The sequence below is a fragment of the Nocardioides sp. NBC_00850 genome, from assembly GCF_045207335.1.
Classification (GTDB): Bacteria; Actinomycetota; Actinomycetes; order Propionibacteriales; family Nocardioidaceae; genus Nocardioides.
Window position 1 is genome coordinate 2,136,710 of sequence record NZ_CP108845.1, and the last position, 226,727, is coordinate 2,363,436.

The 226,727-nt window shown below is 69.3% G+C and carries 216 protein-coding genes, 1 tRNA gene and 1 pseudogene (2 of these 218 running past the window's edge); 137 read left to right on the forward strand and 81 right to left on the reverse strand.

What is annotated here, in order from left to right:
* From OH802_RS10545 to OH802_RS10555, 3 genes are all read left to right on the forward strand, one after another.
* Window positions 1-1,050, forward strand: partial view of an L-fuconate dehydratase gene (locus tag OH802_RS10545; RefSeq protein WP_406027636.1) — the 3' portion only. It extends 249 nt beyond the left edge of the window; the window shows 1,050 of its 1,299 coding nt (coding positions 250-1,299); its start codon lies beyond the left edge, outside the window; it ends in the stop codon at window positions 1,048-1,050.
* The gene (locus OH802_RS10550) at window positions 1,047-1,940 is read left to right on the forward strand and encodes an amidohydrolase family protein (protein WP_406027638.1); all 894 of its coding nucleotides are present in this window, start codon (window positions 1,047-1,049) and stop codon (window positions 1,938-1,940) included. The genes OH802_RS10545 and OH802_RS10550 overlap by 4 nt, the downstream gene beginning before the upstream one ends.
* Window positions 1,941-2,102: 162 nt before the next feature.
* Window positions 2,103-4,505, forward strand: coding sequence for a glycosyl hydrolase family 95 catalytic domain-containing protein (locus OH802_RS10555; protein WP_406027640.1), 2,403 nt, complete (start codon window positions 2,103-2,105; stop codon window positions 4,503-4,505).
* A 50-nt stretch (window positions 4,506-4,555) separates the two neighbouring features.
* Here the strand turns inward: OH802_RS10555 and OH802_RS10560 are convergent, their stop codons facing one another.
* The 4 genes from OH802_RS10560 to OH802_RS10575 are packed head-to-tail and all read right to left on the reverse strand — an operon-like array spanning window position 4,556 to window position 7,872.
* Window positions 4,556-5,536, reverse strand: a complete 981-nt coding sequence (locus OH802_RS10560; RefSeq protein ID WP_406027642.1) for a 2-hydroxyacid dehydrogenase — start codon at window positions 5,534-5,536, stop codon at window positions 4,556-4,558.
* Window positions 5,533-6,231: a FadR/GntR family transcriptional regulator gene (locus OH802_RS10565; protein WP_355019285.1), complete on the reverse strand. Its 699-nt coding sequence runs from the start codon at window positions 6,229-6,231 to the stop codon at window positions 5,533-5,535. Before OH802_RS10565 ends, OH802_RS10560 begins: the two co-directional genes overlap by 4 nt.
* Window positions 6,232-6,247: 16 nt before the next feature.
* Window positions 6,248-7,015, reverse strand: coding sequence for an SDR family NAD(P)-dependent oxidoreductase (locus tag OH802_RS10570; protein WP_406027645.1), 768 nt, complete (start codon window positions 7,013-7,015; stop codon window positions 6,248-6,250).
* Window positions 7,012-7,872: a fumarylacetoacetate hydrolase family protein gene (locus OH802_RS10575; RefSeq protein ID WP_406027647.1), complete on the reverse strand. Its 861-nt coding sequence runs from the start codon at window positions 7,870-7,872 to the stop codon at window positions 7,012-7,014. Before OH802_RS10575 ends, OH802_RS10570 begins: the two co-directional genes overlap by 4 nt.
* A 149-nt stretch (window positions 7,873-8,021) precedes the next feature.
* Here OH802_RS10575 and OH802_RS10580 point away from each other — a divergent pair, with 149 nt between their 5' ends.
* The 7 genes from OH802_RS10580 (at window position 8,022) to OH802_RS10610 (ending at window position 15,733) form a co-directional block, all read left to right on the forward strand.
* On the forward strand, window positions 8,022-8,972 hold the full coding sequence (locus tag OH802_RS10580; RefSeq protein WP_406027649.1) for an aldo/keto reductase: 951 nt from the start codon (window positions 8,022-8,024) through the stop codon (window positions 8,970-8,972).
* Window positions 8,973-8,977: 5 nt separating this feature from the next.
* Complete coding sequence (locus OH802_RS10585; protein ID WP_406029276.1) at window positions 8,978-9,724, forward strand: (Fe-S)-binding protein; 747 nt, start codon at window positions 8,978-8,980, stop codon at window positions 9,722-9,724.
* Window positions 9,721-11,157, forward strand: coding sequence for a LutB/LldF family L-lactate oxidation iron-sulfur protein (locus OH802_RS10590; protein WP_406027651.1), 1,437 nt, complete (start codon window positions 9,721-9,723; stop codon window positions 11,155-11,157). Before OH802_RS10585 ends, OH802_RS10590 begins: the two co-directional genes overlap by 4 nt.
* Window positions 11,144-11,749, forward strand: a complete 606-nt coding sequence (locus OH802_RS10595; protein ID WP_406027653.1) for a lactate utilization protein C — start codon at window positions 11,144-11,146, stop codon at window positions 11,747-11,749. The genes OH802_RS10590 and OH802_RS10595 overlap by 14 nt, the downstream gene beginning before the upstream one ends.
* Window positions 11,750-11,783: 34 nt before the next feature.
* The gene (locus OH802_RS10600; RefSeq protein WP_406027655.1) at window positions 11,784-12,107 is read left to right on the forward strand and encodes an L-rhamnose mutarotase; all 324 of its coding nucleotides are present in this window, start codon (window positions 11,784-11,786) and stop codon (window positions 12,105-12,107) included.
* Window positions 12,100-12,972: an amidohydrolase family protein gene (locus OH802_RS10605; protein WP_406027657.1), complete on the forward strand. Its 873-nt coding sequence runs from the start codon at window positions 12,100-12,102 to the stop codon at window positions 12,970-12,972. The genes OH802_RS10600 and OH802_RS10605 overlap by 8 nt, the downstream gene beginning before the upstream one ends.
* A 97-nt stretch (window positions 12,973-13,069) precedes the next feature.
* Window positions 13,070-15,733 (forward strand): right-handed parallel beta-helix repeat-containing protein, encoded by a 2,664-nt coding sequence (locus tag OH802_RS10610; RefSeq protein ID WP_406027659.1) that lies wholly within the window; start codon window positions 13,070-13,072, stop codon window positions 15,731-15,733.
* A gap of 19 nt (window positions 15,734-15,752) precedes the next feature.
* Here OH802_RS10610 and OH802_RS10615 read toward each other — a convergent pair whose 3' ends face one another.
* The 3 genes from OH802_RS10615 to OH802_RS10625 all read right to left on the reverse strand — a co-directional run bounded on the left by OH802_RS10615 (window position 15,753) and on the right by OH802_RS10625 (window position 18,978).
* Entirely contained in the window at window positions 15,753-16,448 is a 696-nt protein-coding gene (locus OH802_RS10615; protein ID WP_406027661.1) for a sugar phosphate isomerase/epimerase family protein, read from the reverse strand.
* A gap of 71 nt (window positions 16,449-16,519) precedes the next feature.
* Window positions 16,520-17,995, reverse strand: a complete 1,476-nt coding sequence (locus OH802_RS10620; protein ID WP_406027663.1) for a hypothetical protein — start codon at window positions 17,993-17,995, stop codon at window positions 16,520-16,522.
* Window positions 17,992-18,978, reverse strand: a complete 987-nt coding sequence (locus OH802_RS10625) for a hydroxyacid dehydrogenase (RefSeq protein WP_406027665.1) — start codon at window positions 18,976-18,978, stop codon at window positions 17,992-17,994. Before OH802_RS10625 ends, OH802_RS10620 begins: the two co-directional genes overlap by 4 nt.
* A 214-nt stretch (window positions 18,979-19,192) precedes the next feature.
* Here OH802_RS10625 and OH802_RS10630 point away from each other — a divergent pair, with 214 nt between their 5' ends.
* Genes OH802_RS10630 through OH802_RS10640 form a run of 3 tightly spaced genes read left to right on the forward strand, consistent with a single transcriptional unit; the run spans window position 19,193 to window position 22,338 of the window.
* Window positions 19,193-20,452 carry an ABC transporter substrate-binding protein gene (locus tag OH802_RS10630; protein WP_406027667.1) on the forward strand — a complete coding sequence of 420 codons (1,260 nt, stop codon included), beginning with the start codon at window positions 19,193-19,195 and terminating at the stop codon, window positions 20,450-20,452.
* 39 nt (window positions 20,453-20,491) lie between these two features.
* Window positions 20,492-21,469, forward strand: a complete 978-nt coding sequence (locus tag OH802_RS10635) for a carbohydrate ABC transporter permease (RefSeq protein ID WP_406027669.1) — start codon at window positions 20,492-20,494, stop codon at window positions 21,467-21,469.
* A complete protein-coding gene (locus OH802_RS10640; protein ID WP_406027671.1) occupies window positions 21,466-22,338 on the forward strand; it encodes a carbohydrate ABC transporter permease in 873 nt (290 codons plus the stop codon). The genes OH802_RS10635 and OH802_RS10640 overlap by 4 nt, the downstream gene beginning before the upstream one ends.
* A 35-nt stretch (window positions 22,339-22,373) precedes the next feature.
* On the opposite strand, the gene OH802_RS10645 is transcribed toward OH802_RS10640, so the two are convergent.
* Complete coding sequence (locus OH802_RS10645) at window positions 22,374-23,138, reverse strand: FadR/GntR family transcriptional regulator (protein ID WP_406027673.1); 765 nt, start codon at window positions 23,136-23,138, stop codon at window positions 22,374-22,376.
* A 233-nt stretch (window positions 23,139-23,371) separates the two neighbouring features.
* On the opposite strand from OH802_RS10645, the gene OH802_RS10650 reads away from it, so the two are divergent.
* Window positions 23,372-25,264 (forward strand): right-handed parallel beta-helix repeat-containing protein, encoded by a 1,893-nt coding sequence (locus OH802_RS10650; RefSeq protein WP_406027675.1) that lies wholly within the window; start codon window positions 23,372-23,374, stop codon window positions 25,262-25,264.
* A 60-nt stretch (window positions 25,265-25,324) separates the two neighbouring features.
* On the opposite strand, the gene OH802_RS10655 is transcribed toward OH802_RS10650, so the two are convergent.
* Both OH802_RS10655 and OH802_RS10660 read right to left on the reverse strand, forming a co-directional pair.
* The gene (locus tag OH802_RS10655) at window positions 25,325-26,092 is read right to left on the reverse strand and encodes a hypothetical protein (protein WP_406027677.1); all 768 of its coding nucleotides are present in this window, start codon (window positions 26,090-26,092) and stop codon (window positions 25,325-25,327) included.
* Window positions 26,093-26,106: 14 nt separating this feature from the next.
* Window positions 26,107-26,439, reverse strand: coding sequence for a hypothetical protein (locus OH802_RS10660; RefSeq protein WP_406027679.1), 333 nt, complete (start codon window positions 26,437-26,439; stop codon window positions 26,107-26,109).
* 79 nt (window positions 26,440-26,518) lie between these two features.
* Between OH802_RS10660 and OH802_RS10665 the strand changes: the two genes are divergently transcribed.
* From OH802_RS10665 to OH802_RS10685, 5 genes are all read left to right on the forward strand, one after another.
* A complete protein-coding gene (locus OH802_RS10665) occupies window positions 26,519-27,196 on the forward strand; it encodes a response regulator transcription factor (RefSeq protein ID WP_406027681.1) in 678 nt (225 codons plus the stop codon).
* The gene (locus OH802_RS10670) at window positions 27,193-28,539 is read left to right on the forward strand and encodes an ATP-binding protein (RefSeq protein ID WP_406027683.1); all 1,347 of its coding nucleotides are present in this window, start codon (window positions 27,193-27,195) and stop codon (window positions 28,537-28,539) included. The genes OH802_RS10665 and OH802_RS10670 overlap by 4 nt, the downstream gene beginning before the upstream one ends.
* 102 nt (window positions 28,540-28,641) lie before the next feature.
* Entirely contained in the window at window positions 28,642-29,115 is a 474-nt protein-coding gene (locus OH802_RS10675) for a nucleotidyltransferase domain-containing protein (protein WP_406027685.1), read from the forward strand.
* Window positions 29,115-29,474 (forward strand): DUF86 domain-containing protein, encoded by a 360-nt coding sequence (locus tag OH802_RS10680; RefSeq protein WP_406027687.1) that lies wholly within the window; start codon window positions 29,115-29,117, stop codon window positions 29,472-29,474. The genes OH802_RS10675 and OH802_RS10680 overlap by 1 nt, the downstream gene beginning before the upstream one ends.
* An 88-nt stretch (window positions 29,475-29,562) precedes the next feature.
* Window positions 29,563-30,333 (forward strand): enoyl-CoA hydratase/isomerase family protein, encoded by a 771-nt coding sequence (locus tag OH802_RS10685; RefSeq protein WP_406027689.1) that lies wholly within the window; start codon window positions 29,563-29,565, stop codon window positions 30,331-30,333.
* Between the two features lie 31 nt (window positions 30,334-30,364).
* On the opposite strand, the gene OH802_RS10690 is transcribed toward OH802_RS10685, so the two are convergent.
* Entirely contained in the window at window positions 30,365-30,949 is a 585-nt protein-coding gene (locus OH802_RS10690; RefSeq protein WP_406027691.1) for a hypothetical protein, read from the reverse strand.
* Window positions 30,950-31,013: 64 nt separating this feature from the next.
* Between OH802_RS10690 and OH802_RS10695 the strand changes: the two genes are divergently transcribed.
* Window positions 31,014-31,463 (forward strand): MarR family winged helix-turn-helix transcriptional regulator, encoded by a 450-nt coding sequence (locus tag OH802_RS10695; RefSeq protein WP_406027693.1) that lies wholly within the window; start codon window positions 31,014-31,016, stop codon window positions 31,461-31,463.
* A gap of 8 nt (window positions 31,464-31,471) precedes the next feature.
* On the opposite strand, the gene OH802_RS10700 is transcribed toward OH802_RS10695, so the two are convergent.
* From OH802_RS10700 to OH802_RS10720, 5 genes are all read right to left on the reverse strand, one after another.
* Entirely contained in the window at window positions 31,472-33,688 is a 2,217-nt protein-coding gene (locus tag OH802_RS10700; protein WP_406027695.1) for an MBL fold metallo-hydrolase, read from the reverse strand.
* Window positions 33,689-34,329: 641 nt separating this feature from the next.
* On the reverse strand, window positions 34,330-35,604 hold the full coding sequence (locus OH802_RS10705) for a DUF222 domain-containing protein (RefSeq protein WP_406027697.1): 1,275 nt from the start codon (window positions 35,602-35,604) through the stop codon (window positions 34,330-34,332).
* Between the two features lie 387 nt (window positions 35,605-35,991).
* Complete coding sequence (locus OH802_RS10710) at window positions 35,992-36,375, reverse strand: DoxX family protein (RefSeq protein ID WP_406027699.1); 384 nt, start codon at window positions 36,373-36,375, stop codon at window positions 35,992-35,994.
* Window positions 36,376-36,480: 105 nt separating this feature from the next.
* Complete coding sequence (locus OH802_RS10715; RefSeq protein WP_406027701.1) at window positions 36,481-37,374, reverse strand: MerR family transcriptional regulator; 894 nt, start codon at window positions 37,372-37,374, stop codon at window positions 36,481-36,483.
* A gap of 8 nt (window positions 37,375-37,382) precedes the next feature.
* On the reverse strand, window positions 37,383-37,820 hold the full coding sequence (locus tag OH802_RS10720; RefSeq protein ID WP_406027703.1) for an SRPBCC family protein: 438 nt from the start codon (window positions 37,818-37,820) through the stop codon (window positions 37,383-37,385).
* A 102-nt stretch (window positions 37,821-37,922) separates the two neighbouring features.
* Between OH802_RS10720 and OH802_RS10725 the strand changes: the two genes are divergently transcribed.
* The 7 genes from OH802_RS10725 to OH802_RS10755 all read left to right on the forward strand — a co-directional run bounded on the left by OH802_RS10725 (window position 37,923) and on the right by OH802_RS10755 (window position 47,017).
* Window positions 37,923-39,194, forward strand: coding sequence for an NAD(P)/FAD-dependent oxidoreductase (locus OH802_RS10725; protein ID WP_406027705.1), 1,272 nt, complete (start codon window positions 37,923-37,925; stop codon window positions 39,192-39,194).
* Complete coding sequence (locus tag OH802_RS10730; RefSeq protein WP_406027707.1) at window positions 39,191-39,943, forward strand: DUF1365 domain-containing protein; 753 nt, start codon at window positions 39,191-39,193, stop codon at window positions 39,941-39,943. The genes OH802_RS10725 and OH802_RS10730 overlap by 4 nt, the downstream gene beginning before the upstream one ends.
* Window positions 39,940-41,208 carry a class I SAM-dependent methyltransferase gene (locus OH802_RS10735; protein WP_406027709.1) on the forward strand — a complete coding sequence of 423 codons (1,269 nt, stop codon included), beginning with the start codon at window positions 39,940-39,942 and terminating at the stop codon, window positions 41,206-41,208. Before OH802_RS10730 ends, OH802_RS10735 begins: the two co-directional genes overlap by 4 nt.
* The gene (locus OH802_RS10740; protein ID WP_406027711.1) at window positions 41,205-42,554 is read left to right on the forward strand and encodes a cryptochrome/photolyase family protein; all 1,350 of its coding nucleotides are present in this window, start codon (window positions 41,205-41,207) and stop codon (window positions 42,552-42,554) included. Before OH802_RS10735 ends, OH802_RS10740 begins: the two co-directional genes overlap by 4 nt.
* Window positions 42,551-43,897 carry a TIGR01777 family oxidoreductase gene (locus OH802_RS10745; RefSeq protein WP_406027713.1) on the forward strand — a complete coding sequence of 449 codons (1,347 nt, stop codon included), beginning with the start codon at window positions 42,551-42,553 and terminating at the stop codon, window positions 43,895-43,897. Before OH802_RS10740 ends, OH802_RS10745 begins: the two co-directional genes overlap by 4 nt.
* Window positions 43,894-44,895, forward strand: a complete 1,002-nt coding sequence (locus tag OH802_RS10750) for an SDR family NAD(P)-dependent oxidoreductase (RefSeq protein WP_406027715.1) — start codon at window positions 43,894-43,896, stop codon at window positions 44,893-44,895. Before OH802_RS10745 ends, OH802_RS10750 begins: the two co-directional genes overlap by 4 nt.
* Window positions 44,896-45,010: 115 nt before the next feature.
* A complete protein-coding gene (locus tag OH802_RS10755) occupies window positions 45,011-47,017 on the forward strand; it encodes an MMPL family transporter (RefSeq protein ID WP_406027717.1) in 2,007 nt (668 codons plus the stop codon).
* Here the strand turns inward: OH802_RS10755 and OH802_RS10760 are convergent.
* Together OH802_RS10760 and OH802_RS10765 are read right to left on the reverse strand one after the other, a co-directional pair.
* Window positions 47,001-48,041 (reverse strand): isopenicillin N synthase family dioxygenase, encoded by a 1,041-nt coding sequence (locus tag OH802_RS10760; RefSeq protein WP_406027719.1) that lies wholly within the window; start codon window positions 48,039-48,041, stop codon window positions 47,001-47,003. The genes OH802_RS10755 and OH802_RS10760 overlap by 17 nt on opposite strands.
* Window positions 48,042-48,247: 206 nt before the next feature.
* Complete coding sequence (locus OH802_RS10765; protein WP_406027721.1) at window positions 48,248-48,955, reverse strand: dienelactone hydrolase family protein; 708 nt, start codon at window positions 48,953-48,955, stop codon at window positions 48,248-48,250.
* A 99-nt stretch (window positions 48,956-49,054) separates the two neighbouring features.
* Between OH802_RS10765 and OH802_RS10770 the strand changes: the two genes are divergently transcribed.
* The gene (locus tag OH802_RS10770; protein ID WP_406027723.1) at window positions 49,055-52,273 is read left to right on the forward strand and encodes a BTAD domain-containing putative transcriptional regulator; all 3,219 of its coding nucleotides are present in this window, start codon (window positions 49,055-49,057) and stop codon (window positions 52,271-52,273) included.
* On the opposite strand, the gene catC is transcribed toward OH802_RS10770, so the two are convergent.
* From catC to OH802_RS10790, 4 genes are read right to left on the reverse strand one after another with little or no spacing between them, the layout of a single operon-like run.
* Window positions 52,270-52,548 (reverse strand): muconolactone Delta-isomerase, encoded by a 279-nt coding sequence (catC, locus tag OH802_RS10775; RefSeq protein WP_008361945.1) that lies wholly within the window; start codon window positions 52,546-52,548, stop codon window positions 52,270-52,272. The two genes, OH802_RS10770 and catC, sit on opposite strands and share 4 nt — an antisense overlap.
* The gene (gene catA, locus OH802_RS10780; protein WP_406027726.1) at window positions 52,548-53,423 is read right to left on the reverse strand and encodes a catechol 1,2-dioxygenase; all 876 of its coding nucleotides are present in this window, start codon (window positions 53,421-53,423) and stop codon (window positions 52,548-52,550) included. Before catA ends, catC begins: the two co-directional genes overlap by 1 nt.
* 36 nt (window positions 53,424-53,459) lie before the next feature.
* Window positions 53,460-54,563, reverse strand: coding sequence for a mandelate racemase/muconate lactonizing enzyme family protein (locus OH802_RS10785; RefSeq protein WP_406027728.1), 1,104 nt, complete (start codon window positions 54,561-54,563; stop codon window positions 53,460-53,462).
* Window positions 54,560-55,483, reverse strand: a complete 924-nt coding sequence (locus OH802_RS10790; protein ID WP_406027730.1) for a LysR substrate-binding domain-containing protein — start codon at window positions 55,481-55,483, stop codon at window positions 54,560-54,562. Before OH802_RS10790 ends, OH802_RS10785 begins: the two co-directional genes overlap by 4 nt.
* Window positions 55,484-55,675: 192 nt before the next feature.
* Between OH802_RS10790 and benA the strand changes: the two genes are divergently transcribed.
* The 7 genes from benA (at window position 55,676) to OH802_RS10825 (ending at window position 66,259) form a co-directional block, all read left to right on the forward strand.
* Window positions 55,676-57,043, forward strand: coding sequence for a benzoate 1,2-dioxygenase large subunit (gene benA / locus OH802_RS10795; RefSeq protein WP_406027732.1), 1,368 nt, complete (start codon window positions 55,676-55,678; stop codon window positions 57,041-57,043).
* 2 nt (window positions 57,044-57,045) lie between these two features.
* Entirely contained in the window at window positions 57,046-57,567 is a 522-nt protein-coding gene (gene benB, locus OH802_RS10800) for a benzoate 1,2-dioxygenase small subunit (RefSeq protein WP_406027734.1), read from the forward strand.
* Between the two features lie 9 nt (window positions 57,568-57,576).
* Window positions 57,577-60,258 carry a benzoate 1,2-dioxygenase electron transfer component BenC gene (gene benC, locus OH802_RS10805; protein WP_406027736.1) on the forward strand — a complete coding sequence of 894 codons (2,682 nt, stop codon included), beginning with the start codon at window positions 57,577-57,579 and terminating at the stop codon, window positions 60,256-60,258.
* Between the two features lie 70 nt (window positions 60,259-60,328).
* Window positions 60,329-61,615, forward strand: a complete 1,287-nt coding sequence (locus OH802_RS10810) for an MFS transporter (RefSeq protein ID WP_406027738.1) — start codon at window positions 60,329-60,331, stop codon at window positions 61,613-61,615.
* Window positions 61,616-61,635: 20 nt separating this feature from the next.
* Window positions 61,636-64,302, forward strand: a complete 2,667-nt coding sequence (locus tag OH802_RS10815; RefSeq protein WP_406027740.1) for a LuxR C-terminal-related transcriptional regulator — start codon at window positions 61,636-61,638, stop codon at window positions 64,300-64,302.
* The gene (locus OH802_RS10820) at window positions 64,299-65,531 is read left to right on the forward strand and encodes a benzoate/H(+) symporter BenE family transporter (protein ID WP_406027742.1); all 1,233 of its coding nucleotides are present in this window, start codon (window positions 64,299-64,301) and stop codon (window positions 65,529-65,531) included. Before OH802_RS10815 ends, OH802_RS10820 begins: the two co-directional genes overlap by 4 nt.
* Window positions 65,528-66,259, forward strand: a complete 732-nt coding sequence (locus tag OH802_RS10825) for an alpha/beta hydrolase family protein (protein ID WP_406027744.1) — start codon at window positions 65,528-65,530, stop codon at window positions 66,257-66,259. Before OH802_RS10820 ends, OH802_RS10825 begins: the two co-directional genes overlap by 4 nt.
* Here the strand turns inward: OH802_RS10825 and OH802_RS10830 are convergent.
* Entirely contained in the window at window positions 66,246-66,962 is a 717-nt protein-coding gene (locus OH802_RS10830) for an aquaporin (protein WP_406027746.1), read from the reverse strand. The two genes, OH802_RS10825 and OH802_RS10830, sit on opposite strands and share 14 nt — an antisense overlap.
* 46 nt (window positions 66,963-67,008) lie before the next feature.
* Here OH802_RS10830 and OH802_RS10835 point away from each other — a divergent pair, with 46 nt between their 5' ends.
* Together OH802_RS10835 and OH802_RS10840 are read left to right on the forward strand one after the other, a co-directional pair.
* Window positions 67,009-67,680, forward strand: coding sequence for an ArsR family transcriptional regulator (locus tag OH802_RS10835; RefSeq protein ID WP_406027748.1), 672 nt, complete (start codon window positions 67,009-67,011; stop codon window positions 67,678-67,680).
* Between the two features lie 31 nt (window positions 67,681-67,711).
* Entirely contained in the window at window positions 67,712-68,161 is a 450-nt protein-coding gene (locus tag OH802_RS10840) for an arsenate reductase ArsC (protein WP_406027750.1), read from the forward strand.
* Here the strand turns inward: OH802_RS10840 and OH802_RS10845 are convergent.
* On the reverse strand, window positions 68,148-69,494 hold the full coding sequence (locus OH802_RS10845) for an NAD(P)-binding domain-containing protein (RefSeq protein WP_406027752.1): 1,347 nt from the start codon (window positions 69,492-69,494) through the stop codon (window positions 68,148-68,150). The two genes, OH802_RS10840 and OH802_RS10845, sit on opposite strands and share 14 nt — an antisense overlap.
* Window positions 69,495-69,583: 89 nt before the next feature.
* On the opposite strand from OH802_RS10845, the gene OH802_RS10850 reads away from it, so the two are divergent.
* Both OH802_RS10850 and OH802_RS10855 read left to right on the forward strand, forming a co-directional pair.
* Window positions 69,584-69,934, forward strand: a complete 351-nt coding sequence (locus tag OH802_RS10850; protein WP_406027754.1) for an ArsR/SmtB family transcription factor — start codon at window positions 69,584-69,586, stop codon at window positions 69,932-69,934.
* Between the two features lie 341 nt (window positions 69,935-70,275).
* Complete coding sequence (locus OH802_RS10855) at window positions 70,276-70,413, forward strand: hypothetical protein (RefSeq protein WP_406027756.1); 138 nt, start codon at window positions 70,276-70,278, stop codon at window positions 70,411-70,413.
* A gap of 130 nt (window positions 70,414-70,543) precedes the next feature.
* Here the strand turns inward: OH802_RS10855 and OH802_RS10860 are convergent, their stop codons facing one another.
* The gene (locus tag OH802_RS10860) at window positions 70,544-71,293 is read right to left on the reverse strand and encodes an SDR family NAD(P)-dependent oxidoreductase (protein ID WP_406027758.1); all 750 of its coding nucleotides are present in this window, start codon (window positions 71,291-71,293) and stop codon (window positions 70,544-70,546) included.
* A gap of 141 nt (window positions 71,294-71,434) precedes the next feature.
* Here OH802_RS10860 and OH802_RS10865 point away from each other — a divergent pair, with 141 nt between their 5' ends.
* The 12 genes and pseudogenes from OH802_RS10865 to ald all read left to right on the forward strand — a co-directional run bounded on the left by OH802_RS10865 (window position 71,435) and on the right by ald (window position 85,388).
* Window positions 71,435-72,520 (forward strand): DUF2817 domain-containing protein, encoded by a 1,086-nt coding sequence (locus tag OH802_RS10865; RefSeq protein WP_406027760.1) that lies wholly within the window; start codon window positions 71,435-71,437, stop codon window positions 72,518-72,520.
* Window positions 72,514-74,085 (forward strand): AMP-binding protein, encoded by a 1,572-nt coding sequence (locus tag OH802_RS10870; protein WP_406027762.1) that lies wholly within the window; start codon window positions 72,514-72,516, stop codon window positions 74,083-74,085. Before OH802_RS10865 ends, OH802_RS10870 begins: the two co-directional genes overlap by 7 nt.
* A complete protein-coding gene (locus OH802_RS10875) occupies window positions 74,082-75,125 on the forward strand; it encodes a serine hydrolase domain-containing protein (protein ID WP_406027764.1) in 1,044 nt (347 codons plus the stop codon). The genes OH802_RS10870 and OH802_RS10875 overlap by 4 nt, the downstream gene beginning before the upstream one ends.
* A gap of 25 nt (window positions 75,126-75,150) precedes the next feature.
* On the forward strand, window positions 75,151-75,654 hold the full coding sequence (locus tag OH802_RS10880) for a MarR family winged helix-turn-helix transcriptional regulator (protein WP_406027766.1): 504 nt from the start codon (window positions 75,151-75,153) through the stop codon (window positions 75,652-75,654).
* A gap of 324 nt (window positions 75,655-75,978) precedes the next feature.
* Window positions 75,979-76,300, forward strand: a pseudogene (locus OH802_RS10885) (IS481 family transposase); the annotation flags it as partial.
* Window positions 76,301-76,484: 184 nt separating this feature from the next.
* Window positions 76,485-77,450 (forward strand): ABC transporter permease, encoded by a 966-nt coding sequence (locus OH802_RS10890; RefSeq protein WP_406027768.1) that lies wholly within the window; start codon window positions 76,485-76,487, stop codon window positions 77,448-77,450.
* Entirely contained in the window at window positions 77,447-78,304 is an 858-nt protein-coding gene (locus tag OH802_RS10895) for an ABC transporter permease (protein ID WP_406027770.1), read from the forward strand. Before OH802_RS10890 ends, OH802_RS10895 begins: the two co-directional genes overlap by 4 nt.
* Before the next feature lie 35 nt (window positions 78,305-78,339).
* Entirely contained in the window at window positions 78,340-80,223 is a 1,884-nt protein-coding gene (locus OH802_RS10900) for a dipeptide ABC transporter ATP-binding protein (RefSeq protein ID WP_406027772.1), read from the forward strand.
* Between the two features lie 130 nt (window positions 80,224-80,353).
* Window positions 80,354-81,916, forward strand: a complete 1,563-nt coding sequence (locus OH802_RS10905; protein ID WP_406027774.1) for an ABC transporter substrate-binding protein — start codon at window positions 80,354-80,356, stop codon at window positions 81,914-81,916.
* Between the two features lie 31 nt (window positions 81,917-81,947).
* Window positions 81,948-82,958, forward strand: coding sequence for a dipeptidase (locus OH802_RS10910; RefSeq protein WP_406027776.1), 1,011 nt, complete (start codon window positions 81,948-81,950; stop codon window positions 82,956-82,958).
* A gap of 130 nt (window positions 82,959-83,088) precedes the next feature.
* Window positions 83,089-84,237 carry a thiolase family protein gene (locus tag OH802_RS10915; RefSeq protein ID WP_406027778.1) on the forward strand — a complete coding sequence of 383 codons (1,149 nt, stop codon included), beginning with the start codon at window positions 83,089-83,091 and terminating at the stop codon, window positions 84,235-84,237.
* Between the two features lie 35 nt (window positions 84,238-84,272).
* On the forward strand, window positions 84,273-85,388 hold the full coding sequence (gene ald / locus OH802_RS10920) for an alanine dehydrogenase (RefSeq protein WP_406027780.1): 1,116 nt from the start codon (window positions 84,273-84,275) through the stop codon (window positions 85,386-85,388).
* A 125-nt stretch (window positions 85,389-85,513) separates the two neighbouring features.
* Here the strand turns inward: ald and OH802_RS10925 are convergent, their stop codons facing one another.
* A complete protein-coding gene (locus tag OH802_RS10925) occupies window positions 85,514-85,972 on the reverse strand; it encodes a MarR family transcriptional regulator (RefSeq protein ID WP_357358905.1) in 459 nt (152 codons plus the stop codon).
* A gap of 57 nt (window positions 85,973-86,029) precedes the next feature.
* Between OH802_RS10925 and OH802_RS10930 the strand changes: the two genes are divergently transcribed.
* Entirely contained in the window at window positions 86,030-86,365 is a 336-nt protein-coding gene (locus OH802_RS10930) for a hypothetical protein (protein ID WP_406027782.1), read from the forward strand.
* A gap of 50 nt (window positions 86,366-86,415) precedes the next feature.
* Here OH802_RS10930 and OH802_RS10935 read toward each other — a convergent pair whose 3' ends face one another.
* Both OH802_RS10935 and OH802_RS10940 read right to left on the reverse strand, forming a co-directional pair.
* Window positions 86,416-87,996 carry a 4-hydroxyphenylacetate 3-hydroxylase family protein gene (locus OH802_RS10935; RefSeq protein ID WP_406027784.1) on the reverse strand — a complete coding sequence of 527 codons (1,581 nt, stop codon included), beginning with the start codon at window positions 87,994-87,996 and terminating at the stop codon, window positions 86,416-86,418.
* Between the two features lie 33 nt (window positions 87,997-88,029).
* The gene (locus OH802_RS10940) at window positions 88,030-88,605 is read right to left on the reverse strand and encodes a flavin reductase family protein (RefSeq protein WP_406027786.1); all 576 of its coding nucleotides are present in this window, start codon (window positions 88,603-88,605) and stop codon (window positions 88,030-88,032) included.
* 191 nt (window positions 88,606-88,796) lie between these two features.
* Here OH802_RS10940 and OH802_RS10945 point away from each other — a divergent pair, with 191 nt between their 5' ends.
* Complete coding sequence (locus tag OH802_RS10945) at window positions 88,797-89,729, forward strand: AraC family transcriptional regulator (RefSeq protein WP_406027788.1); 933 nt, start codon at window positions 88,797-88,799, stop codon at window positions 89,727-89,729.
* A gap of 17 nt (window positions 89,730-89,746) precedes the next feature.
* On the opposite strand, the gene OH802_RS10950 is transcribed toward OH802_RS10945, so the two are convergent.
* From OH802_RS10950 to OH802_RS10980, 7 genes are all read right to left on the reverse strand, one after another.
* A complete protein-coding gene (locus tag OH802_RS10950; protein ID WP_406027790.1) occupies window positions 89,747-90,643 on the reverse strand; it encodes a LysR family transcriptional regulator in 897 nt (298 codons plus the stop codon).
* Between the two features lie 159 nt (window positions 90,644-90,802).
* A complete protein-coding gene (locus OH802_RS10955; protein WP_406027792.1) occupies window positions 90,803-91,621 on the reverse strand; it encodes a YceI family protein in 819 nt (272 codons plus the stop codon).
* Between the two features lie 6 nt (window positions 91,622-91,627).
* On the reverse strand, window positions 91,628-94,078 hold the full coding sequence (locus tag OH802_RS10960) for an MFS transporter (protein WP_406027794.1): 2,451 nt from the start codon (window positions 94,076-94,078) through the stop codon (window positions 91,628-91,630).
* Between the two features lie 24 nt (window positions 94,079-94,102).
* Window positions 94,103-94,546, reverse strand: a complete 444-nt coding sequence (locus OH802_RS10965) for a MarR family winged helix-turn-helix transcriptional regulator (RefSeq protein WP_355019228.1) — start codon at window positions 94,544-94,546, stop codon at window positions 94,103-94,105.
* 80 nt (window positions 94,547-94,626) lie between these two features.
* Window positions 94,627-95,382 carry a class I SAM-dependent methyltransferase gene (locus OH802_RS10970; protein ID WP_406027796.1) on the reverse strand — a complete coding sequence of 252 codons (756 nt, stop codon included), beginning with the start codon at window positions 95,380-95,382 and terminating at the stop codon, window positions 94,627-94,629.
* Between the two features lie 69 nt (window positions 95,383-95,451).
* Window positions 95,452-96,909, reverse strand: a complete 1,458-nt coding sequence (gene gndA, locus OH802_RS10975; protein WP_406027798.1) for an NADP-dependent phosphogluconate dehydrogenase — start codon at window positions 96,907-96,909, stop codon at window positions 95,452-95,454.
* 59 nt (window positions 96,910-96,968) lie between these two features.
* The gene (locus tag OH802_RS10980; RefSeq protein WP_406027800.1) at window positions 96,969-97,646 is read right to left on the reverse strand and encodes a TetR/AcrR family transcriptional regulator; all 678 of its coding nucleotides are present in this window, start codon (window positions 97,644-97,646) and stop codon (window positions 96,969-96,971) included.
* A gap of 112 nt (window positions 97,647-97,758) precedes the next feature.
* Here OH802_RS10980 and OH802_RS10985 point away from each other — a divergent pair, with 112 nt between their 5' ends.
* Window positions 97,759-98,913: an acyl-CoA dehydrogenase family protein gene (locus tag OH802_RS10985; protein ID WP_406027802.1), complete on the forward strand. Its 1,155-nt coding sequence runs from the start codon at window positions 97,759-97,761 to the stop codon at window positions 98,911-98,913.
* 9 nt (window positions 98,914-98,922) lie between these two features.
* Here OH802_RS10985 and OH802_RS10990 read toward each other — a convergent pair whose 3' ends face one another.
* Both OH802_RS10990 and OH802_RS10995 read right to left on the reverse strand, forming a co-directional pair.
* Window positions 98,923-99,963 carry a diiron oxygenase gene (locus OH802_RS10990; RefSeq protein WP_406027804.1) on the reverse strand — a complete coding sequence of 347 codons (1,041 nt, stop codon included), beginning with the start codon at window positions 99,961-99,963 and terminating at the stop codon, window positions 98,923-98,925.
* A gap of 85 nt (window positions 99,964-100,048) precedes the next feature.
* Window positions 100,049-100,714 carry a DUF2470 domain-containing protein gene (locus OH802_RS10995; RefSeq protein WP_406027806.1) on the reverse strand — a complete coding sequence of 222 codons (666 nt, stop codon included), beginning with the start codon at window positions 100,712-100,714 and terminating at the stop codon, window positions 100,049-100,051.
* A 174-nt stretch (window positions 100,715-100,888) separates the two neighbouring features.
* On the opposite strand from OH802_RS10995, the gene OH802_RS11000 reads away from it, so the two are divergent.
* From OH802_RS11000 to OH802_RS11010, 3 genes are all read left to right on the forward strand, one after another.
* Window positions 100,889-101,896 (forward strand): NAD(P)-dependent alcohol dehydrogenase, encoded by a 1,008-nt coding sequence (locus OH802_RS11000; RefSeq protein ID WP_406027808.1) that lies wholly within the window; start codon window positions 100,889-100,891, stop codon window positions 101,894-101,896.
* Window positions 101,897-101,942: 46 nt separating this feature from the next.
* A complete protein-coding gene (locus OH802_RS11005) occupies window positions 101,943-102,665 on the forward strand; it encodes a DUF4386 domain-containing protein (RefSeq protein ID WP_406027810.1) in 723 nt (240 codons plus the stop codon).
* Window positions 102,666-102,804: 139 nt separating this feature from the next.
* Complete coding sequence (locus tag OH802_RS11010) at window positions 102,805-103,872, forward strand: class I SAM-dependent methyltransferase (RefSeq protein ID WP_406027812.1); 1,068 nt, start codon at window positions 102,805-102,807, stop codon at window positions 103,870-103,872.
* 51 nt (window positions 103,873-103,923) lie between these two features.
* Here OH802_RS11010 and OH802_RS11015 read toward each other — a convergent pair whose 3' ends face one another.
* Window positions 103,924-105,099: a 4-hydroxybenzoate 3-monooxygenase gene (locus OH802_RS11015; protein ID WP_406027814.1), complete on the reverse strand. Its 1,176-nt coding sequence runs from the start codon at window positions 105,097-105,099 to the stop codon at window positions 103,924-103,926.
* Between the two features lie 183 nt (window positions 105,100-105,282).
* Between OH802_RS11015 and OH802_RS11020 the strand changes: the two genes are divergently transcribed.
* Window positions 105,283-107,136 carry an AMP-dependent synthetase/ligase gene (locus tag OH802_RS11020; protein ID WP_406027816.1) on the forward strand — a complete coding sequence of 618 codons (1,854 nt, stop codon included), beginning with the start codon at window positions 105,283-105,285 and terminating at the stop codon, window positions 107,134-107,136.
* Between the two features lie 93 nt (window positions 107,137-107,229).
* Here the strand turns inward: OH802_RS11020 and OH802_RS11025 are convergent, their stop codons facing one another.
* Window positions 107,230-108,162, reverse strand: a complete 933-nt coding sequence (locus tag OH802_RS11025; protein ID WP_406027818.1) for an oxidoreductase — start codon at window positions 108,160-108,162, stop codon at window positions 107,230-107,232.
* A gap of 98 nt (window positions 108,163-108,260) precedes the next feature.
* Between OH802_RS11025 and OH802_RS11030 the strand changes: the two genes are divergently transcribed.
* From OH802_RS11030 to OH802_RS11040, 3 genes are all read left to right on the forward strand, one after another.
* Window positions 108,261-108,941: a DNA-binding response regulator gene (locus OH802_RS11030; RefSeq protein ID WP_406027820.1), complete on the forward strand. Its 681-nt coding sequence runs from the start codon at window positions 108,261-108,263 to the stop codon at window positions 108,939-108,941.
* A 104-nt stretch (window positions 108,942-109,045) separates the two neighbouring features.
* Window positions 109,046-109,918, forward strand: a complete 873-nt coding sequence (locus OH802_RS11035) for an RNase H family protein (RefSeq protein ID WP_406027822.1) — start codon at window positions 109,046-109,048, stop codon at window positions 109,916-109,918.
* An 11-nt stretch (window positions 109,919-109,929) separates the two neighbouring features.
* The gene (locus OH802_RS11040; RefSeq protein WP_406027824.1) at window positions 109,930-110,841 is read left to right on the forward strand and encodes an amidohydrolase family protein; all 912 of its coding nucleotides are present in this window, start codon (window positions 109,930-109,932) and stop codon (window positions 110,839-110,841) included.
* Here the strand turns inward: OH802_RS11040 and OH802_RS11045 are convergent.
* Complete coding sequence (locus tag OH802_RS11045) at window positions 110,838-111,953, reverse strand: MGDG synthase family glycosyltransferase (RefSeq protein ID WP_406027826.1); 1,116 nt, start codon at window positions 111,951-111,953, stop codon at window positions 110,838-110,840. The genes OH802_RS11040 and OH802_RS11045 overlap by 4 nt on opposite strands.
* A 114-nt stretch (window positions 111,954-112,067) precedes the next feature.
* Between OH802_RS11045 and OH802_RS11050 the strand changes: the two genes are divergently transcribed.
* A complete protein-coding gene (locus OH802_RS11050) occupies window positions 112,068-114,248 on the forward strand; it encodes an Eco57I restriction-modification methylase domain-containing protein (RefSeq protein WP_406027828.1) in 2,181 nt (726 codons plus the stop codon).
* Window positions 114,249-114,339: 91 nt separating this feature from the next.
* On the opposite strand, the gene OH802_RS11055 is transcribed toward OH802_RS11050, so the two are convergent.
* The gene (locus OH802_RS11055) at window positions 114,340-115,188 is read right to left on the reverse strand and encodes an acyl-CoA thioesterase domain-containing protein (protein WP_406027830.1); all 849 of its coding nucleotides are present in this window, start codon (window positions 115,186-115,188) and stop codon (window positions 114,340-114,342) included.
* Window positions 115,189-115,323: 135 nt separating this feature from the next.
* Here OH802_RS11055 and OH802_RS11060 point away from each other — a divergent pair, with 135 nt between their 5' ends.
* From OH802_RS11060 to OH802_RS11090, 7 genes are all read left to right on the forward strand, one after another.
* On the forward strand, window positions 115,324-116,706 hold the full coding sequence (locus OH802_RS11060; protein ID WP_406027832.1) for an NAD-dependent succinate-semialdehyde dehydrogenase: 1,383 nt from the start codon (window positions 115,324-115,326) through the stop codon (window positions 116,704-116,706).
* A gap of 43 nt (window positions 116,707-116,749) precedes the next feature.
* Entirely contained in the window at window positions 116,750-117,508 is a 759-nt protein-coding gene (locus OH802_RS11065; protein ID WP_406027834.1) for an alpha/beta hydrolase family protein, read from the forward strand.
* Window positions 117,509-117,591: 83 nt separating this feature from the next.
* Complete coding sequence (locus tag OH802_RS11070) at window positions 117,592-118,281, forward strand: hypothetical protein (RefSeq protein ID WP_406027836.1); 690 nt, start codon at window positions 117,592-117,594, stop codon at window positions 118,279-118,281.
* 284 nt (window positions 118,282-118,565) lie between these two features.
* Entirely contained in the window at window positions 118,566-120,773 is a 2,208-nt protein-coding gene (locus tag OH802_RS11075; RefSeq protein ID WP_406027838.1) for a DEAD/DEAH box helicase, read from the forward strand.
* A gap of 82 nt (window positions 120,774-120,855) precedes the next feature.
* Window positions 120,856-120,996 carry a hypothetical protein gene (locus OH802_RS11080; RefSeq protein ID WP_350659602.1) on the forward strand — a complete coding sequence of 47 codons (141 nt, stop codon included), beginning with the start codon at window positions 120,856-120,858 and terminating at the stop codon, window positions 120,994-120,996.
* 106 nt (window positions 120,997-121,102) lie between these two features.
* On the forward strand, window positions 121,103-121,471 hold the full coding sequence (gene trxA, locus OH802_RS11085) for a thioredoxin (protein ID WP_160027609.1): 369 nt from the start codon (window positions 121,103-121,105) through the stop codon (window positions 121,469-121,471).
* Window positions 121,472-121,514: 43 nt separating this feature from the next.
* Window positions 121,515-121,805, forward strand: coding sequence for a chorismate mutase (locus OH802_RS11090; RefSeq protein WP_201451241.1), 291 nt, complete (start codon window positions 121,515-121,517; stop codon window positions 121,803-121,805).
* Window positions 121,806-121,812: 7 nt separating this feature from the next.
* Here OH802_RS11090 and OH802_RS11095 read toward each other — a convergent pair whose 3' ends face one another.
* Entirely contained in the window at window positions 121,813-123,060 is a 1,248-nt protein-coding gene (locus tag OH802_RS11095) for an FAD-binding protein (RefSeq protein WP_406027841.1), read from the reverse strand.
* A 140-nt stretch (window positions 123,061-123,200) separates the two neighbouring features.
* Here OH802_RS11095 and OH802_RS11100 point away from each other — a divergent pair, with 140 nt between their 5' ends.
* The gene (locus tag OH802_RS11100; RefSeq protein ID WP_406027843.1) at window positions 123,201-124,316 is read left to right on the forward strand and encodes an endo-1,4-beta-xylanase; all 1,116 of its coding nucleotides are present in this window, start codon (window positions 123,201-123,203) and stop codon (window positions 124,314-124,316) included.
* Between the two features lie 80 nt (window positions 124,317-124,396).
* Complete coding sequence (locus tag OH802_RS11105; RefSeq protein ID WP_350844385.1) at window positions 124,397-124,585, forward strand: hypothetical protein; 189 nt, start codon at window positions 124,397-124,399, stop codon at window positions 124,583-124,585.
* Here OH802_RS11105 and OH802_RS11110 read toward each other — a convergent pair.
* From OH802_RS11110 to OH802_RS11135, 6 genes are all read right to left on the reverse strand, one after another.
* Window positions 124,582-126,096, reverse strand: a complete 1,515-nt coding sequence (locus OH802_RS11110; RefSeq protein ID WP_406027845.1) for a CoA-acylating methylmalonate-semialdehyde dehydrogenase — start codon at window positions 126,094-126,096, stop codon at window positions 124,582-124,584. The two genes, OH802_RS11105 and OH802_RS11110, sit on opposite strands and share 4 nt — an antisense overlap.
* Before the next feature lie 23 nt (window positions 126,097-126,119).
* Window positions 126,120-127,421, reverse strand: coding sequence for an aspartate aminotransferase family protein (locus OH802_RS11115; RefSeq protein ID WP_406027847.1), 1,302 nt, complete (start codon window positions 127,419-127,421; stop codon window positions 126,120-126,122).
* A 240-nt stretch (window positions 127,422-127,661) separates the two neighbouring features.
* The gene (locus tag OH802_RS11120; RefSeq protein ID WP_406027849.1) at window positions 127,662-128,687 is read right to left on the reverse strand and encodes a TIGR03842 family LLM class F420-dependent oxidoreductase; all 1,026 of its coding nucleotides are present in this window, start codon (window positions 128,685-128,687) and stop codon (window positions 127,662-127,664) included.
* Window positions 128,688-128,691: 4 nt separating this feature from the next.
* Window positions 128,692-130,116 (reverse strand): dihydropyrimidinase, encoded by a 1,425-nt coding sequence (hydA, locus tag OH802_RS11125; protein ID WP_406027851.1) that lies wholly within the window; start codon window positions 130,114-130,116, stop codon window positions 128,692-128,694.
* 13 nt (window positions 130,117-130,129) lie between these two features.
* Window positions 130,130-130,978, reverse strand: a complete 849-nt coding sequence (locus OH802_RS11130; RefSeq protein WP_406027853.1) for a nitrilase-related carbon-nitrogen hydrolase — start codon at window positions 130,976-130,978, stop codon at window positions 130,130-130,132.
* Window positions 130,979-131,078: 100 nt separating this feature from the next.
* Window positions 131,079-131,378: a hypothetical protein gene (locus tag OH802_RS11135; RefSeq protein WP_141803049.1), complete on the reverse strand. Its 300-nt coding sequence runs from the start codon at window positions 131,376-131,378 to the stop codon at window positions 131,079-131,081.
* A gap of 250 nt (window positions 131,379-131,628) precedes the next feature.
* Between OH802_RS11135 and OH802_RS11140 the strand changes: the two genes are divergently transcribed.
* Together OH802_RS11140 and OH802_RS11145 are read left to right on the forward strand one after the other, a co-directional pair.
* Complete coding sequence (locus OH802_RS11140; RefSeq protein ID WP_406027855.1) at window positions 131,629-132,906, forward strand: DUF445 domain-containing protein; 1,278 nt, start codon at window positions 131,629-131,631, stop codon at window positions 132,904-132,906.
* Window positions 132,907-133,006: 100 nt separating this feature from the next.
* Entirely contained in the window at window positions 133,007-133,249 is a 243-nt protein-coding gene (locus OH802_RS11145) for an RNA-binding S4 domain-containing protein (protein ID WP_406027858.1), read from the forward strand.
* Window positions 133,250-133,351: 102 nt separating this feature from the next.
* Here OH802_RS11145 and OH802_RS11150 read toward each other — a convergent pair whose 3' ends face one another.
* From OH802_RS11150 to OH802_RS11185, 8 genes are all read right to left on the reverse strand, one after another.
* Window positions 133,352-133,726, reverse strand: coding sequence for an FKBP-type peptidyl-prolyl cis-trans isomerase (locus tag OH802_RS11150; RefSeq protein ID WP_141795436.1), 375 nt, complete (start codon window positions 133,724-133,726; stop codon window positions 133,352-133,354).
* 5 nt (window positions 133,727-133,731) lie between these two features.
* Entirely contained in the window at window positions 133,732-136,350 is a 2,619-nt protein-coding gene (locus OH802_RS11155) for a DUF4153 domain-containing protein (RefSeq protein ID WP_406027860.1), read from the reverse strand.
* Window positions 136,347-137,030 carry a response regulator gene (locus OH802_RS11160; RefSeq protein ID WP_406027862.1) on the reverse strand — a complete coding sequence of 228 codons (684 nt, stop codon included), beginning with the start codon at window positions 137,028-137,030 and terminating at the stop codon, window positions 136,347-136,349. Before OH802_RS11160 ends, OH802_RS11155 begins: the two co-directional genes overlap by 4 nt.
* Before the next feature lie 99 nt (window positions 137,031-137,129).
* On the reverse strand, window positions 137,130-137,564 hold the full coding sequence (locus OH802_RS11165) for a CBS domain-containing protein (RefSeq protein ID WP_406027864.1): 435 nt from the start codon (window positions 137,562-137,564) through the stop codon (window positions 137,130-137,132).
* A gap of 56 nt (window positions 137,565-137,620) precedes the next feature.
* Window positions 137,621-138,493, reverse strand: coding sequence for an inositol monophosphatase family protein (locus OH802_RS11170; protein WP_355019191.1), 873 nt, complete (start codon window positions 138,491-138,493; stop codon window positions 137,621-137,623).
* 97 nt (window positions 138,494-138,590) lie between these two features.
* Window positions 138,591-139,601: a ribosome small subunit-dependent GTPase A gene (gene rsgA / locus OH802_RS11175; RefSeq protein ID WP_406027866.1), complete on the reverse strand. Its 1,011-nt coding sequence runs from the start codon at window positions 139,599-139,601 to the stop codon at window positions 138,591-138,593.
* Between the two features lie 4 nt (window positions 139,602-139,605).
* Complete coding sequence (gene aroA, locus OH802_RS11180; protein ID WP_406027868.1) at window positions 139,606-140,901, reverse strand: 3-phosphoshikimate 1-carboxyvinyltransferase; 1,296 nt, start codon at window positions 140,899-140,901, stop codon at window positions 139,606-139,608.
* Between the two features lie 57 nt (window positions 140,902-140,958).
* Window positions 140,959-143,535, reverse strand: a complete 2,577-nt coding sequence (locus tag OH802_RS11185) for a sigma-70 family RNA polymerase sigma factor (protein ID WP_406027870.1) — start codon at window positions 143,533-143,535, stop codon at window positions 140,959-140,961.
* A gap of 292 nt (window positions 143,536-143,827) precedes the next feature.
* Between OH802_RS11185 and OH802_RS11190 the strand changes: the two genes are divergently transcribed.
* The 5 genes from OH802_RS11190 (at window position 143,828) to rsrA (ending at window position 146,983) form a co-directional block, all read left to right on the forward strand.
* Entirely contained in the window at window positions 143,828-144,550 is a 723-nt protein-coding gene (locus OH802_RS11190) for a hypothetical protein (protein ID WP_406027872.1), read from the forward strand.
* A gap of 44 nt (window positions 144,551-144,594) precedes the next feature.
* Complete coding sequence (locus tag OH802_RS11195; RefSeq protein WP_406027874.1) at window positions 144,595-145,338, forward strand: SOS response-associated peptidase; 744 nt, start codon at window positions 144,595-144,597, stop codon at window positions 145,336-145,338.
* 1 nt (window position 145,339) lies between these two features.
* Entirely contained in the window at window positions 145,340-145,978 is a 639-nt protein-coding gene (locus OH802_RS11200; protein WP_378726580.1) for an alpha/beta family hydrolase, read from the forward strand.
* 91 nt (window positions 145,979-146,069) lie between these two features.
* On the forward strand, window positions 146,070-146,723 hold the full coding sequence (locus OH802_RS11205) for a sigma-70 family RNA polymerase sigma factor (RefSeq protein ID WP_378841023.1): 654 nt from the start codon (window positions 146,070-146,072) through the stop codon (window positions 146,721-146,723).
* Entirely contained in the window at window positions 146,720-146,983 is a 264-nt protein-coding gene (gene rsrA / locus OH802_RS11210; RefSeq protein ID WP_355019184.1) for a mycothiol system anti-sigma-R factor, read from the forward strand. Before OH802_RS11205 ends, rsrA begins: the two co-directional genes overlap by 4 nt.
* Window positions 146,984-147,069: 86 nt before the next feature.
* Here rsrA and OH802_RS11215 read toward each other — a convergent pair whose 3' ends face one another.
* Both OH802_RS11215 and OH802_RS11220 read right to left on the reverse strand, forming a co-directional pair.
* Complete coding sequence (locus OH802_RS11215) at window positions 147,070-147,144, reverse strand: 50S ribosomal protein bL37 (protein WP_369797015.1); 75 nt, start codon at window positions 147,142-147,144, stop codon at window positions 147,070-147,072.
* Window positions 147,145-147,235: 91 nt separating this feature from the next.
* Window positions 147,236-148,075, reverse strand: coding sequence for a DUF2785 domain-containing protein (locus OH802_RS11220; RefSeq protein ID WP_160027663.1), 840 nt, complete (start codon window positions 148,073-148,075; stop codon window positions 147,236-147,238).
* An 83-nt stretch (window positions 148,076-148,158) separates the two neighbouring features.
* On the opposite strand from OH802_RS11220, the gene OH802_RS11225 reads away from it, so the two are divergent.
* Entirely contained in the window at window positions 148,159-149,649 is a 1,491-nt protein-coding gene (locus tag OH802_RS11225; protein ID WP_355230274.1) for a histidine kinase N-terminal domain-containing protein, read from the forward strand.
* 36 nt (window positions 149,650-149,685) lie between these two features.
* On the opposite strand, the gene OH802_RS11230 is transcribed toward OH802_RS11225, so the two are convergent.
* Window positions 149,686-149,940: a WhiB family transcriptional regulator gene (locus OH802_RS11230; RefSeq protein ID WP_008362075.1), complete on the reverse strand. Its 255-nt coding sequence runs from the start codon at window positions 149,938-149,940 to the stop codon at window positions 149,686-149,688.
* A gap of 293 nt (window positions 149,941-150,233) precedes the next feature.
* On the opposite strand from OH802_RS11230, the gene OH802_RS11235 reads away from it, so the two are divergent.
* Window positions 150,234-150,605 (forward strand): hypothetical protein, encoded by a 372-nt coding sequence (locus OH802_RS11235; RefSeq protein WP_406027878.1) that lies wholly within the window; start codon window positions 150,234-150,236, stop codon window positions 150,603-150,605.
* A gap of 10 nt (window positions 150,606-150,615) precedes the next feature.
* Here the strand turns inward: OH802_RS11235 and OH802_RS11240 are convergent, their stop codons facing one another.
* From OH802_RS11240 to sodN, 3 genes are all read right to left on the reverse strand, one after another.
* Window positions 150,616-151,365, reverse strand: a complete 750-nt coding sequence (locus tag OH802_RS11240) for a SigB/SigF/SigG family RNA polymerase sigma factor (protein ID WP_406027880.1) — start codon at window positions 151,363-151,365, stop codon at window positions 150,616-150,618.
* 49 nt (window positions 151,366-151,414) lie between these two features.
* Window positions 151,415-151,795, reverse strand: a complete 381-nt coding sequence (locus OH802_RS11245; RefSeq protein WP_406027882.1) for an anti-sigma factor — start codon at window positions 151,793-151,795, stop codon at window positions 151,415-151,417.
* A gap of 130 nt (window positions 151,796-151,925) precedes the next feature.
* Window positions 151,926-152,327 (reverse strand): superoxide dismutase, Ni, encoded by a 402-nt coding sequence (sodN, locus tag OH802_RS11250; RefSeq protein ID WP_406027884.1) that lies wholly within the window; start codon window positions 152,325-152,327, stop codon window positions 151,926-151,928.
* Window positions 152,328-152,381: 54 nt separating this feature from the next.
* On the opposite strand from sodN, the gene OH802_RS11255 reads away from it, so the two are divergent.
* The 4 genes from OH802_RS11255 (at window position 152,382) to OH802_RS11270 (ending at window position 156,957) form a co-directional block, all read left to right on the forward strand.
* Window positions 152,382-152,732: a S24 family peptidase gene (locus OH802_RS11255; protein ID WP_406027886.1), complete on the forward strand. Its 351-nt coding sequence runs from the start codon at window positions 152,382-152,384 to the stop codon at window positions 152,730-152,732.
* Between the two features lie 188 nt (window positions 152,733-152,920).
* Window positions 152,921-154,114 carry an NADP-dependent malic enzyme gene (locus OH802_RS11260; protein WP_406027888.1) on the forward strand — a complete coding sequence of 398 codons (1,194 nt, stop codon included), beginning with the start codon at window positions 152,921-152,923 and terminating at the stop codon, window positions 154,112-154,114.
* 121 nt (window positions 154,115-154,235) lie between these two features.
* Window positions 154,236-155,204 carry a zinc-binding dehydrogenase gene (locus tag OH802_RS11265; protein WP_406027890.1) on the forward strand — a complete coding sequence of 323 codons (969 nt, stop codon included), beginning with the start codon at window positions 154,236-154,238 and terminating at the stop codon, window positions 155,202-155,204.
* 199 nt (window positions 155,205-155,403) lie between these two features.
* The gene (locus OH802_RS11270) at window positions 155,404-156,957 is read left to right on the forward strand and encodes an MDR family MFS transporter (protein ID WP_406027892.1); all 1,554 of its coding nucleotides are present in this window, start codon (window positions 155,404-155,406) and stop codon (window positions 156,955-156,957) included.
* Window positions 156,958-156,998: 41 nt separating this feature from the next.
* On the opposite strand, the gene OH802_RS11275 is transcribed toward OH802_RS11270, so the two are convergent.
* Window positions 156,999-157,634 (reverse strand): TetR family transcriptional regulator, encoded by a 636-nt coding sequence (locus OH802_RS11275; protein WP_355226311.1) that lies wholly within the window; start codon window positions 157,632-157,634, stop codon window positions 156,999-157,001.
* A 146-nt stretch (window positions 157,635-157,780) separates the two neighbouring features.
* Between OH802_RS11275 and OH802_RS11280 the strand changes: the two genes are divergently transcribed.
* From OH802_RS11280 to OH802_RS11290, 3 genes are read left to right on the forward strand one after another with little or no spacing between them, the layout of a single operon-like run.
* Entirely contained in the window at window positions 157,781-158,875 is a 1,095-nt protein-coding gene (locus OH802_RS11280) for a flavin reductase family protein (protein WP_406027895.1), read from the forward strand.
* A 24-nt stretch (window positions 158,876-158,899) separates the two neighbouring features.
* Window positions 158,900-160,024, forward strand: coding sequence for a fatty acid desaturase family protein (locus OH802_RS11285; protein WP_406027897.1), 1,125 nt, complete (start codon window positions 158,900-158,902; stop codon window positions 160,022-160,024).
* Window positions 160,025-160,050: 26 nt separating this feature from the next.
* Window positions 160,051-160,254: a hypothetical protein gene (locus OH802_RS11290; protein ID WP_350659651.1), complete on the forward strand. Its 204-nt coding sequence runs from the start codon at window positions 160,051-160,053 to the stop codon at window positions 160,252-160,254.
* Between the two features lie 100 nt (window positions 160,255-160,354).
* Here the strand turns inward: OH802_RS11290 and OH802_RS11295 are convergent, their stop codons facing one another.
* The gene (locus tag OH802_RS11295; protein WP_008362094.1) at window positions 160,355-160,531 is read right to left on the reverse strand and encodes a DUF6104 family protein; all 177 of its coding nucleotides are present in this window, start codon (window positions 160,529-160,531) and stop codon (window positions 160,355-160,357) included.
* Window positions 160,532-160,543: 12 nt separating this feature from the next.
* Window positions 160,544-161,230, reverse strand: coding sequence for a TetR/AcrR family transcriptional regulator (locus OH802_RS11300; protein ID WP_406027900.1), 687 nt, complete (start codon window positions 161,228-161,230; stop codon window positions 160,544-160,546).
* Window positions 161,231-161,316: 86 nt separating this feature from the next.
* Between OH802_RS11300 and OH802_RS11305 the strand changes: the two genes are divergently transcribed.
* Window positions 161,317-163,488, forward strand: a complete 2,172-nt coding sequence (locus OH802_RS11305) for an MMPL family transporter (RefSeq protein WP_406027902.1) — start codon at window positions 161,317-161,319, stop codon at window positions 163,486-163,488.
* Between the two features lie 112 nt (window positions 163,489-163,600).
* On the opposite strand, the gene OH802_RS11310 is transcribed toward OH802_RS11305, so the two are convergent.
* Window positions 163,601-167,347 (reverse strand): multifunctional oxoglutarate decarboxylase/oxoglutarate dehydrogenase thiamine pyrophosphate-binding subunit/dihydrolipoyllysine-residue succinyltransferase subunit, encoded by a 3,747-nt coding sequence (locus OH802_RS11310; RefSeq protein ID WP_406027904.1) that lies wholly within the window; start codon window positions 167,345-167,347, stop codon window positions 163,601-163,603.
* Window positions 167,348-167,567: 220 nt separating this feature from the next.
* Between OH802_RS11310 and OH802_RS11315 the strand changes: the two genes are divergently transcribed.
* Complete coding sequence (locus tag OH802_RS11315; protein WP_406027906.1) at window positions 167,568-168,233, forward strand: hypothetical protein; 666 nt, start codon at window positions 167,568-167,570, stop codon at window positions 168,231-168,233.
* Complete coding sequence (locus tag OH802_RS11320) at window positions 168,230-169,177, forward strand: LCP family protein (protein WP_406027908.1); 948 nt, start codon at window positions 168,230-168,232, stop codon at window positions 169,175-169,177. The genes OH802_RS11315 and OH802_RS11320 overlap by 4 nt, the downstream gene beginning before the upstream one ends.
* A gap of 2 nt (window positions 169,178-169,179) precedes the next feature.
* On the opposite strand, the gene OH802_RS11325 is transcribed toward OH802_RS11320, so the two are convergent.
* The gene (locus OH802_RS11325) at window positions 169,180-170,028 is read right to left on the reverse strand and encodes an alpha/beta fold hydrolase (RefSeq protein ID WP_406027910.1); all 849 of its coding nucleotides are present in this window, start codon (window positions 170,026-170,028) and stop codon (window positions 169,180-169,182) included.
* 134 nt (window positions 170,029-170,162) lie between these two features.
* Here OH802_RS11325 and OH802_RS11330 point away from each other — a divergent pair, with 134 nt between their 5' ends.
* Window positions 170,163-170,924 carry a lysophospholipid acyltransferase family protein gene (locus tag OH802_RS11330; RefSeq protein ID WP_406027912.1) on the forward strand — a complete coding sequence of 254 codons (762 nt, stop codon included), beginning with the start codon at window positions 170,163-170,165 and terminating at the stop codon, window positions 170,922-170,924.
* A 7-nt stretch (window positions 170,925-170,931) separates the two neighbouring features.
* On the opposite strand, the gene OH802_RS11335 is transcribed toward OH802_RS11330, so the two are convergent.
* From OH802_RS11335 to OH802_RS11345, 3 genes are read right to left on the reverse strand one after another with little or no spacing between them, the layout of a single operon-like run.
* Complete coding sequence (locus OH802_RS11335) at window positions 170,932-171,267, reverse strand: MazG-like family protein (protein ID WP_406027914.1); 336 nt, start codon at window positions 171,265-171,267, stop codon at window positions 170,932-170,934.
* Between the two features lie 54 nt (window positions 171,268-171,321).
* Window positions 171,322-171,669 (reverse strand): VOC family protein, encoded by a 348-nt coding sequence (locus OH802_RS11340; protein ID WP_406027916.1) that lies wholly within the window; start codon window positions 171,667-171,669, stop codon window positions 171,322-171,324.
* A 37-nt stretch (window positions 171,670-171,706) separates the two neighbouring features.
* Window positions 171,707-172,312, reverse strand: coding sequence for an acetoacetate decarboxylase family protein (locus tag OH802_RS11345; RefSeq protein WP_406027918.1), 606 nt, complete (start codon window positions 172,310-172,312; stop codon window positions 171,707-171,709).
* Between the two features lie 106 nt (window positions 172,313-172,418).
* Here OH802_RS11345 and OH802_RS11350 point away from each other — a divergent pair, with 106 nt between their 5' ends.
* The 3 genes from OH802_RS11350 to OH802_RS11360 are packed head-to-tail and all read left to right on the forward strand — an operon-like array spanning window position 172,419 to window position 174,025.
* Window positions 172,419-172,625 carry a DUF4287 domain-containing protein gene (locus OH802_RS11350; protein WP_357359673.1) on the forward strand — a complete coding sequence of 69 codons (207 nt, stop codon included), beginning with the start codon at window positions 172,419-172,421 and terminating at the stop codon, window positions 172,623-172,625.
* Between the two features lie 51 nt (window positions 172,626-172,676).
* Window positions 172,677-173,504, forward strand: a complete 828-nt coding sequence (locus tag OH802_RS11355; protein WP_406027920.1) for a class I SAM-dependent methyltransferase — start codon at window positions 172,677-172,679, stop codon at window positions 173,502-173,504.
* Window positions 173,501-174,025: a hypothetical protein gene (locus OH802_RS11360; protein ID WP_406027922.1), complete on the forward strand. Its 525-nt coding sequence runs from the start codon at window positions 173,501-173,503 to the stop codon at window positions 174,023-174,025. Before OH802_RS11355 ends, OH802_RS11360 begins: the two co-directional genes overlap by 4 nt.
* Here the strand turns inward: OH802_RS11360 and OH802_RS11365 are convergent.
* The 3 genes from OH802_RS11365 to OH802_RS11375 form a co-directional block, all read right to left on the reverse strand.
* A complete protein-coding gene (locus tag OH802_RS11365; protein ID WP_406027924.1) occupies window positions 173,988-174,656 on the reverse strand; it encodes an HAD family hydrolase in 669 nt (222 codons plus the stop codon). The genes OH802_RS11360 and OH802_RS11365 overlap by 38 nt on opposite strands.
* The gene (locus OH802_RS11370; protein WP_406027926.1) at window positions 174,649-175,194 is read right to left on the reverse strand and encodes an RNA 2'-phosphotransferase; all 546 of its coding nucleotides are present in this window, start codon (window positions 175,192-175,194) and stop codon (window positions 174,649-174,651) included. The genes OH802_RS11365 and OH802_RS11370 overlap by 8 nt, the downstream gene beginning before the upstream one ends.
* A 93-nt stretch (window positions 175,195-175,287) precedes the next feature.
* Window positions 175,288-175,360: transfer RNA gene (locus OH802_RS11375), tRNA-Arg, on the reverse strand.
* An 86-nt stretch (window positions 175,361-175,446) separates the two neighbouring features.
* On the opposite strand from OH802_RS11375, the gene argS reads away from it, so the two are divergent.
* A complete protein-coding gene (gene argS / locus OH802_RS11380) occupies window positions 175,447-177,111 on the forward strand; it encodes an arginine--tRNA ligase (protein ID WP_406027928.1) in 1,665 nt (554 codons plus the stop codon).
* Entirely contained in the window at window positions 177,111-178,496 is a 1,386-nt protein-coding gene (gene lysA / locus OH802_RS11385; protein WP_406027930.1) for a diaminopimelate decarboxylase, read from the forward strand. Before argS ends, lysA begins: the two co-directional genes overlap by 1 nt.
* Window positions 178,497-178,596: 100 nt before the next feature.
* Here lysA and OH802_RS11390 read toward each other — a convergent pair whose 3' ends face one another.
* The gene (locus tag OH802_RS11390) at window positions 178,597-179,169 is read right to left on the reverse strand and encodes a hypothetical protein (protein ID WP_406027932.1); all 573 of its coding nucleotides are present in this window, start codon (window positions 179,167-179,169) and stop codon (window positions 178,597-178,599) included.
* Between the two features lie 81 nt (window positions 179,170-179,250).
* Between OH802_RS11390 and OH802_RS11395 the strand changes: the two genes are divergently transcribed.
* From OH802_RS11395 to prfA, 8 genes are all read left to right on the forward strand, one after another.
* On the forward strand, window positions 179,251-179,913 hold the full coding sequence (locus OH802_RS11395; protein WP_406027934.1) for a hypothetical protein: 663 nt from the start codon (window positions 179,251-179,253) through the stop codon (window positions 179,911-179,913).
* A 52-nt stretch (window positions 179,914-179,965) separates the two neighbouring features.
* Window positions 179,966-180,910 carry an alcohol dehydrogenase catalytic domain-containing protein gene (locus OH802_RS11400; RefSeq protein ID WP_406027936.1) on the forward strand — a complete coding sequence of 315 codons (945 nt, stop codon included), beginning with the start codon at window positions 179,966-179,968 and terminating at the stop codon, window positions 180,908-180,910.
* Window positions 180,911-180,986: 76 nt separating this feature from the next.
* Window positions 180,987-182,300, forward strand: a complete 1,314-nt coding sequence (locus OH802_RS11405) for a homoserine dehydrogenase (RefSeq protein ID WP_406027938.1) — start codon at window positions 180,987-180,989, stop codon at window positions 182,298-182,300.
* The gene (gene thrC, locus OH802_RS11410) at window positions 182,300-183,373 is read left to right on the forward strand and encodes a threonine synthase (RefSeq protein WP_406027940.1); all 1,074 of its coding nucleotides are present in this window, start codon (window positions 182,300-182,302) and stop codon (window positions 183,371-183,373) included. The genes OH802_RS11405 and thrC overlap by 1 nt, the downstream gene beginning before the upstream one ends.
* A 5-nt stretch (window positions 183,374-183,378) precedes the next feature.
* Window positions 183,379-184,308, forward strand: coding sequence for a homoserine kinase (thrB, locus tag OH802_RS11415; protein WP_406027942.1), 930 nt, complete (start codon window positions 183,379-183,381; stop codon window positions 184,306-184,308).
* Window positions 184,309-184,521: 213 nt separating this feature from the next.
* Window positions 184,522-186,330: a transcription termination factor Rho gene (gene rho, locus OH802_RS11420; protein WP_406027944.1), complete on the forward strand. Its 1,809-nt coding sequence runs from the start codon at window positions 184,522-184,524 to the stop codon at window positions 186,328-186,330.
* Window positions 186,331-186,542: 212 nt separating this feature from the next.
* A complete protein-coding gene (rpmE, locus tag OH802_RS11425; protein ID WP_350832694.1) occupies window positions 186,543-186,755 on the forward strand; it encodes a 50S ribosomal protein L31 in 213 nt (70 codons plus the stop codon).
* 97 nt (window positions 186,756-186,852) lie between these two features.
* Window positions 186,853-187,932 (forward strand): peptide chain release factor 1, encoded by a 1,080-nt coding sequence (gene prfA / locus OH802_RS11430; RefSeq protein ID WP_406027947.1) that lies wholly within the window; start codon window positions 186,853-186,855, stop codon window positions 187,930-187,932.
* 70 nt (window positions 187,933-188,002) lie between these two features.
* Here the strand turns inward: prfA and OH802_RS11435 are convergent, their stop codons facing one another.
* The gene (locus OH802_RS11435) at window positions 188,003-188,959 is read right to left on the reverse strand and encodes a hypothetical protein (RefSeq protein WP_406027949.1); all 957 of its coding nucleotides are present in this window, start codon (window positions 188,957-188,959) and stop codon (window positions 188,003-188,005) included.
* Window positions 188,960-189,134: 175 nt separating this feature from the next.
* On the opposite strand from OH802_RS11435, the gene prmC reads away from it, so the two are divergent.
* The 15 genes from prmC (at window position 189,135) to OH802_RS11510 (ending at window position 201,919) form a co-directional block, all read left to right on the forward strand.
* Window positions 189,135-189,992, forward strand: coding sequence for a peptide chain release factor N(5)-glutamine methyltransferase (gene prmC / locus OH802_RS11440; protein ID WP_406027951.1), 858 nt, complete (start codon window positions 189,135-189,137; stop codon window positions 189,990-189,992).
* Window positions 189,989-190,720, forward strand: a complete 732-nt coding sequence (locus OH802_RS11445; RefSeq protein ID WP_406027953.1) for an L-threonylcarbamoyladenylate synthase — start codon at window positions 189,989-189,991, stop codon at window positions 190,718-190,720. The genes prmC and OH802_RS11445 overlap by 4 nt, the downstream gene beginning before the upstream one ends.
* Window positions 190,720-191,895 (forward strand): glycosyltransferase family 4 protein, encoded by a 1,176-nt coding sequence (locus tag OH802_RS11450; protein WP_400465313.1) that lies wholly within the window; start codon window positions 190,720-190,722, stop codon window positions 191,893-191,895. The genes OH802_RS11445 and OH802_RS11450 overlap by 1 nt, the downstream gene beginning before the upstream one ends.
* 114 nt (window positions 191,896-192,009) lie before the next feature.
* Window positions 192,010-192,426 (forward strand): hypothetical protein, encoded by a 417-nt coding sequence (locus OH802_RS11455; RefSeq protein ID WP_406027956.1) that lies wholly within the window; start codon window positions 192,010-192,012, stop codon window positions 192,424-192,426.
* 113 nt (window positions 192,427-192,539) lie between these two features.
* Window positions 192,540-193,346: a F0F1 ATP synthase subunit A gene (atpB, locus tag OH802_RS11460; RefSeq protein ID WP_406027958.1), complete on the forward strand. Its 807-nt coding sequence runs from the start codon at window positions 192,540-192,542 to the stop codon at window positions 193,344-193,346.
* Window positions 193,347-193,431: 85 nt separating this feature from the next.
* A complete protein-coding gene (locus OH802_RS11465; protein WP_091047785.1) occupies window positions 193,432-193,638 on the forward strand; it encodes an ATP synthase F0 subunit C in 207 nt (68 codons plus the stop codon).
* Between the two features lie 26 nt (window positions 193,639-193,664).
* Window positions 193,665-194,201, forward strand: coding sequence for a F0F1 ATP synthase subunit B (locus OH802_RS11470; RefSeq protein WP_141803116.1), 537 nt, complete (start codon window positions 193,665-193,667; stop codon window positions 194,199-194,201).
* Window positions 194,201-195,013, forward strand: coding sequence for a F0F1 ATP synthase subunit delta (locus OH802_RS11475; RefSeq protein WP_406027961.1), 813 nt, complete (start codon window positions 194,201-194,203; stop codon window positions 195,011-195,013). The genes OH802_RS11470 and OH802_RS11475 overlap by 1 nt, the downstream gene beginning before the upstream one ends.
* Before the next feature lie 81 nt (window positions 195,014-195,094).
* A complete protein-coding gene (gene atpA, locus OH802_RS11480; protein ID WP_406027963.1) occupies window positions 195,095-196,735 on the forward strand; it encodes a F0F1 ATP synthase subunit alpha in 1,641 nt (546 codons plus the stop codon).
* 3 nt (window positions 196,736-196,738) lie between these two features.
* Window positions 196,739-197,665, forward strand: coding sequence for a F0F1 ATP synthase subunit gamma (locus OH802_RS11485; RefSeq protein WP_350659686.1), 927 nt, complete (start codon window positions 196,739-196,741; stop codon window positions 197,663-197,665).
* A 26-nt stretch (window positions 197,666-197,691) separates the two neighbouring features.
* A complete protein-coding gene (atpD, locus tag OH802_RS11490; protein ID WP_350659687.1) occupies window positions 197,692-199,128 on the forward strand; it encodes a F0F1 ATP synthase subunit beta in 1,437 nt (478 codons plus the stop codon).
* Window positions 199,128-199,520, forward strand: coding sequence for a F0F1 ATP synthase subunit epsilon (locus OH802_RS11495; protein WP_045547377.1), 393 nt, complete (start codon window positions 199,128-199,130; stop codon window positions 199,518-199,520). Before atpD ends, OH802_RS11495 begins: the two co-directional genes overlap by 1 nt.
* A 51-nt stretch (window positions 199,521-199,571) precedes the next feature.
* Window positions 199,572-199,988, forward strand: a complete 417-nt coding sequence (locus OH802_RS11500) for a DUF2550 domain-containing protein (protein ID WP_355019000.1) — start codon at window positions 199,572-199,574, stop codon at window positions 199,986-199,988.
* Window positions 199,989-200,102: 114 nt separating this feature from the next.
* Window positions 200,103-200,714: a DUF1707 domain-containing protein gene (locus OH802_RS11505; RefSeq protein ID WP_406027966.1), complete on the forward strand. Its 612-nt coding sequence runs from the start codon at window positions 200,103-200,105 to the stop codon at window positions 200,712-200,714.
* Between the two features lie 44 nt (window positions 200,715-200,758).
* A complete protein-coding gene (locus tag OH802_RS11510; RefSeq protein ID WP_406027968.1) occupies window positions 200,759-201,919 on the forward strand; it encodes an MFS transporter in 1,161 nt (386 codons plus the stop codon).
* A gap of 89 nt (window positions 201,920-202,008) precedes the next feature.
* Here the strand turns inward: OH802_RS11510 and OH802_RS11515 are convergent, their stop codons facing one another.
* A complete protein-coding gene (locus tag OH802_RS11515; protein WP_406027970.1) occupies window positions 202,009-205,179 on the reverse strand; it encodes an SNF2-related protein in 3,171 nt (1,056 codons plus the stop codon).
* Window positions 205,180-205,556: 377 nt separating this feature from the next.
* Here OH802_RS11515 and OH802_RS11520 point away from each other — a divergent pair, with 377 nt between their 5' ends.
* Complete coding sequence (locus tag OH802_RS11520; protein ID WP_406027972.1) at window positions 205,557-206,537, forward strand: helix-turn-helix domain-containing protein; 981 nt, start codon at window positions 205,557-205,559, stop codon at window positions 206,535-206,537.
* Window positions 206,538-206,544: 7 nt separating this feature from the next.
* On the opposite strand, the gene OH802_RS11525 is transcribed toward OH802_RS11520, so the two are convergent.
* Window positions 206,545-207,117: a cob(I)yrinic acid a,c-diamide adenosyltransferase gene (locus OH802_RS11525; protein WP_045547381.1), complete on the reverse strand. Its 573-nt coding sequence runs from the start codon at window positions 207,115-207,117 to the stop codon at window positions 206,545-206,547.
* 196 nt (window positions 207,118-207,313) lie between these two features.
* Between OH802_RS11525 and OH802_RS11530 the strand changes: the two genes are divergently transcribed.
* The 11 genes from OH802_RS11530 (at window position 207,314) to OH802_RS11580 (ending at window position 217,304) form a co-directional block, all read left to right on the forward strand.
* Window positions 207,314-207,622: an STAS domain-containing protein gene (locus OH802_RS11530; RefSeq protein ID WP_406027975.1), complete on the forward strand. Its 309-nt coding sequence runs from the start codon at window positions 207,314-207,316 to the stop codon at window positions 207,620-207,622.
* Between the two features lie 61 nt (window positions 207,623-207,683).
* Window positions 207,684-208,409, forward strand: coding sequence for a DUF4129 domain-containing protein (locus tag OH802_RS11535; RefSeq protein WP_406027977.1), 726 nt, complete (start codon window positions 207,684-207,686; stop codon window positions 208,407-208,409).
* The gene (locus tag OH802_RS11540; protein ID WP_406027978.1) at window positions 208,406-208,858 is read left to right on the forward strand and encodes a hypothetical protein; all 453 of its coding nucleotides are present in this window, start codon (window positions 208,406-208,408) and stop codon (window positions 208,856-208,858) included. The genes OH802_RS11535 and OH802_RS11540 overlap by 4 nt, the downstream gene beginning before the upstream one ends.
* Window positions 208,855-209,826 (forward strand): AAA family ATPase, encoded by a 972-nt coding sequence (locus OH802_RS11545; protein WP_406027980.1) that lies wholly within the window; start codon window positions 208,855-208,857, stop codon window positions 209,824-209,826. The genes OH802_RS11540 and OH802_RS11545 overlap by 4 nt, the downstream gene beginning before the upstream one ends.
* Entirely contained in the window at window positions 209,823-211,067 is a 1,245-nt protein-coding gene (locus tag OH802_RS11550) for a DUF58 domain-containing protein (RefSeq protein WP_406027982.1), read from the forward strand. Before OH802_RS11545 ends, OH802_RS11550 begins: the two co-directional genes overlap by 4 nt.
* Window positions 211,064-211,618: a hypothetical protein gene (locus OH802_RS11555; protein ID WP_406027984.1), complete on the forward strand. Its 555-nt coding sequence runs from the start codon at window positions 211,064-211,066 to the stop codon at window positions 211,616-211,618. The genes OH802_RS11550 and OH802_RS11555 overlap by 4 nt, the downstream gene beginning before the upstream one ends.
* A gap of 72 nt (window positions 211,619-211,690) precedes the next feature.
* On the forward strand, window positions 211,691-213,718 hold the full coding sequence (locus tag OH802_RS11560; RefSeq protein ID WP_406027986.1) for a protein meaA: 2,028 nt from the start codon (window positions 211,691-211,693) through the stop codon (window positions 213,716-213,718).
* Window positions 213,719-213,838: 120 nt separating this feature from the next.
* Window positions 213,839-214,273, forward strand: a complete 435-nt coding sequence (locus OH802_RS11565; RefSeq protein ID WP_406027988.1) for a DUF6069 family protein — start codon at window positions 213,839-213,841, stop codon at window positions 214,271-214,273.
* 23 nt (window positions 214,274-214,296) lie between these two features.
* Window positions 214,297-215,190, forward strand: coding sequence for an NAD(P)/FAD-dependent oxidoreductase (locus OH802_RS11570; protein ID WP_406027990.1), 894 nt, complete (start codon window positions 214,297-214,299; stop codon window positions 215,188-215,190).
* 21 nt (window positions 215,191-215,211) lie between these two features.
* Window positions 215,212-215,388, forward strand: a complete 177-nt coding sequence (locus OH802_RS11575; RefSeq protein ID WP_008362162.1) for a hypothetical protein — start codon at window positions 215,212-215,214, stop codon at window positions 215,386-215,388.
* Between the two features lie 80 nt (window positions 215,389-215,468).
* The gene (locus OH802_RS11580; protein ID WP_406027992.1) at window positions 215,469-217,304 is read left to right on the forward strand and encodes a bifunctional metallophosphatase/5'-nucleotidase; all 1,836 of its coding nucleotides are present in this window, start codon (window positions 215,469-215,471) and stop codon (window positions 217,302-217,304) included.
* A 24-nt stretch (window positions 217,305-217,328) separates the two neighbouring features.
* Here the strand turns inward: OH802_RS11580 and OH802_RS11585 are convergent, their stop codons facing one another.
* Together OH802_RS11585 and nucS are read right to left on the reverse strand one after the other, a co-directional pair.
* Window positions 217,329-217,577, reverse strand: a complete 249-nt coding sequence (locus OH802_RS11585; RefSeq protein WP_406027994.1) for a hypothetical protein — start codon at window positions 217,575-217,577, stop codon at window positions 217,329-217,331.
* Window positions 217,578-217,666: 89 nt separating this feature from the next.
* Entirely contained in the window at window positions 217,667-218,341 is a 675-nt protein-coding gene (gene nucS, locus OH802_RS11590; protein ID WP_406027996.1) for an endonuclease NucS, read from the reverse strand.
* 88 nt (window positions 218,342-218,429) lie between these two features.
* Between nucS and OH802_RS11595 the strand changes: the two genes are divergently transcribed.
* A complete protein-coding gene (locus OH802_RS11595) occupies window positions 218,430-219,596 on the forward strand; it encodes a 3-hydroxyacyl-CoA dehydrogenase NAD-binding domain-containing protein (protein WP_406027998.1) in 1,167 nt (388 codons plus the stop codon).
* A gap of 123 nt (window positions 219,597-219,719) precedes the next feature.
* Here OH802_RS11595 and OH802_RS11600 read toward each other — a convergent pair whose 3' ends face one another.
* Window positions 219,720-220,226 carry a polyketide cyclase gene (locus OH802_RS11600; protein ID WP_406028000.1) on the reverse strand — a complete coding sequence of 169 codons (507 nt, stop codon included), beginning with the start codon at window positions 220,224-220,226 and terminating at the stop codon, window positions 219,720-219,722.
* Between the two features lie 62 nt (window positions 220,227-220,288).
* Between OH802_RS11600 and OH802_RS11605 the strand changes: the two genes are divergently transcribed.
* From OH802_RS11605 to OH802_RS11625, 5 genes are all read left to right on the forward strand, one after another.
* Window positions 220,289-222,067, forward strand: a complete 1,779-nt coding sequence (locus OH802_RS11605; protein WP_406028002.1) for a 3-hydroxyacyl-CoA dehydrogenase family protein — start codon at window positions 220,289-220,291, stop codon at window positions 222,065-222,067.
* A gap of 76 nt (window positions 222,068-222,143) precedes the next feature.
* The gene (locus tag OH802_RS11610) at window positions 222,144-222,932 is read left to right on the forward strand and encodes a hypothetical protein (RefSeq protein ID WP_355226239.1); all 789 of its coding nucleotides are present in this window, start codon (window positions 222,144-222,146) and stop codon (window positions 222,930-222,932) included.
* 17 nt (window positions 222,933-222,949) lie between these two features.
* Window positions 222,950-223,729, forward strand: coding sequence for an alpha/beta fold hydrolase (locus OH802_RS11615; protein ID WP_406028005.1), 780 nt, complete (start codon window positions 222,950-222,952; stop codon window positions 223,727-223,729).
* Window positions 223,730-223,779: 50 nt separating this feature from the next.
* The gene (locus tag OH802_RS11620; protein ID WP_406028007.1) at window positions 223,780-225,471 is read left to right on the forward strand and encodes an FAD-dependent oxidoreductase; all 1,692 of its coding nucleotides are present in this window, start codon (window positions 223,780-223,782) and stop codon (window positions 225,469-225,471) included.
* Window positions 225,472-225,671: 200 nt separating this feature from the next.
* A complete protein-coding gene (locus OH802_RS11625; protein WP_406028009.1) occupies window positions 225,672-226,112 on the forward strand; it encodes a hypothetical protein in 441 nt (146 codons plus the stop codon).
* On the opposite strand, the gene OH802_RS11630 is transcribed toward OH802_RS11625, so the two are convergent.
* A protein-coding gene (locus tag OH802_RS11630; protein WP_406028011.1) for a DUF222 domain-containing protein crosses the window boundary here: on the reverse strand, window positions 226,094-226,727 show its 3' portion. The gene runs 656 nt beyond the window's last position; only the last 634 of its 1,290 coding nucleotides appear in the window; the start codon falls outside the window, past its right edge; it ends in the stop codon at window positions 226,094-226,096. The genes OH802_RS11625 and OH802_RS11630 overlap by 19 nt on opposite strands.

The following is a 226,727-nucleotide window of genomic DNA, read 5'->3' on the forward strand; positions in this document are numbered from 1 at the left end:
GACCTGGGCGGGGTCTACCGGGATCTCGCCTCGGACTCGCAGCTGCGCTGGCTGGGCCCGGACAAGGGGGTCGAGCACCTGGCCCTCGCCGCGGTCATGAACGCGGTCTGGGATCTGGCTGCCCGGGAAGCCGGCAAGCCGCTGTGGCGACTGCTGGCCGACATGACTCCCGAGGAGCTCGTCGACGTCGCAGACCTGACCTACCTGAGCGATGCCCTCACCCGGGAGGAGGCCCTGGACATCCTTCGTGCCGGCGTTCCCCACCGTGAGGAGCGGATCCGGCACCTGGAGGAGACCGGCTACCCCTGCTACACCACGTCGGCCGGCTGGCTGGGCTACTCGGACGACAAGCTGCGCAGGCTGGCCGCGGAAGCCGTCGACTCCGGCTACACGCACATCAAGCTGAAGGTCGGCGCGAACCTGGAGGACGACATCCGGCGCTGCGAGATCGCCCGGGAGGTGATCGGCTGGGACGCGAAGCTGATGATCGACGCCAACCAGGTCTGGGACGTGCCGCAGGCCATCGAGTGGGTCAACGCGCTGGCCCGCTTCGAGCCGTGGTGGATCGAGGAGCCGACCAGCCCTGACGACATCCTCGGCCACGCCGCGGTACGCAAGGCCGTGGCTCCGATCGGGGTGGCCACCGGTGAGCACGGCATGAACCGGGTGCTCTTCAAGCAGATGTTCCAGGCGGAGGCCATCGACTTCTGCCAGCTCGACTCCGCGCGGCTGGCCAGCATCAACGAGATCCTCTCCGTCTATCTGATGGCGAGGAAGTTCGACGTCCCCGTCTGTCCTCATGCCGGCGGCGTCGGCCTGTGCGAACTCGTGCAGCACCTGTCCGTCTTCGACTACGTCGCCGTCTCGGGCACGCTCGAGGACCGGGTCACCGAGTTCGTGGACCATCTCCACGAGCACTTCACCGACCCGTGCATCGTCGAGAACGGCGCCTACCGGCTGCCGTCCCGGCCCGGCTACAGCGCGGAGATGCATCCCGCGTCGGTGGTGACGTACGCCTATCCGGACGGCAGCTACTGGGCGAACCGGTGACGCCCCAGATGATCATCGACAGCCACCAGCACGTCTGGGACCTCACCCGCTCGCCCTACCCGTGGCTCGGTCCCGACGTACCCGAGTACAACCGGAGGTTCACCTTCGACGAGGTCCAGCCGCAGCTGCGGGCGCAGGGAGTGGACGCGACCGTGCTGGTCCAGTCCGACGACCACGACGGTGACACCGACCTGATGATCGAGGTCGCCGACCGACATCCCGAGGTGGTGGGGATCGTCGTCTACGTGCCGCTGGACCAGCCGGACCTGGCCGCCGAGCGGCTGGAGTCGCTGCGGGGAGACGACCGCGTGGTCGGCGTACGCAACCTGATCCACAACATCCCCGACCCCGACTGGATCCTCCGTCCGGACGTCGCCGAGGTGCTCGGGCTGCTGGAACGGCTCGGGCTCACCTACGACCACGTCTCGGTGCTGCCACGCCACCTCGAGCACGTCGCGACGCTCTCCGAACGGCATCCGGACCTGCGGATCGTGATCGACCACCTCTCCAAGCCACCGATCGGCGAGGCCGAGCGGGAGCCGTGGTGGAGCCTCATCGAGCGAGCGGCCGAGAACCCGAAGGTGTTCGGCAAGGTCTCCGGGCTGTACCCGGGAGCGGCCCCCGACGGCTGGACCGTGGCCGGCATCCAGCCCTTCGTCGACCGGGCGGTCGAGGTGTTCGGCCCGAGCCGGCTGATGTACGGCGGAGACTGGCCGATCTCCACCGCCGCGGGTGGCTACGAGCGGGTCTTCGCCGGGCTCCGGGACGCGCTGGCCGGCCTGTCGAGCGGCGAGCGCGAGGAGATCTACGCCGGCAGCGCACGCCGTTTCTACGGGCTCGACGAGCAGCGGCTGGCCGCCGCGGCGGCAGCAGCCCGGGAAGCGCTCTGATCCTGTAGAGATCAGATCTTTGTTCGTCCTGACTTCCACGGCGCGGCCGATATCGGTCATAACAGGAGGATGTTTCAGCAGGCATCGACATGACGTGTGATGTCTATTACATTGAAACAACCGATGTTTGCCCCACCTGGGGCGTGAGTCAGGAGGAAGCTGATGGTGGACTTCACGAGACGACGGGTGCTGCAGGCCGCCTCTGCGCTGGCGGGCGGCGCCCTGGTGCAGCCGGTCGTCACCGAGGCGGCCGCAGCCGCCGATGAGCCCGAGACCAACCCGCTGGAGCTCTGGTACCGCCAGCCGGCCGCGGAGTGGCTCCAAGCGCTGGCGATCGGCAACGGCCGGATGGGCGCGATGGTCTTCGGCGGTGTGGCCAGCGAGAAGCTGATGCTGAACGAGGACTCGGTCTGGGCCGGTCATCCGCACAGCTACGACCCGCCTCGTGGGGCGGAGGTGCTCCCCGAGATCCGTCGGATGATCTTCGAGGAGAACTGGGTGGGCGCACAGCGCCTGGCCGACGAGGAGTTCCTCGGGCGACCCAGCGAGCAGGCCTTCTACCAGCCGGTGGGTGACCTGCTGCTCGAGTTCCTCGGCATCGACGGCGAGCCCGTGACGTACCGGCGCTCTCTCGACCTGCGGTCGGCGACCGCGATCTCGGAGTTCGAGGTCGGCGGCGTGCGCTACCGCCGCGAGGCGTTCGTCAGCCACGCGGACCAGGTGATGGTCGTCCACCTCACCGCGGACCAGGCCGAGAAGGTCTCCTTCAACGCCACCTTCGAGTCACCGCAGCAGAGCGACGTACGTCCCCACGACGCGCGGACGCTCGCACTGGAGGGCATCAGCGGCCCGACGGAGGGGATGGAGGGAGCCGTACGCTTCATCAGCCTCGTCCGCGCCGAGACCGAGGGCGGGACGGTCCAGTGTCAGGGAGTCCACCTCCGGGTGCGCAACGCCACGTCGGTGACCCTGCTGCTCTCGATGGCGACCAGCTACCGCAACTACGCCGACGTGAACGCCGACCACGTCGGCCGGGCGACGAAGCCGCTGGAGGCAGCGACCGGGCGCGGGTACGGGCAGCTGCGCTCGGCGCACGTACGGGACTACCAGTCGCTCTTCGGCCGGGTCGACATCGACCTGGGCACCTCCGCCGCGATCGAGAAGCCGACCGACGAGCGGGTGGCGGCGTTCCGTGACGGCGGCGACCCGCAGCTCGCGGCGCTGTGGTTCCAGTTCGGGCGCTACCTGCTGATCTCGTCCTCCCGGACTCCCGGGCAGCCGGCCAACCTGCAGGGCCTGTGGAACTACAAGATGCAGCCCGAGTGGCAGTCGAAGTACACCCTCAACATCAACGCCCAGATGAACTACTGGCCCGCCGGCCCGGCCAACCTCGCCGAGTGCTGGGATCCGATGTTCGCGATGACCGAGGAGCTCGCGGAGGTCGGGCGGAACACCGCCAAGAAGATGTGGGGCTCGGACAAGGGTTGGGTCGCTCACCACAACACCGACGGCTGGAGGGGAACCGCACCGGTCGACTTCGCCTACTACGGAGTCTGGCCGATGGGAGGAGCCTGGCTCTCGCTGCTGTTCTGGGAACGCTACGAGTACACCGGCGACAAGGCGAACCTCGCCGAGCACTTCCCGACCCTGCGAGGAGCCGTCGAGTTCTTCCTCGAGACGATGGTGCGCGACGAGCAGTCCGGCTACATGGTCACCTGTCCGTCGCACTCGCCCGAGATCAAGCACCACGAGCAGGACGACGAGGGCGTCAGCATCTGCGCCGGCCCGACGATGGACTGCCAGATCCTGCGCGACCTGTTCACCGCGTTCGAGAAGGCGGCCGAGGCGCTCGACAAGCACGACCCGCTCGTCGCACAGGCGGTGGCGATGCGGGATCAGCTGCCGCCCAACCAGATCGGCTACCTGGGCCAGCTCCAGGAGTGGCTGATCGACTGGGAGGACGCCGCCCTCGAGCGGAGCCGCCACGTCTCCCATCTGTGGGGCGTCTTCCCCTCGGGCCAGATCAGCCCGCTGCGTACGCCTGAGCTGGCCGACGCCGCCCGCAAGGCGCTCGAGCTGCGCGGCCCGGCGATCACCACGGGCTGGTCGCTGGCGTGGAAGATGAACATCCGCGCGCGGCTGCTCGAGGCCGAGAACGCCTACAAGGAGGTGGGGCACATGCTCCATCCCTCCCGGACGGCCCCCAACCTCTTCGACCTGCACCCGCCCTTCCAGATCGACGGCAACTTCGGCGGCGTCTCCGGGATCACGGAGATGATCATGCAGAGCCACTCCGGCGAGCTCTTCCTCCTCGCGGCGCTGCCGGCAGCATGGCCGGAGGGGAAGGTCCGTGGCCTGCGCGCCCGCGGTGGCTTCGAGGTCGATCTGACGTGGGCTGACGGCAAGGTCGAGGTGGCGCGGATCCGGTCGCTGCTCGGCAACCGACTCCGCCTGCGTACGCAGCAGCCGGTCCGGGTGGCCGGGACGGACGTCTCCCGGCCGGAGGAGAACGTCGTCGAGTTCGGCACCAGGCGGGGCAGCACCTACACCGTGGTCCCGCGCTAGGACCCAACCAAGGCCGGCCGCGGGCGAGCCCGCGACCGGCCTTGGTCTGCTTACGGGTGGACCTGGGTCGGCGCGGGCTCGCCGGCGAGCACGGCGCGGGCGTTGTCGATCGCGAGCATCGCCATCCGGTCACGGGTGGCGCGGCCGGCGCTGCCGATGTGCGGCAGCAGGACGACGTTGGGGAGTGTCAGCAGGTCGGGGTGGATGACCGGCTCGTTCTCGAAGACGTCGAGTCCGGCTGCGCCGATCGTGCCGTCGGCCAGCGCGGCCGCCAGGGCGGCCTCGTCGACGATGGGGCCGCGAGCGGTGTTGACGAGGACCGAGCCCGGACCCATCAGCCGGAGCTCCTCGGCGCCGACGAGATGCCGGGTGTCGGGGGTCAGCGGGCAGTGCAGCGACACGACGTCCGAGGCGACCAGGAGGTCGGGCAGCGGCAGGGTCTCGATGCCCAGGCGCGCCGCCTCCTCGCCGGCGGAGCGGGACGGGGTCGCAACGATGCGCATGTCGAAGGCGCGGGCGCGCCGCGCCATCGCCAGCCCGATCCGGCCCAGGCCGACGATGCCCAAGGTCGCGCCGCTGCTGACGTCGAGGCCCACGAAGAGGTCCGGCCGCCAGGACCAGGGCTCGCCGCTGCGTACGAACGCGTCGGCCTCCACCACGCGACGGGAGGTGGCGAGCAGCAGTGCGAAGGCGAGGTCGGCGGTCGCCTCGTCGAGCACGCCCGGTGTGTTGGTCACGGTGATGCCGCGAGCGGCGCAGGCGGCGCCGTCGATGTTGTCGTGACCGACCGCCATGTTGGCGACCACGCGCAGCGACGGACCTGCCGCGTCGAGCAGCTCGGCATCGACCCGGTCGGTCAGCAGGCAGACGAGCGCGGATGCCCCGCGTACGTCCGAGAGTAGCTCTGCGCGGGTCTGCCCGGAAGGATCCGCGGCGCAGGTCACCGGCCCGGGCAGCGTCTCCAGCGCCTGGCGGGCGCGGTCGCTGGGCCGGAAGCTGACATGCAGCCGGCCATGGTTCGGCGCGCTCACTCCTGCTCCTCCTCCCGGTCCTCGGCGAGGCTGCGGCGGATCCAGTTCTCGATGCCCGCGACGTGGGCCAGGGACAGCGCGGCGGCGATGCTCGGCTGTCGGTCCGCGATGGCCAGGGCGATGCCGCGGTGCTCGCGCTGCGTCTGGTCGAAGGAGTCCTGCTGGGTCACGCCACGCCAGATCCTGGCCCGCTGGGTGCGATTGGCGACACCGTCGATGAACGAGCACAGCACGGTGTTGCCAGACGCGCGGGCGATCCGGTGGTGGAACTCCAGGTCGTTGGCGACGACCTCCTCCAACGACGTCTCGGGCGTGACGGAGTCGACCAGCGCGAGCAGGTCGGTGGCCTCGTCCGGGGGCATCTGCAGGGCCGCCTTCTCGGCGGCCAGGGGCTCCAGCGCCCGGCGTACCTCGAAGAGGTCCAGGACGCTGGAGTCCTGGTGGAAGTCGATGACGAAGCCCATCGTCTCCAGCAGGATCTCCGGCGTCAGACTGGTGACGTAGGTGCCGTCACCCTGGCGTACGTCGAGGATGCGCATCATCGAGAGGGCGCGCACCGCCTCTCGCAGGGAGCTGCGGGAGATGCCGAGCTGGACCGACAGGTCGGCCTCGCGCGGGAGACGGTCGCCGGGCTTCAGGCTGCCGTCGAGGATCATCTCCTTGATCTTCTCGATCGCCTCGTCGGTCAGCGCCATCGGGATCCTGGTCCTCTCACTCGGTCGGTCGCAACCGTAACGTTGCCATGCCGCCGTCGACCGCCAGGGCCACGCCGGCGGTCGACCCCGAGGAGGGGCTGGCCAGGTACGCGACCGCGAGGGCGACCTCGTCCGCGCTGACCAGCCGGCCGTGCGGCTGGCGCGCGTCCAGGGCGGCACGCTCGGCCTCGGGGTCGTCGGCCGAGTCGAGCAGGCGCTGCACCCAGGGGGTGGCGGCGGTGCCGGGGTTCACGCAGTTCACCCGGATGCCCTCCCGGAGGTGATCGGCGGCCATGGCCTGCGTCAGGGACTGCACCGCACCCTTGCTCGCGGAGTAGACGGCCCGTTGCTGGATGCCCGTGGTCGCGGCCACCGAGGCCACGTTCACGATCGCCGCAGCGGGGGAGCGCCGAAGGTGCGGGAGCGCCGCGCGCGAGACTCGTACGGCACCGAGGACGTTGACGTCGAAGACCGCGTGCCACTGCTCGTCGGGGTTGTCCTCGACCGTGCCCTGGGCGCCGATGCCGGCGTTGTTGACCACGATGTCGAGCCGGCCGAAGTCGGCGACCGCCTGTTCCACCGCGGCCCGGATGCTCGCGTCGTCGGTGACGTCGGCGCGGATGCCGAGGGCCTTGGGATTGATGCCCTCGGGGTCGCGGTCGAGGGCCGCGACCTGGGCGCCCCGCTCCAGCAGGACCTCGACGACGGCGGCGCCGATGCCGGAGGCGCCACCGGTGACGAGGGCGACGAGCCCGTCGAGCTCGCGCGCTTCCTGAGGCCTCATGACTGCGTCCCGAATGCGACGTACTCCTGGCGCTGGCGGCCGAGTCCGTCGATCTCGATCTCGACGATGTCGCCGGGCTGGATGTAGGGGAAGCGGCCGGAGAGCGCGACGCCCTCCGGGGTGCCGGTCATGATCAGGTCGCCCGGGTCGAGAACCATGAACTGGCTGAGGTGGTGGATCACCGTCGCGACGTCGAAGATCTGGTCGGCGGTCACGGAGTCCTGTCGCGGCTCGCCGTTGACGAAGGAGCGCATGCCGAGCTTCTGGTGCTCGACCTCGTCGGGAGTCACGACCCAGGGGCCGATCGGGCTGAAGCCGGGGGCGATCTTGCCCTTGCTCCACTGGCCACCGGAGATCTCGAGCTGGAACTCGCGCTCGGAGAGGTCGTTGGCGACCACGAAGCCCGCGACGTGCTCCAGGCTCTGGTCGGGGGAGTCGAGGTAGGACGCGCGCTTTCCGACCACCACGCCGAGCTCCACCTCCCAGTCGGTCTTGGTGCTGTTGCGCGGGATGGTGACGGTGTCGTTCGGCCCGGCGATCGTGTTGGGAGCCTTGAAGAAGATGACCGGCACCGAGGGCGGCTCCGAGCCGGACTCGGCGGCGTGCGCGGCGTAGTTCATGCCGATGCAGACGATGGCGCCGGGCTGGGTGATCGGGGCACCGATGCGGAGCGTGTCGGCCCCTTCGACGAGGGGAAGGTCGCCCGCGGCGAGGGCGGCGGCGGTTCGCGCTGGTCCGTCGGAGGCCCAGAAGGCCCCGTCGATGTCGTCGGTGAGACCGGCCAGGCTGCGCACCTCGTCCTCGAGCACGACGACGGGCAGCTCCTCACCTGCGGGTCCCAGGCGGGCGAACTTCATGGTGTGGCCTCCAACGTTGATTAATCGGATCTATGGTGGTCTGCGAGCACCGAATGCGGCACTCAATGCATATTGACAGCCCAAACATCAGATGTCTAGCCTCGACGTGGCGGTCGGACGACCGTGGAGTCAGAGGTTGAGGAGGGCGGATGGAGATCCCGCTGTTCGGACTCGGCTGTGCGCCGATGGGCAACCTGTTCCGGCCGCGCACCGACGAGGACTGTCACGCCACGCTCGACGCGGCCTGGCAGGCAGGCGTACGTCACTTCGACACCGCGCCCCACTACGGGCTGGGGCTGTCGGAGGAGAGGATCGGGCGGTTCCTGGCGACGCGTCCGCGGTCGGAGTTCGTCGTCTCGACCAAGGTGGGCAGGCTCGTGCGGCCCAACCCCACCTGGGACGGGGAGTCCCAGGACGACATGGGCTTCGCGGTCCCGGCGAGCTCGCACCGGGTCCTGGACTACTCCGCCGACGGCGTACGCCGCAGCCTGGAGGAGTCGCTGACCCGGCTCGGCCTCGACCGGGTCGACATCCTCTACGTGCACGACCCCGAGCTGTCCGGTGACCCAGCGGCAGTCGAGACCGCGCTCACCGGCCTGGCGAAGCTCCGCGAGGAGGGGATGGTCGACGCGATCGGGACCGGATCCCTGTCGGTCCAGGCGCTCACCGCGACGGTCGAGACCGGCCTCGCCGACGTGGTCATGGTCGCCAACCGCTACACGCTCCTCGACCAGTCCGTCTCCGACGGCCTGCTCGAGGCGTGCGACCGGCACGGCACCAGGATCGTCGCCGCGGCCGTGTTCTCCAGCGGCCTGCTCGCCACCACCCCGCGGAGGGGCGCCATGTACAACTACGGCGAGGTGCCCGACGACATCCTCGAGCGCGCGCTGCGTATCGGCGAGGTGTGCGAGGCGCACGGGGTCGAGATCGCCACCGCTGCGCTGCACTACCCGCTGCAGGACCCGCGGGTCGTGTCGGTGGTGGCGGGCGCGGGCCGGCCCGAGCAGGTGAGGCAGAACCTCGAGCGTCTGGCAGCCACGGTCCCCGAGGCGCTGTGGGCCGACCTGGCCGACCAGGGGCTGGTGCCGTCGTGCGCGTAGCCCTCATGGTCACCTGCATCAACGATGCCCTGTTCCCCGACACCGGGCGCAACGTGGTCCGGCTCCTCCGCCGCCTCGGCGTCGAGGTGGACTTTCCCCAGGCCCAGACCTGCTGTGGCCAGCCGATGGTCAACACCGGCTACCTCGACGAGGCGGTGCCGGTGCTCCGCACGTTCGTCCGCGCCTTCGAGGGGTACGACGCCGTCGTGACGCCGTCGGGCTCGTGCGCCGGGTCGGCCCGGCACCAGCACGATCTGGTGGCCCGCCGCAGCGGCGACGAGGGCCTGCTGACGGCGGCCCGCGAGACGTCCCAGCGTGTCTACGAGCTCAGCGAGTTCCTGGTGGACGTGCTGGGCGTCGAGGACGTGGGTGCCTACTTCCCGCACCGGGTGACCTACCACCCGACCTGTCACTCGCTGCGGATGCTCGCGGTCGGCGACCGGCCGATGCGGCTGCTCCAGCACGTCCGAGGGATCGACCTGGTGGACCTGCCCGGCGCGACCGAGTGCTGCGGGTTCGGCGGCACCTTCGCGATGAAGAACTCCGACACGTCGATCGCCATGGGCTCCGACAAGGCCCGGCACGTACGCGAGACCGGGGCCGAGGTGCTGGTGGCCGGTGACCGGTCCTGCCTGACCCACGTCGGAGGCCTGCTCTCACGGCAGCGTGCCGGCGTACGCGTCATGCATCTGGCCGACGTCCTCGCCCAGACCGAGCCTGCCTCGGTGTCTGCTTCGGTGGCTGCCTCATGACCGGCACGTTCGTCGGGATGCCGGTGTTCCCGAAGGCTGCCCGCGAGGCGGTCGGCGACTCCCAGCTGCGTCGCAACCTCGCGCACGCCACCGGCACGATCCGCGCCAAGCGTGCCGCCGTCGTCGGCGAGGTCGAGGAGTGGGAGGAGCTGCGCCTTGCCGGTGCGGCGATCAAGGAGAACGTGCTGCTCCACCTCGACGAGCATCTCGTACGTCTCGAGGAGTCGCTCACCAAGGCCGGCGCGACCGTGCACTGGGCGAGCGACGACGCGGAGGCGTGCCGCATCGTCGGCGACATCGCCGCCGCACACGACGCCACCGAGGTGGTGAAGGTGAAGTCGATGGCGACCCAGGAGATCGGTCTCAACGAGGCGCTGGCCGCCCGCGGCATCGACGCCTGGGAGACCGACCTCGCCGAGCTGATCGTGCAGCTGGGCGACGATCTGCCGAGCCACATCCTGGTCCCCGCCATCCACCGCAACCGCGCCGAGATCCGCGAGATCTTCGCCTCCGCGATGGGCGAGGTCGGTCGTCCCGCTCCTGACGACCTCACCGACGAGCCCGCGCGGCTCGCGGAGGCCGCCCGCCTGCACCTGCGCGAGAAGTTCCTGCGCGCCAAGGTAGGTGTCTCGGGCGCCAACTTCGCGGTCGCCGAGACCGGGTCCCTCGTGGTGGTGGAGTCGGAGGGCAACGGCCGGATGTGCCTGACCCTGCCCGAGGTGCTGGTCTCGGTGGTCGGCATCGAGAAGACCGTGCCGACCTGGGACGACCTCGACGTCTTCCTCCAGCTCCTGCCGCGCTCGGCGACGGGGGAGCGGATGAACCCCTACACCTCGGTGTGGTCCGGCGTCACCCCGGGCGACGGCCCGCAGGAGGTGCACGTGGTGCTCCTCGACAACGGCCGGACCCGTGCCCTGGCCGACGAGGTCGGCCGGCAGGCGCTGCGCTGCATCCGCTGCTCGGCCTGCCTCAACGTCTGCCCGGTCTACGAGCGCACCGGCGGCCATGCGTACGGCTCGGTCTACCCGGGCCCGATCGGCGCCATCCTCAACCCGCTGCTGAAGGGCGTCGGGCACGACGACCAGACCGACTCCCTGCCCTACGCCTCGACGCTGTGCGGCGCCTGCTTCGAGGCCTGCCCCGTGCGCATCGACATCCCCTCCGTCCTGGTCGACCTGCGCGCCCAGGTGGTCGACGCCCACCGCGGCGGCGTACCCAAGCCCGAGGCGGTGGCGATGAAGGCCGCCGGCGCGACGCTCGCGTCCGGGCGCCGGCTCGGCCTCGCCGAGCGCCTCGTCGGCACCGGCGTCCGGCTTGCCCGCCGCGCCGGGGCGCGCCCCTGGACCCAGGCCCGCGACCTGCCGGACCCGCCAGCCGAATCCTTCCGCGCCTGGTGGCGCCGCACCGAAGGAGGTGCCGATGAGCACCCGTGAGGAGATCCTGGGCCGAGTCCGGCAGGCGCTCGGCGACGCGCCCCACCCGACCACTGAGGTGCCGCGCGGCTACCGGGGTGTCGGCGACGACCTCGACCGGTCCGCCGTGCTCGCCCGGTTCGTGGAGAGGGTCGAGGACTACCGCGCCACCGTCACCCGGTGCCGCGCAGCAGAGGTCGCCGAGGTGCTCGCGCGGGCGGTCGCCGGCCGGAGCGTCGTCGTACCCGCGGGCCTGCCGTGGCCGGTCCCCGGATCCGTGGACGACGCCGGGCAGTCGGCCGGCGAGCTCGACGCGATCGATGCGGTCGTGTCGGGTGCCGCGCTCGGCATCGCCGCCACCGGCACGGTCGTGCTCGACCACGGGCCCGGTCAGGGACGTCGCGCGCTCACCCTCGTCCCGGACCTGCACGTGTGCGTGCTCGCAGCCGCCCAGGTCGTGGCCGGTGTCCCGCAGGCCGTCGCCCGGCTCGACCCAGCGAGGCCGCAGACCTGGATCAGCGGCCCGTCGGCGACCAGCGACATCGAGCTCGACCGCGTCGAGGGCGTCCACGGCCCGCGCACCCTGCACGTCGTCCTCGTCGACGACCTCTGACAGTTCGCCCATCACTGCTGAGAGGACCCCCACCATGACCCGACACGGCTCCGTGGTCCGGCTGCGCCCCGAGAAGGAGGCGGAGTACGTCGAGCTGCACGCCGCTGTGTGGCCCGAGGTGCTCGAGCGCCTGACCGCCAGCGGCATCCGCAACTACTCCATCTTCCTGCGTGACGGCTGGCTCTTCAGCTACTTCGAGTACGTCGGGACCGACTACCAGGCGGACATGGCCGCGATCGCCGCCCATGACGTGACCCAGCGGTGGTGGGAGATCACCGCCCCGTGCCAGGAGCGGCTGCCCACCGCCACCGAGGACGAGCAATGGTCCACGATGACCGAGGTCTTCCACCTTGACTGAGCCCTTGGCCGCCGCCTTGGAGGGCCCGCGGCGCATCGACGCCCACCACCACGTGTGGGACCTCGCGGTCCGCGACCAGGAGTGGACGCGCGATCTCCCGGCCATCCGGCGTTCCTTCTCCTTCGACGACCTCCGGCTCCACCTGGACGACCACGAGATCGCCGGAACCGTCGTCGTCCAGACCGTCGCGGTCGCCGAGGAGACCCCCGAGCTGCTCGCGCTGGCGTCGGCCACGCCCGAGATCCTCGGGGTCGTCGGCTGGGTCGACCTCACCGCCTCGGATGTCGCCGGCCGGCTCGCCGAGCTGTGCGAGCGCCCCGGGGGAGACCTCCTGGTCGGCATCCGGCACCTGGTGCAGTCCGAGCCCGATCCCGAGTGGTTGCTCCGTGATGACGTGCTGCGGGGGCTCACCGCTGTCGCTGATGCCGGCCTCGTCTACGACCTGCTGGTGCGCCAGCCCCAGCTGCCGGCAGCCGTCGGCGCTGTCGAGCAGGTCCCCGGCGGGCGTTGGGTGCTCGATCACGTCGGCAAGCCCATGATCGACCCCACCGCCTTCGACGAGTGGGCGGGACACGTCGCCGCGCTCGCCCGCCACGACTCGGTGGCGTGCAAGCTGTCCGGGCTCGTCACCGAGCTCGCCCCGGAGCAGCCGATCGACGCGGTGCTTCCCTGGGCCGCGCACGTCATCGATGTCTTCGGCGCCGAGCGCACCATGTTCGGATCGGACTGGCCGGTCTGCCTGCTGCGCTCGTCCTACGGCGAGGTGATCGACCTCGCCGACACGCTGCTCGCCGGGCTCGACGACGCCGGCCGAGCCGACGTCTGGGGTGGCACGGCCGCTCGGGTCTACGGCCTCGCCTCCTGATCGGCGTCGCGCGCCTCGGAAACCTTGGAAAACGCTTGCCCGCACCTCGCCTGTGATGTTAGACACATGTCATACGTCATATCTCAAGGAGACGGACATGCAGACTCGCACGACACGCCGCGCCCGCGCGGCGGCGGCCGTGGTCCTGGCAGCACTCGGTTCGACGGTCCTCGTCGCCGGTGCGCAGCCCGCCACCGCGGCCGAGACGACCCTCACGGTCCACGTCGCCCCTGACGGTGACAACGCCGACCCGGGCACGAAGAGCCAGCCCCTGAGGACGGTCGAAGCGGCCCGCGACGCGCTGGCCGGACGTACCTCCGCGGAGAACCGAGGCACGGTGATCGTGCACGGGGGCGAGTACGTCCTCGACGACGCCATCGACCTGACCGGTCCCGAGCACTCCTGGGTCACCTACCGCGCCGCGGCGGGGGAGAAGGTCCGCCTCACGGGCGCGCACGCCCTGGAAGCGCAGGGCTGGCGGCCGCTCGCGGACCTGTCCGAGGAGGAGCTCGCCCAGCCGCAGTTCTCCTCGAACGCCCGACTCGACTCGCCGGCCCTGCGCGAGGGCGTGTGGGTCTACGACCTGGGCGCCGAGGGCATCGACCCCGGCACGCTCTACAAGAACGGGTTCAACTGGCTGCCGCAGCCCTTTGCTCCCGAGCTCGTCGTCGACGGCGGGACGCAGACGCTCGCGCAGTTCCCCAACCAGGAGGGCTGCACCGGGGCGGACTCCAGCTGCCACCTCTACGGCGACGGCGGCAAGTGGAAGGTCCCGGCGACCAACGACCTCACCCAGTGGACGCTGCGTGACCGGTTCGGGATGGAGCCCGACTGGGCGATCAGCGGTACGACGCCGCGCGCGCAGTTCGAGGACAAGAAGCAGCAGCTCGCCAACCCCGCGGACCGCGACACCTGGTCCCAGGACGAGATGCGCAAGATGACGCCTCCCCTCTACGAGGTCGGTGGCCGGCTGCTCGAGGGCAACCGCTACCAGGGCTGGGCTCCTGAAGGGGTGCCGGAGATCATCGACCACGGCACCCGCGGCTTCGGTGCCTACTCCCACATCCCGGTGCAGGCCGACCCGCAGGAGCTCACCGACGTCGACAACACGACGTACGAGACCGAGGCGTGGCTCTCGGGCTACCTCGGCAACAACTACGCCAACGACATGGTGCGGCTGGTCTCCTGGAGCGGCACGACGATGTACGCCAAGTACCCCTCGATGTACTGGCCCCGCAACGACTACACCAAGGTCAAGGCGCTCAACATCCTCTCCGAGATGGACGCCGAGGGCGAGTACTACATCGACCGCCACGCGGGCAATGACGTCGTCTACTACAAGCCGGCAGGCGGGACGATGGAGGGCAAGAGCGCCACGCTGCGGGCCTTCGACGACAACATCTTCCGGCTCGAGGGCACCACGGACGTGACGCTGAAGGGCCTGTCGATGTCGGACTCGCTGATCAGTGCGGTCCAGCTGCTCGACGCCGAGAAGACGCTGATCGACGGGGTCGACATCTCCAACGTCAGCATGGACGCGATCCGCATCGGCGAGACCACCGAGTCCATCACCGCGCTGCCCGACTACGAGACCGTACGCGGCGGCCACGACAACGTGGTGCAGAACTCCTACCTCCATGATCTCGGTGGCGGCGGAGTCCTGCTCGGCGGCGGTGACCGCAGCACTCTCGAGCGCGGCGACAACGTGGCCCGCAACAACGAGATCGCTCGTTTCTCGCGGCTTTCGACCTACACGCCGGCCGGCTACCTGTACGGCGTCGGCAACAGCTTCGAGAACAACTACGTTCACGACGCGCCCCACATGGCGGTGCAGATCATGGGCAACGACATGCGCGTCAACCACAACTACTTCTACGACCTGGTGAAGAAAGCCGGCGACCAGGGCGTCGTCTACACCGGGCGTGACTACACCTATCTGGGCAACGAGGTCGCGTACAACTTCTTCGACACCATCGGCGGCTCCAACGACGCGTTCTACATGGACGACGGTGTCTCGGGGATGCGGTTCCACCACAACGTGGTGAAGAACGCGCACTCGGGTGTGTTCTTCCAGTCGGGTCACAGCAACAAGGCGACAGACAACGTGTTCATCGACGTCGACCAGACCGGCCACGACCAGCTCTACCACCGCAACGGAGAGACCGGCCTGCCGGTGCCCAACGGCTGGGTGGTGCAGAGCCGCTACAACTCGTTCCTCGACGTACGGCCGGGCGAGAAGTACTCGGCCACCGAGGAGGACGTCGCCGGCTGGCACCGTCACTACACCGGCGGCAAGGCCCGCTACTCCGACGGGAAGCCGATCGTGTTCCCGGAGATCGGGGACTGGTACGTCCCGCGCGTCACCGCGACCGGCGAGGACTGCAAGAAGGCCGACTACGCGGCCGACGCCACCAACGGCTGCGACCGCGCGACCGTGTGGGAGAACCCCAACTCCCTCTACGTGCCCGCTCGCAACGCGATCGATCGCTCGGTCATCATCGGCGGCGGCGAGTACCGCGCCGGGGAGAACTCGTTCGCGAACCCGGCCGCGACCTATCGCCTCGCCACCTGGAGCGACGCGATCAACACCAACCTCAGCAAGCCTGCGTCGCTCGAGGCCGCCGGGCTCGACCTCGACACGTTGAGCTTCAGCTACACCGGCGAGGTCGCGAAGACCTTCGGCCGGGAGTGGGTGGCGACCTGGAACCGGCTGGTCACCAGGGACGGCATCGGGCTCCCCGGCGGCCCGGCCGCCGGCTGAGCCTCCCCGGACAGAGCAGTCAGGTCGCCTGCGTGATCCACTCGCGCAGGCGACCTGCCTCGCTCGGCAGCAGCGACAGGTCGTCGTCGGGCAGGAACTCCAGCAGGACGTCGGTCGGTCGCCCGGTGGCCGCGAGCATCTCCAAGGCCGCTGGCCACAGGTCGGCGCGGCCCGTCAACGGCAGGCGCTCGAGATCCGGCCACCAGGAGAACGCGTGCACCGCACGTACGTGCGGGAGCAGCCGGCCGAGCCCGGCCAGAGCCACTTCTGCCGGCTCGCCCACCCGTGGCTGCCAGTAGGTGCCGACGTTCGACCGGTCCACCTCCGCGAGGAGGTCGAGGGTGGACTCGACCGTGTCCGCGAGCGTCAGGTCGTGGTGCTCGAAGGCGAGCTCGAGGCCGTGGCCGGCCGCCTCGTCGGCCAGTCTCTGTACGCGGCGTACGACGTCGGCGCGCTGGGTGCGGGAGGCCTCGGCCGAGCCGGTGGTGCCGGCCCAGATGCGGAGGCGTGTGCACCCCAGCGCGAGGGCCGCACCGATCAGCGCGACCCCGTCGTCGTCCGGCGTGGCCCGCCAGTAGGTGCCGTACGACGCGACGGCCAGCCCTGCCGCAGCGGTGGCCTCGGCCAGGCCGCGCAGGTCGCCGGCAGGCGGGGCATGTACGTCCGCGCCCCACTCGATGCAGGCCAGACCGGCCTCCGCGGCCGCCTCCAGCACCCCGTCCGTCGGGAGATGGCGGGCGGTGACCGAGCACAGCCCGGGGCGCAGCAGGGGGACCGCCGGCGTGCTCAGAGCGCGCCCCGGTAGGTCGTGCCCAGCATGGAGACGTCGGTGGGGCGATCGGAGGTGTCCACGCGACGCATGCCGTCGTTGGTCTCGAGGAAGAGTGGCGCCTCGGGGTAGCGCAGCTCGTCGTCGAGTGGCTCCTTGTCGGTCCACGCGAAGAAGTCGCGCCCGAACACCGCCCGGTCCTTGCGGCCGTAGAGGTGGAGGTCGCCGGCGGTCAGCGGGCTGCGGATGCACCAGTGCACGCCGTGCTCGGCCCATACGGCCCGGTTGGTCATCAGCACCGATTGGCGCTCGTCGGGTGTGAGCACCGTCGTCCAGAAGTCCGGGCCCGGGTCCTCGACGTCGTCGGCGAGGAACACCAGGTCGTGGGCGTGCCACGCGGTGCTCGGGGCGACGTCGGCCTCGGTGCCCCAGTGGGTCGCCGAGGCGAAGTAGCCGGCCGGGGCCTGATAGTGCGCGTACGTCGCGCGGCAACGCGCCATGAACTCCTCGAGCTCGGCGTCGGGGCGCACCCGGCACACCTCACGGATGCCGTGCAGCGACAGTCCCATGCCCGCGATCAGCATGGGAGTGTCGCTCTTCAGGGTCGTGCTGGGCGCGACGTACCAGTAGCGGTGGAAGCGGGTCTGGCCGTCAGCGTCGGTCCACGCCGAGCGGGCGACGTGGCGGCACAGCCGGACCGCCTCGTCGAGGTAGCGCTCCTCACCCAGGCGCAGGTGGCCGAGCAGCAGCGGCATGATCATCAGGCCGTAGTACTCCGCGGGCTCGAGGATCCCGCCGGCGACCCGATCCTCGGCCTGGCGCCAGGTGCCCGAGGAGTCGGCGTCCGGGACTCCGGGCTCGTGGTGGCGGGCGATGAGGAGGTCGAGGTCCTCGCCGATCTCGGCCAGGCCGCTGTCGTCGCCGGTCACCTCGGAGAGCAGCAGCTTGACCCACACCCGGGCGTACTCCTGGTTGCAGGTGCCGTCCTCGGCCGGGCGGCCGCCGCCGAAGGAGTGGAGGGCGACCAGGTTGCGGCGCACGACGTCGACGATGCGGTCGACCTCGGCGTCGTCGAGCAGGTGCCGGGCGTGCTTGAGCCCGAGGAGCAGACCGATGCTGCCGGTGGCGTTGTGGATCAGGCCGGTCGTGGCCGACTCCCCGACCTGGAAGCCGACGTGCTTGTACTGGTCGTCGTCCTGCAGAGCGCTGCTCTGGAAGCGCATCATCCGGCGCCACACCTCGGCGGCTCGGTCATCGGGCTGTGCGGCGAGGAGCTGTGCGACGGCGCCCAGCGCCGGCGCTGAGAAGGCGGCGTGGCCGCTGGTCCAGTCGAGGAAGGTCGCGGGGTTCGTGCCCCACACGCTGTGGTTGTGGAAGCCGTTGATCGCCCCTTCGTCGGTGACCCAGGTCAGGAACCAGCGGGTGAGGTGGGCGAGGTCGGGCGCAGGGGTGGGGGTCGTCACGTCGGTCTCCGGTTTCAAGGTGTGGGTCATGCGCTGGTGGCCAGGCTGGTGGGGTCGACCGGGCGCAGAGGTGGCCGGCCCTCGATGAGGGCACGCACCTCGTCGACGGCGCCGCGACCCAGGCGGTGCAGCTCACCGCCCTGCGAGCCGGCGATGTGCGGGGTCAGAGTGACGTTGGGGAGGCTCCACATCGGATCCTCAGCGGGCAGCGGCTCGGGCTCGGTCACGTCGAGAACCGCGCGCAGCCGGCCCGACACCACCTCGGCACGGAGCGCGTCGTGGTCGACGATCCCTCCCCGAGCCGTGTTGATCAGCGTCGCGCCGTCGCCCATGAGCCCGAGCAGGCGGGCGTCGACGAGGTGCCGGGTCTGCGGCAGCAGCGGGGCGTGGAGAGAGACGACGCGCGAGCGTGCGAAGAGCTGGTCGAGGTCCACGAGCTCGGCGCCCAGCTCGGCGGCGCGCGTCGCGTCGATCGTGGGGTCGCTGACCAGGACGGTGAGGTCGAACGGGGCGAGCAGCTCGATCAGTGCCCGGCCCGTGGCCGAGGCGCCCAGCACGCCGATGGTCGTGCCGTACGCACCGTCGATGGTGTCGTCGACGGTGAGATCGGGAGCCACCCGCTCGGCGCGGAACCGCTCGGTCAGCGGCAGGACCGACTTCACCGCCCACAGCACCGCGGCCAGGGCGTACTCGGCGACCGGGCGGGCGTTGGGCTCCACGCCGCAGGTGACCCGGAGGCCACGCTCCCAGGCTGCCGGGGCGAGGAAGTACTTCACCGAGCTGGCGGCATGGACGACGGCGCGCAGCCGTGGCATCCGGGCGAGCGCCGACGCGTCGATGGTCGGCGTGCCCCAGGCGGTGATGAGCACCTCCACCCCGGCGGCACGTGGGTCGTCGTAGGACGTCAGCACCCGGTCGGCATCGATGTCGACGAGCTCGCCCAGCTCGGCCAGGAGGGGTGCATCGAAGAACCGATGCTGAAGATGGGGAGTCATCGCAAAAGCGGCGCGCACGAGGCGGATCCTCTCGGTCGTCGAGGCTGTCGGGCCGTTTCGGAAACGGCGAGATCTGGGCTTGCCCATTTAAACATAAGATGTGTTATCTTCGTCACGTTGGCGCCCGGGATAGCGCTTTCCTCACTCCGGTGGTCGGCAGTCCGAATCGCCAGAGTCCACGCGAACAACCTCCGTCGGATGAAGATCGACGGACGACGAAACGGAGATTCCTGTGGAGACACGACGCTTGTGGAGGACGGGTGCTGTCGCAGCGGTTCTGCTTCCCCTGATCGCGACCGCGGCCTGTGGAGGCAACGGCGCCGCCAGCGACGACAGCAAGGAGGTGCGGGTGCTGGTCAACCTGACCGACAACCTCACCAAGGACTTCTGGAACGATCTGGTGAAGCCCTTCGAGGACGAGACCGGCATCGACGTCAAGATCGAGGGCCCGACCGGCACCAACGTGAGCGAGACCTTCAGCTCCCAGCTCGCGGCAGGCACCGCCCCCGACGTGGTGCAGTCGATCTTCCCGGACGACCAGATCGCTCCTGAGGTGCTCGACCTCTCCGACGAGAGCTGGGTCGAGGACACGCCGATGGTCGACACCTACGCCATCGACGGCAAGCGACTGGTCGCCGGTGTCGGCTCCCAGGCGCAGTCGCTCGTCTACTACAACAAGACGGCCTTCGAGAAGGCCGGCGTCAAGGCCACGCCGCAGACCTGGGACGAGTTCGACGCCGCGCTCGGCAAGCTCGCTGACGCCGGCTACACCCCGCTGCAGACCGCGGGCCAGTGGGAGACCGGCCTCCAGCTCCAGCAGCTGTGGCACCCCACCCTCAACACCGAGCAGCCCGAGTGGCAGTCGGCCGTCGCCGACGGGAAGCTGACCCTCGGCGACGCCTTCGAGCCGATGTTCGAGCACTACGCCACCTGGCTGGGCGACGGCTACATCAAGAAGACCGATGTCGGCCTCGACCCGACCACGGCCGACGCCAACTTCATGGACGGCAAGGTCGGCATGTACCCCCTCGGGAGCTGGCTCGTCGCCAGCCTGGACAACGCGGGCGAGCTTCCGTTCGAGGTGGGTGTCTTCTCTCCGCCGGTGGACGACGGCATGGCCTACCCCGGCCCGCAGGGCGCCACCATGGCCAGCCCCTACATGGTCTACGCCGGTAGCGAGCGCTCCGACGAAGCCCTCCAGCTCGTCGAGTATCTGGTGACCGACCAGGCCGCGATCGAGAGCCAGCTGACCGCCGACGGCGTGTTCCGTGCCGGAGCCTCCGTCGAGCAGTCCCCGGTCGCGACGGAGATCCAGGCGATCATCGATGAGGCACCCGAGCTGGTGGCGGTGGGCGAGGGCGCGGGCGACATCCGCCTGCCCATCGTGGGCCTCAACGACAAGTTCACCGAGATCGTGCAGAGCCTCTACACCGGAACCAGCCCCGAGGACGCCGCGAAGGCGCTCGACGACTGGGCCGAGCAGAATGGCTGACCCCTCGGGGCCACGACGAGGAGAACGATGATGGCTCTCATGAGCGCCAGCAACACCGACAGCCCTCCCGCGGCAGCGGACCTGCCGCGGGAGGGAGGAGCCCGGCCTCGCCGGCCGATCGGCCGGTCATCCGGTTCCCGTCCGCGCACCTCGCGGTGGGTGGAGGCCTCGATGGTGCTGCCCGCGTTGGTGGTCTTCGTCGGCCTCCTCGTCGTGCCCGTCGGGTACGCCGTCTACTACAGCTTCACCGACTACAACGGCTTCCCGACACAGACCCCGGAGATCGTCGGCCTCGACAACTACGTCAGGCTCTTCGCGTCCGCTGATGTCCGAGGTTCCATGGTCGTGACCGCGATCGTCGCGGTCGCGGGGTCGATGGTGATCAACGCCGCGGCACTGGGCCTGGCCCTCCTGCTGTGGCGCACCACCCGATTCACCGCGTTCGCCCGGGTGGTCATGTTCTACCCTCACGTGCTCAGCCTGATCGTGGTCGGCTTCCTCTGGTCGGCGATCCTGGGCCCGCAGGGCGCCGTCAACTCGTTGCTGGAGAGCGTCGGGAGCAGCCCGCTCCCGTTCCTCAGCGACGAGACCTGGGCGCTCGCCACCCTGATCCTCGTCATCGCCTGGGCGCAGTTCGGCGTCCAGCTGCTCATCTATCTCGCCGGGCTCCAGGCCGTGCCCGCCGAGCTCTTGGAGGCCTCGCGCATGGACGGTGCCAATCGCTGGCAGACCTTCCGCCACGTCACCTGGCCGGCTCTCGCGCCCTCGGTGACGGTGGCCCTGATCACCTCGATGATCTCGCTGATCAAGACCTACGACGTCGTCGTCTCCCTGACCGGCGGTGGGCCGGCAGGCTCCACCAAGACCTTCGCCTACCAGATCCTCGCCGTGGAGTTCCCCAAGCGGCAGGTCGGGCTGGCCTCGGCTGAGGCCGTGGTCCTCATCCTGGTGGCTGCGATCCTCGCGTTCGGCGTGCTCGCGCTGCGACGCCGTCACGACCAGGGGGTCCAGGGATGAGCGCCCTTCGAGCACTGACGGGTCGCCGGAGCCTGTCCGGCGAGCGTCGTACGCCGGCCTGGTACGCCGCGGTCACAGCGCTGTGCCTGTTCATGCTGGTGCCGATGTACCTCTTGGTCGTCAACGCGTTCAAGGACCAGCGCGACATCGTCAGCAGGCCCTTCTCGCTCTCGCCCGGCCAGTTCACGCTCGAGCATCTCGTCGCGGCCTGGAACAACCCGGACTTCGACATCGCGTTCGGGTACGCCGTGACCATCGGGTTGGTCATCTGCGTCAACATCGTCTCCATCGGCGTGTGCGCACCCGCGGCGTACGTCATCGCGCGCTCGCCGCGCCCGGTGTTCGGTGCGGCGCTGCTGTTCTTCATCTCGGGCATGTTCATCCCGACCCAGGTGATCCTCGTGCCGGTGATCTTCGTGCTGCGGGCGCTCGGGCTGATGTCGACGTTCCCCGGGCTCGTGCTCTTCATGGCCTCGGCGACGGTGCCGTTCACGATCTTCGTCTTCACCGGGTTCATCCGGATGCTGCCCGCCTCGCTCGACGAGGCGGCGGCGATCGACGGCGCCGGTCCCTACCGGACGCTGTGGACGATCATCCTGCCGCTCATGAAGCCGATCGTGGCGACCGTGTTCATCCTGAACACGTTGAGCGTGTGGAACGACTTCGCCAGCCCGCAGCTCATCCTGGGGCCCGGCTCGGGCCTCTACACGGTCACCACCGGTGTCTACGCCTCGGTGGGGGAGTACTCCGCCGACTACACGCAGGTGTTTCCCACTCTGCTGCTCGCCGTGCTGCCCATCCTGGTGATCTTCGTGCTCACGCAGCGCTGGGTGATGAGCGGCCTGGCCGCCGGAGCGGTCAAGGGGTGAGGCGTGGGCGGCCAGGTGGCCGCCCATGCACGGGCTCAGCCTTCGCGTTTGCCGGCCTCGGGCAGCGGCAGCCTGCGGCGGCGCCACGCCTCGAGGATGTGGTTGTTCATCGCGTCCTGCGCCCGCACCGAGTCGCCCTCGGAGATCGCGGCGTGCACGGCCTCGTGCTCACGCAGGGTCACCGCGAAGGCATCGGGCGTGTCGACCCCGTGGTAGCGCGAGCTCTCCAGTGCGTGGTCCATGAGCGTACGAGCGATGTTGCCGGCGAGCCGATTGCGGGAGAGCTCCATGACGGTCTCGTGGAAGGCCACGTCGGCGGCGCGGAAGACATCTTCGTCGGCGGTGCTCTCCCGCATCCGCTGCATCGCCTGGTCGAGCTCGGCGACCTGCTCGTCCGATCGCCGCTGGGCGGCCTCTGCCGCCATCACCGACTCGAGCTGGGCACGGACGACACTGAGCTCGTCGAGGATGCCCAGCGTCTCGTCGTGCTTGATCAAGGCGGAGAGGACCACTCGGTCCATCGTGTTCCACGCCGTCATCGGGCGCACCTCGGTGCCACGCCCGCGCGCGATCGTGACGAGACCCTTCTCCTCGATGCGCTTCACGGACTCGCGGACGACAGTGCGGCTCACGCCGAACTGCTCGCTGAGCGGTCCTTCGGGCGGCAGCGCGTCGCCCGGAGCCAGGCGCCCGGAGACGATCGCGTCGACGAGCTCGTCGACGACGACCACGCCGAGCATCGGCTGCCGGTCACGCGGCTGGGAGAGGACCGTGGTGGTCCGGGAAAGCGGTTGCGGCATAACCGGAAGTGTAGGACATCGTACGTCGCCGCGACGCTGATCTGCCCGTGCGGCGTGGACCCATGCGCGGCATCTCATCATCCAAGCAGCTCTTGACACGTCATATGTATGACATCACCCTAGTTGCGTGGCGTATGTCACACGGAGCTCGTCTCGGAGGCCGCACGGCCACCCTCGGGTGGTCCTTCTGCCTCGCGCCGGGCGCTCCGCCCCCATAGAGAAGGGAACGGACCATGCAGCAACCAATGACGCGCCGCCTGGGCGCGTTGGCCGCGGCGGCCGTCGTAGCGGTCACCGGCTTCGCGGTCACCACACAGACCGCCGACGCGGCGGGAGGAAAGTGCAAGGCCCTCTGGGTCTCGCCCGACGGCAGCGACGAGGCCGCCGGGTCGGAGAGTGCGCCGTTCGCGACCCTGGAGCGTGCCCGCGACCAGATCCGCGACAAGAAGCTCAATGCCCAGATGGGTTGCGACGTCACGGTCAACGTCCGGGCCGGCGAGTACCAGGTGGACTCCACGCTCGAGCTCGACGACCGCGACAGCGGCAGCAACGGCCACGACGTGGTCTACCGGTCGGTGGACGGGCCGGGTAAGGCGGTTCTGACCGGCGCGAAGGAGCTGACCGGGTGGGAGCCGTTCCGCGACGGGATCTACAAGACCAAGGTCGAGCCGGGGCAGCGGTTCTACACGCTGTTCGAGGACGGTGCGCGAGCCGAGGTCGCCCGCTATCCCAACCGCGGGTCGGAGGACTCGCACGGGCCGTACCTCTTCTCCAAGCTCGGCGAGCCCGAGAAGGAGGCTGTGCGGCAGTGGCTGTACTGGGAGGAAGGTGACTGGGACCCGGCGTGGGACGACACCCCGACCAGCAACCCCTTGGCCAACGCCCAGGTGACCGTGTGGTCCGGTGGCTCCTGGAGCTGGTTCACCGACACCGTGCCGCTCGGTGGGGCCGACTACCGCAAGGGCTTCACCACGCTGAAGTACTGGACCCGCTACGCGCTGGTCAACAGCGGTGGCGGATCGCGCTACTTCATCCAGAACGCTCTCCCGTTCCTCGACCAGGCGGGTGAGTACTACTTCGACTACGCCAACAACGAGGTCTACTACAAGCCGAAGGGCGACATCAGCAAGGTGCGGATCATGGCGCCGACGGTGAAGAAGCTGATCGACGTGAAGGGTGCGACGCCGGAGCGGCGCGCACACGACATCACCTTCGACGGGATCGGGCTGCAGCACAGCGACTTCGTCGACTGGTACCGCGCGGGGTGGATCTCGGCGGGCGACTCGGGTGAGCCCCATAAGTACCCCGAGTACGACCGGCAGATCGAGATGCCGCGCAACCGGTTCGGCGCGATCACGCTGGAGAACACCAAGGACGTCACGCTGACCAACCTGCATGTCTCCGACACCGGGTTCATGGGTGTGTACGCCCTGTTCGCCAACGAGGGACTGAAGGTCACCAACAGCCTGTTCGAGAACATCGGCGCGGACGCGATCAAGATCGAGGGTGGTTGGCCTGGCGAGGGCGACCTGAGCCACGGGCACACGATCTCCAACGTGTTCATCGACCACATCGGCGAGCTGGTGCCCGGCGACGCTTCCGGGATCGAGCTGATGGGCACCGGTGACAACCTGATCGAGAACGTCTTCGTCAACCACTCCGCGCGGTACGGAATCAGCCTGGAGTCGCGTCCGGAGGTCATCGACGGCGAGCAGTACACCGACAACAACACCTTCCGCTACATCGAGATCCAGAACGCCGGCCTGGACTCGGGTGACATGGGCGCGTTCTACACGTACGGCGTGGCCAACCAGGATCCGCACCCCGTCAAGAACAAGGTGGAGCAGATGGTGATCGGTGACGTACTGACCGACCCGGTCGGGGAGATGCCCGACTCCGGCACGCGCGGCATCCACATGGACGCCGGCGGCTGCGGGTTCTCCTTCGCCAACATCGAGGTCGGAGAGACCACCGACCAGTCCTACCAGTCCTATCAGTGCAACGAGGTCACCAACGGCAACTGGAACGACGGGTTCGACGCCTCGAAGATGGAGTACGACAAGATCGGCATCACTTCGGAGTTCCCCTACGACGTGGCCGCCCAGATCGAGGCGGCCCGCTCCTAGGGACCCGTCCTGCGACGGCTGCCAGACCCTGACCTTCCCCTGCATCCAGGCAGGGGAAGGTCAGTACGTCTCGCCCAGCTGTGCTTGGCCGGCGCGGCGAGCGTCCGCGGGGGAGACGTGCGTGACCGAGAGGAGCTCTTCGCGGCCGCCGGCCTCCTTGTCGATCGTGAGGACCAGTCCGACGTCTCGGGCGTAGTACTTGTGCTCCAGCACGTCGGGTTCGAGCGGGGTCGTGTCGGCGGTCTTCACCAGGTCGTCGTACTCACCGGCAACGACGGTGGCCCGTTGGCCGAGGTCGAGGACCTCGCCGTTGTCCTCGGCCTCACCGGCGTAGTACTCCTGCCGGTAGGTCATGCCGACCTCGGGTGAGGCGGGCATGATGACTCCGGGTTGCGCGGCGTCCACGCCGGCCTCGAAGGACCCTCCGCGAGTGGTGATCGTGCCGTCCTCGAACTCGGCGGTGTCCTCGCCGAGGTACCAGACCGTGCCGGCCTGGTCCTGGGCGTACCAGTCGAGGGTGTCCTCGATGATCTCGCCGTCGAGGGTCACGGTGTCGCGTACGACTCGGGCGGTGACGCCGTTGGCGATCTCGCGGGTCATCGAGGTAGCGGTGACGACCACCTCGACGATCTCGCCGTCCTCGGTGGTCTCGCGGTAGGTCCAGCGGGTTCCCGGGTCGAGCGGGAACCAGGGGTTCGTGACCTCGGCGGTGAACTCGGCGGGGTCGAGATCCACCGACTCGTCGGACTGTGGGAGCGCCTCGCCCCGCGCGCCGCAGCCGGTGGCCACCAGGAGGCAGCAGATCAGGGCGACGGAGAGGCGAGGCATCGTACGACCTCGGGTCAGTCGTCCGAGTGGGAGTCGTCGTCACCCTCGGTGCCGACGACCTGGAAGTCCTCGTCGAGCTGGACGTCGACCTGGGTGCCGTCGTCGAGGGTCACCTCGACCTCGTACTTGCTCTCCTCGTCGTCGATCTCGGTCCCGGTGACCTTGCCGCCGCCGGTCTCGACAAGTGCTGCCTGCGAAGCCTGGTCGAGGTCGGAGGCGGGGATGGGGCGCTCCTGCGTGTCGTCGTCGGCGGACAGAGCGCGCGCCGCGCCGACCGTTCCGGCCGTGACCACGGCCGCGCCGGCGATGACGATGGCGATGCGTTTGCGGTTCAGGTTCGGTTTCATGTCTTCGACGCTACGGCGGTTGGATGAGGAGCCGATGAGGCTCTCATCCGGCACTCATCTGCGCGCCTAGCATGAGCACGTGCGGGTGCTGCTGGTCGAGGACGAGGAGAAGCTCGCCGCGCTCGTCGCCCGTGGGCTGACCGAGCGCGGCGGCGTCGTCGACTCCGTCACCACCGGCACGCAGGCGCTCGCCTCGGCGCGCGAGGGCGAGTACGACGTGATGCTGCTGGACGTCATGCTGCCCGACATCGACGGGTTCGAGGTCTGTCGCCGGCTGCGCGCGGCGCGGGTGTGGACCCCGATCCTGATGCTGACCGCGCGCACGGCGGTGGTGGATCGCATCGCGGGTCTGGACAGCGGTGCCGACGACTATCTGGCCAAGCCGTTCGCCTTCCAGGAGCTGCTGGCCCGGATGCGCGCTCTCGCCCGACGTGGTCCGGTGCCGAGGCCCGCGGTGCTGGAGGCCGCAGGACTGCGCATGGATCCGGCAGCGAGGCGGGTCTGGCGCGGGCCGACGGAGCTGTCGCTCTCCACCAGAGAGCTCATCCTTCTGGAGGCCCTCATGCGCCGGCCCGACCAGGTGCTCACCCGCGAGAAGCTGCTCGCGCTGGCGTGGGGCGACCACCCCGACGTCACCTCCAACGTCGTCGACGTCTATGTGCGCTACCTGCGCGCGAAGATCGACCGGCCCTTCGGGATGAGCACCCTGCAGACCGTACGAGGCGTGGGCTACCGCCTCACCGCGGAGACGTCGTGAGGGGCTGGCCACCGTCGCGGTGGCCGCTGCGTACCCGGGTCGCGCTCGCCTTCCTGGCAGCGACAGCGATCGCCGTCACCGGCCTCGGCGTCCTGGTCCAGCTGCGGGTGAGCGACGCGCTGGAGGACCGCCTGCGGGACTCGGTGGGGGCCGAGGCGGACCGGCTCGAGTCGGGCTCGGGGCGCGACCGGCTGGAAGCCGTCTCGGCCCTCGGTGGCGAGGTCCATGCCCAGATCCTCACCGAGCGGGGCGACGTACGGGCGTCTTCGAGGCTCGTCGCGGACCCACTTCTCGACGCTGCGGAACTCCGGGGATCCGGCAGGAGCGGCTGGCTCGAGAGGACCGTCACGGTCCTCGACGACGACGCCGCGGCCGCGGGGAAACCGGATCCGGAACAGGAGAGACTCGTTCTCCTGGTCAAGCCGGTCGAGGAGGGGTTCCTGGTCGTCGGTACGTCGCGCGAGGACGCCGACGAGGCTCTCGCCACGCTGCGCAACCAGCTGCTGATCGCCGGGCCGCTCGCGCTGGCCGTGGCCGGCGGCCTCGGGTACGTCGTCGCCGGCGCGGGACTGCGACCGATCGAGCGGATGCGCGCCCGCGCGGCCACGATCTCCGCGCGCAGTGCCGGAGAGCGCCTCCCGGTCCCCGAGGCCGACGACGAGCTTCGCCGGCTCGCGCTCACCCTGAACGCCATGATCGGGCGCCTCGACGATGGCCTGCAGCGCGAGCGCAGGTTCGTCGCCGATGCAAGTCACGACCTGCGTACGCCGCTGGCGCTGATGCGCACCGAGGTCGAGCTGGCGCTGGCAGGGCAGCGGACCCCCGAGGAGCTGAGGCAGGCCCTGCACTCCGTCGACGACGAGGTGTGTCGGCTGATCGCCCTGGCCGAGGATCTCCTCGACCGAGCCGGTTCCGGGGATCCGTCGTTGCCGATCGACTCGCGTCCGGTCGACTTGGTGGACCTGGCCGCGCGCGTCGTGGAGAGGTTCAAGGCGTCCGCCGACCCGCGGGACATCGCGTTGACGGCGCCGCGACCTGTCGAGATCCGCGGTGACGCCACACACCTCGACCGGGCGCTGTCGAACCTCGTCGACAACGCGATCCGGCACGGCGCGGGGGACATCGAAGTCGCTGTGAGCGCAGCGCCCGGCACGGCGGCCATCACGGTCTCCGACGAAGGTGACGGCTTCCCGATGGACATCTCGTCGCGATCCGGAGACTCCGGCCTCGGGCTGAGGATCGTCCGTGAGATAGCCCGGGCACACGGCGGCTCGGTCGACGTCGATCGCATCGGTGACCGCACCCGTGTACGTCTGGTGCTTGCGTCGCCGCAGGATCACTAGCGGGCATCGGTCAGGGCAGCTCAGACTCCGGCCCTTTCGACGGAGGTCATCGTCACGGACGGCTGACCCCTGCGAACCCTCGAGCGATGATAAGGTTTCCTTATGACCATGGTGGCTGCGTACCGCCAAGCGCGACATGACGAAGAGGTCGCGCGGCTTCGACGTGTGCTTGCGCTGCGGGCGATGGTGGCGTCGGGCATGAGCCAGCGGGAGATCGCCGCCGAGCTCGGGGTGAGTCAGCCGGCGGTCAGTCAGCAGTTGAAGGTGGCGCAGGACCTGGCGCGGCTACATCCTGAAGCTCTGGTCGAGGCTGCTGGGCCGGTGATCCGGAGTGTCGCCGAGGATGCGGGCTACCGCAGACTCGCGGTCTTCGGATCGGTCGCTCGTGGCGACGCACGGTTCGACTCCGACATCGACCTGGTTGTCGAGGCGCCCGAAGGAACGTCGTCATTCGGGTTCATCCGGTTCAAGAGGGTGCTCGAGCAGATCCTCGGCCGGGAGATCGACCTCGTCGACTACGGCGGTCTGAAGCCGCGGCTTGATGACGACATCCGACGTGATGCGGTTCTGCTCTGATGGACCTCAAGGGCGCCAAGGAACTGCTGCACATTCAGGCTTGGCTGGTGCGGACCGACGAGATCGTGCGGCGAGGCAAGGATGCATATCTCGCCGACGCGCTTCTTCAGGAAGCTGGAGACTCGCTCATGATGAAGCTCGGTGAGGCTGCGAACCGGCTCTCCCGGCTGGGTGTCTTGGCGCCCGACGGCGTGGAATGGGCGCTCGCCGTTGCGAATCGAAACTTCATCATCCATCAGTACGACGAGATCAACCGCGAGCTCACCTGGTTGACGCTCGCGAGCGACCTGCCGGCGTGGGGCGCCTCGCTACAACGGCTCTTTGACGAGGCGGCGGCAATGCTCCCGCCGGACGCATAGGCACTGCCGTCTCCACGCCAACGTAGGGGTCCTCTAGGTTTGTGACGCGTCGCGCGACGTACTCCTGCCCGAAGGGAACGGCGAAGCCATGAACATGAACGAACCAGGTGTGGATCTGAGCATCGACGGTGTGGTGGCGACCGTGCTGCTGGACCGTCCCGACGTACGCAATGCCCAGCATCCAGCGATGTGGGCGGCGATCGCGGGGTTCCTCGAGTCACTTCCGGCTGAGGTGCGGGTCGTGGTGGTGCGTGGGGCGGGCGGCACGTTCTCCGCGGGGCTGGATCTGTCGCTGGTCGACCCGGGGCAGACCGAGGTGGCGGGGAGCCTGGTCTCGACGCTGGCGCGGAGCGACCAGGAGGTCATCGACCTGATCGGGGAGTATCAGCGGCCGTTCGCGGCGCTGGCGGACCCGAGGTTCATCTCGATCGCAGTCGTCGACGGGTACGCGATCGGGGCCGGTTTCCAGATGGCGCTGGCCTGCGACCTGCGGATCATGGCCGACGACGCCTGGGTCTGCATGAAGGAGCCTGCGCTGGGGCTGGTTCCCGACCTGGCCGGCACCAAGCCTCTGGTCGAGACCGTGGGCTATTCGCGAGCGCTCGAGATCTGTGCGACCGCACGCAAGGTGGGTGCTGAGGAGGCCGGGCGGATCGGTCTCGCGCAGAGCGTCGTGCCGGCGGCCGAGCTGGACTCCACGCTCGCCGGCCTGGTCGGGTCGCTCGTCGCCCACGATGCGACCGCGGTGCGGCGTACGCACGAGCTCTTGGCGGCTGCGTCGAGCCGGAGCCTCGACGAGCAGCGTCTCGCCGAGCGCACCGCCCAGGTGGGCCGGCTCCGCGCCGTGCTCGGGCGCTGAGCCCGCGCCGCGCGCCGGCCGGAGCGGCCGCCTACGACACCGGCTGTCCGTGGTCGACGAAGTCGATGCCGAGGGCCAGCTGGCGCAGCCGGGTGCCGAACAAGGCGGCCGCCAGGCAGATGACGAGGTACATCGAGACGGCCTGGGTCGCGTAGTTGGGGTAGTGGAGCACCCAGATCACGTGGTCCTCGGGTGAGGCCGGGTCTGCCCAGATGTAGGGCATCATCCAGGCGATGAAGCCGCCGGTCAGCTGGGACGCGACGAAGATCAGCAGGGCCTCGCCGGCGCGGCCCCACCACTGGCGAGGCAGCTCGCGACGGAGCGCGGGCCCGACCTTGCGTACGAGCGCCGGTCGCCATCCGGCGCCGGGCGCGACCCGGGCCGAGATTCGCGGCGCCACCGCGATCAGCAGGAACGACAGCACCAGAAACGCGGTGATGCCGAACGAGGTGATCCCCGGAACCAGGGCGACCCGGCTCCGCATGAGCCCAGGGGTCAGCAGCAGTGCGGCGAGCGGAGCTCCGACGAACAGTGTCGCGACGTAACAGCGGAGCAGGGCACCTGCGAACGTGAGGGAATCACTGGTCGTCCGGGGTGGCGAGAGCTCGATCTTCATGGCCAGAGACTAGCCTGTTATTTCACTAAGGTGAAACAAATTAGCGAGGACGGGAGGAGGCCGCATGTCGGAGGACGGCGACCGGCTCGGCTCCGAGCTGAGCCTTCGCGTGGTGATGTTCCACGAGGCCATCGCCCACCGGCTGGGCGTCAGCAACAGCGAGCACAAGATGCTCGATCTCGTGGCCCGCCATCCCGACGGCATCACCCCCGGCGAGCTCTCGGCCGCGACCGGCCTGAGCAATGCGGCCGTCACGAAGATCGTCGACAAGCTGGTCGCCGCTGACTACGTACGCCGTGAGCGCAGCTCCCGGGATCGCCGGTCGTTCCGGATCCACACCACGCCTCACTTCCAGCAGACCTCGCGCCCGACAGCGGCCGGGCTCGCTCGGCGGATCGAGGAGATGAACCAAGGCTTCGACCAGCAGGAGCTGGCCGCCATCGGACGCTGGATCACCGGTGTGATCGAGGCGCTCCGGATCGAGACCGAGCGACTGGAGTCCGGGGACGCCTGACTGGGGCGTCAGTCGGCCTCGAAGACGGGGGTGCCGTCGGTGGGGACGACGATGGCGCTGGCCGGGGTCAGGTCGACCCGGTAGGTGCCGCCGGCGCTGACCGTGGCGAGCACGGCCTCGGCCTCGGCGCGGCTGCCGAGGCGCTGCGTACGCAGGATCTCGGTGACCTCGGGCCGGATGGACTCGACGGGGCCGACGCCGGGGAGGAAGCCGCCGTAGGAGTCGAGGACGTCGAGCTCGAACTGGACGTACCAGCCGTCGGGGTCGTGCACGAAGCTGTCGATCTTGATGTTGATGCCGTCGGCCAGGAGCGGGATCAGCGGGTTGCGGTTCAGGGCGCGTTCGTAGCCGTGCTGCACCTGGCCGCCGTCGACCAGCCGGACGCGTACGTCCTGGGCGCCGTTCTCGCGGCCGGGCTTGAACGGACCGTAGGTCTCGATGCTCTGGTAGCCGGGCTGGCTGTCGGCGATGGCGTTGGTGGCGGTGGCGTACCTCTTCTCGAGATAGTTCACCCACTCACCGGGGACCATCGCGTCGAGCATCGTCAGCTGGCGGTCGCTGTTGGCCGGGTCGTTGTTGTAGGCCTTGAGGGCCTGGTAGATCTCGACGAGCGGGAACTGGTTGGCGTGCTGGCCGGTCACGTAGTCGGGCGCGACCCGCTGCTGGAGCCAGGCGAGGTTGTACGGGAACCCGAGCCGCTGCCAGCCGTTCGTCGGGGTCACGGTCTTGGAGCTCCAGCCGTAGCCACCCATGTAGCCGAACGTCAGCCGCTTGCCGTCGCGAGGGTTCTCGACCTCGAACACGAACGAGGCCGACCCGGGAGTGTGGCCGGGCGACCACAGCGGCATCAGACGTACGTTGCCGAAGTCCATCCACTCGTCGTAGACGAGGAAGTCGCTGCGCTCCCGGATCAGGGTCTCGGTCGCGGGCAGCGCCGGCGGGAGGTTCCAGGTGTTGCCGACGGTGTCCTGGCCGAGGCCGACGATGTCCTCGCGCGGGGAGTGGAGCCGGACGCTGCCGCCGGCGTTCTCGATCATCGTCACCAGCTCGACCGTGGAGCCGTAGTGGTCGCCGTGGCCGTGGGCCATGATGATGTCGTCGATGTCGCGCGGGTCGAAGCCCATGGCCTCGATGTTCTTCCAGTACTGGTAGCCGCTGTTGGGCCAGCCGGTGTCGAGCAGGACGAGCCGGTTGTCGCGCGCGCTCCGGGTGCCCATGTCGGTGTTGAACAGGTAGCAGGAGACCTCGTTGTCGCCGACGAAGTAGAAGGTGTCCGGCACGATCTCGAAGGGCTCGGTGCTGCGGGTGTAGGGCGCCGCGGTGACGCCCGTCGCGACGATGTCGACATAGCGCTGTCCCGAGACCGGGTCGACGCCCTTGTCGGTGAGCAGATCGCTCTGGGTGGGTACGTCCCAGACCGGCTTGCCGTCGGAGACGTCCTGCGGCGTGAAGTAGAAGATCTGGCGCACCCGGGCGTCGTCGGCGTCACGGAAGTCGCGGTCGAAGACGACGAACGCGGCCTGGCGTTCGGTCGTGCTGTAGGCGTAGTCCTTCGTCACCGGCACCGCGGCGAACGTCGAGGAGCGCGAGGCGGCCCAGTTGGCCGTGTCGACGCGGTAGACCTCGACGTCGGCGGCGACCCGATAGGTCTCCTCGTAGCGCTTGCTCGGCTTGGGGAGCGGGCGGCCGTCGATGTCTTCGGTCACCTCCCGTCCGTCGCCGATCGTGATCGTGCGGCCGCTCTTGGCGTAGACCCAGCCGGCGGCGACCATCGCACCCGGGCCGCCGTCGCGAGGTGCCAGCTCCGGGCCGTACTTCTGCGTCACGAAGACGGGCCTGGCCGACTTGGTCAGCACGGTGTGGAAGGGCTGGGTCTGGTCGTCGTCGACCACGACCTCGCCGCGCTTGACCACGAAGTCGACGAGCGCGCCCGGCGCGAGACCGGCCGCGATCTGCTCGGCTGCGCTCGGACGTACGCGCTGGGTCACCGCCAGCCGGGGACCGCCCTCGGCCAGCACCGGCACCTCGACGACCGCCTGGGTGCCCTGGTCGACGACCTTCGCGTCGCCGATGACGAATCCGACCGCCACCCCGTTGCGCTCGAGCCGCCGCTCGGGGACCGCGGCGTGCGCCGCCTGCTGGCTCCCCGCTCCGCTCGCTGCCAGCGCCCCGCCGCCGGCCACCGTCGCGCCGACCTTGAAGAGTGAACGACGATCGAACTCCATACCCATACGTACAGCCCCTGTCGCGATGGCTCCCGTGACCGGGGCCGCTTGAATCGCAGCCTAGGAAGGGCGCGGAATGCGCGTCCAAGCCCGTTTCGGACTGACGTGATGCGGCTTCGGTATGACGACGGTCACTCTCGGCTTGTTGGCAAGCACCGTGATCGAGCTTTGTTGAACCCTGGTTTGGTTCCGGGAGGGCGCGCGGAGGTGACCGCGGCTTCGTTTCAGGGTTCGCCGCCGACCCTTGGTTCGATTGTTTCTCGATCACGCACCGCGTCAAGGACGGCCTTCGGCCGCCGGCTTCGCCGGTCGCCTGCGGCGATCCTTGACCCGGCACGTGATCGAGAAAGATTTGGCCTGTATCGGGTCGGCGGCGAGGGTGTGGTGCAGCGGTTTCAGTTGGGTGCGGGTTGGCATGCCTTGGTTGGTGTTTGGGGGACGCTGAAGGTCTCGGCTGTGTGCCCACAAGCCGAAGCCCCACATGCCCGAACTCTTCCCCACCCACAGGGACGTTCCCCACGTTCCGGAGCAGGGGGAACCTCTATACGGGTGGGGAAGTCGCCACACCGGTGGGGAAACACCTGCGGAAACGGGCCGGCGCGGCGATGACCCGACCGGGATGAATCAGAACCTTGGCCGAACTAGGGGCGGCGGGTGAACCGGAGGCTGCCATCCGGTAGCCGCTCATGGATGTAAGCCGGGTTGTGAGCCAGGCGGTGATGGTGGGGGCAGAGCAGGGCGCCATCTTTGAGGTTGGTCTTCCCGCCTTCGGCCCAGGGGTCGAGGTGGTGGGCGTCGCACCACTCCGGTGGCATGTCGCAGCCCTCGGCCTGGCAGCACTTCTGCTGCAACCGGAGCGCTTTGCGCTGGATCGGCTGGAAGAACCTGCTGCCACGACCAGCGTCGAGAACCTCAGCGTCACCACCGAGAACCCAGGGGATGATGGTCGCGTTGCACGCCATCCGACGGGCCTCGGCCGCGGAGATCGTGGTGCCGTTGGTCTCGTCGTAGCCCAACGTGGCGACACCGAGGTCCTTGCGGAGCTCCTCCAGGCTGATCACCACATTGATGGTGGTCGCATCACCACCGTGGCGAGGAAGCGCAGCGGGGTCGACGGTCTCCAACAGCCGGGCGAAGCCCTGGCCCATCAGCCGCTCCCACGGAGGCAGCGGGGCACCCTTGCCGACCAACTGCTGCTTGCGGGGCTGGGCATAGGCCTCGACCAGCCGTTTGAACCGCATCCCGATCGAGGTCGGCAACACACCCTCGAAGCCGACGGTGCCATCGTGGTTGTCCCACACCCGCAACGCGGTCTTCTGCTGCGCCCGCTCCTCCTCAGCAAGGAGTGCCTTGGCTTCGGCGTCCTCGAACCGGACCGGGTCGACCTCGGCCAGGATCCGTTTGCCGACGATGCGGAGTTCGTTGGCGGTCAGGCGACCGGCGTAGTCGACCAGGAGCTTCTCGGCCAACACCAGGTCATCGGCACTGGCGACGGGGTTGGTCTCGATCTTGTCGAGCGTCTTGGTGATCACCCGGGCCTTGTCCTGGGAGACGACACCCTCAGCGAGGCCGGCGGCGACGAGGTCGTACTTCGCGACACCGGTTGCGAGCTTGATCTGGGAGCGCGCCATGGCCTTGTCGACCAGCAGCTCGGCGCGCATCCACCCGGAGGCGTCTTTTGCGCCGGTCTCTTCGGCGATGTCGCCGGCAGATGCGAGCACCCGGAGTGTCACTGCGGCCATCCGTGCCTGGAGTTTCTCCAGTCGCTCCAGCGTGTCCTTCTTCTGCCCGGTGCGCCAGTAGGCGGGGTCGCGGGTCAGCAGCGTGTCGAGGGAGGATTCGATGGCGGCCAGTTCTGCGTCGATCGCATCGTCAGGGTCGGTTCCCCACGGGTTCGTGTCGCGTTCGAGACTCATCGCCATCCCTCCCTTCAAAGAGGTGTTGTGATGGGTTCGATTCTACGCTGCCCGCCCTGCTCTGACCATCTATTTCAGCAGGTCAACCACTGTTTTCGCGGTGAGCGAACGACCTAGCATCTGTGGATGGTAAGTGGCCCGAAGGGCCACCCTCACGCCAGAAATCTCACCTGTCCCAAGCAAGAATCCGCTGCGCCACACCCGGGCCGCCGCCCCGATAGCCAGCCAAATCTTTTCTCGATCTGGTCCGGAGTCCAGGACCGCGAAGCGGCCGGCGAAGCCGGCGCCCGAAGGGCGTCCTTGACGCCGGGCCAGATCGAGAAGACCCTCCAAGAACGGGTCGGCGGCCCATCCCAACCCCAAAACACGGTCCCGAACGAGCCCCTATCAGGCAACAAACGGCGTCGTACCGAACCGGCCCACGGCGATGAAGAGGGCCAGGGCGAGATAGACCACGTTGACCATGACCAGCTTTGCCTGGCCGAGGCGGCCGTGGGTGATCATCGCGCCGATCATCAACGCGATCCAGCAGGCGGCGGTGATGGGCACGACGACAGGTGCGACGCCGAGCACGGCGGGGAGGGTGAGTCCGATCGCCGCCAGGATCTCGAGTACGCCGAGGGTCCTGACGAAGGCCGGCTTGGCGTCACGGATCCATGCGGCGCCGTCGTGCTGGGCGAGCTTCTCCAGCGGCATGAAGGTCTTGGTGATGCCTCCTGCGAGGGCGATGAGAGCCAGCAGTCCGGCAGTGATCCATAGGGCGATGTGCATCAGTTCTCTCCTTGTCCGTGGATTCACCACTGGAGACGAGACGACGCGACGCCGTGTGACATGACGGCGAGTCTTCCGCTCCGGTCGCGGTCGGAGAGAACGAGGTCAGTGCTGCTGGGAGATCAGGGCCGCAAGGGTCCGCGCGCCGGCCACGATGTCGTGACCCAGGCGTACGGCGGGTTCGGGGGCGTGGCTCTGCTGAGCTCCGCCGACGGCCACGACGAGATCGGGGCGGTGGTCGTGCAGGGCGGTGATCACCGCGGCGGTGGCGATGATGTCGGCGGTGGTGGGGATCACGAGCACCGCGGCGGCGAGGGCGGGATCGTCGACGACGCCGAGCCAGTCGTCGATCGGCAGGTCGGCACCCAGGTAGTCGGTGTCCATGCCGTGCCGTCGGGCGGCGACGGCGAAGGCGAAGAGACCGATCTCGTGGCGGGTGTTGGGCGCCGTCCCGAGGGCGATGCGGGGCCCGTGGCCATGGGCGGCCGCCGCCTCGTACGCGAGGGCGAGGCGCCGCATCACCGCGTTCGAGGCCAGGTGCTCGCCGGCGATGCTGACCCGGCCGTCGGCCCAGGCGTCCCCGAGCTCCTCCAGGGCGGGGAAGACGTGGTCGGTCATCACCGTCTCGAAGCCGCCGAGGGCGAACACCTGGTCCAGGGTCGCAGCCAGGTCGGTGGTGTCGAGTGCTGACGCGGCGGTCGTCAGTCGCTCCGCGAGGCCGGCGGAGGGGTTGGCTCCGTCGCCCTGCCCGTCCACGGCGATCTGGTGAGCGGGCTGCACGCGATCGAGCCGGATCGCCTCGGCCGCAGCCAGACCGGCCGACCATCCCTGGTCCACGAGCTGCTTCATCGAGCGCAGTACGGCGACGTCGTGGTCGCCGTAGAGGCGGTAGCCGCTCTCGGACCGGTGGGGAGCGATGACGCCGTACCGGCGCTCCCAGGCACGAAGCGTCGCGGTGGTGATGCCGACCCGCTGTGCCGCGTGCTTGATGGTGTACATCTGCTCGGCTACCGGCCCAGTCGGTCCAGGGTCGCGCGCATCTGCTCGGAGGCGGAGTCACCCAGGCGGGTGAACGCGGGGGTCAGCAGTGGGGCCACCATCTTGGCCATGCCTTTCAGCTCGAACTCGGCCACGTAACGCACAGATGTTCCGCCCGTGGCTGTCGGGACGAAGGTCATCGTGTCATGGGCCACGACCGTCTTGTTCTCGCCGCGTAGCGCGACATGCTTCCCGGGCTCGTACACCTCGACCACATAGGTGAGATCGGTGTTGCGCCCGAGGAACCGAGAGGTGTTCGCGTACGCCGTCCCGACCCCGCCGTCGCCGGAGATGCGGTCGGTGCGCACGGTGCCCGGATCCCACTCCTCGGTGTTGGTGAAGTCGGCCAGGAAGTCGAACACCTCGGCGGTCGGTGCGGAGGTCTCCACGGTTCGATCGATCCTCATGTCGTGCCCCTTCCAAACCTTTGACATACCTTGTACAAACATTGTACGTTCGATCCTCGAAACTAGCCAGCGGCCATGCCGTTGCCTGACGAGGGAGTTCTCATGAGCCGAGTGGCCCATACCCCGCGGCCGACGGTTGCCGTGATCGGTGGCGGAGTCTCCGGGCTGACCGCGGCGTACCTCCTCGGCCGCAGCCACGACGTCACGCTCTTCGAGGCCGAGCGGAGGCTCGGTGGCCATGCGCACACCCACGATGTCCCGACCGCGTCGGGAGCCGTCCTCCGGGTCGACAGCGGCTTCATCGTGATGAACGAGCGCACCTATCCGAACCTGCTCCGCCTCTTCGGAGAGCTCGGCGTCGAGACCCGGCCGACCGAGATGAGCATGAGCATCGACTGCGACGACTGCGGGCTGTCGTACGCCGGCGGCAAGGGCCTGGGCGGCATCCTGGCCGACCCGCGTCGCCTCGCTGACCCGCGCTTCCTCCGCATGCTGGCGCAGGTGCCGCGGTTCCACCGTCGCGCCCGCCGTCTCCTCGAGACCGACAGCGACCTGACGTGGGGGCAGTTCCTCGACGAAGGCGGTTTCAGCGACTACTTCGTCCAGCACTTCGCCGTGCCGCTGGTCTCCTGCGTCTGGTCGTGCGGTGACGAGGACGCCGCCGCCTACCCGGCACGGCACCTGTTCGCCTTCCTCGACCACCACGGGATGCTCCAGGTCACCGGGTCGCCCACGTGGCGCACGGTCGTGGGCGGCTCCCGTGCCTATGTGGACAGGATCGCCGAGCGGGTGGGCGAGGTCCGTGTCGGCGAACCGGTGACCGCCGTGGAGCGGTACGCCGACGGGGTCGAGGTGCGCACCGAGGCCGGGTCCAGGCACTTCGACCGCGCGGTCCTGGCGACCCACGCCGACCAGGCTCTGCGGCTCCTGGCCGATGCGTCCCCGGAGGAGAAGGCGGACCTGGCCGCGATCGGATACTCGCGGAACGAGACCTGGCTGCACCGCGACGCCGCCCTGCTCCCGGCCTCGCCCCGTGCCCGGGCGTCGTGGAACTATCGCCTCGCCTCGTGCGGCGGTGGCGCCGACAAGGTGGTCGTCAGCTACTGGATGAACCGGCTCCAGGGTCTCGAGGACCACGACGAGCATGTGGTCACGCTCAACGCCACTGAGCACGTCGACCCGGCCAAGGTCACCGCCCGGATGAGCTATGAGCACCCGGTCTTCACGACCGAGGCGGTCGCGGCAGCGGCCCGGCTGCGTACTGCCGGCGGACCTCGCCTGGCCTTTGCCGGCGCCCACCTCGGCTGGGGCTTCCACGAGGACGGCTGTCGCTCGGGCGTGGAGGCGGCAGAGTCGTTCGGGGTGACGTGGTGATCCCGTCACCGGTCTTCCCCGAGGTGCCCTCGCTGGTCGTCGGTCATGTCAGCCACACCAGAGAGGTGCCGTTGCGGCACGCGTTCCGTCACCGCAGCTACCAGTGGCTCATCGACGTCGACGATCTGCCTCGGCTGCCGTTCTGGCTGCGTCCTCTGGCCGGGTTCCGGGCAGAGGACCATCTCGACGGGGGCTCGTCGGGACGTGGCGTCCGTGGCGACCTCGGCGCGTTCCTCGCCGGCCACGGCGTCGACCTCGCGCCGACCGACCGGGTGCTGATGCTGGCGAACGCCCGCGTCCTGGGCCATGTCTTCGACCCCCTCACCGTCTTCTGGGTGCAGTCGGACGACGGTGTGCGCGCGGTCGTCTTCGAGGTGCACAACACCTACGGCGGCCGTCACGCCTACCTGCTCGACATCGATCGAAGCGGGCACGCCCGCACCGACAAGGCCTTCTACGTCTCGCCGTTCAACGGCATGGCCGGGACCTATGACATCCGGCTACAAGTCGACCCGGGACAGGTCTCCGTGACCGTCGGCCTCGACCGTGACGGCGCCCGCGTGCTGACCGCGACCACCCGCGGGACCCCGGAGCCCGCGACACGTCGTGCCCTGCTGCGGGTCAGCCTCACCCACCTGCTGATGCCTCACCGGGTCAGCGCGCTCATCCGGTTCCACGGGATCCGGCTGTGGCTGCGCAGGTTGCCCATCATCCCTCGTCCAGCCACTCCTAAGGAGGTCACATCATGAGTGCAGAGCCGGTCTCGCTCGAGCTGCCGGTGCAGAGGGAGCCAGCGGCCGCCGCGGGCCTACGAGCCGGTGTCGCCAAGCAGATTCTGCGCCTGGTGACCCGGCAGGTCCCGGTCGACCTCGTGCTCCCGGACGGCGGCCTGCTCAACCATCGAGGCGGGTCCCGTACGGAGGGGCGGCCGGGCATCGTCCTGCAGCGCCCGGAATCGCTCTACCGACGACTCGCGGAGAACCCGAAGATCGGCCTCGGTGAGGCCTACACGGCCGGAGACTGGCACGCGGCCGAAGGCACCGACCTCGCGGACGCGCTGACGCCGTACGCCGAACGCCTCTCCCGGCTGCTCCCGGGCTGGATGTTGAGGCTGCGCCGCCTCGTCGACCTGCCGATCCCCGCCGACCAGCGCGGCGCCGTGGAGCACACCCGGGAGAACATCTCCGCCCACTACGACCTGGGGAACGACATGTTCGCCGCGTTCCTCGACCCCAGCCTCAGCTACAGCTCGGCGCTGTTCGACCGCAGCCGTCCGGTGGCCGATCAGGACCTGGAAGAGGCACAGCTGCGCAAGGTCAACGCGGCCCTCGACCTGGCCGGCGTCGGTGCCGGTGACGACGTCCTGGAGATCGGTACGGGGTGGGGGACCCTCGCGATCGAGGCAGCACGTCGCGGCGCCCGAGTCACCACCATCACGCTGTCGGTCGAGCAGGCGGCGCTGGCGCGGGAGCGGATCGAGAACGCGGGGTACACCGACCGGGTCGAGGTGGTGGTGCAGGACTACCGACACGTCGTCGGCACCTTCGACGCCGTGGTCAGCATCGAGATGATCGAGGCGGTCGGCGAGCGCTACTGGCCCGACTACTTCGCCACACTGTCCCGTCTGGTCCGTCCCGGCGGCGCCGTCGCCCTGCAGGCGATCCTGATGCCGCACCAGCGCTATCTGGCGACCCGGAACTCCTACGGGTGGATCCAGAAGCACATCTTCCCGGGCGGCCTGATCCCGTCCGCCACGGCGATCTCCGAGCAGGCCGGCCAGGTCGGCCTGAGCGTGACCCGCACCGACAGGTTCGGCGCCGACTACGCCGAGACGCTCCGCCGCTGGCGCTCCGCCTTCCTGGCCGCGTGGCCGGCGATCCGGTCCGAGGAGTTCGACGAGGAGTTCCGTCGCACCTGGGAGTTCTACCTGGCCTACTGCGAGGCGGGCTTCCGGGCCGGAGCCATCGACGTCGCCCAGATCCGGCTGGAGGCCGCGGGACGGGACCACTCATGACGACGTCCGTGATGTGGTTCCGGCGGGACCTGCGGCTGGGAGACCACCCCGCCCTGCAGGCTGCGGCCGCCGACGGGCCCGTGGTTCCGCTGTTCGTGCTCGACCCGCGCATGGCCGACTCCGGGCGGAGGTGGGAGCGGATGCTGGCCTCGCTCGCCGCGCTGCGCGAGGAGACGGGCGGGGCACTGGTGATCCGTCAGGGCGACCCTGCCGAGGTGGTGGCCCAGGTCGCCGCCGAGGCCGGAGCGACCCAGGTGCACATCTCGACCGAGACGACCCCCTACGGCCGGCGACGCGACGAGGCCGTGCAGCAGCGGCTGGCGGACGCCGACATCGGCCTGGTCGGCACCGGCAGCCCCTACGCCGTGACCCCGGGCAGGATCCGGAACGCAAGCGGGGCGCCGTACCGCGTCTTCACGCCCTTCCTGCGGGCCTGGCGCGAGCACGGGTGGAGGGCGCCGGCCGGTGACGCTCAGGTCGAGTGGACGACGAAGCTCGAGTCGGACCCGCTGCCGGACCATCCCGCGCAGCTGGACCAGGAGGCCGGCGAGCGTGCGGCGCTGCACCGCTGGGAGGACTTCTGCGCCGAGGACCTGGCCGGCTACGCCTCGGCCCGGGACCGGCCCGACCTCAACTCGACCAGCCGCATCTCGACGGCCTTGAAGTTCGGCGAGATCCATCCGCGTACGCTCCTCGCCGATCTGAATCAGCACGGCAGCGGTGCCTCCGGAGAGGACGTCGAGCGCTTCGTCGCGGAGCTGGCCTGGCGCGAGTTCTACGCCGACGTGCTCTGGCACGACCCCGGGTCGGCCTGGCGTGACCTGCGGGACGGGCTGAGAGGCATGCAGTACGACGACGACCCCGAGCTGCTGGAGGCCTGGAAGTCGGGCAGGACCGGCTTCCCGTTCGTCGATGCCGGCATGCGTCAGCTGCTCGCGGAGGGCTGGATGCACAACCGGGTGCGGATGGTCGTCGCGAGCTTCCTGATCAAGGATCTGCACATCTGGTGGCCGGCCGGCGCCCGGCACTTCCTCGACCATCTCCTCGACGGCGACCTAGCCTCCAACAGTCACGGCTGGCAGTGGGTGGCCGGGACCGGAACCGACGCCGCGCCCTACTTCCGGGTCTTCAACCCGATCACCCAGGGGCTCCGGTTCGATCCGCAGGGTGACTACGTCCGGCGCTGGGTACCTGAGCTTCGCCACCTTCCGGGGGCGGCGGCCCACGAGCCGTGGCGCCATCCCGAGGGCTTTACCAACGGCTACCCTGAACGCGTCGTCGACCATGCCGAGGAGCGCCGCGAGGCGCTGGCCCGGCTGACAGAGCTGAAGGACTCGACCTTATGACTTTGTTGCGTACGACGACCCACGAGTTCCGGCACACGGTGCCGGACGCCGCCGACGTCGTCTTCGACTGGCACGGCCGGCCCGGCGCGTTCCAGCGGCTGGTGCCGCCGTGGCAGCCCGTCCGCGTCGCCGAGGAGGCCCAGGGCCTCGCCGGCGGCACGGCGGTGCTCGATTTCCCGGCAGGCCGCCGCTGGGTGGCCCAGCACCTGCCAGAGGAGTACGTCGCCGGCCACCGCTTCGCCGACCGCCTGGTCTCGCGTCCGTTCGTGGTGCCGGTGTCGTGGCACCATCGCCACGACTTCGAGGACGTCGGTGTGGGCACGACCGTGATCGACAGGGTCACGACGACACTGCCGAAGCGGCTGCTCGAGCCGATGTTCGCCTACCGGCAGCGTCAGCTCGCCGACGACCTGGCGGCTCACCGCTCGGCGGCCGGCACACCTCGGCTCACCGTGGCGGTCACCGGCGCATCCGGCCTGGTGGGGAGCGCGGTCTCGGCCTTCCTGACGACCGGCGGACACACCGTGGTCCGCCTGGTGCGACACCGGCCGACCGCGCCGGACGAGCGTGCCTGGGACCCCGACGATCCCGACCCGGCGTCGCTGGCCGGAGTGGACGCCGTCGTCCACCTGGCCGGGCACAGCATCGCCGGCCGCTTCACCGACAGGCACAAGGAGCTAATCCGCGGCTCACGCATCGGGCCCACCCGCCTGCTAGCCCAGGCCAGCGCGAAGGCAGGAGTGGGTGTCTTCGTCTGCGCGTCCGCGATCGGGATCTACGGAGCCGACCGCGGCGAGGAGGTCCTCACCGAGGACGCCACGACCGGGGACGACTTCCTCGCTCACGTCGTCCGCGACTGGGAGGAGGCGGCCCTGGCCTCGGCCGACGCGGAGATGCGGGTCGTCCTGGTGCGTACCGGAATCGTGCAGAGCCCGCGTGGCGGCGCCCTGCGCCTGCAGCGGCCCCTGTTCGCCACCGGTCTCGGCGGCCCGATGGGGTCGGGGGAGCAGTGGCAGTCGTGGATCGCGATCGATGATCTCGTCGACATCTACCACCGGGCTCTGGTGGACACCGGCCTCTCGGGCCCGGTGAACGCCGTCGCGCCCGCTCCACTGCGGCAGCGTGCCTACGCCGCCGCCCTGGGCCGAGCCTTGCATCGCCCCGCGATCCTGCCGACACCGTCGTTCGGGCCTCGTCTGCTCCTGGGCAGGGAGGGAGCGCAGGAGGTGGCCTTCGCCAACCAGCGGGTGGTCCCTCAACGACTCCTCGGGCTCGGCCACCGCTTCCGGTTCGTCGAGGCCGAGCAGGCGCTGCGCCACGTCCTCGGGAGCGTACGCACATGAAGCACGCCGCAACCTCTGACCAGGGTCTCGACCGCCTGCTCGACCGAACAGTCGTGCTGGGCTACTCCCGCCTCGGCTACGCGATCCGGCGCCGTCGCTGGGCCGAGGATGACCCACGTCCCGGCGTGCTGGCGGGGCGGACCGCGGTGGTCACCGGCGGGGGCAGTGGTCTCGGCGAGGCCACCGTGCTGGGCCTGGCCCGGCTCGGTGCCCGCGTCCACCTCCTCGTACGCTCGCCCGAACGCGCCGCACCCGCGGTCGAGAGGATCGAGCGGCTGCTGCGTGACGAGGGGCGGGCCGTCGAGCTTCGGACGGAGCGCTGCGACGTCTCCGACCCGGCGATGATCGACGCGTTCGCCGAAGAATTCTGCGCGCGCGACGGCGGCCGCACCGCTCTCGATGTACTCGTGCACAACGCGGGGGTCATGCCGCCCGAGCGGACCGAGTCGGTCGAGGGCCACGAGCTGTCCGTCGCCACCCATGTGCTCGGGCCGATCCGGCTGACCGAGCACCTGCTGCCGGCCCTGCGCCGCTCGGAGCGCGGCGCCAGACAGGTCTTCGTCGCCTCGGGCGGGATGTACACCCAGCCCCTTCCCATCGACGACCCGGAGTTCGAGCAGGGCACCTACCAGGGCGCCGTGGCCTACGCGAGGTCCAAGCGCATGCAGGTGGAGTTGGCGCCGGCCCTGGACCGGCGGTGGTCACCGGACCGGATCTCCACCTTCGTCATGCACCCCGGCTGGGCGGACACACCGGGCCTCGCCCGGTCGCTCCCCGCCTTCCGTACGTTGACCCGACCGCTGCTGCGCCCGGCCGAGGAGGGCGCGGACACGGCGGTGTGGCTCGCGGCCACCGAGCCCGCGCCGCCGTCCGGCACCTTCTGGCACGACCGTCGCCAGCGGCCCACGAGCTATCGCTCAGCGACCCGCCCGGGTCGCGGCGAGGCCGAGGCGCTGTGGCAATGGGCGGCGGCTGCCGCCGGCCTGGAGGGGCCTTAGCTCCGATGTCATCCGACGCATTCACCACCCCTACTGGAAAGGCCCGACCATGCGCTCCGCGCTAGCAGCTCTCGCACAACTCACCACGAGAAAGGCCACGGCATGGCTGGTCCTGGTGATCACGGTTCTCCTGGCCGGTGCGGTGATGGTCGTCGGATCCTCCCTGGAGTCCGCCAGCTCGGCGCCTGACCCGCTGCCGGCGGACGCCGAGTCGGCCAGGGTCGCCGAGCTCCAGCAGAGCTTTCCGGGCGGGGACGTGCTGCCCGCCGTCGCGGTGGTCGAGCGTGATGGTGGGCTGACCGCGGAGGACCGGGCGTGGGTCGCCGAGGTGTCGAAGCGTTGGGCAGAGATCACCGGGAACGAGGTCTCGCCGCCGATCCCGGCGACCGACGGCGATGCCCTGATCGTCGCCATCGACGTCGATGCCGACGTGACCGGACTCGATCTCACCGAGCTCGTCGGCGAGCTGCGGGAGACGGTCGACGAGGGCCGGCCCGACGGCCTCACGGTCCAGCTCACCGGCGGTGCCGCCTTCGCCGCCGACATCTCCTCGGCGTTCGAAGGTGCCGACGTGCGGCTGCTCCTCGTCACCGCTGCGGTCGTCGCCATCCTGCTGATCCTGACCTACCGCTCGCCGGTGCTGTGGCTCGTGCCCCTGATCGTGATCGCGGTCGCCGATCGCACCGCCTCGGTGGTGACCCAGATCGTCGCGGACTGGACGGGCAACGGGCTCGACGGATCCACATCGGGGATCACCAGCGTGCTGGTCTTCGGTGCCGGCACGAACTACGCGCTCCTGCTGGTCTCGCGCTACCGCGAGGAGCTCCGGCGGCACGAGCACCACCGCGATGCCCTCGCCGCCGCGGTGCGCGGTTCCGCCGAGGCGATCGTGGCCAGCAACCTCACCGTCGTACTCGCACTGTTGGCCCTGGTGTTCAGCGTCGCTCCCAACACCCGGTCCCTGGGGGTCTCGGCTGCGATCGGCCTGCTGGTGGCCCTGCTCTTCGCTCTCTTCGCCCTGCCCGCCGCGCTGTCGTTGTTCGGTCGTGGCCTGTTCTGGCCGTTCGTGCCGCGCAACGGCGAAGACGAGAAGTCTCGCGACGGTGTCTGGTTCCGGATCGCCCGCACCGTGGTGAGCCGACCGGCAGCGGTGCTGGCCGTGGCCGCGGTGATCCTCGGCGTACTCGCCTCCGGGCTCCTGGGCGTCAAGGTCGGGCTCTCACAGACCGACCAGTTCCGCGTCGACGCCGAGTCCGTCGACGGTCTGGACACCCTCTCGAAGCACTTCCCGCCCGGGGCCTCGGATCCGGTGACGATCGTGGTCGGAGCCGACGAGGCCGACGCGGTCCTCGCGCAGGTCAACCAGATGGACGGCGTCGACAGCGCGCGCCCGTCGGGCGAGAGCGGCGACCTGGTGAAGATCACCGCGACGCTGGAGGACGCACCAGCCACCCCGGAGAGCATCGAGACGATCGAGACGATGCGCAGCGAGCTGGCCGGCACCGGCGCTCTGGTCGGCGGCAGCGTGGCCAAGGACCTGGACAGCCGCAACGGCGCCGAGCGTGATCTCAAGGTCGTCGTGCCGTTGATCCTGCTGGTGGTGCTGCTGGTGCTCTTCGCGGTGCTGCGGTCGATCGTGACGCCGCTGGTGCTCGTCACCATCAGCGTGATCGCCACCTTCGCCGCCCTCGGCCTGGGCGCCTGGATGAGCACGCACGTCTTCGGGTTCCCTGCGCTCGACGTCAGCACACCGATCTACGCCTTCCTGTTCCTGGTGGCGCTCGGCGTCGACTACACGGTGTTCCTCGTCCTGCGGGCGAGGGAGGAGACCGCCGAGCACGACACCGTCGATGCGATGGTCATGGCGGTCGGGCTGACCGGTGGCGTCATCACCAGCGCCGGCATCGTGCTGGCCTCGGTGTTCGCGGTCCTGGGTGTGCTGCCCCTGATCACGCTGACCCAGGTGGGCCTGATCGTGGGCCTGGGCATCCTGCTGGACACCTTCCTCGTCCGCACGGTGGTGGTGCCGGCGGTCTTCGCCCTGGTCGGGGACAAGATCTGGTGGCCCGCCCCGATCGCCCGCCGTCACTCCAAGGAAGCGCTGGTCAGCGACCCGCGGTGAGCACGCGGGCTGCCTCCCGGCCGGCGGCGGCGTTGAGAACGCCGGCACGGGAGCCCGCGAGCTTGGCGGCGATGTGCTCGTCGACGGTGACGTCGCGGTAGAGGCGGGGGTGCTCGTCGTCGACGAACCGCGGCAGCGGGCCGATGACCGCCTCGGCATCGCCGTCGAAGAAGTACGCAGCCGACCGGCGTCGCTGGATGGTGCCATCGACGATCGGCGGCTTGACCCGGTGCAGGGTCGAGAGCCACTGCTCGTTGGTCAGCCGGGTCGTGAGGTCGCCGAGGTTGATCAGGAGCGCCCCCTCGGCCGGGCTGACGTCGTGCCACTCGCCGCCGTGCAGGACCTGGAGGCCCTTGACCCGGTCGGCCCACAGGATCGTGACGATGCCGTAGTCGGTGTGCTCGCCCATCCCGATCATGTCCTCGTCGACCTCGACCCGGGTGCCTTCCGGGAGGGCGTAGTTGTTCATCCGCAGGACCTCGATGGGGTGGGCCGCGAGGCTCGCGATGGCGCCGCGCTCCAGGTCGAGCGCGTCCTCGAAGATGGTGACCATGGTGCGCGCGACCCGGGCGGCCTCGGCGCGCCAGGCGTCGATGCGCGCCCGGAAGTCCGACACCGACGGCCAGGTGTTCTCCGCGTAGTGCGCCTCGACGAGATCGGCGTCGGGATGGTCGGAGACCGACGAGCCGACGTTGAAGGCCTCGAAGAAGTCCTTCATCCGCGTCTCGGACTGGACGCCGGCGCTGAGCGCGAGCGTCTCCGACTTGGGCGGGGTGTAGCCACGGTTCTCGGCGGCCGGTCGGCGCCACCGGGTCTTCTCCGCCGGCGGCAGGGCGAAGAAGTCGTCCATGGCCGTGGCCAGACCGACGGCTGCGGACGGAGCGACGCCGTGGCCGAGGATCTGGATGAAGCCGACCTCACGGCAGGCGGTGTCGATGGCGGCCGCGACGGCTGCCTTCTCCTGGGGCGTTCCGCCCTGGACGTACGCAGCGATGTCGACGGCGGGGACGTGGAAGGTGCTCACGCGACCGCCCCCGTAGCGCAAGCGCCAGAATACGGACACGGTCGCGTGATGTTTTGACGGTTCGCTCGCTGACGCTCGCTCACGGGTGCTCTCCTTGCTCGGAGCAGACGGATGGTCGTGCCCGGAGGTGTCCGCTTTCCCGGCCAGGAGGCCTTGCTTTCCGTTGAACTCGGGCACCACCACAGTAGAACGCCGAGGTTTCCGCGCTATTTCGGGCCGAGATGCTCGCCGAAGAAGGCGAGGATGCGCCGCCAGGCGTCCTCCGCCTCGGGCTCGGAGTAGTTGAAGCCGACCACGCGTTCCAGGACGGGGGCCGGGGTGGGGAAGCCCCAGTCGTTCATGAAGCTGTGCCCGGCGTCCGGATACTCCTTGACGTCGCGGGGTACGTCGCCCGCGGCGAGCGCCGCCTCGACCTTGGCCGCGGCGCCGGGCAGGAGGTGGTCCTTGGCGCCGTAGCTCGCCACCATCGGGCACGAGGAGCTCAGCGCGGACAGGCTCCCGGGCGCCACTCCGTAGTTGGGTGCGGCCGCGTCGAAGATGCCGCGCGGGGCCAGCAGAAGGGTGAAGCCGCCGCCCATGCAGAAGCCGACGACACCGACCTTGCCGGTGCAGCGTGGATCGTCGGCGAGGTGGTCGCGAGCGGCGATCAGATCGTCGACCGCGGTGCCCTTGCCGGTCACCAGCGACTTCATCGTGCTGACGACACACCCGACCTTCGGGCCGCGCTCGTAGAGCGCCGGAGTCAGCGCCAGGTAGCCGTTGGCCGCGAACCGGTCGCTGATCCGCTTGATGTCCGAGGTCATGCCGAGGATGTCCTGCACGACCACCACGCCGGGCCATGGCCCGGCACCCTCGGGCACCGAAAGGTAGCCACGCGTCGGACCCGCGGGAGCGGCATAGTCGATCATCGACATCTCATCACCTCGGTGCGATCCTCGCAGGTCCGACGATCCTGCAGGCCGGATGCCGCGCGACCCGATAGGATTTCGTGGTGATTCGCCAGGCTCGGGGTCTTGACGGAGGCCGGGGTGCGCCATGAGGGCATGTTCGGTCCCAGGCTTCGCCAGCTGCGTGAGTCGCGTTCGCTGACACAGGGCGCGCTGGCGCGGGCCGCGGGGCTCAGCGTCGCCTCGATCCGCGACCTCGAGCAGGGCAGGACGAGGCGGCCGAGGGCGGCTTCGCTGCGCGCGCTCGCCGACGCCCTGAGCCTGAGTGCGGAGGAGACGGCCGGGTTCGCCGAGGCCTTCACACCCGCCCGCGAGGCCGACGGCGCGATGGTGAGCATCGGCGTCCTCGGCCCGACCGTCGTGGTCCGCGACGGAGTGCCGGTCGAGATGGCCGATCAGGTCGGTCTGCTGCTGCGGCGACTGGCCCTGGAGCCGGGGGAGAAGGTCGGGCGCGACGAGCTGCTCGACCTGCTGTGGCCCGAGCTCAGCTCGGCCGAGTCGGGCAGGCGGCTGGTCCAGCTGCTGCGGCGCCTGCGCGCCCTCGTCGCGCCGATCGCGGTCGTCCAGGACGGCAGCGCCCTCCGCCTCGACGCCTCGGCGGACGAGCTCGACCTGGTCCGCTTTCGTGAGCTGACCAGCACCGACGAGATGGCCCCGCTCACCGAGGCCGTCGGCCTGTGGCGTGGGCGTCCCGACGGGTTCGACCAGGCGCCCTGGCTGTCGAGCACCATCGAGGACGAGTACGTCGCGGTCGTGCTCAGATGGGCGACGCTGGGCGTTGCCGAGGGCTTGGCCATCGAGGCGCTCCCGGTCGTGGGCGAGCTCGCTCGGTTGCGGCCGCTGGACGAGCCGTTGTGGGCCGCGTACGTGAAGGTGCTGGCGGCGGCCGGGCGGCAGGCCGAGGCGCTCGCCGCCTACGACACGGTCCGTTCCGTCCTGGCCGACGAGCTCGGGCTGGACCCGAGCCCGGTCCTCGAGGATGTCCGCCAAGGGACGCTGGAAGGACGCTGGCACACCCGGCGACCGACGCTGGTCGAGGGCGCGCGCCGGCGGGACGTACCTCGGGAGGTGCCGGCGGCGCCGGCGCTGATCGGGCGCGACGCCGAGCTCGCGATGCTGGCGGCCGGGCTCGGCGAGGGCGGCGGTGCCGCGGTGCTGGTCACCGGTCCGGCCGGCTCCGGGAAGAGCGCGCTGGCGCTGACCGCCGCGGCCCGGCTGGCCGACGACTTCCCCGACGGCCAGCTCTACGCCGACCTCCACGGCGTCTCGGGTGAGGCGGTCGACCCCGGCATGGTGCTGCGGCGCTTCCTGCGCTCGCTCGGCCTCTCCGGCCAGCAGATCCCGACCGATGCCGCCGACGCCGCGGCCCTGCTCCGAAGCGAGCTCTCCGACCGTCGGATGCTGATCGTGCTGGACAGCGTCGACAGCCCCGGCCAGGTCATCCCGCTGCTGCCCGGGCTCGGCGCCACTCGGACGATCCTCACCAGCCGCCACCGGCTGCCGGCCCTCGCGGGCACGATCGACCTGGGCCGCCAGATCCACCTCGGCGAGCTCAGCGCCGACGCCTCCGTCCACCTCATCGGCGCGATCGTCGGCCATGAGCGCGTCGCCGCAGCGCCGCGCGCGAGCGAGTCGCTGGCGCTGGCGTGCGGTCGGCTCCCGCTGGCGCTCAGGATCGCCGCGGCCAGACTGCTGAGCCGCCCGGAATGGTCGATCGAGACGTACGCCGACCGGCTGAGCGAGAGTTCCCACCGGCTCGCCGAGCTGGCCGTCGGCGAGGTGAGCGTCGCGGCCAGCCTCGAGATCTCCTACGCCGCGATGCCCGCCGAGGCGCAGCGCGCGTTCCGGCTGTGCTCGCTGATCTCGGCCTACGACTTCGACCCCGCTCCGGCCAGCGCCCTCCTCGACCGGGACCCGGCCACCACGCAGCGGCTGCTCGAGGACCTGGTCGACGCCAACATGCTGCAGACGGCCAGTCCCAACGGCAGAGCCGACGACGGCGTCGGGCGCTACCACTACCACGATCTGCTCCGGCTCCACGCCGGCGATCTGGCCGCGGCCGACCAGGAGCAGCCGAAGGCGCAGCGCCGGCTCGCCGACTGGCTGCTCGACACCACGGTCAGCGCCGCCGGCACAGCCTATCCGGGCCGCCTGCGCGCGCTGGAGATCGAGCCTTCGCCAGAAAGCCGCTTCCACTCCGCCGATGACGCCCGCACCTGGCTCGACCGCGAGGCGCAGCTGCTGATCGCGTTCGCGAAGCAGGCGGCGACCGACCCGCACCGGCGTCACTACGCCTGGAAGCTCGTCGACCAGGCCCGGATCCACTATCGCACCCGCCTCGACGTGACCACCTACCTCGAGCTCGTCACGGTGGGGGCCGAGGCCGCCATGCTGGAGGACGAGGCGCGGGCCGAGGCGTTCCTGCGTACGCTGCGAGCCGATGTGCTCGGGGTCCTGGGGCGGATGGAGGAGGCCTGGGCGGAGTCGGACCGCGCCTGGAGTCTCCTCGACACGAGCGGGTGGCCGCAGGGGCTGGCGTTCGCGTCGATCGTCGACGGCCACCGCCACCGGGTCGCGGACTCCGGACGCGAGGCCGAGGTCGCCTACACGCACGCGCTGAAGATCCTCGGCGACGTCGAGGGCACCGAGGGGCTGCGCTCCTGGGCGCATCAGGCCCTCGGCATCGCCTGCACCGAGCAGGGCCGCTTCGAGGAGGGGCGCGTTCACCATCTCCAGGCGGTCGAGCTGAGCGAGGTGCAGGGCAGCGCGACCCCGCTCGAGCTCGCCACGCTGGCCGCGGCCGAGCGCGCCCTCGGCCTGCTCGACTCAGCCGGCGCCCGGCTGGAGTCGGCGCTGGCGCAGGCCACCCGCAACCGGAGCCCGTTCGCCGAGGCCAACGCGCTCGAGGAGCTCAGCCTGCTCGCCCTGGTCCGTGGCGACCACGCCTCGGCGCTCGAGCTCGCCGAGCGGGCCCACCTGACCGCGCGGGCCCACGGGGACGTACGTTTCGTCGCGTCGACGGCCTGCAGCTATGCCGCCGCCCTCGATGCGACCGGGAACCACCGCGACGCCGCCGAGACGTACGAGTACGCGGTCCGGCTCAGCCACACGCACGTCGCCTCGTTCACCGAGACCCGTGCCCGGATCGGGCTGGCCCAGGCGCTGCACGCCGAGGGCGACACCACGGCCGCCCGCGTCCACGCCCGCCGCGGCAGGCAGCTGGCCGCCGAGCACGGCTTCGCGCCGTTGCGGCGCGAAGCCGACCGGGTCCTCGAGCAGCTCTAGTCGACCTTGGACGGGTGCTTGGCCAGCGGGGTGACCTGGACGTCCATGTAGGGGAACAGCGGCAGGCCGGAGAGGATCTGGTGGAGCTCGTCGTGGGACTCGACGTCGAAGACCGAGAAGTTGGCGTACTCCCCGGCGATCCGCCACAGGTGCGGCCACTTCCCGGCGCGCTGGAGCTCCTGGGCGTACGCCTTCTCGCGGGCGATCGTGTCGTCGCGGACGTCCGGATCCAGGTCGTGCGGGATCCGGACGTCCATGCGTACGTGGTAGAGCATCAGCCGCGAACCGGGTCGAGCACGAAGCCGTAGTCGACGCCCACCGAACCGTCCCCGTTGGCCACGGGCGCGAGCACCAGCTCGGGCTTGACCGCCGAGGCGATGTCGTCGTCGTTGTGCTCGTCACCGGGGAAGTAGAGCTGGGCGGTGAGCAGCTCGTGACCCGGGGCCGACACCTTGACGTGCAGGTGCGCCGGACGCCAGGCGTGCCAGCCGGCGGCGGCGATGAGCTTGCCGCAGGAGCCGTCGGTCGGGATCTGGTAGGGGGCCGGCTGGATCGTGTGGATCTCGAAGGCACCGTCGGCCCCGACGGTGAAGCTGCCACGCAGGTTCCACTCCGGGATGCCGGGCGCGAACTGCGAGTAGAAGCCGTCGGCGTCGGCGTGCCACAGCTCGACCTTGGCGCCGTCGAGCGGGGTGCCGTCGGTGGAGGTGATCGTGCCGGTCCAGGTCAGCGGGGTGCCGGCCTCGCCGTCGCGCATCGGGATGGTGCCGTTCGCGCCCTGCTCCGGGGCCGCGGGGACGTAGTAGGGGCCCTCGATGGTGCCCTTGTTGCCCTCGCGGTGCTCGGTGGCGACCTTCTCGACCTCGTGCTCGACCCAGACGTCGAGGAAGAGCGGCCACTCGCCGTCCTTGCCGACCTGGATCAGCCACGCCTTGAGCGCGTTGTACTCGTCGTAGCTGACCTTCTCCTCGCGGATCGTGTCGTAGACGGCGTTGAGCACGCGCTTGGCCAGCTTGTCGACGCGCTCCGGCGGAGTGTCCTTGACGGCGTCGAAGGGCGACTTGTCGGCGGCGAACCGCTCGGTGGCGGAGGCGCCCGAGGCGGCCGCGGAGGCTGCCTCGGTGGACTCGAGGGTCTGGTCGGTGGTCATGGGTGTGTCCTCTCGTGTTGCGGTGGGGTCAGGTGTTCAGTTGTCGGTGCGGTAGCGATCGAGCTTCTCCGGATCGATCTCGACCCCGAGGCCGGCACCAGGACGTACGGCGAGCTCGCCGTCGCGGATCTCGAGCGGCTCGGTGAGCAGGTCATCGGCCATGTCGAGGAAGTTGGAGAGCTCACCGGCCCGGCGGGAGGTGAGCCGGTGAGCGGCGCCGAAGGCGATCGAGCAGGCGCTGCCGAGCTGGCCGTCGATCTGGTTGCCCATCACGACCTCCAAGCCGAGGCCTTCGGCCAGATGCAGCACCTGCTGCGACCCGGTGAAGCCGGTGCGCGCGGTCTTGATGCTGATCGCGGTGGCGGAGCCACCGAGCACCTCGCGGGTCACGTCGGCAGCCGTCGGGACCGACTCGTCGGCGATGAACGGCACGTCGATTTGACTGACCAGCCAGCGCCGCCCGAGCACGTCGTCGGCCGGGTTGAGCTCCTCGGCGAAGAGCAGGTCCAGGTCGGCCATCTGCTTCATCGCGCGGGCGGACTCGGCCGCGGTCCAGCCGCGGTTGCCGTCGACGTACAGCTCGATCTCGGCGCCGAACCGCTCGCGTAGCGCACGGACGACGGCGGTGTCGAGCTCGATGGGGGAGCGGCCGACCTTCACCTTGAACGTCGAGATCCCGTACGTCTCCCGCATCCGCTCCGCCTCGGCGACCATCGCCTCGGGCCCGTCGAAGCCGAGCATGTGGGAGACCCGCATCCGGTCGGTGAAGGCACCGAGCAGGTCGACGACCCGCAGGTCCAGGGTCTTGCCGAGGGCGTCCCATATGGCCATGTCGACGGCGGCCTTCGCGGTCGGGTTGCCGACGGTGCGCTCCATCAGGACCCGGGCGGTCTCGCGCTCGAGGAGGGTGAGCCCCGCGAGCTGCGGGGCGAAGAGCTGGTCGATGACGGCGATGATCCCGGTCTGGGTCTCGCCGTAGGTGAACGGCCGCGGCGGCGCCTCGGCGACACCCACGACACCGTCGTCGGTGTGCACCCGGACGAGCACGTGCTGGGCGGTGTGGACCTCGCCGGAGGCGAAGCGCAGCGGCTTGCGGTAGGGGATGGCGAACGGGATCGCCTCGACCTTGGTGATCTTCAAGATTGGACTCCGAATCGGGGAGGTTCCAGACGGGGTGCGGTGAACAGGTCGGCGGCCTCGAGGACCTCGATGACGGCGTCGACGACGGGGTTGTCGTCGTCGGTGCGGTAGGCGAGGGAGAGCTCGACGCTGCCCGCGTCGAGCAGGTCGCGGAAGATCACGCCCTCCAGCGGAAGGGCCCGGACCGAGGCCGGGACGACCGAGACGCCGAGACCCGCGGCGACCAGCGCCAGCAGGACCGCGGTGCTCGGCGCCTCGTGCTCGCGGCGCGGCACGAACCCGGCCTCGCGACAGCTGCGCAGGACCGCCTCGTTGACCGCCGAGTCGCGGGCGCTGTAGGCCACGAACGGCTCGGTGCGCAGGTCGGCCAGGGACACGACGGGCTCGACGGCGAGCCGGTGGTCGACAGGGATGGCGAGCGCGAGCGGCTCGACCTCGAGGGTGCGCAGGGTCAGCCCCTCGCCGGTGGCGGGCGGCCGCAGTACGCCGAGGTCGAGCGCCCCGCTCTGCAGCCGCTCGCACTGGGCCGGGGTGAGCAGGTCGGCGTGGATCTCGAGCGCCACCTCGGGCAGCTCGCGCTTGACCACCCGGGCGATGCCCGGCAGGTGGGAGAACGAGGCGGTGCCGGTCAGTCCCAGGCGGACCAGGCCGTGGCGGCCGGCCCCGATGCGGCGTACGCCTCGGACGCTGTCGTCGACGGCGGTCAGGACCCGGGCGGCCTCGGTGCGGAGGAACTCGCCGGCCGGAGTGAGGGAGACCTGGCGGGTCGTGCGGGTGAACAGGGTGACGTCGAGCTCGGACTCGAGCTGGCGGATCGCCTGGGAGAGCGCCGGCTGGGCGATGTGCAGCTGCGCCGCGGCCTGCCCGAAGTGGCAGGTCTCGGCGACCGCGGCGAAATACCGCAGGTGGCGTAGCTCCATGAAGCGCTCCTCACGAGGTGGTGATGACCGCCACACTAGGACTGCGATAGATAAACAACAAGGACGAAACTGACGCTCATTGATCGATTCGAATGATCAATTGGTGCCTAGGTCGGAACTGGGCATTCGCCTGGTGTGACGGCCGCCACGTCTTGCGAAGGTGTGGTCACCGTCACCCGTTGGAGGCATCACATGACCGCACCGCTCACCGAGAGCCTGGGCCACATCGAGAACGTCCTGTCGGACGCCGTGGTCGAGGACCGCGAGGCCGGGATCTACCGCGCCAACCGCCGGATCTTCACCGACGAGGAGGTCTTCGAGCTCGAGATGAAGCACATCTTCGAGGGCAACTGGATCTACCTCGCCCACGAGAGCCAGGTGCCCAACCCCGGCGACTACCTCACCACCTACATCGGGCGACAGCCGGTGATGATCACGCGCGACAAGGACGGCGAGCTGCACTGCATGATCAACGCCTGCGCCCACCGTGGCGCGATGCTGTGCCGGCGCAAGACCGACAACCGGATGACCCTGACCTGCCCGTTCCACGGCTGGACGTTCCGCAACGACGGCACCCTCCTCAAGGTCAAGGACCCCGACGACGCGGGCTACCCGGAGAGCTTCAACACCGAGGGGTCGCACAACCTCACCCACGTGGCTCGCTTCGACAGCTACCGCGGCTTCCTGTTCGGCTCGCTCAACCAGGACGTACTGCCGCTCGAGGAGCACCTCGGCGACACCGTCAAGGTGATCGACATGCTCGTCGACCAGTCGCCCGAGGGGCTCGAGGTGCTGCGCGGTTCCTCGACCTACACCTACGACGGCAACTGGAAGGTCCAGGCGGAGAACGGCGCCGACGGCTACCACGTCACCGCCACCCACTGGAACTACGCGGCGACGACCTCACGTCGCAACACCGGCGAGTCGAAGAACACGACCAAGACCGTCGACGCCGGCAGCTGGGGCAAGGCGGGTGGCGGCTACTGGTCCTACCCGAACGGCCACCTGTGCCTGTGGACCTGGGCGGCCAACCCCGCCGACCGGCCGCTGTGGGACCAGATGGACGTGCTCAAGGAGAAGTTCGGCGACGCCAAGGGCGAGTTCATGGTCAAGGGCTCCCGCAACCTGCTGCTCTACCCGAACGTGTATCTGATGGACCAGTTCTCGACCCAGATCCGGCACTTCCGCCCGATCTCGGTCGACAAGACCGAGGTCACCATCTACTGCATCGCCCCGAAGGGCGAGAGCCCCGAGTCTCGGGCCTGGCGGATCCGGCAGTACGAGGACTTCTTCAACGCCTCCGGGATGGCCACGCCCGACGACCTGGAGGAGTTCCGCTCCTGCTATGTGACGTACCAGGCCTCCGCCGCGCCGTGGAACGACATGAGCCGCGGCGCCGAGCACTGGCTCACCGGACCCGACGAGGTCGCCGAGGCGCTGGAGATGCCCGGCGTCGTCTCGGCCGGTGCGAAGAACGAGGACGAGGGTCTCTACCCGGTCGTGCACGGCTACTGGGCCGACGTCATGCGCGAGGCCGTCGCGAACGAGAAGGGGAAGTGACGATGACGATCACGCAGAACGCCGCCGGAGCGAAGCTCATCACCCAGAACTCGATCGAGCAGTTCCTCTACCGCGAGGCGCGCTTCCTGGACGACCGCGAGTTCGAGAAGTGGCTCGAGTGCTACGCCGACGACGTCGTCTACTGGATGCCCTGCTGGGACGACGCCGACCTCCTCACCGAGGACCCGCAGACCGAGATGTCGCTCATCTACTACCCCAACAAGGGCGGCCTGGAGGACCGGGTCTTCCGGATCCGTACGGAGCGGTCCTCGGCCACCTCGCTGCCCGAGCCGCGTACGTCGCACAACATCAGCAACGTCGAGGTGATCGAGCGCCGCGGCGACCTGGTCGACGTGCGCTTCAACTGGCACACCATGTACTTCCGCTACAAGACCGTCGACCCCTACTACGGCACGTCGTTCTACACCATCGACTTCTCCGGCGAGCAGCCGCTGATCCGCCGCAAGACCGTGGTGCTGAAGAACGACTACATCCACCACGTTGTCGACATCTACCACGTCTGAGGCGCCGCGATGACTGCAACAGAGACTGAGATCGCGACCCATCAGGTGGCCCTCTCCTTCGAAGACGGGGTGACCCGGTTCATCACCGTACGTGAGGACCAGACCGTCGCCGACGCGTCCTACCGGCAGCGGATCAACATCCCGCTGGACTGCCGCGACGGCGCCTGCGGGACGTGCAAGGCGCTGTGCGAGTCGGGGGAGTACGACGGCGGCACCTACATCGAGGACGCGCTCTCCGAGGCGGAGGCCGCCGAGGGGTACGCCCTGCCGTGCTCGATGAAGCCGCGCTCGGACCTCGCGCTGCAGATCGCCACCACCTCCGAGGTCGCCAAGACCGGCGCCGCGAGCTACACCGGCACCGTCGTCGGCCTGGACCGGCTGAGCCCGACCACGGTCGAGCTCTCCATCGACATCCCCAACCGGGGCGAGCTGGCCTTCCTGCCAGGGCAGTACGTCAACATCGCCGTGCCCGGCAGCGAGGTGACCCGCTCGTACTCCTTCGCGAACGCCCCGCACGAGGAGCGGCTCGTCTTCCTGGTCAAGCTCACCCCGGGCGGCGCGATGTCGACCTGGCTGACCGAGCGCGCCGCCGTCGGTGACGAGGTCACCTTCACCGGGCCGAACGGCTCCTTCTTCCTGCGCGAGGCACGCCGGCCGGTGCTGATGCTGGCCGGTGGGACCGGGCTCGCGCCCGTGCTCTCGATGCTGCGCCAGCTCGAGGTCGACGGCTGCGACCGCGGTGGCCGGCTGGTCTACGGCGTCAGCACCGACGACGACCTGGTCAAGCTCGACGAGGTCGGTGAGCTGGTCTCGCGGCTGCCCGGGTTCAGCTGGGACCACTGCGTCTCCGACCCCGCCTCGACCGCGGCCAACAAGGGCTACGTGATGAGCCTGATCGGCGACGACGACCTGCACGACGGCGACGTCGCGATCTACCTGTGCGGCCCGCCCCCGATGGTCGAGGCGGTGCGTACGCATGTCGCCGGTGCCGGCATCCAGCCCACCGGGTTCTACTACGAGAAGTTCGCCCTAGCCGTCCCCGCCGAGGCGTCAGCCGCGTCGGCCGAGCCGTCGCCCGCGTCGGCCGAAACGTCACCCGCGCCCGTCGAGTTGGAGACCCACCCGGAGGCCCGGGCCATCGCGGGGCAGCAGGTGCTCCCGGCGCTCGACCTCGGACCCAGCGGATCGGCTGCCGTGGCTCGCGACGACGGCGATGTCGTACGCCGGATCGCCGGCCAGTTGGTCGCGCCGGCCGCGCTCGAAGGAACCGGCGGTGTCGTGCTCGAGGACGACGGTCTGACCGTGACCAACAGCGCCCGGCGGATCGGTGGCCAGGAGGTGTTCCCGGCCGGTAATGACCTCTCGGCCGACGCGACTGACGCCTCGGCCGACGGGGGAGCCGCCTCGACGACGGCCGACGGCTACACGATCGGTGAGGAGCACCCGGACATCTCGGCCTCCGATGCGATCTTCGAGGCCAGGGCGGCGCTGGAGGTGGGGGCGCTCGACCTGACCATCGGACGGCTCGACTCCCAGCAGCTGGCCGGCTACCGGCTGCTCGCCGAGTCCACCCTCCCGTACGTCGAGGGCGACCGGTTCCTGGACGCCCACGGCTACACCGAGTCGAACGCGGCCTTCCACGACTACCTGTTCACCCTCACCGGCAACAGCCACCTGCTGGCCGCCTACCAGGCGCTCGGGGTCAAGGGCCGGATGGAGGACGTGCTGCGCAACGCCACCTGGTGCCACCCGCGGTGCACCCAGGACCACCTCGACATCGTCGAGGCCTTCGAGCGCGGCGACCGAGTGGCGGCCCGCGACCTGATCAAAGCCCACAGTGAACGGTCGAAGGAGACGATGCGACGCGCGATGGCCGAGTCGGCCGCCGCGACCAGGCCGCGGTTCATCACCCCGGGCCGGTTCGCCGGCCAGGTCGTGGTCGTCACCGGGGCCGCCCAGGGCATCGGCGCCCAGGTGGCCCGCCGGGTGGCCGCCGAGGGCGGACAGGTCGTCCTCGCCGACCGCTCCCCGCTGGTCGCCGAGGTCACCCACGAGCTCACCGGCCAGGGCGCGAGCGTCAGCGCGGTCGAGTGCGACCTCGAGCACTACGAGGGCGCGGCCGCGCTGGTGGAGCGGGCCCTGGAGACGTACGGACGGATCGACGTGCTGATCAACAACGTCGGCGGAGCGATCAACTTCAAGCCGTTCACCGAGTTCACCGCCGAGCAGATCGACGCCGAGATCACCCGGTCTTTGATGACCACGCTGTACGCCTGCCGGGCCGCCCTGCCGGGCATGGTCGAGCGCGGCCACGGCGTCATCGTCAACGTCTCCTCGGCCGCGACCCGCGGCATCCACCGGATCCCGTACTCCGCGGCGAAGGGCGGGATCAACGCGATCACCGCCTCGCTCGCGCTGGAGTACGCCGGCTCGGGTGTCCGGGTCACCGCGACGGCCCCGGGAGGTACGGAGGCTCCGCCGCGCCGGATCTCCCGGGGCACACCACAGCCGCGTACCGACACCGAGAAGGCGTGGTTCCAGGCCCACATCGACCAGACCCTCGAGACCTCACTGATGCACCGCTACGGCACGCTCGACGAGCAGGCCGCCGCGATCTGCTTCCTCGCCTCCGAGGAAGCCTCCTACATCACCGGCACGGTCCTGCCCGTCGCCGGCGGTGACCTCGGCTGAGCCACCAGGTCCTCTCTCGGGGCCGTCCCTCCCTTCGCGAGCGCGCTCGCGTCACCCATGGAGATCACCCATGTCCGAAAACACCGATGAAGTCACTCGGGCCAAGACCTCGCGCCAGCTCGCGTGGGTCGTCGCGCTCTCCGCGCTGGCCCTGATGTTCGACGGCTACGACCTCGTGGTCTACGGCACGGTGCTGCCGACCCTGATGGCCGATCCGTCCCAGATCGGGCAGCTCTCCGCAGGCCAGGCGGGCACGCTGGGCAGCTATGCGCTGGTCGGAGTGCTCGTCGGCGCGCTGAGCGCCGGCGCGGTCAGCGACCGGATCGGCCGCCGGAAGGTCGTGCTCGCCAGCATCACCTGGTTCTCGCTCGGGATGGCCGCGACCGCGTTCGCCCAGTCGATCGCCGTCTTCGGCATCCTCCGCTTCCTGACCGGCATCGGGCTGGGTGCGATCCTGGCGACCGTCGGCGCCCTGGTCGCAGAGTTCGCGCCGCCGGAGCGGAAGAACCGGCTCAACGCGATCGTCTACAGCGGCATCCCCGCCGGTGGCGTGGCCGCCTCCGTGATGGCGCTCATCGTCGACCCGAGCGGCTCCAACTGGCGGATCCTGATGGCGATCGGCGCCGCCCCGCTGGTGCTCCTGCTGCCCTTCGCCATCGCCAAGCTGCCCGAGTCGCAGCTGTGGCTCGACTCCCGCGGCCGGGTCGCGTCGACCAGCACGGCCCAGGAGGCGGTCGGCTTCAGCGCCCTGGCCCGCCGCCCGCTCGCGTTCCCGACCCTGGTGCTCGGGCTGATGAGCTTCTCCGGTCTGCTGCTGACCTACGGCCTGAACACCTGGCTGCCGAAGATCATGGAGGACAACGGCTACGGCAAGGGGTACGCCCTCACCTTCCTGCTGGTGCTCAACGGTGGCGCCATCTTCGGTGGCCTCCTCGCCTCGTACGTCGCCGACCGCACCGGGGCCAAGAAGGTGGTCTCGACGACCTTCGTGCTCGCCGCCCTGATGCTGTTGCTGCTGCCCCTCGGCCTGCCGCTCGCCGTCCTGTTCCCGGCCGTCGCGATCGCCGGCGTCGGCACGATCGGTACGCAGGTGCTCATCTACGGGCTCGTCGCCAACTACTACCCGACCCGGGCCCGCGGCGCGGGCGTCGCGTGGTGCGCCGGGTTCGGCCGGCTGGGCGGGATCGTCGGACCGATCATCGGCGGGGCGCTGGTCGCCGCCGGGGTCGGGGGCACCACCGCCTTCCAGATCTTCGCGGGCGTCGCGCTGCTCGGTTCCGTCGTGGCCGTGGCGGTGCCGCGGTCCCCCGAGGAGACCGTCGTGAGCGTCACGCTCGACGACGGCGTACCGGCCTGAAGGGGGCCTAGGGTGTGACCGTGCTCATAGAACGAGCTGGGTGTGTCGGTCGCGAGGACGAGCTCGTCGAGCTCACCTCGCGGCTGGCCATCACCCGCACCTCCGGCTCCGCCGCCGTACTCGTCCTCGGCGACCCGGGGCTGGGGAAGACCGCGCTGCTGCGCGGCCTGGCGGACCGGGTCGCGACGCCGGCGCTGAGGGCCCGCGCCGGCGCGTGGGAGCAGGACTCGCCCGGAGCGGTGCTGCGCCAGCTGCTCGGTGAGGCTCCGCCGGCCGACCCGGTCGCCGCGGCCGATGCCCTGGTCGCGCGAGCCCTGGCCGTGTGCGCCGACGAGCCCGGACTGATCCTGGTCGACGATGCCGACCTCGCCGACTCGCTCTCGCTGCAGGCGATCGCCTCCGCGCTGCGCCGGCACCGCGACGCACCGGTGCTCGTGGTGCTCGCCGCCACCCGCAGCACCGCGTTCCTCGGCGAGATCGCCGCAGAGACCGTACGCATCGAGGGGCTGGACGCGGCGGCGATCGGTGAGCTCGCCTCGCTGCGCGGACGGGTCCTGCACCCGTCGATGGCCGAGGTCCTCACCCGCCACACGGCGGGCAGCCCGCGCGACGCGGTCGCGCTGCTCGACGAGCTCCCGCCGACCCGCTGGGCACGGCCCGACACCCAGCTGCCCGCACCGGTGCACGTACGCGACGAGGTCCAGCTCGCCCTCGCTGGCTGCGGTGCCGCCGGACGAGCGCTCGCCGAGGCCTACGCGATCCTGGGAGAGGACGCGTCGCTTGGCCAGGCTGCGGCTCTCGCCGGGCTCGAGGACCCGCTCTCCGCGGTCGACGCCCTGGCCTCGGCCGGGCTCGTCGACACCACCCGCGACCACCGCCCCCGATGGCGTACGCCATTGGTCGGGGTCGCCGTGCTGGCCACGATGGGCGCTCGCCGGGCCGCCGACGCACACCAGCGCGCCGCCGCGATCGTCGACGACGAGGTCCGCCGGGCCCGGCACCTGGTCGCCGCCGCCCCGCTGCCCGACGCCGAGCTCGCCGACGAGGTCGCCCGGCTGGCCCAACGGCGCGGTGACGAGGGCGCCTGGGCGGAGGCCGCGGCCCTCTACCGCGACTCCAGCCGGCTCACCGAGGACCCGGTGCGGCGCGACGACCGGCTGATCCGCTCAGTCGACGCCCTGGTCGCGGCGGGCGACGGCATGGGCGCCGCGGCGCTGGTCCCCATCGTCGAGAGCCTGCGCGAGACGCCGCTGCGCGACGCGGTGCTCGCCTATCTGGCGATCCTGCGCGGCCGCGCCACCGAGGCCGAGGTGCGGCTCAAGCGCGCCTGGGACATCGTCAACGCCGACCGTGAGCCGGAGACCGCCGCGCTGATCGCCACCCGGCACGTGCTGCACTCGCTGGCACTGTGCCGGGGCGACGAGCTGGTCACCTGGGCCGACCGGGCGATCTCGCTGGCCGGCCGTGACTCGGCGGCGGGAGTCGAGGCGGCGGCGATCCGTGGGCTCGGGCTGGCGATGGCCGGCCGGTTCGAGGACGCCCACGAGGCGTACGCCCTGGCCGCCCGCCGCGTCGGGCACAGCGCCCAGACCCAGCGGGTCACCATGGGCCGCGGCTGGCTCGACGTACTCTCCGACGAGCCCGACGAGGCCCGCAGCCGGCTGGAGGGGGTCACCGACCCGCGGGTCCTCGGCGGCTCGACCCGGATCTCGATGTGGGCCCTGGCCTGGCTGGCGCGCGTGCAGTTCCTGACCGGTGAGGGCGACGCCGCCCTGCAGACGGTCGCGGCCGGCCGGGCACTGGCCGCCGAGTCCGGCATCGCCCTCGTCACTCCGCTGCTGGAGTGGACGGCCACCGAGACCCACCTGCTGCGCGGCAGCTGGGAGGAGGCCGCCCGCACCGCCCGCGCCGCCGAGATCGGGGCGCAGGGCTACGAGATCATGCGCGTCCCCGCGCTGCTCGCCCGCGCCCACATCGCCGAGGCCCGCAGCGACTTCCGTGCCGTCCTCCGTATCCTCGAGCCGCTCACCCAGGCCCCGGCCGGCAGCGCGCTGACCGAGCCGGCCATCTGGCCCTGGGCCGAGACGTACGCCGCCGCGCTGATCGCGGAGGGCAGGCTGGACGAAGCCGACGACTTCCTCCGCCCCCATGAGACCCGCGCCCGAGAGGAGCAGCACCGCTCCGCCCAGGCCAGGCTGGCCACCGCCCGGGGCCGCTGGCACGGCGCCCGTGGCGACCTCGCCGGCGTTCGGGACACATTCGACCGCGCACTCGGCCTGCTCGACGGGCTGCCGCTGCGCTACGAGCGCGCTCGGGTCACCTTCGCCTACGGCCAGGCTCTGCGGCGTGCCGGCCGCCGTCGCGACGCCGAGGCGCTGCTCTCCTCCGCGCGCGATCTGTGGGACGGGATCGGGGCGCTGACCTACGTCGACGCCGCCCAGCGCGAGCTGCGCGCCGGGGGAGTGCGGGCGCCGCGGGGCCAGCGTGGGCCAGTAGACCTGACCCCGCAGGAGGAGACCGTCGCGGAGATGGTCGCCTCGGGGCTCTCCAACCGCGAGGTGGCCGCGCAGCTGTTCGTCTCGCCCAAGACCGTGCAGTACCACCTGACCCGCATCTACGCGAAGCTCGGCGTCCGCAGCCGGACCGAGCTCGCCGCGATGGCGGCCGAGCCGACGGAGGAGCCATGAGCACCGACCTCGACGACATCGACGTCCGCGAGGCCCGGGCCGGTCTGCGACGCGACCTGGGCCGTCACGAGCTGGTCAACGGCTTCATCGGCTTCCTGTTCTCCTGTACCGGCCCGGTCGCGGTGATCCTCGCCGTCGGCCAGGGAGCCGGGCTCTCCGCCGGTGTCGTCGCCTCCTGGGTGAGCGCGGTCTTCTGCCTCAACGGGGTGCTGACGATCATCGCCTCCCGCTGGAGCCGGCAGCCGCTGGTCTACTTCTGGACGATCCCCGGCACCGTGGTCGTCGGCCAGGCGATGGCCGCCGGCACCACCTGGCCGGAGACGGTCGGCGGCTTCATCATGGCGGCAGTAATCCTGGTCGCGCTGGGTCTGACCCGGCAGGTCGACCGGGTCATGCACCTGCTGCCGATGCCGATCGTGATGGCGATGGTGGCCGGTGTCTTCCTCCGCTTCGGCACCGACCTGGTCCTCGCCGTAGACCGCGACCTGGCGATCGCCGGGCCGATGGTGGTCGCCTTCGTCGCCGTCAGCGCGATCCCACGGCTCGCCCGCTGGCTCCCCGCGGTGCTGGTGGCGCTCGCGGTCGGCGCGGTCGCGGTGAGCCTCGCCGACCGACCGGCCGTCGAGGTCTCCGGCCGCTGGGTGATCGACCCGGTCGGGACCACGCCGGCCTTCACCGGGTCCGCCTTCATCGAGCTCACCATCCCTCTGCTGATCACCGTCCTCGTCGTCCAGAACGGCCAGGGCATGGCGGTCCTGCGGGCCGCCGGCCACGACCCGCGGATGAACCAGGTGACCGGCTGGTGCGGGGTGACCTCGCTGGTCGCCGCCCCGTTCGGCGGCGTGTCCACCTGCCTGGCCGGGCCGACCAACGCACTGGTCACCGCCTCGGGCGAGCGACGACGGCACTATGCCGCGGCGATCTGGTGCGGCGTACTCGCGATCGGGTTCGGCCTGCTCGCCCCCGGCATGGTGCGGGTCATCACCACGATGCCCGAGGCGTACGTCGCCGTGCTGGGCGGCCTGGCCATGCTCAAGCCGCTCCAGGGCGCCTTCCAGACCGCCTTCAGCGGGCCCTACGTCACCGGCGCGCTGGTCACCTTCCTGGTGACCGTCGCCGACATCACCGTCTTCAACATCGGCTCCGCGTTCTGGGGGCTGGTGGTCGGCGTCGCGGTCAGCGTGCTGCTCGACCACGACAGCCGAAACAACAGCAGGGAGAAGTCATGACCACCACCGACACCACCTACCCCGACGCGACGATGCGCTACGGCGCCACCGCCCGTCAGGTCGCCGACGTCTTCGAGCCGGCCGAGGCGACCGACTCGCTCGTGCTGATGCTCCACGGCGGGATGTGGCGCGACTCCGACCGGATGCGCACCTGGTCCGCCGGACGGGCGCTGGCCGAGGCGGGTCATCTGACCGCAACGGTGGAGTACCGGCACGGACCGGGCCAGTGGCGGCAGGCCTTCGAGGACGTCGAGACCGCGATCGAGTCGATCCAGCTCAGCGGCCGGGAGTGGACCATCCACAACGACGCACCCCGCCGGATCACCCTGGTCGGACACTCCTCCGGCGGCCAGCTCGCCCTGTGGGCGGCCTCCCGGGCAGGCACCCTCGTCACCGGCATCGTGGCCCTGGCCCCCGCCGCCGCGCTGGCCACGATGAGCCGCGACGGCCTCGGTGACGGCGCGGTCGAGGAGTTCCTCGGCGGCACCCCGTCCGAGACGCCCGAGGCGTACGCCGCCGCGGACCCGCTCGGCCTCGCGCCTCAGATCCCCGTGCGGGTCCTGCACGGCGCCGCCGACACCGTGATCCCGCTCGCGATCTCCGAGCGCTACGCGGCAGCACACCCCGGCGTACGTCTGGAGGTGGTCGACGGCGCCGACCACGCCGCCTGGGGCGACCCGACCTCGGCGGCCTGGCCGCACCTGCTCAACGCGGTCAGCCAGGTCTGACGACGACGTCGTCGGCCTTGTCGCCGACGCCGGGGTAGAGAGCCAGGATCAGGAGTACGCCGAGAACGAGTCCGACGAGCTGCGCGAGGATGAACGGGGCCACCGAGCTCGGCGCGATGCCGGCGAAGGTGTCGGAGAAGATCCGGCCGATGGTGACGGCGGGGTTGGCGAACGAGGTGGAGCTGGTGAACCAGTAGGCGGCGCCGATGTAGCCGCCGACCGCGGGCGCGGCGAGGGCGCCGCGGTTGCTGCGTACGAGGGCGAAGATCAGGGCCACGAGACCGGCGGTGGCGACGATCTCGGCCAGTAGGTGTCCGCTGGTGGCGCGGTCCTTGGTCGAGATGGTGACTGCGTCGAGGTCGAACATCAGGTTGGCCAGCACCGCGCCACCGATCCCGCCCGCGATCTGGACGACCGCGTAGGCGCCGACCTCGGCGAGCGAGAGCCCCTTTCCGGCCTTACGCCCGAGGAACCAGTCGGCGAGCGACACCACCGGGTTGAAGTGCGCACCCGAGACCGGGCCGAACATCAGGATCAGCGCGGCGAGCCCGAAGACGGTCGCCATCGAGTTCTCCAGGAGCTGCAGGCCGACGTCGTCGGGGGAGAGCTGCTGGGCGGCGATGCCGGAGCCGACGACCACGGCGACGAGCAGGGCGGTGCCCAGGAACTCGGCCAGCAGGCGGCGCGGGAGGGAAGAGATCACGCTCGCATTCTTGACGTTCGACGATTACTCAGTCAATATTGAGTCAATGGAGGTTGAGAGACAGCCGGAGCTGGAACGCCGGGCCAAGATGCACGCAGCGCTCGGTGATCCGGTGCGACTTCGGATCGTCGACAGCCTCCAGATGAGTGATGCCTCCCCCACAGAGCTCGCCGGGATGCTGAATGTCCCGTCGAACTTGTTTGCTCACCACGTGCAGACCCTGGTGAGCGCAGGCGTCGTGTCCCGTCATCATTCCGAGGGCGACGGGAGACGCACGTACCTGCACCTCGAGCAGGACGCGCTCGAGAGCCTGGGCACCGCGTCCCCCGTGGCGGTGCCCAGGCGTGTCCTGTTCGTGTGCACCGGCAACTCGGCCAGGTCGCATCTGGCCGCGGCGCTGTGGCGCCAGGTCAGCACGATTCCGGCCGCCTCTGCCGGCACCCACCCCGCCGAGCACATCAATCCAGGGGCGGTCGATGTCGCATCCCGCCACGACCTGGAGCTCCCCGTCGTCGATCCCCGTCATCTCGATGACGTGCTCGACCCGGACGATCTGGTGGTCACCGTCTGCGACCGCGCGCATGAGACACCGAAGGTCCGCGGCGAGCTGCACTGGTCGATCCCCGACCCGGTTGGCAAGGGCCCCGGGGCCTTCGACGCTGCGTACGTCGAGCTCGAGCACCGGATCCGGACGCTCGCTTCCCGTTTCGACTCCTGACCCCACACCCCCACGCAAGGACAACCACTCGATGAACACCGACGGATCAGCGGCGGACGCCAGGCCGGCCGTTCTCTTTCTCTGTGTCGAGAACGCCGGCCGCTCGCAGATGGCACTCGGCTTCTTCGCCCACTACGCCGGTGACCAGGCGATCGGCTGGTCCGGGGGCTCGGCTCCGGCCGCCGCCATCAACCCGGTCGCGGTCCAGGCCATGGGTGAGCTCGGGATCGACATCTCCGGGGAGTTCCCCAAGCCCTGGACCGACGAGGTCGTCCGGAGCGCAGACGTGGTCATCACCATGGGGTGTGGCGACTCCTGCCCGTTCTACCCCGGCAAGCGCTACGACGACTGGAAGGTCACCGACCCGAAGGGCGGTGGCATCGAGCACGTGCGCGGCATCCGCGACGAGATCGAGCAGCGCGTGCTCACCCTGCTCGACGAGCTCGGGGTGACCCCGCAGCGCTCGATCACGAGAGAGTGATCGGCGCCCGGCTGATCGTGAAGATCTCCTCGCTCGGCGCGGGGGTCCCGCAGCAGCCGCCGCCGTTGGCGCTCTCCGGGTCGTCGAAGACCCCGGCGCCGCCGCAGACCCCGGTGTCGGGGAGCTCGAGCTCCACCCGGGCGGCCGCGTCGTGGTCCCCGGCGAGCTCGGCCACCACGCTGCGTACCTGCTCGTAGCCGGTCATCGCCAGGAAGGTCGGCGCGCGACCGTAGGACTTCATCCCGACGAGGTAGAGGTCGGGCTCGGGCTGGGCGAGGTCCTTGGCGCCGGTCGCGCTGACCGAGCCGCAGGCGTGCAGGTTGGGGTCGATCTGGACCGCGATGTTGCGCGGCGCCTCCAGCGTCGGGTCGAGGTCGAGGCGCATCTCGCTGAGGAAGCCGAGGTCGGGACGGTAGCCGGTGAGCACGACGACCTGGTCGGCCTCGATGGCGCGACCGTCCTCGGCGAGGACGGTGGCGCCGTCGACCCGCTCCGTGCGGAACCCGGTCACCAGCTCGACCGAGCCGTCCTGGACCGCCTTCCTCGCGCGTACGCCGAGGGCGCCCCGCTCCGGGAGCTCGTCGGCCTCGCCGCCACCGAAGGTGTTCGTCGAGACCGCGCGGCGGATCGCCCAGGTGATCTTCGTGCCGGGGTGCTCCTTGGCGATGGCGGTGAGCTCGTTGACGGCGTTGAACGCGGAGTCACCCGCGCCGATCACGACCGTGTGCCGGCCCGCGTACGCGTCTGGACGGGCGCGGTCCGGAACGGCGTAGCCGAGCGCGCCCGCTGCGTGTGCGGCACGCTCCCCGAGTGCCGGGAGCCCGTCGGCGCCGGCCGGGTTGGGCCGGCGCCAGGTGCCGGAGGCGTCGATCACGGCTCGCGCCTCGATGCGTTCATCTCGACAAGCTCGATACATCGCCTCGGTGCCGTCCGCACCGGTCACGTGGAGGACGAACGGCTGCTCGGCGCGGTCGGCGTCGACCAGGCGGTCACGGCCCTTGCGGGAGACACCGGTGACCGTGGCGCCGTAGCGGACGTGGTCGCCGAGAGCGTCCGCGAGCGGGGCGAGGTAGCGCTCGCGCCACTGCGCGCCGGTCGGGTATCCCTGAGTGGGTGCGGCCCAGCCGGTCGGCTCCAAGAGCCGGGCAGCGGCTTTGTCGACGAGCTCGGGCCAGGCCGAGAAGAGACGTACGTGTCCCCACTCGGCGACGGCTGCCGCAGGCTCGCTCCCTTGCTCGAGCACGAGCGGGGTCAGGCCGCGCTCGAGGAGATGGGCGGCGGCCGCGAGGCCCTGGGGGCCGGCGCCGATGATGGCAACGGGAAGGTCGGTCATGATGCTCCTCAGATTCAAGAACGTCGATATGACGGCGACCTTAGGCGACGCATCGATGTTCGTCAATATCATTTGGTAGACTCGTCCTCATGACCGTTCTTCCCGTGCTTCCGTCCGCCGCCGTCGCGTGCTGCTCGCCGGTGACCGCAGGCGTGCTCGATGATGACCAGGCCGAGGCGCTGGCGCGGATGTTCAAGGCGCTCGGCGACCCCAACCGGGTCAAGCTGCTCTCGATCATCGCGGCCGCGGAGGACAAGGAGGCCTGCGTCTGTGACCTCACCGAGCCGGTCGGGCTCTCCCAGCCGACGGTCTCCCATCACATGAAGCTGCTGGTCGAGGCCGGGCTCGTCACTCGCGAGCAGCGCGGCAGGTGGGCCTACTTCTCCATCGTCCCCGGCGTCCTCGACTCGCTCGCGGGTGCGCTGGCGTCCCGTCCGTAGGATCCGCGCTTCGCGAGCGACGAAAACCGGGTCCGCCGCGAGCACCGAGAAGCGCTCGAGCAGTTCTGCGACGAGCAGCGCCAGGCACTCGACGAGCTTCGTCCTACTCACTGCTCGCCCCCGAATGGGTCAAAGCACCCGTGTGTGGCTACTGCGGCCGCCGTATCCCCGCAGCCGCAGCGCCAGGCCGTACCCCGAAGTTCTGCTCGACACGACCTGTTCTTCCTCTACGAGGCCAATCGGCGGATCGCATCGTCTGCCGCCTGAAACTGGGGCACGGAGCGCGACCCCGTGGTGTGGCGGAAGGAGGTGCGGACCGATAACCACGGGGCCGACCGAACGTGACGATCTCGCTCGTGATCGACGAGCCTTCGACGTTGGCCGAGTACCGCGCCAGTAAGCCCGACCTTGACCCTGAGATGCTCCCCATTGTCGACGAGCTGCTTGAGAAGGGGCGGGTTACGCTTCACCCGATGTGAGCCGCGGCCGCAGACGAGCGTCGGGGCGAGCCGGTTGCCGATCTGGAACGAGAAGGCGTGTGTGAGGACGAGCCCCCAGAAACGGTGCGGTGCCAGTTTCCTGGCCGAGCCGCTTGGCGTCCTGCCAGCGTTAGCGGGGCGCCATCCGGAGCGCACCGTCCATCCGGACGACCTCGCCGTTGATGTAGTCGTGCGTGATGAGCTGGGTCACCAGTAGAGCGAATTCCTCAGGCTTGGCCAAGCGCTGCGGGAAGGGCACACCTGCCGCAAGCCCGGCGCGATACTCCTCGCTCACGGTGGCGAGCATCGGAGTCTCGACGATGCCGGGTGCGATGGTGTTGACGCGGATGCCGTGCCGGGCGAGGTCCCTGGCCGCCGGGAGGGTCATCGAGACCACACCGCCCTTCGAGGAGGCGTACGCGGTCTGTCCGATCTGGCCGTCGTAGGCGGCGATCGAGGCGGTGTTGATCACGACGCCGCGCTGGCCATGCTCGAGCTCGGCGTTGCGCGCCATCTCCTCGGCCGCCAGCGCCAGCACCGTGAAGGTGCCGACCAGGTTGACCGACACAACCTTCGCGAAGAGGTCGAAGTCGTGGATCCCGGCACGCCCGACAATGCGGGCCGTGGGGCCGATCCCGGCACAGTTCACCGCGATCCGCAGTGGGGCGGCCGTGGCGGCCTCAGTCACCGCGCGGCGTACCTGGATCGCGTCTGTGACGTCAGTCGAGATGTGGGTCACGCCGGCGACCGGCTTGACGCCATCGAAGGCGAGGTCCAGCGCGACGACATGTGCGCCGGCGTTGGCCAGTGCGCGAGCGGTCGCTGCTCCCAGTCCCGACGCTGCGCCGGTGACGATTGCGGAGGTGCCGTGGATGTCCATCTGTGCTCCTGGTCTGTGTACGTGAGTGGCCGTTGGTTTAACGCGCGAGAAAGACGCATTGCCAATAGATGGTAGTGCATGTAATCATGGATCCAAGAAATCGATGAGACGATCGATGCCGTGGCGAAACCGGAGGTTGCTGTGATTCAAGCGTTCAGCGATACGTACGCCGAGGCGCGTCGCAGGTTCCTCGACTTGGTGGCTGAGCGGGGCGCGCAGCTCGAGTCAGTGCCGCATCCGACCGAGCGCGGTGCCGAAGGTGAGGAGTTGGCCATCGACGTGGCCACGTTCGGTGATCCCGAGGCGGCCAAGACCTTCCTCGTCGTCTCGGGCACCCACGGCCAGGAGGGCTTCCTCGGCTCGGCCCTCCAGCTCGAGCTGCTCCGCGACCTCGAGATCCCGGATGGGGTCAACATCGTGGCGCTGCATGCGCTGAATCCGTGGGGCTTCTCGCACCGCTCGCGCACCGATGAGGACAACATCGACCTCAATCGCAACTTCCTCGATCACCAGGCCCCGTTTCCTCGCAACGAGCTCTATCGCGAGCTGTTCCCGACGCTGTGCCCCGAGGACTGGACGGAAGAGACGCGCGACTGGAGCGGTGTCCTCGACGAGATGGTGCGTGTCCATGGGCCGCAGCAGATGATCACCGCCCTCTCGGGTGGACAGGCTGTAGAGCCGACCGGCATCACCTACGTCGGTGACCGACCGGCCTGGTCCCACACGGTCGTCGCCGAGCTCCTGCCGCGCGCGCTGGCCCATGCCGAGAAGATTGCCTTCATCGAGTGGCACACCGGCATCGGCGAGTGGGGCAAGCTCGCGCACATCTGCAGCCTCCCGGTCGGCTCGCCGGGGTACGAGCGTGTGGTCGATTGGTTGGGCGAGTCGGCACGCACCAGCTTTTCCTCCTCGGCCCGGATGTCGGAGGGGCACACCCCGTCATACACGGGATTCTTCTCCGCCTGGCTGCCCAGTACCGCGCCGTGGGCGGAGTGGGCCGGACTCCTGATCGAGGTCGGCACCTACGACAACCTGGCTGTGCTCAATACGGTGCGCATCGACCGGTGGTTGAAGTACGCCACCGGGCGGACCTACACCTCGCGCGAGGAGATGCTGGACATGATGATGGAAGGGCTCAACCCTGCAGCACCGGCTTGGCGCGAGGCCGCGATGGCCAACGGGGTCGATGCCCAGAAGCGCATGCTCGAAGGGCTGGCTCGATGGTGACGGACCGACGCTTCGAGCACCTCAACGACCTGCTTGTCCGCGCGCTGCGAACGCATTCAGACAAGACACTTGTCGTCGAGTCCGACGGCACGAGCTGGACCGGGGCGCAGCTCGAGGTTGCGATCGCGCGGTGCGCCGCAGTTCTGGACGGGCTCGGTCTCCGGTCCGGCGACCGGGTCGCGCTGCTCTCCGGCAACCGCATCGAGGTGCTCTTCCTCCAGCAGGCCGTCGCCGCGCTAGGCGGGGTGTTCGTGCCGTTGCACCCGTTGGGCAGCCCCGCCGACTTCGCGCACATCCTCAACGACGCCGCGGCGACCCACGTGGTCGTAGACGGCGCGCGGATCGACGAGATCACCGAGGCAGTGGAGATCGCGGGCAGTAGCCCGCAGGTCCTGAGAATCGGGGGCGGGGGAGCTGACGACCTGCAGGTGCTCTTGGCGGCCGAGACCGCGACCGTGCTCGAGCCGCGCCCCACTGACCCCGAGGCGATCTGCCGCATCGTCTACACCGGGGGCACCACCGGGGTGCCGAAGGCGAGCCAAGTCAGCTTCCGCAGCATGTCGACGATGTATGGCATCCAGCTCGTGGACTGGCAATGGCCCGACGAGATCCGCAACCTGCTGGTCGCTCCGCTCAGCCATGCCGGCGGGGTCAACTTCGTGCCGACGATCGCGCAGGGCGGCACCCTCTACGTCGAGCAGTCCTTCGACGCAGGCGAGTTCCTGGCCGCGGTCGAACGGCACCGCATCACATGTGCGCTGCTCGTGCCGACGATGATCAGCGCGATCCTGGACCACCCGCTCTTGCGTGAGCACGACACCTCCAGCCTCGCCACGGTGTTCTACGGCGCCTCGCCCATCTCCCCCCAGCGACTCACGGACGCCATCGACTGGTTCGGGCCGATCTTCTTCCAGTTCTACGGCCAGGCCGAGGCGCCGACCACGGTCTGCGTGATGCGGCGCGAGGAGCATGACGTCAAGTCCGAGGACCGCATGGCGTCCTGCGGGCGCCCGGTCGCCGAGGCCGAGGTGTGCCTCGTCGATCACGACGACGTCGAGGTGCCCGACGGGCAGCCGGGCGAGCTGTGTGTCCGCGGCCCTCTCCTGATGAGCGGCTATCTCAACCGGCCTGAGGACACGGCCCAGGCGATGCGGGGCGGTTGGCTCCACACCGGTGACGTCGCCATACGCGACCCGGACGGGTTCCTGCGAATCGTGGACCGCGCCAAGGACCTCGTCATCACCGGCGGTTTCAACGTCTACCCCCGCAACGTCGAGGACGCACTCGAGGAGCACCCCGCTGTCGCCGCGGCGTCGGTCTTCGGCGTCCCGGACGACTACTGGGGCGAGATCCTCGTCGCCGCGGTCGAGGTGCGCGACCCCGGTGTGACGATCGACGACCTCAAGGCGCACGTGCGCGAGCGCAAGGGCTCCGTACAGACGCCGAAGCGCATCGACATCGTCGAACGCATCCCGCTGACCCAGGTCGGGAAGCGTGACAAGAAGGCGCTCCGACGCGCGTTCATTGAGCAGACGCAAGCCAAGACGAGCGGAGGACCCCGATGAGCACGACACACGCGCTGCGCGAGCAGCTCGCCCGACTGATGGAGGAGCGTCACGTGCCCGGCCTGCAGGCCGTGGTGCTGCGTCACGGCGAGATCGTGGCTTCGGAGACGCTCGGCATGGCCAACTTAGAGCACGACGTGGCGGTGACCCGGGAGTCGGTGTTCTCCATCAACTCCATGGCCAAGGCGTTCACCGGGATCGCCCTGATGCAGCTGGTCGAGTCCGGCGACCTCGACCTCGACGCCCCAGTCTCGCGCTACCTCGACGCGCTGCCCGAGGCCTGGCAGCCAATCACGATCCGACAGCTCGCCACCCTCACCTCCGGGCTGCCGGAGATCATGGCCTACGGTGCGGACAGTTCCGTCGGGCTGGTCGCAGCGGACGAGGAGGCTGCCTGGGCCGTCGTGCGCGCCGCACCGATGGAGTTCGAGCCCGGTCGAGGCTACAACTATGTACAGACCAACTACGCCCTGCTTGGCAAGGTCATCGACCGGCTGAGCGGGAAGCCCTTCGTCGACTTCATTACCGAGCGCCAGTTCGACATCGCCGGGATGACCCACACGCGCTACGCCAACGACCACGACCTCATCCCCCACAGGGCAGACACCTACATGAGCATCGACGCCTCGGGTGAGCCCACCGGGCGCATCGACAAGAGCCGCCTGGACTGGCCGCACGTGCTCCGCACCGCCGCGGGACTCCACAGCACCGCCGACGACCTGGCCGCCTGGATGTCGGCCCTCGAGAGCGGTGCGCTGCTCTCCCCGGCGAGCCGCGACACGCTGTGGACCCCGGTCCCCGCCCATGACGGCAGCCCCGGCTTGTGGGGGATCGGCTGGCTCGTCTTCGAGCGACCTCAAGGCCTGGTCCCGGCGCCCGGTGGTGGCGGGAAGGCCCAGATCGCTCGGTATCCCGACGGGCTGACACTGATCGTGCTCACCAACCTGCTCGGCGCGTTCCCCGAGCACGTGGCGGTCGCCCACGGCAAGCCGATCGACCTCGTCTACATGGACGACCTCCTCCCGTACTGCCCGCACTGAAACTCCAGAACGATAGGCTGCCGTCGTGGACTTGGATCGCGACCTCATCGAGGTCACGCAACAGGAATTCGAGCGTCGTGGTGCCCATTCACACCGTCAGCTCGCCGTCTCCCTCGAGGTGGAGCGGATCAACCGCCTAGTGCAAGTGGCTGCCCAGCCTGCCCTCGCTGCCGAGAACCTGACCTTTGCCGGCTGGCAGGCGCTGACCGCGCTCAGCTTTCATCCAGCCAAACAGATGCCAACCGCCAGGTTGGCACTGCGTGTCGCGGCACACCCGACGACCATCACCCGCACCGTCGACCGGCTCGAGCGCAGCAAGTTCGTTCGGCGATCGCAGGGCAGCGACCGGCGCGTCACCGTCGTCGCCCTGCTCCCTGCGGGTGAGGCCGCCCAGGAGGCCGTCGCCACCTCGTTCGACGACAGCGAGTTCGGGCTCGCCGGAGTTCCGGAGGACTCGCTGGACGAGCTCGCAGCGATGCTCCGAAAGGTCCGGATGCTCGTCGAGGAGCGAATCGCCAACTCCGACTGAGCCGCTGGCCCAATACGACACGCGCACGTCGTGGCCATGGTCGGCCGGGCTGGTTCCTGCGCCGGTCTAGTTGTGATGTCCAGGGAGGTTGTGCCGCCGTGCATCCATGAGCCTGCCTGGCAAGTGAAGGACTCCGGTTGTGAAGTGGAGTTGTCTAGTTCACACTTCGCCTGACCGGAGGCCCTCACGTCCCACGCTGGCGCTGCCTCGAGTCCGCGCCCGTTTGCGGCTTGCTCAACTCGTCATCCACCGCGTTTGGTCGAGCACGCGGGCTGCGGCCAAGGTGTCAATTGGCTGCTTCACGCACCGTGAAGATGCGCTTAGCGCTACCGCAGTGAAGGAAGCGCGGGTATGGCTGACCGCAGCTCGCGACAACACTCCACCCCGACCAAGACGAACTACGCCGTAGTCCGCCAGGTCGTCGGGCTGCGGTGGCGACACCGACTCGGACCGGTCAGGGTCGCAGGCAGGCTCGGGATGCGGGCCCTCGACCGCGCACGCGGTCCTGGCGCACTGCAGGATCAACCGCCTCTCGCACATCGATCATGTCAGCACCGAGCCCTTGCGCCGCTACGAGTACGACCATCCCGGCTCACTGATCCAGATCGAGGTCACCAAGGTCGTCAACATCCCCGATGGCGGCGGCGGGCCTACGTCGGCAGGGCAGAACCTGATGATCGATGCGGTCCGCCCGCGGCGGAGACACCGTATTGCTTAATGCTTTACCAATTGATGGCTTGCGGATAGTTGGTAGTGCATGTAATCCTGGAGACACGCCGCCACCGAAGACCCGACGGCGTTCAGGACGACCTGCACCTCCAGGAGCGCACATGACTGCTCAAAGCGTGACGCTGTTCCTCTTGCGACGTCTCGGTGCGTTGCTCGTGACGTTGACGATCTTGTCTTTCGTCATCTATTCGCTGCTCTATATCGCTCCGGGTAGTCCGGTCGACATCTTGCTGGGTTCGCAGCCGCGTACGCCGGAGACGGTGCAGCTGTTGAACGAGCGCTACCACTTGGATGAGCCGTTCTTGACCCAGTACTGGATCTGGGCGCAGTCGGCCCTGCAGTTGGACTTTGGCACCTCGATTCAGACCACGCTTCCGGTCGAGGAGGAGATCAGCTCCAGGCTTCCGGTTTCGCTGTTTTTGGGTGTCTTTGCTTTCGCGCTCACCATGGTCTTGGGTGTCGGTCTCGGGGTGGTCTCGGCTCTGCGGCGAAAGACCGCTGTTGACCGCGGGATCGTTGGCGCGACGGTTGTTGCGTTGAGCACGCCGGCGTTCGTCAGTGGTGTTCTTCTGTTGTTCCTGTTCGCCATCGTTGTGCCGATCTTTCCGGCCACGGGCGCGGGGGAGGGCTTCGCCGACCGGGTGTGGCACCTGACGCTGCCGGCTGTGGCGCTGGCGTTGACGGTCTCGGCGTTCGTGCTCAAGCACACGCGAGCGGCACTGATCGGGGTCATCGACCAGGACTATGTGACGTTTGCCCGCGCGCGTGGCCTCGGGTCGGCGCGGATCCTGCTCACCTACGTGCTCCGCAACGCGCTCATCCCGATCGTCACCATCAGTGGACTGGTACTCGGGGCGTTGATCACCAGCGCGTTCCTGGTCGAGGTGACGTTCTCGTTGCCCGGCATCGGGACCCTCCTCGTCGATGCCGCGATCAACAAGGACCTGCCCATGATCCAAGGCGTCGCGCTGGTGATTGCCGTGGTCATCATGGTCGCGAATCTGCTCGCGGACCTTCTCTACATGGCAGTCGACCCCCGGATCCGACTTGGAAGGAACGCAGTATGAGCCTCACACTGGAGACCGGCAGGAGCCGCTTGCGGCGCCGTCAACGTGTCTCGTGGTCCGTGGTCCTGTGCATGATCGTGATCATCGTCGTCGCGCTGCTGGCGCTGTTGGGCGAGTTGATCGCGCCCCAGGACCCCGACGCCCAGATGACCTCTCTGGGGATGTCTGGTCCGAGTGCCGAGCATTGGCTGGGGACCGACCAGCTCGGTCGCGACATCTTCTCCAGGCTCATCGTTGGTGCCCAGACGGCGTTCGTGGGCCCGCTGGTCATCGCCGTCTGCTCGCTGGTCATCGGGGACCTGCTCGGCCTCGTTGCGGGTTACTTCGGGGGGTGGGTCGACTCGTTGATCATGCGCTGGGTCGACCTGATGTGGTCGATTCCCTCGCTGCTGGTCATCATCGTCGTGGCCGGAGCGTTCGGCGGAGGCTACTGGCTCGCGATCGGCCTCATGATCGTCCTGGTCGTGCCGATGGATGTACGAGTCGTCCGCGGCGCCACGCTCGAGCAGGTGCCTCGCCCCTACGTTGAGTCGGCGAAGACCCTGGGCGTGTCGAACATCCGGATCCTCGTATCGCACATCTGGCCCAACGTCGCCCCGGTCGCAGTCGCGAACTCGTTCCTCATCTTCGCCACCGCACTGGTGTCACTGTCCGGGCTCTCGTTCCTAGGTCTCGGGGTGAACCCCGGCACCCCGGACTGGGGTCTGATGCTCGCCGAGAACCTCGATCTGCTGTTCATCAGCCCGGTCGCTGCGCTCGCGCCCGGCCTGATGATCGTGATGACCGCGGCGTCGATGAACGTCTTCGGCGACTGGATCTACGAGCGGCTTTCCGAGAGAGGAGCGTCGCGATGACGCGGGCAGATCGAACCCAGACCAGGGTCGAGACCATGACCAAGACGGAGGACGCACAGAGCGTGGAGAGCCCCGTTGGCACGGATCTTCCCGTGGAGTCCGTAGCCGTGCCGCTTCTGAAGGTGTCGGACCTGTCGGTCGTGCACAGGACGCCGGCCAGTTCCTCCACCGTGGTGTCCGGGGTCGACCTGTCCATCGCGCCTGGTGAGATGGTCGCGGTTGTTGGGGAGAGCGGTAGTGGTAAGTCGGTGACCGCGAAGGCGATCATGGGCCTGCTCCCGCAGGGACTCCACGCGAGCGGCACGATCGCCTTCGACGGCAAGAACCTGATGGACCTGGGTGCCCGCCAGCGACGGGCGATGCGTGGCAACGCGATCGGGATGATCCTCCAGGACCCTTTCACCATGCTGAACCCGGTGATGCGGGTGGGACGTATCCTTATCGAGTCGTTGCCGCCAGAGCTCGCCCGGCGTCCACGCGGAGAGAAGCGGCAGGAAGCCATCCGGCGACTGGCCGAGGTCGGCATCGACGACCCGTCGGTGGTCGATCGCTACCCCTTCCAGCTCTCGGGCGGCATGCGCCAGCGGGTGGCCATCGCCGCAGCGTTGGCATGCGACCCCGAGCTGCTGATCGCTGATGAACCTTCCACTGCGCTCGATGTCACCACACAGCGCGAGATCCTCTCGCTGATCAAGGACCTCCAACGCTCCCGAGGCATGGGCGTCATGCTGATCACCCACGACCTCAGGCTGGCCTTCGAAACCTGCGACCGGGTCCATGTGTTCTATGCCGGATCGCTCCTCGAAGTCGCTCCTTCGGCAGACCTCGAGCACGAACCGTTGCATCCCTACAGTCACGGGCTGCTGTTGTCCGAGCCCCCGGCCGACCGCAAGCTCCGCGAGATGCTCTCCATCCCGGGATCGGTACCGGCGCCCGACGACGTGGCTGGCGGGTGCGCCTTCGCGCCACGCTGCCGGTGGGCGAGCGAACGATGCACCGAGTCGCGGCCCGAGCTGGTGGACCTGGGCAACCAGCGATGGTCGCGGTGCCTGCGGCTCGCAGAGATCCGCGACGAGATGGCCGAGATCCGCGCGCGGGTCGAGGTCGGCGTCGACGAGGTTTCCGGTGAGACCCGCGGTCAACTGATTCAGGTCCGCGATGTCGTCAAGCAGTTCGACAACGGCAAGCAGGGCGTCCGCGCTGTCGACGGGGTGTCCATGGGCATCGGGATCGGGCAGAGCGTCGGGATCGTGGGCGAGTCTGGCAGCGGGAAGACGACGTTGGCCCGGATGCTCATCGGACTGGAGACCGCCTCAGGCGGTGACATCGAGATCGACGGCATCGCGGCCACTGACTGGTCCACGCTGAGCCGCCGTGACGCCCGCCGGCTGCGGAGCACCGTGCAGATGGTCTTTCAAGATCCCTACTCGAGCCTGAACCCGATGCGCACCATCGGCTGGACCCTCCAGGAGGCGATCCGAACCCACGACCCGAAGGTGACCGACGTCTCGGCCCGGGTGGCAGACCTGCTCGAGACGGTCGGGCTGCCCGCTGCCTACGCCCAACGTAAGCCCGTGGCTCTCTCAGGTGGGGAGCGGCAACGCGTGGCCATCGGGCGGGCCCTCGCCGCCCAGCCGAAGCTGCTGATCTGCGACGAATCGGTATCGGCGCTCGACATGTCGGTACAGGCCCAGATCCTCAACCTCTTCGGGAAACTCCGCGAAGAGCAGGGCATCGGCTACCTCTTCATCACCCACGACCTCGCCATCGTCCGGCAGATCTCGGACTACATCTACGTCATGCACCGCGGACGGGTCGTCGAGCACGGCCCGACGAGCGACGTGCTGGATCGGCCGAGGGACGCCTACACCCGGAAACTCGTCGACTCGGTGCCTCGATCCGACGGATGGGCCACCTAGTGGTCTGGACGTGACGGGCGCATGGCACCACAAAGCAGCAGCCGGACACGGAGAAAAGACAAACGACGGAGCACGACATGGACATGGGATCGACCCCAACAATCAATCGACAGATGAAGTGAGGAAGCTCATGCGAAGACAACATGCGATCGCGGCCGCGGCGCTCATGGCGATAGCGGGCCTCAGTGCCTGCGGAAGCCCTTCCACCCCGTCCGCGGACGGTGGCGTCCTCCGAGTCGGCATCGTGGGCACCACGAGCACGGTCGACATCATCGACTCGCAGATCGCGCCGCTCATCTCGAGCGTGAGCCTGGAGAACCTCGTACGGCTCAAGCCGGACGGAAGCCTCGAACCCCGCCTGGCCGAGAGCGTGGAGAACCCTAGCCCGACGGAGTACGTCTACCACCTCAGGAAAGGCGTGGAGTTCTGGGACGGCCAAGAGCTGACCTCGGAAGACGTGGTCTTCTCCCTGGAACGCTACCGCGACCCTAACTCCTATACCGCGGCGAAGTACCGCACCGTCGACACGATCGAGGCTACCGACGAGTACACGGTGACCGTGACGCTGAAGACCCCGGACTCCAACTGGCCGACCCAGGCGTCGATGTTCTCCTCCCAGATCATCCAGAAGAAGTTCTATGAGGAGCACGAGGACGACTTCGGCAACCCCGGCACCCTCGTGATGGGAACCGGGCCCTACGAGATCGTCAAGCTGGACCCGACCAGCGGCGCAGAGTTCAAGGCCAACTCCGACTACTGGGGCGGCGACGTCGAATTCGAGACGATGGAGGTCAAGTTCTTCGACTCCGAGACCAACGCTGCGATTGCCCTACGCGCCAAGTCGATCGACATGGTTCCCAGCGTTGCGAACGCGACGTCGTTCAAGTCGACCTCCAAGGCAGAGATCGTCAGCAGCCCGAGCTGCTCCTTGGGCTTCGTCGCGCTCAACACACAGTCGGCACCGTGGGACGATATCCATGTGCGTCGCGCTGTCGCTTACGCAGTGGACCGTACGGCGTTCGTGGACGACGTCGACGGTCACGCCGACCCGATCACCACGTTCATCCCGCCGCAGTCGCTCGAGACGATCGCGTCGCCGGAGAAGGTCGAGGCGATGATCGAGTCGCTCCCGCAGTTTCCACACGACCTCGACAAGGCGAAGGCGGAGTTGGCCAAGTCGGCCTATCCCGACGGCTTCCAGGCCGAGCTGCCGACCACCGACTTCTCCAACAACGTCACCGGATCGCAGATCCTGGCCGACCAGCTGGGCAAGATCGGCATCAAGCTGACGGTCAAGAACCAGACCATCGCGAAGTGGGTGGCCGGCGTGGGAGCAGCAGTCGAGAAGCGCCCGGCGGTCTACACCGCAGGTGCCGGCTGCACCCCGACGCCGGGCTACATGCCGTCCTACTGGCTGGGTTCCGCAGGCCTGGTCGACGGAGGCAGCAACCTCGCCGGCTACGGGCCCCCCGCGGCGGACCGCATTATTAAGCAAGCCTCGGAGGCCACCACCCCCGAAGCCCAGTTCGAGGCCTACACCGAGCTCCTCACCCAGCTGGCAACCGACGTCCCCTACATCCCGATCATGGCACTCCAGGCCAACCTGGGCATCGCCTCAGGGTTCGAGTGGGCGAACTACACGCAGCCGTGGTGGAACGCGCCGTGGCCGCTCGACATCACCCGCACCAGTTGACGGCCAACACCACCAGAAAGGCGGCAAGCACATGACTGAAACCAACCCGTTCGTCTTCGAGGACACAGTCGTCATCGACTCGGCCTGCGAGTTCGACTACTGGCGCACCCACCTGGACCACTGGCGCAAGGGCGGCACGACCGTCTGCGTGCTCACGGTCTCGGCGCTCGGCGCTGCCCGGGAGGCGCTGTTCGCCTTCGGCAGGTGCTTCGAATTCATCCGCAACACTCCGGGACTGCGACTGGCGACCTCCGTGGAGGAGATCCGGGCAGCCAAGGCCGCCGGAGAGATGGCCGTGGTGTTTCACTTCCAGGGCACACGACCCCTCGAGTACGAGCCTTCGCTGATCGAGGCCTACTGGCGGATGGGCCTCCGAATCGTGCAGGTCGCCTACAACCGGCGCGGGATCATGTGTGACGGGTGCGAGGAGCCGCAGGATGCCGGGCTCAGCAAGCTCGGTGAGCAGATGCTGGCCGAGTTGAACCGGCTCGGCATTCTGGTCGATGTCAGCCACACCGGATGGCGTTCTGCGCTGGAGGTCATCGAGGCGTCGACGGCACCGGTTATCGCCTCGCACTCGAACGCCTACGCTGTGCACCCGAGCACGCGCAACATCCCCGACGAGGTCATCAAGGCCATCGCCGCCAGCGGGGGAGTTATCGGGATGAACGGCCTGCCGTTCTTCGTTGCGGCCGACACCGCTCCCACGCTCGATCAGTTCATCGACCACATGGTCCATGTGGACAGCCTGGTCGGCACGGGTCACGTGGGCCTGGGCATCGACTACTGCCGCGGCAGTCAGGTCGACGATGAAGCGACGCTGACCATGGAGCAGTACGAGGGCCTCATCAAGGCGCAGATCTGGCGTCGCGAAACCTACTCACCCCCGCCGTTCTACTTCCCTGAGGGTCTAGGTCAAGGAGGCCCGAGCGGCTTCCCCAAGCTCGCAGAGCGGATGCTCGAGCGCGGCTACACCGACGACGAGGTCCGAGGCGTTCTCGGCGAGAACTGGCTGCGGGTCTACGGCCAGGTCTGGTCCTGAACTGAACCGCGCGTACCGCGCACGTCATGCCCGGTACGCGCGGCATCCCAAGCACCGGCGACACCCTGACGGGTGAACGCTCGAACAAACGCGCCGTCACAGCGCAGCACTTCAACAGATTGGAACCATCATGACCCGTGTCGCCATCGTCTCTGGTGTCCGCACCCCCATCGCGAAGAAGGGCAAGGCCTACCGCGACGTCCACCCCGTCGACCTGCTCGCGACGTCGTTCGACGGCGCCCTGGCCGCCGCTGGGATCGATCCTGCAAACGTCGACATGGGCCTCGCTGGCGCCACGGGGCAGGTCGGTGGCCAGGCCCAGAACATCGGACGTAACGCTTGGCTGTCATCCGGCCTGCCGATCACCGTCCCCATCACGACGCTCGACGCGCAGTGCCCGTCGAGCCAGCTGGCCACCCACCTCGGTGTCGCCTCGATCGTGGCTGGGGACGCATCGGTCGTCATCACGGGAGGCGTGGAGTCCCTGACCCGGGTGCCTACCGGCGTCGCAGGAACGGTGGGTGCCGACGGTCCGATCTCGGAGAGCCTGCGTGCGCACTGGGACATGCCTCACCAGGGCGAGGCCGCCGAGCGTGCCGCCGACAAGTACGGCATCACCCGCGAAGCGTGCGATGAGTACGGCGTCCGGTCGCACCTCGCTGCGCACGCGGCGTGGGAGCGCGGTGCGTTCGACAACGAGATCGTGCCCGTCACCGTCGACGGCACCGTCCTGCTGAAGCGTGACGAGGGCATCCGGCCGGACTCCAGTGTCGAGAAGGCCGGGAAGCTGCCGTCGGTCTACCGGCCGGACGGCGTGAACAACGCAGCCAACTCCAGCCAGCTCTCCGACGGTAGCGCCGCGATGATCCTGGCCTCTGAGGAGGCGTGCGCCCGCTTCGGCCTGACCCCGCTGGCCTGGATCCGCTCGACCACCTTCGTGGGTAACGACCCCGACATCATCTTCGACGGGCCCAACGATGCGACCGCCAAGATCCTTGCTCGCACCGGCCTCGCCCTCGACCAGATGAAGCTCATCGATGTCCACGAGGCTTATGCGATCCCTGTCCTGATCTTCCAGGAGCACTTCGGCGTGAACCTGGACCGCGTCAATCTCGATGGTGGCGCCATCAGCATCGGGCACCCCTTTGGCGCCACCGGTGCCCGGCAGCTGCTCCACCTCGCCCACGCGCTGCGCGCCGCCGGTGGGGGCGTCGCGCTCTCCACGATGTGCGGCGGCGGCGGAATCGCGACCGCCGCCATCATCGAGTCGGCCAGCTGAATGGCCGGGTCCATCTCTTCAATTAGGAGCAACGTATGAAGGTCGGAGTACCCAAGGAAGTCAAGAATCGTGAGTACCGAATTGCTCTGACTCCGGTCGGAGTGCACGAGCTGGTACAGCACGGTCACGAGGTGGTGGTGGAGAAGACCGCGGGAGAAGGCTCACAGATCCCCGACGAAGAGTACGTCGCCGCAGGCGCCACCATGCTTGACACGGCTGATGACGTGTGGGGCAGCGCGGAGATGATCCTGAAGGTCAAGGAGCCGATCGCCGAGGAGTACGCCCGGATGCGGGAGGGGCAAACCCTCTTCACCTACCTCCACCTGGCTGCCGATAAGCCGCTGACAGAAGAGCTGCTGGCGCGCAAGGTCACGGCCATCGCCTACGAGACCGTGCAGCTGCCTTCGGGCGGGCTGCCGCTGCTTTACCCGATGTCAGAGGTCGCCGGCTGCCTGGCACCCCAGGTCGGTGCCTACTCGCTCATGAAGGCCAACGGCGGCCGCGGTGTCCTGATGGGCGGCGTGGGTGGCGTTGCCAACGCCAAGGTCGTCATCATCGGCGCCGGCGTCTCGGGCCAGAACGCCGCCAACATCGCGCTCGGCATGGGAGCCGACGTCACCTTGCTCGACACCGACCTCGACAAGCTGCGAATGTCGTTCTGGCGCTACAACAACCACGTCCGCGGCCTTGCCTCGTCCAAGTTGGCGATCGAGCAGCAGGTGATGGAGGCCGACATGGTGATTGGTGCGGTGCTGATCCCGGGCGCGGCCGCGCCGAAGCTGGTCGGCAACGACCTGGTGTCGCGGATGAAGCCGGGATCGGTGCTGGTCGACATCGCGATCGACCAGGGCGGCTGTTTCGAGGACTCGCGCGCGACCACCCACGATGACCCGACCTACGAGGTCCACGACTCGGTGTTCTACTGCGTGGCGAACATGCCGGGTGCGGTGCCGAACACCTCGACCTACGCGCTGACGAACGCGACACTGCCGTACGTCATCGCCTTGGCGGACAAGGGTTGGGCGCAGGCGCTGCGCGAGGACCACAGCCTCGCGCTTGGGCTGAATACCCACGCTGGCCAGCTCACCAACGAGCCCGTCGGCACTGCGGTTGGCATCGACTCGGTCGACCTTGCCGCCGTCCTGGCCTGACAGTCGGGCTCGACCTGGTCGACTGGTTCGGTTGGTGTGTCGGGCTCGGGATGATCGACCCTCTCGACGAGAACCGTGAGGCCGTGGACGGCTACGGCTGGCGCCCGGAGGCCGAGCCGACGGGTTCACCGTGTCGCCGCGGCGATGACCTCCAGCAGTCGGCGGTGGAGCTCCATGAGCTCGTCGACGCTCATGTCGAGACGCTCGACGATCGCGGGCGGGATCTTCTCGGCGTCGTCGCGCAGCGCGCGCCCGCGTTCGGTCAGGACGACGGCGAGCGAGCGCTCGTCGAGCTTGTTGCGCTCGCGCCGGATGTAGTCCTGGGCCTCGAGGCGCTTCAGCAGCGGCGAGAGGGTGCCGGGGTCGAGCTGCACCTTGCGGCTCAGCTCGGAGACGCGGAGGGGCTCCTCCTCCCAGAGGGCCAGCATGACCAGATACTGCGGGTGGGTCAGGCCCATCGGCTCGAGCAGGGGCCGGTAGAGAGCGATGACGCTGCGGGCGGCGACGGCCAGGCCGAAGCAGACCTGTTGATCGAGCGCCAGTGGGTTCTCGATCTCCGAGAGAGGGTCCTTCTTCGTCGGCATGTGAGTTAGCGTACCAATAATTGGTGCACAAACAGTTTGCCTGGTAAGTATTAGACCGTGAACGAGCAACCCCGACGACCACGCCACCTGATGGACCCGGACAACCCGATCCGGCCCGTCAACGACAAGTCGCTCACTCACGTGAAGCAGTGGGTCGCGTCCGTGCTCGTCGTGTTCACCGTCGCCCACCTGGCGGTCGGGCTGGTCATCGGGGCCGTGGCGATCGACCCGGTCTACCAGAGCTCGCGGATCGGGCTGTGCGTCATCGCGGCGGCCTTCGGGGTGCTGGGCCTGGCCGGCGGGTTCCTCATCCACCGGCGCAGCCCGTTCACGCCCTGGCTGATCCTCGGGATCCTGCCCGCCGCCGTGGGCCTCTGGCTCGTGCTGCGCTGAGGACGGCGCCCCCCAGGGGGATGGGGGCGCCGCCCTCAGCGGGGAGCAGGTCAGAACAGGTCCGGCACGGTCCAGCCGTCCAGGTCGTACTCGGCCAGGAACTCGTCGGCGAGCCCCTTCATCGCGTCTGCCCCGCCGCGGTTCTGGGCGGCGAAGAGGAGCTCGGCCTTCACGTTCTCGTGGTTGCCGGAGTAGTTGCGCTCGTAGAGCTCGTGACGGCCGCCGAACTCGGAGCCGATCGAGTCCCACAGCGCTTTCATGACCTTGACCCGGTCGACGGCGGTGATGCCGTTGGAGCCTCGGACGTACTTGTCCAGGTACGGCCGCACCTCGGGGCTCTTGAAGTCGGCGGCGCCGGAGGGCAGGTAGATCAGCCCGGAGGCGACGTCCTGCTCGATGATCTCCTTGACCCGCGGATAGCCGTGGATCATGAACATCCGGTACGTCAGGCCGTACTCCAGCTTCGGGATGACCGCGTCGCCGACCCACGGCTCGGGGTCGCGGGCCATCGACTCGGTCAGCGACCAGAACAGGTTGCGCCAGCCGATCACCTCACCCACCCGGGTCTGTACGCCGCGGAAGCCGCCCGAGCCGGTGGCGTCGAGCGCCTTCATCAGCAGGCCGGCGATGAAGTCGAGCTTGACGGCCAGGCGGGTGCAGCCCTGGAAGGTGAACCGCGGCAGGAAGCCCGACTGCGGGAAGAACGAGTTGATCCGCTCCACGTCGCCGTACATGAAGACGTTCTCCCAGGGCACCAGCACCTTGTCGAAGATGAAGATGGTGTCGTTCTCGTCCATCCGGCTCGACAGCGGGTAGTCGAACGGCTCGCCGTTCTGTGCCGCCTGCTCGGTGTAGGACGAGCGGCAGATCAGCTTGATCCCGGGGGCGTCCATCGGGACGGTGCAGATCAGCGCGAACTGCTTCTTGCGGATCGGCAGGCCGTAGTGGGCGATGAAGTTGTAGTTGGTGATCGCGCTACCCGTTGCCACGACCTTGGCGCCGGAGACGATCAGGCCGGCGTCGGTCTCCTTCTCGACCTTCATGTAGACGTCGCCGACCTCGTCCGGCGGCAGCTGGCGGTCGACCGGCGGGTTGATGATCGCGTGGTTCCAGTAGAGGACCTTCTCCTGGGACTCGCGGTACCAGCGCTCGGCGTTGTCCTGGAACGGGGCGTACAGCTCCTTGTTGGCGTGCAGGGTGCCGAGGAAGCTGGCCTTGTAGTCGGGGGAGCGGCCCATCCAGCCGTACGTCATCCGGGCCCAGCGTGCGATCGCGTCGCGCTCCTTGAGGAGGTCGGCCGAGGACGTCGGCGTCTTGAAGAACGGCATCGTGATGCCGCCGTTGCCGGTGTCGGTCGGCACGGTGAGCTCGTCGACGTGCGGGCCGGTGTGAAGCGCGTCGTAGAGGCGCGCGGTCATCCGCACCGGGTTGCGGAAGGCCGGGTGCGTGGTGACGTCCTCGATCCGCTCGCCGTGCAGGTAGATCTCACGGCCGTCGCGCAGGCTCTCGATGTACTCGTCGCCGGTCATCGGCCGGGAGGCGAAGTTCGTCTGCTGGTTGGCAGGGGAGCCGGCGGCAGGATTGATGGTCGGGGGGCCTGAGTGCTGCTCCGGGGCGAGGGTGTCGGTCATGGTCTTTTCTCCTTGGATCGGGTCTCGGTCGGATCAGTAGTGGGTGGATCGCGGGATCGCGGGGACATCGATGGCCGTGAACGACGTGGTCGCGTCGAACCAGCCGGTGCTCGGGTCGTCCTGGCAGCCGAGCCAGACGACCTCCGAGGACGGGTTGCCGATGTGGTGGAAGGCGCTGTCGTGGAAGAGCAGCGGCTTGCGGTCGGTCGTGATCACCTCTACGACCTCCCCGAGGAACAGCAGGTGGTCCCCGCCGTCGTCGGTACGCCACGGGCGGCACACCAGCGTCGCGGCCGTCCCGCCCAGCCGCGGCGCCGGCGCGCCCTCGCGCCAGGGGAGCGGGTCGCTGCCGGGGCGGCCGGCGAAATGCATGGCGACATCGCTCTGGTCGTCGGCGAGGACGTTGACCGCGAAGGCCGCGCCCTCGAGATAGGCGGCCGCCTTGGACGTACGCGTCAGGGCGACCTGCACCAGCGGCGGGTCCAGCGAGATCGGGGTGAACGCCGTGACCGTGGCGCCGTGGTGGGCGCCGTCCGGGGTGCGGCAGGTGATCACGGTGACGCCGGTCGCGAAGCGGCCGAAGGTCGACCGCAGGGTGCGTGGGTCCATGGAGCTCCTCCTTCGTCGGGGCCGCAAGATGTATGGCGGCGGTCACGTCGGAGGACGACGCTAGATCCGGATCACGAGGGCGGCGATCCGCTGGGCGAACGGGCTGTCCGGATTGCGCACCGGGTTTCCGGACGCTCTCGGCCACGGCCGGATGCGCTGTTAATGTGAAGGACGTCACTAGGGGGTGGCAGATGAGCACCGGCACTCTCACCGCAGCGTCCGGCGACATGGAGAGCTTCTCCGACGAGGTCGCCCGGGCGTACTTCCCGCATGCCCTGACCATGCGCGGCCGGCCCGCGCGCCCGGCGGAGCTGCGTGCGGTCGATCTCGGCCCGGTCCGGCTGACCCGGATCGGCTGGGGTGCGGAGGTGTCGGTCGAGTCGGACCATCCCGGCGCCTGGGCGGTCAACGTGCCGCGCAGCGGCGTGCTCGAGGCCAACGTAGGCGGCGCCCACGTGCTCTCGCTCGACGGCCAGGCGACGGTGTGCCCGCCCGACCGGCAGACCAAGATGACGCGCTGGTCGGCCGACTGCTCGATCGTCGGGATGCGGGTCGAACGTGACTACCTGGTCGAGGAGGTCGCGGCACTGGTCGGCCTGCACACCGACCGGTTGCCTGCCCAGCTCGATCTGCGTGCTCATGGCGCCCGCGCCTGGATCGGCCTGCTCGGCTCGCTCGGCACCGAGGCGATGCGCAACCCTGCCCTGGTCGGCGACGAGCGGGTACGCCGCCGGCTGGCCGGGACGCTGACCGCGGCCTTCGTCGCCGCCTGCTTCCCCGAGGAGCCGGCCGTCGGCTCCGTCCGTCCCCGGATCGTCTCCCGCGTCGTCGAGGCCATGGAGGCCGACCCGGCGCGCGAATGGGCCGTCTCCGATCTCGCCCGCGAGGCCGACGTCGGCATCCGCCGCCTCCAGCAGGGCTTCCAGCGCTACCTCGGCCGCACCCCGACCCAGAAGCTGCAGGAGATCCGCCTCGAACGCGTCCACGCCGACCTCCTCGCCAGCCGCGGCGACACGGTCGCCGAGGTCGCCTACCGCTGGGGCTTCACCCACCTCGGCCGCTTCGCCGCCGCGTACCGGCAGGCCTATGGCGTCACCCCCTCCCAGACCCTGCGCTGCCGCTGACCCCCTCGCCGAGTCGGCTAGCTGTTGCTGAGGCCGGCCAGGATGGCGAGCGCGCGGGTGAGCAGCGGGCTCTCGTCGCCGGCGCGGGTGGCGGCGACGAGTTCGACGCCGGGGGTGCCGGTGAGGGGGACGTACACGACGCCCGGGACGGCGAGGGCCGCAGTGGGCTCGGGGACGATGGCGACACCGAGACCGGCGGCCACGAAGGTGACCAGGGTGGAGGTCTCGGCGACCTCGTGGGCGATGTGGCTGCGGATCCCGGCGGAGTCGAAGAGCTCCTGGATCATCGCGTTCATCGCCGAGCGGCCGCTGCCGGCATGGATGACGAGGCCTTCGCCGTCGAGGTCGGCGATGCGTACACGGCGACGGCCGGCGAACCGGTGGTCCTTCGGCATCGCCACCAGCAGGTCCTCCTGGCGCAGGTGGGTGATCGAGAGGCCGAGGCCCCCGGAGTTGCCCGTGGGCAGGGGGCGGAGCAGGCCGAGGTCGAGGGTGCCATCGATGAGCGCCGCGGCCTGATCCGGCGAGAGCATCTCGCCCCGGAACCCGAACTCGACCTCGGGCAGCTCGGCGCGCAGGGTGCGCGCCAGGGCCGGGAGCAGCGAGTACGTCGCCGACCCGACGCACCCGATCAGCAGGCGCCCGCGCCGCCCCGAGGCGATGCTCGCGGCCTCGTGGGCGGCGGCGTCCACGGCACCGAGGATCTCCCGCGCCCGCTTCAGGTACGCAGCCCCGGCCGGGGTCAGGTCGACCCGCCGCGTCGTCCTGGTGAGCAGGGTCAGCCCGAGCTCGGCCTCGAGCTGGCGGATCTGCTGCGACAGCGGCGGCTGCGCCATGTGGAGCCGCTCGGCCGCCCGGCCGAAGTGGCGCTCCTCGGCGACCGCGACGAAGTAGCGAAGATGGCGCAGCTCCATGCACTCATATTCGCAGAGTCTCAGTCGTCCGGCACTGATCTGCCTGCCGAGGCGTCGCCCCCGTCGGCCGAGGCGTCGCGTACGTCGGCCGAGTTGGCACCGCGTTGCCAGCTCGGCCGACGCAACTGACGTCTCGCCCGACGCAACTGACGTCTCGGGTCAGGCTGGCAGGGAGTCGCCCTGGACGGCCTGGATGTCCAGCTCCACCTTGAGGGTCGTGCCGATGGCGGCGATGCCGGCGGCGACGGCCTGGTTGTAGTTCATCGCGAAGTCCTCGCGGCGCAGCTGAGCGGTGGCCCGGAAGGCGGCGCGGGTGCCGCCCCAGGCGTCGGGGCCGGTGCCGAGGTAGGCGACGTCGAGGTCGACGGAGCGGGTCTGGCCGTGCATCGAGAGCTCCCCGTGGACGGTCCAGCGGTCCGATCCGGCCGAGGTGAGGCCGGTGGAGCGGTAGACGATCTCGGGAAACGCCTCGACATCGAGAAAGTCCCCGCTGCGAAGGTGGTCGTCGCGCATCCGGTTGCCGGTGTCGATCGAGGCGGCGCGGATGACCGCCTCGACGCGTGACTTCTCCAGATGGTCCGGTGCGATCTCGACGACCCCGGCGAACTCGGTGAACCGGCCGCGCACGCTGGATATGCCCAGGTGCTGCGCGACCGCGCCGACGGTGGAGTGGGCGGGGTCGATCGTCCACGGCCCAGGGGCCGGGAGGGACGTGTCTCCCTGACGGGCCAGGGTGACGGTGCCGAGCGCAGCCGTCCCCGAGGCCGTGACGATGGCGGTCGCAGCGGTGGGGGACCAACCGATCGCGGTGACGATCGCGACGTACGGCCCGGGGGTGAGGACGGTGTCGTCGGTGACGACACCGTCCTCGTCGGCCTCGGCGCGCAGCACCTGACCGCCGGCCGTGTCGGTGAGGGTGACGACCGCGTGCGCCACGGCCCAGCCGTCGCGGGTGCGGATCTGTGCGGTCAGTGCCATCGCGGATCAGTCCTCGGGGTGGGAGAGGACGATCTCGTGGCCGTCCACACCGTGGCCGGTGAGGCTCACGGCGCCGGCCGCCGGCGGGTAGCTGGTGGCCAGGACCGTGTAGTCCCCGCTGTCGAGATCGGCGAAGGCGTACGCCCCGTCCGGGCCGGTCGTCGCGGTCCCGGCCACGTTGCCGGCCGCGTCGACCAGCGTCACCCGCGCGTCGGCGAGGGGCCCGAAGGCCGCCTTGACGACACCGGTCAGGCGAGCACCGGTGACCATCTCGACCTCGATCCGGGTCAGACCGGTGGCGCCGATCTCGATCGGCACCGCGCGCGGGCGGTAGCCCTCGGCGTTGACCGCGACCGTCGCCGGTCCCGGGACCAGCTCGTCGATGAAGAAGGTGCCGTCCGCGACGGTCGTTCCGGTGGAGAGCAGGTCGCCGCGTACGTCGGTCACGATCACCATCGCGTCCTTGATCGGCGCGCCGTCCTCGCCGCCGCGCACGATGCCCTTCAGGCCCGTGGTGCCGCTGAGCAGGAGGTCGTACGCCACCGGCTCACCGCCCACGACCACCGTGGAGGCCTGCGGCTGGAAGCCGTCGGCCGAGGCGATCAGGACGTACGTCCCCGACCCGGGCGCGTCCACCGCGTAGGAGCCGTCGGCGTGGGCGACCGAGCGGCCGAGCTGGCGCCCGGAGAGCGAGATCAGCGTGACCGCGGCGTGCGGGATCGGGATGCTTCCGGAGCCGCGGACGAAGCCGTGCAGCGGGATCCCGTTGGCGACCGGCGCGGGAGCGGCGGCGTGCTGCTCGGGCACCCCGGCGACGGCCTCGGCGACCGCGGCGGGCCGGTCGACCTCGGCAGCCTCCGCGGCGGCCTGGGCGAGCCCGCCCTTGGTCTTCAGCGGGACCTCCTTGATGAACACCACGAACAGCAGCGCGATGACGGCTGCGCCCGCGGCGACCAGGAAGATGTCGGCGATGCCATGCCCGTACGCACTCTCCAGCACCGACCGCAGCGGCTCGGGGACCTTGTCCATGTCCGGGATCTCGCCCGAGGTGCCCTGCGCCAGCGCGGCGTAGCGCGGACCGAGGTCGGCCAGGCCGTCCTGGACGTAGTCGGTGACCCGGTGGGCCATCAGCGCGCCGAGCGCGGAGACGCCCATCGCGCCGCCGAGGCTGCGGAAGAACGTCACCATGGAGCTGGCCGCACCGAGGTCGGCGGGTGCGACCTGGTTCTGCGTGGAGAGGACCAGGTTCTGCATCGTCATGCCGACGCCGAGGCCCAGGATCGCCATGAAGACGGCGACGTGCCAGTACTCGGTGTCGTAGCGGATCGTGCCGAGCAGGCCCAGCCCGCCGACGATGAGTGCGGCACCGACGACGAGCCAGGCCTTCCACTTCCCGGTGCGGGTGATGACCTGGCCGGAGACGGTCGAGGAGAGGAACAGCCCCGCGATCATCGGGATCGTCATCACCCCGGCCATCGTCGGCGACTTGTCGCGAGCCAGCTGGAAGTACTGGCTGAAGAAGATCGTGCCGGCGAACATCGCCACGCCGACGAAGAGCGAGGCGAGCGAGGAGAGCGTGATCGTCCGGTTGGCGAAGAGCCGCAGTGGGATGATCGGCTCGGCGGCCTTCGACTCGACGAGGACGAAGATCAGCAGGAGCAGCACGGAGCCGCCGACCATGGCCGCGGTCTCCCAGGACGCCCAGTCGTACTTGTCGCCGGCGAAGGTGACCCAGACGAGCAGCAGGCAGACGCCTGCGGCCATGAAGAACGCGCCGGCCCAGTCGACCTTGACGCCGTCGCGCTTGATGACGGGGAGGTGCAGGGTCTTCTGCAGCACGATGAAGGCGATGATCGCGAACGGGATGCCGACGTAGAAGCACCAGCGCCAGCCGAGCGAGTCGGCGTCGGTGATGACGCCGCCGATCAGCGGGCCGCCGACGGTGGCGACGGCGAAGACGGCGCCGAGGTAGCCCGAGTAGCGGCCACGCTCACGCGGGGAGATCATCGCCGCCATGATGACCTGGGCCAGAGCGGTCAGGCCGCCCATGCCGATGCCCTGGACCGCCCGGGCGGCGATGAGCTGACCCGGGTTCTGCGCGAGGCCTGCGACGGCCGAGGCCGCCACGAAGAGGACCAGCGCGATCTGCATGAGCAGCTTCTTGCTGAACAGGTCGGACATCTTGCCCCACAGGGGGGTGGTGGCCGTCATGGTCAGCAGGGAGGCGGTGACCACCCAGGTGTAGGCCGACTGCCCGCCGCCGATGTCGGCGATGATCTCGGGCAGAGCGTTGGAGACGATCGTGGAGGAGATCATCGCCACGAACATGCCGAGCAGCAGGCCCGAGAGCGCCTCCATGATCTCGCGGTGGGACATCTGACCGTGCGAGGTGGGTGAGCCCTCGGACGGGCCTCCCGGTGGACCGGCGTGAGTCCGTTCGGCTGTCGTCGTTGCCATGGACTTCCTTTCTGGTGGTGCTGCCTAGTTGCTGGTGGTGCCGCAGTGGCCGAGGCTGTCGCGGAGCTTGGTGACGAGCCGTACGAGTTCATGTACGTCGCGCTCGTCCCAGCCGCTGAGCCGGTCTGCGATGAGGTCGGTGAGCTGGTGGGAGGCGTTGTCGAGCAGGTCGCGCCCGGCGTCGGTGAGACGGAGGATGCGGGAGCGTCCGTCGGCCGGGTTGGGGGAGCGCTCGATCCAGCCCTGGTCGGCGACGCACGCCACGTGTCGGCTGGTCACCGAGATGTCCACGGCGAGCAGTTCGGTGAGCTCGCTCATGGTCATGTCGCCGTGCCGGCGCAGCATCGTCAGCACCCCCGCAGAGCCGGCCGACAGCTCGGGCGGAAGCCTGCGTACGAGGCCCTTCCGTACGGCTCCGACCTCGCTGAGCTGATGGATCAGCTCCTGGTACGTCGCGTGCCCGATCATCATCCCTCCAAGTTGGTTGACTTTTACAACCATATGGAGGATAGGGGTCCAATGCAAATCCGGCAGGACCCGGCGTGTTGCTAGGCGACGGTGCCGCGGGCCGCCCAGGCCGTCGCGGTCACGGTGAACGGGCCGTTGCCGAACCGGCGTCGAGCGACCTCCTCGAGCGCGGTGCGCCCGGCGTCGTCGAGGGACTGCACGTAGTCGCCCGCAGGCCCGACACCGAAGGTGTACGGGTCCCACCAGTCCTCGAACGTGGGGTGGGTGATCCGGACGACCAGGCCGCTCGGCTCGACCTTGCGGAGGCCGACCTTCTTGAACAGCTTCTCCAGGTCACCCAGCCGGGAGCCGGCGAGCAGTGCCTCGTCCTCGGCCTCCGGGTCGATCTCGTGCACGCAGGCCCAGAACGGCGCGACGGCACCGGTGTCGCCGTCCCACACGCACGCCGCGACGGTGCCGCCGGGCCGGGTGACCCGGACCATCTCCTTGATGCCCGCCTCGGGGTCGGTCATGAAGTGCACGACGAGCTGGGCCAGGGAGGCGTCGAACCAGTTGTCGGCGAAGGGGAGCGCCTCGGCCACGCCGGTGTGGACATCGACCCTGGCCAGCTGCCGTGCGACGGTCTCGATGAACGGTGGCGAGGGGTCGATGGCGGCCACCAGGTGGGCCTCGGTGAGCGTCACGAGATGGCGGGTGAGCGTGCCCGGTCCGCAGCCGACGTCGAGCACCCGCTGGCCCATGCTGACCCGGGCGAAGTTCGCGAAGTGCGGTGCGAGGGGTTCGGCGTAGCGCCCCATGAAACGGGCGTACCTCTCCGCGGCAACGTCGAACCCCATGCTTCAGGCTAGGTCCGCCGTTGGCTACGTCGACAGCCCCAAGTTCGGTATCTCCAGGTGCCTGGAGCCCTAGTGCGTCGAGGGCGTCGTCGGGATCTCCGAGCGGTCGTCGGACCACAGCGTGTGGAAGGTGCCGTCCTTGTCGACGCGCTTGTAGGTGTGGGCGCCGAAGAAGTCCCGCTGGCCCTGGATGAGCGCGGCCGGGAGCCGGTCGGCGGCGAGCGAGTCGAAGTAGGCGAGCGCCGAGGAGAACCCCGGTGCCGGTACGCCGGAGGCAGCCGCGATCCCGACGACGCGCCGCCACGCCTCCTCGCCGGACGCGACCGCGTCGGCGAAGTAGGGGTCGACCAGCAGCGTCTCCAGGTCGGGCTTGGTGGCGTAGGCGTCGACGATCCGGTTGAGGAAGCGGGCCCGGATGATGCAGCCGGCCCGCCAGATCTTGGCGAGCGCACCGAGGTCGATGTCCCAGCCGTACTCCTTCGCCCCGGCCACGATCAGGTCGAACCCCTGGGCGTAGGCGACCACCTTCGAGGCGTAGAGAGCCGCGCGTACGTCGTCGACGAACGTGTCGGGGACCTCCGGCGTCTTCGGACGCGAGGTCACCGAGGCGCGCATCGCGCCGCGCTGGGCCGGCTTGGAGGAGACCGCCCGGGCGAAGACGGCCTCGCCGATGCCGGAGACCGGGATGCCGAGGCCGAGCGCGTTCTGCACCGTCCAGACGCCGGTGCCCTTCGAGCCGGCCTCGTCGAGGATGACGTCCACGAGCGGCTGGCCGGTCTCGGCGTCCTTCTGGGCGAGCACCTCCGCGGAGATCTCGATCAGGTAGGACTCCAGGTCGCCGGTGTTCCAGTCCTTGAAGACGTCGACGAGCTGGTCCACGGAGAGCCCGCCGACCCGCCGGAGGAGGTCGTAGGCCTCCGCGATCAGCTGCATGTCGGCGTACTCGATGCCGTTGTGGACCATCTTCACGAAGTGGCCGGCGCCGTCGGTGCCGACATGGGTCACGCACGGCTCGCCCTCGGCCACCGCGGCGATGCTCTTCAGGATCGGGCCGAGCGTCTTCCAGGCCTCGGCCGAGCCGCCGGGCATGATCGAGGGTCCGTTGAGTGCACCCTCCTCGCCGCCCGAGATGCCGGTGCCGACGAAGTTGAGGCCACGCTCACGCAGCTCGCGCTCGCGGCGGATGGTGTCGTTGAAGTTGGCGTTGCCGCCGTCGACGATAATGTCGCCCGGCTCGAACCGCTCGGCCAGCTGCTCGATCACCGCGTCGGTGCCCTTGCCCGCCTGGACCATGATGATCGCCGTACGCGGCTTGGCCAGCGTCGCCACGAAGTCGTCGATCGTCTCGGAGGCGAGGAAGCCGGCCTCGGGGTGCTCGGTGATGAGCTCGTCGGTGCGGGCGTAGGTGCGGTTGTAGACCGCCACCGTGTTGCCCTCGCGAGAGGCGAGGTTGCGGGCCAGGTTGGACCCCATCACGGCCAGGCCCACCACGCCGATGTTCGCGGACCTGTTGTCGGTGTTCGGCATCGCTGCTCCTCGTTGCTGCTTCTCGATACTGCGTCTGTTGACGGGCAGGGTCGCCACCATCATGCCCGTGGGGCGAAGACCATGTCCTCCGGGATCTCGAGCCCGAGCTGGGCGAGCAGGTCGAAGAGCACCCCGGCGACCTGCCGGGTGAGCCGTTCGACCACCTCGTCGCGGGTCTCGTCCTCGTGGTCGAGCCACCAGATGATGCTGGCGTCGACCATCCCCATCAGTCCGGCGAGGACGCCGTCGGGCGGCTCGCCGCTGAGCTCCGACTCGCTCAGGTAGCCGTGCATCGCCTCGACCAGCTCGTTGAGGAACCGGGTGCGCCCCATCCGGGCGCGGTGCAGTGCCTTGGTCTGCTGCTGGGCGGCGACGAAGCGGTAGAGGTTGGGGTGCTCGGCGGCCCAGTCGACGCACGGCGCGATGACCCCGCCGATGACCTCACGGGGAGTTCCGGTGCGAGCCAGGTTGGGACGTACGCGGCGCAGCAGCTCGTTCGCGGCGAACCGGGTCACCTCGGCGTCGAGCTGGTCCTTGCTGGCGAAGTGCCGGTAGACGTTGGGGCGCGGCAGCCCGGCGCGTTCGGCGATCTGTGCCATCCCGACGGTGGGGCCGGCCTCCTCGATCGCCTCGACCGCCGCGAGCACCACTCGCGAGCGTCGTGAGTCGTCCTCGAGCGCCTCTTTCGCCGAGCGGCGCCGCACTGTCGAGTCGACCCACTTCGCAACGTCCACCACGCGTTCACCGTAGCGCTGATACACCTTGTATCCAGTTCCGGTACGGTGATACAACCTGTATCCAGAACATCGTGTCCCACTTACTTGTGGGTGCCGACCGGAAGGAATGCCCGTGACCCGCCGCTCTCCCTGGATGGACCAGGACCTCGAGGACCTGCGCGACCTCGCCCGCACCTTCTGCGAGAAGGAGATCAAGCCCAACATCGAGTCGTTCATCGCCAACAAGCAGGTCGACCGCGATCTGTGGCGCAAGGCCGGCGAGGTCGGCCTGCTCTGCCTCTCCGTGCCCGAGGAGTACGGCGGCGGTGGCGGCACTTTCGCCCACGAGGCCGTGGTGATCGAGGAGCAGGCCCGCGTCGGCGATTCCTCGTGGGGCGCCCCGCTGCACAGCGGGATCGTGGCGCACTACCTGGTGGCGTACGGCACCGAGGAGCAGAAGCAGGAGTGGCTGCCCAAGATGGCCAGCGGCGAGGTGGTCGCCGCCGTCGCGATGACCGAGCCCGGCACCGGGTCAGACCTGCAGTCGATCACGACGAAGGCGATCCGCGACGGCGACGACTACGTGGTCAACGGCGCCAAGACGTTCATCACCAACGGCAACCAGGCCGACATGGTGCTGGTCGCCGTGAAGACCAACCCGGAGGAGAAGGGTGCCGGGATCTCCCTGGTCATCGTTCCCACCGACACGCCGGGCTTCCGGCGCGGCCGGGTGCTGAACAAGATCGGGATGAAGGGCCAGGACACCTGTGAGCTCTTCTTCGACGACGTACGCATCCCCGCGACCAACCTGCTCGGCGCCGAGGAGGGAGAGGGGTTCGTCCAGCTCATGCTGCAGCTGCCGCAGGAGCGCCTGATCGTCGCGCTCGGCTGCGTCGCGGCGATGGAGTTCGCCTACGCGGAGACGATCTCCTACGTCCACGCCCGCACGGCGTTCGGGCGCCCGGTGTTCGGCTTCCAGAACACCAAGTTCACGATGGCCGAGGTCGCCACCGAGGCCCGCGTGGCCCGCTCGTTCATCGACGAGTGCATCGAGCTGCACATCAAGGGCGAGCTCGACATCCCGACGGTCGCGATGGCGAAGTACTGGTGCTCGGAGCGGGCCATGAAGGTCGTCGACAAGTGCGTGCAGATGCACGGCGGCTACGGCTACATGGAGGAGTACCCCATCGCCCGCGCCTTCACCGACCTCCGCGTCCAGCAGATCTACGCTGGCACGACCGAGATCATGAAGGAGATCATCAGCCGCTCGCTGCCCGTCCCGGCCTGAGGCCTGGGCCTAGGCCGCCGCGCTGGGCGGCTCGGCGCGGAAACGCGCCGGCCGCCCATCCACGCCGAGCACCTTCCAGGACCACCGCGTCAGCGGCGTACGCAGCCCGAGGTTGTCGAAGAGCATCCGGACGTCAGCGAAGAGGTGACGGCGGAACGCGGCGGCCTCGGCGCCGGTGCCCCAGACCTCGCGGACGACCGAGTCGGGCAGCCCCATGAGCTCCCGGTCGGCGCGCGAGGGGATGATGATCGCGTCGGAGCCCAGGCGCATCGCGAGCGGGGTGAGGATGCCGAGGGCCAGGCGCGAGACCGGGTTGAGCGAGGGGGCGTGCTCCTCGAGCCAGGCGTGCGCGAAGCCGATGTGGCGGGCCTCCTCGGCGATGTGGATGGCCATGATCTGGTCCAGGAGCGGGTGGGTTCCACCGGCGCGCATGGCCTCCTTCTGCACATGGTCGATCGGCTCCTCGCCGGCCAGGATGATGGCGAAGAAGAGGGCGGGGTAGAGCCCGCCGAGATGTCCCACCAGCGGAATGGCGCGCATCAGCCAACCCGGTGCGCCCGCGACGTCGGGGCAGACGCGGTTGGTGAACTCCTGGAACATCTGGATGTGATGGGTCTCCTCGGTGAGCTCGTGCATGAAGTAGCGGAACTCGGGGTCGCCGTTGTCGACGCCCATCAGGAACTGGGTGCCGCCGAGGAGGAGCAGCTGCTCGAACTGGGAGCCGGTCTTCACCATGGCGGTGAGTCGGTGCCGGCCGACCTCGATCTGCCGTGCCTTGGGCAGCGACTGGTACCACGGGTGGGCGCCGAGCAGGTCGAGCGTGGGCAGGATCCAGCGCTCGTCGTCCTCGGGCAGGGCCATCTCGGGCGCGTCCCAGTCGACGTCCTTGAAGGCGTTGAAGTACATCTCGACCGACGCCTCGGACAGTGTCCGCAGCGCCTCGTCGTACTCCCGGCGCGGCAGGGGCCTGGTCGGCGTGATCATCCGGACCGGGGTGCCGGCGACGGCACCCACGTAGCCACCGATCGAGCGAAGTGTCTGCACAACCATCCGAGCCTCCTTGCACGACGTTGATACGTCATCAAGGTACATGGGATTTGTGTACCAGGAAACAGGTTCGGCCCGCGTGTTCCGCTCAGCAGATCTCGGCGGCGAGTGCCTTCCGGACGCCGGCGACGAGGTCCTCCGGGGTCCTGGCCGGGCGGTCGAACGTGGTGCGTGCACTGTGCGCCCCGCCCTCGTCGACCCACTGGAACTCGAAGCCGTCGGCGCAGAGTCCGGTGATCTGGGCGGCGAGGATGGTGTCGACCGGGATGTAGGAACGGGTCGCGACCGCCTCGCGGAGCTCGTTGCCGTGGTGGTTGTTGAGGTGGTCCTGGTTGCGGTGGAGCACGCCGTCGTTGAGGTCGAGGTCGCGGTCGGTGAACGCGTCGAGGGGGATCGGGATCGCCTCGCCGGTGCGACGGACCAGCATCACGTTGGAGACGTCCATGACGACCTCCTCCCACTCCGTCTCGCAGCACGTGCAAGCATCCGTACGCAGCCACCTCAGCGTCCCGGTCAGGCGGACCGCCTCGCCGTCGCCGAGCACGCCCTGGAGGACGAGCACGACATGGCTGCCGCGACGCCCGGCGTACGCCATCCGCTGCTCGGGCGGGCACAGGAAGGTCGGGCGCCCGCCGTCGTCGGCGAAGCCCTGCATCTCCAGCTCCTCCATCGAGTAGGGGATGCCGTCGATCACCACGCTGCCGCCACGGGGGCATGACAGGATGCTGCGGGCAATGCTGGCGGTCGAATCCATGGCGCCTCCTGTTTAGGTAAGGCTTACCTAAACATGACTGCGCCTGATCGAGCAAGAGCCGCCGCTCACATCGTGTTGGCGATCCCTACCCAATCCCGGTGAGCGACGATCGCCGCCACCCGTCGCTGCCTGGTAGGCCCATAGCGTGGCCCTACTCTCTGAAAGCAGTCGACCATGGTCACTGAGCACACCGCCGCGTCCACCAAGATGCGAGCGATCGTCCAGACCAAGTACGGCGACTCCGGCGCCCTTCACCTCGACCGCATCGATGTTCCCGAGATTGCGGACGACGAGGTTCTGGTACGCGTCCACGCCGCCGGACTCGACCGCGGCACCTGGCACATGATGACGGGCAAGCCGTACGTGATGCGGATCGCCGGGATGGGCTTCAGGGGGCCGAAGGACCGGGTGCCGGGCCGCGATCTCGCGGGTGTCGTCGAGGCGGTCGGCTCCGCGGTCACGAGGTTCGCGATCGGCGACGAGGTCTACGGCATCGGCCGCGGCGCCTTCGCCGAGCACGCGGTGGCGCCGGAGGACAAGCTCGCCCACAAGCCCGCGCGGCTCTCCTTCGAGCAGGCCGCGGTGGTGCCGATCTCGGCCGGCACCGCGCTGCAGGCGCTGACCGACCAGGGCCACCTCGAGGCCGGCCAGTCGGTCCTGGTCATCGGTGCGTCCGGCGGCGTGGGCAGCTATGCCGTCCAGCTCGCGAAGGCGCTCGGCGCCGAGGTCACCGGCGTCGCCGGCACGGCGAAGCTGGACCTGGTCCGCTCGCTCGGCGCCGACCACGTCATCGACTACACCCATGCCGACTTCGCCGACGGCACCAGCCGCTACGACCTGATCCTCGACATCGCCGGAAACCCCGGCCTGTCCCGGCTGCGGCGGGCGCTGACCCCGACCGGCACCGTGGTGCTCGTCGGCGGTGAGCAAGGCGGCAACCTCACCGGCGGCATGAACCGCTCCCTCCGGGCGCTCCTGCTCACGCCGTTCATCGTTCAGCGGTTCACCATGTGCATCTCCAAGGAGCGCGCCAGCGACCTGGAGCGGCTCGCCGGCTTCTTCGAGGCCGGCACCGTCGTACCGAGCCTCGGCCACACCTTCCCGCTCGACCGGGTCCCGAAGGCCATGCGTCTCCTCGACTCCGGTCATGTACGCGGCAAGGTCGCCATCACCACGATCTGAACGGCCCGTCTCGGACCCGACAATCACGGATACGAGGCACGTCCCCATGAACACCATGGCCACCTCACCACCCGCCGGCACACGTGTCCGGCATCTCGACACCGGCTCCCGAATGTGGGCATCGCGCCTGATCGGGGCGCTGTTCCTGGCCGGGTTCATCGTCTACGGAACCGGCTCGTTCCTCGTCACCTCGGTCCTCGACGGCGACGACTTCCTCGCCGGGGTCGGTGCCCAGGAGACCACCGTCGCCCTCGGCGCGTTCCTGATGATCGCGACCACGGCGATCGACATCGGCAAGGCCGTCATCTTCTACCCGGTCCTGGAGCGCAACGGCAGACGTACGGCCGTGGCCTACCTGGCCACCATGATCTTCGAGATGGCGATGATGACGGTCGGTGTGCTCGCGCTGCTCATGGTCATCCCGCTCGCCGACCGCGCAGGTGAGATCGGAGCCGACACCGCCCAGGCGCTCGGGTCGCTCGCGGTCGACGCGAACGAGACGGCGTACCAGATCGGGCAGCTCTCGCTCGCGTTCGGCGCTCTGTTCCTGTGTGCGCTGCTCTTCCGCACCGGTCTGGTTCCCCGGTGGCTGGCGGCGCTCGGTCTGCTCGGCTACGCGCTGCACATGCTGGGCTCCGGCGCCGAGCTCTTCGGAGCCCCGATCAGTCTCGTGCTCCTCATCCCGGGGGCCATCTTCGAGATCACGCTCGCGTTCTGGCTGATCATCAAGGGATTCGACCAAGCTGCGTACGACAGGCCGGCTCGGTGAGGGGCCGGACAGGGTAGGACGGCTGTGGCTGCCGCTTCAGATCGTGAACTATCCAGCCTCTGGCGGCGAAGCTAGCGTCGAAGCCGATCCGGTCGACCGGCCGGACCTTCTCGGGCACACGAGAAGGGGGGATTCACCAATGACCGTCACCGACATCGACACCGACAAGCTGATGGCATTCGTCTTCAGGGCTGTCGACGAAGTGGGTGCGACGCTCAACGCGGCTCTGGTCGTGATGGGCGACAAGCTCGGCTACTACCGCGACCTCGCGGCCAACGGGCCGTCCACGGCCGAGGAGATGGCCCGGCGTACCGGAACCGTCGAGCCCTACGCGCGGGAGTGGCTGCGGGCGCAGGCCGCCGGCGACTACCTGACCTACGACGCCGAGACCGACCGCTTCACGCTGCCGCCCGAGCAGGCCGTGGCACTGACCGTGGAGGACAGCCCGGCGTTCCTGCCCGGCTTCTTCCAGATCGCCCTCGGGACCGTGCACGACACCACGCACATCATCGAGGCGGCCCGCATGGGTACCGGCGTCGCGTGGGGCGACCACGACACCGACGTGCACAACGGCTGCGAGCGGTTCTTCCGCCCCGGCTACAACGCCAATCTCATCCCGGACTGGCTGCCCGCGCTCGAGGGCGTGGTGCCGAAGCTGGAGGCGGGTGCGACCGTCGCCGATGTCGGCTGCGGCCACGGCGCCTCGACGATCCTGATGGCGAAGGCCTACCCGCGCTCGAGCTTCGTGGGGTACGACGCCCACGGCCCGTCCATCGAGATGGCCCGTCAGCGTGCCGCCGACGCAGGTGTCGCCGACCGGGTGAGCTTCGAGACGGCCACGGCCCAGTCGTTCGGCGGCGAGGGCTACGACCTGGTCACGATGTTCGACTGCCTCCACGACATGGGCGACCCGGTCGGCGCTGCCCGCCAGGTGCGCGCCACGCTCGCGGACGGCGGCACGTGGATGATCGTCGAGCCGAAGGCCGGAGACCGCGTCGAGGACAACTTCAACCCGGTCGGGCGGGCCTACTACGGCTTCTCGACGCTGCTGTGCACGCCGGGATCGGTATCGCAGGAAGGCGCCGCGGCACTGGGCACCCAGGCGGGACCCGCGCGGATCCGGCAGGTGACCGCCGACGGCGGGTTCAGCTCCTTCCGCACCGTCGCCGAGACACCGTTCAACCTGGTCTACGAGGTCAGGGCCTGAGGCGTTCGGGGCCGTCTGGTCGCACGCTGACCAGGCGGCCCCGCGGGCCGTTCAGAAGCCGATCGGCAGACCGGCGTAGTTCTCCGCGAGCCCGGCGGCGGCGTGCTCGCTGGAGGTCACCCAGCGCAGCTGGGAGAGCTGGAGCTGAGTGTCGAACGGGTCCTCGGCGGTGTGCAGCATCGTGGTCATCCACCAGGAGAAGTGGGTGCAGCGCCAGACGCGGCGCAGCGCGGTCTCGGAGTAGTCGTCGGCCAGTCGCGAGTCTCCCTTGAGCAGCGCGGCGAGCGCCGGGGCCAGCAGCGCGACGTCCGCGACCGCGAGGTTGAGCCCCTTGGCGCCCGTCGGCGGGACGATGTGGGCGGCGTCGCCAGCCAGGAAGAGCCGGCCGTGGCGCATCGGGGTGGAGACGTGCGAGCGCATCGGGAGGACGCTGCGGTCGGTGATCCGGCCCGGCTGCAGGCTCCAGCCGTTCTGGCCGTGGCCGAGCCGGGCGGCGAGCGCGTCCCAGATCTGGTCGTCGGACCAGGTCGCCGGGTCGGTGCCGTTGGGCACCTGTAGGTAGAACCGCGAGACGCTCTCCGAGCGCATCGAGTGCAGCGCGAAGCCGTCGGGGTGCCAGGCGTAGATCAGCTCGTCGGTCGAGGGCGCGACGTCGGCGAGGATGCCGAACCAGCTGTAGGGGTAGGTGCGGTCCCAGCTCTCCCGGGCCGGGATCGCGGCGCGGCTGGGGCCGAAGGAGCCGTCGCAGCCGACGATGACATCCGCCCGGATCCGCTGGGGGAGCCCGGCGGCGTCGGTGAAGGTCACCGACGGGCGGTCGGACTCGATGTCGTGCAGCGCGGTGTCGCTGACCTCGTAGTGGACGACCTGACCGGCGGCCTTGCGGGCGTCGATCAGGTCCTTCTGCACCTCGGTCTGGCCGTAGACGTAGACCGCCCGGCCGACCAGGTCGACGAAGTCGAGGTGGTGGCGCTCCTCGGGCCACTGCAGGTAGATCCCGCGGTGCTTGTCGGCGTCGCGGGCCAGCCGGTCGCCGAGACCGACCTCGGTGAGCAGATCGACGCTCGACTGCTCCAGGATCCCGGCGCGGATGCGGGCCGCGACGTACTCCTCCGACCGGGTCTCGACCACGACCGAGTCGACCCCGTCGGCGGCGAGGAGATGGCTCAGCAGCATCCCCGCGGGGCCGGCGCCGACGATCACAACCTGCGTACGTTCTTCTGCCATGGGGTGAGTCAACTCCTGCTCGGGCGGCTGCCGCCAGACCGGTCTTCCACTGAATGGAAACCGCGCCGCTGGGGGTGGATTCCCAAATAGCGCGAACGGGCTCTTGTGTCCGCGCCAGCTCGTCCCTACGGTCGAGGCACCCTGATTGTGACCCGAGTCACAAACCACAGAAGGAGCGCCCCGATGCCCGACGTCCTCGCCGACCGCGCCGCCCTCGAGTCCCAGATCGGCGACCAGACCATGGTCGACGTACTCGCCAAGGTGGTCGCCGACCGCGGCACCGAGCCGGCATTCTCCGACCGGCACACCCCTGACGGCACGGGCTGGCGCACGCTGACGTGGGGCGAGTTGCACCAGCGCGCCCGCGAGCTGGCCGCCGCCTACATCGCTGCTGGTCTCCAGCCGGGGGAGTCGGTCGCGATCATGGCCGCGAACCGCATCGAGCACGTCGTCGCCGACATGGCCACGGTGCTCGCCGGCGGTGTCCCGATCAGCATCTACAACACCCTCGCGCCCGACCAGGTCGGCTACGTCGCCGAGCATGCGGACCCGCGGATCGTCGTGCTCGAGACCGACGACCACGTCGCCCGCTGGGCGCTCGGGCTCAAGCGCGAGGAGATCGTACGCGTCGTCACCATCGACACCGCCGTGGAGGACGACCCGCGGGCGGTCGCCTGGGACGACTTCGTGGCCTCGGGTGCGGCGGTGCTGGCCGAGGTCGGCGAGGAGCTGGACGCACGCAGCGCCGCGGTGACCCCTGACGACACGGTCACGATGCTCTACACGTCGGGCACGACCGGGCAGCCGAAGGGCGTGGTGCTCACCCACCGCAACATCGTCTTCGAGACGACCAGCTCGCTGACCGTCTCCGGGGTCGAGGAGCCGGGGGTGCTCGTCTCCTACCTGCCGTTCGCGCACATCGCCGAGCGGGTGCTCAGCCTCTACATCCCGCAGTTCAACGGCGGCCACGTCTACCTGGTCCAGGACCCCGCACTGCTGCTCGGCACCCTCCAGGAGGTGCACCCGACCAGCTTCTTCGGGGTGCCGCGGGTGTGGGAGAAGATCCGCACCGGCGTCACCGCGCTGCTCGCCGCCGAGACCGACGAGACCAAGAAGGCCGGTGTCGAGAAGGCGATGGCGGTCGGGCTGGCCTACGTCGAGTCGCAGCAGTTCGGGCAGACCACCTCACCCGAGCTGCAGGCACAGTTCGAACAGGCCGACGCGGCCGTACTGTCGACCATGCGCGCGCTGCTCGGTCTCGACAAGGTCGAGTGGGCGGCCAGCGCGGCCGCACCGATGCCGATCGAGGTGGCGAAGTTCTTCGCCGGCCTGGGACTGAAGATCTACGACGTCTACGGCATGACCGAGACCACCGGGGCGGCCACCGGCAACGGGCCGGAGGCCTTCCGGCTCGGCACCGTCGGCCGCGCCCAGCCCGGGATCGAGCTGCGCATCGCCGATGACGGCGAGATCCTGTTCCGGGGTCCGATCATGACCCCGGGCTACGTGGGCCGACCCGACGCCACCGCCGCGCTCTTCGACTCCGAGGGCTGGCTGCACACCGGCGACATCGGCTCGCTCGACGAGGACGGCTTCCTCACCGTGGTCGACCGCAAGAAGGAGATGATCATCAACTCCGCGGGCAAGAACATCGCCCCCTCCAACATCGAGAACCTCCTCAAGGAGAGCCCGCTCGTCGGTCACGCGATGGTGGTCGGTGACGGCCGTTCGTACGTCGTCGCCGTCCTCACCCTCGACGGCGAGATCGCTCCCGTGGTCGCTCAGAAGCTCGGCGTCGAGGCCGGCTCGCTCGCCGAGCTGGCCCAGCACCCGGTCATCCGGGGCGCCGTCGCGAAGGCCGTCGACGCCGCCAACGCCCGCCTCTCCCGCCCCGAGCAGGTCAAGGCCTTCGAGCTGCTCAGCCAGGAGTGGACCGCCGAGTCCGAGGAGCTCACCCCGACCCTGAAGCTCAAACGGCGCGTGGTGAGCAAGAAGTACGCCGACATCATCGACGGGCTCTACACCGCGCAGGAGTGAGTGCTGCCGCGCGCCGCAGGTAGTCCGGGACGATCCGGTCCGTTACTCATGGGTAGATGGGCTGGAACGTCCCGGACTACCTCGCGGCGGTCGCTAGCGGCTAGCCGTCGGTGCGGCCACAGCGTCCAAGCGGCTCACCTCCTCGTCGGTGAGCCGGAGGGCGCCGGCGGCGATGTTCTCCTCGAGGTGGGCGTGGTCGGCGGTGCCGGGGATGGCGAGCACGTGCGGGCCCTGGTGGAGCGTCCAGGCGAGGCGTACCTGGGAGGGGGTCGCGGAGTGCGCCGCCGCGATGGCCTCGACGACCTCGCGACCGGTCTCGTCGGGGGCGGTGCCGGGGACGGCGCCGGCGACGGCGGCACCGATGGAGTTGAAGGGCACGAACGCGACCCCGTGCTCGCCGCACAGCCGCAGCAGGTCGTCGTCCTCGCGGCGGGTGGTGAGCCCGTACTGGTTCTGTACGCAGGCCACCGGCCCGATCGCGAGCGCCTCGGTGAGCTGCTCGGGGCCGATGTTGGAGAGGCCGACGTGCTCGACCAGCCCCGCCTCGCGCAGGTCGAGCAGGGCGCCGAAGTGATCGGCGATCGATCCGGTGCCGCGCTCGCGGCCGACTCCCCAGCGCAGGTTCACCAGGTCGAGGTGGTCGAGGCCGAGCTGGCGGATGTTCTCCTCGACCTGGTCGCGCAACCGCTCGGGTCGGGGCTCGGACTGCCAGGCGCCGTCGCGGCCACGCGGGGTGGGGCCGACCTTGGTCGCGATCAGCAGGTCGTCGGCGTACGGCTGGAGGGCGGTCGCGATCAGCTCGTTGGCCGAGCGCGTCGGGGTGAAGTAGATCGTCGCGGTGTCGATGTGGTTGACGCCGAGCTCGACGGCGCGGCGGAGGACGGCGATCGCGTTCTCGCGGTCGGGGGCGATCGGGGTGGACAGGTTGCCGATCAGGCGCATCGCGCCGAAGCCGATCCGGTTGATCCGCTTGTCGCCGAGCTGCCAGGTGCCGGCGGCACCGGCGGTGATGTGGTTCGTGGTCATGCCCTCCAGCGTCGCGACCCGACGCCGCGTACTCACGCCGTTGGCAGGTTGTTGCCGATCGCGGCTCGTGCCTTGGTGGGCGGGGGAGAATCGATGCCGTGACCAACACGGTGGGGACGATCCGGACGGGCGGGACCGTCGCCGTCGTACGCGGCGAGGAGGAGCTCGTGCGGCGCACCTCGCACCTGTTCGCGGCCGCCACCGACATCGCCTGTGCGGCGATCGACCTGCGCACCTGGTCGGCCGCGCGCACCGAATCCGGCATCAGGGCCGCGCTGTGCGGTCGTGACGGCGCCGAGGTGCGGCTGCGGAAGGTCTACCGGCCCAACGTGCTGCTCGACCCGGTCTCCGCCGCCCACCTGCGCGAGATCCGCGACACCCGCGGCGCCCAGATCCGGATCACTCCCGACGAGATCAACGAGACGATCCTGATCGACGGCCGGGTCGCGATCCTCGCCGGCGACCCGCGCCTGGGCGAGCGCAGCTTCAGCATCGTCACCCAGCCCGAGGTGGTCCAGGGCGTCACCTCGCTCTTCGACGCGGCCTGGCGTTCGGCGACGACGGTGGACGCCTACGACGCCCGGATCGCCGAGCTGCGCGACATCGCGCCCCAGGTGCTCGACCTGCTCGGCCGGGGCGTGAAGGACGAGGCCGCGGCGCGCACCCTCGGGCTCGGCGTACGCACCTACCGGCGCCGGGTCGCCGAGCTCATGGAGGCGCTCGGTGCCGCGTCCCGGTTCCAGGCCGGCGTACGCGCCCGAGAGCTCGGACTCGTCTGACCGTTCCGGTCAGCGGTGTCCGGATCCTGACGCCGGAGTCTCTTTCTCAGGGGCCGCCCGGTAACGTCGAGGACGACTTGTTCGGGCGGGTCAGGAGGTCAGCAATGCGTTGCTTCATCGTCGTCAAGGAGCGCAGCGACGCCGAGAAATGGGACTGGGTCCTGGCGGGTCCAGGGCTGCACGCGGCGGGATCGCTGGGCGCCCGCGGGACCGAGGACGCGATCATCGCGGCGGTCGGGGCGGCGTACGACTCGCTGGAGTCGCTCGCGCCGGTGCAGGTCGTGGTCGCGCTGCCGTCCAACTCGCGGTTCTGGATACTGACCGACGAGATCGCGGACGCCTATCCCGGGGTCACCGTGGTGCCGTTCGCCGACGAGGACGCGGACATCCGCGCGGAGGCGGTGGAGGCGCTGGCGATCCATCGGGCCGGCCCGATGCCGCCGCTGGTGGTGGCAACCGACGGCTCGGCCCATCGCGGGTTCATCGGCTGGGGATGGCTCGCCGGCGACGGTCAGCACGGTTTCGGCCGGCAGGTACCCAACGCCAGGATCCGCGACCCGCAGTCGCTGGTGGTCCTGGCCGAGTTGCAGGCGATCGCCGAGGCCGTGCGGGCGCTGCCCCGCCGCACGCTGACCATCCGGACCGACTCCCGGGTCGCGCTCGCGATGATCGAGGACTGGCTCCGGGGTGAGCTGTCGATGCCGAAGGGCTATGAGAGCGAGCACCGCGCCGAGCTCGCCGGCCTGACCAGGATGCACGACGACCTGTGCCGCGAGTCCGATCGGCTCTCGTTCGAGTGGGTGCGCGGCCACGTCGGCGAGGCGCTCAACGAGGGTGCCGACTCGCTCGCGAAGCTCGCCCGGCGCTTCGCCGAGGGGACCTGGGGGCTGACCGCCGACGAGGTGCCCGGGAGGGCACGCGCGATCGCCGAGACGTTCGCTGCGCCCGTGGCCTCGGGCTCCGCCACCGCCGGGTAGGTTCGGCTGTCGTGAATCCTCCGACCGTCACCATCGCCCCCGACGAGCCGGCGCAGCTCCGCGCGCGGCTCGATGCGCTGGGCCTGGACGGCATCTTCGACGTACACACCCACTTCCTGCCCGCGCGGATGCTCGACAAGGTGTGGGCCTACTTCGATGCGGTCGGGCCGTTGACCGGGCAGCCGTGGCCGATCGCCTATCGGCACTCCGAGGAGGAGCGGCTCCGGGTGCTGCGGGATCTCGGCGTACGTCGCTTCTCGGCGCTCACCTATCCGCACAAGCCGGGGATGGCCGCGTGGCTCAACCAGTGGGGTGCGGAGTTCGCGGCGGACAAGCCGGACTGCCTGCAGTCGGCGACGTTCTACCCGGAATCGGGTGCGGGTGACTATGTGCGCGAGGCCGTCGAGGCGGGGGCGCGGATCTTCAAGGCACACGTCCAGGTCGGCGACTACGACCCCAACTCGCCGCTGCTCGACCCGGTCTGGGAGGTGCTCTCGCAGTCGCGTACGCCGCTGGTGATCCACTCGGGTCACGGGCCTGCTCCGGGTCGGTTCACCGGCCCCACCGGCATGGAGGCGTTGCTCGGACGCTATCCGGATCTGGTGCTGATCGTCGCTCACATGGGGCTGCCGGACTACTCGCGTTTCCTCGACCTGGTGGAGAAGTACGACAGCGTGCACCTGGACACCACCATGGCCTTCACCGCCTTCACCGAGGCGGCGACGCCCTTCCCTGCCGAGGAGTTGCCGCGGCTGAAGGCGCTGGGTGAGCGGGTGCTGTTCGGGAGCGACTTCCCGAACATCCCCTATCCCTATCTCGAGGCGGTCGACGGGGTCATCGGTCTCGGGCTCGGTGACGAGTGGACGCGCGGGGTGCTCTACGAGAACGCCGCGCGGCTCTTCGGGCTGCCGCCGGCCGGCTAGGCCACGGCGGTCTCGTCGTAGCTGTCGGTGAGGAGCTGGACGATGTCGGGGACGCCTAGCGCGAGCCGGTTGAATCGTGGTGACTCGGCGGCGACTTCCAGGTGCTTGGCGAGCTCGAGCTCGTCGCGAGCCCACGGGATCAGCCCGGCACGGTCCAGGTTGGCCGAGTTGGCGGCTCCGTGGCCGGAGATCGAGCGGTAGGTGATCACCGGCGTGCCCGAGGCCAGAGCCTCGAGCGAGGTGAATCCGCCGGCGTTCTGGACGACGCAGTCGCTGGTCGCCATCAGGGCGCGTACGTCGGTGCGCCAGCCGAGCGCCACGACACCGGGGATCCGCTCCAGGCGGCGCTTGAGGCAGGGGTCGGTCGCGCAGAGGACCACCGGGGTCATGTCGCTGTGTTCGAGGATGTCGCGCGCGGTCTGCTCGAGCGCACCGGCGCCCAGCGAGCCGCCGGTGACCAGCGCCCGCGGACCCTCCAGGTCGAGGTCGGCGAGTGGATCGGTGAAGACCTGCCCCGGGACGTAGGCCGCCCCCGGCGGGACCAGCGGCTGCACCACCGCTGCGTTGCCGCCGAGCATGCGCGCCTCGCGTGCGGCGACCTCGTGGATGGCGAGGTTGAGGTCCATGCCGGGGTTGATCCACAGCGCCGGGACCGCGGCGTCGGTGAGATAGGTGACCGCGGGCACGGTGAGCTGTCCGCTGGTGCGCAGGTGGCCGATGACCTGGGAGCAGAACGGGTGGGTGGAGATGACCAGATCGGCGCCGCGCATGGCCTCGGTGAGGTTGCGCGTGGAGAGACGCAGGAACTGGTTGAACGGCTTGTGGAGCGGGCGTCCCGGCATGACCAGACTCATCGTGGTGCCCCACGAGTCGGGGCTGACCTGGAGCTGCATCTTGTAGCCGACCTTCAGCCCGTGTCCGAGCCGCCAGGGCATCAGGTCGACGAAGTCGAAGATCTCGACGTCGCACCCGGCCTCCCCGAGTGCTCGTGAGATCTCCCGAGAGGCCGAGTTGTGGCCGGCGCCGTAGCTCGCGGAGATGATCGCCACGCGGGGAGCCGTGCCGGGCCGGATGTGAAGGAGGGGCCCGAGCCGCTCCGAGTCGATTGACATGCGCCGGATTCTGTACGCACGGTGTGACGTTGTGGTGAACGGGGGCACCCCGGCGCGTCACTCTTCACCATCGGTTCGTCTCCCCGAACCTGCGGGCGTTCTATGGTTCATCCTGTGATCACGCCCCGGGCACTGCGCACTCGAGCGCGGTCGGCGGTTGCCGAGCTGGGCGGTGGCCCCTCGGCGGTGGCGGCGGTGATGCGCGGCGTCGTGGCGGGGTTCGCGCGGGCACGGGGGATGGTGCTCACCGATGCCGCCCTGGACGCCGCTGGGCTGCTGTCGTGCGCGGACGGTCCGAAGCCGGATCATCTGCTGTCGAACTATCTGTTCCTGGATGGGGCCGCGGTCGATGATCTGGCTCTGGAGGAGATCGGTTACGTCTACGAGGCGCTCCTCGAGGTCTCCTCGCGACGCGACAACGGCGCCCACTACACCCCGCCCGAGCTCGCCGACGAGGTCGTCGCCCACGCCCTGGCACCGGTCGCCTCCGCCGACGCGGCCGTGGTCGACATCGCCGCCGGAACCGGCGTCTTCCTCCTCGCCTCCGCCCGCTATCTGGCGTCCTCGTGCGAGCGGCCCGTGGCCGAGATCGTCACGCGCTGCCTCTACGGTGCCGACATCGACCCGGTCGCGGTCGACATCGCCAAGCTCTCCCTCTGGCTGCTCTGCGAGGACCCCTCGCTCCCGCTGGCCTTCCTCGACGACCGGATCCTGTGCGGCAACTCGCTGGTTGGGCTCGTCGACGCGGACGAGCTGCCAGCCGGTGTAGATGACCCCGAGGCGTACGCCGATGCCATGGTCGCGGTCGCGCTGCCGCTGGGCGGGCGGCCGGGGAGGCGGCTCGAGGAGGCCTATGCGGCGCTGGCCCGGTGCCGGCGCCTGCCCGTTCCTGCCGTCCGGCCGATCCACTGGGCGCTGGCCGCGCCCGAGGTGATGGCGCGCGGCGGCTTCGACGCGGTGGTCGGCAACCCGCCCTACCTCGGGGTGAAGCGGGTGCGGGACGCGATCGGCCAGGAGCTGCGCGACTACCTCGCGCACACGCTCGCCGCAGGCACGACGAGGCGGGCCGACTACGTCATCTACTTCCTGCTCCGGGCAGCCGCTCTCAGCCGCGGCGAGATCGGGCTGATCACGACCGACTCCATCAGCGAGGGTGACACCGCGCGCTTCGGCCTCGGTGCGCTGTTGGATCGCGGCTGGCAGGTCGCCCGGGCGGAGCGTTCGGCCCCGTGGCCGACGGCGGGCGTGCGGTTCGCGAAGATCTGGCTCACCACCCGGCCGCTCGACAGCGCGTGGCTCGACGGGCGCTCGGTCCCGGCGATCACCGGGACGCTCGAGGACGGCTTCTCGCTTCCGGAGCCGGCACGGCTGGATCTCGACGTACCGCTACCGCACGGCTATCAGGGCACGATCGTGCTCGGTCGCACGCTCGTCCTGACGCAGGCCGAGGCGGAGGCTCTCGGACGCGGTCCGCTCGGGCACACCGTGCGCCCCTATCTGAGTGGTGAGGACCTGGTGACGCCCTGCGGCTCGACCGCCTCCCGCTTCGTGCTCGACGTCGGCAAGCTGGGCCTCGAGGAGCTCGCCGAGGACCGCGCGCTCGCGCGTCTGGTGCGGTCGAAGGTGCGTGCCGAGCGCCGCCGCCAGTTCGTGAAGTACCCCCAGCTCAAGGAGCGCTGGTGGGGCTTCCTCAGCCCCGTCGACGAGCTCTACCGCGACGCCGCCGGGCTCTCGTACGTCATCGCGTTCAGCAAGCACAGCAAGCACCTGTGGCCCGTGCTGGTCGGTGCCGACCACGTCTTCTCCAACGGGCTGGTCGTCTACCCGACGCAGGATGCGGCGGCGTACGCCTTCCTGGCCTCCGACCTTCACCGTGTCTGGGCCGTACGCGCCGGCGGCACCATGCTCAACACCGCCTACCGCTACAACCCCTCACGCCTGCGCGCGACCTACCCGTTCCCCGCGGACCTCGGGCCGCTCCGCCCGGCGGGCATCGCGCTCCTGGCCGCCCTGGACCGGGTCGGCGACGAGCGCCGGATCGGCATCACCGGCGTACTCAACCTCGTCGGCGATCCCGACACCCACGACCCCGCGACCACCGACCTCCGGCAGGCGATCGCCGACGTCAACCACGCGACCGCCCGCCTCCACGGCATCGACGAGTCCCTGGCCACTCCCGATCTCACCCCCTCCGGCTTCGGCCTCACCCCGACCCGCCAACGAGCCCTCATGGCCGCCCTCGTCGACCAGAACCTCGCCCTCGCCGAGAAGGCACAAGCGTCGGCCGAGACGTGAGTTCTGGCGGCCGAGACTGCAGAAGTGGGCGACGAAACCAGAGTTTCGTCGCCCACAAGTGCGGATTCGGCCGCCACAACTGCGGTTTCGGCTAGACCGGGGTGGCGGGACCACCCTCGCCAGGAGCGGTGAAGTCGACGGTGCGCTTGGCGTTGGCCAGGGCGGTGACGGTGGCGGTGCCGATGGTGCCCTCGCGGTCGAAGACCTCGGCGGTGCCGACGGAGATGCCCTCGTGGGCGACGTGGTCGATGGTGGCGAGGCCGACCTCCATCCCGGCCGGCCGCCGGGCGAGGGCGAGGGAGATGTCGGTGTTGATCCACTCGACGCCGTTGCTGCCCCAGTTGGTGACCATCGAGGTGGCGTCGGCGATGGAGGCCACGGTCTGGAACGGTGTCATCGGCTCGCCGGCGACGGTCGGAACCGCGACCTGCCAGGTGATGTGGCGCCCGGCGTTCTGGTGCTTGCCGAAGTCGTCGGACCAGGGGTTCTCGGAGACGAAGAACGGTACGTGCGGCTCGGAGGTCGGCGGCGCGACCTCGAGCGGCGGGGGAGTGGCGCGCTCGGTCGCCGACCAGACCTCGCCGGCCGGGTTCTCGCCGGCGAGCAGATAGGTGCAGGTCGCACGGGCGACGACCCGCTCCTCGCCGTCGCCGGAGGACTGGACCATCTCGGCGTCGAGCAGCGCGATGCGCGGGCCGTTGCGTACGACCCTCGTGCGGATCCGCGTCGGCACCATCCGCGGCGGTCGGAACAGGTCCACGTGATAGCGCGAGGGCACCAGTTCCGAGGCACGTCCGAGCTCCTCGATCTGGTCCTCGAGGCCGCGAGCGATCAGGCCGCTGGCGGCCACTCCGTGCATGTGGTCCTCGGCCCACATGCTGCGAGCCATCGGCGTAGGCTCGAAACCGTCATCGGTGCGCCGGAAGAATGCGAGATCCATGCGGACATTCTAGAACGTGTCCTAACTTCGGATTCAGTTGCAAAAACCGGTAAAGAGTAACGGTTCCGTCATCAAAAGCGCTCCAAAACCACGTACCATCGCACCAAAAGCAGCCCCCGATCGAAGAGGATGACGATGAGCACCACGCCTCCCTACCAGGTGACCGACCCCGCAACGGGCGAGGTGATCGAGACCTTCCCGTTCGCCACCGACGCCGAGGTGGAGGAGGCGCTGGAGCGGTCCAAGAAGGCGTACGAAGCCTGGCGCTCGACCCCGATCGAGGAGCGTTCCGCGATCGTGAAGCGCGCCGCGGACCTCTTCACCGAGCGGGCCGCGGAGCTCGGGAAGATCATCCGCACCGAGATGGGCAAGAAGGCCTCCTCCGGCGCCGGCGAGGCCGAGTTCTCCGGCGAGATCACCGCCTACTACGCCGACCACGGCCCCCAGTTGCTCGCGGAGACCGACCTGCCCGGCCACGAGGGCAAGGCGGTCATCCAGCGCCTCCCGCTCGGCCCGGTGCTCGGTGTCATGCCGTGGAACTACCCCTACTACCAGGTCGCCCGCTTCGCCGCGCCCAACCTGGTCGCCGGCAACACCGTCATCCTCAAGCATGCCGAGAACTGCCCGCGCTCCTCGGCCGCGATCGCGCAGATCTTCGCCGACGCCGGCCTTCCCGAGGGCGTCTACCAGAACCTCTACGCCACTCACGGGCAGATCGCGACGATGATCGCCGACCCGCGGGTCCGCGCGGTCTCCCTGACCGGCTCCGAGCGCGCCGGCACTGCGGTCGCCGAGGCCGCCGGCCGCCACCTGAAGAAGGTCGTCCTCGAGCTCGGCGGCTCCGACCCCTACATCATCCTCGACTCCGAGGACATCGACGAGGCCGCAGAGACCGCCTGGGCGACCCGGATGGAGAACGTCGGCCAGGTCTGCAACGGCAACAAGCGGATGATCGTGAACGAGGGCGTCTACGACGACTTCGTCGCGGCCCTCACCAAGCGCGCCTCCGCGATGAAGCCGCTCGAGGGCGAGGACGGCGACGACACCGTCTACTCCCCGCTGGTGGCGCGCAAGGCCGCCGAGGCACTGCGCGACCAGATCGAGGACGCGGTATCCAAGGGCGCCACGCTCCACGCCGGCGGCGAGATCTCCGACGGCCCCGACGCCTTCTTCGCCCCCGCCGTCCTCACCGGCGTCACCCCGCAGATGCGCGCCTACACCGAGGAGCTCTTCGGCCCGGTCGCCGTCGTCTACAAGGTGAGCACCGACGAGGAGGCCGTCGAGCTGGCCAACGCGGTGGAGTACGGCCTCGGCGGGGCTGTCTTCTCGACCGACGAGGCGCGCGCGATCGCCGTTGCCCAGCAGCTCGAGGTCGGCATGGCCAACGTCAACACGCCGGCCGGCGAGGGCGCAGACGTCCCCTTCGGCGGCACCAAGCGCTCCGGCTTCGGCCGCGAGCTCGGCCCGCTCGGGATCGACGAGTTCCTCAACAAGCGTCTGTTCTACGTCGAGCGCTGAGCAGATCCGGGCGGTCCCGCCGGATTCTGAGAGAATCCTGGGCGTGGCTGAGAAGGTGACCTTCAAGAGTACGTCCGGACCCATGCTGGCCGGTCTCATCGACCTTCCCGAGGGGGAGGTGCGTGGCTGGGGCGTGTTCAGCCACGGCTTCACCCTCGGGAAGGACTCACCGGCAGCTGCACGGATCTGCAAGCAGCTCGCTGCTGAGGGCGTCGGCATGCTGCGCTTCGACAACCTCGGGCTCGGCGACTCCGAGGGCGATTGGGGCGACGGCTCGTTCACCCACAAGGTCGCCGACACCGTCGAGGCCACCCGGTTCATGGCCGAGCGCGGCACCCCGGCCGAGCTGCTCGTCGGCCACTCCTTCGGCGGTGCGGCGGTCCTCGCCGCGGCGACCGACGCCGTCGGTGTCGATGCGGTGGCCACCGTCGGCGCCCCGTTCCAGCCGGCGCACGTCGAGCACAACTACGACGCGGTGCTCTCCCGGGTGCTCGAGGACGGCCAGGCGCCGTGGATGGCCGGCGGCAAGTCGCTGACCCTGCGCAAGGACTTCGTCCATGACGTACGCCGCGCCGACCTGCGCCACAAGATCATGCAGCTCAAGAAGCCGCTCCTGGTCATGCACAGCCCGACCGACACCACGGTCGGCATCGAGAACGCCTCCGACATCTTCAACACCGCCCGCCACCCGCGGTCCTTCGTGGCGCTGGAGGGCTCCGATCACCTCCTCACGAAGCGGGGCCAGGCCCAGCGCGCCGCCCGGATCATCTCGGCCTGGGCGGATCAGTACCTGATCGACTGAGTCGCAGGGCCGTCGCCGCGTCGGTCTCGGATAGGTTCGGGCCATCAGACGGCGGCACGGTCGCCGAGCGACGCGGAGGGTAGATGATCAAGAAGCCGAAGTTCCCGGTCAAGGAGCTGATCAAGGCAGGGTCGGCGGCACCGCAGGTGCTGGTCGGCCACCTGGTCGCGACCCAGGGTCCGGAGATCGCCAGGAAGGTGGCCGCGGACCGGGCCGAGCCCGGCTTCGACACCGAGGCGTACGTCGACGAGCTGGTCAGGAAGCACCGCTGGTTCGCTCGCCTTCAGGGTGCCGGCGGCGGCGCGATGATCGCGGTCGCCGAAGTGCCGGCCGTCATCGGCGGTCCGGCTGCGGTCGCGGCCGCGGCTGGGACCGCGATCCTCGGGGACCTGATCGCGCTGGCGTGGATCGAGCAGCGCCTGGTGATGCACATCGCCGCCGCGTACGGCCACGATCTGGAGGATCCGGCCCGGATCAACGAGTTCCTCAAGCTGGCCGGCGTGAACCTGCTCTTCGAAGGCGGCGGCAGCGTGGCGGGCGCCGCGGGCAGCCGCTTCGGCGTCCGGGCCGTCTCCCGCTGGGCGGCGAACAAGACCGTCGAGGCCACCAGGTCGATGGCGCACCTCGTCGGTGTCCGGGTCGCCCGGCGTGTCGTCCTGCGCGGTATCCCGGTGCTCAACATTCCGCTCGGCGTGGTGCTCTCGGATGTCGCCACCAACCGTCTCGGAAGGCGCGCACGCGAGTTCTACAAGGCTCATCCGACGCCTGCCTGAGCCCTGTGTTTGATCAATTGACAGAAAACGCCGAACGAGACTTCCGCTAACCGGTGTGGGTGGGGTTACACTCGCTGCAAGCGCCCGGCTCGTGGACGTTCGTCGTGGGGACCGAACGAGTCACTGGCCCGGTCGATGAGGCGCCGATCGCGCGTATCCGCTGTTTGGACGCGGTCGTCAGTCGTCTGCCATCGATCTGCGTGAGCCCTGGGAGGGCGACCGGCCGATGAGGGTCGGCATTTGGACATGCCACTCACCCGTGCGTGGCCCCAAGGAGGAATCAGTTGGCTCAGGGAGCCGCTACCCGGCGCAACAACCGGTCCGGCCGTTCGCGTAGCAACGGCAATGCCGGCAAGTCCGGGCAGAACGGTCGCCGCAAGGGCGTCCACAAGGACAACGAGGGCATCATTCCGGTGCTCGCGCAGGTCGTCCGCGAGGTGGAGTCGGCCGTTCAGCGCCGCTCGGCCATGCCCGACGTACGGACCAAGTTCCAGGTCGTCGCGCTCCTCGCCCGAGACGAGCGCCACCGCGTGCTCGAGGACGAGACCCTCAACGAGGGTCGCCGCGCCGAGCAGCTCAAGCGTCTGGACGGGATCGCCACGATCCTGGCCAAGACCGCGACCATGGACTCGCGCCTGTTCGAGCTCCTCGCCGAGGACGCCGAGATCTCCGATGCCGCCGTCGACCTCAAGCACGAGCTGATGGCCCGTGGTGGCGTCGACGTGCCGGAGGACGAGGAGGAGGACGAGGACGAGACGCCTGCCGTCGTGGTACCCGACAAGCGCGTGGTGCCGACCAGCGTCATCCAGCGCCAGCTCTCCAACCCGTTCCTGGTGCCCGACTTCACCAACGCCCGTCCGCCGGTGCACGCCCGCCGCCTGTCCGGATGGGAGCTCCTCGGGCCGCTGTTCCGAAGCTTCGAGTACGCCGACTCCGGCCCCTCCTGCATGCCGTTGCCCGAGCCGCCCGCCTACGGTCCCGGTCACATCGAGGCGCCCGGCACCCGCGAGCTCATGCACCACCAGGCGCAGCTGGTCGCCTCGGCGGCCGAGGGCCACCGCTCCTACCTGCTGGCCGACGAGCCCGGCCTCGGCAAGACCGCGCAGGCCCTGCTGGCCGCCGAGGCAGCCGACGCCTACCCGCTGCTCGTGGTCGTGCCCAACGTCGTCAAGGCCAACTGGGCCCGCGAGGTCGACCTCTGGACGCCGTCCAAGAAGGCGACCGTCGTCCACGGCAACGGCGAGGACATCGACGGCTTCGCCGACATCATCGTGGTCAACTACGAGATCCTGGACCGCCACGTCGGCTGGCTCGGCGAGTTCGGCTTCAAGGGCATGGTCGTCGACGAGGCCCACTTCATCAAGAACAAGTCCTCCCAGCGCTCCCAGCACGTGCTGGCGCTCTCCGAGAAGATCCGGCAGCGTACGGCCAACCCGCTGCTCATGGCGCTGACCGGCACCCCGCTGATCAACGACATCGAGGACTTCCGCGCGATCTGGCAGTTCCTCGGCTGGATCGACGACGTCAAGCCGCTCAACGGCCTGCTCGAAGGGCTCGAGGAGACCGGACTGACCCCGCAGGACAACAGCTTCTACGGCGCGGCCCGCCGCGTCGTCGTCAACCAGGGCATCGTGCGCCGCCGCAAGATCGACGTCGCCAGCGACATCCCGGCGCGCCGCGTGGCCGACCTGCCGGTCGAGCTCGACGACGCCGAGGGTCGCTCGATCCGGGCCGCCGAGGCCGAGCTGGCCAAGCGGATGATGCAGCGTTACGACACCGCGATCGAGACCCGGGTGACCGGCGCCAAGCCGGCCCCCGGCGAGCTCGACCTCGAGCTGATCCGCCGCGTCGCCGCCTGGGAGCGCGAGGACCAGGACGCCTCCACCGGCGAGAACGTCTTCGGGATGATGCGCCGCATCGGTCGCGCGAAGGCCTCGCTGGCCGCCGACTACGCCGCCCAGCTGGCGCGCAACGTCGGCAAGGTCGTCTTCTTCGCCAAGCACATCGAGGTGATGGACACCGCGCAGAAGCTCTTCGAGGAGCGCGGCATCCGCTACTCCACGATCCGTGGCGACCAGACCTCGAAGGCGCGCGAGAAGGCCATCGACGAGTTCATGAACGACCCCGAGGTCAAGGTCATCGTCTGCTCGCTCACCGCCGCCGGTGTCGGCGTCAACCTGCAGGCCGCCTCCAACCTGATCCTGGCCGAGCTCTCCTGGACCGACGCCGAGCAGACCCAGGCGATCGACCGTGTCCACCGCATCGGCCAGACCGAGCCGGTCACCGCCTGGCGCATCATCGCCTCGCAGACCATCGACACCCGGATCGCCGAGCTGATCGACTCCAAGGCCGGCCTCGCGGCTCGTGCCCTGGACGGCTCCGACGAAGAGGTCACCGACTCCGCCGACGTACAGCTCGAGGCCCTGGTCTCGCTGCTCACCGACGCTCTGCGCAAGCGCGAGTCCGGCCGCCGCGGCCGGCGCGCCGCCTGACACCGACCCGGGACTCACCCGGGCCCCATCTCAGGGAGAATCCTGAGGTGGGGCCTGGGTGGTCCGGCGTACGCTGGATCACATGTTCTGGATTATCTTGCTGGTCATCGCAGCGGCTGTCGGTGGATACGTGTTCCGAGTGCCGATCGTCGCCAAGCTGACCGGTCAGCCACGCAGCCGCATCGAGCGGCAGATCGGGCCGAAGGCCAAGCGCCTTCCCTGATCCCACGACGAATCCGCACGGGGAATCCTCAGTGGCGCACGTGCGTTGAGACGTACGTGCCTGCCGATCCGGCGCGCACGCACCCCATACCGGAAGCGAGAGCCCCATGCCCACCGTCGAGCTCGGCGCAGAGAACTTCGAGAGCACCGTCACCGACAACGAGATCGTCCTCGTCGACTTCTGGGCGTCCTGGTGCGGCCCGTGCCGCCAGTTCGGCCCGATCTACGACGCCGCCTCCCAGGAGCACCCCGAGATCGTCTTCGGGAAGGTCGACACCGAGGCCGAGCAGGCGCTCGCCGGTGCCGCCAACATCACCTCGATCCCGACGCTGATGGCCTTCAAGAAGGGCAACCTCGTGTTCTCGCAGCCCGGTGCGCTCCCCGCGCCCGCGCTCAAGCAGGTCATCGACGCCGTCGTCGAGCTCGACATCGACAAGGCCCTGGCCGAGCAGTCCTCGAAGGAGTCCGGCGAGTAAGACTCGTCGGTGCTCGGGGACTCGGATCAGGTTTGATAGCGCTGTGACCGAAGACGCCCACGACGAGCTCCTGCGCCTGCGCGGCAGCATCGACAACCTCGACGCCGCCCTTGTCCACCTTCTCGCCGAGCGCTTCAAGTGCACTGAGCAGGTCGGCCGGCTGAAGGCGCGCGCGGGCTTCCCCCCGGCCGATCCGAGCCGCGAGGCGGTCCAGATCGAGCGGCTCCGCCGGCTCTCCGACGACGCAGGTCTCGACCCCGAGTTCGCCGAGAAGATCCTCAACGTGATCATCGCCGAGGTGATCCGCAACCATCGCCAGTTCGTCGAGGACTGAGCCAACCTCAGCCGAGCACCCGGTCCAGCCAGGCGTTCCAGAACCGGCGGTCCGGGTCGAAGCGGCGTACGAGGTCCCGGAAGTCGTCCCAGCGCGGGAACTCGGCGCCGGGGTCCTTGGTGGCGAAGAGCTTGCCCCAGTGCGGCCGGGTGCCGGCCGGAAGCCGCTGCTCCAGGTCGGGTAGGAGCTCGCGTACGCCGACTGGGTCGGCCTTCCAGGTGAAGTGCAGCGCCACCGTGTCGGTGCCGTAGGCGGGGGAGAGCCACAGCTCGTCGGCGGCGACGGCGCGGATCTCGCTCACCTGCAGGAGCGGCCGGACCCTGTCGGCGAGCGATCGGACGGCGTCGACCGCCTCCTGCGCGCGATCGAGCGGCACCAGGTACTCGCTCTGCAGCTCCGCGCCGACGCTCGGCTGGAAGTCGAGGCGGAAGTGGGGCAGCCGCTCGTGCCAGGGTCCCGGCACGCCGAGCTGCTCGGTGCACGGCGCCGGGTCGAGGCCGGGGACGACGTGCCGCGGCCCGGTCGCGAGGACCGTCCCGGGGAGCTCCGGCGTCGTCGAACGTGACTTCACCCAGACCCGGGCGACGGAGCCGTCGGCCTCGTCGGCCCAACGCGTGAAGATCGACACCGAGTAGGCGGCACCGAGGATCTCGGTGAGGTGTTCTCGCAGGTCAGCGTAGGTGAGACCCTCGTGGACCGTCTGTGCGACCTGGTAGGTCGGCGAGGTCAGCAGCTCGAGATGGGTCACGATCCCCAGGGCGCCGATGCCGACCACGGCCCCGGCGAAGTCGGGCGAGCCGGCCTCCAGCCGCACCAGGTCGCCGCGCCCGTCGACGATCTCCAGCGCGGTCACGGACGTGGCCAGCGAGCCGTTGCCGATCCCGGAGCCATGAGTGCCGGTCGCGACCGCGCCGGCGACCGAGATGTGGGGGAGTGAGGCCAGGTTGGGCAGCGCCCGGCCATGCTCCTGCAGCCAGGCGGCGAGCTCGCCGTAGCGCATCCCGCCGGGTACCCGGACCACGTCGCCGGCCAGGCTCGGCGAGTTCTCCAGGTCGAGCGAGACCAGCACCCCCGGCGTGTCCGCGAGATCGGTGAAGGAGTGCCGAGACCCCAGCGCGCGCAGGCGCGGCTCGCGCCGCACGAGGTCGCGTACGTCATCCACGGAACGTGGTCGCACCAGCTCGCGCGCGGTGTAGTCGTAGCTGCGGGCCCACGTCGATCCGGGAGCTTCGCGTGCAGAGGTCTCGGTGGGCATGGATTGGATCGTAGCCGGGATCCAGCTTCGGCGCCCATCTTTGGAAAACGTTATCGACAACGATTGACAAAGTCGTGGGCCGCTCGCCATCCTGATCCCTGTCTGTGATGCCGATCACACTTAGTGCACCTGGAGGCACCGTGAAGCTTCGTCACATCGTCGTGACCGTGACCGCGGCGGCGACCATCGCGGCCACCGCGTCATCCATGGCCCAGGCCGAGCCACGTGGCTTCCGGCCCCCGTCCGACTCGCTCCGCTCCTACGCTTCCCAGATCGGGCTGCACCTCGGTGTCGCCGCCAACCCCGAGGTGCTCGCGGACGAGGAGCTCGCCGGCATCGCCGCGGACGAGTTCTCCAGCATCACGCCCGAGAACGAGATGAAGTGGGAGACCGTCGAGCCGACTCGGGGCACCTACGACTGGTCCGGCGCCGACGAGGTTGTCGAGTTCGCCCGCGCCCACGGTCAGAAGGTGCGCGGCCACACCCTGCTCTGGCACAACCAGAATCCCGCCTGGCTGACGGAGGGCGTCAACAACGGCACCATCAGCAACGACGAGCTCCGCGGAATCCTGAAGAAGCACATCACCGACGAGGTCGCCCACTTCCGCGGCAAGGTCTACCAGTGGGACGTCGCCAACGAGTTCTTCACGGACTCCAACCCCTCGCGGCTCAACCCGGACAACTTCTGGGTCTCCCGGCTCGGACCCGAGGTGGTCGCCGACGCCTTCCGCTGGGCCCATCGGGCCGACCCGAAGGCGCGGCTGTTCTACAACGACTACAACATCGCCGGCGAGGACGGCCACAACGCCAAGGCGGACGCGGTCTACGCCTTCGTCAAGAGCCTGGTCGCCCAGGGCGTACCCATCCACGGTGTCGGCAATCAGGGCCACCTCGACACCCAGTACGGCTTCTCCGGCGAGCGCTTCCGCGCCGACCTGCAGCGCTATGCAGACCTCGGTCTCGAGGTCGCTGTCACCGAGGCAGACGTACGCACCTTCGTCGACTCCGCCGAGACCCAGGTCCCGACGGACAACCTGGCACTCTTCGCCCACCCCTATGAGTTCTCCCAGATGCTCCAGGCCTGCCTCGCCGTACGCGCCTGCACATCGTTCACGGTCTGGGGCATCGATGACACCCACTCCTGGGTACCTGGGTGGTTCGAAGGGAACTGGGATGTGAACCGGCAGCCCAAGGAGGCATACACGACCCTGAAGCAGGATCTCCGCCTTGCCCTGGGGGCGCCACGCCGGCGCTGAGCCACAGCGATCCGTGGCGGCCCCCGGGTGGCGGTGGTCTACTGGAGACCGAGCACACGGATCGATCTGAGCGAGGGTAGATGAGCGAGAACGCAGCAGAGGCAGACCTCGAGGAGCAGGCGACCGATGTCGTGAAGGAGGCCGTCGACGACGAGGCGCCTCTGGACGCCGAGGAGACGGTGACCTCGACGCCGGACGACGTCAACGAGGCCGACTACGCCGAGCAGAAGCTCGACGCAGTCGGCCCCGACGACGACTACGACTACTAGGAGTTCTGCGGGAACCCCAGGTTGATCCCGCCGTGCGACGGGTCCAGCCAGCGGGTGGTGACCGCCTTCTCCCGGGTGAAGAAGTCCAGCCCCGCGGGGCCGTACGCCTTCGCGTTCCCGAACAGGGAGGCCTTCCAGCCGCCGAAGGAGTGGTAGGCGACGGGCACCGGGATCGGTACGTTCACGCCGACCATCCCGACCTGCACCTCACGCTGGAACCGGCGGGCGGCGCCGCCGTCGTTGGTGAAGATCGCGGTGCCGTTGCCGAACTGGCCGGAGTTGATCAGCTCGAGGCCCTCCTCGTAGCCGGAGACGCGGATGACCGAGAGCACCGGGCCGAAGATCTCCTCGGTGTAGACGGTCGACGTGGTCGGCACCCGGTCGATCAGGGTTGGCAGGATCCAGAAACCGTTGGGGTCGCCGTCGACCGAGCCCTCAGAATTCAGTGCAGCTCGCCCGTCGACGACGACCTCGGCACCGTCGGCCGCGGCCACGTCGACGTAGCTCGCCACCTTGTCCCGGTGGGCGCCGGTGATCAGCGGCCCCATGTCGGTGTCTCGGGTGCCGTCGCCGGTCTTGAGCGTGGCCATCCGCGAGGTGATCTTCGAGATCAGGCTGTCGGCCACCGAGTCGACCGCGAGCACCACCGAGATCGCCATGCAGCGCTCGCCGGCTGACCCGAAGCCCGCGTTGACCGCCGAGTCGGCGACCAGGTCGAGGTCGGCGTCGGGCAGCACGAGCATGTGGTTCTTGGCGCCCCCGAGCGCCTGGACCCGCTTGCCGGCGGCGGTGCCGCGCTCGTAGACGTAGCGGGCGATCGGGGTGGAGCCGACGAAGGAGATCGAGGCGACGTCGGGGTTGTCGAGGAGCGCGTCGACCGCCTCCTTGTCGCCGTGCACGACGTTGTAGACACCGTCGGGCAGCCCCGCCTCGGACCACAGCTCCGCGATCCAGCTGGACGCGGTCGGGTCCTTCTCCGAGGGCTTGATCACGACCGCGTTGCCGGCCGCGATCGCGATCGGGAAGAACCACATCGGCACCATGGCGGGGAAGTTGAACGGGCTGATGATGCCCACCACGCCGAGCGGCTGCTTGAGGGTGGTCACGTCCACGCCGGAGGAGACCTGCTCGGAGACCGTGCCCTTGAGCAGGTGGGAGAGCCCGCAGGCGAACTCGACGACCTCGAGCCCGCGGGCGATCTCGCCGGCGGCGTCGGAGAGCACCTTGCCGTGCTCGGCGGTCAGGATCTCGGCGAGCTCGCCCTTGCGGGCGTTGAGCAGCTCGCGGAACTTGAAGAGCACGGCCGTACGCCGGGTGAGCGAGGTCTCGCTCCACTCTTCGAACGCCTTCTTGGCCGCGGAGACGGCGGTGTCGACGTCGGCGGCCGAGGCGAAGCGTACGCGCTTCTGGACGGTGCCGAGCGCGGGGTTGTAGACGTCGCCGAGACGGGTTCCGGTGCCGGGGTTGGTGGCCCCGCCGATCCAGTGGTCGAGGATGGGGAGATCGGTCATGTCATGCGTCCTTTGAAGAGCTGTTACAGCGAGCCGAGCACGTCGTCGTAGATCGAGATCGCCTCGGCGACCTCGTCGGGGGTGACGACGCACGGGGGCACCACGTGGATGCGGTTTTCCATGATGAACGGGATCAGGCTGCGGGCGATGAGGTCGGACTTGATCCGGCCCATCGTCGCGGCCGGCAGCGGCTCCCGAGTCTCGTGGTCGGCGACGAGCTCGAGGGCCCAGAAGACCCCGGTGCCGCGCACCTCGCCGATCACGTCGTGCTTCTCGGCCAGCGACGCGAGGCCGGGGGCGATGTGGTCGGTGCCGATGGTCGCGGCGTTGTCGACGATGCCCTCCTCGTTCATCGCCTCGATGGTCGCCACGATCGACGCCATCGCGAGCGGGTGACCGGAGTAGGTGAGCCCGCCGGGGAAGACCTGGTCGTCGAAGGTCGCCGCGACCGGGTCGGAGATGATCACCCCGCCGGCAGGTACGTATCCGGAGTTCACCCCCTTGGCGAAGGTGATCAGGTCGGGAACGACGTCGTAGGCATCCAGGGCCAGCCACTCGCCGGTGCGGCCGAAGCCGGCCATGACCTCGTCGAGGATGAGCATGATCCCGAACTCGTCGGCCAGCGCCCTGACCCCGGGGAGGTAGCCCGGCGGCGGGATCATGATCCCGGCGGTGCCGGGGATGGTCTCGAGGAGGATCGCCGCGATCGACGCAGGGCCCTCGGACTCGATGACCCGGCGCAGGTGCTGGAGGGCGCGTTCGGCCTCCTGCTCCGGCGTGGTCGCCCAGAACTCCGAGCGGTAGAGGTAGGGGCCGAAGAAGTGGACGTGGCCGCGGGCGTACTCGTTCGGGATCCGTCGCCAGTCGCCGGTCGCGACGATCGCCGCCCCGGTGTTGCCGTGGTAGGAGCGGTAGGTCGAGAGCACCTTGTCGCGGCCGGTGTGGATGCGGGCCATCCGGATCGCGTTCTCGACCGCGTCGGCGCCGGCGTTGGTGAAGAAGACCTTGTTGAAGCCCACCGGCGCGATGTCGGTGATCCGCTCGGCCGCCTCGCCGCGCGTCAGGTTGGCCGTCGTCGGCGCGATCGTGGTCAGCGTCTCGGCCTGCTTCTTGATCGCCTCCACCACCCGGGGGTGCTGGTGGCCGATGTTGGTGTTGATCAGCTGGGAGGAGAAGTCCAGGTAGGTGTGCCCGGAGTCGTCCCACACCCGCGAGCCCTGCCCGCCGGCGATGACGAGCGGTTTCAGCGACCCCTGGGCGGACCAGGAGTGGAAGACGTGGGCTCGGTCGAGGTCGTAGGCACGGGCGTCGCTGGCGCTGGTCAAGGCTGTCCCCTGGGGTGCGTGGATGGACATGGATCTGGCTTGCGCGCTTCGCGCGCTTACTCCCTCGCTCGGCGCGAGCGGACGAGCAAGCTCGCCGCTCGACCTCGCTCAGGTCGTCTCTCACTCTACGCCGGGAGCAGCGGGGTCGCCGCCGATCCGGAGTACTGATTACGACGGTATATTGGGATGATGGCTACGTTTCCGTTACATTCTCACGCCACAATCAACGAAATCGCGCGCTCATGCCTTCGTGGTCACCGGCCGGTTGACCCGGGGGATCACCAGATCGCCGTACGCAGCCAGGGTCTGGTCCATCGCGTCGTGCTGCAGGTAGACGGCGAACTGGTCGACGCCGAGGCTCTTGAGCTGCTCGAGCTTGGCGACCTGCTCCTCGACCGAGCCGAGGATGCAGAACCGGTCGACGATCTCGTCGGGCACGAACTGGGTGTGGGTGTTGCCGGCCCGCCCGTGCTCGTTGTAGTCGTAGCCCTCGCGGTTCTTGATGTAGTCGGTGAGCGCCTGCGGGACGGCACCGCTGCCGTACTTGGACACGATGTCGGCGACGTGGTTGCCCACCATCCCGCCGAACCACCGGCACTGCTCGCGGGCATGATCCAGCGCCTCGGGCGACCCGTCGGTGACGTACGCGGGTGCGGCCACGCAGAAGGTGAGCGACTCCGGGTCGCGGCCGGCATCGGAGGCCGCCTTCTTGACCGCCCCGATCATCCACTCGGTGATGTCGGGGTCGGCCAGCTGCAGGATGAACCCGTCGCCGACCTCCCCGGCCGCCTTCAGCGCGAGCGGGCCGTAGGCGGCGATCCACACCTCCAGCTCGGAGCGCTTGGCCCACGGGAACTGCAGCGTGGTGCCGTTGATCTCGACCGGGCGCCGGTTGGCGAGCTCCCGGATCACCCGGGTCGCCTCGCGCATCTCCTTGATCGTCGACGGCTTCCCGTTGAGCACCCGCACCGCCGAATCGCCACGCCCCATCCCGCAGACGGTGCGGTTGCCGTACATCTCGTTCAGGGTCGCGAAGACCGACGCGGTCACCGTCCAGTCGCGGGTCGCCGGGTTGGTCACGAACGGGCCGACCTTGATGGTGCGGGTCTCGGCGAGGATCTGGCTGTAGATGACGTACGGCTCCATCCACAGCAGGTGGCTGTCGAACGTCCAGACGTAGTCGAAGCCGTACGCCTCGGCCTGCTTCGCCAGGGAGACGACCCGCCAGGCGGGCGGGTTGGTCTGGAGGACGACACCGAAGTCCATCACGTCACACCAGGTACTGGGAGAGGTCGCGCTTGAGGTAGCTGCCGTGGCCCTTGGTGCCCTTGAACTCGCCGTCGGCGACGACCACGGACCCGCGGGAGAGCACCACGTCGACGTGTCCGTCGATCTCGTAGCCCTCCCAGGCGGAGTGGTCCATGTTCATGTGATGGGTCTTGCCGACTCCGATGGAGGTGTGACCGTTCGGGTCGTAGACGACGATGTCGGCGTCCGCTCCCGGCGCGATGACGCCCTTGCGGCCGTAGAGCCCGAACATCCGCGCCGGTGTAGTCGCGATCAGCTCCACCCACCGCTCGAGCGTGATCTGCCCGGTCACCACGCCCTGGTAGAGCAGGTCGACGCGGTGCTCGATCGACCCGATCCCGTTGGGGATGGCCCGGAAGTCGTCCTTGCCGAGCTCCTTCTGCTCCTTCATGCAGAAGGGGCAGTGGTCGGTGGACACCATCTGCAGGTCGTTGGTGCGCAGCGCCTGCCACATCGCGTCCTGGTGGCCCTCCTCGCGAGAGCGCAGCGGCGTCGAGCAGACCCACTTGGCGCCCTCGAAGTCTCCCCACTCCTCCGACCTCGCGCCGAGCTGGTCCTCGAGGGTGAGGTAGAGGTACTGCGGGCAGGTTTCGCCGAATACGTTCTTCCCGTGGTCGCGGGCCGCGGCCAGCTGCGCGACCGCCTGTTTGGCGCTGACGTGCACCACGTAGAGCGGAGCCCCGGTCACGTCGGCGAGCATGATCGCCCGGTGGGTGGCCTCCTCCTCCATCTGCCAGGCGCGCGCGATGCCGTGGTAGTAGGGAGACGTCTTGCCGGACTCGGCCAGCTGCGCGGCGAGCACGTCGATCGCCGGCCCGTTCTCGGCGTGCATCATCGTCAGCAGCCCGTGGTCGGTCGCCTTCTGCATCGCCCGCAGCACCTGGGCGTCGTCGGAGTAGAAGACACCCGGGTAGGCCATGAACAGCTTGTACGAGGTGATCCCCTCGTCCACGAGCGTGTCCATCGCCTTGAGCGAGTCGTCGTCGACCCCGCCGATGATCTGGTGGAACCCGTAGTCGATCGCGCAGTTGCCGGCGGCCAGCTCGTGCCAGTGCGCCAACCCGTCCTGTACGCGCTCGCCGTAGCGCTGCACCGCGAAGTCGATGATCGTCGTGGTGCCGCCCCAGGCCGCGGCCCGGGTGCCGGTCTCGAAGGTGTCTGAGGCATTGGTGCCGCCGAACGGCAGCTGCATGTGGGTGTGGGCGTCGACGCCGCCGGGGATGACGTACTTCCCGGTCGCGTCGATGGTCACGTCGGCCTCGATCGTCCCCAGCGGAGTGCTCCCGGGGGAGATGAGCGCGACGATCTTCTCGCCGTCCACCAGCACGTCTGCCTGGGTGCGCCCGGTCGCGGAGACGACCGTGCCGCCAGTGATGAGCGTGGTCATGCGGGGGCCCTCCTCAGGGTCGGGGGATGGCGGTGTACGAATCGGGCCGCCGGTCGCGGTAGAACTGCCAGTCGTCGCGCATCTCCTGGACCATGCTCATGTCCAGGTCGCGTACGAGCAGCTCCTCCTTCTCGCCCGAGCCGAGCTCGCCCACGTAGTTGCCGCGGGGGTCGACGACCTGCGACATCCCGTAGAAGTTGACCGCCTCTTCGCCGTACTCGTTGTCCTCCAGGCCGACCCGGTTGGGCGCGAGCACGAAGTAGCCGTTGGCGACCGCGGCGGCGGGCTGCTCGATCTCCCAGAGCCGGTTGGAGAGCCCGGGCTTGGTGGCGTTGGGGTTGAAGACCATGTGGGCCCCGTTGAGCCCGAGCTCGCGCCAGCCCTCGGGGAAGTGGCGGTCGTAGCAGATGTACATCCCCACCTTCCCGACCGCGGAGTCGAAGACCGGGTAGCCCAGGTTGCCGGGGCGGAAGTAGAACTTCTCCCAGAACTTCTCGACGTGGGGCAGATGGTTCTTCCGGTACTTGCCGAGGATCGTGCCGTCGGCGTCGACCAGCACGGAGGTGTTGTAGTAGACCCCGGTGTCGGCCTCCTCGTAGATCGGCAGCACCATCACGATGCCCAGCTCCTTGGCCAGGCTCGCGAAGCGCTGCACGATCGGCCCGTCGGCCGGCTCGGCGTAGCGGTAGTACTTCTTGTCCTGGGTGATCCCGAAGTAGGGGCCGTAGAAGAGCTCCTGGAAGCACATCACCTGCGCGCCCTGGGCGGCGGCGTCCCGCGCGAAGCCCTCGTGCTTGTCCAGCATGGAGATCTTGTCCCCGGTCCAGGTGGTCTGGCTGATTGCGGCTCTGACGATCGTCATGCAACTACCTCCCGACTCACATACAAGCACGCCGCCGCGACCCGTGGGGTCGCGACGGCATTTTTGCTTCAGGCGATGAGGTGCTTGAAACCCTGTTGCGCTAGGCGGCGGTCGCCGGATGACGTACGACGACGTGCTCGACGGCCCTGGCGAGCTCCTCGCGGAGCTCTGGCGCGAGCTGAGGGCAGTCGACGGAGAGGAACAGCTCCATCGCGGAGCGGGTCGCGCGAGCCCGTTCGCCGGGCGTGCCCTCTGAAAGGGTCGGCGCGATCTCGGCGAGATGGGCACTGGTCTCGACCACGGTGTTGCAGTCGTGCGGGGTGAGTGGGGCGCGGGCCTCCCGGCCGGCGCGGACGAGGACGCTCAGAACCTCCACCTTGGCGGCGGTGGTCAACGACATAGCGCTCCTCGACGAGTCGAACAGATGCGACCCCACACCGTCCGCGTTGTGCGACGACATGTATCTCCTCGGTGGGACGTGTGCCTCCCCCGAGGCACTCTCGCCCACTCCAACGAGCAGGGGAAGGGATCGGTGACGCCCTTGGGTGCTTTGTAACTGACCTGTGGGCCGACCCGTGAGTAACCTATAGAAACCATGACCCTGGTGTTGCAGATCGCCTCGCGTGGGACGACCCGGCACAATTGAGTCCATGAGTTCTCCTGGGGGCGCCGGCATCGGCGGTCTGATGGTCGAGACCGAGGCCGATGTCGTACGCCGCCAGGCACTGCGCCGCATGCGCGTCGTGGCCACCGGGCTCCTGGTCGTGGCCGCCATCGTCTACCTGCTGACCCTTCGACTGGACGGGTTCTGGGGGTTCGTGAACGCCGGTGCCGAGGCGTCCATGGTCGGCGCGATGGCCGACTGGTTCGCAGTCACCGCGCTGTTCCGTCACCCGCTGGGGCTGCCGGTGCCGCACACCGCGCTGATCCCGAAGCGGAAGGACGAGCTCGGCGCCAGCCTGGAGGAGTTCGTCCAGGACAACTTCCTGCAGGAGGAGACCATCCGCGAGCGGCTCGGTGTCGCGATGCCGTCGCTGCGGCTCGCGCTGTGGCTCTCCGAGGAGACCAATGCCAAACGCGTCGTCGACGAGGTCTCCACCGTGGTCGCCGACGGGCTCTCCCGGATCAGCAACCGGCACATCGTCGAGATCATCCAGGACGGGTTCGTACCCCGCCTGCGCGAGGAGCAGATCGCGCCGCTGCTCGGCGGCACTCTGCAGGCGGCGCTGGACGACGGCGTCCATCACGGTCTGGTCGACCTGGCGCTGGTCGAGCTGCACGGCTGGCTCGAGGAGAACGAGGAGATCGTCACCGAGGTGCTCGGCGAGCGGGCGCCGTGGTGGACGCCGCAGGTGCTGCGCGAGCCGGTGACCGCCCGCATCCACGTCGAGCTGGTCCGCTGGATCGCCGACATCCGCGACGACCCCGAGCATCGCGCCCGCAAGGCGATCGACACGATGCTCGCCGACCTCGCCGACAACCTGCAGCACGACGAGGCGACCATGGAGCGCGCCGAGCGGCTCAAGGAGCGGGTGCTCGACCACCCCGGCGTCATCAACACCGCCATCTCGATCTGGGACGCCCTGCGGCGTGCGCTGACCACGTCCCTGCGCGACCCCGACGGCGTCGTCCGTCGCCGCGCCCTGGACGAGGTCATCCGCTACGCCCAGAAGGTCGTCCTCGACGAGACCCTCCAGCGCCGCTACGACGCGCTCGCCTCCGACGTGGCCGTCTACGTCGTCAAGCGCTACGGCCGCGAGGCGACCACCGTCATCACCCACACCATCCAGCGCTGGGACGGCAAGCAGGCCGCCCGCCGCATCGAGCTCTTCGTCGGCCGTGACCTGCAGTTCATCCGCATCAACGGCACCATCGTCGGTGGTCTCGTCGGCGTGATCATCCACACCGTCGCCGTCCTGATGGAGTGATGGGGGAGGATGGGCCCGTGAACGAGCGTCAGCGAGTGAACCATCAAGACAACACGCGACCGCGTCCGTACATTGGCGCTTGCGCTACGGAGGTGGTCGCGTGAGTGAACCCTTCGACGTACCCATCTCCGACGAGGTCATCCGCCTCGGTCAGTTCCTGAAGCTGGCCAACCTGGTCGAGGCCGGCTCCGAGGCGCGCCCGGCGATCACCGCCGGCGAGGTGAAGGTCAACGGTGAGATCGAGCTCCGCCGCGGTCGCCAGCTCCGCCTCGGCGACGTCGTGGAGTACGCCGGCCAAGCGGCCCGGGTCTCCGACGAGGCCGACTTCGACGTTCCCTGGTAGGTAAAAGGAATACCCGGTTAACCGGTGAAACCTGCACTTCTCTGGCGTTGCATTGCCTGAGAAGTGCAGGTTCAACCGGTTAACCGGGTATCCCAACCGCTATTACTTCTCGACCTTGACCAGGTCGCAGACGAAGATCAGGGTCTCGCCGGGCTTGATCGCGCCGCCGGCGCCGCGGTCGCCGTAGCCCAGGTGGGGCGGGATGACGAGCTGGCGGCGGCCGCCGACCTTCATGCCGAGGATGCCCTGGTCCCAGCCCTGGATGACCTGGCCGATGCCGACGCGGAAGTCGAGCGGCTCGCCGCGGTTGTAGGACGCGTCGAACTCCTCACCGGTGGACAGCGCAACGCCGACGTAGTGGACCGATACGCGGTCGCGCTCGGTGGCCTCCTCGCCGTCACCGATGGTGATGTCCTTGATGACGAGGTCGGTCGGAGGGGTGGGGTCGACGAAGTCGATCTCAGGCTTCTGGCTCATGAAAATCAGTCTACGTATCGAGTCTCGCTGGGGCACAACGCCGTCGTGTCGGCCGCCGAGGGGTAGACCGTGGTCAGGCCGTCGGCCCGCTCCCGGCCGAGGTTCCACTCCAGCCAGTCGCCCTCGCGATCGTTGGGCCCGAGCACACAGCTGCGCAGGTCGTCGGGGAGCTTCTTCAGGGCCGGTACCGCGTCGTCGCTGAGCTCGGCGAGGAAGTCGGTGTCGATCTTCCCGGTCTCCTCATAGCGCGAGACGTTGTGCTCGGCGATCCACGCGTCCGGGTTGATCGCGGCGATCCCGAGCAGCGCGACAGCGCCGCTGACCAGGGCGAACCGGCCGAGCCAGAGCCCGCCGCCGATCGCCGTGCCGGTCACCGCGGCGACCAGCCCGGCGATGACGAGCAGGCCCAGCCAGGCCTCGAAGACATCGACGAGCAGACGGAGCTGGGTGAAGCCGTACGCCTCCTGGTAGAGGTGCATCCGGTACAGCGCCGACCCGACGACGACCAGGGCCTCCGCGGCGAGCAGCCCGAGCGCGATCCGCAGCCACAGGCGGTCGGCGACGGTCGCCACCGGCGCCTTGCGCGCCGCCGCCCAGATCACCAGCAGGGTCAGTGCGGTCGCGACGGTGAGCTGGCCGAACCCCTGGTGGACGTATTCGGCGTACGTCAGCCCCGTCGTCTCGCGCAGGTAGTCCTCGCCGCCGAAGACTGCGGTCGCCTGCGCGATCAGGAACGCGGCGAAGACGGCGACCACGACACCGACCGGAGCCAGCCACTCGTAGCGGTTGGCGACGGGCTGGGACGTACGCTCGTTGCGGTCGATCCGGGGCGGGTTCACAGCCAGGTACGCAGCGCCCATCACGACCCCGAAGACGAAGACCGTCATGAAGATCCGAGCCGCGAAGGTGTCAGGGCGTACGTCCGGCACGAACTGGTCGACCCAGCTGCCCAGCACCGCGTCGGCGGTGGTGAACAGGAGCCCGAAGATCACCAGGCCGAGCAGCGAGAGCACCGTGGTGCGGGCGACCGCCGCCCCGTGACCCCTGCCGGAGACGCTGGTCAGTGTGCGGCCCAGCCACGGGATCCCGCGCAGCCCGGCCAGCGGCCAGGAGATCCCGGTCAGCACGATCCCGAGCAGCGTCTTCGCCTGGGTGGAGGCACACAGGATCACCGCGATCGCCGTGAGCAGGCACAGCACGACGAGCCACTCGGCGTCGCGGAACACCGCGACCGAGGAGAGCAGCGCGAACAGGACGTAGCAGACGATCGGGAACCAGTTGCGACGTTTCTCGCTCGCCAGCATCACGACACCGCCGGCGGACAGCAGCACGATGACCGTGCCGAGCCCGGCGTTGCGGTCGGGGATCAGCAGGCCGCCGAGCAGGCCGGCGACCACGGCGCCGATGAAGAGCCCGAACCTGCCCGCGACACCTGAGTCGGGCCAGTAGGTGCCGAAGATGTCGTCGAGGACCGACGGGGTGGCATAGGCGGCCTTGGGATCCGCGCTGGGGGCGGCGACCGGCTGCGCCGGTTCGGCGGGCTCGGCCGCCGGGGGAGTGGTGGGCATCTGGCTCTCCTCGTGAGTGGGGGTGAGATGACTGGGACTGAGCTGATCGGGGACAACGCGTGCGGGTGGGCGCAGCGGAAGGTCGACGCGCACGCGGGCGCCGGCGGTACCGGGGAGCGGGTCGAGGAAGGCGATGGAGCCGCCGTGCAGGTCGGTGACCCACCGGGCGATGGCGAGCCCGAGCCCGGTCCCGCCACCCTCGCCGGAGGAGCTGAGCGTGCCGAAGGGCTCGAAGACGCGCCCGCGGTCGGCGACGGGGACGCCGGGCCCGGAGTCGAGGACCTCGAGGTGGTAGCGCTCGCCGTCGATGCCGGCGCGCACGGTGACCACGCCGCCGCGGGGACTGTGCCGGGAGGCGTTGTCGAGCAGGTTGACGACGAGCTGGCTGAGGCGATCGGGGTCGGCGTCGACGACCATGTCGGCCGGTGCGTCGATCTCGTAGGTGACCGGCCGCCCATTGGCCAGCGTCTCCGCGACGCAGGCCTCCAACAGCGGGCCGAGCTCGACCGAGACGGTGCTCAGCGGCGCCTTGCCGGCGTCGACGCGCGCCAGGTCGAGCAGGTCCTCGACCAGCCGGCTCAGCCGCTCGGCCTGGCCGAGCGCGGTCTGGAGCGCGGCCGGGTCGGATCCGACGCCGTCCACGAGGTTCTCCAGCACGACGGTGAGAGCCGCCAGCGGCGTACGCAGCTCGTGGGAGACGTTGGCGACCAGGTCGCGGCGCTGGCGGTCGACGGCACCGAGGTCGCTGGCCATCGTGTTGAACGCACGGCCCAGCTGACCGACCTCGTCGGCACCGACGGCAGGCACGGAGACCGAGTAGTCGCCCCGGGCCATCCGCCGGGCCGCGACGGTCATCTGCCGCAGCGGGGACGTCATCCCGGCTGCCAGCAGCTGGGTGACCGCGAGCGCGATCCCGATCGTGACCGGGATCGAGATCCACGGCGAGACCCCGGTGATCCGCCCGACGGAGGCGACGACCGCCGCCACCAGCGCGCTCGCGGCGACCAGGAGCCCGAGCTTGACCTTGATCGAGGAGACCCGTTCCAGCGGAGTCATTCGCCGGCCTCCAGCGCATAGCCGACGCCGTGCACGGTCCGGACCCGCTCGGACCCGATCTTGGCGCGCAGCCCCTTCACGTGGCTGTCAACCGTGCGGGTTCCCGAGGCGTCGTTCCAGCCCCAGACCTCGGCGAGCAGCCGCTCGCGGGTGACCACGGCGCCCGGGTCGGCGGCCAGGCAGACGAGCAGGTCGAACTCGGTCGGGGTGAGCCTGACCTCGTCGCCGTCGACCCACACCCGTCGGGCCGCCGGATCCATCAGGAGCCCCCCGATCTCAGCCGTACGCCGCGGCGACCCGGCCAGCTCGGCCGCCCGCTCCACCCGCCGCAGGAGCGCGTTGACCCGCGCCACCAGCTCGCGGGCCCGGAACGGCTTGGTCAGGTAGTCGTCGGCCCCGACGCCGAGCCCGACGAGCACATCGGCCTCGTCGACACGCGCGGTCAGCATGAGCACCGGCACGGGGCGTACGGCCTGGATCCGGCGGCACACCTCGAGGCCGTCGTAGCCGGGCAGCATCACGTCGAGGACGACCAGGTCGGGCGAGGTCTCCTCGAAGCAGGAGACCGCCCCGGGTCCGTCCCACGCCCGGACGACGTCGTATCCCTCCGCCGCGAGCCGGTCCGAGACGGCCTGGTTGATGACCGGCTCGTCCTCGACGACGAGGACCCGGCGTGTCACGGTCACATGTTCTGGCACATGCTCAGGCTAGAAGCCCGAGTCGCCGGAAAGGCTGCAGAAGTTGTGCAGGTCCTGTGAAGGTCGGATCCGGACGGGATCTCAGGTCTGGTGGACGTACGCCTCGAGCTGGTCGCGCTCGAAGGCGAGCTGGTCGATGCGGTGCTTGACCAGGTCGCCGATGCTGACGATGCCGACAAGACTGCCGTCGGGGGAGACGACCGGCATGTGCCGGATCCGCCGCTTGGTCATGATGGCCAGGATCTCGTCGATGGTGGCCTCGGGGGCACAGGTCTCGACCTCGGCGGTCATGATCGAGGAGACCTCGGCGGCGAGCAGCGCGTCGTTCTCGTGGAGGCGCCGGACCACGTCGCGCTCGGAGACGATCCCGGCGACGGCCGTGCCGTCGGTGCTGACGACACAGGCTCCGATGCCGTGCTCGGAGAGCACCCCGAGCAGGTCACGCACGGTGGCGGTTGATGCGATCGTGACGACTTCTGCGATCGCCTTGCGAGTGAGTACGTCCGCGATCTTCATGCACCAACGGTAGCGGCCGTGACGTGCGTCACGCCAGGGTCTGTTCCGGAACGCGGCTACTCGGTGCCCGGCCTGCGGAACGCGGTGACCGATCCCGGCTGCGCGGCCGGCCAGTCGGCGTCGTTGTTGCCGTCGGGCAACCCGCCGAGGAAGGAGAGCACGGCGTCGTGCAGGTGGCCGTTGGTGGCCAGCGCGTTGCCGCCCCACGGTCCCGGGTCGCCGGCCAGCGAGGTGAACTGGCCGCCGGCCTCACGCACGATGATGTCCAGCGCGGCCATGTCGTAGAGCTCGAGCTCCGGCTCGACAGCGATGTCGACCGCGCCCTCGGCGACGAGCATGTAGGACCAGAAGTCGGAGTAGGCACGGGTGCGCCAGCAGCTGCGCATCAGCGCCAGGAAGTCCTCGAGCCGATCGCGCTCCTCCCAGCCGTGCAGCGAGGAGTAGGACATCGAGGCGTCCTCCAGGCGGCGTACGTCCGAGACCTGGCAGCGGGTCGACTTCATCAGCGACTTGCCGGTGTGGGCACCCTGGCCCTTCGCCGCCCACCAGCGCCGCCCGAGCTGGGGCGCGGAGACGACCGACATCACGACCTCGTTGTCGACCGCGAGCGCGATCAGGGTCGCCCAGACCGGCACGCCGCGCACGAAGTTCTTCGTGCCGTCGATCGGGTCGACGATCCAGCGGCGGCTGGACGAGCCGGAGGATCCCGACTCCTCGCCGGTGATCGCGTCCCGCGTACGCGCGCGGGAGAGCGTACGCCGGATCGACTCCTCCACGGCCTTGTCCGCGTCCGAGACGGGGGTCAGGTCGGGCTTGGTCATGACATGCAGGTCGAGCGCCTTGAACCGCGACGTCGACAGCGAGTCGGCGTCATCGGCCAGCAGGTGCGCCAGCCGCAGGTCGTCGTTGTAGTCAGGAGTGCTCGCCACGAGGATCCACTCTAGTGGCTCCGCACTCCGTGCGAACCCTCCCCTGGTAACCGGTTCCCCACGAAAACACCGGCCGGGGCATCGAGGGCTCGACCTGTCAGAGAGCGTACGTCGGCACCGAACGCGCCTCGAGCAGGCGACGGAACGAGGTGACCCGTTCCGGATCGAGCCTGCCGTCCTCGACGGCGATGTCCAGCCCGCACTCCGGCGCATCCGCGGCGTGCGAGCAGCCGCGCGGGCACTCGGCCGTCGCCTCCTGCAGATCGGGGAAGGAGACGATGAGCCGTTCCGGCTCGACGTGAGCCAGCCCGAACGTACGGATCCCTGGGGTGTCGATGATCCATCCGATCCCCGGGAGCCGCAGCATCAATGCCGACGTGGAGGTGTGCCGCCCCCGGCCGGTGACCGCGTTGACGTGCCCGACCTCGCGGCCGGCGTCGGGAACGATCGCGTTGACCAGGGTCGACTTGCCCACCCCGCTGTGGCCGAGGAGGACCGACGTACGTCCGTCGAGCCTCTCCTGCAGCGCGCTCATGTCGCCGCCTCGCTGGGTCACCACCCACGGCACCCCCAGCGACCGGTAGATCGAGACGAGCGACTCCGGGTCGGCCAGGTCGGCCTTGGTGATGCACAGCAGCGGCTCGATGCCGGCCTCCAGGGCAGCCACCAGCGCGCGGTCGATGAACCCGGTGCGCGGCTCGGGGTCGGCGATCGCGGTGACGATCACCAGCTGGTCGGCGTTGGCGACCACGACCCGCTCGACGGGGTCGTCGTCATCGGCCGTACGCCGCAGCACGGTCTCCCGGGGCTCGAGCTCGACGATCCGCGCCAGCGCCCCCTCCGCGCCCGAGGTGTCGCCGACGACCTTCACCCGGTCGCCCACGACCACGCCCTTGCGGCCGAGCGGGCGGGCCTTGACCGCCCACACCTCGACGTCGGGGGCCTCGTCCATGACCAGCGTGAACCGGCCACGGTCGACCGTGATCACGCGCCCGAGGTCGGCGTCGTCGTAGCTGGGCCGGTCCTTCGTCCGCGGCCGGGTGTGGCGCCGGGGACGGTCGTAGTGCTCGACGTCCTCGGTCCCGTAGCGCCGCTGTGCCTTCGCCATGTCGTCAGAACAGGTCTGCCCAGAAGGGCGCGAAGTCGGTGAAGGTCTTGCTGGTGGTGGTGATGTTCTCGACCAGGACGTCCTCGACGGCAGCCCCGATGATCACGCCGGCGTGAGCCATCCGGTGGTCGGCGTAGGTGTGGAACACCCCGCCGTGCAGAGCCGCCGGCCGGATCGTCAGCCCGTCGGGATGCTCGGTGACGTCAGCCCCGAGCGCACCCAGCTCGCGCGCGAGCGCGGCGAGCCGGTCCGTCTCGTGGCCACGGATGTGGCCGATGCCGGTCAGGTGCGAACGCGTCGAGGCGAGCGCGCACAGCGCCGCGACGGCCGGCGTGAGCTCGCCGATGTCGTGCATGTCCAGGTCGATCCCGGAGAGCCGCTCCGGCCCGGTGACGGTCAGCCCGTCGTCGGTGACCCGCACCTCGCAGCCCATCAGCGAGAGCACCTCGCGCAGCTGGTCGCCCGGCTGGTCGGTGGCCTGCGGCCAGTCGCGCACGGTCACGGTGCCACCCGAGACCGCGGCCAGGGCCAGGAACGGGGCCGCGTTGGACAGATCCGGCTCGATGGTGCGGTCCAGCGCCTTGATCGGTCCTGGTGCCACGGTCCATCGATTGGCGTCTGAGTCGTCGACCGCGACGCCGTGCTCGCGCAGCATCGCGACCGTCATGTCGATGTGGGGGAGAGACGGCACAGGCTTGCCGTCGTGGCGTACGTCCACACCCTGCTCGTACCGCGCGCCCGCGAGCAGCAGCGCGCTGATGAACTGGCTCGAGGCCGAGGCGTCGACCACCACGGTCCCGCCGGGCACGGCGCCCTGCCCTTGGATCGTGAACGGCAGCCCGTCACCCTCGATGTCCACGCCGAGATCGCGGAGCGCACGGAGCACCTCGCCGACCGGCCGCTTGCGCATGTGCGGGTCGCCGTCGAAGGCGACCGTGCCGGTGGATAGCGCGGCCACCGGAGGTACGAACCGCATCACCGTCCCCGCCAGCCCGCAGTCGACGTCGGCATCGGCGCCGAACGCCCCAGGCGTCACGACCCAGTCGTCTCCCGAGGTGTCCACCTGCGACCCCAACGATGTCAGCGCTGCCGCCATCAGCAGCGTGTCGCGGGACCGAAGCGCACGACGTACGACGCTGGGCCCGTCCGCGATCGAGGCGAGCACCAGCGCCCGGTTGGTGAGCGACTTGCTTCCGGGCAGCGACACCGTCGCCGTCACCGGACCGCGCGCTCGGGGCGCCGGCCAGGGGTCGGCCGGCCCGTTGGCAGGGTCGGCGGCACGGTCGGTCGTGGTAGTCACAGGTCCAACTTTAGAGGTTCCGCGAGCAGAGGCGGCCGTCGGTCGCCGGGGATGAAATCACTCGATCCCGAGCGCCTTCAGGAAACCCTTCCAGGTCAGACCGCCCGTTGCGGCGCCGCGCTCGACCTCGGGCGTCGCGCTCGGGCTGGCGCTGGGCACTTCAGAGTCCTCGGGCAGCGAGGGGCTGCCGCTGGGACTGCCCGGGACGCTGGGGAGGTCCGAGGACGGGGTCGGCACCTGTGGAACGTCGGGAGTCGTGGGCGGCGTGGGCACCTGCGGTACGTCAGGAGTCGTCGGCGGCGTGGGCACCTGCGGCACGTCCGGCGTCTCGCTCGGAGTCGGCGTCGGGGTGGGTGTCGGAGTGGGCGTTGGCGTCGGCTCCGGGGCGGCGGTGCCGCTGGTCGAGGCGGTGTTGTTGGTCGTGTCGCCGTCCTCGTAGCCGGTGGGCTCGATGCTCGCCTCGAAGGTCCACGTCGCGCCGGACTGCGGGATGAAGGCGAAGTGGGCGGCCTCGCCGTCACCGGAGAGGATGCACTCGTGGGTGACCGTGCCGTTCGCCGGCATCGTGGTGGCGGGAGCGCCGCAGGCCGACCAGGCGAAACCAGGTCCGAAGTAGGGCGACGCCACGCCGGTCATGGTGATCCGGAGCGTCGTCGACTGGCCCTCGGCAGCCTCGGGGAGGCCATCGACGGAGACGACTACGTCCTCGTACGCGTGCAGGTCGGAGACGCCGGGAATGATGAAGACACCGCCCACGCCCGATTCGTGACGGTGGCTAACCCCGACTTTTGGGTCGTTCTTCGGAGCTTGCTCGAAGGTCACCTCCACAGCACCGACGTCCTTGCCGCCGTGGCCATCCGAGATTCGATAGGTGAAGGTGTCGCCGGCCCCGTCGTAGCCGGCGGTCATCGTGTAGACGACCTTGCCGTCGACGATCTCGGCCGTGCCGTGCGCGGGCTTCTCGACGATCTCGACCAGTTCGAGGGTGTCGCCGTTGTCGTCGGCGTCGTTGGCGAGCACGTCCACGGTGGTCTTGGCGGTCCCCGGCTGGTTGCCGTTGCCGTTCCCGTTGTTGCCCTGGCCGTTGCCGTTGCCGCCGGTAACCGTCGCCGTTGCCGCGTCGTTGGCTGCGTTCGGGTCGGCGTTGGGGGTGGCGATGTCGACGGTGCCGGCGACGTCGCCACCGTTTCCGTCGGTGAGGACGTACTCGATGGTGTCGGTGCCCCGCCAGCCGATGTCGGCCTGGTAGGTCACCGTGGTGACGGGCTCGCCGGCCATCCGCAGACCGCCGAAGATCGCGCCGCTGACGCTGCCGCCCTTACCGCCGGAGGTCGATGCGCCGCCGATGGTGACGGTGCCGTGGGCGGGGGAGGCGACGGTGGCCTCCTTGACCGAGAGCGGGTCGCCGTTGGCGTCGGTGGCTCCCTGGGTCAGGTCGATGACGGTCTTGCCACCGGGCTGCCCGTTCACGGTCGACAGCGGTTGGCTGATGACCGGCGCCTGCTGCGTCTGAGCAGGAGCCGTGTCAGCGGGCTGGTCGGCCGGTTGGTCGGCGGGAGGCGCCGCTGCCGGCGGCGCCGCAGGATTGTCAGCGGGAGGTGCGGCCGGGTCGGCCGGGTCGGCAGGTGCCGGGTCGGCCGGCGCCTCGGCGGCAGGCTCGTCGGCGGCCGGCACCTTCGGGGCCGGGTCACCGCCGGTGAGCACGAGCCCCGCTGCCACGGCCGCAGCGGCCGCGACACCGGCACCCGCACCGACCGTACGTCCCACGGGATCGCCCAGCACCCAGTCCCTGACCCGCCCGAAGAAGAGCACCACGCCACCCTTGGCGGCGACGCCACTTCCGACGGCGAGGTAGCCCGCGCCCGCGGCGCCGAGCAGAGCCGGAGCGAGCCAAGCGCCCATCCCGGAGTTGACCTCGGTGAGCTCGAGGTAGATCGCGGTGCACGGACGGCAGTCCTGCAGGTGGTCGTCGACCTTCGTCGAGTCACGCTTGGACAGGCCGTTGCGGATGTAGGCACCCAGGTTGGCGCGCGTGGTGGCGCAGGCCTCCTCGCCGGCGTCCTGAGCGTGCATCGAGATGAACGCCTGCTTGAGGCCCTCGCGAGCCCGGTAGGCGAGCGCGGAGACCGAGTTGGCCGACATGCCGAGCATCGGCGCGATCTCGGCCGGCTTCTGGCCCTCGACCTCGGTGTGCCACAGCACCTGCTGCCAGCGCTCCGGAAGCTGCTGGAACGCCTTCGCGGCGGCCTGGTTGTCGAAGCCCGACACGGCGGTGTCCTCGAACGGCACGCCCGGGTCGAACGGGGTCAGGTCGTCGGTGGTGGTCAGCTTCGAGGCGGCACGGATCTTGTCCACGTGGAGCCGGCGCAGCGACGTCAGCAGATAGGCGCGGAACGCCAGGTCCGGGCCGCCGCCCCTCTGCAGCACGTTGAGCACCTTGGCGAACGCCTCGGAGACGAGGTCGTCGGCGTCGCCGGGCGACACCAGCTGGCGGGCGAGGCGGCGGGCGGCCTCGACATGGCGCTCGAACAGCGTCCCGTACGCATCCAGGTCACCGCCGCGGACAGCGGTGATCAGCTCGGCGTCGCCAGGGGCGTCGAGGGTAGGTAGAGAGGTGGGGGTCGATTCGCTCACAGCACCAGAGACGTTAGAAGGACGGAGGTATGACGCGGGTTGCGCCAACGGGAGACATGCGTTGTGCTAACGACTGCGGAAGCCCGCACGTCACGCCCCCTCCCCGGATCTGACAACAAGTTTCGCGAAACCCAGAAAATGTGGGTCGCTACCGCGTCATGGTTGCCGATTTCGTACGTCAAGTCCATGTGGGCACGCGGTAGATCAGCGCGCGCACCACTGTATCCATGACCCAGCAACTTCGGACAAGGAACGACACCAACGCCAGGAAACACGAGGAAAGAGGTGAGTTGTGCGGCTGTTCTCCCGAGGTCGGCGTGCGCCTGCATCCACCTCGCCTGAGATCACAGAGCTCTCCGACGAGCAGCGTGCGGCGCTCCCGCCGCGGTTCGAGGCCGTCGCGGAGGCGCTCGTCGAGCGCAGCAACTACGTTGCCGAGGCCTGCTGGGTCGCCGGCCACGACCTCGCCGAGTCAGGTGTGTCCCTCGGGGAGTGCCTCGAGGACCTTCGCATGACCACCCAGGCCATGGAGGATCGCGACCCGGCCTTCGTCGAGGTGCACGCGCTGTCTGTCGCCTGGAGCGAGGCGACGCTGGGCTACCTGCACACCATCTCCTGCGCCGACCCGCTCACCGGCCTGGCCACCCTCGCGCACCTGCGTGAACGCATCTCGGACCTCTACCGGGAGGCCACGGCGCGCAGCCACGCGCTGGTCGTCACCGACGCCCACCTCCCCGGCGCCCCCGGCGGGAAGACCGACAGCATCGCCACCGCACGCCGGATGTCGCTGCTCGGCCAGACAGCCCGCACCGTCTTCGCGACCGCGGCTGCGGTCGGACAGGTCGGCCACAGCCGGATGGTCGTGGTCGCCCCGCGTGACGAGACGCTGGTCAAACGGCTCGGGCTCCTCAAGCGGATGGTCGAGCACAGCGCCGACCGGATCTGGATCGAGGGGCTCCCGGAGAACGACCGGTCAGCGGGCATCCTCCTCGACGAGCTCGCCCGCGGAGCCTAGAAATACCTCCGAACACCACTGTCGCGCGGCGCTAAGGTGAACGCATGTGCGGTCGTTACGCGTCCAGCCGCCAACCCGACGAGCTGGCCGAGGAGTTCGAGATCGATGAGCTGCGCCTGCAGGAGCCGCTCACGGAGAGCTACAACGTAGCCCCGACCGACGATGTCTATGCCGTCGTCGAGCGCCCGCCGCGCGAGGACGACGCCTCCAGCGAGCGCCAGCTCCGTTCCGTACGTTGGGGCCTGGTCCCGTCCTGGGCCAAGGACGTCAAGATCGGCAACCGGATGATCAACGCCCGGATGGAGACCGTGGGCGAGAAGCCCGCCTACCGCCGGGCCTTCGCCAAGCGCCGCTGCCTGCTGCCGGCCGACGGCTACTTCGAGTGGTACGCCACCGAGGCCAAGGACGCGAAAGGCAAGCCCCGCAAGCAGCCCTATTTCATCACTCCGAAGGACGGGGGAGTGCTCGCGATGGCCGGGCTCTACGAGCTCTGGCCCGACCCCGCCAAGGCCGAGGACGACCCCAGCCGGTGGCTGTGGAGCTGCACGGTGATCACCACCGAGGCGGAGGACTCCCTGGGGCGGATCCACGACCGGATGCCGCTCATGGTGGAGCGTGAGCGCTGGGACCAATGGCTCGACCCGGCCCGTCCGGGCGACCTGGAACTGCTGACCCCGGCGGCGCCCGGCCGGCTGGAGGCCTACCCGGTCTCGACGCTGGTGAGCAACGTACGCAACAACGGCCGCGAGCTCGTCGAGCCGCTGCCGATCGAGGAAGCCTGGGGATGACATGGGTGGAACCACGACGCAGATGATCGACACGCCCTACGGACAGGGGCGGCTCTACACCCGCCGGGCGCGGCGACCACAGGCGACCCTGCTGCTCTCCCACGGCGCCGGCAACGGCATCGACACCCACGACCTGATGGCGCTCAACGACGCGCTTCCGGCCCAGGGGATCACCGTGGTCCGTTTCGAGCAGCCATGGCGGGTCAAGGGGAAGCCGGTGGCCACGCCGCCCAAGTCCCTCGACGCGGCGCTGACCCTGGCCGCCAACTGGATGCGGGTGCGGACACCGCTGGTGGTCGGAGGCCGCTCCGCCGGGGCCCGCTCGGCGGTCCGTACGGCACGCGGGTTCGGCGCCGCGGGGGCGCTGTGCCTGGCCTTCCCCCTGCATCCGATCGCCAAGCCGGGCATCTCGCGCGCCTACGAGCTGCTGGAGTCCAGGGTCCCGACGCTGGTGCTGCAGGGCACCCGGGACAGGTTCGGCAAGCCCGAGGAGTTCCCGGAGGGGATCGAGGTCACCCCGATCCCGGGGGCGGACCATTCTCTCGTCGTCGGCAAACGTGGCCCGATCACGCAGGCCGACGCCGACGCGATCCTGGTCGAGTCCACGCTGGAGTGGCTGGTCCGCGAGGTCATCGTCTAGCGGGAATGTTTGTGGACCGTCGCGGCGTTCACGCAACATGACCATTCTGCTCGAACGCCCGGTGGAGAATACGTCGCCGATGAGCGCCCCGATGGTCGCGCGCGTACCCTGGGACGTGATGAGCGACAACATTGAGACGGATGAGGTCGTCGACCTGGCCACCGAGACACCCGAGGAGCGCGCGCTGCGCTTCGAGCGGGACGCGCTGCCCTTCCTCGACCAGCTCTACTCGGCGGCGATGCGGATGACCCGCAACCCGTCCGATGCGGAAGACCTGGTGCAGGAGACGTTCGCAAAGGCGTACTCCTCCTTCCACCAGTTCAAGCCCGGCACCAACCTGAAGGCCTGGCTCTACCGCATCCTCACGAACACCTTCATCAACACCTACCGCAAGAAGCAGCGCCAGCCGCAGCAGTCGATGTCCGAGGACGTCGAGGACTGGCAGCTGGCGCGGGCCGAGTCGCACAGCTCGACCGGTCTGAAGTCGGCGGAGATGGAGGCGCTCGAGCACCTGCCCGACTCTCAGGTGAAGGACGCGCTGCAGCGCCTCCCGGAGGAGTTCCGGCTCGCTGTCTACCTCGCCGACGTCGAGGGATTCGCCTACAAGGAGATCGCCGAGATCATGGAAACCCCGATCGGCACCGTGATGTCGCGGCTTCACCGCGGCCGGCGCCAGCTGCGCGATCTTCTCTCGGACTACGTCCGCACCAACGACCTCACCGGCGCTCGTGGAGGTGCGTCATGAGTGCCCACAAACATGACGCGTCACCGACCGACTGCGCGGACTTCCTCGAGCAGATCGTCTTCCTGATCGACAACGAGCTCACCGCGGCGGATGCCGACCAGGTCAAGCTCCACCTGCAGAGCTGCAACCCCTGCCTGGAGACGTACGACCAGCAGCGCATCGTCAAGGCGGTCGTGGCACGCTCGTGCACCGAGGTCGCCCCGGGTGATCTGCGCGCGAAGATCATGGTTCAGATCCAGGAGCTCCGCACCAGGTCCTGAACCGGCCCCAGACGCGACGAGAGCCCCAGCCGATTGGCTGGGGCTCTTACGTCTTGACAGCTCTGACCCTTGAAGAGGGACAGCGGTCAGGCGTTGGGGCGCTTGCCGTGGTTCGCGCCCTTCTTGCGGCGCGCGCGGCGCTTGCGGCCAGTCTTGCCCATGTTGATCTCCTCCATTGGGGTACGTAGACCCCGAGGGGCCTCGGGACAGTCTCTCAAACCCAGGTGCGGGAGGGCGAATCTCGACCGGCCGTCAGGTCAGGTAGGTGGCGTTCGACTTCTTCAGCGCGGCGACGACGACCAGCAGCAGGTCGCCGCGGATCTGCGGGATGTCGTTGCTGAGCGCGAGCTGGATGTAGAGGGCCCGCAGGAACGCCTCGGCGTTGCCGGTGAGCAGGAACGGGTCGCGGTCGGGCGTCTCCGGGGTGGCGGTGGCGACGGTGACGATCCGGTTGATCCACGGCTCCATGATGTTGAGCGGGACCAGGTTGCGGCGCAGCACGGACATCGTGGCCGCCGCCAGCCTGTCGGGCTCACCGTGAGCGTAGATGGTGTCCCCGCGGGCGAGCACCCGGTCGGCGACCACGTCGAGGATCACCGTCAGCTCGGGCTTGCCGAGGTGCTCGGAAGCGGCCAGGGTGCCGAGCGCGTCGGCACCGCGGGCGACCGCGTGCGCCCAGCCACGCTCGGGAACGAAGGCACGCAGGTCGCGCTCGCGCAGCAGCCAGGTGGCGATCCGGTCGCCCCACTCCAGCACCTTCTCCGCGCGCACCAGCGAGCGGGCGTTGTCGCGGGCGATGCACTGGGCCAGAGCCTCGACCGAGGACGCCCGGCGGAAGACGCCGTTGTTGCCGGAGTCGCCGAGACCGACCACGAGGCCGGCCGCCATGCCGTCGCCCAGACCCCCGAGCAGGTCGTCGTAGACACCGCGCTGGATCCACGTCGACAGGGCCGGCACGGCCAGCCCGCTGCGTACGTCTGGATCCGGGTCGCCGAGCATCCGGGTGAGCTCGATGGTGAGGTCACCCAGCGGCCGGTCGGTGGGTACGGCGAGACCGGTTGAGTGAACCTCCCGCCAGTACGCCTCCGACATGGGGAACATCCTGCCAAACCCGGCCACGCGCCGACCACCGACCCGCGCAATGCCCTACCAAGGTCTACATCTACGCTGTCCGCGTGCCCACCCTGAGTGAGCTCGCGCAGAGCCACACCGAACTCGACAGCGATGACGTCGAGTGGCTTCAGTTGCTCATGGCCGACTGGCAGATCCTGGCCGATCTCTCCTTCGCCGACCTGGTGCTGTGGCTGCCTGACAAGTCCGGGAACGGCTTCTGGGCGGCCGGTCAGATGCGTCCCACGACCGGCCCCACGGCCTACGTGGACGACATCGTCGGCATGTTCGTGCCGAAGGGGCGCCACGCCACCCTCGACGACGCCGTCGACGCCGGCAGACTCGTGCGTGAGGGCGACCCGGAGTGGCGCGACGACCTCCCGGTGCGGGTCGAGACCATTCCCGTACGCCGCGCGGGCCGCATCATCGCGGTGCTGAGCCGCAACACCAACCTGCTCGGCGTGCGTACGCCCTCCAAGCTCGAGCTGTCCTACCTGCAGACCGCCAATGACCTGACCCAGATGGTCGCCAACGGCTACTTCCCGGCAGTCGGCCAGCGCAGCGACCACACCGACACCCCTCGGGTCGGGGACGGGTTCGTGCGGGTGGACGCCGACGGGGTCGTCGACTACGCCAGCCCGAACGCGCTCTCGGTCTTCCGCCGGCTCGGGCTCTCCGGCGACCTCGCCGGCCAGTCCCTGGCCGGGATGACCCGCGCCCTGGTGCCGCCGCGCAAGCGCCCCGACGAGGAGACGCTGAGCGCTGTCCTCGGCGGCCGGGCGCACCGCGACACCGAGATCGACACCGGGGTGATGGCGATCATCATGCGCTCGATCCCGCTGCGGCCACGTGGCGAGGCGATCGGTGCGCTGGTGCTGCTGCGCGACGTCACGGACCTGCGTCGGCGCGATCGTGAGCTCGTCACCAAGGACGCGACGATCCGCGAGATCCACCATCGAGTGAAGAACAACCTACAAACGGTGGCCGCGCTGCTCCGGATGCAGTCGCGCCGGGTCGACTCCGGTGTCGCACAAGATGCGCTGAACGAGGCCGTACGGCGTGTCGGATCCATTGCACTGGTCCACGAGATCCTCTCGCAGCAGGCCGTCGAGGAGACCGTCGAGTTCGACGAGATCGCCGACCGGCTCGCCTCCATGGTCGGAGAGGTCTCCTCGGTCGGCGTCGCCGTGCGCGTGCGCCGGGAGGGCTCGTTCGGGTCGCTGCCCTCGGAGGTGGCCACGCCGATGGCGATGGTCGTCACCGAGCTGCTGCAGAACGCAGTCGAGCACGGCTACCGCGGCAACGGTCCGGGCGATCCCGAGACCGGCAAGATCGTGATGTCCGTACGACAGCAACCCGCCGGGCATCTCCAGGTGACCATCGAGGATGACGGTCATGGACTACCCGACGGGTTCAGTCTCGACACATCGACAAACTTGGGGTTGTCGATCGTGAAGACTCTCGTCGAAGGCGAGCTCGGGGGCCGGCTCTCGTTGGGGCCCCGGCCTGATGGCCATGGGGCGAGAGCTGCGGTCGAGCTGCCGTTGGAGCTCTAGGTGGATCGCTAGGGGTTGATGGCCTCTAGGGCTTGGTCAGACGGCGGTGCGGACACGGGAGCGGGCGTTGCGGCGCTTCAGCGCACGACGCTCGTCCTCGCTCAGTCCACCCCACACGCCGTGGTCCTGACCGGCCTCAAGAGCCCACTGAAGACACTGCTCCCGGACGTCGCAACGCCGGCAGACCTGCTTGGCTTCCTCGATCTGGAGGATGGCCGGACCGGTGTTTCCGATGGGGAAGAACAGTTCCGGGTCTTCATCGAGACAAGCCGAACGGTGGCGCCAATCCATGGCTGGGTAGACCCTCTTTCTGACGTAGGATGGGCAAGGCCCTGGTGGTTCGAGACCCTGCGAGTCGGCACGTGGCGGGGATGTGTGAATGTCTTCACGTGCGTGCTGGTCTCTAGAGTTCCAAGAAATGGACGCCGAAACAACCCCTAACCAGTGTCTGGTTCGTCACCGGACCGTAACACTCAGTCTTCCTGGGGCTAGACAATTCGGTAACGCGGTGAGTTACCCGCAAATCCCGTGGTGTATGCTACTGCGGATTTTCTGACGCTTGGCGATGGTTCTAGGCTGCTGAGGTGACCGCGCCGCATCGCCCCTGGACCCTCCTGCTGACCGTGATCGCCGCAGGCGTCGAGACCGCGGCGATGCTGGTGTGGGGAGCGCTGGAGTTCGTACGCATCCCCGACGCCGCCTCGCTCACGACCGCGATCGCGGGCGGCCTGTTCTTCCTGCTCTGCGCCGCCGGCATCGGCTGGTGTGCCGCCATGTTCTGGCGGCTCGAGTCGTGGGCGCGCGCGCCGCTGGTGCTCGTCCAGCTGATCGTGCTCGGTCTGGCCTGGAACCTGCGTGAGGACCTCGCGATCGCGGGCGGACTGGCCCTGCTCGCGGTCGTCGCCCTCGTCGGCATCTTCGCGCCGCCGAGCATCGCCGCGCTCGAGGAGCGCTGAACCAGTCCTCCTAGTCCTCCTCCAGCGCCTTGCGGAGCTGGAGGAGCGAGCGGTTGAGCAACCGGGAGACCTGCATCTGGGAGACCCCGAGCTCGGCGGCGATCTCGGTCTGGGTCTTGTTGCGGAAGAACTTCAGCATCAGCACCTGCTTCTCGTGGGCGGAGAGGCTGTCGAGCACGGGCTTGATCGACTCCCGCACCTCGACGTCGTCCAGGCGCAGGTCGTGGGCGGTCAGCGAGTCGAGCATCGGCGCGGTCTCGTCGCTCTCGGAGTCGAGGGACAGCGCTGCGTACGCATTGCTGGACTCCAGGCCCTCGATGACGGTCTCGAGGCTGACCCCGAGCCGGGTGGCGAGGTCGCGGGCCGTGGGGGAGCGGCCGAGCTCCTGGGAGAGCTCCGCGGTGGCGTCGCGGAGGTTCTGCTGCAGGTCGCGAAGGCGGCGCGGCACGCTGACGGCCCACCGGCTGTCACGGAAGTAGCGCTTGATCTCGCCGAGGATCGTGGGCACCGCGTACGTCGAGAACTCCACGTCACGGGAGAGGTCGTAGCGGTCCACGGCGTTGAGGAGGCCCACGACGCCGACCTGGACGAGGTCCTCGTGCGGCTCGCCGCGGCCGTAGAACTGGGAGGCGCAGTATTCGACCAGCGCCATGTTGAGGTGGACCAGCTCGTCGCGAGCGGCGTTCCGTTCCGCGTCGGGCAGGTCCGGCCCGGCTAGGGCTCTGAAGAGCTCGCGGGAGCGTGCGCGGGCGTCATCCACCTCGCTGGTGCTCCTGGACCTCGACGACCGAATCGTCTCCTGCGCCATGTCAGCGCGCGGCTCCAAGCGGGGTCGCTCCCGCGACCAGGGAAATCCGGAGCTGATCACCGTCGGGGGTGGCGGTGACCTCCCTGGCCAGCGTGGTGAGCACCTGCCAGGCGAAGCTCTCCTCGTCGATCTCCGCCTCGGCGTCGCAGGTCGTGGTCACGGTGACCCCGATGGTGTCCTGACCGAGGTCGAAGACGACGTCCAGGTCAGCGGCCTCCGCGGCGCACTCCAGGCAGATCGCCGCCGCCTCGCTGACCGCCATCCGCAGGTCCTCGATGTCCTCGAGGGTGAAGTCGAGGCGCGCGGCGAGCGCGGCGGTGGTCGTACGCAGCACGGAGACGTAAGCGCCTTCTGCGGGAAGGCGCAGCTCGACCTGGGGCATCTGGGTTTGTCAGTCCTTCTGTGGGAGTCCCGACGATTATGCAACGAGACCGCTCTCGCCGCGCCGTTAACGCACCACAGCCGCTCCGGGATCGGAGCGGCTGTGGCGTATGGGCTGATCTCGAGAGAGCTCAGGCCTTCTTGGTCGCCCAGAAGATCTCGGCGATCTCGTCGATCTTGGCGAGGAGCTTGTCGGCGACCTCGAGGTCGAGGGTGCCCTTGGTGCCGGAGGCGCCGGCCAGCTTGGTGGCCTCGTTGACGAGGGTGTGGAGCTGGGGGTAGGCCTCGAAGTGCGGGGGCTTGAAGTAGTCGGTCCACAGCACCCACAGGTGCTCCTTGACCAGGTTGGAGCGCTGCTCCTTGATGAGCACCGCGCGGGTGCGGAAGTCGGGGTCGTCGCTGTCCAGGGCCTTGGCGATGACGGCCTTGACGGACTCGGCCTCGATGCGGGCCTGGGCGGGGTCGTAGACGCCGCAGGGCAGGTCGCAGTGGGCCGAGACCTCGATGGTGGGAGCGAAAAGTCGCGCGAACATGCGGGTCCTCTCAAAGAGTGTTCATGTGTCCTACGGATTGCGACACTACTCCGCATGGAAGACATCGCGGCCAGGGCACCCCGACACAGCTGGGGGATGGCGAAGGTCGTAGGGGTCTCGATGGAGCCGACGCTGCGGGCGGGAGACCGGTTGTGGGTCTCCTACGGACGTACGCCGGAGCCCGGGTGCGTGGTCGTCGCTCGGCTCGCCGACGGGGCGGTCGTGGTGAAGCGGGCGGTGGAGCGGCGTACGACCGTCTCCGAGCGCCCCGGGTGGTGGTTGCTCTCGGACAACCCGGCCGCTCCCGGGGTGATCGACTCCCGTCACCGGGGGCCTGTCGCGGACGCCGACGTGATCGGCGTCGTCGTGGCCCGACTCTGGCCACGCCCACGCATCCTGGGGTGAGTCTCTGGATGAGGGCTCCAGATGAGGGCTTCGTCACCTGTAGGAAACATCAACCGCTTCCTCCGGTAGCCTGTGGGAAACTGCCATCCGGGCAACACATCCCTGTAGATGGCGCCTTGCGCGGCTCCACCCCTCGGCTCGCGTTCGACCGCCCGACGTCCGAGTCCGTAGTTTTCTGGAGGCCCCCAATGACCGAGTCCACCCTGTCCACCGAGACCACCGCCTATGACGGCGACCCGGTGTTCGAGCTTCACCGCGGCGGCAAGATGGCGATCGCGGCGACCGCATCGGTCTCCGACAAGGCATCGCTGTCGATGGCCTACACCCCCGGTGTCGCGCGGGTCTGCACCGCGATCGCCGAGAACCCGGAGCTGGCCCACACCTACACCTGGGTGCCCAACACCGTCGCGGTCGTCACCGACGGCACCGCGGTGCTCGGTCTCGGTGACATCGGCCCGGCCGCCGCGATGCCGGTGATGGAGGGCAAGGCGGTCCTGTTCAAGGAGTTCGGCGGCGTCGACTCGATCCCGATCTGCCTGGACACCACCGACGTGGACGAGATCGTCGAGACCGTCATCCGGATGGCGCCGAGCTTCGGCGGGATCAACCTCGAGGACATCTCCGCGCCGCGCTGCTTCGAGATCGAGGACCGCCTCAAGGAGGCGCTCGACATCCCGGTCTTCCACGACGACCAGCACGGCACTGCCGTGGTCACGCTGGCCGCGCTGATGAACGCGCTGAAGCTGACCGGCCGCAACCCGGAGTCGACCCGCGTGGTCATCTCGGGTGCCGGCGCCGCCGGCGTCGCGGTCGCCAAGATCCTGCTCGAGTTCGGCATCAAGGACCTCGCCCTGCTCGACCGCAAGGGCGTCATCTCCTCCACCCGCTCGGACCTGACCGAGTCGAAGAAGGCGATCGCCGAGGTGACCGCGGACGTCACCGGCCGTTCGGGCTCGCTGGCCGACGCGCTGGCCGGCGCCGACGTCTACGTCGGCGTCTCCGGCGGCACCGTCCCCGAGGAGCTCGTCGCGACCATGGCCCCGCAGGGCATCGTCTTCGCGATGGCCAACCCGAACCCGGAGATCCACCCCGACGTGGCGCACAAGTACGCCAGCATCGTCGCCACCGGGCGCTCGGACTTCCCCAACCAGATCAACAACGTCCTCGCCTTCCCCGGCATCTTCCGGGGTGCGATCGACGTGCACGCCTCCTCGATCACCGAGGGGATGAAGCTCGCCGCCGCGCAGGCGCTGGCCGCTCTGGTCAGTGACGAGCTCTCCGCGGACAGGATCATCCCCGAGCCGTTCGATCCCCGCGTCGGCCCCGCTGTCTCCGCTGCGGTCGCCGAGGCCGCTCGGATCGACGGCGTCGCTCGCGCCTGAGCGTTCCTTCGTCAAGGGATGCAGGCGAAGGCACACATCCCCGGCGGAGCTCCGCTGGGGATGTGTCCCGCGATCTGCACACCTTGATCGAGGAACCGCTCAGGTCGGTAGTGTCGGGCGCATGTTCGCTGCGTACGCCGAGAAGTTCTCATCCGACGATCCGATCTCCGGCCTCGTGCTGGGGGAGCGGCCCGACCCTGTCGCTCCGGACGGGTGGACGACGGTCACCGTCAAGGCGGCCTCGCTCAACCACCACGACCTGTGGTCGCTGCAGGGGGTCGGGCTCAAGGCCGAGGCGCTGCCGATGATCCTGGGCTGCGACGCGGCCGGCCTCGACGAGGAGGGCAACGAGGTCGTGGTGCACTCGGTGATCTCCTCGCCCGACTGGACCGGCGACGAGACCCTCGACCCGAAGCGGTCGCTGCTCTCCGAGCGTCACCAGGGCACCTTCGCCGAGAAGGTCATAGTTCCGCGACGCAACGTCGTGGCGAAGCCCGCCGGGATGTCGTTCGAGGAGGCCGCCTGCCTGCCCACGGCATGGCTGACCGCCTACCGGATGCTGTTCACCCAGGGCGGGCTCAAGGCCGGCGACTCGGTGCTGGTGCAGGGCGCCGGCGGGGGAGTGGCGACCGCGGCGATCACGCTCGCGCGGGCGGCCGGTCTCAAGGTCTACGCGACCTCGCGTGACGAGGCGAAGCAGAAGCGTGCCCTCGAGCTCGGTGCCCACGAGGCCCTGCCGTCGGGGGAGAGGCTGCCGGTCAAGGTCGACGCGGTGATCGAGACCGTCGGGCGCGCGACCTGGAAGCACTCGGTGCGCTCGCTGCGTCCGGGCGGGGCGATCATCATCAGCGGCACCACGTCGGGGGCGAACCTCGATGACGCGCTGCTGACCAACATCTTCTTCCTGCAGCTGAAGGTGATCGGCTCGACGATGGGCACCCGCAACGAGCTGGCCAGCCTGGTCTCGCTGCTCGAGGCCACCGGCACCCGCCCGCTGATCGACCGCACCATGCCGCTGACCGAGGCCAAGGCCGGTTTCGAGGCGATGCACGCCGGCGATCTCTTCGGGAAGGTCGCCTTCACTCTTTGACGCAGCACCCTGTGACGCCGGCCGTGTGACGTACGGAATATCGTTCGACTCTCCCCGGTTCAACAAGGGACCATTGAGTGTCACTGCCGGGGGGCTCGAAAAGTTTCTCGTGGCGTGATGTCGAAATCGGCCCCGCCCGTTCGATCTATGTATAGAGCGGGCGGCACCGGGCCCCTGCGTACGACCCGAGGAACACGTCATGACTGCTGCCGTCACAACAGCGCATCGTCCACAAGACGGTGAGAAGCGGCGTACGCCTGCCGTCATCACCCTGCTCGTGCTGGCCACCTTCGTGGTGATCCTCAACGAGACGATCATGCTCAACGCGATCCCGAACCTGATGGACAGCTTCGGGGTCACCGAGCATGCCGCTCAGTGGGTCTCGACCGCGTTCATGCTGACCATGGCGTCGGTGATCCCGGTGACCGGCTGGTTCCTGCAGCGGGTGACGACCAGGACGGCGTACGCGACGGCCATGGCCGTCTTCATCGCCGGCACCCTGATCTCGGCGATCGCGCCGGTCTTCGGGGTCCTGCTCGCCGGCCGGGTCATCCAGGCCGCCGGCACCGCGGTGATGATGCCGCTGCTGATGACCACGCTGATGACGGTGGTCGACGAGAACGACCGGGGCCGGGTGATGGGCAACGTCACCATGGCGATCTCGGTCGCGCCCGCACTGGGCCCGACGATCTCCGGGCTGATCCTCGGCTTCGGGTCGTGGCGCCTGCTCTTCCTGCTGGTCCTGCCGATCGCCATCGGCGTCGCCTGGTCCGGCCTGCGCCGGCTGGAGAACGTCAACGAGCCCGCGGAGTCGAGCGTTGACTGGGCCTCCGTGGTCATCGCCGCGCTCGGGTTCGGCTCGCTCGTCTACGGGCTGAGCCGGTTCGCCGAGGGTGAGGTCGGGCGTCCGATCATCATCGCGGCCTTCGGTGCCCTGCTGATCCTCGCGTTCGTGCTCCGTCAGCTCCGGCTGCAGCGAGTCGGATCGCCGCTGCTCGATCTGCGCGCGTTCCTGCACCCCACCTTCACCAAGTCGCTGGTCCTGATGGCGATCGCGTTCCTGGCGATGATGGGCTCGATGATCCTGCTGCCGCTCTACCTGCAGACCGTGCGCGGCCTGTCCCCGCTGATGACCGGTCTGCTGGTCATGCCCGGTGGCTTGGCCATGGGTCTGCTCGGGCCGACCGTGGGGCGGATCTTCGACACGTACGGTGGCCGGGTGCTCGTCATCCCGGGCTCCGTCGGCATCGTGGTCGCTCTCGCCGGGCTCTCCCAGATCTCGCTGACCACGCCCTACCTGCTCGTGCTGGTGCTCCACCTGGTCCTGATGGTCAGCCTGGCGGCTGCCTTCACCCCGGTCTTCACGCTGGGTCTCGGATCGCTGCCGTCGCACCTCTACTCCCACGGCTCCTCGATCCTGGGCACGCTCCAGCAGGTCGCGGCCGCCTTCGGCACCGCCCTGGCGGTCACCGTGATGTCCGTACGCAGCGACCAGGTCATCGACGAGGTCGGTGCCGTCGCGGCCCAGGTGAGCGGCCTGCAGGCCGCGTTTATGGTCAGCGCCGCGCTGGCTCTGATCGTGGTCGTGATGGCCGTCCTGCTGCCGGCTCGGGCCGAGGGGTACGGCGAGCCTTCCGAGGAGCCTGCTGGGGAGTCTGCTGAGGACTCTGCCGGGGAGCCGGACGGCGACATCGATGCCGAGCTCGCCGAGCTGTGCGAGCACGGGCGCGAGCCTGCTGTGTGCGGCTGCTGAGTCGTATTCCTCTGTAGGAATACCCGGTTAACCGGGTATTCCTACGACTCCGAGCGCCACTGATAGACACCGATCAGCAGCATCCTCAGCTGGGTGCGCACGGTGGCGACGATCTGCTCCTCCTGCTCAGGGCGGGTGGTGGAGAGGATCTGCTCGGCGGTAGCGACCAGGACGGTCACGAACAGCGACGAGAGCACGTGCAGGTCCTTGGCCGTCCAGGTGTCGGTGCCGGTCATCAGCGCCAGATCGGTGGCGAGCTCGCGCTCGCAGAGCTCGATCTCGCGTCGAATGGCATCGCGCACCGAACGCGGCCCGGCGACACGCTCGCGGGCGATGAAGCCGAAGTGGTCGCGGCGCCGGTGAACGTGGTCGACGAGGGCGTCGATCGAGCCGTCGACGATGTCCTGGTCGGCCCGGGCGTTGCGGCGTACGTCTCGGAAGAGGTCGCGCAGCGAGTCGAAGGACTCCTCGACCAGCGCTAGCCCGAGCGACTCGATGGAGTCGAAGTGGCGGTAGAACGCGGTCGGCACGATGCCGACCTGCTTGGCGACCTGGCGTAGCGAGAGAGCCGTCAGCGAGCTGTCGGTGCACAGCTCCAGCGTCGCGTCCAGGATCGCTCGCCGGGTCCGGAGCTTGCGCTCCGCACGGCTCTCCGGCTCCGCACCCGTATCGATCACCAGACCATCCTAGGGGCAGCGGCCGGGGGACCGTCAGGTGCACACCTGTACACCGTGACCTGGGCCACGCGCCCGGTGTCTTGACGCGTGCTGGGATGACCCGCCATGGTTGTCGGTGTACAGATGTTCACTGAAAGGCGAAACACATGGCACTCGACCTCGGCGGCCGGATCCTCCGCTCCCGCACGGTTGCGGCGCTCGCCTCACCGCACGGCATCGACCGCTACCTGACCCAGATCAACCCGATGCTGGCCGCGCACGAGGTGCGCGCCCGCATCACCGACATCCACCCGGAGGTGAGCGCGCCTGGCGCGCCCCGGGTGGCGACCGTGACGCTCCAGCCCACCTCCACCTGGCGCGGCCACCGCGCCGGCCAGCACGTCAGTGTCGGCATCGAGACGGGGGAGGGTCGGCGCACCACCCGCGTCTTCACCGTCTCCAACACCGAGGGGAAGCCGGGTGAGCCGCTCACCATCACGGTGCGTGCCCACGACGACGAGCACGCGACTCCCTACAGCATCTCCAAGTACCTGACTGAGCGGGCCACCGTCGGCACCCTGGTCCACCTGTCCCAGGCCGAGGGCGACTTCGTCCTCCCCGACCGCGTGCCCGAGCACATCCTCCTCATCTCCGGGGGCTCCGGCATCACTCCGGTGATGTCAATGCTGCGCTCCCTGCAGCGGCGTACGCACCGGGGCAAGGTCACCTTCCTGCACTGGGCGCCCAGCGCCGACCGCCAGATCTTCGCCGACGAGCTCGAGGAGATCCGTCACCAGGGCCACGGCGTCGACCTGCACATCCTCCACACCGCCGACGGGGCGCCCTACCTCTCCCCGGCGCTGCTGGAGAAGCTCGTCCCGGGCTACCGCGAGGTGCCGGCCTGGGCCTGCGGGCCGGCGTCGCTCATCGAGGCGGCTCAGGCTGCGTACGACGGGACCGAGTCGCTCCGGGTCGAGTACTTCAAGCCGCCCAAGAACGCCGGCGTGGCCGGCGGCGAGATGGAGTTCGCGCGCACCGGAAAGACCGTCGCCAACGACGGCGCCACGATCCTCGACCAGGCCGAGGCCGCGGGGCTGACCCCCGAGTCCGGCTGCCGGATGGGGATCTGCTTCTCCTGCACGACCAACAAGAGCTCCGGACGCGTCCGCAACGTCCTGACCGGCGAGACCTCCGAGCTCCCCGACGAACAGATCCGGATCTGCGTGAGCACGCCCGAGGGCGACTGCTCCGTGGACCTCTGACGATTCCTTCAAGGAGACACCCCCATGACCACTGTTGAGAAGACCGGTAACCGCCGCCTGAGCCCCGCGGAGCTGGAAGCGTTCGGCGCCGAGATGGAAGCCATCCGCCAGCGGATCGTCGCCGACCTGGGCGAGAAGGACTCGGCGTACATCTACGACATCGTCAAGAAGCAGCGCGCCTTCGAGCTCGCCGGCCGCGCGCTCTTCTACCTGCCCGTGATCGGCTGGGTCCCGGCCGTCGCCTGTCTGTCGATCTCCAAGATCCTCGACAACATGGAGATCGGGCACAACGTCATGCACGGCCAGTACGACTGGATGGGCGACCCTGACCTCAACTCGCGCATGTTCGACTGGGACACGATGGCGCCGGCCGACAACTGGAAGTACGGCCACAACTACATGCACCACACGTTCACGAACATCCTGGGCAAGGACCGCGACGTGGGCTACGGCATCCTCCGGATGGACGAGGACCAGAAGTGGCACCCGTACTACCTCGGCAATCCGCTCTACGCGTTCCTGCTGATGACGTTCTTCGAGTGGGGCGTGGCGCTGCACGACCTCGAGGTCGACGAGCTCGTCGCCGGTCGCCGGACCTGGGCCGAGAACAAGGAGATCGGCGCCCGGATCTGGCGCAAGGTGAAGAAGCAGACGCTCAAGGACTACGTCCTCTTCCCGCTGCTCACCGGTCCGCTCGCGCCGCTGACCTTCGCGGGGAACTTCACCGCCAACATCATCCGCAACCTGTGGACGTTCAACATCATCTTCTGCGGCCACTTCCCGGCCGGCGTCGCCTCCTTCTCGCAGGAGGAGTGCGAGGACGAGACCCAGGGTCACTGGTACTACCGCCAGCTCCTCGGCTCGGCCAACATCACCGGTAGCCGCACGTTCCACATCATGTCCGGCAACCTGTCCCACCAGATCGAGCACCACCTCTTCCCCGACCTCCCGGCGCGCCGCTACCCGGAGATCGCCGAGGAGGTCCGTGAGATCTGCGAGCGCTACGGCCTCGCCTACAACACCGGCCCGCTGCACCAGCAGCTCTGGGGCGTCTTCAAGAAGATCTGCAAGTACGCCCTCCCCGACCGTAAGAAGCCGACTTCTGCCGCGGTCGAGAGCGTTCCCGCCCTGGAGGGGGTCGCGGCATGACGCCTGACCAGCCACAATGGGTTGTCATGGAGCCCGAGCTGAGCAAGAACGAGATCCGCAAGGATGTCGCGCAGAGCGCCGTCGAGGTCACCGCGACCACCGTCGGCCAGGTCACCATGATCATCACCGGCGCCGTACGCGACGTGGCCGGTGCCATCGGTGGCCTCGCCACCGAGCTCTTCGAGCTCCGTGCCGCCGCCAAGCGTGCCGAGAAAGACCTCGCCGAATAGGTAGTTCTGCCGGCCGAATCCGCAGTTGTGGGCGACGAAACCATCGTTTCGTCGCCCACAACTGATTTCTCGTCCGCCACAACTGCGGACTCGGCGGGGGTCAGTCCTCGGGGTCGTCGAGGCGGGCCAGCCACGTGGCGAGGCGCTCGATGGCGGTCTCGTGCTCGGGGTGTACGTCGACGAAGGCCTGGAGCTGCTCGGCCAGCCAGGCGAGGGTGACCTCCTCGTCGCCCCGACGGGTGACGAGCTCCTCGATGCCGCGGTCGGTGAAGTACATGGCGTCAGTCTTTCATTCTGCGTTCAGTGGTGCGTCGGAGGCCGGGCCTCCGGAGAGGCCGCGTACGACCATGCCGAGGGTGGCGTTGATGAGCCGATCACGCTCGGAGTCGGGGCAGGTGCGGTAGGGCCCGTCGATGAGCAGGACCGCGAGGCCGTGGACGGCGGACCAGGCAGCCGTCTCGGCGTCGGGGCGCAGTTCCGGAGCCAGCCAGCCGGCCGCGACGAGGTCGTCGAGGGCCGTGGTGAGGAAGGCGTAGGGCGGTGCTTCGGCGAGGATCGCGGACATCTCCCCGGGCGGGTGTGGGTCTCCGTCGTGCGGGCGGAGGAAGGCGGTGCGGAACAGGCCGGGCTGAGCGAGCGCGAAGCGGATGTAGCCGCGCCCGGCCGCCGCGAGGCGCTGTACCGCGGCCTCGGCGGGATGCGGAGCCGGCTTCTCGGCGGCCAGGAGGTCGAAGATCGTCGCGGCCAGTCGGTCCATGGCCTCGTGCTTGGCGGCGACGAGCAGGTCGGCCTGGTTGGCGAAGTGGCGGTAGGTCGCGGTCGGGGTCACGCCGACCGCGCGGGCCGCGGCCCGGATGGTCACCGCGTCGGGGCCGCACTCCTCGGCAAGCGTCGCGGCCGCATCGACCAGCGCGTTCCGCAGGTCGCCGTGGTGGTAGGGCCGGGCGCCCTCGTCCGAGCTCTCTGAGGGTTTCACGGAATTCATGTTGACACCTGCCCACATCAAAGCGAAAGTTAACACCTGCAAAGTTTACACCTGCCCACATTCATTCTGGAGGAATCGTGTTCCACCGACTCGGCACCCTCGTGGTGCGAAATCCGCGCCGGGTCCTGGTGATCGGCCTGATCGCCCTCCTCGGCGCGATCTATCTGGCCACCTCGGCCTTCGGCAAGCTCGACGACGCCGGCTTCGATGACCCCGCCTCGGAGAGCAGCCTCGCGGCCACCGCGCTGGAGGAGGGTTTCGGCAACGGGGCCGGCTTCCTCCTGACCGTCAGCGCCGCCGACGGCGCGGTGACCGAGGGCACCGCCGCGAAGGACGCTCAGGCGCTCGTCGACCGCCTCCGAGCCGACGACGACCTGACCGACGTCGTCTCCTACCTCGACGCCCCCGGGCCCGGCATGATCTCGGACGACGGCACCCACGGCCTGATCTCCGTCGGCGCGAAGGACCCGGACACGGTGGATGCCGCCGCGGTGATCGACCGCTACTCCGACGAGACCGCGGCCGACGGCGCTACGACGGTCCACGTCGGCGGCCAGCTCGCGACCTTCGAGGAGGTCGGCAGCCAGATCGGCGCCGACCTCGGCCTTGCCGAGGCGATCGCGATCCCGCTGATGATCGCGCTGCTGGTCCTCGCCTTCGGCAACGTCGTCGCCGCCGTCGTCACGATCGGAGTCGGAGGGTTCGCCATCGCCGGCACCTTCGCTGAGCTCTCGGTGCTCGGCAACTTCACCGACGTCTCCATCTACGCCCTCAACCTGACGACCGGCCTCGGGCTCGGCCTCGCCGTGGACTACGGCCTGCTGATGGTCGCGAGAGTCCGCGAGGAACGAGCCGCCGGATCGGAGCACGCCGACGCCGTCGTGCGCGCCGTGGAGACCGCCGGTCGGACGATCGTCTTCAGCGCCACCACCGTCGCGGTCTCACTGGCCTCGCTGCTCGTCTTCCCGCTCTACTTCCTGCGCTCCTCGGCGTACGCCGGCATCGGGGTCATGGTGATCACGGCGGTGGTCGCGGTCGTGCTGCTCCCTGCCACGATCACCCTCCTGGGGGACCGGATCGACGCCCTCCGCGTCCCAGGCGTACGCGGCCTCCGCGGCGGCGCCGCGCCGTTATGGACCCGGCTGGCCGGCTTCGTCACCAGGCGGCCGTGGGTCGCGCTCCCCGTCGTAGCCGTCCTGCTCGCGATGGCCGCGCCGCTGGCCGGCATCGAGTTCGGCACCCCCGACGACCGCGTCCTCCCGGCATCGGCGGGGAGCCGCCAGGCCGGCGACCTGCTCCGCGAGGAGTTCGACGGCGACGGCACCAGCCCCATCCGCGTCGTGACCACCTCGACCCTCGATGACGAGAGCCTGGCGACGTACGCCGCCGATCTCTCCCGGGTCGACGACGTCGACCGTGTCGACACCCGCGTCGGGACGTACGTCGACGGCACCCTCGCCTCGAAGACACCGGCACTTCCGCCCGGTGACGGCGCGGACGAGCTCGCCGTCGTCAACCAGCTCGACCGTCAGTCCGAGGAGGCGCGTGACCTGGTCCGTGACGTACGTGCCGTCCCGTCGCCAGCCGGGACCGACGCGCTCGTCGGTGGCGGCGCCGCGGAGCTGCTGGACTCGCTCGACGCGATCGGCGCCAAGCTCCCGTACGCCGTCGGCGGGCTCGTGATCGCGATGGTGGTGATCCTGTTCCTGTTCACCGGCAGCCTGGTGCAGCCGCTCCGGGCGCTGGTGCTCAACGTCATCGGTCTCGGCGCGACGGTCGGGACGACCGTGTTGATCTTCCAGGAGGGATTCGGTGCCGATCTGCTCGGCTTCACCGCGATGCCGCTGAACGTATCGATGGTCGTCCTGCTGCTGGTGATCGCGTTCGGGCTGTCGATGGACTACGAGGTCTTCGTGCTCGGCCGGATCACCGAGATGCGCCGACGCGGTCTCGGCAACGTCGAGGCGGTCGTGCAGGGGCTGGCCCACACCGGCCGGATCGTCACCACGGCCGCCGCCCTGATCGCGACCAGCTTCTTCGCGTTCATGGTCAGCGACATCAGCTTCATGAAGTTCTTCGGCCTCGGGGTCGGGCTGGCGATCCTCATCGACGCGGTCCTGATCCGCGGCATCCTCCTCCCGGCAGCCATGCGGATGCTCGGGGAGGCGGCCTGGTGGGCGCCGCGACCGCTGCGCCGCCTGCACCGCAAGGTCGGGCTCAGCGAGGAGCCGGTCCCGGTCCCCGTCTGAGACGACCGGAGCTCGCGCCGAGCGAGGGAGTGACCGCGCGAAGCGCGGACCAAAACCACGCCGAGTCGGCGCGTTAGAACGCGCCGACTCGGCATTGGGTTCGATCCGGCGATCAGGAGAAGGCGCGGTCGATGAGCTCCTTCTGCTCGACCGTGTGCCGCTTGATGGTGCCGACGGCGGTGGTGGAGGAGGCGGTGCGGGTGATCGGCTCGACCTCGCGGCCCAGCTCGGGGACCACGTTGAGGTAGTAGCTCGGCCACGGACCCTGGTTGAAGGGCTCGTCCTGGACCCACTTGACCTTGGCGTTGGGGTACTTCGCGAGCTCGGTGGCCAGCTCCTCGGTCGGCCACGGGTAGAGCTGCTCGACGCGGACGATCGCGACGTCGTCGCGGCCCCGCTTCTTACGCTCGACCGTGAGGTCCCAGGTGAGGCGGCCGGAGACCAGCAGGACGGTGCTGACCTTCGCGGCGTCCGCCTCGGTGTCGGGGATGACCGGCTGGAACGAACCCGAGGTGAAGTCGGCCGGCTGGGAGGCGGCCTCCTTGCGGCGCAGCATCGACTTCGGGGTGAAGACGATCAGCGGCCGGTGCTCGGCACCGAGGGTGTGCGTACGAAGCAGGTGGAAGTACGACGCCGGCGAGGACGGCTGCGCCACGACCATGGCCTCGTCGGCGCACAGCGTGAGGAACCGCTCGATGCGCGCCGAGGAGTGGTCGGCACCCTGGCCCTCGTAGCCGTGCGGCAGCAGCAGCACGACACCGGAGTCCTGGCCCCACTTGGTCTTGCCTGCGGAGATGTACTCGTCGATCACCGACTGGGCGCCGTTGACGAAGTCACCGAACTGCGCCTCCCACAGGACCAGCGAGTCCGGCCGCGCGACGGAGTAGCCGTACTCGAAGCCGAGGGCGGCGTACTCGGAGAGCAGCGAGTCGTAGACGTAGAACTTCGCCTGGTCCTCGGTGAGGTTGTTCAGCGGCGTCCACTCGTCGGCGTTCTTGCGGTCGATCATGGTCGCGAAGCGCTGCACGAAGGTGCCGCGACGCGAGTCCTGGCCGGCCAGGCGCACCGGGCGCCCGTCCATCAGCAGCGACCCGAACGCCAGCGTCTCGCCCGTGCCCCAGTCGATGCCACCGTCGGTGATCTGGGTCGCGCGACGCTGCAGCTGCGGCATCACCTTCGGGTGGACCGTGAAGCCCTCCGGCGGGGTGACGTACGCATCCGCGATCCGCTTCAGCACATCGTTGGTGATCGCGGTGACGGTCTCGCCGGCAGGCTTCTCGGGGTAGTCCGGGACGGTCTCCCAGGCCTGCGGCATCTTGTCGGCCTCGCGCACCTCGGTGAAGACCTGCTCCAGGCGAGCCTGGTAGGCGGCCAGCACCTGCTCCGCCTCTTCGATCGTGATGTCACCACGACCGATCAGCGACTCGGTGTAGAGCTTGCGGACCGAGCGCTTCTGCTCGATCAGGTCGTACATCATCGGCTGGGTGAACGACGGGTCGTCGCCCTCGTTGTGACCGCGGCGGCGGTAGCAGATGAGGTCGATGACGACGTCCTTGTTGAACGCCTGGCGGTACTCGAAGGCGAGCCGCGCGACGCGCACGCAGGCCTCCGGGTCGTCGCCGTTCACGTGGAAGATCGGCGCCTGGACCATCCGCGCGACATCGGTGGCGTAGAGCGAGGAGCGCGAGGAGCCCGGCGAGGTGGTGAACCCGACCTGGTTGTTGATGACCAGGTGGACGGTGCCACCGGTGCGGTAGCCACGCAGCTGGGACAGGTTGAGCGTCTCCGCGACCACACCCTGGCCGGCGAACGCGGCGTCACCGTGGACCAGCAGCGGCAGGACCGGGAAGACCGCGCCCTGGTCGAGCACGTCCTGCTTGGCGCGGGCGATGCCCTCCAGAACCGGGTCGACGGTCTCGAGGTGGGACGGGTTGGCGGCGACGGAGACCTTGATCGTGTCGCCCAGGTCGGAGAGGAACTCGCCCTCGGCACCGAGGTGGTACTTCACGTCGCCGGAGCCCTGGACCGTACGCGGGTCGATGTTGCCCTCGAACTCGCGGAAGATCTGGTTGTAGGACTTGCCGACGATGTTGGCGAGCACGTTGAGGCGGCCGCGGTGGGCCATACCGATCGTGACCTCGTCCAGACCGGCCTCGGCAGCGGCCTCGCAGACCTCGTCGATGACCGGGATCGCGGTCTCGCCACCCTCGAGGGAGAACCGCTTCTGACCGACGAACTTCGTCTGGAGGAAGGTCTCGAAGGCCTCGGCCTCGTTGAGCTTCGACAGGATCCGGAGCTGCTCCTGGCGTGGGGTCTTGTCGTAGGGCCGCTCGACGCGGTCCTGGATCCACCGGCGCTGCTCGGGGTCCTGGATGTGCATGTACTCGATGCCGGTCGTGCGCACGTAGGAGTCACGCAGCACACCGAGGATCTCGCGCAGCTTCATGAACGGCTTGCGGCCGCCGGCGAAGGAGCCGACCGGGAACTCGCGGTCGAGGTCCCACAGGGTCAGCCCGTGCGACTCGATCTGCAGGTCGGGGTGCGAACGCTGCTTGTACTCCAGCGGGTCGGTGTCGGCCATCATGTGACCACGCACGCGGTGGGCATGGATGATCTCGCCGACCTTGACCTGCTTGGAGATCTGGTCGTCGTGGGTGGTGTCGATGTCCTGGTTCCAGCGGATCGGCTCGTAGGGGATCCGCAGCGACGCGAAGATCTCGTCGTAGAAGTCGTTCTCACCGAGCAGGAGCCGGTGGACGGTGGCCAGGAACTCGCCGGACTGGGCGCCCTGGATGACCCGGTGGTCGTACGTCGAGGTCATCGTCATGATCCGCGAGACCGCGTTCTGGGCGAGCTTCGAGGGGGAGGCGCCCTGGAACTCGGGCGGGTAGTCCATCGAGCCGACGCCGATGATCGCGGCCTGGCCCTGCATCAGCCGCGGCACCGAGTTGTTGGTGCCGATGCCGCCGACGTTGGTCAGGCTGACCGTGGTGCCGGAGTAGTCGGCCATGGACAGCTTGTTGTCCTTGGCCTTGCGGACGATGTCCTCGTACGCCGTCCAGAAGCCGGCGAAGTCCATCAGCTCGCAGCCCTTGATGGAGGGCGCGACGAGCTGGCGGGTGCCGTCCTTCTTCTGCTGGTCGATGGCCAGACCGAGGTTGATGTGCGGCGGAGTCACCTGGGTCGGCTTGCCGTCGACCTCGGCGTAGGTGTTGTTCATCGCCGGCATCGCCTTGATCGCCTTGATGATGGCGTAGCCGATGAGGTGGGTGAAGGAGACCTTGCCACCGCGAGCGCGCTTGAGGTGGTTGTTGATGACCGTGCGGTTGTCCCACAGCAGCTTGACCGGCATGTTGCGCACGGAGGTCGCGGTCGGCACCGAGAGCGACACGTCCATGTTCTTGGCGGTGGCGGCGGGGATGCCGCGCAGCGTGGTGTAGGTCGGCTCGTCGGTGACGGCGACGGCGGTCGGCTTCGGGGCGTCCTTGGGGGTGGGCGTCGCGGTGCCCTTGGCCGGCTCGGCGGCCTGCGCGGCAGGGCGCGGCTTCGCCTTGGGGGCCGGAGCCGCCTTGGCGGCCGGCGCCTCAGCGGAGGCGGGGGTGGTCGGCGCGGGCGCGGTGGCCGGCGCGGGGGAGACCGGAGCCTTGGCTGCGGGGGCGGCGGCGGGCGTCGCCGGGGCAGCGGCGCCGTTCGGCGACGCGCCAGGCTGTCCGTTGGTCTCGAAGAACTTCACCCACACGGGGTCAACACTGCTGGGATCCTTCGTGTACTGGTCGTACATCTCCTCGACCAGCCACTCGTTGGCGCCGAATTCCGCTGGGATGTCGGCAGTGTTGGGGGACGGGGTGCCTGAGGACACGGCTTGATTCGCCTCTTCCGAATTTTCGCACTGTAAGAAATGGGTTGCCCACGGGCAAGGCTATCCCCACGAACACGCAAATGCCCGATGCAGGTTCTCCCTGTGGACAGGATGTAATCCGTCCCACATCTTGCGTTACCGACCGGGTGTACGCGCAACCCGGGTCGGTGTGCGTACAGTGGCCCGGTCCCGGAGCAGGTCTATGAGGCGGATTCCCCACATGACGAGCAGCAGTACGAGGCGCCTTTCGCGCGTCGCAACGGCACTCACGGCGGCGGCCCTGAGCAGCACCTTGGCACTCACCGGATGCGGTGGCGAGCCCGACAAGAAGGCCGCCTCGCCGTCCCCGTCGCCGACCCCGGCGGCCACGGTGAAGTCGGCCGCGAAGCTCGTCCACGTGCAGGGCAAGTTCCCCAAGAGCCGGCACCAGGCGGTCTCCACCAACGTGGCCAAGGTCGTCGATCGGTGGCTGCAGGCGGCGTACGTCGGGGGTGACTACCCGCGCGAGACCTCCACCTTCAACGCGAAGTCCTTTCCGGGCTTCTCCAAGGGCGCGATCGCCCGGGCCGGCAAGCAGATGAGCCTGATGAGCAACGCCACGATCGCTCCTCAGATCGACGGGGTCGAGGTGGTCGCCAGCGACGTCCACGTCGATCTGCTGGCCAACAACAACTACCCGGTCGGGGCGGTCGCACGAGTGCGGCTGGTCTACGACACCACGGGTGACCGGGCGTCACGCCAGACCGTCCGCGGCACCCTGGACATGGTGCCGACCAAGACCTCCTGGGCCGTCTTCGGCTTCAACATCACCCGCGAGGAGAAGCTGGCGCTGGACCCGTCCTCGGCGCCCTCCGCCTCGTCCAGCCCCTCGGGAGACAAGTCATGAACCGCATGACGACGCTCGTACGCCGCCGCCTCCTGACCACGCTCGCGCTGGGTGTCGTCCTCGCGCTGACCGCGGTCCTGGTGCCTGACGCCGAGGTCGCCGAGCCGCGCGCGGAGCTGATCGCGACCAAGTGGGCCAAGGGTCTCGACGTCGCCAAGTACACCCGCAAGGGCGGCACGATCTGGGTCCTCGCCGTCGGCTCCGACGCCCGCCCCGGCCAGAAGGTCACCCGCACCCGCGGCGACGCGCTGCACCTGATCGGCTTCAACCCGTCCTCCGGCTATGCGACCGACATCAGCATCCCGCGCGACTCCTACGTCAACATCCCCGGCCACGGGCGCGACAAGATCAACTCGGCGCTGCTCTACGGCGGCCCGAAGCTGATGGGCCGCGCCGTCGGCAACCTGGTCGGCGTGCAGCCGCAGTACGTCTTCGTCACCTCCTTCTCCGGCATGAGCGACATGGTGATCGGGATCGGCGGCGTCGACGTCGACAACCCGCGTGCCTTCAGCGATCCGTACGTCGCGCCCTACGGCTTCAAGAAGGGCCGGATCCACATCAGCGGCCCGCACTCGGTCGACTTCGCGCGGGCCCGCAAGACGCTGCCCGGCGGTGACTTCGACCGCTCGGCCAACCAGTCCCGGGTGATCCGCGGCATCCACCGCAAGATCGTCGCTCGGCAGTACGACATCGGCTTCAAGGCCAAGGGCGTCTCGCTGGTGATGAAGAAGATGCACACCACCGGCCTCTCCGGTCGCGACCTCTACCAGCTCGCCAATGCCGTCGCGGCGATCAACCCGGGCAAGATCCGCACCTGCGTCGTCCACGGCGGGATCGGCAACGCCGGCGCTGCCAGCGTCGTCTTCCCCAACGTCGGGGCGGCCCGGGCGATGGGCAACGACGCGCGCAACGACGGCCGGCTCAACCGCGGCTGCCGCGGCTGAGGTCATTCATGCGCGGCGACGAAGTCGCGCACCAGCGGAGCGATCCGCTCGGGATGATCGGCGACCACCCAGTGTGAGCCGGCGACCTCGCGGATCGTCAGGTCCGCGACGTACGGCTGCGGGGCCTCGGTCGCCAGCGCCCGGCTGACATATACGTCACCGGTCAGGGCGATGACCTGGACCGGGACGGTGACCGGCCGTGGCTGAGGGTGTCCCATCCGGGCGATCGCGTTGGCGCGGTAGAGCTCGAGGCCGTTGATCCGGTCGGCCTGGGTGCGGTCGACGGCCGAGCCGCCGACGATCCGGTCCAGGAACCCCGAGCGCCAGGCGAGCTCGGGGAGCAACGGTGCCTGGAAGAAGCCGATGTAGGTCGACTCGGCACCCTGCTTGAGACGTTCGAGGACGCCGCGGGCGGTCCGTGCCGGCGTACGCAGCCAGGCCCCGGTCTGGTCGAGGCTCGGTCCCGAGATCGAGGTGAACGACGCGATCCGCTCGGACGGCACGTTGCCGGCGACCGCCTCCCAGGTCTGGGTCGAGCCCCAGTCGTGGGCGAGCAGATGCACCGGCGCCGACGGGCTGACCGCGTCGATGACGGACTGCAGATCCGCGTTGAGCTGCTCGATCAGGTAGCCCTCGCGCTTGGCAGGTGCCTGTGAGCTGCCGTGGCCGCGTACGTCGTAGGTCACGATCCGCAGCTCGCTGCCGAGGATCCTCACCAACGGGAGCCAGGCGCTGGCGTTGTCGGGGTAGCCGTGGACGCAGACCAGCGTCGGGCGGGTGTCGCCGGGAGACCCGAAGTCGGTGAGGGCCAGCCGGAGCCCGTCGGTCGTCGTCACGTAAAGCGTGCTCACGCCGCCGCCTCCGTCGAGGAGGGGCGAGAATACGGATGCGGCGGCGTGTTGTCTGGCCGGTTCACTCGCTGACGCTCGTTCACGTGGGCGAGGCTAGTCGGGCGACGTTCATGCCGACGTGACACGATTCGGCCATGGACATCAGCTATCCGGTCACGATCGCCGCGGCTCGCACCTGGTTCAAGCTCGGCGACATCAAGATCAACATGACCGGCGCGGAGCACATCCCCGAGTCGGGTGGTGCCCTGCTGGCGGTCAACCACCTCTCCTTCGTCGACTACGTCATGGCCGGGTTCCCCGGGGCCGAGCGCGGCCGGCTGACCCGGTTCATCGCCAAGAAGGAGGTCTTCGACCACCCCGTCGGCGGCCCGGTGATGCGCTCGTTCCACCACATCCCGATCGACCGCAGCTACGGCGCGGCCGGGATGAAGAAGGCCGTCGAGTACCTCCAGAACGGTGAGGTCGTCGGGATCTTCCCTGAGGCCACGATCTCGCGCTCGTTCCTGATCAAGGACCTCAAGACCGGCACCGTACGCATCGCCGCCGACGCCGGGGTGCCGCTGATCCCCGTCGTGCTGTGGGGCACCCAGCGGATCATGACCAAGGGTCAGAAGGTCGACCTGTCGCGTCACAAGACGATCGGGATCGAGATCGGCCCGCCGCTGCCGGTGACCGGGGAGGACCCGGCCGCCGAGACCGATGCGCTCAAGGCGCAGATGGAGGCCATGCTCGACCGGCTGATCAAGGCGCACCCCGCCGAGGAGCAGCCCCCGGGTTCGTGGTGGCTGCCGAAGGCGTACGGCGGCTCGGCCCCCACGCTCGAGGAGGCCGAGGCGATGTACGCCGAGGAACGCAGGCTTCGCGCTCAGCGGAAGGCCGCGAAGCGGAAGTCCTGAACTCGACCTAGGTCGGAGCGCCGGCGCGTTCGGCGCCGGCGCCGACCTTCTCCTGGAAGAGGCCGAGCGGCCTCGCGTCGTTGCCGGTCATGTGCTCGACCGCGGTCATCGCAACATCGAGGAGCCCATCGACGACGTCGTCGTAGCCGCGGGTGTTGCCCATGAATGGATTCAGTCGGGGATTCTGGCCGGTGGCTCCGATGAGTGTGGCGATGGCTTCGCCTGCCTCTTCGCTCACCTTCGCGACTCTCCCCCAGAGAACGGCTTCCGCGTCGCGATCGCCCTGGGACTCATCGAGCCACCGGGACAGATACGCGAGCAGAGCCGGCGTAGCGTCGGTCATGCGGTCGGAGTCTAGGGCGCTCCCGGTAATCCGGTCGAGCCTTAGATATCGGGGCTACTCAGCGGGCTGGTAGACCCCGAGCCGATTCCCGGACGGGTCGGTGAAGATGAACCGACGCCCGCCGGGGTAGTCGTAGGGCGCTTCGGTGATCGTGCCGCCGGCCTTCTCGACGGCCGCCACCGCGGCCTCCAGGTCGGCCGTGCGGATCAACGGGAGCGGGACGACTGGGGTCTCGGAGGCGTACATCCCGCCGTTCTCGTCCTTGCCGTCGGGCCCGACGATCCCGGCGTACATCCCGCCGTAGTCGTTGAAGGACCAGCCGAAGGCGGACTCGTAGAAGGTGCGGGAGCTGGGGAGGTCGGTGACCGCGAGCTCGAGGTAGTCGATGTGGAGTGCATTCATGCCCATCGACGCTACTAGCGACCACCGACACTCCTGGTCAGCCGAAGTCGATCTCGAAACCCTTGCCGCGGAAGGAGCCGAGCTTGGTGGCGTCGCGGAGGTAGGCGAGCGGGCCGTCGGGGTCGAAGGCCCAGGTGCCGCGCGCGGGCAGGAGCTTGGCGCGGCCCTTCATGGTGAGCCAGGCGGTGTCGGGGTGCTCCTCGATGCCCGGCTGCTCGACGTTGCCCTGCATCGGCACGCGCGGGGCGAGCTGGGTGACATCGTTGAACTTCGCCGTTGCGATCGGACCGTCGTCGGAGCTCGCCTCCCAGGTGTGGGTGGCCAGCGGTCCCTTGGTGGACGACCCTCCGCTGAACTTGGCCAGCCCCTTCGGGATCGCCCACAACGTACGCCCGCCGGCCATGGAGTCGGGGGAGTCCACCCAGATGTCGACGACGCTCACCGCCTTCTTCCCGTTGGACGCGGTGATCACCCGGGCGGAGAGGAGCTCGTGGTAGGTCAGCGGGCTCGGGTCGGTGTAGTCGACCAGGGCGACGGCGTAGATCCCCTTCGGGTGCTGCTCGTCGACGTCGTGGGCGAGCCGGTAGACCGAGAGCCACATCGATCCGTGCATGTGCCAAGGGGCTGGGGGATAGCTGGTCACGTGGGTCTCCCGAATTTCTGTTGTGGTCCGTGTCGAAGCGGTCATGCTCGGTTCGACGCGTAGGCGTGTGGCGATCGTCGCCACGTTTTACCCAAGGAGACCAGAGATGACCGACCAGGTGAAGGGCCCCGCCGCCTACTTCCCGTCCATCGAGAAGAAGTACGGCCGCCCGATCGCGGAGTGGCAGCAGATCATCCGCGACAGCGGGATCACCAAGCACATGGAGCTCGTCGGCATGCTGAAGACCGAGTACGCCCTCGGCCACGGTCACGCCAACGCCCTCGTCGCCCACACCCTCGCCGAGGGCGTCTGACCCGCGTCAGAGTCCCGCATGGGGTTCACTTCTGCCATGCGCGAGGGACCGTTGGAGATCACCGACCTGCTCTGGTCGGATTCAGGCGAGCCGGTGGTTCGGGCGGAGGCGGTCGCGCTGCTGCGATCCCGTGGCCAGTCGCGAGCAGCGCGGACGGTTTCCCTGCTGCCTGAGCGGGACGGTTTCCTCGACGCGGACGCGACCGACGCGCTCGGGCTGCGGATTCATCGTGAACTCCAGCGGCTGGGGGAGGAGCTGCAGCTTGGCCGCCGGGTGGCGTCGGTGGTGCGCACGTTGCTTCCTGCCGGTGACGAACCGGTACGGGTGGTCGACGTCGGCTGTGGGCTCGGGCATGTGCTGCGGTCGATCGCGGCTCGCGAGGAGCTCCCGCCGTGCGTCGAGCTGGTCGGGGTCGACCTCAATACCGTGCTCGTCTCCGAGGCCGCGCGACTGGCCGCAAGCGAGGGACTGGACTGCCGGTTCGTATCTGGTGACGCGTTCGAGCCGGGCGTCATCATCGATGACGGAGCCCGGACCGTGGTCGTTTCCAGCGGACTCATGCACCACCTCGCACCGGAGGAGCTGGACGGGTTCTTCGCCGCCCAGGCGCGGCTGGGGGTCGCGGCGTTCGCGCACTGGGACATCGCGCCGTGCCTGTGGTCGACGATGGGTGCCTGGATATTCCATCAGGCGCGGATGCGTGAGGCCGTCTCCCGTCACGACGGGGTGATGTCGGCACGCCGGGCCCATCCGGCCGAGACGCTGCTGGCGGCTGCAGGCCGTGGTGCGCCCGACTACGCCATCGAGGTGCGCGAAGGCTCGCGCTGGCATCCGAAGGCGCTTGACGTACTCCGTCCGCTCGTCGGGGTGCGCCGATGAGCCTGGTGATCCTCGTTCTGCTCGGCCTCCTCGACGCCGCCTTCAGCGGGTTCCGGTCCGCGCAGGGACGCAGCGGCCTGGTCGATCACTCGGTCGAGGACCGCGACGGCATGCTCCGCGGCGCCGTCGTCTTCGTCCTTCTGGCGTTCCCGGCCCTCGTCGTTCTCGGGCTCGATCTCCGCATCCGCGGTCAGGGTGTCGATGGATACGCCGCGGCGGCTGGCGTGTTCTTGCTGTTCATCGCCCCTTTTGCGGCTGTGGTGCTGCTCACGCTGGCGGCGTACGGAATATTGCGCTGGGAGCTGAGATACCTCGCTTCCGCGATGATCCTCGGCCCCTGCACCTTCCTGCGCCCGTACGTCGTGGCCGCAGCCGCCGTCGTCGCCGTCGCCCAAGCCGGCGAGGCCGGACTGACGATCGCTGCCGTACTTGCTGTCGCCGCCGTCCTCGCTGTCGAACCGATCCTCGACGTACGAAGTCGGATCAGAGGCGAACTCCATGAGCGTCCAGCTGCTCGATGAGGGCGGCGTGCCCGGTGTGCTCGGCCGGCGCCGCGTTTCCGGATGTCGCGAGCTCGTCGCCGACGTCGAAGGTCCAGTGGATCGCCGGCATGCCTGTCGATCGAGCGGACTCGACGTTCTTGGCGCTGTCGTCGATGAACAGGATCTCACCCGGCCCGGCTCCGATGCAGTCGGCCGCTCGGTGGAAGAAGGCCGGATCGGGCTTGGCCACACCGAGCTCGTAGGAGTAGCAGCTCACGTCGAAGAGGTCGTCGTAGCCGAGGGTGGCGCGCATGAAGTTGCTCCGGTGTGGGGCCTGGTTCGTGCCGAGGTGCACGCCATAGCCGGCGGCCCGGAGGCGGTGTACGACATCGGCCGTCGCCACGACCGTCTCGGCCGAGCTCCACACCGCGGCGTAGACCTCCGCGGCGGAAGCCGACGACTCGTGCTCCACGAGCAAGCCCTCCAGCGCCGCCAGGAAGTCGACATCACCGCCGGTGAGCAGGGGCAGCTCCAACGCCCAGGCGGCTCGGAGGAAGCTCTCCGAGCTCTCGCCGAGGAATGGTTCCGCCGCGGCGTACCAACCTCCGGGGAGATGCTGGAGGACGCCGTCGGCGTCGAAGAGCACATGGCCGATCGGTGCGTCAGCCATCGAGGGTCAATCTGTGCGGTGGGACTGCGTCCGTCAGCCAGACGTTGTTGTCGGTGCGCCAGAAGGTGAGCCCGTCGGCATGCATCGTGGCCGCGTCGACGTGGAGGACGACGAAGTCGCCGCGGCGGGCACCGACGCGCTCGGCGGTCTCGCGGTCGGGAGAGAGGTGGACGTGATGGCGCCGGCGCCGGTCGAGGCCGGAGGCGAGGATCGACTCGATGTTGGCGCGTGGTGTGCCGTGGAAGAGCACTGCCGGCGGTTCGGAGGGAGTGAGGTCCAGGTCCACCTCGACGGTGTGTCCTTGCCTCGCCCGGATCCGGTCGAGGGTTGCGTCGACCTCGAAGCGCTGCTTGTCGTTGCCGCGTACGACTCGATCGATGTCATCGCGAGTCATCGGGAAGCCGTGGGCGGCGAGAGCGTCGAGGAGGGAGGGCAGATCGACCCAGCCGCGTGGGTCCAGCTCGATGCCCACCGACTCGGGGCGGTGCCTCAGCACCTGTGAGAGCCGCTTGGAGCGGCGTACGTCTGTGTTGTCCATGCTGGCCACAGACTGGCATGCCGGCGGCCTCGTCCGCTGCCGGTTTTCGGTCGAGAACGAGAGAAACCGCTGGTCACCCAGCGGTCTCATCTGTGCCCCCGGCAGGAATCGAACCTGCGGCCTACGGTACCGGAAACCGGCGCTCTATCCCCTGAGCTACGGAGGCGATGCACTGCTCGAGCAGTGCGAATGGAACCCTACAGGCTGGGACGGATAACGGTGAAACCGACTGGCGCTTATACGCTGGACCTCGTGACTCCTGAGCAGCTTTCCACCGCGGTCGTCGATGTCCTCACCGCGCTCGTCGATGAGGGTGCGATCACCCTTCCCGACGGCGTTCCGAGCACTGTCACGGTGGAGCGACCCCGGCAGAAGGGCCACGGCGACTACGCCACCAACGTGGCGCTGCAGCTGGCCAAGAAGGCCGGGATGAACCCGCGTGCGCTGGGCGAGCAGGTCGCGGAGAAGCTGAAGGCGACAGACGGGATCGCGGACGTCGAGATCGCCGGTCCGGGCTTCCTGAACATCTCCGTCGAGGCCGGTGCCCAGGGCAAGGTGGCGGGCGAGATCGTCGCCGCCGGGGCTGCGTACGGCAACAACGAGGCCTTCAAGGGCCACAACATCAACCTGGAGTTCGTCTCCGCCAACCCGACCGGCCCGCTGCACCTCGGTGGTGTCCGCTGGGCCGCGGTCGGGGACGCGCTCGGTCGTGTCCTGGAGGCGTCCGGCGCGGAGGTCACCCGGGAGTACTACTTCAACGACCACGGCGGCCAGATCGACCGCTTCGCGCGCTCGCTCCTGGCCTGGGCCCAGGGCCAGCCGGTCCCGGAGGACGGCTACGGCGGGGCGTACATCGAGGAGATCGCCAAGCAGGTCCTCGCCAAGGAGCCGAACGCGCTCGAGAGCGACGACCCGCAGGAGGTCTTCCGGTCGATCGGCGTGGAGCTGATGTTCGCCGAGATCAAGCAGAGCCTGCACGACTTCAACGTCGACTTCGACGTCTACTTCCACGAGGACAACCTCCACAAGTCCGGAGCCGTGGAGCGCGCCATCGAGAAGCTCCGCGAGCTCGGCAACGTCTACGAGAAGGACGGCGCGATCTGGCTGGCGACCGAGAAGTTCGGTGACGACAAGGACCGCGTCGTCATCAAGGCCGACGGCAACGGGGCCTACTTCTCCGGCGATCTCGCCTACTACCTCGACAAGCGCGAGCGCGGCTTCGACCGGTGCTTCATCATGCTGGGGGCCGACCACCACGGCTACGTCGGCCGGATGATGGCGATGTGCGCCGCCTTCGGCGACACGCCCCACGAGAACCTCGAGATCCTGATCGGCCAGATGGTCAACCTCCTCAAGGACGGCCAGCCGATGCGGATGTCGAAGCGTGCCGGCACCGTGGTCACCATCGACGACATCGTCGAGGCGATCGGGGTGGACGCGGCCCGCTACGCGCTGGCGCGCTACTCCAGCGACTCCAACATCGACATCGACCTCGACCTGTGGGCCAAGGCCGACAGCGCCAACCCGGTCTACTACGTGCAGTACGTCCACGCGCGCACCTGCCGGATGATGGCCAACGCCGCCGACCTCGGCATGGCGATCGACCTCGACACCTTCGACCCCTCGCTACTCACCCACGAGCGCGAGGGCGAGCTGCTGCGCGCCCTGGCCGAGCTGCCGCGCGTGGTCGCGACCGCCGCCGAGCTGCGCGAGCCGCACCGCGTCGCCCGCTACCTCGAGGACACCGCGGGGATCTTCCACCGTTGGTACGACGATGACGACTGCCGCATGCTGCCCAAGGGCGACGAGCCGGTCGCGCCCGTCAACCTGGCCCGGCTGGCGCTCGTCTCCGCCGCCCGCACCGTCTTCGCCAACGGCCTCGGTCTGCTCGGCGTCTCGGCCCCGGAGCGTATGTGATGACGTCCCACGCATCGCCGGGCTCGTTCACCGGCACCTCCCCGGTGTGGCTGAAGACCCCCGACGACGTCAACGCCCTCGTGCCCGCGCTGTGGTCGGCGACGGCCGAGAAGACCGACGGTGTCCTCACCGTCGGGGGCGTCGCGGTGCCCGACCTGGTCGCGAACATCAACACCCCTGCGTACGTCCTGGACGAGGCCGACTTCCGCGAGCGCGCCCGCGCGTTCCGTGACGCCTTCACCGGCTACGACGTCTACTACGCCGGCAAGGCGTTCCTGTGCACCGAGGTGGCGCGCTGGGTGGCACAGGAGGGGCTCTGCCTCGACGTCTGCTCCAACGGTGAGCTCTCGGTCGCGCTGCGCGCCGAGGTCGACCCGGCGAGGATCGGCTACCACGGCAACAACAAGACCCCGATGGAGCTGCGCCGGGCGATCGTCGCGGGCGTCGGACGGATCATCGTCGACTCCTTCGCCGAGGTCGAGCGGGTCGCCGCGATCGCCGCCGAGACCGGCGTCACCGCCCGGGTGATGGTGCGGGTGACCGCCGGCGTCGAGGCCCACACCCACGAATACATCGCCACCGCCCACGAGGACCAGAAGTTCGGCTTCTCGATCTCCTCCGGCGACGCCTTCGAGGCCGTACGCCGGCTGCTGGATGCCCCGAACGTCGAGATGCGCGGGCTCCACTCCCACATCGGGTCCCAGATCTTCGAATCCTCCGGCTTCGAGGTGGCCACCCGACGGGTGCTGGCGCTGCAGGCGAGGATCCGGGACGAGCTCGGCACCGAGCTTCCCGAGATGGATCTCGGTGGTGGATTCGGCATCGCCTACACCACCCAGGACGACCCCTCGACGCCCAAGGCGCTGGCCGAGGAGCTCACCGCGATCGTCGAGCACGAGTGCCGTGGCTTCGGACTCGCGGTGCCGCACCTCTCGATCGAGCCAGGCCGCGCCATCGTGGGTCCTTCGATGTGCACCGTCTACACGGTCGGCACGGTCAAGGAGGTCGCCCTCGACGGCGGCGTCACCCGCACCTATGTGAGCGTCGACGGCGGGATGAGCGACAACATCCGTACGGCTCTCTACGACGCCGACTACTCCGCCACCCTCGCCGGCCGGTCCTCGTCCGCCGGGCCCGTGCTCGGCCGCGTCGTCGGCAAGCACTGCGAGGCCGGCGACATCGTGGTCAAGCACGAGTTCCTGCCTGCCGACATCGCCCCCGGCGACCTGATCGCGGTCCCGGGCACCGGTGCCTACGGGCGCTCGATGGCCTCCAACTACAACCACGCCCTGCGTCCGCCGGTCGTCGCGGTCCGCGACGGCGAGTCCCGGGTGATCGTCCGGCGCGAGACCGAGGACGACCTGTTCGCGACCGACATGGGCTGATCGGGCGCGTTCCTCCGTCAAGGTATGCAGACGAAGGCACACATCCCCAGCGGAGCTCCGCTGGGGATGTGGTCTTTTCTCTGCATACCTTGATGGAGGGTCACGACCGCAGCGCCCGGAGGACCGCCCGCCCACGCGGTGAGAGGCGGTAGCCGACGGGGAGGGACTCGGTGAGGCCGAGCTCCTTGAGCCGCCGGATGTCGGCCTTGAACGGCTTCTTCTCCCGTCCGATCGAGGCCGCGATGGTCTCGGCCAGCTCGCCGGGCCGAGCCTCGATGAGCTCCAGGTGTTCCCGCGTCCACGGGCCACGGCGGCTGCGCCGGTCCATGTCGGCCAGCTTGGCGACCAGCGCGGCGGTCTCGGTCTTTCCCGGGCGCTTGGTGCGCAGCGCGACCCGCTCGTCCTCGCCGGCGTAGCGCATCTCGATCCGGTAGACCTCGCCTTCCTTGCGGGACAGGAAGGCGAGCAGGTCTCCCAGCGTCGTGCCCGCCCGGCGAGCGTCCTCGTCGGTCAGCGTGTCGCGGGACACGGGCGAGACGGAGACGAACTCGACCACGCCCATCCGGGTGCGCTGGCGGCCGCCGGCGACATGCATCGGACGTTTCCAGCGGCGGAAGGCGAGGTCGACCTCGCCGGTGCGGATACGTTCGAGGTCGGCGTTGGGGAACAGCACGCACCCATCAAACCGCGTGGCGTACGAAATTCGGTTTCGCCTTCCCGAAATCCCGGGGTCCGTGAGCCTACGATGGGGCGCATGCCGAGGGGGGTCTACTCAGAGAGACCGCTCGCGACGCCGTCCCAGGCGCCGCGAGCGTCTGTCGCCCGGCTGACGAAGGAGCGGCGGGACAGCGTGTCCCGAGCGGCGCAGACGTTCGGCTGGCACGTGGTGACCGGCAAGGCCGCCGCGCAGCGGCCGGTGCGGTGGGAGGTGCTGGGGCCGGACGTACGCGCCGAGCGCTGCGACCTCGTCGTCGACGGCACCTGCGACGGGATCCTGGTCGAGTACTGGCACGGCAAGGCGTCCCCCGGGAAGGGCCCCTGGCGTCCGGCGCGCTGGGTGGTGGTGCGGGTCCCCGCCCACCTGCCGAAGACGGCCGCGATGATCGGCCTCTCACCGGGCTCGGGCAACACCGGCACCGGCCGGGTGCCCACGCCGATCTTCTTCCCGCCGGAGTTCCGCGCCAAGACCAATGTGACCACCCCCGACGGTGCCGTCATCGCCGCCGACGAGGAGCATGCGCGCTCGCTGTCCCGGTTCGCCAGCCATGTCGTCGACGAGCGGCTGTGGGTGGTGGCCCGCGACGACGCCATCACGGTCACCACCGACGTGGAGCCGGACGCGGAGGAGCTGCTCCGTCGCGTACGTCTGGCGCGGGATGTCGCCGCGGTTCTGCGGCCGATCCCGGAGCTCGCCTGACGGTCTGGAAAGCCCTTGACCTCAAGTCAACTTGAGCATGTTGACTCGAGTCATGCGAGCGATCAGACAGCACGAGTTCGGCGGCCCGGAGGTCCTGCGACTCGAGGAGGTGCCCGACCCGACACCAGGCCCGGGCCAGGTACGCATCAGGGTGGAGGCCGCGGGCATCCACCGTCTCGACACCTCGATCAGAGCGGGCGACCTGCCGCCGACGATGCCGCGACCGGAGCTCCCGATGACTCCCGGCCGCGAGGTGGCGGGCGTGGTCGACGAGCTCGGTGAGGGCGTCGACGAGACCTGGCGGGGCGCGACGGTCGTCGCGCATCTCGGTCCGGGAAGCAGCGGCGGCTACGCCGAGCTCGCGGTCGCCGACGAGACGCAGCTCTACCGACGTCCCGACGGGCTGGAGTCGGCCGAGGCCGTGGCTGCGATCGGCACCGGCCGCACCTCGGCCGCGGTGCTCGAGGCCGCCCAGATCACTCCCGACGACATCGTCGTGGTCACCTCGGCCGCCGGTGGCATGGGCGCGATCCTGCTCCAGGGCATCCGCAACGCGGGCGCCCGCGCGGTCGGGCTCGCGGGCTCCGACGCCAAGCTCGAGATCGCCCGCGGCTTCGGCGCGCAGACGGCGATCGACTACCGCACGGACGGCTGGCTGGAGCGCCTTCGCGCCGAGGAGCCCCGGATCACGGTCCTTCTCGACGGGCTCGGGGGTGACGTACCCAGGCAGGTCTACGCCCACCTCGAGCCGGAGGGGAGGATGGTCCGGTTCTCCGGCGACCAGGACGGCTACGAGGGCGCCGCGAAGATCATCGACATCCTCGGACCCTGGGTCCAGGGCCGGATCAAGGAGTTCGAGCAGGCCTCGCTCGAGGCCGCCGCGGACGGCTCCCGCACGCCGTACGTCGGCTCCGCCTTCCCGCTCGCCGAGGCGGCAGCCGCCCATCGTGCGCTCGAGGCCCGGGAGACCACCGGCAAGGTCGTGCTGCTGACCTGAGCCGAAACCTGGCGGAGGTGTCCGCGCCTAGAGCGGAAGTCGGACCCTGGAGCCTGTCCCGGATACCCTTGGGCGCGTGAGCAGCAACAAGACGACCGCGCACGCCGTCGATCCCTTGGGCGTCGCCGTCCTCGGCTGCGGTGTGGTGGGGTCCCAGGTGGTCCGGCTCCTGCTCGAGGGCGATGCGGATCTCGCCGCCAGAGTGGGCGCGCCGCTGGAGATCAGGGGCGTGGCCGTACGCCGCCTCGACGCCCCGCGCGACGTCGACGTGCCCGCGGAGCTGCTCACCACGGACGCCCAGGGCCTGGTCGCCCGCGACGACGTCGACCTCGTGGTCGAGGTGATCGGCGGCATCGAGCCGGCCCGCGGGCTCATCCTCAAGGCGCTGGAGAGCGGCGCCAGCGTCGTCACCGCCAACAAGGCGCTGCTCGCCGAGGACGGTCCGACGCTCTACGAGGCCGCCGAGAAGGCCGGCACCGACCTCTACTACGAGGCCGCGGTCGCCGGTGCGATCCCGATCCTGCGCCCCCTGCGCGACTCGCTCGTCGGCGACCACGTCACCAAGGTGATGGGCATCGTCAACGGCACCACCAACTACATCCTCGACAAGATGGACACCTACGGTGCCGGCTTCGAGGAGGCCCTCGCCGAGGCCCAGGAGCTGGGCTACGCCGAGGCCGACCCGACCGCCGACGTCGAGGGCTTCGACGCCGCCGCCAAGGCCGCCATCCTGGCGAGCCTCGCCTTTCACACCCGGGTGACCGCCAGTGACGTCTACCGCGAGGGCATCACCGAGGTGACCGCCGGCGACGTCGCCTCGGCCAAGGCCATGGGCAGCGTCGTCAAGCTGCTCGCCATCGCCGAGCTCGAGGACGACGACGTCTCGGTGCGGGTCCACCCGGTGATGATCCCGCGCACCCACGCGCTGGCGACCGTACGCGGCGCCTACAACGCCGTCTTCGTCGAGTCCGCCTCGGCCGGCGACCTGATGTTCTACGGCCAGGGCGCGGGCGGAGATCCCACCGCGAGCGCCGTCCTGGGCGACCTGGTCACGATCGCCCGCAACAAGGTCCTCGGCGCCCGTGCCTTCGGCGAGTCCGCCTACGCCGACCGCGCGGTGCGCCCGATGGGCGAGACCGTCACCCGCTACCACGTCAGCCTCGACGTGGCCGACAAGGCCGGCGTGCTCGCCGCCGTCGCGACCGCCTTCTCCGAGCACGGCGTCTCGATCAAGGCCGTACGCCAAGAAGGCAGGGGAGAGGACGCCCAGCTCGTCGTCGTCTCCCACGAGGCCCCCGATGCCGCGCTCGCGGCGACCGTGCAGCACCTGCGCGAGATGGAGTTCGTCCGCGACGTCGCCTCGGTGATGCGCGTAGAAGGAGCAGTTTGATGACCGGCCCGACAAAGCAGTGGCGAGGCGTGATCGAGGAGTATCGAACCCTCCTCGACATCCCCCAGGACACCCCGGCGGTCACGCTCGGTGAGGGCGGCACCCCGCTGGTCCACTCCGAGTGGCTCTCCGCCGCCGCCAAGGGCGAGGTGTGGCTGAAGGTCGAGGGCCAGAACCCGACCGGCTCGTTCAAGGACCGTGGCATGACCGCGGCCATCTCCGTCGCCGTCCACGAGGGCGCCAAGGCCGTCGTCTGCGCCTCGACCGGCAACACGTCGGCCTCGATGGCCGCCTACGCAGCCAAGGCCGGGATCACCCCGGTCGTGCTGGTCCCCAACGGCAAGATCAGTGCCGCCAAGATGGCCCAGGCGCTGGTCCACGGCGCCGAGGTGGTCAAGGTACGCGGCAACTTCGACGACTGCCTCAAGCTCTCCCGCGCCCTCGCCGACAGCTACCCGGTCGCGCTGGTCAACTCGGTCAACCCGGTCCGCCTCGAGGGCCAGAAGACGGCGTCGTTCGAGGTCGTCGACCGCCTGGGCGACGCCCCTGACTACCACCTCATGCCCATCGGCAACGCCGGCAACCTCTCCGCCTACTGGCTCGGCTACGAGCAGTACGCGGCGGCCGGCCACGCCACCAAGACCCCGGTCATGCGGGCCTTCCAGGCCGAGGGTGCGGCGCCGCTCGTGCTCGGCCACCCCGTCGAGCACCCGGAGACGAAGGCGACCGCGATCCGCATCGGCAACCCGGCCTCGTGGCAGCTCGCCGAGGCCGCGGCCGCCAAGTCCGGCGGCCGCTTCCGAGCCCTCTCCGACGAGCAGATCCTCTCCGCCCAGTCGCTGCTCGCCCGCAACGACGGCGTCTTCGTCGAGCCCGCCTCGGCGGCCGGTGTCGCCGGGCTCCTCGCCGACCTCGAGGCGGGGGAGACCTACGCCGGAGCCACCACGGTCATCACCGTCACCGGCCACGGGCTCAAGGACACCGCCACCGCGCTGGAGTTCTTCGGTGAGCTTCCCGAGATCATCATCGACGCCGACCTCGAGGCCGCGGCGGCAGCAGCAGGACTCGCGTAGCACCCATGACGTTCGTAGAAGGCCCCGTCACCGTCACCGTCCCGGCCACCTCCGCCAACCTCGGTCCCGGCTACGACTCGCTCGGGCTGGCGCTCGACCTGCGTGACGAGCTCACCGGCGAAGTGGTGCCGGGCGGGACCTTGGAGGTCACCGTCGAGGGTGCGGGTGAGGGCACGGTCCCGCTCGACGAGTCCCACCTCGTCGTACGCTCCATGCGGGCCGCCTTCGAGATCATCGGCAAGCAGCCGGCCGGTCTGCGGCTGCACTGCCGCAACCGGATCCCGCACGCGCGTGGCCTGGGCTCGTCCTCGGCCGCGATCATCGGCGGCCTCGTGCTCGCTCGTGCCCTGGTTGCCGGGGGAGAGTTGATCCTCGACGACGACACCCTCTTCCAGAAGGCCGCCGAGATCGAGGGCCACCCCGACAACGTGGCCCCCGCCTTCCACGGCGGCTTCACGATCGCGGGTGACGATGACGCCCCGCCGACAGGCGCAGGACGGCACAGTTTCGCCGTCCGCACCGCCGTCGACCCGAGGGTCAGCGTCGTCGTGTTCGTCCCCGCGACCGGTGTCGAGACCAAGGCCGCCCGCGGGCTGCTGCCCGACACCGTCCCGCACTCCGACGCGGCGGCCGATGCGGGACGTACGGCTCTCCTGGTCGCGGCTCTGAGCGATGCGCCCGAACACCTGCACCGCGCCACCCGCGACTTCCTGCACCAGGAGTACCGCCGACCCGCCATGCCGGAGTCGCTCGCCCTGGTCGACGAGCTGCGCGCCGACGGCGTCGCGGCGATCGTCTCCGGCGCCGGGCCCACGGTCCTGGCGTTCAGCAGCGGGGTCGAGTCCGCCGAGACGAGCAAGCTCACCGCCCGCTGTCCCGAGGGCTGGGCCTGCCATGCGCTGAGCGTCGACATGGACGGCGTACGTATCCTCTGACCCGCGTTCCGGGCCCCTGCTGTGAGGGGTGCCATGCGTGTTAGCCTGGGGATACATTCGTTGGGCCGTTCAGGCCTGCGGACGTGCTATCCCCCTTTCGTGCCGTGCCACTTCGTTTGGCGCGCATCGGTGCGTCAGGGGTTCTGACAAACGAGCCGTCGGCGTCGTACGCCGATCGGCGATACGTGGGAAAGGACTCACGTGACTGAAACCATGGAATCCACTGCGCCGGAGCCGAACGCAGCCCCGAAGAAGCGCGGTGGCCTTGGCGGAATGCTCCTCGCCGACCTCAAGGCGATGGCGAACGGTATGGGTATCACCGGGGCGAACTCGATGAAGAAGGCCCAGCTGATCGACGCGATCAAGGCTGCGCAGAGCAGCCGGGCGCAGTCGGCGCCGGCGGAGAGGGCCGAGAAGCCCGCCGCCGAGAAGCCTGCTGCCGAGAAGCCTGCCGCCGAGAAGCCTGCCGCCGAGAAGCCTGCCGCTGAGAAGCCTGCCGCTGAGAAGCCTGCGGAGAAGACCGCAGAGAAGCCGGCCGAGAAGGCCGAGAAGCCCGCGGAGAAGTCCGCCGAGGCTGCTGACGCCGGCAACGAGGGCACCCAGCGCCCGCGTCGCCAGCGCAACCAGAACCAGAACAAGAGCGGCGGCCAGGGCCAGGGCGGTCAGGGTGGCCAGTCCGGTCAGCCCGCCGGTGGTGGCCAGAGCAAGGGTCCGGCCAAGGCCGGTCAGCCTGCCGCCGAGAAGAAGAACGAGGACGCCCAGAAGGAGCGGCCGGCCGACTCGGCCGACGACGCGGGCGATGACGACGGCGAGGGCGGCAGCCGCCGCAACCGCCGCCGCCGTGGCCGCGACCGCGACCGCAACCGCCCGGGCCGCGGCGAGCCGGACACGACCGTCCTCGAGGACGACGTGCTCGTGCCCGCGGCGGGCATCCTGGACGTACTCGACAACTACGCCTTCGTCCGCACCTCCGGCTACCTGCCCGGACCCGACGACGTCTACCTCTCCCTGTCGCTGGTCAAGCGCCTCGGCCTGCGCCGTGGCGACGCGATCGTCGGCCAGGTGCGCCAGCCCCGCGAGGGCGAGCGTAAGGAGAAGTACAACCCGATGGTGCGCATCGACTCGGTCAACGGTGCCGACCCCGAGGTCGCCAGGCACCGCGTCGAGTTCGACAAGCTCGCCCCGGTCCACCCCGACCAGCGGCTCCGCCTCGAGGGCGGCTCCGACCCGGTCACCGGGCGGGTCATCGACCTGATCTCGCCGATCGGCAAGGGCCAGCGCGGCCTGATCGCCTCGCCGTCGAAGGCGGGCAAGACGACCGTCCTGCAGGCGATCGCTGGAGCGATCACCGCCAACAACCCCGAGTGCCACCTGATGGTGGTGCTCGTCGACGAGCGCCCGGAGGAGGTCACCGACTTCGAGCGCAGCGTCAAGGGCGAGGTCATCGCCTCCACCTTCGACCGTCAGCCCGCCGACCACACCGTGGTCGCCGAGCTGGCCATCGAGCGGGCCAAGCGCCTGGTCGAGCTCGGCCACGACGTGGTCGTCCTGCTCGATGGGCTGACCCGCCTGGGCAAGGCGTACAACCTCTCCGTCCCGGCGTCGGGCCGGATCCTCGGTGGCGGCGTCGACTCCGCGGCGCTCTACCCGACCAAGCGGTTCTTCGGTGCGGCCCGCAACGTCGAGGACGGCGGCTCGCTGACCATCCTGGCCACGGCCGCGGTCGAGACCGGTTCCAAGACCGACGAGATCATCTTCGATGCGTTCAAGGACACCGCCAACTCCGAGCTGCGCCTGAGCGAGGAGTACGCCGAGGCCGGGATCTTCCCCGCCGTCGACGTGAACGCCTCCGGCACCCGCCGCGACGATCTGCTCTTCACCGGCGGCGAGGGCGACGCGGTGCGCAAGCTGCGCGCCTCGTTGGCCACGCTCGACAGTGCCAAGGCCGCCTCGGTCCTGGTCGAGAAGGTCGCCGGCTCTGCCACCAACATGGTGTTGCTCAACGAGGTCGCCAAGAGCTGAGACGACCGTAGCGAGGTCGAGCGGCGAGCTTGCTCGTCCGCTCGCGCCGAGCGAGGGAGTGACCGCGCGAAGCGCGGAGTGCTGTGTGCGTCCTGGGGCCGCCGGGAATTATTGGCGGCCCCAGGCGTTCACATACACTGAATCCTCGGTGCCGGTTCACGTCCCGCAACCTGCGGTGGCGACCCGGAACCCAATGTCTTGAGAGGAACCTCATGAAGACCGACATCCACCCGACTTACGTCGAGACCCAGGTCACCTGCACCTGCGGCAACTCCTTCACCACCCGCAGCACGGTGGCCGAGGGCGCCATCCGTGCCGACGTGTGCTCCAACTGCCACCCGTTCTACACGGGCAAGCAGAAGATCCTCGACACCGGCGGTCGCGTGGCTCGCTTCGAGGCTCGCTTCGGCAAGCGCAACAAGTAGCTCTCAACGCGCCGGCCCCCACGTGTTCGTGGGGGCCGGCGCGTCGCATTTCATCGGACTCATCGGGTATTCCTCCCAGGCGAGAGGCGAGGCGGAGATGTCACAGTTTGAAGCGGTCGAAGGGCTGATCGAGGAGCACGAGGGCCTCGAGAAGCGGCTCGCCGAGCCCGAGACCCACGCCGACGCGCGCCTGGCGAAGAAGCTCAACCAGCGGTACGCCGAGCTGAGCTCGATCATCGACGCCTACCACTCCTGGCAGCAGCTCGGTGACGACCTCGAGGCCGCCCGCGAGCTGGCGGGGGAGGACCCCTCGTTCGCCGAGGAGGCGGAGGCGCTCGTGCCCCAGCGCGAGGAGGCCGAGGAGCGGCTGCGTCGCCTGCTCGTGCCCCGCGACCCGACCGACGACAAGGACGCCATCCTCGAGGTGAAGTCGGGGGAGGGCGGCGAGGAGTCGGCGCTGTTCGCCGGCGACCTGCTGCGGATGTACACCCGCTACGCCGAGCGTCAGGGCTGGAAGCTCGAGTTCCTCGACGCCAACGAGTCCGACCTCGGCGGCTACAAGTCGGTCACCGTCGCAGTGAAGGCGAAGGGGACCTCCGAGCCCGGCCGGGCGCCCTACGCGCTGCTCAAGTTCGAGGGCGGCGTACACCGCGTCCAGCGGGTGCCGGTCACCGAGTCGCAGGGGCGCGTGCACACCTCTGCCGCCGGTGTCCTGGTGGTTCCCGAGGCCGAGCCGATCGATGTCGAGATCAACGACAACGACCTCCGCATCGACGTCTACCGCTCCTCGGGCCCCGGCGGCCAGTCGGTCAACACCACCGACTCGGCAGTCCGGATCACCCACATCCCCACCGGCATCGTCGTCTCGATGCAGAACGAGAAGTCGCAGCTGCAGAACAAGGATCAGGCCATGCGCGTGCTCCGCTCGCGCCTGCTCCAGGCGGCCCAGGACGCCGCCGACGCGGAAGCCTCCGACGCCCGCCGCTCCCAGGTGCGCACCGTCGACCGCTCCGAGCGCATCCGCACCTACAACTTCCCGGAGAACCGCATCTCCGACCACCGCACCGGCTACAAGTCCTACAACCTCGACCAGGTCCTAGACGGCGACCTGGAACCAGTGATCGGAAGCGCGGTCGACGCCGACTTGGCGGCCCGCCTGGCCTCCCTCGACTCCTAAGGCCCTTCACAAGCTCGAAGGTCGCAGTCACCGGGTGACTGCGACCTTCGAGCTTGTTTTGACGTGCAGATCAGGCGTTGGCCTTCTTCTTGAAGCCCACGACGAAGCCGGCGGCCTCGGCCGAGGCCTCGCTGTCGAACCAGACCTCGGCCTGGGTCCGCTTGAAGGCCGTGCTGGCGGAGGTGTGGTAGCGCTTCGCGCCGTCCTTGCGGATGTTGCCCTTCACGACGTACGCCGGGTGCGGGCTGGAGCCGTCCTCGAGCGGGTCGGCGCTACCGGCGCCGTAGCTGCTCGCCGGCGGCAGCGGCTGCTCGGTCTCGGCTGTGTCGGCCTTCTTGCTGCGGTCGTAGAAGTCGCTGCTCGCCCGCACGAACCCGGCCGCCTCGGCCGACTCCTCGGAGTTGAAGTAGACGGCTGCCTTGGTTCGGCCGTAGTAGGGGCTCGCGGTCGTGTGGTACTTCTTCCCGCTGCTGCCCTTGATGCTGTACGCAGCGTCCGAGCTGCTTCCGTCAGCAGCCGGCAGCACCGCGCCGGCGTAGGGAGCACCGTTGGTCGCGGCGGGCGCCTCGGCGGCCGGAGCTGCCTCCGGCTCGGCCTCGACGGGAGCGGGCTCGGGAGTGACGGCCTCGGCCGCGGCAGGCTCGGCCTCAGTGGTCTCGGCGTCGGCTGCAGCAGCCGCGGTGACGCTCTCGGCCTCCGCGACGACAGCAGCGGTGTCCGCGTCGGTCACGTCGTCCGTGGCGGTCTCGGCGACCTCGGCCTCGACAGCAGCCTCGGCGGGCTCTTCGGCGGCGGGCTCCTCGGCCGCGGGAGCGTCGGCAGCGGGAGCCTCAGCAGCCGGCTCGGCCGCGGACGCCTCGGCGGGGACGGTGGCAGCGGCGACAGGGGCGCTGGCGCCCTCGGTCGCCGGGTGGTCCTTGTCGGCACGGTGTGCGGCCTTGGCGTCCTTGCGGATCGGGCGTCCGAAGAAGAACCAGATCAGGAGGACGAGGACGAGGATGAGTGCAAGCAGCAAGAGCCACTTCATGGGGTGATGTTTCCTTCCGGGGGAGATCTCGGGTGTGATGGTGGGGCAGCACAGCGCCCGACGAGGTGTGCGGCCAGTCCCGCGTCCCCCGATATGACCGGAAGAACCGTTGAGGCGCCCGAACGTTACCCTCAGCCGGGTAAAGCATGACTAACACATTCAGGAGCAGTTGCCCATGACCGCCCCGCGCACACTTCTGGCAAGTGCCCGAAAGCAGCTCGCAGAGGCCGGAGTCGAGAGCCCGGACGCCGATGCGGCCATCTTGTTGGCCCATGTCCTCGACACCGACCGGAACCGCCTCTTCCTCGTCGACGACGTGGCGGAGCCCCAGGAGAAGGCCTACGCGGACCTGCTCGCCCGCCGCGCGGAACGCGAGCCGTTGCAGCACCTGACCGGGGTCGCGTACTTCCGGCACGTCGAGCTCGCCGTCGGTCCCGGCGTCTTCGTGCCCCGGCCCGAGACCGAGCTGCTCGCCGGCTGGGCGATCGACCGGGCCGCGACCATCGACCAGCCCGTCGTCGTCGATCTCTGCACGGGGTCGGGAGCGATCGCGAAGAGCATCGCCGACGAGGTCCCGGGCGCCGAGGTGCACGCGGTCGAGCTCTCCGAGGACGCCTACCCCTGGGCCGTACGCAACCTGACCGGCACCGGCGTGGACCTGCGGCAGGGCGACATGGCCGAGGAGTTCACCGACCTGGACGGCAGCGTCGACGTGCTCGTCTGCAACCCGCCGTACATCCCGCTCGAAGCCTGGGAGTCGGTCGCGGCCGAGGCGCGCGACCACGACCCCGACCTCGCGCTCTTCTCCGGGCAGGACGGGCTGGACGCGATCCGAGTCCTGGAACGTCGGGCCGCCGAGCTGCTCAGGCCCGGGGGAGTGGTCGGCTTCGAGCACGCCGACGAGCAGGGCCCGGACGGCCAGAACGGTGGCGCCCCGGCGGTCTTCGCCGCCACCGGAAGATGGCAGGACGTACGCGATCACCTCGATCTGGCAGGCCGTCCGCGCTTCACGACCGCACAACTGGCAACATGAGCACTGTGACTGAGCGCTACCCGATCGCGACCGAGGACGAGCAGACCGACGCGATCGATGCTGCTGCGGCGGCCCTTCAGGCCGGCGAGCTCGTGATCGTCCCGACCGACACGGTCTACGGCATCGCCGCCGACGCGTTCGACAAGGGCGCCGTGGCCGGTCTGCTCGCCGCCAAGGGCCGAGGCCGCTCGATGCCGCCGCCGGTGCTGATCTCCAACGTCGCCACCCTCGACGCCCTCGCGACGCGGATCCCCGACTGGGCGCGCAGCCTCGTCGAGGAGCTGTGGCCCGGTGCGCTGACGGTCGTTTTCCACCAGCAGCCGTCGCTGCAGTGGGACCTGGGCGAGGCCCGCCAGACCGTGGCCGTACGCATCCCCGACTCCGACATCCTGCGCCGGATCATCGACCGGGTCGGTCCGCTCGCGACCAGCTCGGCCAACCGCACCACGAAGCCTGCCGCCACCAACGCCGACCAGGCCGACGAGATGCTCGGCAAGATGGTCAAGGCCATCATCGACGGCGGCGAGTCGCCGGTCGGCGAGGCCTCCACGATCATCTCCGCCACCGGTGACGAACCGAAGGTTCTGCGGGAGGGCGCGATCAGCATCGATCGGATCAACGAGATCCTCGCCGATCACGGCGTCGCCATCCGTCGGCCGGGCGATCCGGACCCCGCCAACATGCCCGAGACCGACCTGCCCGCCACGGACGCCGACACAGAAGCCTGATGCGCGCCTACGTCCTCCTCTTCCTGGTCGCCGCCGTGGTGACCTACCTGCTCACCGTCGTCGCCCGCGAGTTCGCGATGCGCACGGGGGCCGTCGCGAAGGTCCGCGACCGCGACGTGCACGCCGTTCCGATCCCCTACATGGGTGGCGTGGCGATGCTGGGTGGCCTCGTGGCCGCCTACCTGGTCGCCCGTGAGCTGCCGTTCCTGGCCGATGCGCCGGACTTCGTGCTCCAGGACACCGGCGTGGTGATCCTCGCCGGCGCGCTGATCTGCATCGTCGGCGTCGTCGACGACATCTTCGAGCTCGACGCCCTCACCAAGCTGGGCGGTCAGGTGCTGGCGACCGCGATTCTGGTGGGCTTCAACCTGCAGTACAGCCTGATCACCTTCCCCGACGGCACCCAGTTCTCGATCGACCCCGCCCAGGGCGCTCTGCTCACCGGGCTCGTCGTGATCACCGTGGTCAACGCCGTCAACTTCATCGACGGACTCGACGGTTTGGCCGCGGGTGTCGTCGGTATCGGCGCGCTGGCGCTGTTCCTGTTCTGCTACCAGTTCACCCGGATCAACGACATCGGCCGCGCGTCGACTGCGGCTCTCCTGACCGTCGCCCTCGCCGGGGCCTGCGTCGGCTTCCTCATCCACAACTGGCATCCCGCCCGGCTGTTCATGGGTGACAGCGGCTCGATGCTGATCGGCCTGATCCTCGCCGCCAGCGCGGTCACCCTCTCGGGCTCCTACAACGCCGGCGGCCTGAACGTGAACGCCTTCGACGCCTCCACCGCTCTCCTGGTCACCTTCCTGCCGCTGCTGCTGCCCCTGACGATCCTGGTGGTCCCACTCGTCGACCTCGTGCTGGCCGTCGTACGCCGCACGCGCGCCGGCCGGTCACCCTTCGCCGCGGACAAGAAGCACCTCCACCACCGCCTCCTGGAGATCGGTCACTCGCAGCGCCGTGCCGTGCTGATCATGTGGCTCTGGGCCGGCCTGATGTCCTTCGGATCGGTCTTCGTGACCCTCTACCGCGGCCCGGTCGTCATCGTCGGCGTCATCATCGCCACCGCCCTCATCGTGCTCCTCACCTTCGTCCTCCCGAAGATCCGCGGCGAGCGCACCGACAAGCTCCTCGAGGTCCCCGAGGACCTCACCCCGCTGGAGAACCAGCCCCGGTAGCGGTGCCTTGATCGATCAATTAGGGCACCCAAAGACGCTTGTGATAGTTTTCACGAGCGTTCGGGACACGCTCCTGAACACGTGAAATGCCCCCAGAGAGAACGGCCGCCGACGATGACGACCGCAACCAGCAAATCCAAGGTGCTGCGAGGTTCTGCCGCAGTGTCCGCAGTTGCTGTGCTCGCGGCCCTCGCGGTGGCCTTTGTTCTTGCCGGGACTGATGGTCTGACTGGTGCTGCGATCGGATCGATCGCCACCGTTGTCGTGCTGGCAGTCGGCTCTTGGGCGATGTTCTGGATCGCGGCGAAGTCGCCCGCGTTGTCGTTGCCCGCCGCTGTCGGTGTCTTCACGCTGTCAGGCATGGTTCTCTTCGTTGTCCTGCTGGTCGTTTCGCAGACCGGGGGAGACGCTGTCGTACGTCCGGCAGCCTTCTCGGTCATGGCGCTCACAGTCGCATGGACGACCACGTTCGCGTTCCTGGTGCGACGCGAGCGAATCCCGCTCTTCGACCTGCCCGGGGCAGACTCGTGACCCGCCAGTAGCGCCTGATATCGTCCGGGCCGTCGGGGGCGGCCGCCGGGATGATGCCCGAGCCTTAGAGGCTCGCCACCCAGAATCGTAAGTTCGAACAAACAGGAGACAGCGTGAAGTCGCTTGCCGCCACCGTTATGGCGTCGGAGTCGGGGCCTCATATCCCGGGGCCCGCGGACTTCTTCCTTCCGCCGATCGTCGGGTCCGGCGACTGGGCCCTGACCAAGGTGAGCCTCCTGGTCCTGCTGTCCGTCGTGATCGGTTTCGGCTTCTTCTACGCCGCCTCCCGCAAGGCCGCCGTGGTTCCGAGCCGTCTGCAGTTCGCCGGTGAGTACGTCTACGGGATGGTCCGCAACTCCATCGCCCGCGACATCATCGGGTCGAAGGACTACATGAGGTTCGTGCCGTACCTCTTCACGGTCTTCGTCTTCATCATCATCAACAACTTCTACGGGATCATCCCGTTCGTCCAGTTCCCCACGATGTCGCACATCGGCTACACGGCGGCCCTGGCGATCATCACCTGGCTGATCTACAACACCGTCGGCATCGCGAAGCACGGTTTCGTCGGCTACCTCAAGCTCCAGACGGTGCCCAGCGGCGTGAGCGGCCCGATCCTGATCATGATGGTCCCGCTGGAGTTCCTCTCCAACATCGTCGTGCGCCCGTTCACGCTGGCGATTCGTCTCTTCGCGACCATGTTCGCCGGCCACCTGCTGGTGGCGCTCTTCTCCATCGGTGGTGCCTGGCTGATCCTGCACTACGTTCCGACGTGGCAGGGCATCACCGCCGGCATCTTCGCCTTCCTGCTCGGCATCTTCGTGTCCTTCCTGGACATGCTGATCATGTTCCTGCAGGCCTACGTCTTCACCCTGCTCTCGGCGATGTACATCGCCGGTGCAGTCGCGGACGAGCACTGATCCGTTCAGGCTCGGACCAACAGCTCAACCACTACGACGCACAACAATCGACGCATATCGCGTCGCAACCGAAAGGAATATCCCCATGGAGGGACAGCTCGGAATCATCGGCCTCGGCCTCTCCGCCATCGGCCCGGGTGTCGGTGTCGGTCTGATCTTCGCCGCTTACGTCGCCGGTGTCGCCCGTCAGCCGGAGGCCCAGAGCCGTCTGCAGGCCATCGCCATCCTCGGCTTCGCTCTGTGTGAGCAGTTCTTCATCATCTCCCTGGCTCTCGCCTTCGTCCTTCGCTGACGTAGGGAACTACTGAAGGTTCCGACATGATCCTTACCCAGGTAACCGCTGCGGAGACCGAGATCAACCCGTTGGTCCCGCACGTCCCGGAGATCATCCTCGGTTTCATCGTCATCGCCATCCTCTTCGTGGGAGTTGCGAAGTTCATCGTTCCGAACTTCGAGAAGGCGTACGCCGATCGAACCGCGGCGATCGAAGGCGGCATCGAGAACGCCAACGCCAAGCAGGCCGAGGCGGATGCCAAGCTCGCTCAGCTGGAGGCCCAGCTGGCCGACGCTCGCCACGAGGCTGCCCGCATCCGCGAGCAGGCTCGCGAGGAGGGCGCCGCGATCAAGGCCGAGATGCGCCTCGAGGCGCAGGCCGAGGCGGAGCGCATCATCACCGCCGGCAAGGCGCAGATCGAGGCCGAGCGCCAGGCGGCTGCTACGTCGCTGAAGACCGAGGTCGGCTCGCTGGCCACCGGTCTCGCCGGTCGCATCGTCGGCGAGTCGCTGGACGACGACGAGCGTTCCAGCCGTGTGGTCGAGCGGTTCCTCGCTGACCTCGAGGCAGGGGTTCACTGATGGACTTCCGTGGAGCGTCGGCCGACGCCGTTGCCGCCCTGACCGAGGAGCTGAAGACCGCTGTCTCCGCCTCTCCTGAGGCGGCGGCGAAGGCGGCCGACACCCTCTTCGAGGTCTCCCAGACCCTCCGTGCCGAGGCAGCTCTGCGACGCTTCGTCACCGACGCCTCGGTGCCGCAGGAGGCCAAGACCGGCCTCGTCGGTGAGCTGTTCGGCGGGAAGGTCGACGCGACGGGCCTCGGCGTGTTCGAGTCGGCGGTCAAGCACCGCTGGACGCACGCCGGTGACCTGAGCGATGCGGTCGAGCGACTGAGCGAGATCGCCGCGGTCCGCAGCGCCGGCGGCGAGGCCAAGCGCCTCGCCGACGAGCTGTTCGCGGTCCAGCAGGCCGTGCAGGAGACGCCGGAGCTGCGCGACGCGCTCTCCGACCCGGCTCGCACGACCGAGGACAAGGCCAGACTGGTCGACACGCTGCTCGGGGGCAAGGCGCTTCCGGCGACCGTGACCCTGACGAAGCAGGCGCTGGCGGGCACCTACCGCACCGCATCGGCCGCTCTCGGTGAATACCAGAAGGTCGCGGCATCCGTCGCAGACGAGGGCACCGCGGTCATCCGCGTAGCGGCCCCGCTCTCGGAGGCCGAGACCACCCGTCTGGCGACAGCACTGGCGAGGAAGTACGGCCGTGAGGTCCACCTCAACGTGGTCGTCGATCCGGCTGTTGTCGGTGGCATCAAGGTATCGATCGGTGACGACGTCATCGACGGCACCGTCTCGAGTCGCCTCGAAGGGGCGCAGCGAGCCCTGGCCGGCTGATCCGGCACCGCGGCCGTCAACTGGCCGTACGACCCCTGTGTGACACAGACTGACTTGTAAGAACTGAGAGAGAAGGCACAGATGACGGAGCTCTCCATCCGTCCCGACGAGATCCGGGACGCACTGGCAAAGTACGTCGCGGACTACAAGCCGGAGGCGGCGAAGACCGAGGAGGTCGGCACCGTCGCTTCGACCGCGGACGGCATCGCCCGCGTGTCGGGTCTGCCCTCGGCCATGACCAACGAGCTCCTCGAGTTCGAGGACGGCACCCTTGGTCTTGCCCTGAACCTGGACACCCGCGAGATCGGTGTCGTCGTCCTGGGCGACTTCGACAAGATCGAGGAGGGCCAGTCGGTCCGACGTACGGGCGAGGTTCTCTCGGTCCCCGTCGGTGACGGCTACCTCGGCCGCGTCGTGGACCCGCTCGGCAACGCGATCGACGGCCTCGGCGACATCGAGACGGTCGGCCGCCGCGCCCTGGAGCTCCAGGCTCCCGGCGTAATGGCCCGCAAGTCGGTGCACGAGCCGCTCGCCACCGGCATCAAGGCGATCGACGCGATGACCCCGATCGGCCGTGGCCAGCGTCAGCTGATCATCGGTGACCGCTCGACCGGTAAGACCACGGTCGCGATCGACACGATCATCAACCAGAAGCAGAACTGGGAGTCGGGCGACCCCGACAAGCAGGTCCGCTGCATCTACGTCGCCATCGGCCAGAAGGGCTCGACCATCGCCTCCGTGCGTGGCGCCCTCGAGGAGTCCGGCGCGCTGGAGTACACCACGATCGTCGCGGCTCCGGCCTCCGACTCCGCGGGCTTCAAGTACCTCGCCCCCTACACCGGCTCGGCCATCGGCCAGCACTGGATGTACGAGGGCAAGCACGTCCTGATCGTCTTCGATGACCTGACCAAGCAGGCCGAGGCCTACCGCGCCGTGTCGCTGCTGCTGCGCCGCCCGCCGGGCCGTGAGGCCTACCCGGGTGACGTCTTCTACCTGCACTCCCGGCTGCTGGAGCGCTGCGCGAAGCTCTCCGACGAGATGGGTAAGGGCTCGATGACCGGTCTTCCGATCATCGAGACCAAGGCTAACGACGTCTCGGCGTTCATCCCGACCAACGTCATCTCCATCACCGACGGTCAGATCTTCCTGCAGTCCGACCTGTTCGCGGCCAACCAGCGCCCGGCCATCGACGTCGGCGTCTCGGTCTCCCGCGTCGGTAGCGCCGCGATGACCAAGGCCCTCAAGGGCGTCACCGGCTCGCTCAAGGTCGAGCTCGCGCAGTACCGCGCGATGGAGGCCTTCGCGATGTTCGCCTCCGACCTGGACGCGGCCTCGAAGCAGCAGCTGGCCCGCGGTCAGCGGCTGATGGCGCTGCTCAAGCAGCCGGCCTACTCGCCCTACCCGATCGACGAGATGACCGTCTCGCTGTGGCTGGGCACCTCCGGCAGCCTGGACATCGTCCCGGTCGAGGACGTGCTCAAGTTCGAGCGGGAGTTCCTCGACTTCCTGCGTCGCTCCCACGACGGCATCCTCGCCGGCATCCGTGAGTCGCTGAAGTTCGAGGACTCCACCGAGTCCGAGCTGAAGAAGGCTTACGACTCCTTCCTCGAGCAGTTCGAGACCTCGGAGGGCCACTCGATCAAGCCGGGTTCCGCCAAGGAGCAGGCCCTGGCTGACGAGGACGTCGAGCAGGAGCAGATCGTCAAGCAGAAGCGGGGCTGACCCATGGCCGTGTCAGTGCGTGAACTCCGCGCGCGGATCAAGTCGACGGAGTCGATGAAGAAGATCACGCGTGCCATGGAGCTCATCGCTGCGTCCCGGATCATCAAGGCGCAGCAGCGGGCCAATGCGGCCGCGCCGTACGCCCGTGAGCTCACCCGCGCCGTGTCGGCGGTGGCGACCTACTCCAACGTGGACCACCCGCTGACCACCGAGCCGGAGGCGCCCACCCGCGCCGCCGTGCTGGTGGTCACCAGCGACCGTGGTCTGGCCGGTTCCTACTCCTCGAGCGTGCTCAAGGAGGCCGAGGGTCTGGTCGAGAAGCTCAAGGCCGAGGGCAAGGAGGTCGACCTCTACGTCACCGGACGCAAGGCGGAGGCCTTCTACAAGTTCCGCGGTCGTTCCGTGGCGCAGGCCTGGACCGGCTTCTCCGACCGTCCGGAGTTCGAGGCGGCCAAGGAGATCGGCGAGAAGCTGATCGAGGTCTTCGTCGAGGGCACCGAGGCCGAGAAGGCCGCCGCTCCCGGCGTCGACGAGGTCCACGTGGTCTACACGCGGTTCATCACCATGATGACGCAGAAGCCCACCGCCGTACGTCTCCTTCCTCTGGAGGTCGTGGAGGGCACCGAGGCTCCGGCCGAGGGCGACGTCCTGCCGCTCTACGAGTTCGAGCCGTCGGCCGAGGCCGTGCTCGACTCGCTGCTCCCGCAGTACGTCGTGAGCCGGATCTGGTTCGCGCTGCTGCAGGCCGCCGCCTCCGAGCTGGCCCAGCGTCAGAAGGCGATGAAGTCGGCTACCGACAACGCCGACGAGCTCATCAAGAAGTTCACCCGGGTTGCCAACCAGGCTCGCCAGGCAGGCATCACCCAGGAGATCAGCGAGATCGTCGGTGGCGTGAACGCGCTCGCCGACGCCCAGGCTGCGAACGACTGAGAACCCACAGAAAGACTGACTAGAAAATGACCGCACAGGTTGACGAGAAGACCACGACGGGCCGCATCGCCCGCGTGATCGGCCCGGTCGTCGACGTGGAGTTCCCCGTCGACGCCATGCCGGACATCTACAACAAGCTCGAGGTCGAGGTCACCATCAGTGGTGAGACGACGACCCTGCCGCTCGAGGTTGCCCAGCACATCGGTGACGGCATGGTCCGCGCGATCTCGCTGAAGCCGACCGACGGCGTCGTACGCGGCTCCTCGGTGCGTGACACCGGTGGCCCGATCACGGTTCCCGTGGGTGACGTCACCCTCGGCCACGTGTTCAACGCGACCGGTGACATCCTCGACGTCGACCCGGCCACGGTCGAGGTCAACGAGCGCTGGGGCATCCACCGCAAGGCTCCCGCCTTCGACCAGCTGGAGTCCAAGACCCAGATGTTCGAGACGGGCATCAAGGTCATCGACCTCCTCACCCCCTACGTGACCGGTGGAAAGATCGGCCTCTTCGGTGGTGCGGGCGTCGGCAAGACCGTCCTCATCCAGGAGATGATCGCCCGAGTCGCCAAGAACCACGGTGGTGTCTCCGTGTTCGCCGGTGTCGGCGAGCGCACCCGTGAGGGCAACGACCTCATCCACGAGATGCAGGAGGCCGGCGTCTACGACAAGGTCGCTCTGACCTTCGGCCAGATGGACGAGCCGCCGGGCACGCGTCTTCGCGTGGCCCTCTCGGCGCTGACGATGGCGGAGTACTTCCGCGACGTCCAGGGCCAGGACGTGCTGCTCTTCATCGACAACATCTTCCGCTTCACCCAGGCGGGCTCCGAGGTCTCGACCCTGCTGGGCCGCATGCCTTCGGCCGTGGGCTACCAGCCCAACCTCGCCGACGAGATGGGTCAGCTCCAGGAGCGGATCACCTCGACGCGTGGTCACTCGATCACCTCGATGCAGGCGATCTACGTGCCGGCCGACGACTACACCGACCCGGCTCCGGCGACCACGTTCGCCCACCTGGACGCGACCACCGAGCTCTCCCGCGAGATCGCGTCGCTGGGTATCTACCCGGCCGTGGACCCGCTGACCTCGACGTCGCGAATCCTGGACCCGCAGTACATCGGTCAGGACCACTACGACTGCGCCGTCCGCGTCAAGCAGATCCTCCAGCGCAACAAGGAGCTGCAGGACATCATCGCGATCCTGGGTGTCGACGAGCTCTCCGAGGAAGACAAGATCATCGTCTCCCGCGCTCGCCGGATCCAGCGGTTCCTGTCGCAGAACACCTACGTCGCCAAGCAGTTCACCGGCATCGAGGGTTCGACGGTTCCGGTCAAGGACACCATCGAGGCGTTCAACAAGATCGCCGAGGGTGAGTACGACCACGTCGCCGAGCAGGCGTTCTTCATGTGCGGTGGCCTCGACGACGTCGAGGCGAAGTGGGCCGAGATCCAGAAGAGCCTCTGATGACGGACGCACTTCAGGTGGAGCTCGTCGCTGCAGACCGCGTGGTCTGGAGCGGCGGGGCCACCATGGTCATCGCCCGAACGGTCGACGGTGATGTCGGTGTCCTGCGCGGTCACGCGCCGGTGCTGTCGGCTCTCACCGAGGCGGTCGTGGAGATCACTCCGGAGGAGGGCACCGAGGTCATCGCGACCGTCGACGGTGGCTTCCTCTCGGTGGCCAACGACCGCGTCTCGATCCTGTCCGAGCACGTGCTGCTGGCCCACGAGATCGACCTCAGCCAGGCTGAGGTCGAGCTCGAGGAGGCCCGTCGTCTGCTCGGCACCAACAACGACGCCGAGAAGCGCATCCGTCGTGCCGAGGCACGCATCCGCGCTGTCGAGAAGGCCTCTTAGGGAAAGAGGGGCGATACCCGGATGGCATGGTGGGAGCTGCTCTTGGCCGTTGTGGCCGCATCGCTTCTGCTTGTCCTCGCCTATGGCATCGGGATCGCCGTACGCCGCCGTCTGCTCGCTCGCAACGGCGGCGTCTTCGAACTGAGCCACCGCGTCCGGGACACCAGTCCCGGGCGCGGTTGGGTCATCGGCATCGGCCGCTACTCCGGCGATGCGCAGCTGGAGTGGTTCCGGATCTTCTCGCTCTCGCCCAAGCCCAAACGGGTCTGGCGCCGGGTCGAGATCGTCTATGTCTCCAGCCGCTCTCCCGAGGGGATCGAGGAGCTCGTCCTCTACCCCGAGAGCCTGATCGTGACCTGCGACGTCAAGGGCGAGCACATCGACCTGGCCATGGATCAGCAGACCCTCATCGGCTTCCAGGCCTGGCTGGAGTCTCGCCCGATGCGGTCCACCTGGACCGTCTTCTGAGCGCCCCCTTCGACCCCTTCTCCGACCGTCTCCGGCACAACACCGGGGTCGGTCGGTTTGCATTCGGGGGCTTCCCTGATTGTCCGGAAGGCATTCGCGGCGGATCGTAGAGGTATGTCCTCAACTGCCCCGATCCCGACCCCGCCCACCCCGCCCACTCCACCTGCTGCTGTCGCCGGCGACGAGCTCCGCTGCACCGATGCCGATCGCGACCGCGTGATCGACGTCCTCAAGTCCGCCTACGCCGATGGCCGGCTCGACCAGGCCGAGTTCGACCTCCGGTTCGACCTGACCATGAAGTCGAAGACGTACGCCGCCCTGGAGCCGATCACCCGCGACCTGGTCGCGCAGCCGACCCCGTCTCCGGCGCCGGCGAAGCCCGCCCGCGACCTGCTGCCGCCGCCGACCACCGAGGAGCGGCTCCTGGGCGCCCTCGCCCAGGCCACGACCTTGGTGCCGATCGTCGTCGGCCCGGCGATCCTCTACTACACCGTCGGCAAGCGTTCTGAGTTCGTGAAGCACCACGCCGCCGGCGCCCTCAACCTTCAGCTCACCCTGCTCGCAGTCACGATCGTGACCTTCGGGCTCGGTGGCGCGCTCTACGGCATCGCCTGGGTGCTCGCGGCTGCCTTCGCGGTCGTCGCGCTCGCCGGTGCCCCGCTGCGCCAGCCGTGGGTGCTGCCGATCTTCGGCCGCGGCGGGCCGTACGAGAAGAAGCGGGACTGATCCCCGCACCTGGACGCGGCCTGCGGCCCCACTAGCCTTTACTCGTGACGCCTCTCCGCCGTGCCCAGGCTGGATCGGTGGTGGCGTTCGCCACCAACGGTCTGCTGGCCGCGACCTTCATCTCCCGCATCCCCGCGCTCCGCGAGAGCCTCGGCCTGAACAACTCGGCCGTCGGCCTGATGCTGCTGGCGATGGGCCTCGGCTCCGTCGCCGCGCTGCCGCTCGCCGGGGGACTGGTGATGCGTTGGGGCGCTGCCCGGGTCGTACGCAGCTGCGCGGTGCTCTGTGTCGCCTCCCTGATCCTGGTGGCGATCTCCGGCAGCTGGCTGGAACAGGCGTGGCTGGTGGCTCTGTTCCTGGTGACGTACGGGGTCGGCTATGGGGTCTGGGACGTCGCCATGAACGTCGAAGGGGCCGCGGTCGAACGGCTCGGCGGCAAGACGCTGATGCCGCAGTTGCACGCGATGTGGAGCGTCGGCACCGTGCTCGGTGGACTGCTGGGCATCGCCCTGGTGGGCACGCTGCCGACGGTGTGGCACATCGCCGGGGTCGCGGCCATCGCACTGGCGGTCTGCTGGTGGGGGACTCTGGGGTTCCTCCCGGCCGAGGCGCCCCCGGAGGGGCACTCGCCGCGGCGTGAGCTGATCGCTGCCTGGCGCTCGCCCCAGACGCTGCTGCTGGGGCTCATGGTGCTCGCCTTCGCCGCCGCCGAGGGGAGCGCGAACGACTGGGTCTCGCTGGCGATGATCGACGGCTACGACGTGAGCCACCGGGTCGGGGTGGCGTGCTACGCGGCGTTCGTCCTCTGCATGAGCCTCGCCCGCTTCGCCGGCGCGAAGGTGATCGACAGGGTCGGCCGGCAGCCGGTCCTGATCACCTCGGCGGCGCTGGCGGGCGCCGGGATCGTGCTGACGGTGTTCGCCGGCTCGTTCGGGCTCGCGCTGGCCGGGATCGTCCTGTGGGGCTTCGGCGCGGCGCTGGGGTTCCCTCTGGGGATCAGCATCGCCGCCGACGACGAGACCCGCGCCGCTGCTCGCGTCTCGGTCGTCTCCACGCTGGCCTATGGGGCCTTCCTCGGCTTCCCGCCCATCCTGGGCGCCGTGGGCGACCAGGTCGGCACCCTGAGCGCCCTCCTGGTCGTCGCCGTCCTCATGATCCCGGCAGCGGCGTTGGCTGCGACGGTGGCGCGGCGGCGGGGCGTGTAACACGCTGTTCGTAGGTCTATCCGGTCGTTCAGATAGGGCGAGTAGTCCTACGAACGACGTGTTACACCGGAGCGACGCCCTCGGTCGGGTCAGTCGAAGAGGGCGCGGATGTCGTCGGCGCCGATGGTGGAGCCCATGGCACCTTCGCCGTCGACGACCTTCGCGAATAGCTCGGCCTTGCGCTCCTTGAGCTCCATGACCTTCTCCTCGATCGTGTCGGTCGACACCAGCCGGTAGACCATGACGTGCTGGGTCTGGCCGATGCGGTGGGCGCGGTCGACGGCCTGGGCCTCGGCGGCGGGGTTCCACCAGGGGTCGAGTACGAAGACGTAGTCGGCCTCGGTCAGGGTCAGGCCGACGCCGCCGGCCTTCAGGGAGATCAGGAAGACCGGGGCATCGCCGTCGCGGAAGCTCTCGATGACCGCGCCGCGGTCGCGGGTGGCACCGTCGAGGTAGGCGGCGTCGATGCCCGCCTCCTTGAGCCGGGTGCGTGCCCGGCCGAGGAACGAGGTGAACTGGCTGAAGACCAGCGCCTTGTGGCCCTCGGCGGCGAGCTCCTCGATGTGGTCGACGAGGGTGTCGAGCTTGGCGGAGCCGACGTCGTCGTCATCGGGGTCGACGAGGCCGGGGTCGAGGGAGAGCTGCCGCAGCCTGGTCAGCGCACTGAGGATCGCGACCCGGTTGTCGTTGAAGTCGTCGAGCAGGTGCAGGATCCGCTGCCGCTCCTTGGCCAGGTGGGCGTCGTAGATCTTGCGGTGCGCCGGGTTGAGGTCCACGCCGAGCACCTGCTCCTGCTTGGGCGGCAGGTCGTCGGCGACGAGCTCCTTGGTACGCCGCAGCAGGAACGGACGCAGCCGGGTCCGGAAACGCCGCAGCGCCGCGTCATCACCCGACTTCTCGACGGGAGAGACCACCGTGTCGCGGAACAGCCGCGGGCTGGGGTAGAGCCCGGGCGCCGTGATCGAGAGCAGTGCCCACAACTCCATCAGCCGGTTCTCGAACGGCGTGCCCGTCACCGCGAGACGCCAGCGGGCGTCGATGCGGCGGGCCGCTGCGTACGTCTTGGACTGGTGGTTCTTGACCTGCTGGGCCTCGTCGAGGACGAGGCCGGCCCAGGGGCGCCCGGCGAAGGCGTCCTGCTCGAGCCGGAGGATGGCGTAGGTCGTGATCACGATGTCGGCGCCCTCGCGGGCCTCGGCGATGGACTCGACGCGCTTGCTCACCGTGCTCACCCGGAGACCGGGGGTGTGGCGGCGGGCCTCCTGGACCCAGGCGGGTACGACGCTGGTGGGCGCCACCACGAGATAGGGGGCGCGCGTCTCCGGCTGGGTGTGCACGGCGTGGGAGATCGTGGCCAGCACCTGGAGCGTCTTGCCCAGACCCATGTCGTCGGCGAGGATCCCGCCGAGACCCTGCTCGTGCAGGAACGCCAGCCAGTGGAAGCCGTCGAGCTGGTAGTGACGCAGCTCGGTCGCGAGCCCGGTCGGCTCCGGCCGGGGGATCTCGCGCAGGTCGCGCAGCGCCTGGGCGCGCTGGACCCATTCGGCGGCCTGCTGGTCGACCACGCCGAGCTCGGCGAGCTCGGCCCAGACGCCGAGGTCGTGCTTGCCGACCGCGATCCCGTCGCCGGTGCGCTCGTGGAGCTGTCCGGCGGCCTCGACGACGTTGCGCAGCCGGTCGAGCTCGGGGCGGTCGGTGGTGATGTAGGTGCCGCTGGGGAGGATCAGGTGGTCGTCGCCGCGGGTCAGCGCCCCGAGTACGTCGGGAAGCGGCACGGCCTCGGCGCCGATCCGGATCACGACCTGCAGGTCGAGCCAGTCCTGCCCGGCCACGGCGGCACCGTCGGGCGAGGTGATCTCGAAGGAGATCTCGGGGTCCTCGTCGGTCTCGCGGAAGTCGGGCCGCTCGACCTCGGTGATCTCGACGCCCTCGACCTCACGCAGCGCGGGCAGGTCGTGGATGGCGAGCGCGAGCGCGTCGCCGTCGCGTACCTCCTGCTTGCGGAGCAGCTCGGTGGAGACCTTCGCGCGCAGCGCGGCCTCCTCGGCCGGGTTGCGGACCAGGCCGAGGTCCTCGCGGGAGTCCACCGGGTAGTGACGTACGCCGTAGGCCCAGGTCCAGCCGAGCGTGGCATGCGTCGAGCTGCGCCAGGTGACCGTCAGGGTCAGGCGCGGTGCCGGAGGCTCCGGGATGTCGAGGGAGTCGTCGGCGGAGCGCAGCGGCACCAGCCGGGCCAGCGGGCCCAGCAGGGCGCTCAGGGTGCCGATCTCGGCCTCGGGGACGGTCAGTGGGTCCCGGGCGGTCACCAGCCGCTGCGCGTGGGTCGACAGCGGTCCGGACAGGTCAGCGAGATGGAGCACCCCGGCATCGAGCACGCCCACCGAGCGGGTGGGGCGACCGATCGGGAGCACCGTCGGGCCGGCGTAGACCCGGTCACCGTGGGCCAGGCCGAAGCGGAGGACCGCCTCACCGTCCTCGCGGCGCAGCTCGCCGGCGAGCGAGAGCGGCTCCTCGAAGATCACCACGCCGCGTACGTTCTCACCGGGCAGGACGGTCACACCGCCGCGGATCGCGTCGCGGAGCAGGCTGACCGCGTGCTCGCCGAAGTCGGCGAGACTGAGCGAGGAGCCACGGGCGTAGAGCAGTCGGTCGGACCGCAGCTGGCGGGCCAGCTCCTGCAGGGGGGACAGCTGGCTGCGCGGGAAGTCCTTGCCGGGCACAGCGTTGGGGATGTTGGCCCAGTCGGCACCGGTCTTCGCCCAGCGCTCGCGGTTGCCCATGCGCATCGGGCGCAGCTCGACGGTGGGGGAGCCCGCCACGGCCGACCGTGGGCTGTGCACGTCGATCTCGAGCGCAAGCGCGGGCAGGTCGTCCTCGGGCTTGTTGTCCTCGGCGAGCTGGCCCAGGAGCGTACGCAGCTCCGTCTCCCACGACGGGCCCATCGGCGTCGCCGCGGTGTGCGTGCCGGCGAGGACCAGACCGAGCGCGGCACCGTGCTTGCAGTTGTTGTGCACGGGGCAGCTGCACGAGCTGGTCGCCCTGACGACGCCGTTCCTGGAATCCAGGTTGAGGGTCACGCGGTAGGGAGCCGGGCTGGTGCCTCTGACCTCGGCTGCCGCTCGCAGCGCACTGCTGCCGATCTCGGTGACCCGGGGCTCACCGACCCGGCCCTGGGCCGCGTATGCCTCGCCACGCTCGATGGTCTGGGGGTCGAAGGTCTCGCGGAGCAGGTCGTTCGTGAGAGCTTCGAGCAAGGGCACCCGATCCATTCTTCCAGCATGAGGCGGGTTCTGCGACTTCGTGGACGCTCGTGGTGAGCAGCGTCTCGTTCGGTGTGGTGGCAGTGGTCTAGACCAGCAGCGCACAACCACGGGGTTGCGGTGCATTCATCGGCATGCATAGACGCACGCCCGACATCCCGTCTGGACAACCGGATCCGAACCGATCGCGACAACTTTGTCGCGCAAAAGTAAAGCCACCTCGATCCGAGCGGGGGGATCCGGACCGAGGTGGCGATGAATACTTTCGGCCAAGTCGGCGATGAATGCAAGTCGAACCGCCATGGCGGGAATGTGACGTGTCGTATATCTGCCATGATGACCGTCGTTCGTTCCCCCGCCACGGAAAGGCATCTCGGATGCTCGATGCGCTCGGTCTCGACAATCTCGAGGAGACGGTCTACCGCCAGCTGGTCGCCGCGCCGTCGGCCAACCTCGAAGAGCTGGCCGAAGCGGCCGACCTGGACACCTACGCGGTCTCGGCGGTGCTGTCCGCGCTGGAGGGGAAGGGTCTGGTCGCCCGCGCCTCGGCCGGTCAGGACCGCTACGTCGCCTCGCCGCCGGCGGTGGCGCTCGGGGCCCTGCTCGTCCAGCGCCAGGACGAGCTGCGCCGCGCGCAGGTCGAGATGACCGAGCTCGCCGGGCTCTATCGCGGCTCGGTCGCTCGCCGGGACGTGGCCGACGTCGTCGACGTCGTGCACGGCACCGAGGCGATCGCCCAGCGCTTCGCCCAGCTGCAGTACTCGGCGAAGAAGTGCATCCAGGCGCTGCAGAAGCCACAGGCCGCCGTCGTCACCCGGGAGGACGCCGACGAGGCCGAGCGGGCCGCGATCGAACGCGGCGTCCGGCACGACATCGTCCTCGAGCGCTCCGTCTTCGACACCCCCGGCATCTACGAGACCATCGACTCCGGCCTCGAGATCGGGATCGAGCTGCGGGTGGTGCCGACGGTGCCGCTGCGCGCCTTCATCGTGGACCGGGAGATCGCCCTGATCCCGCTGATGAACGGTGAGCACAACACGGTCCAGGACGCCCTGCTGCTCCACCCCAGCGGTCTCCTCGACGCGATCATCGCCCTCTTCGACCTGATCTGGACCTCGGCCCCCAAGCTCGTCGCGACGCCCGAGGGCACGGTCGAGACGGCCGCCGATCGCCTCGAGCCCCTGGACACCAAGGTGCTCTCGCTGCTGCTCGCCGGTCTGACCGACGCCTCCATCGGGGCGCAGCTCGGGCTGTCGCTGCGTACTGTCCAGCGGCGGGTGCGCCAGATGATGGACCGCGCGCGGGTCGACACCCGCCTCCAGCTCGGCTACGAGGCGGGGCGTCGCGGCTGGCTGTGAGGCCTGGTCAGCGTTCGCCACCCGGCACCCACAGGACGTCGCCCTGCTCGCGGTTGGCGTGCCGGGCGAGGATGAAGAGCAGGTCGCTGAGGCGGTTGAGGTAGGTCAGGGCGAGCTTGTTCATGGTCTCGCCGTGGACCTCGTACGCAGCCCAGGCCGCCCGCTCCGCGCGGCGCACGACGGTGCGGGCCACGTGCAGGTGGGCCGCGGCCACGGTGCCGCCGGAGAGGATGAACGAGCGCAGCTTCTCCAGCGGCTCGTTGTAGTCGTCGCACCAAGCCTCGAGCCGGTCGATGTAGGCCTGCTCGACTCGGAGCGGGGGATACTCGGGGTCGGCCACGACCGGGGTCGAGAGGTCGGCGCCCACGTCGAAGAGGTCGTTCTGGACGGTCGTCAGCACCTTCACGACGTCCTCGTCGATGCCGCCGTGAGCCAGAGCGACACCGATCGCAGCCCCGGCCTCATCGGTCGTCGCGTACGCCTCCAGCCGCAGATCGGTCTTGGCGGTCAGGCTCATGTCGCCGAGCCGGGTCTCACCGGCGTCGCCGGTGCGGGTGTAGATGCGCGTCAGGTTGACCATGCGCTGAGCCTATTCGGACGGCCCACTTTCGGCGAACGTGGTCAATTGACAGAAAATAGGGACCAAAGTGACGAATGAGGCTGGTGAGGTGCAACCAATCGGATTCGCCGCGCGTCATAGTGGGCGAGAGGGAGCGTCATGTATGCGTAGAGCTTCTGTGTAGGGCAATCCACTTCCTGGGGGATGGAGGCAGGGCATGGAGATCTGGATCGACGGGCCGACGCTGGTGCTGAGCGGAGATTTCGACGTACGCAGCACCTGGATGGCACGCAGCGTGATCTACGACCATCTCGACTCGGTGGAGGGTGATGTCGTGCTCGACGTCTCCGGCGTGAGCAGTGCCGATGTGACGGCGCTGAAGCTCCTCGCCGTCGCGACCCGGCAGGCCCATGCCGAGGGGCGCCGCCTCACTCTGCAGGGCTGCACCCCCGCGGTGCGCCGGATGCTCCACCTCTCCAGGCTCTATCGTGTTCTCGAGGTGGAGAACTCACCGCTCATCGCGTAAGCGCCGCAGGCGCTGATGAATGCCGGAGCGTTCCTCGTGAGCCTCCGCTATCGTGCGGACCATGTCTGGCTCGCCCGCTCGCGCGTCCGCCGCGGTTGCAGGGGTGCTGGCTGTTCTGACGTTCCTCGGCGTCGTCGTGGCGCTTGGTGCTGCTGCGGGTCCGGGCCCGGTGATCAGCAGAGATGGTGAGACGTCATCCCGAGAACGTACGCCGATCGAGATCCCGACCGCGTCAGCAGAGTCCGACCCGAGGCCAGAGACGACGAACCGTCGGGGCCCTGTGCGTGAGGTGGCTCTGCCGCAGTGGGTGGGGGGCACGGTCCGTGTGGCGTTCGTGCTCGGAGCACTGGCAGTGCTCGTGTGGCTGGCGCGACTGGCCTGGTGGTGGCTCTCGCCGGAATACGAGCGTCGACGTTCGGATCGGGTCGAAGGAGACGTCGGCGAGGTCGAGGACCTGGTGCGGGTAGCGCGCTCAGTCGCCGAGGCCGCAAGTGAGCAGCAACGACGCCTTGCGTCCGGGCCACCAGGGGAGGCGGTGATCGCCTGCTGGCTGGAGATGGAGCGCGCGCTCGCCGTGGCGGGCGTAGTCCGACAACCCTCGGAGACGTCCTCGGAGCTCACTGTGCGGGTCCTGTCGCGGCTCGCCGCCGACCCGGAGGCCGTACGCCGCCTCGAACTCCGCTACCGAGAGGCCCGCTTTTCTCAGCGGCCGGTTGGCGAGGCTGAGCGTGCGGAGGCGTACGCCGCGCTGGAGGCAATCCGGGTCAGCATCGGGGCGGCGCGGTGAGGGTGCTGACCGGGCGGATGGTCGTGGCGCTGCTGGCCAGTGGAGTGGCGGCCGTCGCGCTTGGTCATCAGCACGTGCACTGGCCGTTGTTCGCGTTGCTGGTGATCGGCGTTCTGGGGGTCGGTGCCTGCTTCGATGCCGCCATCACGGGGCCAACGGCGTGGCCGGAGCCCGAACTGCCGGCGCGGTCGGAGCCGGACCGAGCGCTGGCGCACTATGTACGCGTCCTCGAGGACGCCGAGCGAAGTGTGGCGGCAGATGATGACCGGTTGCACAACTTGCTCCGCCAGATCGCGGGCGATCGGTTGCGTATGCGCGGATTGGCCTGGGATTCGCCGGAGGCGAGGACGCTGCTCGGCGATGACCTCGCCCAATATCTCGGTGCGCCGCCAATGCGGATCTCGCGCCGCATGCTTCGTAGTCATGTCGAAAGGATCGAGTTGCTGTGAATAACCAGGTAGCCATTCCGGAGGCAGCGGCGACGGCCGGACGCGTGCTGGATGCGGTCGAGACAGCTGTCGTGGGCAAGCGTGAGCCGCTGACTATCGTGCTCGCCGCGGTGCTCGCTGGTGGGCACGTGCTCCTGGAGGACTTTCCGGGGCTGGGCAAGACGCTGGCGGCCAGATCGTTGGCGTCCGCGCTCGGGCTCGACTTCAAGCGTGCCCAGTTCACCCCCGATCTGCTGCCTGCCGACCTGACCGGGTCGTTCCTGTTCGACCCAGCCAAGGGAGAGTTCGAGTTCCGGCCAGGGCCGGTCTTCACTGGACTTCTGCTCGCCGACGAGATCAACCGGACCCCGCCCAAGACCCAGTCGGCGCTGTTGGAGGCGATGCAGGAGCACCAGGTCACGGTCGAGGGCCGCACCTTTCCACTCGAGCCACCGTTCTGTGTGTTGGCGACTGCGAACCCGATCGAGTACGAAGGCACCTATCCGCTGCCAGAGGCGCAACTCGACCGCTTCCTCGTGCGGGTCTCCTTCGGATATCCCACTGCCGAGGAGGAGTACGACGTGATCGCCCGCCGGGTCGAGCGGCGGCGTGAGGAGGTCGTCGTGCCTGCGGTGGTCGACGCCGCCGGTTTGCTGAGGTTGCAGGCTGCTGCCGAGACGGTGTCGGTCGACGAGTCGGTCGGTCGCTATTGCGTTGAGTTGGTCCGAGCGACCCGCTTGCATGGGTCGGTGCTCACCGGTTCCTCGCCGCGAGGTTCGCTCGCATTGGTGCTGGTCGGACGAGCGCTGGCACTGCTCGACGGACGGGACTACGTGCTGCCCGAGGACGTCAAGCGGGCAGCGCCCGCCGTCCTCGCGCACCGGATCACGCTCAAACCAGAGTTGTGGATGTCCGAGACCACGCCGTCGGGCGTGGTCGGCCAGATCCTGCAGCAGGTGCCGGTGCCGGCGGCTGTGGCTGGGGCATGAACGACCCGACGGGTTGGCGTCCGACGGCGGCGCTCACCCGAGCGGTGATCGTGGGCCTGCTGGCGGTCAGCGGAGCGGTCGTGCTGCAGATCCCGGTGTTGGTCGTGCTCGGCCTGCCGCTCGTGCTGCTGGCCGCAGCCGGGCTGCTCCACCGCCCGACGTCCGAGCCATCCGCAGTTGTACGCACGGCTCGTGACACATTGCGCGAGGGTGCCACGACACCGGTAGGCGTCGAGGTCACCGGCCACGGCGTCGAGCACGTCGTGCATGCAGTCACCCGGCCGGCGTACGGCGTGATGAAGCCGGCCAGCGGTATCGTCTCAGGCCTCTTGGTCGATGAGTTTCCGCAGGTCAGCGCCGCAGTGAAACGCTGGGGACCGGTGACCGTCGGCGACGGCGCCGCCGGACTGACCTCGGCCTGGGGCGGGTTCCGGTGGGGTCCGACGGGGCTGCACGGCAGCCCGGTCCTGGTGCTGCCCGCGCCTGCGACGTACGACGCCAACGCCAGTGTGCCGCGCCCGGTCGGCCTCGTCGGCGCACACCGCTCGACCCGGGTCGGCGATGGCACCGAATATGCCGGTACCCGTCCGTTCCAGGTCGGCGACCGGCTCCGCAGGGTCAACTGGCGGGTCTCGCTCCGCACCCGGGAGATGTACGCCGACACGACCCACACCGAGGACGACGCCGGAGTCCTGCTGGTCGTCGATGCCTTGGCGGAGTTCGGCACGCCCGGGGCGTCCAGCATTGACCTGGCGGTGCGGGCTGCCGCTGCCCTCGCCGAGCAGCATGTCCACGATGGCGACCGGGTCGGCCTGCGAGTCATAGGCGGGCGCGGCCAAGTGCTCGCTCCCGGCGCCGGCCGGCGCCATTTGCGTCGGCTGTTGACCATTCTGGCAGGTACCGTCGCCGGTCGTGTCGACGGCGCCCTTCGAGCCGGTGTCCGTTCTGGTGATGTCGTCGTCTGGCTCACTCCGCTGCTCTCCCTGCCGCTGGCCGCTGCGGTGGCTGCTACCGCCGACCGCGGACTGACGGTGCTCGTCATCGACACGCTTCCAGCCAACGTCGAACAAGACGACGAGTTGACCACCATCGCCTGGCGGCTGCGCCTCCTCGAGCGTGATGCCGTCACTCGGGCGCTCGCTGCCTCTGGCGTTCCGGTCGTACGTTGGCGCGGCCCGGGCACCCTCGATGAGGTGCTCCGGCGGCTTGCTCGGCAGCCACCACGAGTGAGAGCACGATGATCACTCGGGTCGCCATGCTGTTTCGCGGCTGGAGTCGGGCGCAGTGGATGCTGCGCGCGGCCGTCGTCGCCGGATACCTCTGCGCTCTGCTCGCCGCGGCGGGCATCCCCGGGGTCGGTCAACCGGCCACGCCGTGGCTGGTGGTGGTCGTGCTCGCCGCGCTCGGGGCGGCCGTGCTGCCGGACAGTTCAGCTGGCAGCCTGGCCGGCGTACTGGTGCTTGCGTACTGGGCGATTGCGGCGATCGACCACCCCGTGGCCGCACTTGGCCCGTCGGCCGTGGTGGGTGCATTCGGGCTGGTTATCGCCCATCTAGCCGCGATGCTGGCGTCGTACGGACCGCCTGGGTTCACCCCTGACCGTGGACTGGTGCTCCTGTGGTTGCGTCGCGGCACGCTCATCTTGGCGCCCTCGGTGTTGGTTGCGCTCGCGGTCCGAGTCGCGGCAGCGGAACTCGACGGCCGGCACTGGGTCTGGGGCGTTGCGGCGCTGGTTGTCATCAGCCTCGCTGCGGCGGTGACCCTGGTGCTGCGTTCGATGAAGACCGGATAGAGAATCAGTGAGTGACATCTTCCACACCGGAGCCGGTTACTGAGCGGTAACCGAGGGGCTAGCATGCCTCTTATGACGGACACCACGCCTTCCGAGCAGAGCCGCCCGGCGAAGGATCGCTCCTGGCTGATGCGCACGTACGCCGGCCACTCGACCGCCGCGGCGTCCAACGAGCTCTATCGCAACAACCTCGCCAAGGGCCAGACCGGTCTCTCGGTCGCCTTCGACCTGCCCACGCAGACCGGCTACGACCCCGACAGCGTCCTCGCCCGCGGTGAGGTCGGCAAGGTGGGCGTGCCGATCATGCACATGGGGGAGATGCGCAAGCTCTTCGACCAGATCCCGCTCACCGAGATGAACACCTCGATGACGATCAACGCGACCGCCATGTGGCTGCTCGCGATGTATCAGGTCGCCGCCGAGGAGCAGAACCCCGGGATGGACCCGGCCGAGGTGGCCGCCAAGCTGGCCGGCACCACCCAGAACGACATCATCAAGGAGTATCTCTCCCGGGGGACGTACGTCTTCCCGCCGGAGCACTCCCTGCGGCTGATCAGCGACATGATCGCCTACACGGTCCACCAGATCCCGAAGTGGAACCCGATCAACATCTGCAGCTACCACCTGCAGGAGGCCGGGGCCACGCCGGTGCAGGAGATCGCCTACGCGATGTGCACCGCCATCGCGGTCCTCGACCAGGTCAAGGCCTCCGGTCAGGTGTCCGAGGAGGACTTCGGCAAGGTCGTCGGCCGGATCTCGTTCTTCGTCAACGCGGGCGTGCGGTTCGTCGAGGAGATGTGCAAGATGCGCGCCTTCGTCGAGCTCTGGGACGAGATCACCCGTGAGCGCTACGGCGTCGAGGACCCGAAGATGCGCCGGTTCCGCTACGGCGTACAGGTCAACTCCCTCGGCCTGACCGAGGCGCAGCCGGAGAACAACGTCCAGCGCATCGTGCTGGAGATGCTCGCGGTGACGCTGTCCAAGAACGCTCGGGCGCGCGCGGTGCAGCTACCCGCCTGGAACGAGGCCCTCGGCCTGCCGCGTCCGTGGGACCAGCAGTGGTCGCTGCGCCTGCAGCAGGTGCTCGCCTACGAGTCCGACCTGCTGGAGTACGGCGACCTCTTCGACGGCTCGCCGGTCGTCGAGGCCAAGGTGGCTGAGCTCGTCGCGGGCGCCAAGGAGGAGATCGACCGGGTCCAGGCCATGGGCGGAGCGATCGCCGCGGTCGACACCGGCTACATGAAGTCCGAACTGGTCTCCTCGCACGCGCGCCGTCGCGCCGCCATCGAGTCCGGCGAGGAGATCATCGTCGGCGTCAACAAGTTCACCACCACCGAGCCGAGCCCGCTGACCGCGGACCTGGACGCCGCGATCATGGTCGCCGACCCTCGCGCCGAGGAGGCCGCCAAGGCTTCCCTCGAAGCCTGGAAGGCCGAGCGTGACGAGACGGCCGTCTCCGAGGCGCTGGCCGCTCTGGCCGCCGCCGCGAAGACCGATGCCAACCTGATGGAGGCCACCCTGGCCGCCGCCCGTGCGGGCGCGACCACGGGGGAGTGGGCCGGCACCCTGCGCGAGGTCTTCGGCGAGTTCCGGGCGCCCACCGGCGTCTCCGGCGCCGTCGGCGCCGCGGAGGCCGGCGCCGAGCTGTCGGCCGTACGCGACCGGGTCAAGGCCACGGGCGAGGAGCTCGGCGTCAAGCTGCGCATGCTCGTCGGCAAGCCGGGTCTGGACGGTCACTCCAACGGTGCCGAGCAGGTCGCCGTCCGGGCGCGTGACGCCGGCTTCGAGGTCATCTACCAGGGCATCCGGCTCACCCCGGAGCAGATCGTCGCCGCGGCGGTCGCCGAGGACGTACACGTCGTCGGGCTCTCCATCCTCTCCGGCTCGCACATGTCGCTCGTGCCGTCCGTGGTCGAGGGGCTGCGCGAGGCGGGCCTGGGTGACGTACCCGTCATCGTGGGTGGCATCGTGCCCGAGTCCGACGCCAGGACGCTGATCGGGTCGGGGGTCGCGGCGGTCTACACGCCCAAGGACTTCAGCCTCACCGAGATCATGGCCGACATCGTCGAGGTCATCCGGAAGGCCAACGACCTCTCCTGAGTCGAGGATCGACACGTCTCCGAAAAAACTTCGGGAGACGTGTCGATCCGGTGTGTGGCCGTTCGTGGAATGGGCAGAGGGAGGCGAACAGCGCCTCCCACCACTTCACGGGAGACCACGATGTCCACGATCACCACCGCCCAGCAGACCACCCGCTCGACCCGCTCCGCCCGCGCCGCCGGCCGCAAGCCGGTCTGGCTCCATGGCCTCGGTGCCGCGGTTGCCGCCGGCGCGGTCGTCACCGTCCTGGCTACGGCCGCCTCGTCGGCCGGCGTGAGCTTCGAGACCGCCAGCGGCCCGATCCCGATCCTCGGCTTCGCGCAACTGACCGTCATGTTCTCGCTCATCGGCGTCGCGATGGCCGCGGTGATGGCCCGCGTGGCCCGCCGCCCGCGACGTACGTTCGTGGTCACCACCGTCGTGCTGACCGTCGCCTCGCTCGTCCCCGACGTCACCTTCGGCTTCGACGCCGCCAGCGCGGTCGTCCTGATGCTCCTGCACGTCGTCGCGGCCGTCATCGTCATTCCGGTGCTGGCTCGTCGCCTCGCCCGGTGATCGGGCCTAGTAGCCTGCCGCGCATGCGAGTAACGGTGGTCGGAGCCGGAGTCATCGGGCTCTCGTGCGCGGTACGGCTGTTGGAGGCCGGTCACGAGGTCAGCGTGATCGGCCGGGAGCGGACGAGTGGGACCACCTCGGCGGTGGCCGGCGGATTCTGGTTCCCCTACCTCGCCGAGCCGCGCGACCGGGTGACCGCCTGGGCCGCCGAGACCTTCCGAGAGCTCGCCCGGCTGGCCGAGGAGGAGCCGGAGGCCGGCGTACGCATGGTGCACGGCACCCAGCACAACCCCGAGGCCGACCTGTGGTGGGCCGCGCCGCTCACCGATCTGACCGTCACCGAGGGTCGCGCCGAGTTCACCGCCCCGATCGCCGAGATGCCGGTCTACCTGCCCTGGCTCGAGCGGCGGATCACCGCGGCGGGCGGGAACATCACGACCGGGACCGTCGACGACCTGGCGAGTCTGGACGCCGACGTCGTGGTCAACGCGACCGGACTCGGCTCGCGGGAGCTGGTCGGCGACGCCAGCCTCTACCCGGTCCAGGGCCAGATCGTCGTCCTCGGGCCGGGCGCCACCGAGGAGTGGCTGGAGGCCGAGGGCGATGCCCCCTCCTACGTCTTCCCGCGCGGTGGCGACACCGTGGTCGGAGGTACGTCGGTGCCGCACGCCTGGGACCAGAGCCCGGATCCGCGTACGGCTGAGCGGATCCTGGCCGACGCCACCACAGCCGTGCCGGAGATCGCGAACGCCGAGGTCAGAGCCCATCTGGTCGGCCTCCGTCCGGCTCGGCCCTCGGTCCGGCTGGAGCGCGAAGGGCGGGTGGTGCACTGCTACGGCCACGGCGGCGCCGGGGTGACGCTGAGCTGGGGCTGCGCCTCCGAGGTGGCCGCGCTCGTGGAAGTAAGGCACGCCTAACTCTGCTGTTACCCTTCGAGCGTGGGCAAGAAGAGGAAGCCTCCCAAGACGGAGTGCTGCGTGTCGAAGTCGCGCTGCAAGCGGTGCCCGATCCGCATGCTCAAGGAAGGCACCCTGCCCGAGGGGATGACGGTCAAGAAGCGCCGTCTGGTCACCCTCGACGGCAAACCGGTCAAGAAGAAGCATCTGGCTGCTTGACGGAAGGCGCCGCCAAGTTGCGTCCGAGGTGGTAGGAATTGCCTTGCATTCGATTACCTACTCGCGCAAGGACGTTACCGATGCCTCATGCCACCCGCCGCTCTGTCCTGTCCGGTGCTGCTGTCACGGGCGCCGCGGCGCTGAGTGCTGCCGGTTACACCGCCGCCCCTGCCCACGGTGTGAACAGCGCAGGCAAGCCCGACACGGTCCGGCTGACCGTGCTCGGCACGACCGACCTGCATGGCAACGTCTTCAACTGGGACTACTACAAGAACGCCGAGTTCTCGAACAGCGCCGGCAACGAGATCGGCGTCGCCAAGGTCAAGACGCTGATCGACGCCGTCCGCCAGGATCGTCGCGGCGATCCGATCCTCACCATCGACGCCGGTGACACGATCCAGGGCACCCCGCTGGCCTACTACTACGCCCGGATCGACCCGATCACCGAGGGCGCGATCCACCCGATGGCGCGGGCGATGAACCTGGTCGGCTACGACGCCGCGGCGCTGGGCAACCACGAGTTCAACTACGGCATCGACACGATCCGGAAGTTCGAGGAGCAGGTGAACTTCCCGATGCTCGGCGCCAACGCGGTCGACCCGTCGACCAAGCTGCCGGTCTTCCCGCCCTACATCATCAAGGACTACGACCTGGGCCGCGGCCGCCGCCTCCGCGTCGGTGTGCTCGGTCTGACCAACCCCGGCATCGCGATCTGGGACAAGGCCAACGTCGAGGGCAAGATGGAGTTCCCGGGGCTGGTCGAGCAGGCCAAGATCTTCGTGCCCGAGCTCAAGAAGGCCGGCTGCGACCTGGTGATCATCAGCGCCCACTCCGGCGCCGACACCTCCAGCTCCTACGGCGACGAGCTGCCGCCGGAGAACGCCTCGACCCTCGTCGCCGAGCAGGTGCCGGATGTCGACGCGATCCTCGTCGGCCACGCCCACCGGGAGATCACCCAGCGCTACGTCACCAACACCGAGACCGGCAAGCAGGTGCTGCTGACCGAGCCGCTCTACTGGGGCATGCGCGTCTCCGTGATGGATCTGGTCGTACGCCGCGAGAAGCGTCACGGCCGGCCCGGCTGGGTCCTGCAGTCGGCGACCTCGCAGACGCTCAACTCCAACACCGTCGACCCCGACCCGGAGGTCTCGGCCGCCGTGCAGGAGCAGCACGACATCGTGGTCTCCTACGTCAACTCAGTCGTCGGCACCTCGGCGGTGGAGATGCTGGCCGCGCGTGCGGTCGTCGAGGACGTACCCATCATCGACTTCGTCAACTACGTCCAGGCCGACGCGGTCAAGGCGGCATTGACCGGTTCCGACGCGGAGTTGCCGGTCATCTCGATCGCGGCCCCGTTCAGCCGCGCCGCGGCCTTCCCCGCAGGCGAGGTGACCGTACGCGACGTGGCCGGCCTCTACATCTACGACAACACCCTGATGGCGGTGCGCATCACCGGCGCCCAGCTCAAGGACTACCTCGAGTTCACCGCCCGCTACTTCAAGCAGGTCAGCGGCACCGGCCCGTTCCCGATCGACGCCGTGACCAACGCACCGACCGACACCGCGCCCAACGGCACGCCCGACTACAACTTCGACACCATCGCCGGCCTGGACGCGGCGCTGACCTACGACATCGACATCTCGGTCGCGGTGGGCTCGCGGATCACCAACCTCGCCTACGACGGCGTCGCGGTGACCGACGCGCAGGAGTTCGTGCTCGCGGTCAACAACTACCGCCAGTCCGGTGGCGGCGGCTTCCCGCACGTCACCGACGCCACCGTGGTCTACAACCAGCAGGTCGAGATCCGGCAACTGCTCATCGACTGGGTCACCGCCCACCAGGTCATCGACCCGGCCGCGTTCGCCTCGGTCGACTGGCGCCTCGTCTCCGGTGGTGAGCCGATCACCGTGGAGTAGCCGCCACGGCGGTTGGGCGACGGGTCAGCGGGGGTTGGCCCAGTTGAGCAGCTGGCTCATCGAGATCAGCAGGTCGTCCAGCCGCCGCTCCACGCTGTCCAAGCGCGCGTTGACGCTGTCGATCGCCGCGTCGGTGCGCTCCATCCGGCTCTTGATCGCATGGAACTCTGCCGTGTGCATCTGCTGCATCGTCAGGAGATCGATCATGATCGCCTCGACGTCGCTCACGGACAGGCGGCCCCCAACGCCATGCCCCGAGTAATTGATGGACATGGCGTGAATCTTGTCACGCTGTTCCTACTCAAAGGTAAGGAAAGGCGTTTCCCCTGTGTGAACTTGCCTGACCGTGCACCAACTGTTGGTCAGAAGAGTCTCTCGGTCGGATCGTCGAGGCCACGGAGCGCGTCGTAGTCGACGATCGCGCAGGTGATGCCGCGGTCCTCGGCCAGCACGCGGGCCTGGGGCTTGATCGCCTGAGCAGCGAAGATGCCGCGTACCGGGGCCAGCAGCGGGTCGCGGTTGAGCAGCTCGAGATAGCGGGTCAGCTGCTCGACGCCGTCGATCTCACCGCGCCGCTTGATCTCGACCGCGACCGACTTCCCGTCGGCGTCGCGGCACATCAGGTCGACCGGCCCGATCGCCGTCGGGTACTCGCGGCGTACGAGGGTCAGCCCTTCGCTCAGCGTCGCCGGGTGGTCGGCGAGGAGCTCCTGGAGGTGCTTCTCGACGCCGTCCTTCTGCAGGCCGGGGTCGATCCCGAGGTCGTGCGACGTCTCGTGGTGGATCTCGTCGATCAGGATCCGCAGGGTGTCATCCGTCTTGGATGTGACGGTCCACTCGACGCGGCCGTCCTCGGACTTGCCCTCCGAGAGGGTGCAGGGCGGCGACATCCAGTTGAGGGGCTTGTAGGAGCCCCCGTCGGAGTGGACCAGCACCGATCCGTCGGCCTTGAGCATCAACACCCTGGTGGCCATCGGAAGGTGGGCGGTGAGCCGCCCCGCGTAGTCGACCTGGCAGGTGGCAACGACGAGTCTCACCGGGAGAACGTATCGCATGGCCCCATGTGAGCAGCGTCACGCCACCAGGGGTTACTCATGGGTAATAAATTTGGCAGTCTTCCGTCGCATGACGGTTTCGACCCAGGGTTCCATCCACGACGTGCTCGTGCTGCCCTATCTCAACCACGCCATTCGCATGCTCGAGTCGGGCTACGCCACCGCCACCGACATCGACAACGCCATGTGCTTCGGCTGCGGCTACCCCCAGGGGCCGCTGGCCACGGCCGACGAGATCGGCGCCGCCGCCGTACGCGACGCGCTGCTCGCCCGCTTCGAGGAGACCGGCGACAACCTGCACAAGCCCGCCGGCCTGCTCACCCAGGTCGCCGGCGAGGCTGGGACGTTCGCCGCGGTGGCCGGGGACCACGCAAAGGCCCCGGAGCTTCGCCACACGATCGAGAAGATCGGCGTGGTGGGCACCGGCACGATGGCCTCGGGCATCGTCCAGGTCTTCGCCCAGGCCGGGTACGACGTCGTCTTCGTCGGCCGCTCCCAGGAGAAGCTCGACGGGGTCGTCGCCGGCATCACCAAGTCGCTCGACAAGGCCATCGCGAAGGGCCGCTCGGACGAGGAGACCAAGGCCGCGGTGCTCGGCCGCCTCACCGGCAGCACCTCGCGCGAGGATCTCGGCGAGGCCGACCTGATCGTCGAGGGCATCGCCGAGGACCTCGAGGTCAAGACCGAGCTCTTCAAGGATCTCGACCGGATCGCCAAGGCAGGTGCCATCCTGGCCACCACCACCAGCTCGATGCCGATCACCGAGCTCGCCAAGGTGACCGCACGCCCCGGTGACGTCATCGGGATGCACTTCTTCAACCCCGCGCCGGTCATGAAGCTCGTCGAGGTGGTCACCACCGATCTCACCTCGCCCGAGGTCGACGAGACCGTGCGCGCACTGTCCACCGCGGTCAAGAAGGTCCCGGTCTCCTGCGGCGACCGCTCCGGCTTCATCGTCAACGCGCTGCTGTTCCCCTACCTCAACGACGCGGTCAAGCTGCACGAGTCCGGCGTCGCCATCGCCGAGATCGACGCCGCGATCAAGGAGACCGCGAGCTTCCCGATGGGCCCCTTCGAGCTCCTCGACGTCGTCGGCAACGACGTCTCCCTGGCCATCCAGTCCGAGCTCCGCAACGAGTTCGGCGAGCCCGGCTTCGACCCCGCCGCCCTCCTGGTCGAGAAGGTCCAGGAAGGCAAGCTCGGCCGCAAGACCGGCGAGGGCTTCCACACCTACTGACCCCGGCCCGGCCGAGAAGTCACGTACGTCGGCCGAGGCGTCACCTACGCGAATCGAGTCGGCACTTCGGTGCCGGCTCGATTCGCGCGAGTGACGCCTCGGCCTGCGGGGGTGACGCTTCGATCAGGGGCGGGGGTAGCCGCGGCGTACGGCTCGATCCAGGATCCCCAGGGTGGCCCGGATGGACTTCTGGTCGATCACCGGGAAGATCGCCTTCCACTCGGGCAGGGCGGTGGACCAGTCGCAGTACGAGGTGACGCGGGTGTCGCCCGAGTCGAGCTGCTCCAGCTCATACCCGAAGCGGTGACCGATGGGCGGCTTGACGGTGCCTTCGATGGTCCACTCGATCGCCCTGCCGGGCTCGAACCCGGTGATGATCACGGTGACGTCGTACTTGCCGAGCGGGTAGTCGCCGAGGGCCTCGCGGTCCATGTGGACGACGAACCGGTCACCGACCGCGCCCACCGGCGATCCCTCTGCGGACTGGAGCATGCCGGCGGCGTCGATGGCCACATGGCCGTCGGGGTCGATGAGAACGGCGAAGATGTCGGTGGGGGAGGCGGGGATGATCCGCTCGGCGTCGATGCGTTCGGCCTCGATGCGTTCGGCGGTCTGGGTCTGGTCGGTCACAGCGCCCGAATCTAGCGGCATCACCGGCGTGCCGAACGTCACCCCATGGCAGGATGCGGGGCATGAGTGAGCGCACGATCGAGACAGTCGGAGTCGTCGGCCTGGGCACCATGGGTGCCGGGATCGCGGAGGTGTTCGCCCGCAACGGTTTCACCGTGGTCGGGGTGGAGCGGGACGAGGAGGGCCTCGAGCGTGGCAAGGCCCACCTGGCGCACTCGACGGGTCGCGCGGTCAAGCGCGGCAAGCTCAGCGAGGAGGAGCAGGAGGCGCTGCTCGGCCGGATCTCCTTCGCCACCGACGCGACGGCGCTCAAGGACGTCGACATGGTCGTCGAGGCGGTCGTGGAGTCGCTGGAGCTGAAGAAGTCGATCCTCGCCACCCTCGACGAGATCGTGGCTCCCGAGACGATCCTGGCGACCAACACCTCGTCGCTGTCGGTGACCGAGATCTCGACCGCCTCCAACCACCCAGGCCGGGTCGTCGGCGTGCACTTCTTCAACCCCGCTCCGGTGCAGAAGTTCGTCGAGATCGTACGCACCGTGGTGACCGAGCCCGACGTGCTCGAGGACGTGCGCGAGGTCGTCGGCAAGGTCGGCAAGTCGCCGGTGGTCTGCGGCGACCGGGCCGGGTTCATCGCCAACGCGCTGCTGTTCGGCTACCTGAACCACGCGGTCTCGATGTTCGAGGGCCACTACGCCACCCGCGAGGACATCGACACCGCGATGCGGCTGGGCTGCGGCTACCCGATGGGACCGCTGGCGCTGCTGGACCTGATCGGCCTGGACACCTCCTACGAGATCCTCGACACGATGTACCGCCAGGGCCGCGACCGGCTGCACGCCCCCGCGCCGATCCTCAAGCAGATGGTCACCGCCGGGATGCTCGGGCGAAAGTCGGGCCGCGGCTTCTACACCTACGAGGCCGCCGACTCGCCGATCGTCGTCCCGGACGCGCTGACCCCGAGCGCCGACGCCACCCACGAGCTGCGCCGCCCGATCTCGAAGGTCGGTGTCGTCGGCACCGGCACGATGGCCTCCGGGATCGTCGAGGTCTTCGCCAAGGGCGGCTACGACGTGACGTACGTCGGGCGCAGCCCCGACAAGGTGGACGGTGTCGCAGCGCGGATCACCAAGAGCCTCGACAAGGCGATCGGACGGGGCAAGCTGGAGGAGTCGGCGAAGCCGGAGATCCTCGGCCGGCTCACCGGCACCACCTCGCTGGACGACCTGGCCGACGTCGACATCGTCGTGGAGGCGATCGCCGAGGACCTGGCCATCAAGACCACCCTCTTCGAGAACCTCGACGACATCTGCAAGCCGGGCGCGATCCTGGCGACCACCACCTCGAGCCTGCCGGTCATCGAGCTGGCCAAGGTGACCAAGCGCCCGTCCGACGTCGTCGGGATGCACTTCTTCAACCCGGCGCCGGTGATGAAGCTGGTCGAGGTCGTCTCCACCGTCACCACGGACGAGGAGGTCTCCGAGACCGTCCGCGCCCTCTGCAAGGAGGTCGGCAAGTCGCCGGTCTCGTGCGGGGACCGGGCCGGCTTCATCGTCAACGCGCTGCTCTTCCCCTACCTCAACGACGCGGTCAAGATGCTCGAGGGTCACTACGCGACCGCGGACGACATCGACACCGCGATGAAGCTCGGCTGTGCGCTGCCGATGGGTCCGTTCGAGCTGCTCGACGTCGTCGGCAACGACGTTTCGCTGGCCATCGAGCGCGAGCTCTACCTGGAGTTCCGCGAGCCGGGCTTCGCGCCCGCGCCGCTGCTGGAGCACCTGGTCACCGCCGGTTACCTCGGCCGCAAGACCGGCAAGGGGTTCCGCGACTACAGCTGAAGCGGAGCCCGAAGCAACATGAACGGCTGAGGTTTGTCCCTCCCGGCCCGACCACCGTGGCAGTACGCTGAAAGACGTGGGACTTCTGATCGCACTTCTCATCGTCGTCGCGGTGATCGGGACCGTGGTAGTGACCAGCAAGCGTTCGCAGGCGCGAGCGCTGGAAAAGCAGCGCGCTGACCTCGAGCCGGTCAAGCAGCTCGCCTTCGAGGACGTGACCGCCTTCGGTGAAGAGCTGCAGAGGCTCGACCTGGACATGGCCGGCAAGGAGCTCGACGAGGGCGCCAACGCCGACTACCAGCGCGCGCTGGACGAATACGAGACGGCCAAGCGCACCGTCGACAAGATGACCGTGCCCGACGACGTCAAGAAGATCACGACGATTGTCGAGGACGGCCGCTACGCGATCGCGTGCGTCGAGGCCCGGGTGGCAGGCGAGCCGCTGCCGAAGCGCCGCCCGCCGTGCTTCTTCGACCCCCGCCACGGGCTCTCGGTCGAGGACGTGGCCTGGGCGCCTCCGGGCGGCACCACTCGTGACGTACCCGCCTGTGCGCTCGACGCCGAGCGCGTCAAGGTCGGCGCGGAGCCCGACACCCGCAAGGTGATGGTCGGCAACGAGCGCGTTCCCTATTGGCAGGGTGGCCCGGCCTACCGGCCCTACGCCGCCGGCTACTTCGGCGCCTTCTCGCCGATGGACTGGATGTTCGCCGGGCTGATGTTCAGCGCGTTCGGCGGCTTCGACGCCTTCGGTGAGATCGGCGAAGGGATGGGCGACGCGATCGGCGGCATCGGCGAGGGCATGGGCGACATGTTCGGCGGCATCGGTGACGGCATCGGCGACATGTTCGACGGCTTCGATTTCTAGCGGCGTACGCTTCCCCGGTGCCACCACTTCATACGCTCGAGCTCGGCGACACCGGAAGTCGTGTTGTCTTCCTGCACGGACTCTTCGGCCAGGGACGCAACTGGAACACGCTCGGCAAGCAGCTGGCCGACAAGCATCGGGTCACGCTCGTCGACCTGCCGCACCACGGTCGCTCTCCGCAGCCTGACACCTTCGACTACCTCGACGTGACCGCGGCCGTTGCCGAGCTGCTCTCGGCCGACGACCCCGCGACCGTGGTCGGCCACTCGATGGGCGGCAAGGTGGCGATGCTGCTCGCGATCACCCGCCCCGAGCTGGTCGCGAAGCTCGTCGTGGCCGACATGTCCCCGGTCGTCTACGAGCGCGTCGGTGGCTTCAAGACGTACGTCGACGCCATGCAGAGCCTCGACCTGGACCACATCACCCGCCGCGAGGAGGCCGACGCCGGGATGCAGGAGGCGGTCCCCGACGCGACCGTCCGTGGCTTCCTGCTGCAGAACCTGCGCCGCGACGGCGACAGCTGGCGCTGGTCCATGAACCTCCCCGTCCTGGGCCGCGATCTGGACCGCATCGGCGACTGGCCGGCCGAGGAGCTGAAGGCGTACGAGGCGTACGAGGGGCCCGTGATGTGGGTGGCCGGCGAGCTGTCCAACTACGTCACCGACGAGTACGCGCCAGCGATGAAGGAGTGGTTCCCGCGCTACCGCAAGGTGACGATCAAGGGCGCCGGACACTGGGTCCACTCCGAGAAGCCGGAGACCTTCCTGGCGGCCCTTCGTCAGTTTCTCGGCGACTGAGACACCGAAACAGACGGAGTGCCTGCCGAGCCGCGTCTACGCTGTGCGGCATGGAGCGTGACAAGCCAGTCATCGTGCTGGTCGGCGGCGAGCACGCCGACATCGTCGAGCGGGAGTTCCGGGCCCGGTATGACCGTGATTACCGGATCGAGCCAGTGGCGGGCTTCGCCGCGGGTCTCGACAGGACACGCTCCCTCGTGGCCGAGGGTGCACAGATCGCGATGGTCGCCGCCGAGCACGTCCTCGACGAAGGCACCTCGATCGAGTTCCTGCACCACGTACCGGCGATCGTGGCGACGGCACGTCGCGTGGCGCTGGTCTCGTGGGATGACTTCGCCGATGCGCTCGACGACCTGCGCGCCGCGGCGCTCCAGCGCGAGATGGACACCTTCGTGCTCATCCCGCGCGGCCCGCGAGACGAGGAGTTCCACACCGCGCTGATCGAGTTGCTCTCCGAGTGGGGGTGGTCGGTGGGCAGACCCCTGGTGACCGTGACCGACGTCGTGGCCGAGCCGGGCGACCGCGACGCGGCGGCGGTACGAGACCTGCTGGAACGCATGGGCTTCCCACATCGCTCGCTCGGGCCGAGCGACGACGAGGCGCAGGAGCTCATCGAGGCCGCCGGTCCGGGGGCACGGCTGCCTCTGGTTCGTACCTTCACGGGGCGCGTGGTCTCCGGGGCGACGGCGGCGACGGCCGCCGAGGCCATCTATGGCGGGTTCGACGATATTCCGGACGGCGTGATCGCCGACGTCGCCATCGTGGGCGGCGGACCGGCGGGCCTCGCGGCGGCGGTCTATGCGGCGTCGGAGGGGCTGGCGACGGTCCTCGTGGAGCGCGACGCGATCGGCGGCCAGGCGGGCTCCAGCTCCATGATCCGCAACTACCTCGGCTTCCCGCGCGGGATCTCGGGCATGCGCCTCGCCCAGCGATCCCGCATCCAGGCCGGACGGTTCGGTGCGCGCTTCTTCACCGGACGCCCGGTGACCCGGATCGAGCCTGGCCCGGCCGACGAGCCCGAGCACCAGCACGTGCACGTGCGCGGTGCGCAGTTCTGCGCCCGTACGGTCGTGCTCGCGATGGGCGTGACCTACCGGCGTCTCGGGGTCGCCGGTGTGGATGGCCTCGTGGGTGCGGGGGTCTACTACGGGGCCGCGACGTCGATGGCGCGCGAGATGCAGGGCCGTGCCGTCTTCGTGATCGGCGGGGGCAACTCGGCCGGGCAGGCGGCCATCCACCTCGCCAAGTTCGCGAGCGAGGTGACGATCCTGGTCCGCCGTCACGAGCTCGCGGAGACCATGTCGGCCTATCTGGTGCGTGAGATCGAGGCGACGTCGAACATCCAGGTCCGGACCCGCACGGTCGTCGCCGACGGCGGGGGCGAGGGCCAGCTGGAGTGGTTGCGACTGGAGAACCTGGACACCGGCGAGGACACCGAGGCCGCTGCCGACGGCCTCTTCTGCCTGCTCGGAGCGGAACCCGACTGTGCGTGGCTGGCGGAGGAGGTGGCGCTCGACGAGCACGGGTTCGTCCTGACCGGCCGCGACGTACCGCGAGACGCGTGGGTCGAGGGGAACCCGCCTGCGAGCCTGGAGACGACCGTGCCGGGCGTCTTCGCTGTCGGCGACGCGCGCGCCGGATCCATGAAACGGGTCGCCTCTGCGAGCGGCGAGGGCGCCTCGGTGCTCCCGCTGGTGCACGCCCACCTCGCGCGGATGCGCGCTCGGGAGTTCGGCGCCTGAGCCCTAGGACGGCGGGCAACGCCAGGGCTCGATGGGGTCCGTCCTGGTCGGCGGCTGAGACTCTTTCACGCATCGGCCGACGAACACGCTCGCCATCCGGGCGGCGATGGCGGCCCTCGCTCGGCTCCGGGCACCATCGTCCGGGTCGAGGAGCAGGTTACTTCGCTCATGTCTCCCTGCTCCCTGGAGAGGACCGGGCTGTGGTCGTTCTGGCCAACTCCTACGCCGAGAAGCGCGCGCCGAGCCTGAGTGCCGCCGCCGCGGACATCGACGAGATCGCGCGCGGAGGATCAGCAACCGTCAAGGGCGGTGACCCGTTGCTGTCCGCAGCGCCTTGGCTGTTGGCCGGATCCGTCCCGATCGGTCTGTTGCTCATGCTGGCCGCGCGCCGAATCCCGGGTTCGTCGCCGCTCAGATGGGTCTGCGCGGTAGCTGCGGGCTTGGCTGCGATGGGCCTGATTCTGCTGCCGAGACTGCTGGGCGCGTCGCTCGGCTTCGCCGTCACCTGGTTGCCCGACCTCGCCGTCGGTGTCGTGGCGGGCAGCGTGACATTGCTGATCGTGGCCGCTTCTTGCGTCATTCGCCCGGAAAGCCTTCGTCGTCGTACGTCCGGCGCCGTGGATCAGGCCGCGAGGGTGTGATCGCGCAGCATGCGGCGCAGTCTGAGCTCTGCTGGCGATAGTGGCGGGTCCGGTGCCCAGGTGTCTGGTGGTGGGCTGATGTAGGTGTGGCCGGTGGGTGTGGTGGTGATGATGGTGCCGTCGGGTTCTGGTCTGGCTCGCCAGCCGAGGGCTTCCTTGGCTTGGTTGCATCGTTCGCACAGCCCTTGGAGGTTGTCGGCGCTGGTTGCGCCGCCGTCTGCGTGGCGTTGGATGTGGTCGATGTTGCGGATGGGTGCGTCGCAGCCGTTGGTGCGGCAGATCCCGCCGTCGCGGGTCGCGATGAACTCGGCCAGCCCGTCGGGTGCTTTGCGGGCATGTGACTCCATCGCCACCAACTGACCGGCCGGGTCGGTGAACAGCCGGCGGACGAACACCTCGGCGTCGGCGAGTGCTTCGCGGGCCCAGGCCGCGGGGACGGGGCCGTAGCCCTCGACCATGGCCGGCTGGTCGCTGGTGTTGGCAAGGGAGTCGGCGGTCATCACGATCTTGACCTCGATCCGCGGCTTGCCACCAGTCTCGCGGCCGGTGATCCGGTCGACGAGGGTGTCGGCCATGACCTGACCCCGGGTCCGCTCGTCGCCTGCTGCGTGGGCA

What these genes read in the sequence shown, in the direction of transcription:
- OH802_RS10555 (WP_406027640.1), top strand. Translation starts at nt 2,103, where the DNA reads ATGGTGGACTTCACGAGACGACGGGTGCTGCAGGCCGCCTCTGCGCTG.
- OH802_RS10565 (WP_355019285.1), bottom strand. Translation starts at nt 6,231, where the DNA reads ATGGCGCTGACCGACGAGGCGATCGAGAAGATCAAGGAGATGATCCTC.
- OH802_RS10570 (WP_406027645.1), bottom strand. Translation starts at nt 7,015, where the DNA reads ATGAGGCCTCAGGAAGCGCGCGAGCTCGACGGGCTCGTCGCCCTCGTC.
- OH802_RS10575 (WP_406027647.1), bottom strand. Translation starts at nt 7,872, where the DNA reads ATGAAGTTCGCCCGCCTGGGACCCGCAGGTGAGGAGCTGCCCGTCGTC.
- OH802_RS10580 (WP_406027649.1), top strand. Translation starts at nt 8,022, where the DNA reads ATGGAGATCCCGCTGTTCGGACTCGGCTGTGCGCCGATGGGCAACCTG.
- OH802_RS10585 (WP_406029276.1), top strand. Translation starts at nt 8,978, where the DNA reads ATGGTCACCTGCATCAACGATGCCCTGTTCCCCGACACCGGGCGCAAC.
- OH802_RS10590 (WP_406027651.1), top strand. Translation starts at nt 9,721, where the DNA reads ATGACCGGCACGTTCGTCGGGATGCCGGTGTTCCCGAAGGCTGCCCGC.
- OH802_RS10595 (WP_406027653.1), top strand. Translation starts at nt 11,144, where the DNA reads ATGAGCACCCGTGAGGAGATCCTGGGCCGAGTCCGGCAGGCGCTCGGC.
- OH802_RS10600 (WP_406027655.1), top strand. Translation starts at nt 11,784, where the DNA reads ATGACCCGACACGGCTCCGTGGTCCGGCTGCGCCCCGAGAAGGAGGCG.
- OH802_RS10610 (WP_406027659.1), top strand. Translation starts at nt 13,070, where the DNA reads ATGCAGACTCGCACGACACGCCGCGCCCGCGCGGCGGCGGCCGTGGTC.
- OH802_RS10620 (WP_406027663.1), bottom strand. Translation starts at nt 17,995, where the DNA reads ATGACCCACACCTTGAAACCGGAGACCGACGTGACGACCCCCACCCCT.
- OH802_RS10635 (WP_406027669.1), top strand. Translation starts at nt 20,492, where the DNA reads ATGAGCGCCAGCAACACCGACAGCCCTCCCGCGGCAGCGGACCTGCCG.
- OH802_RS10640 (WP_406027671.1), top strand. Translation starts at nt 21,466, where the DNA reads ATGAGCGCCCTTCGAGCACTGACGGGTCGCCGGAGCCTGTCCGGCGAG.
- OH802_RS10645 (WP_406027673.1), bottom strand. Translation starts at nt 23,138, where the DNA reads ATGCCGCAACCGCTTTCCCGGACCACCACGGTCCTCTCCCAGCCGCGT.
- OH802_RS10650 (WP_406027675.1), top strand. Translation starts at nt 23,372, where the DNA reads ATGCAGCAACCAATGACGCGCCGCCTGGGCGCGTTGGCCGCGGCGGCC.
- OH802_RS10655 (WP_406027677.1), bottom strand. Translation starts at nt 26,092, where the DNA reads ATGCCTCGCCTCTCCGTCGCCCTGATCTGCTGCCTCCTGGTGGCCACC.
- OH802_RS10660 (WP_406027679.1), bottom strand. Translation starts at nt 26,439, where the DNA reads ATGAAACCGAACCTGAACCGCAAACGCATCGCCATCGTCATCGCCGGC.
- OH802_RS10675 (WP_406027685.1), top strand. Translation starts at nt 28,642, where the DNA reads ATGACCATGGTGGCTGCGTACCGCCAAGCGCGACATGACGAAGAGGTC.
- OH802_RS10680 (WP_406027687.1), top strand. Translation starts at nt 29,115, where the DNA reads ATGGACCTCAAGGGCGCCAAGGAACTGCTGCACATTCAGGCTTGGCTG.
- OH802_RS10685 (WP_406027689.1), top strand. Translation starts at nt 29,563, where the DNA reads ATGAACATGAACGAACCAGGTGTGGATCTGAGCATCGACGGTGTGGTG.
- OH802_RS10690 (WP_406027691.1), bottom strand. Translation starts at nt 30,949, where the DNA reads ATGAAGATCGAGCTCTCGCCACCCCGGACGACCAGTGATTCCCTCACG.
- OH802_RS10695 (WP_406027693.1), top strand. Translation starts at nt 31,014, where the DNA reads ATGTCGGAGGACGGCGACCGGCTCGGCTCCGAGCTGAGCCTTCGCGTG.
- OH802_RS10700 (WP_406027695.1), bottom strand. Translation starts at nt 33,688, where the DNA reads ATGGAGTTCGATCGTCGTTCACTCTTCAAGGTCGGCGCGACGGTGGCC.
- OH802_RS10705 (WP_406027697.1), bottom strand. Translation starts at nt 35,604, where the DNA reads ATGAGTCTCGAACGCGACACGAACCCGTGGGGAACCGACCCTGACGAT.
- OH802_RS10710 (WP_406027699.1), bottom strand. Translation starts at nt 36,375, where the DNA reads ATGCACATCGCCCTATGGATCACTGCCGGACTGCTGGCTCTCATCGCC.
- OH802_RS10715 (WP_406027701.1), bottom strand. Translation starts at nt 37,374, where the DNA reads ATGTACACCATCAAGCACGCGGCACAGCGGGTCGGCATCACCACCGCG.
- OH802_RS10720 (WP_406027703.1), bottom strand. Translation starts at nt 37,820, where the DNA reads ATGAGGATCGATCGAACCGTGGAGACCTCCGCACCGACCGCCGAGGTG.
- OH802_RS10725 (WP_406027705.1), top strand. Translation starts at nt 37,923, where the DNA reads ATGAGCCGAGTGGCCCATACCCCGCGGCCGACGGTTGCCGTGATCGGT.
- OH802_RS10735 (WP_406027709.1), top strand. Translation starts at nt 39,940, where the DNA reads ATGAGTGCAGAGCCGGTCTCGCTCGAGCTGCCGGTGCAGAGGGAGCCA.
- OH802_RS10740 (WP_406027711.1), top strand. Translation starts at nt 41,205, where the DNA reads ATGACGACGTCCGTGATGTGGTTCCGGCGGGACCTGCGGCTGGGAGAC.
- OH802_RS10745 (WP_406027713.1), top strand. Translation starts at nt 42,551, where the DNA reads ATGACTTTGTTGCGTACGACGACCCACGAGTTCCGGCACACGGTGCCG.
- OH802_RS10750 (WP_406027715.1), top strand. Translation starts at nt 43,894, where the DNA reads ATGAAGCACGCCGCAACCTCTGACCAGGGTCTCGACCGCCTGCTCGAC.
- OH802_RS10765 (WP_406027721.1), bottom strand. Translation starts at nt 48,955, where the DNA reads ATGTCGATGATCGACTATGCCGCTCCCGCGGGTCCGACGCGTGGCTAC.
- catC (WP_008361945.1), bottom strand. Translation starts at nt 52,548, where the DNA reads ATGCTCTACCACGTACGCATGGACGTCCGGATCCCGCACGACCTGGAT.
- catA (WP_406027726.1), bottom strand. Translation starts at nt 53,423, where the DNA reads ATGACCACCGACCAGACCCTCGAGTCCACCGAGGCAGCCTCCGCGGCC.
- OH802_RS10790 (WP_406027730.1), bottom strand. Translation starts at nt 55,483, where the DNA reads ATGGAGCTACGCCACCTGCGGTATTTCGCCGCGGTCGCCGAGACCTGC.
- benA (WP_406027732.1), top strand. Translation starts at nt 55,676, where the DNA reads ATGACCGCACCGCTCACCGAGAGCCTGGGCCACATCGAGAACGTCCTG.
- benB (WP_406027734.1), top strand. Translation starts at nt 57,046, where the DNA reads ATGACGATCACGCAGAACGCCGCCGGAGCGAAGCTCATCACCCAGAAC.
- benC (WP_406027736.1), top strand. Translation starts at nt 57,577, where the DNA reads ATGACTGCAACAGAGACTGAGATCGCGACCCATCAGGTGGCCCTCTCC.
- OH802_RS10810 (WP_406027738.1), top strand. Translation starts at nt 60,329, where the DNA reads ATGTCCGAAAACACCGATGAAGTCACTCGGGCCAAGACCTCGCGCCAG.
- OH802_RS10820 (WP_406027742.1), top strand. Translation starts at nt 64,299, where the DNA reads ATGAGCACCGACCTCGACGACATCGACGTCCGCGAGGCCCGGGCCGGT.
- OH802_RS10825 (WP_406027744.1), top strand. Translation starts at nt 65,528, where the DNA reads ATGACCACCACCGACACCACCTACCCCGACGCGACGATGCGCTACGGC.
- OH802_RS10835 (WP_406027748.1), top strand. Translation starts at nt 67,009, where the DNA reads ATGGAGGTTGAGAGACAGCCGGAGCTGGAACGCCGGGCCAAGATGCAC.
- OH802_RS10840 (WP_406027750.1), top strand. Translation starts at nt 67,712, where the DNA reads ATGAACACCGACGGATCAGCGGCGGACGCCAGGCCGGCCGTTCTCTTT.
- OH802_RS10845 (WP_406027752.1), bottom strand. Translation starts at nt 69,494, where the DNA reads ATGACCGACCTTCCCGTTGCCATCATCGGCGCCGGCCCCCAGGGCCTC.
- OH802_RS10850 (WP_406027754.1), top strand. Translation starts at nt 69,584, where the DNA reads ATGACCGTTCTTCCCGTGCTTCCGTCCGCCGCCGTCGCGTGCTGCTCG.
- OH802_RS10860 (WP_406027758.1), bottom strand. Translation starts at nt 71,293, where the DNA reads ATGGACATCCACGGCACCTCCGCAATCGTCACCGGCGCAGCGTCGGGA.
- OH802_RS10870 (WP_406027762.1), top strand. Translation starts at nt 72,514, where the DNA reads ATGGTGACGGACCGACGCTTCGAGCACCTCAACGACCTGCTTGTCCGC.
- OH802_RS10875 (WP_406027764.1), top strand. Translation starts at nt 74,082, where the DNA reads ATGAGCACGACACACGCGCTGCGCGAGCAGCTCGCCCGACTGATGGAG.
- OH802_RS10890 (WP_406027768.1), top strand. Translation starts at nt 76,485, where the DNA reads ATGACTGCTCAAAGCGTGACGCTGTTCCTCTTGCGACGTCTCGGTGCG.
- OH802_RS10895 (WP_406027770.1), top strand. Translation starts at nt 77,447, where the DNA reads ATGAGCCTCACACTGGAGACCGGCAGGAGCCGCTTGCGGCGCCGTCAA.
- OH802_RS10900 (WP_406027772.1), top strand. Translation starts at nt 78,340, where the DNA reads ATGACCAAGACGGAGGACGCACAGAGCGTGGAGAGCCCCGTTGGCACG.
- OH802_RS10905 (WP_406027774.1), top strand. Translation starts at nt 80,354, where the DNA reads ATGCGAAGACAACATGCGATCGCGGCCGCGGCGCTCATGGCGATAGCG.
- OH802_RS10910 (WP_406027776.1), top strand. Translation starts at nt 81,948, where the DNA reads ATGACTGAAACCAACCCGTTCGTCTTCGAGGACACAGTCGTCATCGAC.
- OH802_RS10915 (WP_406027778.1), top strand. Translation starts at nt 83,089, where the DNA reads ATGACCCGTGTCGCCATCGTCTCTGGTGTCCGCACCCCCATCGCGAAG.
- ald (WP_406027780.1), top strand. Translation starts at nt 84,273, where the DNA reads ATGAAGGTCGGAGTACCCAAGGAAGTCAAGAATCGTGAGTACCGAATT.
- OH802_RS10925 (WP_357358905.1), bottom strand. Translation starts at nt 85,972, where the DNA reads ATGCCGACGAAGAAGGACCCTCTCTCGGAGATCGAGAACCCACTGGCG.
- OH802_RS10935 (WP_406027784.1), bottom strand. Translation starts at nt 87,996, where the DNA reads ATGACCGACACCCTCGCCCCGGAGCAGCACTCAGGCCCCCCGACCATC.
- OH802_RS10940 (WP_406027786.1), bottom strand. Translation starts at nt 88,605, where the DNA reads ATGGACCCACGCACCCTGCGGTCGACCTTCGGCCGCTTCGCGACCGGC.
- OH802_RS10945 (WP_406027788.1), top strand. Translation starts at nt 88,797, where the DNA reads ATGAGCACCGGCACTCTCACCGCAGCGTCCGGCGACATGGAGAGCTTC.
- OH802_RS10950 (WP_406027790.1), bottom strand. Translation starts at nt 90,643, where the DNA reads ATGGAGCTGCGCCATCTTCGCTACTTCGTCGCGGTCGCCGAGGAGCGC.
- OH802_RS10955 (WP_406027792.1), bottom strand. Translation starts at nt 91,621, where the DNA reads ATGGCACTGACCGCACAGATCCGCACCCGCGACGGCTGGGCCGTGGCG.
- OH802_RS10960 (WP_406027794.1), bottom strand. Translation starts at nt 94,078, where the DNA reads ATGGCAACGACGACAGCCGAACGGACTCACGCCGGTCCACCGGGAGGC.
- OH802_RS10965 (WP_355019228.1), bottom strand. Translation starts at nt 94,546, where the DNA reads ATGATCGGGCACGCGACGTACCAGGAGCTGATCCATCAGCTCAGCGAG.
- OH802_RS10970 (WP_406027796.1), bottom strand. Translation starts at nt 95,382, where the DNA reads ATGGGGTTCGACGTTGCCGCGGAGAGGTACGCCCGTTTCATGGGGCGC.
- gndA (WP_406027798.1), bottom strand. Translation starts at nt 96,909, where the DNA reads ATGCCGAACACCGACAACAGGTCCGCGAACATCGGCGTGGTGGGCCTG.
- OH802_RS10990 (WP_406027804.1), bottom strand. Translation starts at nt 99,963, where the DNA reads ATGGTTGTGCAGACACTTCGCTCGATCGGTGGCTACGTGGGTGCCGTC.
- OH802_RS10995 (WP_406027806.1), bottom strand. Translation starts at nt 100,714, where the DNA reads ATGGATTCGACCGCCAGCATTGCCCGCAGCATCCTGTCATGCCCCCGT.
- OH802_RS11000 (WP_406027808.1), top strand. Translation starts at nt 100,889, where the DNA reads ATGGTCACTGAGCACACCGCCGCGTCCACCAAGATGCGAGCGATCGTC.
- OH802_RS11005 (WP_406027810.1), top strand. Translation starts at nt 101,943, where the DNA reads ATGAACACCATGGCCACCTCACCACCCGCCGGCACACGTGTCCGGCAT.
- OH802_RS11010 (WP_406027812.1), top strand. Translation starts at nt 102,805, where the DNA reads ATGACCGTCACCGACATCGACACCGACAAGCTGATGGCATTCGTCTTC.
- OH802_RS11015 (WP_406027814.1), bottom strand. Translation starts at nt 105,099, where the DNA reads ATGGCAGAAGAACGTACGCAGGTTGTGATCGTCGGCGCCGGCCCCGCG.
- OH802_RS11020 (WP_406027816.1), top strand. Translation starts at nt 105,283, where the DNA reads ATGCCCGACGTCCTCGCCGACCGCGCCGCCCTCGAGTCCCAGATCGGC.
- OH802_RS11025 (WP_406027818.1), bottom strand. Translation starts at nt 108,162, where the DNA reads ATGACCACGAACCACATCACCGCCGGTGCCGCCGGCACCTGGCAGCTC.
- OH802_RS11035 (WP_406027822.1), top strand. Translation starts at nt 109,046, where the DNA reads ATGCGTTGCTTCATCGTCGTCAAGGAGCGCAGCGACGCCGAGAAATGG.
- OH802_RS11045 (WP_406027826.1), bottom strand. Translation starts at nt 111,953, where the DNA reads ATGTCAATCGACTCGGAGCGGCTCGGGCCCCTCCTTCACATCCGGCCC.
- OH802_RS11055 (WP_406027830.1), bottom strand. Translation starts at nt 115,188, where the DNA reads ATGGATCTCGCATTCTTCCGGCGCACCGATGACGGTTTCGAGCCTACG.
- OH802_RS11060 (WP_406027832.1), top strand. Translation starts at nt 115,324, where the DNA reads ATGAGCACCACGCCTCCCTACCAGGTGACCGACCCCGCAACGGGCGAG.
- OH802_RS11070 (WP_406027836.1), top strand. Translation starts at nt 117,592, where the DNA reads ATGATCAAGAAGCCGAAGTTCCCGGTCAAGGAGCTGATCAAGGCAGGG.
- OH802_RS11080 (WP_350659602.1), top strand. Translation starts at nt 120,856, where the DNA reads ATGTTCTGGATTATCTTGCTGGTCATCGCAGCGGCTGTCGGTGGATAC.
- trxA (WP_160027609.1), top strand. Translation starts at nt 121,103, where the DNA reads ATGCCCACCGTCGAGCTCGGCGCAGAGAACTTCGAGAGCACCGTCACC.
- OH802_RS11095 (WP_406027841.1), bottom strand. Translation starts at nt 123,060, where the DNA reads ATGCCCACCGAGACCTCTGCACGCGAAGCTCCCGGATCGACGTGGGCC.
- OH802_RS11105 (WP_350844385.1), top strand. Translation starts at nt 124,397, where the DNA reads ATGAGCGAGAACGCAGCAGAGGCAGACCTCGAGGAGCAGGCGACCGAT.
- OH802_RS11110 (WP_406027845.1), bottom strand. Translation starts at nt 126,096, where the DNA reads ATGACCGATCTCCCCATCCTCGACCACTGGATCGGCGGGGCCACCAAC.
- OH802_RS11120 (WP_406027849.1), bottom strand. Translation starts at nt 128,687, where the DNA reads ATGGACTTCGGTGTCGTCCTCCAGACCAACCCGCCCGCCTGGCGGGTC.
- hydA (WP_406027851.1), bottom strand. Translation starts at nt 130,116, where the DNA reads ATGACCACGCTCATCACTGGCGGCACGGTCGTCTCCGCGACCGGGCGC.
- OH802_RS11130 (WP_406027853.1), bottom strand. Translation starts at nt 130,978, where the DNA reads ATGACGATCGTCAGAGCCGCAATCAGCCAGACCACCTGGACCGGGGAC.
- OH802_RS11135 (WP_141803049.1), bottom strand. Translation starts at nt 131,378, where the DNA reads ATGTCGTTGACCACCGCCGCCAAGGTGGAGGTTCTGAGCGTCCTCGTC.
- OH802_RS11140 (WP_406027855.1), top strand. Translation starts at nt 131,629, where the DNA reads ATGAGTTCTCCTGGGGGCGCCGGCATCGGCGGTCTGATGGTCGAGACC.
- OH802_RS11150 (WP_141795436.1), bottom strand. Translation starts at nt 133,726, where the DNA reads ATGAGCCAGAAGCCTGAGATCGACTTCGTCGACCCCACCCCTCCGACC.
- OH802_RS11155 (WP_406027860.1), bottom strand. Translation starts at nt 136,350, where the DNA reads ATGACTCCGCTGGAACGGGTCTCCTCGATCAAGGTCAAGCTCGGGCTC.
- OH802_RS11165 (WP_406027864.1), bottom strand. Translation starts at nt 137,564, where the DNA reads ATGAAGATCGCGGACGTACTCACTCGCAAGGCGATCGCAGAAGTCGTC.
- rsgA (WP_406027866.1), bottom strand. Translation starts at nt 139,601, where the DNA reads ATGGCGAAGGCACAGCGGCGCTACGGGACCGAGGACGTCGAGCACTAC.
- OH802_RS11195 (WP_406027874.1), top strand. Translation starts at nt 144,595, where the DNA reads ATGTGCGGTCGTTACGCGTCCAGCCGCCAACCCGACGAGCTGGCCGAG.
- OH802_RS11200 (WP_378726580.1), top strand. Translation starts at nt 145,340, where the DNA reads ATGGGTGGAACCACGACGCAGATGATCGACACGCCCTACGGACAGGGG.
- OH802_RS11205 (WP_378841023.1), top strand. Translation starts at nt 146,070, where the DNA reads ATGGTCGCGCGCGTACCCTGGGACGTGATGAGCGACAACATTGAGACG.
- rsrA (WP_355019184.1), top strand. Translation starts at nt 146,720, where the DNA reads ATGAGTGCCCACAAACATGACGCGTCACCGACCGACTGCGCGGACTTC.
- OH802_RS11220 (WP_160027663.1), bottom strand. Translation starts at nt 148,075, where the DNA reads ATGTCGGAGGCGTACTGGCGGGAGGTTCACTCAACCGGTCTCGCCGTA.
- OH802_RS11230 (WP_008362075.1), bottom strand. Translation starts at nt 149,940, where the DNA reads ATGGATTGGCGCCACCGTTCGGCTTGTCTCGATGAAGACCCGGAACTG.
- OH802_RS11245 (WP_406027882.1), bottom strand. Translation starts at nt 151,795, where the DNA reads ATGCCCCAGGTCGAGCTGCGCCTTCCCGCAGAAGGCGCTTACGTCTCC.
- sodN (WP_406027884.1), bottom strand. Translation starts at nt 152,327, where the DNA reads ATGTTCGCGCGACTTTTCGCTCCCACCATCGAGGTCTCGGCCCACTGC.
- OH802_RS11255 (WP_406027886.1), top strand. Translation starts at nt 152,382, where the DNA reads ATGGAAGACATCGCGGCCAGGGCACCCCGACACAGCTGGGGGATGGCG.
- OH802_RS11260 (WP_406027888.1), top strand. Translation starts at nt 152,921, where the DNA reads ATGACCGAGTCCACCCTGTCCACCGAGACCACCGCCTATGACGGCGAC.
- OH802_RS11265 (WP_406027890.1), top strand. Translation starts at nt 154,236, where the DNA reads ATGTTCGCTGCGTACGCCGAGAAGTTCTCATCCGACGATCCGATCTCC.
- OH802_RS11270 (WP_406027892.1), top strand. Translation starts at nt 155,404, where the DNA reads ATGACTGCTGCCGTCACAACAGCGCATCGTCCACAAGACGGTGAGAAG.
- OH802_RS11280 (WP_406027895.1), top strand. Translation starts at nt 157,781, where the DNA reads ATGGCACTCGACCTCGGCGGCCGGATCCTCCGCTCCCGCACGGTTGCG.
- OH802_RS11285 (WP_406027897.1), top strand. Translation starts at nt 158,900, where the DNA reads ATGACCACTGTTGAGAAGACCGGTAACCGCCGCCTGAGCCCCGCGGAG.
- OH802_RS11290 (WP_350659651.1), top strand. Translation starts at nt 160,051, where the DNA reads ATGGAGCCCGAGCTGAGCAAGAACGAGATCCGCAAGGATGTCGCGCAG.
- OH802_RS11295 (WP_008362094.1), bottom strand. Translation starts at nt 160,531, where the DNA reads ATGTACTTCACCGACCGCGGCATCGAGGAGCTCGTCACCCGTCGGGGC.
- OH802_RS11315 (WP_406027906.1), top strand. Translation starts at nt 167,568, where the DNA reads ATGACGAGCAGCAGTACGAGGCGCCTTTCGCGCGTCGCAACGGCACTC.
- OH802_RS11320 (WP_406027908.1), top strand. Translation starts at nt 168,230, where the DNA reads ATGAACCGCATGACGACGCTCGTACGCCGCCGCCTCCTGACCACGCTC.
- OH802_RS11330 (WP_406027912.1), top strand. Translation starts at nt 170,163, where the DNA reads ATGGACATCAGCTATCCGGTCACGATCGCCGCGGCTCGCACCTGGTTC.
- OH802_RS11335 (WP_406027914.1), bottom strand. Translation starts at nt 171,267, where the DNA reads ATGACCGACGCTACGCCGGCTCTGCTCGCGTATCTGTCCCGGTGGCTC.
- OH802_RS11340 (WP_406027916.1), bottom strand. Translation starts at nt 171,669, where the DNA reads ATGAATGCACTCCACATCGACTACCTCGAGCTCGCGGTCACCGACCTC.
- OH802_RS11350 (WP_357359673.1), top strand. Translation starts at nt 172,419, where the DNA reads ATGACCGACCAGGTGAAGGGCCCCGCCGCCTACTTCCCGTCCATCGAG.
- OH802_RS11360 (WP_406027922.1), top strand. Translation starts at nt 173,501, where the DNA reads ATGAGCCTGGTGATCCTCGTTCTGCTCGGCCTCCTCGACGCCGCCTTC.
- OH802_RS11365 (WP_406027924.1), bottom strand. Translation starts at nt 174,656, where the DNA reads ATGGCTGACGCACCGATCGGCCATGTGCTCTTCGACGCCGACGGCGTC.
- OH802_RS11370 (WP_406027926.1), bottom strand. Translation starts at nt 175,194, where the DNA reads ATGGACAACACAGACGTACGCCGCTCCAAGCGGCTCTCACAGGTGCTG.
- lysA (WP_406027930.1), top strand. Translation starts at nt 177,111, where the DNA reads ATGACGTCCCACGCATCGCCGGGCTCGTTCACCGGCACCTCCCCGGTG.
- OH802_RS11395 (WP_406027934.1), top strand. Translation starts at nt 179,251, where the DNA reads ATGCCGAGGGGGGTCTACTCAGAGAGACCGCTCGCGACGCCGTCCCAG.
- OH802_RS11400 (WP_406027936.1), top strand. Translation starts at nt 179,966, where the DNA reads ATGCGAGCGATCAGACAGCACGAGTTCGGCGGCCCGGAGGTCCTGCGA.
- thrC (WP_406027940.1), top strand. Translation starts at nt 182,300, where the DNA reads ATGACCGGCCCGACAAAGCAGTGGCGAGGCGTGATCGAGGAGTATCGA.
- thrB (WP_406027942.1), top strand. Translation starts at nt 183,379, where the DNA reads ATGACGTTCGTAGAAGGCCCCGTCACCGTCACCGTCCCGGCCACCTCC.
- rho (WP_406027944.1), top strand. Translation starts at nt 184,522, where the DNA reads ATGGAATCCACTGCGCCGGAGCCGAACGCAGCCCCGAAGAAGCGCGGT.
- rpmE (WP_350832694.1), top strand. Translation starts at nt 186,543, where the DNA reads ATGAAGACCGACATCCACCCGACTTACGTCGAGACCCAGGTCACCTGC.
- prfA (WP_406027947.1), top strand. Translation starts at nt 186,853, where the DNA reads ATGTCACAGTTTGAAGCGGTCGAAGGGCTGATCGAGGAGCACGAGGGC.
- OH802_RS11435 (WP_406027949.1), bottom strand. Translation starts at nt 188,959, where the DNA reads ATGAAGTGGCTCTTGCTGCTTGCACTCATCCTCGTCCTCGTCCTCCTG.
- prmC (WP_406027951.1), top strand. Translation starts at nt 189,135, where the DNA reads ATGACCGCCCCGCGCACACTTCTGGCAAGTGCCCGAAAGCAGCTCGCA.
- OH802_RS11445 (WP_406027953.1), top strand. Translation starts at nt 189,989, where the DNA reads ATGAGCACTGTGACTGAGCGCTACCCGATCGCGACCGAGGACGAGCAG.
- OH802_RS11450 (WP_400465313.1), top strand. Translation starts at nt 190,720, where the DNA reads ATGCGCGCCTACGTCCTCCTCTTCCTGGTCGCCGCCGTGGTGACCTAC.
- OH802_RS11455 (WP_406027956.1), top strand. Translation starts at nt 192,010, where the DNA reads ATGACGACCGCAACCAGCAAATCCAAGGTGCTGCGAGGTTCTGCCGCA.
- OH802_RS11465 (WP_091047785.1), top strand. Translation starts at nt 193,432, where the DNA reads ATGGAGGGACAGCTCGGAATCATCGGCCTCGGCCTCTCCGCCATCGGC.
- OH802_RS11470 (WP_141803116.1), top strand. Translation starts at nt 193,665, where the DNA reads ATGATCCTTACCCAGGTAACCGCTGCGGAGACCGAGATCAACCCGTTG.
- OH802_RS11475 (WP_406027961.1), top strand. Translation starts at nt 194,201, where the DNA reads ATGGACTTCCGTGGAGCGTCGGCCGACGCCGTTGCCGCCCTGACCGAG.
- atpA (WP_406027963.1), top strand. Translation starts at nt 195,095, where the DNA reads ATGACGGAGCTCTCCATCCGTCCCGACGAGATCCGGGACGCACTGGCA.
- OH802_RS11485 (WP_350659686.1), top strand. Translation starts at nt 196,739, where the DNA reads ATGGCCGTGTCAGTGCGTGAACTCCGCGCGCGGATCAAGTCGACGGAG.
- atpD (WP_350659687.1), top strand. Translation starts at nt 197,692, where the DNA reads ATGACCGCACAGGTTGACGAGAAGACCACGACGGGCCGCATCGCCCGC.
- OH802_RS11495 (WP_045547377.1), top strand. Translation starts at nt 199,128, where the DNA reads ATGACGGACGCACTTCAGGTGGAGCTCGTCGCTGCAGACCGCGTGGTC.
- OH802_RS11505 (WP_406027966.1), top strand. Translation starts at nt 200,103, where the DNA reads ATGTCCTCAACTGCCCCGATCCCGACCCCGCCCACCCCGCCCACTCCA.
- OH802_RS11520 (WP_406027972.1), top strand. Translation starts at nt 205,557, where the DNA reads ATGCTCGATGCGCTCGGTCTCGACAATCTCGAGGAGACGGTCTACCGC.
- OH802_RS11525 (WP_045547381.1), bottom strand. Translation starts at nt 207,117, where the DNA reads ATGGTCAACCTGACGCGCATCTACACCCGCACCGGCGACGCCGGTGAG.
- OH802_RS11530 (WP_406027975.1), top strand. Translation starts at nt 207,314, where the DNA reads ATGGAGATCTGGATCGACGGGCCGACGCTGGTGCTGAGCGGAGATTTC.
- OH802_RS11535 (WP_406027977.1), top strand. Translation starts at nt 207,684, where the DNA reads ATGTCTGGCTCGCCCGCTCGCGCGTCCGCCGCGGTTGCAGGGGTGCTG.
- OH802_RS11550 (WP_406027982.1), top strand. Translation starts at nt 209,823, where the DNA reads ATGAACGACCCGACGGGTTGGCGTCCGACGGCGGCGCTCACCCGAGCG.
- OH802_RS11555 (WP_406027984.1), top strand. Translation starts at nt 211,064, where the DNA reads ATGATCACTCGGGTCGCCATGCTGTTTCGCGGCTGGAGTCGGGCGCAG.
- OH802_RS11560 (WP_406027986.1), top strand. Translation starts at nt 211,691, where the DNA reads ATGACGGACACCACGCCTTCCGAGCAGAGCCGCCCGGCGAAGGATCGC.
- OH802_RS11565 (WP_406027988.1), top strand. Translation starts at nt 213,839, where the DNA reads ATGTCCACGATCACCACCGCCCAGCAGACCACCCGCTCGACCCGCTCC.
- OH802_RS11570 (WP_406027990.1), top strand. Translation starts at nt 214,297, where the DNA reads ATGCGAGTAACGGTGGTCGGAGCCGGAGTCATCGGGCTCTCGTGCGCG.
- OH802_RS11580 (WP_406027992.1), top strand. Translation starts at nt 215,469, where the DNA reads ATGCCTCATGCCACCCGCCGCTCTGTCCTGTCCGGTGCTGCTGTCACG.
- OH802_RS11585 (WP_406027994.1), bottom strand. Translation starts at nt 217,577, where the DNA reads ATGTCCATCAATTACTCGGGGCATGGCGTTGGGGGCCGCCTGTCCGTG.
- OH802_RS11595 (WP_406027998.1), top strand. Translation starts at nt 218,430, where the DNA reads ATGACGGTTTCGACCCAGGGTTCCATCCACGACGTGCTCGTGCTGCCC.
- OH802_RS11605 (WP_406028002.1), top strand. Translation starts at nt 220,289, where the DNA reads ATGAGTGAGCGCACGATCGAGACAGTCGGAGTCGTCGGCCTGGGCACC.
- OH802_RS11620 (WP_406028007.1), top strand. Translation starts at nt 223,780, where the DNA reads ATGGAGCGTGACAAGCCAGTCATCGTGCTGGTCGGCGGCGAGCACGCC.